Origin of the sequence: Streptomyces sp. GMY02, assembly GCF_019056675.1 — a bacterium.
In the GTDB taxonomy this organism is placed as follows: domain Bacteria; phylum Actinomycetota; class Actinomycetes; order Streptomycetales; family Streptomycetaceae; genus Streptomyces; species Streptomyces odonnellii.
Map to the genome: position 1 here is coordinate 4605001 of NZ_CP077658.1, position 227119 is coordinate 4832119.

The following is a 227119-nucleotide window of genomic DNA, read 5'->3' on the forward strand; positions in this document are numbered from 1 at the left end:
GGTGCGGCTGGATCACCTCCTTTCTAAGGAGCATCTAGACCCCCAACGGGGTCCAGAGCCACTACGTCGGCAAGTGTCCGGCGGTGGTCAGCTCATGGGTGGAACGTTGACTATTCGGCACGATCGGGATTGTGGGTTCACTAGTACTGCTTCGGCGTGGAACGTGGGTCTGTGGTGCTGGTCGGGTCGGGCGCGCTGTTGGGTGTCTGAGGGTACGGGCCGTTGGTCTGTTTCTTCAGTGCCGGTCCCAGTGAACTCACTGTTCAGCAGTGGGGTGGTGGGTGGCTGGTCGTTGTTTGAGAACTGCACAGTGGACGCGAGCATCTGTGGCCAAGTTTTTAAGGGCGCACGGTGGATGCCTTGGTACCAGGAACCGATGAAGGACGTGGGAGGCCGCGATAGGCCCCGGGGAGCTGTCAACCGAGCTGTGATCCGGGGGTGTCCGAATGGGGAAACCCGGCAGTCGTCATGGGCTGTCACCCGCTGCTGAACACATAGGCAGTGTGGAGGGAACGAGGGGAAGTGAAACATCTCAGTACCCTCAGGAAGAGAAAACAACAGTGATTCCGGGAGTAGTGGCGAGCGAAACCGGATGAGGCCAAACCGTATGTGTGTGATACCCGGCAGGGGTTGCGCATGCGGGGTTGTGGGATCGCACTTCAATAGTCTGCCGGCTGTTGGGCGAGTGAGAAACCGTATGGGTAGGCGAAGGGCATGCGAAAGGCCCGGCGTAGAGGGTAAGACCCCCGTAGCTGAAATCTGTACGGCTCGCTTGTGTGATTCCCAAGTAGCACGGGGCCCGAGAAATCTCGTGTGAATCTGGCGGGACCACCCGCTAAGCCTAAATATTCCCTGGTGACCGATAGCGGATAGTACCGTGAGGGAATGGTGAAAAGTACCGCGGGAGCGGAGTGAAATAGTACCTGAAACCGTGTGCCTACAAGCCGTGGGAGCGTCGCACAGGACTTGTTCTTGTGTCGTGACTGCGTGCCTTTTGAAGAATGAGCCTGCGAGTTTGCGGTGTGTTGCGAGGTTAACCCGTGTGGGGGAGCCGTAGCGAAAGCGAGTCCGAATAGGGCGTTTTAGTAGCGCGCTCAAGACCCGAAGCGGAGTGATCTAGCCATGGGCAGGTTGAAGCGGCTGTAAGAGGTCGTGGAGGACCGAACCCACCAGGGTTGAAAACCTGGGGGATGACCTGTGGTTAGGGGTGAAAGGCCAATCAAACTCCGTGATAGCTGGTTCTCCCCGAAATGCATTTAGGTGCAGCGTCGTGTGTTTCTTGCCGGAGGTAGAGCACTGGATAGGCGATGGGCCCTACCGGGTTACTGACCTTAGCCAAACTCCGAATGCCGGTAAGTGAGAGCGCGGCAGTGAGACTGTGGGGGATAAGCTCCATGGTCGAGAGGGAAACAGCCCAGAGCATCGACTAAGGCCCCTAAGCGTATGCTAAGTGGGAAAGGATGTGGAGTCGCAGAGACAACCAGGAGGTTGGCTTAGAAGCAGCCATCCTTGAAAGAGTGCGTAATAGCTCACTGGTCAAGTGATTCCGCGCCGACAATGTAGCGGGGCTCAAGCATACCGCCGAAGTCGTGTCATTGCAGCATGAGGGCCAACGCCCGCTGTGATGGGTAGGGGAGCGTCGTGTGCCGGGTGAAGCCGCGCCGGAAGGCAGTGGTGGATGGTTCACGAGTGAGAATGCAGGCATGAGTAGCGATTCACACGTGGGAAACGTGTGCGCCGATTGACTAAGGGTTCCTGGGTCAAGCTGATCTGCCCAGGGTAAGTCGGGACCTAAGGCGAGGCCGACAGGCGTAGTCGATGGACAACCGGTTGATATTCCGGTACCCGCTTTGAAACGCCCAGTATCGAATCAGACGATGCTTAGACCGTGAAGCCGCCCTGATCTCTTCGGAGTTGAGGGGAGTGGTGGAGCCGTCGGACCAGATCTGTAGTAGGTAAGTGATGGGGTGACGCAGGAAGGTAGTCCAGCCCGGGCGGTGGTTGTCCCGGGGTAAGGGTGTAGGGCGTTGTGCAGGTAAATCCGTGCAACATAAGTCTGAGACCTGATGCCGAGCCGATTGTGGTGAAGTGGATGATCCTATGCTGTCGAGAAAAGCCTCTAGCGAGTTTCATGGCGGCCCGTACCCTAAACCGACTCAGGTGGTCTGGTAGAGAATACCGAGGCGTTCGGGTGAACTATGGTTAAGGAACTCGGCAAAATGCCCCCGTAACTTCGGGAGAAGGGGGGCCACACCAGGTGATGGCACTTGCTGCCGGTAGCTTGGGGTGGCCGCAGAGACCAGCGAGAAGCGACTGTTTACTAAAAACACAGGTCCGTGCGAAGCCGTAAGGCGATGTATACGGACTGACGCCTGCCCGGTGCTGGAACGTTAAGGGGACCGGTTAGCTCCATTTCGGTGGGGCGAGGCTGAGAACTTAAGCGCCAGTAAACGGCGGTGGTAACTATAACCATCCTAAGGTAGCGAAATTCCTTGTCGGGTAAGTTCCGACCTGCACGAATGGCGTAACGACTTCTCGACTGTCTCAACCATAGGCCCGGTGAAATTGCATTACGAGTAAAGATGCTCGTTTCGCGCAGCAGGACGGAAAGACCCCGGGACCTTTACTATAGTTTGATATTGGTGTTCGGTTCGGCTTGTGTAGGATAGGTGGGAGACTGTGAAGCGGCCACGCCAGTGGTTGTGGAGTCGTTGTTGAAATACCACTCTGGTCGTGCTGGATGTCTAACCTGGGTCCGTGATCCGGATCAGGGACAGTGTCTGATGGGTAGTTTAACTGGGGCGGTTGCCTCCTAAAGGGTAACGGAGGCGCCCAAAGGTTCCCTCAGCCTGGTTGGTAATCAGGTGTTGAGTGTAAGTGCACAAGGGAGCTTGACTGTGAGACCGACGGGTCGAGCAGGGACGAAAGTCGGGACTAGTGATCCGGCGGTGGCTTGTGGAAGCGCCGTCGCTCAACGGATAAAAGGTACCCCGGGGATAACAGGCTGATCTTCCCCAAGAGTCCATATCGACGGGATGGTTTGGCACCTCGATGTCGGCTCGTCGCATCCTGGGGCTGGAGTCGGTCCCAAGGGTTGGGCTGTTCGCCCATTAAAGCGGTACGCGAGCTGGGTTTAGAACGTCGTGAGACAGTTCGGTCCCTATCCGCTGTGCGCGTAGGAGTCTTGAGAAGGGCTGTCCCTAGTACGAGAGGACCGGGACGGACGAACCTCTGGTGTGCCAGTTGTTCTGCCAAGGGCATGGCTGGTTGGCTACGTTCGGGAGGGATAACCGCTGAAAGCATCTAAGCGGGAAGCCTGCTTCGAGATGAGGACTCCCACCCCCTGGAGGGGGTAAGGCTCCCAGTAGACGACTGGGTTGATAGGCCGGATATGGAAGCCAGGTGACTGGTGGAGTTGACCGGTACTAATAGGCCGAGGGCTTGTCCTCAGTTGCTCGCGTCCACTGTGTTAGTTCTGAGACCACGAACAGCCGTGACTTCTTCCGGCGGGTTGGTTTCGTAGTGTTTCGGTGGTTATAGCGTAAGGGAAACGCCCGGTTACATTCCGAACCCGGAAGCTAAGCCTTACAGCGCCGATGGTACTGCAGGGGGGACCCTGTGGGAGAGTAGGACGCCGCCGAACAAACTTTATGAGAAATGCCCTGTACCAGAGGTTTTGGTACAGGGCATTTCTGCGTTCAAAATCGCCTTGCGAGCGGAGACGCCTGCGCGGAGTATCGGTGCATGAAGCATGTGATACGCGCCGTACGGCCCGACGAGTGGGCCAAGGTCAAGGAGCTCCGGCTGCTCGCCCTCCAGGACTCGGCCGCACCGGTCGCGTTTCTGGAGACGTACGAGCAGGGCCTCGCACACCCCGACTCGTACTGGCAGGAGCGAGCCGCGGGCTCGGCGCCCCGGTACGGGAGCAGATCGGGCCAGTTCATCGCCGAGGCCCCGGACGGCAGTTGGTCCGGCTCGGTGGCCATGCTGGTCGAGGAGGCCGGCAGCATCGACTTCTTCGGGGCCACCATCGCCCAGGCCCAGGGGCATCTTGTCGGCGTCTATGTACGCCCCGAGCAGCGCGGCAGTGGGCTGATCGGGGCCCTGGTCGGGGAGGCGCTCGACTGGGCCTGGGCGCAGGAGAAGCCGCGGCTGGCCCGCGTACGGCTCTATGTCCACGAAGAGAATCCCCGGGCGCGGGCCGCGTACCTCAAGCTCGGCTTCGTACCCACCGGGACGGTCGTACCGTTCGAGCAGGATCCGCTTGCCAAGGAACTGGAGCTGGCGATCGAGCGCCCCTGACGGGCATGCGGATCACGTTCCGTCCGACAGGGCCTGGAGATCGGCGTGAGGCCAGCGGTCCTTGCCCTGCTGGCGTGAGCGGAGCAGGACCAGGGCGGGCAGTCCCTGGTCCTGGCCGGCGGCCAGCAGCTCCGGGAGCTGGGGGAGCGGGGCCACGGCGGCGACATCGTCGAGGACGAGTGTCATTGGTGGGTCGAGCCGACCGTCAGATGACCGTGCGGCCATGCGGCGGCCGTGCTCGACCACGCTTGAGGTGAGTGCGGTGAGCAGCGGCATCGCACCCGGGCGGGAGCGCGGATCTTCGATCGGCTCACCCACCACATAGAGAGTGCCCCCCTCGTTCACAAAAGAATCCAGGGCGAGCGCATCGGTTCTGTTGGGTGTGCAGGCGTCGCGGATATGGACCGAGGAGAGGGCCGCGAGCGTACGGGCCGTCAACTGCTGGGCCACTTCCCGGCGTTCGGGATGGGCGGTGAGTGCGGACTCCAGCAGGCCCGCGAGGCCCGAGGCGGCCTTGGGGTGCGTGCGGAGTATCCGTACGGCTTCGTGGGCGCTGCCGCCCTGGGCCCAGCGGTGCACCTGTTTGAACGGCCGTCCGTCCACGGCCGCGGCGTGCAGCCAGCATCGGAGGAGTGTTTCGGCCGTGTCGGCCATGGCGGCGTCGAGCAGGGCGTGCGGGCGTACGGGGGTGAGCAGCGCGGCCGCGCGGGCCGCGGCGGTGGCGGGGTCCTCGCAGCCGGCGGTGGGCGACCAGTGCATACGGGCCGGGGTGTCGCAGAGGTGGCCGGGGTCGTACAGCAGCACCGGGCCGAGCTTGGCGCGCGCGTCCTTGGTCTCGGCCCAGACGGTCGGGTCGGAGGTGACGACCAGCGCCGGGCCCTCGGCGTCGAGGATGGCCTGGACTGCGGTGGGGCGGCGGGTGAGGGGATCGCCGTACCGTACGGACGGTTCGGTACGGGGAGCGGGGACAGCGGCGAAGGCGACGGCCGGCGGGGGCGTGGGCGCGGTGGCGACGGGTGGTACGGAGACGGGCTCGGGCGGTGCCGGTGCAGTTGCCTGAGCCGCTGCCGTCGTGACGGACGGCTGCAAGCCGGGGGTCGGGCCTGCCATGGCCGCGACGCCCGGTCCGGTGTCCTCGCCCCCGCTCTCCCTCTCCCCGCTCCTGGCGGCCTCGTTCATGGGCCCCTTGCTGAGCATGTCGCGGGTTCCGGCCGCCCGTTCACGGTGCGCGTGGTGCAGTTCGCGGCGGCGTGCTCGTACCACTCGGTAGCGCGCCGCCACCCCCAGGACGAACACGGCGAGGACGGTCAGCACCATGAGCTGGCTTATCAGCAGGCCCCAGAACAGTCCGTACCCGGAGAGCTGGTCCGGCGGGGTGTCGGGCCAGGCGCCCGCCACATCGTGCGGCGCGGCCAGAAGCTGACGCATCGCCAAGGGCGTACGGGCGTACGTGACCGCCTCCGGCCAGGCGCCGTGCGTGAACAGGCCGGCCAGGCCTGTGGCCGTCCAGACCAGCAGGGACAGGCCCAGGACAAAGCCGAGCAGGCCCACCAGCAGCCCGTCGGGGACGCCGCCGCGGGTCTGGCCGCGGTCGCCCCCGTCGTACACCGGACCCCGGCCCTGGCCGTCGTGGTGGTGCGGCATGTCATGCCACCGTCGACTCGGAGGACTCGTTGAACTGCCGTTGCCGCTCAAGGAGGATCGCGCGCTGCTCCGCTTCCCACTCCGCGGCCTGCATGTCCGCGGGCAGTCCGGCGGCCAGCGCCTCGGCGGTGTCGGCGGCGTCCGATGCCGCGGAGTTCTCGGTCATGGCGCGGTCGGTGAAGACCAGCGGCCGTTCGGCCTCGGTGACCAGGTGTTTGACCACCTGGACATTGCCGTTGACGTCCCAGACCGCGATACCGGGGGTGAGGGTCGGGATGATCTCCACGGCCCAGCGGGGCAGTCCGAGGACCCGGCCGGTCGCGCGTGCCTCGTCGGCCTTCTGGGCGTAGATCGTGCGGGTCGAGGCCATCTTGAGGATGGCCGCGGCCTCGCGGGCCGCCGCGCCGTCCACGACGTCCGAGAGGTGGTGGACCACCGCCACGAAGGACAGGCCGAGCCGGCGGCCGAACTTGAGGAGGCGCTGGAAGAGCTGGGCGACGAAGGGCGAGTTGATGATGTGCCAGGCCTCCTCGACCAGGAAGATGCGCTTCCTGCGGTCGGGGCGGATCCAGGTGTGCTCCAGCCAGACGCCGACGATCGCCATCAGGATCGGCATCGCGATCGAGTTGCGGTCGATGTGCGAGAGGTCGAAGACGATCAGGGGGCGTCGAGGTCGATCCCGACGGTGGTCGGGCCGTCGAACATGCCCCGGAGGTCACCGTCGACGAGCCGGTCCAGGACCAGCGCCACGTCCAGGCCCCAGGCCCGTACGTCGTCCAGGTCGACATTCATGGCCTCGGCCGACTCGGGCTCGGGGTGGCGCAGTTGCTCGACGATGTCCATCAGGACGGGCTGGCGCTGCACGATGGTCTCGTTGACATAGGCGTGGGCGACCTTCAGCGCGAAGCCGGAGCGCTCGTCGAGGCCGTGTCCCATGGCGACTTCGATGATCGTACGCAGCAGGGCGAGCTGGCCGGTCGTGGTGATCGACGGATCGAGGGGGTTGAGCCTGATGCCGCCGTCGAGCGCGGCCATCGGGTCCAGCCGGATGGGAGTTATCCCCAGCTCCTGGGCGATCAGGTTCCACTCGCCGACGCCGTCCTCGCCCTGGGCGTCCAGGACGACCACCTGGCGGTCGCGGAAGCGCAGTTGGCGCAGGACGTAGGTCTTCTCCAGCGCCGACTTGCCGTTGCCGGACTCGCCGAGGACCAGCCAGTGGGGGGCGGGGAGCTGCTGGCCGTAGAGCTGGAAGGGGTCGTAGATATAGCCCTTGCCGCTGTAGACCTCACGGCCGATGATCACGCCCGAGTCGCCGAGGCCGGGGGCCGCGGTGGGCAGATAGACGGCCTGGGCCTGGCCCGTCGACGTACGGACGGGCAGCCTGGTCGTCTCCACCTTCCCGAAGAGGAAGCTGGTGAAGGCATCCGTGAGGACGGAGAGCGGATCTCGCACCACAGGCCCCTTTCTCGGCGCGGTGGCTGGCTGGGCTGGCGGGTGGTGCTAGCGGCGGATGCCCGTCGCGAACGGCAGGGTGTTCACAAACGCGCGGTGATGCTCGCGGTCGCACCACTCCAGCTTCAGATACGACTTGCCCGCCGAGGCTCTGATCGTCCGCTTGTCCCTGGCCAGTGCCTCGGGCGTCCTGGACGACACTGTGATGTACCCGACGAGATTGACTCCCGCTGCCCCGCTGGCGAGATCTTCACCCCGCTGGTCGAGCCGTCCGTGCGCGGCGATGTCGCGCGGGTCGACGGTCCTGTTCATCTTGGCGGCGCGGCTGGCCTCCGCCTCGTCGTTGGTCTTCTCGGTCAGCATCCGCTCGATCGCGATCTCGGTCGGTTCGAGGTCCATGGTGACGGAGACCGTACGGATCACATCGGGGGTGTGGACGAGCAGCGGCGCCAGGAAGTTCACCCCGACCGGGGTCATGGGCCATTCCTTGACCCAGGCGGTGGAGTGGCACCAGGGCGCGCGGGTCGACGACTCACGGGTCTTGGCCTGCAGATACGTCGGTTCCATCGCGTCCAGCTCGGCCGGCCAGGCGTTTCGTTTCGTCATGGCCTGGATGTGGTCGATGGGGTGGTCGGGGTCGTACATGGAGTGGACGAGGGAGGCGAGCCGGCTCTGGCCGAGGGGCTGCCGTACCCGGATGTCCGCCTCGGCGAGCCGGGCGCAGATGTCGGTCAGCTCACGGGCCATGACGACGGCGAGGCCCGCGTCCCGGTCGAGCCGCCTGGCGCCGGAGGCCTGGCGGGCGGCACGGGCCATGGCCTGGCCCTCCGCGGCCAGTTCACGGGTGTAGTGCATGCAGGCGACGAGATAGGCGCGGTGCTGCTCGCTGGAGGTGGAGACCATCGACTGGAGCTGGTCGTACGACTCCTGGAGCCATTCGGGGGCGGAGACGTCACCGCGCTGGGCGACGTCCTTGGCGTGCGCGTCGGGGTCGGCGGGCAGCGTACGGGCGAGCATCTGGAGCCGGGTGACAAAGCCGTCCCCGTTGGCGACATGCTTCAGGAGCGTGCCGAAGCGGTCGACGAGGGCCTCCTGGTCCTCGCTGTCGCGCAGGCCGACGCCGGGGCCCTCGATCTCGATGGCGGCGGTGACGGTGCGGCGGTCGGCGTGCAGGAGTACGGCGATCTCGTCGGGGCCGAAGGGCGCGGCCAGCCAGTTGATCCGGCCGATGCCGGGGGGCGGGCCGATCTCGACCTCGCGGCCGTCGATGCTGGTGCCGGCCTCCATGGCGCCCGAGCGGTAGACCGTACCGGCGCGGAGGGTGCGCTTGAAGCTGCGGTTGATCTCGTACCACTTGTAGAACGTGCGGTGTTTGTACGGTACGTAGACGGCGGTCAGCGCGAGGAGCGGGAAGCCGGCGAGGGTCACGATGCGCACCGGCAGGACGGGCACGAGGAGCCCGCACATCATGCCGACGAACGCGCCGGCGACGATCAGGGCGATCTCGCCGGTCTCGCGGTTCTTGCCGACGATCGCGTTCGGCCGGGCGCGGCCGATGAGATACGTACGGCGGGGCGCGATCGCGTGGGACTGGGTCGTCAACGCCCTCCACCTCCAGTGCTGTTGTTACCGGTTCCGGTTCCTCCGAGGCCTGTGCCGCGTGAGCTGTGGGGGCCGCTGGTGGGGCCGCCGCTGCGGGGCGGGGGCGCGGCGGGGATTCCGCCGCCGGCTCCGCCGCCCGTACCTCCGCCTGTGCCGCTTATGCCGCCGCCCGAGGGGCGGGCGCTGTGTGCGGCGACGCCTCCGGAGACGGGGTTGGCGGGCCGGCCGCCCGAGCCGCCGCTGTTGCCCTGCTGCTGGTGGTTGCGGCTGCTGTGGGTCTTGATGCCCTGGGAGACGAGCGCGGCGGGCGAGCTGATGAGGGCGGCGGCCTGCGAACCGTCCGTGGCCTGCTTCCTGTTGGTGCGGGACGAGGCGATCTCGTCGCCGAAGCCGGGCACGAAGCGGTAGATCATCGCGGAGGCGAAGATCGCGAGCAGGATGATGGCGAGGCCGGAGACGACGGCGGAGAAGGCGTCGGGGCCGTCGTCGGCGGAGAGCGCGCCCGCGAGGCCGAGGACGATCACGATCACGGGTTTGACCAGGATGACGGCGATCATGATGCCGGCCCAGCGGCGGACATGGCCCCACATGTTCTTGTCGACGAGCCCGGCGTACACGACGGTGCCGAGCAGGGCGCCCACGTACAGCAGCGCGGCTCTGATGACCAGTTCCAGCCAGAGGATGCCGGCGGCGAGGATCGACACGAGGGCGACGACGATCAGCATGATCGGGCCGCCGCCGATGTCGTCGCCCTTCTTGAGGGCCTCGGCGAAGCCGCCGAAGAAGACATCGGTCTGGCCGCCGGTGGAGGTGGAGATGACCTCGGTGACGCCGTCGGTCGCGGAGACGACCGTATAGAGGATGAGCGGGGTGAAGGCGGAGGCGAGGACGGTCAGCCAGAGGAAGCCGATGGCCTCGGAGAGTGCGGTGGTGAGGGGGACGCCGCGGATGGCGCGCTTGGCGACGGCGAGGAGCCAGATGACGAGGGTGAGGACGGTGGAGGCGGCGAAGATGACGGCGTACTGACGGAGGAAGGCGGCGTTGGTGAAGTCGACATTGGCGGTCGCCTTGACGGCGTCACTGAGCTTCCCGACGATCCACGCGGCGGCGTCGGCGCAGCCACGGGCGAGGGAGGAGAGGGGGTCGAGGGCGCTGGCGGGGTCGGAGACACCGCCGGAACGCGGGGCGCCCGCGGCCTTCTCACCGTCCTCGCAGTACTCCTTGGCCCGGCCAACGATCAGATCACAGACGTTGTCGCTCGCGGCGGGCGAGGGGCTGGCACCGGGTGAGGCGCCGTCGGTGGGCGTAGGCGTCGGAGTGGGCGCGGCGGAGGCGCGCGCGGCCAGGGCGAGGACCAGCGCCGAGGCGCCCGCCAGGGTCGCGGCGAGCGAGGACGCGCTGGGACGGCGGCTACCGGGCATAGGTGAAGCCTCCATATTCCTCAACGGCCTTGGCGATGTCGTCGGCGGTGGAGGCCCGGTTGTCGCCGGTGACCGGCGTGGGGCCGTCCGACTGGCTGGAAGAGGTGATCTTCCAGTCGCCGCCGGTCCATTTGAGCTGTGCGGTGATGGTGAACCAGGTTTCGGTCACCGGCTTGGTGGAGCCTTCGCCGGCCAGCCCCAGGAGGCCGGTCGACCAGACTTCGACGGTCGCCGTGTTCTCACCGGAACCGGTGACCTTGGTGCCGACGGGCACGGTTCTGGACACGAAGGTGAGGCCGGCGGGTGCGGAGCCGTCCGCGTTGAGACCGACGTTCTGGTAGAAGGCCGGTGAGTACGCCGTGTCGATGTCGGCCAGAAGGTCTTCGACGGTGGCGGGATCGTGCGTGGCGCGGATGATGTCCCGTCGGGAGGTCGCGTTGAACATCTCGGCGGAGCCCAGGGCCACCGCGTAGTTGGCCGCCGCGCTCGCCGCGCCCTGTTCGGTGTGGGGGAAGCCGGCCGGGATCGTGCCGTTCTTGCCCGTCACCGGCTTGACGCCCGATGCCGCCGTCGGCTCCGCGCCCGCGCCGCCGCCCGTGCTCCCGGCGCCTTCGGCGCCGCCCTTGTCCCCGCCGCGGTTCGCGAACGCGATGGCCGCGATGAGGAGGACGACGACGCCCACCACGGTGATGAGGGAGCGCGAGCTGCGGGCCGGGCGGCGGGGGCCGCCGCCGTACAGATCGCCGCTTCTGCCGTCGGGCAGGCGCGTACGCGTCTGGCCCGTACCGCCGAAGCCGTCGTCCGTACGGCCCGGGCCGTCGCCGTAGCCGTGCTCGTCGCCGTAGCTCATGCCGTGTACGCCCCCTCAGCCGTGTTCGGGTCCTTGTGGTCCGTGCGGTCCGCGCAGTCCGTGTCTGCGTAGTACGTGCAGTCCGTGCAGTACGACGGTAGCCGTGCTGGTTGCCGCGCGGGCGCGGTGTGGTGACTCGACATCAGGGAGACGCAACCTCAGCCGGTGGGTGCGACGGACGGGTGGTGTTGAGGGTGGTCCGGGCACGCCCGGTACGGACTGACGACAACGGTGAGGATGGCGGGGCGACAGGGGCCGGGGCCCGGGCCGGGGACGTGGGGATGGTCGCCGCTAGACGGCCATTCCGTAGACGATGGTGAAAAGCGTGCCCAGCGAGCCGATGATGAAGACTCCGGTCAGTCCGGCGACGATCAGGCCCTTGCCCTGCTCCGCGCTGAACGTGTCCCTGAGCGCCGTCGCTCCGATCCGCTGTTTGGCCGCGCCCCAGATCGCGATGCCGAGGCAGAGAAGGATGGCTACGGCCATCACGACCTCGATCATGACGCGGGCCTCGTTCCCCAGTGTCCCGAAAGGCCCCCAGTTCGGCGCGATGCCACCGATGATGGTGGTGATGTCGCCCTTCTCGGCCGCCAGGTACATGTAACTCACCGCCCCTGTTGGGTTGTTACGCCCACGCCCCCATGGCATGGGTCACGCTCTATCTTCGCTGATGGAACCGCTCTCGTATGCCGCTTGGCGGCTCTCTTTACCCGATCCCCGCACATATGACCGATCACACCCCGCTGAGCTGGCGTGGATCTGCCATGTGTGTCCGCGCATGGTTACTCTGTGTATCACGGAGCGTGACTCCGGGCAATGACTGTCGTTGTTACACCTTTACGGTCAGGGCCCCGGCGCGAGCGCCGCGGAGAGCCGGTACGGGCGCGGGGGCCGCCGTACCGGCGTGACCGGTGGGACCCATGGCGCGGGCGGGGCACCGTACGGGTGAACTTGGCGGTGCCGCACGGCTGTCGGGCCGGGCGGCCGATGGCCTCGGAATGCCTGGACCGCGGGTGGTTTCCCCGTACGTACGCGCTCCCGCGGCCTGTTGATGAGCGCGGCCGGCCCCTGCCCGGCTTTGGGACAGTGCCGTCCACATCGCGGTGAGGAACGCGGAAGAGGAAGAAGAGGAACAGGGGCGAGCGGCATGGCGGGGCACGCAGGGGACGCGGGGCATGCGGGGCACGCGGGGCACGCGGCGTATTCGGACGACTGGCGGCGCCTGATCGGGACGGCCGGCGGTGTACCGGCTCCGCGGGCCGGCGGGCTGCGGCACAGCGGTGGTCCCTGGACGGGGGCGGCGGGGACGGTGGAGTCGTTGCGTACGCACATGAGCCTGGTCCGGGGCGAGTTCGCCGCCGCGCACGAGGGGGCGGCGGCCGGTACGGAGGGCCTGGGCGCGGTGGCGGTGCTGGGGACGGTACGGACGTCGTGGGAGCGGCGGATCGAGTCGGTGATGGGGGAGTGCGCGGGGCTGGCGGTCAAGCTACGGGCGGTCGCGCGCGACCAGGGCGAGACGGAGACGGAGATCCGGTCGGCGCTGGTCTCGTTCGCCGCCGCGGGGGCCGTCGGCGGGGCGGGTGGCGGTGCGCGGTGAACGGGTTCGGCGGTGGCGCGCTGTGAATGGGTTCGGCGGCGGGGCCGCCGGGGGTTCCGGGGCGGGCGGGCCGGGCGGGGCTGGCGGGGTGCTGACCTGGGCGCGGCTGCGTGACCTGAAGTGCTCCGAGCTGGAGGCGGCGGCGGACGGCTGGGGCCGGGCCAGCAACCGTGCGGACGCCGCACGCGACCGTATCGACAAGCAGATCCTCGCGGGCCTTGAGACGACACAGGAGGGCGAGGCGGCGGACGCGGCGGTCGCGCGGCTGGGGGAGCTGAGCCGTAACTTCCAGTACGCGTACACGGAGTGCGGTCTGGTCCGTACGACGCTGAACAGCCTGGCCCAGGAGCTGAGGGTGCCTCAGCGGCGGCTGCGGGCGGCGCTGGACGACGCGGCGGGGCTGAAGTTCACGGTCCACGCGGACGGTTCGGTGGGCTATCCGCCGGCTGGCGAGGACCTGATCTCCCGGGAGAAGCTCCCGGGCGGCACGGCGGAGGGCACCACGCTGCCGCCCCTCCTGTCCCCGCGACCGCCGCTGGCACCGCCGAATCCGCTGGCGGAGAAGGCGCAGGAGATCGCGGACACGATCGCGCACGCGGTCGCCGAGGCACGCGCCGTCGACGCGCGCTACACCGCGACGCTGGTGAAGCTGACGGCGGAGGACGGGCTGCGGGTCACCGACGCGATGTGGTCGGACGCGAACGGGGACGCGCGGGTGGTGCGGGGGCTCGCGGACGAGTACTTACGGGACGCCATCCCCAGGGACAAGTCCCCGGCGGAGCGCAAGTCCTGGTGGGACGGCCTGACCCAGGAGCAGCGGGAGGAGTACCTGGCGGTCTACCCGGACGAGATCGGCAACCTGGACGGCATCCCGTCGGCGATCCGCGACGCGGCGAACCGGGACAACCTGTCGCTGCTGATCGGCGAACTGGAGGGGCGGGGGGAGGAGGGGCCGGGGACCAGGCTGGCGGGTTTGCGGGCGATCGACGAGCAGTTGCGGGCCGCCAGGGATCCGAATGTGCCGCCCATGTACCTGCTGGGTATCGGGAACCAGGGAAACGGCCGGGCCATCATCTCGTTCGGTGACCCGGACACGTCACGGAATGTATCAGCGTATGTGCCGGGTCTGGGGACCGCGTTGGACGAGGATTTCGCCAGAAATGACGTGCAGCGAGCGCGTGATACGGCGATCGGGGCACAGCGATATGACCCTTCATCCGCTTCGATTGTTTGGCTGGGATACGACGCCCCGCAGTTTTCTCTGACAGACATCTCGGGCGCTACGGATGTGATGTCGGCTGATCAGGCGAGGGCTGGGGCAACTTCGTACAACGAATTCATGTCGGGTATCTCGGCAACGAATCAGAACGCAGATCCGCATGTGACAGCCATTGGGCACTCATATGGGTCGCTCACCGTTGGCCAGGCCGCGCAGCGGGAGGGTGGTGTTCCGGGTGTCGATGAAATCGTTCTGCTTGGTAGCCCCGGAACCGGCGCGAAGTCCGCTGACGACTTGGGGGTGGGCAGGAGTCACGTGTTTGTCGGCGCTGCGGACAATGATCCGGTGACCGCGATGCCCGCCAAGATCGAGGCGCGTGGCATGGCTGCAGGCGCTGCCAGCGGAGCCGTGGTTGGAGGCGCGATGGCAGGCCCAGTCGGGGCTGCGGTCGGGGGGCTTGGAGGCGGCGCGGTTGCGTACCTTGCGCAAGACGCACAGGCGGACGATCGCGAGATCTGGTACGGGACGGATCCGGCGCACGAGGCTTTCGGTGCTCGGCGATTCCGCGTGGAGGACGGACCACGTCCGATCGGAGACGCCGGAGGCTTTGCCGCGCACTCCAGCTACTTCAACCCGAGAGTGGACGAGGAATCGGCCAGGAACATCGCGAAGATCGTCGCTGGGAGAGGCGACAGGATCAACACCCAGGAGCCCCGATGAGTTGGTCCCGGTGGATGACGGCACTATTCGCGGCGACCTGCTTAACAGCTTGTGGTGCTTCGGAGATGCAAGGAAAGGGTGGCGGTATGAGTCCTGCGATGAATATGCAGGGAGGCGCTGAGAAGGCGGACTTCATCATTCTCGACACCCTCTCGGCAGTACAGCCACCAGTGGAATGGGTTCATGACGCTGCGACGGAGATTTCTTGCAACGACTTCAAGAACGATGCCACGGGCACCGGGTCCGCCACTCGGCGTGCGGCAGTTACGACCAAAGTTTCGGCTGTTCGGCGAGGCAGCCTGCTCGGGTTGGTCGAGCGGCACTGGAAGAAACGCGGCTACGAGATCACCAGCGTGGACGCCGACGAGGAGCTTCCTGTTATTTACGCGGCAACTCCGGACGATTTCCGGATGAGCCTGGCGGTGGGACACAAGGGACAGTTCTTCCTGAGCGTGACCACACCTTGTCTCGGCGAGTCTGCGGTTCTGCCTCCAGCGACCAAGCCCAACGGCCCCGACTACAGCGGCGGCCCCATCCCGCGGCCCGACGTGCACGACAGCTTCTGGTCATCCCCCGGGGGACTTTCCGCGGGGGTTGGTGGTACTGCCTGAAAGCGGGGTGGCGCGCCTAGACTGGGGGGACTGGCGGCCCTGACGCGGAGGGTGTTTGACGGTGCGTAAGGCGTGGCTCGGCGTGGTCGCTGTCGGTGGTGTCGGGGTCGCATTCGTCGCGTTGCTCGTGGTGGGGACCTATTCCGCCGCCGCCGGGCTCGTCGGGGGCGGGCGTGCCGTCGGGCTTGCCAAGGGCGCCGTGCCCGCCGCGTATCAGCCGCTCGTGCAGAAGTGGGGCACGTACTGTCCCGCCATCAACCCCGCCCTGCTCGCCGCGCAGTTGTACCAGGAGAGCGGCTGGAACCCCAGCGCCCAGAGCCCCGCCGACGCCCGGGGTATCGGGCAGTTCATCCCCGGGACCTGGCAGTCGCACGGGATAGACGGGGACGGCGACGGGGACCGGGACATTTGGGATCCCGCGGACGCGATTCCCTCCGCCGCCTCGTACGACTGTGAATTGGCCGGATACGTCAAGGACGTGCCCGGGGATCCGACCGACAACATGCTCGCGGCGTACAACGCCGGGGCGTACGCGGTGATCAAGTACGGGGGTGTGCCGCCGTACCGGGAGACACAGAACTACGTCAAGATCATCCGGACGCTGGAGAAGAGCTTCGCCCGGCCGGTCGGGCGGGTCGCGCCGTCGCAGCAGGCCGCCGCGGCGATCCACTTCGCGCAGGGGAGGCTCGGTACGGAGTACCTCTGGGGCGGGAACGGTACGCCGGAGCAGGGCGGGCGGTTCGACTGTTCCGGGCTGACGCAGGCGGCGTACCGGACCGTGGGGATCGAGCTGCCGCGCGTCGCCAACGACCAGTACAACGCGGGTCAGCATCCCTCACGGGACGAGCTGCTCCCCGGCGATCTCGTCTTCTTCTCGGACGATCTGACGAACTCGCGCGCGATCCGGCACGTGGGGCTCTATGTGGGCGGCGGGTACATGATCAACGCGCCGTACACCGGGGCCGTGATCCGGTTCGACAAGATCGACACCCCGGACTACTTTGGTGCCACCCGGGTCACCGAGGACGGTGCGAAGTCTCTGCCGACCGATCTCCCGGCGAGCCGCCCCAACGCCTGAGGGGCGGGTCCCGGAGCTGAGGGGCGGGCCCCGGGGGCGGGTTCCGGGTTCGGGGCGCTGGGTCCCCGGTGGGCCTCCTGCCCTCGTTCATGGCCGGAACTCTCCCTCGTACCAGCCGGTAGCAGCCGTCTGAACTGGGACGACGTGTCACTCTTCGATAACGTCATGGTGATCGTTCGGTGGAGAGCGGAACGCTGACGGTGAGCAGGCCGTTCCCTGGACGGAGTCGCGGTATTGATCACGCGGCATGTTCCGTACCGACCACGGGGGTTGGTAGAGGCAGCGCGCACCGAGATGCGGCTTGCCGGGTGACAAGGCAAGGGGCCGCTCAGATGGCTGGACTCGTACTGGATGGGTCGAACCCCGATGTCAGCCTGCTCTATGACATCAACGGACTCGCCAAGGACGCTCCCTCGTGGTTCGACCGCGTCATGGAGTTCGTCGGCGAGTACGGGATCATGGTCGCGCTGGTGCTCATCCTGGCCGGCTGCTGGTGGAGCGTACGGGGGCGCGGGTCCGCTGAGGACTCCGTCACCGCCGTCGTCGGGCTGCTCTGGGCGCCGCTGGCCGCCGCGATCGCGCTGCTGGTCAATATCCCCATCCGGGGTTTCGTGGAGCGGCCGAGACCGTTCGTGGATCACAAGGGACTGGATGTCCTGGTGGCGGGGAAGACGGACTACTCGTTCGTCAGCGACCACGCGACCATGGCCATGGCGCTCGGCGCCGGGATCTTCATCGCGCACCGCAGGTTCGGGCTGGCCGCGATAGCGCTGGCGCTGCTGGAAGGCTTCTGCCGGGTCTATATGGGGGTCCATTACCCGACCGATGTGATCGGCGGGTTCGCGCTCGGTACGGCGGTCGCCCTGCTGCTCACCCCGCTCGCGCTGGCGCTGCTCACGCCGCTGGTGTCCGCGGTGTCCCGTTCGCAGCGGATGGCCTGGGCCGTACGGTCACGGGCCGCGCGTGAGGCGGACCGCCTGGCGGATTACGGGGCGGTGGGCGGGACACGGCCGCTCGGGCTGCCGGAGCCGCGCCCCGACGACAACAATCTGGCGGCGTGACGCGGTTGATCTCTGCCGGGTCCCGCCCCAGTGGGCGGTTCGTCCTCCACCGTCGGACGGGCTTGGACGGGGTGATCTGCCCCGCCGGCCTGGCTGAAAATCGCCGTCAGCGCGAGGCCACCGCGCTCACCACCACGTTCGAATCCCAGTGGCCCTGGGCGTTGATGACCCCGCCGCAGGTGATCAGGCGTAGTTGCGAGTTCGGTACGGGTCCGTAGACCAGCTTCGTCGGGAAGCTCTTCGTCGGGTACGTGCTGACGGAGGTCACACGGAAGGGCAGCCGCCGCCCGTCCCCCTGCTCCGTCTCGACCAGATCGCCGGGCCGCAGCCGGCCGAGCTTGGCGAAGGCGGCGTTCTTGATGGTGTCGCGGCCGTTGCGCGCCGCGACGCTGCCGGGGTTGGCCGGGGCGTCCCGGTGCCCGACCAGGACGGCCGGGCCGATGTCGCCGGGGCGCGGCCCCAGCGCGTACCAGCCCACCTTCATCGCGTCCCGGAAACCCGGCGGGTTCAGCGAGCCCTTGTCGTCCACGCCGAGCGGCAGGACGTCCACGGCCAGCCCGAGGACGGGTATGCGCAGGCGTACGGGGGCGGTGGGCGGGTCGGTGACCTTGATCAGGCGGGGTTCGGCGGCGTCCACCGGCGGCGCGGCCCGCTGCGGGAACAGATGCAGCAGTACGGCGGCCACGGCGCACAGGACCGAGGCGGCGAACAGGACCTTGACCGTTCCGTTCGCCGCGCTCGTACGCGTACCACGCGCTCGGCGTGCCCGGAGCGACGCGCGTGCCTCACGCGCCCGCTCCGGTATGCGTGTCATGCGTGTCCTGTGCGCCGTACGGTCCTGGCCGGCCGGCCCCGCCGGTCCGGTCAGTGGTGGTCACCCGTGGCACGCCACCGGCGGCGGCGCACCACGAGGATCGTGCCGGCGGCGGCCGCGGCGGTCGCGCCGATGGCGAGGGTGAGTTCGGCCGTACCGGTACGGCGCGGTTCGTACGCGGAGGGCAGGTGGCGCGCGCCTCCCCTGGCCGCTCCGGACGGGGTGACCTGGAGGGCGCCCACGGACGGCCCGGGGATGTTGGAGGTGCCAGTGCCAGTGCCAGTGCCCGTACCTGTCCCGGTGCCTGTACCCGTGCCTGTGCCCGTGGTCGCGTTGCCGCTCGTCGGCTGCGCGGGTGCCACCGGCTTCGGCACGGGCGCCTGCGGCGCCTTCGGTGTCGGGGTCCACGGGCTCGTCCTGCCAGGAGGCCGCGGCAGGGGCACCCGTCCGCGTGACGTTCCGCTGGCGGTCGGCGCCGGGGTCTTGGGCGCCGTCGTCTTCGACTTCGTGGCGGACGGCTTCGGCGCGGCCTTCGACGCCGCCGGGTTCGGCAGCGGCGCGGTGGCCGACGACCTGCTCCGGTCCGCCATGGCCTCGCCGTCCGCGGAGACCAGGCTGAAGCCGTCGACGTTCTGGCCCTTCGGGTCGTTGGGCCGGTCGCTCTTGTAGTAGTAGAGCGGGTGGGTGTTGTAGATGACGTGCGGCTCGGTGCTGTTCACCGCGTTGAGCGGGGTCTGGGCCGTCTCGCCGATCACACCCGCCGCCTTGGTCGGGAAGCCGATAGCGGCGGGCCACTTCGCGGCGCACGCGCCGGAGCACGAGGGCCTGTCCGGTTTGTCGGCGAGCCGCATATAGAGCGGGTTGCCGTTCTCGTCGGCCAGCACTTGACCCAGGCCGGTGTTGATGAGCGTCAGTTCGCTCGGCTCCTTCGGGCGGTCGACCGCCGTGGCGGCGCCACCGAGTGCGACAAGGAGCATGGTGGCCGTGGTGAGCGTGGCTATCCGGGGTCCGTATCGGTCCATGGGTACGCCCCTGTGAGTCGGTCTGCCGGGTGTGCCCCCTCTGATTGCTACATACAGAGCATCCTCAAGCGGCCGGTACGGCCACCTCGGTGGGCCGTCCGGGCGACTACCCGCATGCCGCGCGCGAGACTCAGAGCGCCTGCGGGAAATCGAACAGCCGCTCAGGGTCGTACCGCTCCTTCAGCCGTGCCAGCCGGTCCGCGGCCGGGCCGTAGTAGGCCGTGCGCCAGTCCGTCAGGGCCGGGTCGGTGTAGTTCTGGTACGCCCCGCCCGACGCGTACCGGCGCAGCGACCCATGGGTGGTTTTCAGCCATGCGCGCTCCGCCGTTCCGGGGGTGCCGGGCTCCCAGGCGGCGATGTACTGGGCCAGGATCCGTGAACGCCGGTGGACGAAGGCGGTCGCGAGCGGGTCCACCCGGTTGACCGCGCCGCCGAGCGCGGTGAGGGCGATGGAGCCGCCCCCGCCGCCGGACCCCTTCCCGCCGCCCGCGTCGCCGGGCAGCCGGGTGAACGCCTCGGCGGCCGAGACCAGGGCGCGGACCCCGGCCGGCGAGAGCGACCGGTCGAAGAAGTCCGAGGCCGCGGCGTAGGTCTCGCGCTGAAGCGCGCCGTCCGGGCTGCGGCCGGGGGTCGTACCCGGCAGATGGCACTGCTCCTGGCTGAGCCCGGAGCAGCCCGCGTACACCTGCATCGCCTCCTCGTACCCGCGCTGCCGCAGTGATATGGAGCCGGCCGGGCCGGGACCGCCCGGTCCGTCGGCGAGCCGGTCGAGCGCGTTCTTGAGTCCGGTCTCGTCGCCGAGGGAGAAGGCGGAGAGGGAGACGGTGGGGGCGGAGCCGCCGGGGCCCGCGGAGAGATGGAGCGAGGACCAGATCTCGTCCGGCTGGTCCGGGCCCCACTCCTGCCAGGCCGCGAGCAGGGTCTGCGCCTTGGACCAGGGCCAGCTCAGAAAGGCGGAGACGGTCGTCGGCGCGGGGTGGGTACGGAAACGCAGCTCGGTGACGACGCCGAAGTTGCCGTTGCCCGCGCCGCGCAGCGCCCAGAAGAGGTCCTCGTTCTGCCCGGCCTCGGCGGTGAGCCGCTTGCCGTCGGCGGTGACGATGGTGGCGGAGAGCAGGCTGTCGCAGGTCAGACCGTACGCGCGGGCGGCGACACCATGGCCGCCGCCGAGGGTGAGCCCGGACACCCCGACGGTCGGGCAGGAGCCCGCGGGGATCGTACGGCCGTGCTCGGCGAGGGCGCGGTAGACATCGGCGAGCCTGGCGCCCGCGCCGACGACCCCGTCCGAGCCCGCCGACTCCAGCGAGCCGAGCCGCGATATGTCGATCACGAGACGGCCGTCACCGCTGGACCAGCCCGCGTACGAGTGACCGCCGCTGCGGATGGAGACGGGGGTGCCATGGGTCCTGGCGAAGGCGAGGCACTCCCTGATGTCGTCCTCGCCGGCGACATAGGCGATGGCCGCGGGCTTCAGGGAGTCGAAGCGGGTGTTGTAGAGCTGCCGGGCTGTTCGGTACGCGGTGTCCTCGGGGCGTACGAGATCGCCGTCGAGCCCCTTGGCCAGCGCGCCCCAGCTCGGGGCACCGCCCGTGGGTCTTGCCGTGCCGGCCGGCGGGCTGTCGGGCGGTCCGCCCTTGTCGCCCGCGCCGCTCGTACCGCCCGAGCTGCCCGTACCGCCGGAACAGGCCGTCGCGGTCGCCGCGGTGAGGGCGGCGGCCGCGACGGCGGTGAGCAGGGTGCGCCGTTCCATGGGTCGCATAGGAGGGCCTCCTGAGGAGGGAAGGGTGCCTCAGGGGTGCAACGGTTCCGGGTCGGGAAGTTCCGCTTCAGCTCTGTGGCGCGTGGGACGCCGCGTCCGTACGGGCGCGGTCGCGGGATCTGCGGGCGGGGCCCGACCAGCCGCAGCTACAGCGGGCCAGACAGAACGAACCGCGTTCCAGGATCGAGGTGATGTGGGGTGATATGGGGTGAAGTAAAGGGGTGAAGGGCGGGGTGCCTATGGGGGGTTCCGATGTGTTGTGCTCGCACACGGACTCCACCGTACCGAGGTGTTCGCACCCCATGACAGGGCCCGGTGTGACGCCTGGCGTGACGCCCGGCACGATGCGCGGCGTGACGGGGGACGCGGGGCGTCGTTATCCGGAGCGGGTGAGCTTCGGACAAACGACGGCCAGGCGTTGGGGGTTGGCAGGCGATGGTGGTGCAGCAGCACAGAAGCAGGGGTGTGGCGTTCGCCGCCATGGCTGTGGCCGGAGCCGTCGCCGCGGCCTCCGGCTGCTCGGGAAGCGGCGGCGCCATGGCCGACGACCGGCCGGGCCGGGATCCGGGAGCGGTGCTGAGAGCGGCCGATGTGCTGCTGGCGTCGGGGAGTTCGAAGGCCCGTACGTCCATGGAGATGGCGGCCGGCGGGACGCGGGTGACCATCCGGGGCGAGGGCGGGTACGACTTCGTGCGGCGGATGGGGCGGCTCAGGGTCGTGCTGCCGAAGGATCCCGCGGGTACGAGCGGGCACCGGCCGATCACCGAACTGCTGTCGCCCGCCGCGCTGTATATGAAGAACCGCGGGGCCGGGGTGCCCATCGACAAGTGGGTCAGGGTGGATTCGACCACGCTGGACGACGGAAACCTGGTCACCGGCGGGGCGACCGATCCGCTGACCGCGGCCGAACTCCTGCGCGCTGCCCGGAATGTGGCTTTTATCGGGGAACTGGATCTGGCGGGCATCCGGGTCCGGCACTACCGGGGTGTGACGCACATCGGCCGCGCCGCGGTGTCTGCCGCTCCGTACGCGCGCGAGGCACTGGCCGCCGCGGCCAAGGGATTCGGGGAGAACGCGGTGCCGTTCGACGCGTATCTGGACGAGGCGGGGCGGCTGCGCAAGGTCAGGCATCAGTTCAGCTATGTCAATCAAGGTCAATTGGTCGATGTCGCGTCGACCACATTGCTGTACGCGTTCGGGGTCGCGGTTTCCGTCACGCTGCCGCCGTCCGACGACATCTTCGCCGGTGAGATCAAGGCATAACGCCGGGACTTGGGCGAATGCGCCCGGTCCGCAAGATCGGATCCAGCCGTAACCATGGAGGACCAAGCCGGAAATGGTCCGGACGTGCCATGCGCGGTGTGTATCACGCTCCCTACGCTAGGAAGCCGATACCGGCAGCGATACCGGCAGGAAGAGGTGATTGCACGTGGCACTGTTGCGTACGCCGGCCGTCCAGGACCACGTGGCCCTCGCCGAAATCGAGTTGTGCGGCGAGTTGATGATCGCGGCGTCGGCCGCGGACGGGGAACGGCTCAGCCCGGACCGTATCGACGAGGTGCTGAACGTGACGGCGGAGCGGGCGCCCCGGCCTGCCGCGCTCCTGCCGTCGTGCCAGGTGTGATGTGCGCCCGGACGTGATGTCCGTACGCGGGTCCGTATGTGATGTCCGTTACGAATCGGGCGTATCGGGGGCGTGTCAGGTACGGAGCAGCCGGGCGATCGCCTTGGTCGCTTCCTCCACTTTCGCATCGATTTCGTCCCCGCCCTTGACCGCGGCGTCGGCCACGCAGTGGCGCAGGTGCTCTTCCAGGAGCTGGAGCGCGAAGGACTGCAGGGCCTTGGTCGAGGCGGAGACCTGGGTCAGTATGTCGATGCAGTACACGTCCTCGTCGACCAGCCGCTGAAGGCCCCGGATCTGGCCCTCGATCCGGCGCAGCCGCTTGAGGTGTTCGTCCTTCTGCTTGTGGTAGCCGTGCACGCCGCGGTCATGGTCGGTGAGGGCGGAGGGTGCGTCGCTCGTCGCCGCGCCGGCCGCCTCGGTGGTCGTCATCGCGTCCTCCTGCTGGGATGTCCGGGCCGCTGGGTGCCCGAACTGCTGGATGTCCGAAAAGAGTCATATACCCCTTGTGGGTATATGGTACCCGTCTGTGGTCCTTGGGGCAGGGCCCTGTGCATATCACCTTGTCTGATGGGCGACACTTGGAACTTGCCGGTTAGCAGTGGCCGGATGATGCGCCTAGCATCACCCTGACCGAATTCCATGTAACCCGAGGACCCCAGGTGCGATTTCGTCTGACCCCCAGGGAGACGAGCTTCTATGACATGTTTGCCGCGTCCGCGGACAACATCGTCACGGGCTCGAAACTCCTGATGGAACTCCTCGGGGCGGATTCCTCCGCCAGGGCCGAGATCGCGGAACGGATGCGGGCGGCGGAGCACGCGGGCGACGATGCCACCCACGCGATCTTCCATCAGCTCAACTCCTCCTTCATCACGCCCTTCGACCGCGAGGACATCTACAAACTCGCGTCCTCCCTCGACGACATCATGGACTTCATGGAGGAGGCCGTCGACCTCGTCGTCCTCTACAACATCGAAGAGCTGCCCAAGGGAGTGGAGCAGCAGATCGAGGTCCTCGCGAGGGCTGCCGAGCTGACCGCCGAGGCCATGCCGCACCTGCGCACCATGAACAACCTCACCGAGTACTGGATCGAGGTCAACCGGCTGGAGAACCAGGCCGACCAGATCCACCGCAAGCTGCTGGCCCATCTCTTCAACGGCAAGTACGACGCGATGGAGGTGCTCAAACTCAAGCAGGTCGTCGATGTGCTGGAAGAGGCCGCCGACGCGTTCGAGCACGTCGCGAATACGGTGGAGACCATCGCGGTCAAGGAGTCCTGAACCACGTGGACACCTTCGCACTGATCGTGACCATTGGTGTCGCGCTCGGCTTCACCTACACCAACGGTTTCCACGACTCCGCGAACGCCATCGCGACCTCGGTGTCCACCCGGGCGCTGACTCCGCGCGCCGCGCTGGTGATGGCCGCGGTGATGAATCTCGCGGGCGCGTTCCTGGGGCAGGGGGTCGCCAAGACCGTCAGTGAGGGTCTGATCGAGACGCCCCATGGTTCGCGGGGGATGGGTATCCTCTTCGCCGCGCTGGTCGGTGCGATCGTCTGGAATCTGCTCACCTGGTACTACGGACTCCCGTCCTCGTCGTCCCACGCGCTGTTCGGCGGCCTGGTGGGCGCGGCCCTGGCCGGCGGTACGGATGTGATCTGGTCCGGCGTGCTGGAGAAGGTCGTCGTCCCGATGTTCGTGTCCCCGCTGGTCGGCCTCGGCGTCGGCTATCTGGTGATGCTCGCGATCATGTGGATATTCCGCAGGTCCAGCCCGCACAAGGCCAAGCGTGGCTTCCGGATAGCCCAGACCGTGTCCGCGGCGGGGATGGCGCTCGGGCACGGCTTGCAGGACGCGCAGAAGACGATGGGGATTGTGGTGATGGCGCTGGTCATCGCCGATGTGGAGGACTCGGGCGACACGATCCCGGTGTGGGTGAAGGTCGTCTGTGCGGTGATGCTGTCGCTCGGTACGTACGCGGGCGGGTGGCGCATTATGCGGACGCTCGGCCGGAAAATCATCGAGCTGGACCCGCCGCAGGGATTCGCGGCCGAGACGACGGGGGCGTCGATCATGTTCGGCTCGGCGTTCCTGTTCCACGCGCCGATCTCGACGACGCATGTGATCACGTCGGCGATCATGGGGGCCGGGGCGACGAAGCGGGTGAACGCGGTGCGCTGGGGCGTCGCGAAGAACATCGTTCTCGGCTGGTTCATCACGATGCCGGCGGCGGCACTGGTCGCGGGGCTGAGCTTCTGGATTGTGGACTTGGCGTTCGGCTGACCGGCCGGGGGTCCGGGGGTTGTCCCCCGGGTGGGCACAGTTGGATCGTGGACCTGGCCTTCGGCTGAGCCGGGCCGTACGCGTACCGCTTCTAAAGCCGTGCGCCTGTCGCCGTAAACGTGAATGGGCCCGCCCCCTGGGAGAGGGGGCGGGCCCGTCGTCATGCGGTGGCACCGCCATGCAGCACCGCAGGACGGCTCTGTCGACCTATCCGAAGCGCCCGGAGATGTAGTCCTCGGTCGCCTGCACGGACGGGTTGGCGAAGATGCGCTCGGTGTCGTCGATCTCGATCAGCTTGCCGGGCTGGCCGACCGCCGCGAGGTTGAAGAACGCCGTACGGTCCGAGACCCGCGCCGCCTGCTGCATGTTGTGCGTCACTATCACGATCGTGAAGCGTTCCTTCAGCTCGCCGATCAGGTCCTCGATCGCGAGGGTCGATATCGGGTCGAGCGCGGAGCACGGCTCGTCCATCAGCAGGACCTCCGGCTCGACCGCGATCGCGCGGGCGATGCACAGACGCTGCTGCTGGCCGCCGGAGAGTCCGGAGCCGGGCTTGTTCAGGCGGTCCTTGACCTCGTTCCAGAGGTTCGCGCCCTTGAGGGACTTCTCCACGGTGTCCGCCAGCTCGCTCTTGCGGGCCTGGCCGTTCAGCCGCAGTCCGGCCGCGACATTGTCGAAGATCGACATCGTGGGGAACGGGTTCGGGCGCTGGAAGACCATGCCGACCGTACGGCGCACCGCGACCGGGTCGACATTCGGACCGTACAGGTTCTCGTCGTCCAGGAGCACCTTGCCCTCGACCCTGCCGCCCGGCGTGACCTCGTGCATCCGGTTCAGGGTGCGCAGGAAGGTGGACTTGCCGCAGCCGGACGGGCCGATGAAGGCCGTCACGGAGCGGGGCTCGACGGTCATCGAGATGTCGTCGATCGCCCGGTGGGATCCGTAGTAGGCGGAGAGTCCGCTGACATCGATTCGCTTGGCCATGTCAATCACTGCTTCTTTCGTGGCCCCGCGCGGCGGAGCCGGATATCGGGCCTCAGCGGCCGGTCTTCGGGGCCTTCCAGCGGGCGATGCCGCGCGCCACCAGGTTGAGGATCATCACAAAGGCGATCAGGACCAGGGCCGCGGCCCACGCACGGTCGATCGAGGCGACCTCGCCCGCCTTGTACTCCTGGTAGATGTAGAAGGGGAGCGACGACTGAGCGCCCTCGAAGGGGTTCGAGTTGATCAGGTTGCTGCCGAAGACCAGCAGGATGATCGGCGCGGTCTCACCGGCGATACGCGCGATGGCGAGCATCACACCGGTGGTGATACCGCCGATCGCGGTCGGCAGGACGACCTTCAGGATCGTGCGCCACTTCGGCACGCCCAGGGCCAGCGAGGCCTCGCGCAGCTCGTTCGGTACGAGCTTGAGCATCTCCTCGGTGGAGCGGACCACGACCGGGATCATCAGGATGGTGAGGGCGAACGAGCCCAGCAGGCCCGACGGCTCGGTGCCGGTCATCAGCACGAGCGACAGGATGAACAGACCCGCGACGATGGACGGGATACCCGTCATGACGTCCACGAAGAAGGTCACGGCCCTGGCCAGCGCGCCCTTGCCGTACTCCACCAGATAGACGGCGGTCAGCAGACCGATCGGCGTGGCGATCACGGTGGCGATGCCGACCTGCTCCAGCGTGCCGATCAGCGCGTGGTAGACACCGCCGCCCGGCTGGGAGCTGGGGACACCGGCCATGGAGTGGCTGAGGAAGTACCCGTCGAGGACCTTCACCCCGCGGCTGATGGTCGTCCACAGCAGCGAGAAGAGCGGGATGACGGCGAGGACGAAGCAGACCCAGACGACGCTGGTGGCCAGGCGGTCCTTGGCCTGGCGCTGGTTCTCGACCACCGTGGTGGTGACGTACGAGACGACGAGAAAGGCGACGACGGCGATCAGGCCCCACTGGACCTTGCTGTCGAGACCGGCGGCGGCTCCGATGCCCGCGCCGATCAGGATGCCGGCGACGGCGAATCCGGCCGGTGCCCAGCGGGGCAGACCGCGGCGGCTCAGGCTCTTCCCGTTGTCCGAGGGCGGCAGCGGCGTCGGTGCGTGCTGTACGGCTGCGTGGCTCATGCGTTGGCCCCCGAGTACTCCTTGCGGCGCGCGATGATCAGGCGGGCCGCGCCGTTCACCAGCAGGGTGAGGACGAAGAGGACCAGGCCGGAGGCGATCAGGGCGTCACGCCCGGTTTCGTTGGCCTCGTCGAACTTCGCGGCGATGTTCTGGGCGAAGGTGCCGCCGACCGGGTCGGTGAGATGGAACGAGAGCACGAAGCTCGGGGACAGCACCGTGGCGACGGCCATCGTCTCGCCGAGCGCGCGGCCGAGGCCCAGCATCGAGGCGGAGATGACACCGGAGCGTCCGAACGGCAGGACCGAGAGGCGTATGACCTCCCAGCGGGTGGCGCCCAGTGCGAGGGCCGCCTCCTCGTTCATCCGCGGGACCTGGAGGAAGACCTCCCGGCTGACGCTGGTCACGATCGGCAGGATCATGATGGCCAGCAGGATGCCGACGGTCAGCATGTTGCGGGCGACGCCGGGCTGGGTCTGGTCGAAGATGTACGTCCAGGCGAAGTACTGGTCGAGCCAGAGGTTCAGTCCTTCGAGATACGGCACGAGGACGAGCGCGCCCCAGAGGCCGTAGATGATGCTCGGCACGGCGGCGAGCAGGTCGATGACGTACGCGAGGGGCGCGGCCAGCCGGCGCGGCGCGTAGTGCGAGATGAACAGCGCGATACCGACGGCGATCGGGACGGCGATGACCATCGCGACGATCGAGCTCATGATCGTACCGACGAGCAGGACCGGGATACCGAAGGAGGGCGGGGTGCTGGACGCGTCCCACTCGAAGGTGGTGAGGAAGTTGCCCTCGTTCTCGGAGAGGGCGAGCGCGGCGCGGTAGGTGAGGAACACCGCGATCGACGCCATGATGACGAGCAGCAGAATGCCGGAGCCCCTGGAGAGGCCCGCGAAGATGTTGTCACCCGCGCGGCCGGTGGAGGTACCCGGCTTGGAACTCAGTGGGGGGGCTGGTGGTGTGTCCATGGGTGTGGTGGAAGCCATGATCTTTCCGGTCTGTGTGGGGGAGGACGGCTCCCCTGGCGGCGGTGCACCGGAGGCAGGACGGCCGTCGGCCCGGAGCGATACGCCGGGCCGACTTCCGTCACCTGCTGTTGTGTATTACGAGAGGGAGGCGACCGTCTCGCGGACCTTGGCGTTGATCTCGGCGGGGATCGGGGCGTAACCGGCCTCGGAGAGCAGCTTCTGGCCCTCGTCGCTGGCGGTGTAGGTCAGGAAGGACTTGACCGCGGGGAGCGTCTCGGCCTTGTTGCCCTTGTCGCAGGCGATCTCGTACGTCACCAGGACGATCGGGTAGGCACCGTCGGCCTTGGTCGCGTAGTCCAGCTCAAGGGCCAGGTCCTTGCCGGTGCCCTTGATCTTGGCGGCGGCGATGGCCTTGGAGGCGTTCTCGGACGACGCCTCCACCGGGGCGGTGGCGCCGGTGTCGATCTGGACGGTGGAGATCTGCTGCGAGGTGGCGTACGAGAGCTCGAAGTAACCGATCGAGCCGTCGACCTGCTTCACCTGCGTGGCGACACCGGAGGAGCCGGACGCGGCCTGGCCACCGGGGGCCGGCCACTTCTTCTCGGCCTCGTACTTCCAGTCCGCCGAAGCGGTGGCGCCCAGGTACTTGCCGAGGTTCTGCGTGGTGCCGGAGTCCTCGGAGCGGTGGAAGGCCTGGATGGGCTTCTTCGGGAGCTTGGCGCCCGGGTTCAGCTTGGCGATCGCGGCGTCGTCCCAGCTCTTGATCTTGCTGTCGAAGATCTTGGCGAGGGTGGGGGCGTCGAGGACGAGGCTGTCCACGCCCTCCAGGTGGTAGCCGATCGCGATGGGTCCGCCGACCATCGGCAGGTTGATACCCTGGCCGCCCTGGCAGATCTTCTTCGAGTCGGCGACCTCTTCGGGCTTGAGCGCCGAGTCGGAGCCGGCGAAGCCGACGGTGCCCTGGTTGAAGGCGATGATGCCCTCACCGGAGGAGGAGGACTTGTAGTTGACCTCGACCTCGGGGCAAGCGGCCATGTAGCCCTTGACCCAGAGGTCCATGGCGTTCTTCTGCGCGCTGGAACCGGACGCGAGAAGCTGGCCCTTGGCGTCCTGGCACACGGCGTTCGACGCGGCGGTGGGCTTCGTCGACGCGTCGTCGGAGCCGGTGTTGTCGTCCGATCCACACGCCGTGAGAACCAGGGCGCCGGAGAGGGCGAGGGCGCCGAGCGCGGTGGCACGCAGCCCGTTCTTGCGCTGAAGCTTCACTTCGGGTGTTCCTTCCAAGAGCCGCCGGTCCTTGCGTATTCACGGCGGCGTGTGTCGGGGTGGGTGGTGGGGCACTGCGACCGTCACCTTGTAAGCCCGAAATTAGGCAGATGAGGTGAAGCCGCCAACGGGGAAGAATGAACGGGAAGTGAACCGTGGCAGGCGGCACGGTGCCGGTCTCATTTTGGACTCGGTTCGATTCCGACGTTGCGAGACCGGTGTGCGTGCCGAAGTGACAGGGAATCAGGTGACATTCGGTCAGATGGCGTGCAGTGCGGTCAGCAGCGCGTCGACCAGGAAGCGGTCGCGGGGCTGGGTCAGACGGTCCCTGGCGGCTTCGGGAGTGAGCCAGGCTATGCGGTCCACCTCGTCATTCGGGGTGAAGACGCCGTCCGTGGCCTCGGCCGCCCAGTAACTGACCTGCTTGGGGCGGCCCTGGGCGAGATAGCTGACCGTACCGAGCGGGGCTCCGGGGGCGCAGCGGTGGCCGGTTTCCTCGAACACTTCACGCACCGCTGCGGCCAGAGTGCCTTCCGCGCGCTTGAGTTTGCCCTTGGGGTGCGACCAGTCGTCGTATTTCGGCCGGTGTACGAGACAGATTTCCGGGGTACTGTCGCCGCCCCGGGGGTGGCGCCAGAGGACACAGCCGGCCGCGAGCACCAGGCCCTGCCGGTCCGGCTTGTCCTGGTCGCGCCGGTTGTTCCGGCTGTTCTGACTGTCCTGGTTCTTCTGCTTGTCCTGGCCGGTCCGTGTCATGGCTTCGCCCCCGTTGCCGTCACCGCTGCCGTTGCCGTCGTCGCTCCCGTACCCGTACGAAGGCACCTGTTTGCGTACGGGCCCGTCCTGCGGCCCGTACCCGGTCATGGCGCGCCGGTCATGGCGCGGTCGCCGCCGCCCGCTGCCACACCTGCTGGAAGGCGAAGCGTGCCGCCTCGACCTCCAGACGCTGGTCCGCGTGCAGCACCCCCAGGGCGTACGCCGTCGCGGGCGCGATCCGCGGGGTGCGGGCCGCGTTCGCCGCGGCTGCCGCCGCCTCGGCCGCGTCCCGGTGCCGGTCCAGGGCCTGGCCCGCGCCCAGCAGCGTCGGATCGGGGGCGCCGCCGGCGCTCCAGACCTCCTGCGCGTACCGGTGCAGCCGCAGCAACTGCCGTACGTGGTGCCAGGGCGCGTCCTGCGCCTCGCCCTCCGAGGCCGTGGCCAGCCCGTGCACCAGGGCCTCCGCGTTGTACGGATGCGCCGCGCGGGCCAGCGGCAGCGCGGCCACCGCGTCCAGCAACTGCCGTTCCGTGCTCTCGCTCGGCCCGGCCAGCACCTCCACGGCCGGGGCCCCGGCCAGTGGCGCCAGCGGCACCTCCGAAGCCAGCACCGCCACGGCGTCCGCCACCGCGTGGAAGCGCGACGAACCGAGCGCCTGGAGCGCCGCCGAGTGCGCCCGCGTCCGCGCGAGCGTGAGCTGACGTTCCAGCAGCGCGCCGGCGCGCGACGCCCCGACGGTGAGCGTGCCGGGCGGCGGCCCCTCCGGCTGGCCGTCCGTACGCGGAGCGACCGGGCCCGCCGAGGCCGAGGCCACGGAGGCCACGGCCGGAGTCACCGTCGCGCCCGAGAGCCGCGCCAGCGCCCCGAGCAGCCGGTGCAGCCGCCCCGTACAGGCGTGCTCCTGCGCCAAAGTGCCCGACAGCCAGCCCAGTTCCGTACGGAGCTGATCCGCCCAGGCCGGATCGAGCAGCGGCCGGAACGTATGCAGCCCGCCGCCGATCCGGCGCGCCGCACCGCGCAGCGTCCGGGCCGCCGCCTCGGCCGCCGCCGTGTCCGAGCCGCTCTCGCCGTACATCCGCAGCGCGCGCAGGAAGTCCCCGGCGCGCGCGTGCAGATAGCCGGCCAGGACCTCGCCCGCCGTCAGGCGGTCGGTGTCGCCCGCGGTAAAGGAGTCGATGTCCACTTCATGGTGCTGCACGCCGGCGCCTCCGGGCGTCTATGAGCATTTCCTGTACGTGCCGCAGCGGCCGGCCGTCCTGGTCCGTGGCATGCCGGGTCCAGTTGCCGTCCGCGCCGAGGTGCCAGGAGGACGTGTTGTCGGACATTCCGGTCTCCAGCAGCCGGATGAGTGCCGCGCGGTGGGCCGTGTCGGTGACCCGGACCAGTGCTTCGATACGCCGGTCGAGATTGCGGTGCATCATGTCGGCGCTGCCGAGCCAGACCTCCGGGTCACCACCGTTGCCGAACGCGAAGACCCGGGAGTGCTCCAGGAAGCGCCCCAGGACCGACCGCACCCGGATGTTCTCCGAGAGCCCGGCGACCTCCGGCCGCAGCGCGCATATCCCGCGGACCCAGACATCGACCGGCACCCCCGCCATCGAGGCCCGGTAACAGGCGTCGATGACCGCTTCGTCGACCATCGAGTTGACCTTGAACCGGACATAGGCGGGCCGCCCTGCCCGGTGGTGCGCCACTTCCTTGTTGATACGGGCGATCAGCCCGTCCCGCAGGGACTTCGGCGCGACCAGCAGCCGGCGGTAGGTCTCCCGGCGCGAGTAGCCGGACAGCCGGTTGAACAGGTCGGACAGGTCGGCGCCGACCTGTGGGTCCGCGGTCAGCAGCCCCAGGTCCTCGTACAGCCGCGCCGTCTTCGGGTGGTAGTTGCCCGTGCCGACATGGCTGTACCGGCGCAGGGTGTCGCCCTCCTGCCGTACCACCAGCGACAGCTTGCAGTGCGTCTTCAGCCCGACCAGGCCGTACACCACATGGCAGCCGGACTCCTCCAGCTTCCGTGCCCACTTGATGTTGGCCTGCTCGTCGAAGCGCGCCTTGATCTCGACCAGCACCAGGACCTGCTTGCCCGACTCGGCCGCGTCTATCAGCGCGTCCACGATCGGCGAGTCGCCCGAGGTCCGGTACAGCGTCTGCTTGATCGCCAGGACGTCCGGGTCGGCCGCGGCCTGCTCCAGGAACGCCTGGACGGAGGTCGAGAACGAGTCGTACGGATGGTGCAGCAGCACATCGCGCTCGCGCAGGGCGGCGAAGATGTCCGGCGCGGACGCCGACTCCACCTCGGCGAGGTCACGGTGCGTGCCCGCTATGAACTTGGGGTACTTCAGCTCGGGCCGGTCGAGCCGCGAGATCCCGAACAGCGCCGTCAGATCCAGCGGCCCGGGCAGCGGATAGACCTCGGCATCGGACACCTTCAGCTCGCGGACCAGCAGATCGAGGATGTACGGGTCGATGGACTCCTCGACCTCCAGCCGGACCGGCGGGCCGAAGCGCCGCCGCATCAGTTCCTTCTCCAGCGCCTTCAGGAGGTTCTCGGCGTCGTCCTCCTCCACCTCCAGGTCCTCGTTGCGAGTCACCCGGAACATGTGGTGCGCCAACACCTCCATCCCCGGGAACAGCTCCTCCAGGTGTGCCGCGATCACATCCTCCAGCGGTACGTACCGCTGCGGCGAGGCCTCCAGGAAGCGGGACAGCAGCGGCGGCACCTTGACCCGCGCGAAGTGGCGGTGGCCGCTGACCGGGTTCCGTACCACCACGGCCAGATTCAGCGAGAGACCCGAGATATAAGGGAAGGGGTGCGCGGGGTCCACGGCCAGCGGTGTGAGGACCGGGAAGATCTGCTGCCGGAAGAGTGTGAAGAGCCGCGCCTGCTCCTTGTCGGTCAGCTCCGGCCAGCGGATGATGTGGATGCCCTCGTCGGCGAGGGCCGGCGCGACATCCTGCTGATAGCAGGCGGCGTGCCGTGCCATGAGCTCCCGCGAGCGGGTCCAGATCAGATCGAGGACCTCGCGGGGCTGGAGTCCGGAGGCGGAGCGGGTGGCCACGCCGGTCGCGATACGGCGCTTGAGTCCGGCCACCCTGACCATGAAGAACTCGTCGAGGTTGGACGCGAAGATGGCGAGGAAGTTCGTCCGTTCGAGCAGCGGGGTCGCGGGGTCCTCGGCGAGCTCCAGGACGCGCTCGTTGAACGCGAGCCAGCTTCGCTCGCGGTCGAGGAACCGCCCCTGGGGCAGCTCGGAGCCCTCCCGCTCTCCTTCGCCCTCCTCCTCGTACGCGTCGAGGTCGGAGTCGAGATCGGGTTCGAGGTCGGACCCGCCCGTGGCGACCGCGTGGGGCCGGTGCGAGGCGATGAAACCGACGGACGGCTGGGGGTGCTGTACCGGTACCTCGGCGGGCTGCTGGCTCATGTCCCCATTGTTCCGCGCAGAGGGGACGACCGGCGCGTCGGAGAGGGCAGGTGCGAGGCGGATCCTGCCGTTCGGCGTGGGGGGCAGAGCGGGCTGCATTGAGAGAGAGTCGCAAGACCGTCTGAATGGCCGGTAACGGTGACATGACGTGAAGGAAAGCGGGACCGGGCTCCCCGGGGTGCCCCGAAGCGCCTGCTCACGGGCCGCGCGCGGACGCGCGCCGGTGGGTACGCAGGTGGGGGTACGGGGGCGAGCGCGGGGGGTACGGGAGGCGGCCCGGCGGGGTGCGGGATGCGCGCGGGGTCACGCCACCGGAGCGGAGGGTTACGGTCCGGACGGGGCTGCCCCCGGTGGCGGGGCGGTCGGGAGCCTGCGGGGCCGCGGCTCGGACCGGCTTGCCCGGGGTGCCGGGCCGGGCGGCCGGCGCGGATGGGCTTGGCCTGGGTCCGGCGGTCGGCGGGGGACAGGGCTCCGGGCCGGGGCGCTCCGGTCCCCGCGCGGGTCCGGTGCCAGGCGGCGTTCGCGTCCCGGCGGGGCGGACCGTCGGCCGTGCCCCGCGCGGATGCCGCGTCAGGACTCGGTGCGGTACATCAGGTCCACCTCGTGCGTGGCGAAGCCCAGCCGCTCGTACACCGTCACCGCCGCCGCGTTGTCCGCGTCCACGTACAGCATCGCCGTCGGCAGCCCCTCCGCCGCGAGATGCCGCAGCCCGATCGCGGTCAGCGCCTTCCCGAGCCCGCCGCCCTGCGCGTCCGGCCGGATGCCGACGACGTACACCTCACCGATCCGCTCCTCGGCGTGCACCTTGGTCCAGTGGAAACCGACCAGCTCCCCGCCGCGCTCCGCGAGGAAGAAGCCCTTCGGGTCGAACCACGGCTGCGCCATCCGGTCGTCCAGGTCCCGCTGGGTCAGCGCGCCCTGTTCGGGATGGTGCGCGAACGCCGCCGCGTTCAGCGCGAGCCAGGCCGCGTCGTCCTGCCCCGGTACGAACGTACGGATCGTGATCCCCGCGGGCAGCACCGCCTCGGGGATCGCCGACGGGTCCAACGGGCGGCGCAACTGCCGCAGTTCACGGAAGAGCGTCAGCCCCAGCACCTGCGCGAGATGCCGCGCCGCCGACTTGCCGCCGTGTGCCCAGACCCGCAGCCGCTTCCCCGACGCCCCCAGCAACGCGGCGCCCAGCGCCCGGCCATGGCCCTGCCCGCGGTATCCGGGCCGTACGACCAGCTCGGCGGCCGGCGCCTCGACCGGGTCGGTGTCCTCAAGCTGCCCGTATCCGACGAGCACCCCGTCCACGCTCAGCAGGAAGTGCCGTACGCCCTCGCGGTGTCCGCCGCGCAACTGGAGCCGGCCCTGCTCGGAGATGGCCTGCACCCCGTCCGAGGCACCGGCCTCGGCGAGCAGCGCGAGCACCTCCTCGGCCTGCTCCGGGGTGAGCGCGTCAAGAGTCAGAATCTGCCGGCCGGACTCGCGGGCTGCTGCGTCAGTCATAACCCGAGGGTACGGCGCTCCCAGCCCCTGTCCGGCGGATCTTCGCGGGCCCGGAACGCCTGGCACGGCACCTCGCTGCGTTGTCGGACCGTCCAAGTACATCCAGTACGAGGACGATCCTCCGCCTTGCGATCCACCGCACCAGCCGCCCCGGGCTGATCCACGAAGATCCGCCGGACAGGACCTAGCCCCCGGATCCGCCCACGCCCCGACAGCCCCCGCACCCCCAACGGCAACCAGGTCGTAACCCGGCAACCCCTGTCGCGCTACGCGCGTTGACCTTAGGCTGCGGGGCGCAGTATTCAACTCCGGACTTTTCACGATTCTCAATACCCTCAAAGCACTTCACGCATACGTTCGATACGCATTCGATCCACAAGGGGACCGATGTCAGCGACACCGCAGAAGAAGCGCGCGGCGCGGCGGGTGCTTGCCGCCGCAGCAGGGCTGGCGACCGTGGGCGCGCTGGTCGCCGCGATGCCTGCCGCCGCGAGCCAGGACAAGAACAAGGGCCACCACAAGGACGACCTGGTGGAGGTTCAGCTCCTTTCCTTCAACGACTTCCACGGAAACCTGGAGCCGCCCGCCGGCTCGTCCGGGAACGTCAACGAGAAGCAGGCCGACGGCACGACCAAGGCGATCCCCGCCGGCGGTGCCGAATACCTGGCGACCTCGCTGCGCAAGGCCCGTGAGGGCCACAAGTTCTCCGTCACCGCGGCCGGCGGTGACATGGTGGGCGCCAGCCCGCTGCTGTCCGGCCTCTTCCACGACGAGCCGACCATCGAAGCGCTCAACAAGATGGAGCTCGATGTGACGGCCGTGGGCAACCACGAGTTCGACGAGGGCGCGGAGGAGCTGGGCCGTCTCCAGAAGGGCGGCTGCCACCCGACCGACGGCTGCTACGAGAAGGGGAAGAAGTTCAAGGGCGCCGACTTCCCGTACCTCGCCGCCAATGTGACGTCGGAGAAGACCGGCAAGCCGGTCCTCAAGCCGTACACCGTCTGGAAGACGCACGGCATCAAGATCGGCTTCATCGGGGTGACCCTGGAGGGCACGCCGAACATCGTGACCGCCGAGGGCGTCAAGGGCCTGAAGTTCCACGACGAGGTCGAGACGATCAACAAGTACGCCAAGGAGCTGGAGAGCCAGGGCGTCAACTCGATCGTCGCGCTGATCCACGAGGGCGGCCTGCCGGCCTCGTCCGCGTACAACTACGACTGTGACAGCCCCGCCCCCGGCGGCGGCGTCTCCGGTCCGATCGTCGACATCGCCAAGGGCATCTCCCCGCAGGTCGACGCGCTGGTGACGGGTCACACCCACAACGCGTACGCCTGCACCATCCCGGACCCGGCGGGCAACCCGCGTCTGGTCACCTCGGCGGCGTCGTTCGGCAGGCTCTACACGGACACCACGCTCACCTACGACCGCCGTACGAATGACATCGTGCGGACGAGCGTCGAGTCGGCGAACCACGTCGTCAGCCGTGACCAGCCCAAGGCGCAGGACATGACGGACCTGATCGCGCGCTGGAACAAGCTGGCCGCGCCGATCTCCAACACCCCGCAGGGCTACATCTCCGCGGACATCAACGGCCGTGGCGCGACGAGCCCTGAGTCCCCGCTCGGCGATGTGATCGCGGACGCGCAGCTCGCGGGCACGGCCCCGGCGGACAAGGGCGGCGCGCAGCTCGCCTTCATGAACCCGGGCGGTATCAGGTCCGACCTGGTCTACGCGGCGTCGGGCGCCGAGGGCGACGGTGTGGTGACGTACGGCGAGGCGTTCACCGTCCAGCCGTTCACCAACATGATGAACGTCTTCGACCTGACGGGTGCTCAGATCATCACCGCGCTCCAGCAGCAGGTGAGCGGTTCGAACGCGGCCTCCCCGAAGATCCTCCAGGTCTCGAACGGCTTCACGTACACGCTGGACATGACGAAGACCGGCGCGGACCGCGTCCTCACGGACACGGTGAAGCTGAACGGCGCGCCGATCGACCCGGCGAAGACCTACCGCGTCGCGATGAACGAGTTCCTGGGCGGCGGCGGTGACGGCTTCGCCGCGCTGGGCCAGGGCAAGAACAAGCTGGTCGGTCCCTCGGACCTGGACCTGCTGAACGCGTACCTCGCGGCCAACTCGTCGGCCCAGTCGCCGCTGGCGCCGCCGGCCGCCAACCGGATCACGATCATCCGCTGATTCCGGTGCGCGTGTAGGTCCGCCGCACGTGCGGGTCTGGTGCACATGTAGGTAGGGAGTGTCCGCGAAGTATCGCCGTCTGCCTCGGGGCAGGGCGGGACTTCGCGGACACGCCCTTTTCTGATGCGCTTCTCGGCCGCGCGCCTTCATGGCATCCGTGCGCCTTCTCGGCATCCGTGAGCTTGCGCGGGGCGTTTGTGCGGCGCGTTTGTGCGGCGCGGTGCAGTACGGAGCCGTGCCGCCGGTTGTCACTCGTACGTGGGGCCGGGGCGCCGTTCCAGCCGGCCGCCCGTCCCCGGCGCTGGAAAATCCGCCCATGGGAACTGGGCGGCGGACGCGCCGAGTTGGTGTGCTCTATCTCGTGCTGGCCGTCGGCGGGATGGCCGGGGCCGTGGGTGTCGCCCTTCGGTTCGAGCTGCCGGTGGCCGAGACCGTGGCGGCTCTGCTTCCGTCCGTGGGCGGGCTGTATCTGTCCTGGGCTGCCTTCCGGGCCGATCGGCGGGACGTGGCCGACGGTTACGACATGGCCCGGATCGCCGACCGGCTGGCGCTGGCCGTGCGGGGGCAGTGGGAGTCCGAGGCGCGGGTGCGGCGGCTGAACGATCCGTACCCGCTCCCGGTCTCCTGGCGGGCGGCCGACCCGGGATTCGGCGAGTCGTGGCCGCTCCTGCGGGAGATGGCCGGGGAGCGGCCGTCCGGCCGGCCGGCTCCGCCCTCCGGCTGGGCCACCGGGCCCGCCGGACTGGCCGGGACGGGCGGGGAGATCACCGAGGTGTTCCTCGAACGGGTGCCGACTCGCCGCCTTGTGGTCCTCGGCGGACCGGGAAGCGGCAAGACGATGCTGCTGGTCCGTCTGTTGCTGGCGCTGGTCGCCGAGCGCGCGGAGGGCGGCCCCGTTCCCGTACTGTTCCCGCTGGCCTCGTGGAATCCGGCGGAACAGACGCTGGAGTCGTGGATGGCGGAACGGCTCGCGCGTGACTACAGCGGTCTGGGCTCCCCGGAGGCGGGGTACGCGGATCACCCGGATCGCGCCGGGCATGCGGCCCGCGCGGGACAGGGGCAGAGGCCGGGGCAGAGCCAGGGGCAGGAGCAGGAGCAGGTCAGCCTCGCCCGGGCCCTGCTCGAACACCGGCTGATCCTGCCGGTCCTGGACGGGTTCGACGAGATCCCCACGCCGTTCCGCGCCATGGCGCTGGACGCGATCAACGCGGCCCTGCCGCTCGGCCGCCCGCTGGTGCTGTCCAGCCGCGTGACGGAGTACGGTGACACACTGGCCCCGGCCCGCGGCGTACCGGTCAGGCTCAGCGGTGCCGCCGCCGTGGAGCTGCGCCCCTTGGACGCGCCGGACATCGCCGGCTATCTGAAACGGGACTCCGGCGGCCAGGAGACGGCGGCGGCCGCCCGCTGGGATCCGGTGATCAGGCTGCTCGGCGGCGATGCCCCCGTGGCACGCGCGCTGACCACACCGCTGATGCTGTTCCTGGCCAGGACGGTGTACAACCCCCGGCCGGGAGAACAGGCCGCTGTCCTCCCCACGCCCGCGGACCTGTGCGATCCGGTCCGCTTCCCCGGCGCCGCGGCCGTCCGGGCCCATCTCTTCGACGCGTTCGTGCCCGCCGCCTACCGGCCCCATCCGCGGTATCCGTGCCGCTGGTCCCCGCAGCAGGCCGAGCACGCGCTGCGGTATCTGGCACGCCATCTGCAGCACACCCTGGGCGGTACCACCGACCTGGCCTGGTGGCAGGTGCGCCGTGCGCTGCCCTCCCGTATCGCCCAGGTGGTGACGGGAGTTGTCCTCGGTGTCGTGGCCTGGACCGCCGCCACCGTGGTGGGCCGGCTCACGGCGCTGCTCGCCGGCCTCGACTCCGGGTGGCAGACGGGCCCGCCCGCGGCCATGGTCGCGGGACTGGCCGGAGGGATCGCGGGCGGCATCGGCTGCGGCCTGGTCGCGGGGGTGACCGGGGGCGTCGCCGAGGGAGCGACCCATGTACTCACCACCGGGCAGCCGGGCTGGCTGGCGACCACGCTTGCCTACGGACTCGCCTACGGCTTCGCCGGCGGCATCGTCGGCGCGCTGTCCAGCAGACTCGCGGCCCGGCGTCCGGGGGCGCCACCGGGCGGGCCGGGGATCCGGCGGCGGCGCTGGTGGGCTTCGGGGAACCGGCGGCCGGGGGCGGCTGCGGGGACCCGGCGACCGGGAGCGGCTGCGGGGAGACGGCGTGGGACGACCGGACTCGCGCTCCGGTGGGCCAGGGGGCTTCGGGGCGGCGGTCCGGGGCGGCACCTTCCGGGGCCCGGCGGCCTGAGGAGGCGCCCGGGATCCGGCCGCCCGGCGCGGCACCCGGGTCCCGGCGGTCCGGCGCGGTGCCCGGGACTCGGCGGCTCGGGGCGCTGCTCGGGGCCTGGCGGCTCGGTGGGGTGCCCGAGATCCGGCAGCCTGGGGCGGCACCCGGGTCCCGGCAGCCTGGGGCGGCGCCTGGGTCCCGGCGGTCCGGCGCGGTGCCCGGGTCCCGGCAGTCCGGGGCGGCGGTGCGCGGGACTCGGCGGCCCCGCGTGGTGCCCGGGGCCCCGGGCCGCAGGGCCTGGGACTGGCGGATGTGTGCCCTCGGGTTCATCGCCGGGGCCGTCCTCTGGTTCTCCTTCCGGCTGAACTACGGCCCCGCCGCCGCGGCCGTCGGCGCCCTCGCCAACGGGACGGTCTACGCGCTGGCCGGCGGAGCCGTCGGCGCTCGCGCGAGCAGCCTGTCCGCACGCCGCCCGGACGCCATCCCGACCGTCCGCACGCGCTGGGCCTGGGACTGGCGCGGCTTTTCCGTGGGCCTCGCGAGCGGCTCCACCATCGGCCTCACCCACTGGGCCGTCCTCAGGATCCAGTCGCTCCTCACCGGCACTCCCTCCTACACCTTCACGACGATGCTGTCGTTCTCCTGCGCGTTCGGGCTCGCCGTCGGAATCGCCCACGGCCTCGCCGGCAAACCGGCCGACCTCGCCACCTCGGTCGGACCGGCCGCCCTCCTGGAGCAGGACCGGAAAATCTTCCGCAGGCTGTGGACCGTCGTCGGCCTCGCGGTCTGCGCCGCGTTCCTCCTCTGTTACGGCGTCGAGTACGTCGTACAGGGCGGCCTTCACTACGGTCTGGGCCGCGGAACCACGGGCGGCAAGGCGATCTCGATGAGCCCGCCCCACATCCTCGACCGAGGCCTCGCCTACGGACTCACCGTCGGCCTCGCGGCGGCGCTCGGCCACAACGCCTGGTGGCAGTACACCCTCACGCGCCACCACCTGGCGGCGCGCCGGCACCTCCCCCGGGATCTGACCGCCTTCCTCACCGACGCCCATGAACGACGCGGCGTACTGCGCCAGGTGGGAACGGTTTACCAGTTCCGTCACATCGACCTACAGCACCACCTCGCCGCCCAGGGACGCCGGGATCCGGTCCGCCGGGCCCCGGGGCGCCGCCCGCCGTGCGGCTCTCCGCGCTGCGCTCCGTTCATTCCGCGGCCGTTCATCCGGCCCTGTTCCACGTGTGACGTGTACCGGACATAATCCGAGGGCTGATCCCCCACACAGCAGACGGAGGCACCTTCGTATGAGCCGCGTGAGCACACACACAGGTACGCGCCGGGGCTTTCTGGCCGGCGCGCTCGCCGTTTCCGCCACCGCCCTCATCGGCGCCGCGCCCGCCATCGCCGCCTCGCGCCGGGCGTTCGCCCCGCAGGACTGGATGAGCGGCTTCGGCGACGGTACGCCCGTACAGCGGCTGACGATTCCCGGTACGCACAACTCCGGCGCCCAGGTCGGCGGGCTCTGGGTGGCCTGCCAGAACACCGGCATCGCCGACCAGTTGAACAGCGGCATCCGCTTCCTGGACGTACGCTGCCGGGCGTTCGACAACGCCTTCAGCATCCACCACGCCGCCTTCTACCAGAACCTGAACTTCGACGATGTCCTCGGCGCCTGCCGGGACTTCCTCCGCGCGCACCCCTCCGAGACCGTGCTGATGCGGCTCAAGCAGGAGTACTCGACGGAGAGCGACGCCGAGTTCCGGCGGATCTTCGACACGTACCTCGACGGCAAGGGCTGGCGCTCGCTCTTCCGGCTGGACGGCAATCTGCCCACGCTCGGCGAGGCGCGCGGCCGGGTCGTGCTGCTCGCGGACAGCGGCGGGCTGCCGGGGGTGCGGTACGGGGACGGCGCGCTGTTCGACATCCAGGACGACTACCAGGCCGAGCCGTTCGCCAAGTACCCCAAGATCGAGGCGCACTTCCGCAAGGCCGTGCAGCAGCCGGGCAAGCTGTTCATCAACTACGTCAGCACGGCGGCCCTGTTGCCGCCCCGCTGGAACTCCGACCGGCTCAACCCCCAGGTGCACACCTTCCTGGACGGCGCGGAGGCGAGCGGCTGGCGCGGGCTCGGGATCGTACCGCTGGACTTCCCGGCGACGCGGGCCGGTCTGGTGGAGTCGCTGATACGGCACAACGGGTAACCGGGCGAAACGGCTGAAACGGCACAAGAGGGACGTATTCCTGGTCTGAGGCGGGCGGGACGGGCCGCCCGGCTCAGACAGGGGCGCCCGGCTCAGGCAGGGGATTCCCTCAACCTGTTTGTGGTACGTGAGAGTTGGGTATCCGGGTTGCCCACCGCGGCTCAAGTACGACGGTCTATCGTGGCCCCATGTCCGTCCCTGAGCTGATCCGTATCGTCTCCCGCGACTCGCCCATGGCCCTCGCCCAGGTGGAGCGCGTGCGCGCCGAGCTGGCCGCGCTCCACCCCGGCACCGCCACCGAGGTCGTCCCGGTCAAGACCACCGGCGACAAGTGGATGGGCGACCTGAGCCAGGTCGAGGGCAAGGGCGCCTTCACCAAGGAGGTCGACGCCGCGCTGCTCGCGGGCGAGGCTGACCTCGCGGTGCACTGTGTCAAGGACATCCCGGCGGACCGCCCGCTGCCCGCCGGGACGACCTTCGCCGCGTTCCTCAAGCGCGACGACATCCGCGACGCCCTGGTTCACCCGGGCGGTCTCACCCTCGACGAACTCCCGGCCGGCACCCGGATCGGCACCTCTTCGGTCCGCCGTATCGCCCAGCTCGCCGCCTCGCACCCGCACCTGGAGTGCGTACCGTTCCGCGGCAACGCCAACCGCCGCCTGGAGAAGCTCGCCGCGGGCGAGGCCGACGCCCTGCTCCTGGCCGTTTCCGGCCTCGAACGCATCGGCCGTACGGATGTGATCTCCGAGGCCCTGTCGCCCGAGACGATGTGCCCGCCGATCGGCGCGGGCGTCCTCGCGCTCCAGTGCCGCGAGGACGACACCGTCCTGATAGACGCGATCAGCGGGCTCGGGGATCCCGACACGTACCGTGAGACGACGGCGGAGCGCATGTTCCTGCATGTCCTCCAGGGCCACTGCAACTCGCCCATCGCCGGTTACGCCAAGGCGCACCGCAACGGCGACCTCTCGCTGCGGGCCTGTGTCTTCACCCCGGACGGCAAGACCGTACTGAACGCACACGAGTGGGCGGGCCCGCTGGACCCGGCGACGCTGGGCACCTCGGTGGCGGTCGCGCTGCTCCGCCAGGGAGCCCGCGAACTGATCGACGGCATCGCGCACTAGTACGGCGACCGCTGGTGCCGCGACTACTGGTGCGACCGGGCAAGCCTTGCCGGGAGGGGCACTAGGTCCTGCTGTCCGGCGGGCTCACGCAGATCCGCCGGACAGCCTTCGGAACGGTTGTCAGCCGCGGTGCTGACGTGCGCGGGCCCGGAAATTCTCCGGGACCCACTCGTGCCGGCAGAAGCAGTCGCCGTCGCCGCGGTCGCCGACCTGGTTGTTCTTCGACAGCAGGGACTCGACATGCCCCCGGCCGCTGAAGCACTGGCGGTAACCGTTCTCGCCGTCGCGGGTATCCCGGCCCAAAGCCTCAGCCAGGTAGCCGACGTTGTACAACGCGTCAGACGGTATGCGTGAGTTGAACCCCCGGCAGTACGCCCGGAACATGATCTCTTTGTAAGCGGGCTGCAAACCGTGGACGAGTCCGAACTCCACGAGACAGAGCGCGTCCTGCCGCATGTGCTGATACATGACCGCGTCTCGCTTGGAGCGCTCCTCCGGGGAGTTTTCGTTGAGCCATTCCTCCACGGAGTTGCCAAGATGCTTGGCGAGGTGCGCCAGCGAATGAGTCACTAAATGAGTAAGCGGATCCATGCGAGGATTGAAGACTTTCCGGACATGGACCGTCAACGGGAACGCCTTGTACCCCTTAATGGTGCAGACGCGGTCATCGGCAGTGGTCACATGCCCTGGGCAGCGGTGCCATGCCTCACGGGGGAGACCAGATCGGTACGGTGATTACGGTCGCCCGTAGCCGTCGTACGCCGGATTGGTGCCGGCGCCCATCACAAACGTTCTAGGGGGTGTCTTGTCGATCAGGTGTCGAGCCAGATGAGGGTGCTGGCGAGGGTGATGGCTGCGAGGTAGCGGTCGGGGTGTTTGTCGTAGCGGGTGGCGATGCCGCGCCATTGTTTGAGGCGGTGGAAGCAGCGTTCGACCACGTTGCGGCGCCTGTAGGCGGTCTTGTCGAATCCGCAGGGCCGCTCCCGACGACGTCTGCGGCCGGCGAGTTGGTCGGTGCGTTCGGGGATCGTGGCTCTGATCCCGCGCCGGCGGAGGTAGGCGCGGAAGGAACGGGCGGAGTAGCCCTTGTCCGCGACGACATGCCCGGGCCGTGTCCTGGGTCTTCCTGGTCCCGGTCGGGGGACGCGGATGCGGCCGATGACGGCTTCGGCCCGGGTGCAGTCGTTGCGGTTGCCGCCGGTGACCAGGAAGGCCAGGGGACGGCCGCGTCCGTCGCAGGCGAGGTGGACCTTGCTGGTCAGCCCGCCGCGGGAGCGCCCGAGCCCGCGGTCTTCGAGCCCTCTTTGGCGGCGGCGTGCTGGTGGGCGCGGACGATCGTGGAGTCGATCGCGACCAGCCAGTCGACCTCGGCCCGGGTCTGTGCCGCGGCCAGGAGACGGTCGAAGGTGCCGTCGGTGGCCCAGCGGGCGAACCGCCCGTGGACGGTCTGCCACGGGCCGAACCGCTCGGGCAGGTCCCTCCAGGGCAGACCGGTACGGAACTTGAACACGATGCCCTCAAGAACCTGACGCTGATCCCGCCACCGGCCACGAGCCCGGCCCGCAGGCGGCAGCAACGGCACGATCACCGCCCACGCGGCGTCAGAAATCTCCCCATCCCTCACAACCAGACCAACGACCCGATGATCGGAAAGACACCCCCTAGGGCGTGTGTTGTGGATCTTGCTGGGCTTGAGTGCCCCGGCACCGCGCCTCGCCGCGTTGTCGCTCGTGTTCGGCCAAGAACTCGCCGACGTGACCGGCGGCTACTTCCCCGTGCGGAACGGCGACCCCCTGGAGCTCTCGGAACCCGGCCCTGACACGGGTGCCCAGCGCTGGCTGCGGGTGAGCACGGCCGCGCTCCTCGAAGCCCGATGGTGCTTCTCGTCGCTGCGACGGTGATGCCGTCGGTCGCGGAAGGCCGTATCGCCCCGGATAATCCCGCAATCCGCCCTGGCCGACGTGACGCAAAAAAAGGTATAGACAACCTGATTTGGCATGCATATGCTCGCCAGGTCAATACGTTCTGCGGTTGCAGCGTCACACGTTGTCCCTGTAGTGGGATGCACTGCGAGCCGCTGGCCGACCTCGAACTTGAGAGAGAGATTGTTCGCATTGAAAATACTGGGAAGCTTAACCGGAGCTGCCGTAATCGCAGTTCTGCTCACCGGCTGTGGAAGCCAACAGGCGGGAGACCCGCGTCCGACTACGGTCGCAAATGGGCCGGCGGGAACGCCTGAACGGATCGCGCTCAGCGCATTGCCGACGGCGCCCACCGATGGATTGGCGAAGGGGCTGACTCTCCCCCTCGACGCGTACATCACGAGTCCGGTGGACGGTTACGTCTGGCAGGTCGCAGTCCAGGACCAGTGGAAGAAGTGCATGGCCCGCTACGGCTTCCGCGACTTCGGCCCTCCCCCGGTCTCTGAGCAATCCGTGACTGCGCAGACGAATTCAGCCATGGGACGCCGCTACGGCATCTCGGACCCTGCGCTGGCCTTGAAGTACGGATACCACCTTCCTGCCGAAACTGAGGAGCCTCCTCACTGGGAGCCGGCTCAGGGCGCCGAGTCTGCCGTTTTCACCGGCACAGGGGTCGAAGTCGAGAGTGGCGTTTATGAAGGAGAGAGGGTTCCTGAAGGCGGCTGCCGTGGTGAGGCCCGCCGTATGTTCCCCATGCCTCAGACGCCCGAAGCGCAGCAGCTCGGGGCCGTGGTTTTCGAGCAGTCGCGCACTGATTCGGACGTCGTCTCGGCCGTGGCGAAGTGGTCCTCCTGTATGGGGGAGAAGGGTTACGAGCGGAATCACCCGCTCGAAGATTTGCGTGAACTGGGAATCTCACTGTCCTCCCCCGTAACCGAAGGGGAAATCGCTCAGGCAATCGCAGATGTGGCCTGCAAGGAGGAAACCGGACTCGTGAAGATCTGGAACGCGCAGGAGAGCGAGAAGCAGGAAAAGGTGATTGCGGAGAATGCATCCAAGCTCACCGAGGAGAAAAGCGTGAAAGAAGCTTCCGATGCGAAGGTCCGGCAGGCGTACACGGCTGCGAGCAACCGATGAATCTGAGAAGAAAGCTTTTCGCGGCATCCGTCGCTGTCAGCGCCATCATGTCCCTCGTATTTACTGCCGCCCCTGCAACGGCGGAGTCCACGACATACGAGTCGGACGCCTGCGACTCGGCGGGGAACTGGTACTGCTTTGCTCTGCACTACAACAGCCGAGGGCCGCAGACCTGGTATTCGGATAGTCCGTGCTTCGTGGCGGACAAGGACATTCCTGATTACTACGGGTACTCCCCGAACGGGGCGGTTCTCGTGCGTTACGTGTTCAGGACAAAACAAGTTTCGGGAAGTCCTGCGGTCTGTGTCCTGACCAATGAGGGCGATGGTCAGGCTGTCAAGAACAATGCGGCATCCGGATCCAACGGTGAATGCTCGGCCACCTACCGTGTCTATTTTTATTCCGGATACAGCGGCCCGAGCCAGGCATTCCTGCCCACCTGCGGTGATTACTGGCCTGCGGACAATCTCGTCTCCACCCTGAAAAACGAGAATGCCTCACATGATCGCTATTGAACAAGAGCATCGAATGCGCGGCGCATTCTTGTTCGGTATGAATTCAATGGGAAAGACAGGAAATTGAGAAACAGCTTATTGAGACTTGTGCGTGTTCCGATTGCCGCAGCCGTTGCGATGGCGGTGGCCTGTGGGATCGGTACGACGCAGGCGTACGCGGACGCTGTCCCGCCGGGAGCGGCCAACGGATGGTCCTCGGACTCGACGGTGAAATCCGCCACCCCGGGCAACGGGCACCCGGTCGGCGGCAACCCCAGCGCCGTTCCCGCGAAGGAGCGCGCCACACTGCTCGGCGAGAGCTACAAGTCGTCCTCAGACCGGGCCTTCACGGCCTCCGGCGACGGCACGGGCTTCCACGTGATGGTGGCCGACGAGAAGAACGGCTACGCGTGGAAGACCGCCGCCTCGCTCTCCGAGCCGGGGTTCGAGACGGACACCTGGATCGGCAACGCCTGTGTGACCACGTCCGGCACCTACGCCGCCGTGGCGTACGCGCCGCGTACCTTCACCAACAAGCCCGAACTGCTGAGCCGCGGTGCGTTCGCCGCGATCGTGAACCTGGACAGCGGTGCCGTGCGCAAACTGCCGTTCACGGCGACGCTCGGCTACTTCTCGCCAGGCTGTGGCACCGGCGAGGACGTGGTGTTCTCGCGGTTCACGGATGAGATCACGTCGAGGAAGAACGAGACCCAGCTTGTCACCGCCGATGCCCGCACCGGCCAGACCGCCGAGTCGGTGGTGGCCGGCCAGGTCACCTCCGCCGTTCCGGTGGACGACCACATCGTGGCGGCCCGCGGCCACGCGATCGTGCGGATCGACGGGGCGAGGGTGAAGGCCGTCGCCCCCACGCACGCCGTGCCGTTCGAGCTCAAGCCGGACGCCGAGGGCGGTGTCACCTTCATCGACCGGCTGCCGGTTGACCATGCCGCACGCAAGGCCGGGGGCAAAAACTCCGCACCCTCCGACCAGGCCGCCGTCTCGCGCGTCTCCGCCCAGGCGATACGGAGGGCCGACGGCACGGCCCGGGCCGCACAGCTCGCTCAGGGCGCGCTCACTCGCTTCGACCTCGACCGGACGCCGTCCGGGTCGGTGTACGTCACGGGCGAGGCGCAGAACAAGGGGGCGCTGCCGGCCACCGTCCGCAACCCGGGCGGCATCGCCAAGGACGCCCGGGTCTCCAGCCACGGCGCCGCCGCCGTGACCACGGCATGGGCCGACGGCAAGGACTCCAGGATCACGCAGAAGGACTCGTTCTCGGCGCGTGCCGCAAGGATCACCCTGAAGGCCCTGGACACTGGCAGGACGACCGTCCTGGACGCCGCGCCGGGCGACCGGATCGGAAGCGATGCGGCGCAACGCGCCGCGACCGCGATGAGTCCCGCGCTCGCAGCGCCCATGCAGTCCGGGAAGGTCACGCCGATGGCAAACCCGGTCGACACCGACCGTACGTGCTCGGTCCCGCGAAACGACCCGAAGAAGCAGGCGTTCCAGCCGACTCCGCGGCAGATCGAGTGGGCCGTGGACCAGGCGATCGTGGGCACGCTCAACAAGGGCGCGACCCGACCGGCGGACTGGAAGAACACGGGGATGTCCGCGTACGCGCCGCAGACCCTGTTCCCGCTCAGGTCACTGAGCGGCGGCAGCGGCGCCGACTGGCACATCCCGGCCCAGGTGATGCTCGGCATCACCGCGCAGGAGTCGAACATGTGGCAGGCGACCCGCTTCGCCGTTCCGGGCGTCACGGCGAACCCGCTGATCGGCAACTTCTATGGCGTCACGTACGCCCCCGACGGCACCCAGAGCGACCCCTGGGCCATCGACTGGACCGAGTCCGACTGCGGCTACGGTGTCACTCAGGTCACGGACGGTATGCGGCTGCCGGGCAAGGGCCAGCCGACGATGACAACGCAGCAGCAGGAGGCTGTTGCGCTCGACTACGCGGCGAACATCGCGTCCGGCGTGAACATCCTGATCGAGAAGTGGAACCAGACCCGCGCCGACGGAATCATCATCAACGACGGCAACCCGAAGTACATCGAGAACTGGTTCGCGGCCCTGTGGTCGTACAACTCGGGATACCACCCGAAGGCGGACGCGGGCAGCAACTCCGGTAAGTGGGGCCTGGGCTGGACCAATAACCCGGCGAACCCGCTGTGGAAGGAAAACCGTACACCGTTCCTGGAGAACGCGTCCGGTGCCGACGACTACAGCCACGCCGCGAATCCGCAATACTGGCCGTACCAGGAGAAGGTCATCGGCTGGGCCGCTCGCCCGATCTCGGCGATGTTCAAGCCGGGCGACTTCCAGGCCGGTTACCGCGCCGCGTGGTGGAACACCAACGCCTACCGTACGACGGCCAAGCCTCCGATCGCCGCGTTCTGCGACACCAGCAACGACTGCGACGCGTCAAAGATCAGCGGCGACGCCACGAACAACACCGGTGGCGGTCCCTGCCTACTGCCCGGTGACCCGAGCGAGTCCGATCCGCTGTATCTGAAGTGCTGGTTCACCAAGCCCGTGACCTGGAAGAACTGCACGGTCAGCGCCCAATGCGGCAACCCGATCCACCGGTTCGACGACACCTATCCCGAACAGCCGGACGCCAACTCGTACCCACCGCAGTGCTCGGCCAACCTGCCCTCCGGGACGTACATCGTCGACGACGTCGCCGACGGCGTCATCCCGGCCAATTCCACCGCCCGAGGGTGCGGGACGGCGTCGTCCGCGGGTTCGTTCAGCCTGGACTTTGAGACCGCCTCGGGCCGGATCGACCTGCACCAGATCGGTGCCGCGTACGGCAATCACTTCTGGTTCTCGCACACCAACAAGAGTGGTACCGCTGACGCAAGCCGGCTGCGGACCACCGGCACATGGACGCTGAACAAACCGGACCGCGGGTGGATGCGGGTCTGGGTGCATCTGCCCGACCACGGCGCGCACACCCGCCAGGCCATGTATAAGGTGGGCGGCACCAACTCCACCAGCCCCAACCGCGCGCTGCCGCAGCGGGTGATGGAGAACAAGTGGGTGCCGATCGGTGTCTTCAACTTCACCGGCACTCCCACGGTGTCCCTGTCGAACGTGACCGAGGACGGCAAGGGCACCGAGGACGTGGCCTGGGACTCCGTCGGTTTCCAGCCGCTGAGCGGCAAGCCCACCCACCAGATCGTGGGCATGGGCGACTCCTACTCCTCGGGCGAGGGCGCCTCGACGAACGGCGGCGACGACTACTACCCCGAGTCCGACTACTACGACGAGTTGCAGCCGGACACCGAGAACAAGTGCCACCGCTCGAAGTACGCCTGGTCGCGCCAGGCCGTGCTGCCGGGGCAGTCGAAGTCGATCGGCGCGATGGCGGACGACCGGGACTCGAACATGGACTACCAGTTCATCGCGTGCTCCGGCGCCCGTCACTACAACATCCTGCGCGAAGGCCAGTACGGCGAACTGGGGCAGTTCGACAAGGGCTACCTCGACCAGAACACCTCGATGGTCATGCTGTCGATCGGCGGCAACGACGCCCGATTCACTGACATTTTCGTCCACTGCATCGAGGCCATCACCGTGTGCAACGACGACTCCATCGAAAACAAGGACCCCGATACCGGGCAGGTGACAGACGGGGAGACCGGGCCGATGGACCAGTGGGCACCGAAGTGGCTCCATGACCAGGTCCGGCCGCGCCTCGTCACCACACTCAATGAGATCCACAAGCGGGCGCCGAACGCGAAGATCGTCCTTATGGGCTATCCGGTGCTCCTGGAGGGCAACGGCCAGTGCATTATCGGGGTCGGCACCGAGGAGGCGCCCTGGCTGAACGAGATGGCGGACACCATGGCCACCGAGATGCAGGGCGCCGTCAACGACGCCAACAGCCGTTACAACGCGAACGCCGTCTTCTCCGACCCGCGTGACGAGTTCGCCGGGAAGGCGATCTGCGGTGCCCCCGAGACGATCCACGGAATCGTCCTGTCCGGTCACTCGAAGGCAGACAACCGCGACTGGGCGTGGCTGCCGGGCAACCTGGCTCCGTCCATGAAGTCCTTCCACCCGAAGGTCGCGGGCGCCGGGGTGTACGCCGACGCCCTGGAGCACACGCTCGCCGACAACTGAACCCCAACCAGCAATGACGGAACGGGGTCTGAGCACTCGTGCTCGGGCCCCGTTGCCCGCCTTCGTGACACGGTGAGGACATGACGAAGACCATGACCGCCCGCTGGGTGAAGGGCGTTCTCGTATCGGCGGCGGCAGCCGCGGTCTGCTACTGGATTTGGACTTCGGCACGGGAGTGGGCGCAGGACGCTCGGGCCGCTCCGGACTCGAACTTCGGCACCGGCTTCCTGGAAGGGCTGCTGGCGCAGATCGCCGGCGTGGCATCGATGCCGGTGCTGCTGTGGGCAGCGATGCGCGCGGTGCGCGAGCGGGGCAACCACTTACTTGTACTGGGAGGCGCGGTGGCGTGGTTGTTCATCGGCGGCCACATCATTGAGGACGCCGGTGTCGGCAGCACCGAAACCATTCTGTACCTCACCTTGTTCGCGGCCGTCGGGGGAGTGCTGGCCGGGGTCCAGCCGAGGAGCGAGTAAGCCGGCACGCTGGGCGGGTCACCGGTTCCCGCGTGGCTCCGACCACTGTTCCGCGATCGCTCTTGCCTCGTCCGCGCTCACCGTCACCGCGAGGTCGGTGTCGCCCCCGTCGCCCCCCTCGCGGTCGGCGCGCAGCGAGCCGATCACTAGGTCCAGGTAGCGGCGGTAGGCCTCGGGCTTGACCGTCGCGCTGCGCTGCGCGAACTCGGTGAGCATGAGCATCAGCATGATGAGATCGGTGACGGTGATGTCCGGGCGCGCGCTGGCGTCCTGCTGCGCGCGCCGCAGGAGTTGGCCCATCCCGGGCACGATGCCGTCACGCATCGCGTCCACCTGCCGCCGGCCACCCCCCGAGCTGAAGGCGACATCGCGCAGGCCGCGGTCGGCGACGTTCATCTCCACGGCCCGCCGTACGACGTGGGTGAATCCCTCCCAGGGATCGGCCGCGGCGAGTCCTTCGTCGATGAGCGCCACCAGACTCGCCAGATGCTCCTGGAGCGCGACCTCGACCAGAACCTCCTTGTCGGGGAAGCGGCGGTAGACCGTACCGACGCCCACGCCGGCGTGGTGGGCGATGTCGTTCAGGCCCGCGCTCACCCCCTGGGCGGCGAACACCTCGCGGGCGGCGTCGATGATCCGCTGCCGGTTGCGCTCCGCGTCACGCCGCAACGGCCGCTCGTCACCGGGCTGCGGGGTCGCGTTCATCCCGTCAGCATAGCCAGCCCCGCCAGAAGTGGATAAAGGCTATCCGCTCGTGCTAGCTTCCCGGGCGAGAACTGGATAGTGGTTATCCACTATGAATCCGCTATGACCTGGATGAGGCCATGCTCACCGAAAATCGCGAGATCCTCGGCTTCCGCACGCTCGCGGTCCTGCCCATCGTCCTGTTCGTTCCGACGCTCGCCCTCGGGCTCGCCACCAAGGGCTCACCGGTCGGTGAGAGCGTCGGTGTGCTGTTCCATCTGTCGATCCTGTTCGTGGTCAGCCGGATGAACGGGCCGATGTGGGCCAAGGCCGCCGGCTTCTGCTGGCTCGCACTCGACATCACAACCGGCGCGATGCTGATCAACAACGTGCCTTACGACATCGCCTGGCCGGTGCGGCTTGGCGGACATGTGCTCGCCGGGGTGTGGACCGTCACGGTGTCGCTGCTGTGCCGCTCCACCGCGATACGTGTCGTCGGCGTGGTCAGCGGACTGTGGCTCGCGCTCTACACGTTCTTCGGCGCCGTGCTGTCCAACCTCTGGCTGTCGCCGCAGGCGTTCCTGACCCTCGTCTGGTTCGGCCTGCTCGCGTGGAAGTACGACCCCGCGGTGGACGGCCTGGACGCCACCCAGACCGACAACGGAGCGGTGACGGCCAGGTCCGCCGACGGTGCCACCGCGTAGCGGCCTCCGCCCGAGCCCCCACCCCCGCTTCCGCCGGCTTGAACCACGTTGCCCTCAAAAGCATGCTGAGCGCGCGTCAAGACGCCTTCCAACAGCCGCATTTCACTTCTACCAGCGGCTACGCGCGATACCGCAACCGCGGCACCTCACCTCAAGTATTGGACGCCTTATCGCAAATATATAGACAGGTTGGACCCTCGCTCAGACACCAGACACACTGAGGTCTGACAAGAGGAGAGGCCGATGCCATCGAGGAAGGCGCCCACGGCGCGGCAGCGCCGGCTGGGTACCGAACTGCGCAAGATCCGAGAGCACACCGGGCTCTCGCTCACCGATGCGGCGGCCATGCTCGGTACGGACCGCACCACCATCAGCAACATCGAATCGGGCCGGTTCGGTGTGAGCCCCGAGCGGGTGCGGACGTGGGCGGCTCATTACGAGTGTCCGGACGAGGCATACATCGAAGCCCTCGCCACCATGGCCGCGGAGCGTATAAGCGGCTGGTGGGAGGACTACCGTGGTGACTTTTCCAGCGGCGCGCTCGATCTGGCCGAGTTGGAGCACCACGCCATAGGCATCCGGTCGGTGCAGATCATGTATATGCCCGGCCTGCTCCAGAACGAGGAGTACGCGCGTGCCGTCTACGCGGAAGTCGTGCCGCCGCTGAGTGCGGCGCGCCAGCGGCGGCAACTCTCGCACCGGCTCAAGCGCCGCGATGTGCTCGACCGGGAAACCCCGCCGACCTGCACGTTCCTGATCCATGAGGCCGCACTGCGGATGGTGTACGGCGGCCCCAAGGTCGCCCGCGGCCAACTCCACCATCTGCTCAAGGAGTCGGACCGCGACAATGTCACTGTCCGTGCGATCCCGTTCGCGGCGGGCGGTTTCCCGGAGACCGGCAGTTCGACACAATACGTCTACGGCTCCGTCCCGCAGCTCGACACCGTACAGACGGACACCGCGACCGGACCTGCATTTCTGGATGCCGAAACGCGCCTCGTGAACTATCGAGCCGTGCTGGACAGGGTCGAGGAGCGATCGCTCGATCCTGAGAGATCACGGGACTTCATTCGCGATATTGCACAAGAGGTGTGAAGGCGTGGCAATAATGGATATTCATTGGAGAAAGTCCTCAAAATCGTCAGGTGCGGAGGGCAACAACTGCCTCGAACTCGCGGAGCACAACGGCGAGATCCTCCTGCGCGAGAGCGACCACCCCGACGTCATCATCCGCACCACCCGCACCAAGCTCCGCGCGTTCCTCGGCGGCGCCAAGGAAGGCGAGTTCGACGACCTGACCTGAGCGGCCGCGTCACTCCCCGCCTCGGGCCGTCCCCGTCGACACGAACGGGGACCGCCCGTTCCGTATGTTCCGTATCCGAGGTACGAACCGTTCGGGGCGGTGGCGGTTCGTTAAGGGTGCTGGTTCGTCAGGAGCTGAAGGGGACCGCGTCCGCCGCCGAGGTGTGCCAGTTGGTGACGATGGGGTCTTCGACGGTGATCGTGTCGACCGGCAGGGAGACCGGGTTCGGGTCGGTGTTGCCGACGGCGACGACGATGCTGTCCAGTTCCTTGCCGCCGTTGTCCTTGGTGGTCTTCGGGTTCACCCCGGCATACGCGGTGGTGCTGCCGCTCAGCGTGATTGCCTCGCCGACGGCCTGTTCCGCCGGGCCCGCCTCGGTGCCGTCGGATCCGAAGGCGACCGTGGGGAGCGCGGCGGGCAGGACGCAGGTGATTCCCGGGTTGGCCTTCGCGATGATCAGGATGTAGCCGCCGGCCTGGGTCTCGGACCGGGTGCTCCAGGAGATGTCATTGGCGCCGCAGACCTGCCCGTAACCGCTCTTGTCGCCGGAGCCCTCGGCAGCGCTGCCCGAGGCGTTGCCGCTGGCCGCGGCCTCGGAGGTGTCGGTGGCTTCGGACGTGTCCGAGCCCTTGGCGGCACCCGAGTCCTTGGAGGTCCCCGAGCCCTCGGACGCGTCCGACCCGGCGTTGTCGGCAGGCACCTCCGAAGAGACGTTCTCCTTGGCGCCCGTCTCCGCGTCCGTGTCCTGGCAGGCGGTCAGTGACAGGGCGGCGGCGAGGACGGTGGCGGCCAGGGCTGTGGTGCGGATGCGGTGCTTGCGCATGGTTCTTCTTCCCGTGTCGGTTGGCTTGCGGAGACGGAAGCGCGACGACGGCGAGGAAGGCGGTCGCTGAGCGACGGGTGCCTCCCGGCCGGTGCTGCTGTCTGCCCACAGCCTTCGGCCAGCCCGCCCCGCCCCGCAACCATCCACGGGAAGAACGGGACGCTGGAACGATTGAGTGCCGTCTGACCTGCGGAAACGACCCACCCCTGGAACGGCTTTCCGGGACGGCTCCCGCCGTACCCACGGGGCTTCCGGAAGATCTACGGGGTTTCCGGGGGCGGGGTCGGGGCTCCCGGGATCCGGATCGACGCCACCGTGCCGCCCTCCGGAGCGGGGTGCAGGGTGATCTGACCGCCCGTCTGCTGGATCGTGCGGGCCACGATCGACAGGCCCAGACCGGAGCCGGGGAGGGCGCGGGCGGAGGGAGAGCGCCAGAAGCGTTCGAAGACGTACGGGAGTTCGTCGGCCGGGATGCCGGGGCCGTGGTCGCGTACGGTCAGCTCGCCGCGTTCGGCGAGGGCGACCTCCACCGACCCGCCCGGGGGGCTGAACTTCACCGCGTTGTCGAGGACGTTGACCAGGGCGCGTTCGAGCGCGGCGGGTTCGGCCCGTACGTACCAGGGGCTCAGATCCGCGGTGACGGTCAGGTCCGGGCCGCGGAGGCGGGCGCGTTCCAGGGCGCTCTCCACGATGTCGTGCAGCGCGACGACCTGGAGCGGGCCGGGGTCGGCCGCGTCCGGGCGGGACAGTTCCTGGAGGTCGCCGATGAGGGCGGCCAGTTCGGTCATCTGCGCCTTGACGGACGCCATCAGCGCCTTGCGGTCGTCGGGCGGGATCGCGCGGCCCGTCTCCTCGCTGCGCGCGAGCAGTTCGACGTTCGTACGGAGAGAGGTCAGCGGCGTCCGCAGTTCGTGCCCGGCGTCGGCGATGAGCTGCGACTGCCGGTCGCGGGAGGAGGCGAGCGCGGCGGTCATGGAGTTGAAGGAACGGGACAGCCGGGCGATCTCGTCCTCGCCCGCGACCGGGATACGGACGGTGAGGTCTTCCGTACGGGCGACATGTTCGACCGCGCGGGTCAGACCGTCGACCGGGCGCAGCCCGGCCCTCGCGACCCAGAGGCCGGCCGCGCCCGCGCCGATGACGCCGATGCCGGCGACGGCGGTGAGGAGCAGGGCGAGCTGGTTGAGGGACGAGTTGATCTCGGTGAGGGGGCGCGCCACGGAGACCGCGAGCTCGTCGGCGCGGAGTGCGTTGGGGCGGACGAACGACTGGCGCTGGGTGAAGACACGGACCGGGGTGCCGCTCTCGGTCGTGCTGTCGTGCAGGGACTGGTGCTCGGTGCCGTTGGCGACCGCGAGATCCTCCTGCTGGACGGTCACGGGCTCGGAGTCGGAGGCCACACAGCGGGTGCCGTCGGGCAGGACCACCTGGATATAGGCGAAGCCGGATCCGCTCGGGGCGCTGGTATTCGTGCCGTTGACGCAGTTGTTGATGGCGTCCTGGACGGTGGCGCCGGGAGCCGAGGTGTTCTGGAGCGAGGTGTCCAGTTCGCTCGGGAGCTGGGTACGGGTGAGCAGCCAGCAGGTGACGGCGACGGCGGCGACGGCCACGGCCACGGCCGTGGTCACCAGGAGCGCGAGCCGGGAGCGCAGGGGGAGCGACTGGAACCGGCGGATCGGACCGGTCACTCGGCGCCCCCGCCGCTTCCGGTACGGGTGCCGCGGCCGGGTGCGGCACCGCTGCCGCTGCCCGTACCGGCCGTACCGCTCGTACCGCCCCCTGTACCGCCACCCGTGCCGCTGCTCGTACCGCCGCCTGTACTGCTGTCCGCTCGCAGTGCGTAGCCGACTCCGCGCACCGTGTGTACCAGGCGCGGTTCGCCGCCGCTCTCTGTCTTGCGGCGCAGATACATCACATACACGTCCAGCGAGTTGGAACTCGGCTCGAAGTCGAAGCCCCAGACCGCCTTGAGGATCTGCTCCCGGGTGAGCACCTGCCGGGGGTGCGCGAGGAACATTTCCATCAGGGTGAATTCGGTACGGGTCAGCTCCACCCGGCGGCTGCCGCGGGTGACCTCGCGTGTGGTGAGGTCCATGCGCAGATCGGCGAAGGCGAGGACATCGTGCTCGGGCCGGCCGTCGCTCACGGTGGCCGCGGTGTACGAGCTGCGGCGCAGCAGCGCGCGGATACGGGCGAACAGCTCGTCCAGCTCGAAGGGCTTGACCAGGTAGTCGTCGGCGCCCGCGTCCAGGCCCGTGACCCGGTCGCCGACCGTGTCGCGGGCCGTCAGCATCAGGATCGGGACCTTCGAACCGGCGGCGCGGAGGCGGCGGGCCGCGGTCAGGCCGTCCATGCGGGGCATCTGGATGTCGAGAACGATCAGGTCCGGCGTGTACGCGGCGGCCTTGGCGAGGGCGTCGACGCCGTCGACGGCGACCTCGGTCCCGTACCCGTCGAACGCGAGGCTCCGCTGGAGGGCCTCGCGTACGGCGGGTTCGTCGTCGACGATCAGGATTCTCTGCGGATCGCCTTCGGCGGGACTCATATCTCGTCTACCTCGTGGGTGTCTCGGGTGTCTCGGGGTGTCTCGTGTGTTCTTGTTCGGGCCGGTCGCCGGTCGCCGGTCGTACCGGGCTCGTCGGCTCGTACCGGTGCTATCAGCGTCGCACGGCCGGGGGCGTTGCCGTGAGGGGTGCCCCGGTGGAGCGGATGCCGGCGGACCGGATCAGTTCGTACCCCCGTCGCGCAGCGCGGCCAGGTCCGCCTTGACGGTGTTGATCGGGATCGCGAAGCCCAGGCCGACACTGCCGGCGCTGGAGCCCACGTCGGCCGAGGCCGAACTCGGCGCGTACATCGCGGAGTTGATGCCGATGATCTGCCCGTTCATATCGATCAGCGCGCCACCGGAGTTGCCCGGGTTGAGCGAGGCGTCGGTCTGGATCGCCTTGTACGTGGTCTTCGAGGAGCCGGTGTCGCCGTTGAACTGCTGCCCGCCGAATTCGAACGGCCAGTTTCCGCCGCCCCCCTGCTGCCATGGGTTCGCGCTCTGGCCGTCGCCCTGGCCCTGGTCCTGCTCCTTGGCGACGGTGACATCGCGGTCGAGCGCGGAGACGATACCGCTGGTGACCGTGCCGGTCAGGCCCTCGGGGGAGCCGATCGCCACGACCCCCTCGCCCACCTTGAGCCCGCCGGAGTCGCCGAGCGTGGCTGCCTTGAGGCCGCTCGCGCCGTCGAGTTTGATCAGCGCGAGGTCCTTGTCGGCGTCGGTGCCCACGACCGTGGCGTTGTATGTCCTGCCCGTGCTGAGCTGCACTTTCACCGAGGACGCGCCGCTGATGACATGGTTGTTGGTGACGATCTCGCCGTCGGAGGTGATGATCACGCCGGAACCGGTGGACTCGCCGCCGGTCGAGCTGGCGTTGATCTCGACGATGCTGGGGGACACGGCCTCGGCGACCCCGGCGACGGTGCCCTTGCTGCTCTGCGAGACGGGGGTGCCGCTGACGATGCTGGTGGCGGTGGTGCCCGTACTGTCGTCGGAGTACTGCCCGACCAGGGCGGCCGTGCCGCCGCCGACGACCGCGGCGGCGAGCGCCACCGCCGCGAGGAGCGTGCCCGGGGTACGGGCGCGGCCCCGGCCGCGGTGGGTCGGCGGGGCGGGAGGACCGTACGCGGGCGGCGGCGGGTAGGCCGCGGGCCCCGGGAACCCTCCGGTGGGCTGCTGCTGCGTGCTGTCTGCGTCGCCGCTGCTGCGGTAGTAGTCGGTCATGGAATCGACTGTCGGCGCGCGACATGAGAACGGGCTGAGGACGTCCTGAGAAGCCCAACAAAACGGTGTATGCCCCATGTAAGGGCCGCGGGCCCCGGCCGCCCGGACCCGAAGCGAACCGCCGATCCGAGGCGACCCCGACCCGGGCCGACCCCCAACCCGAACCCGAACCGGACCGACCCCCGACCCGAACCGATCCCTCAGCCGCCGCACCCGCACGAGCGGCGCACGATCAGCGCCGACGGGAACTGCTTCACCCGTTCCCGGCGCGAGCCCGCCAGCCGCAGGCCGTCGTCCAGCACCAGGTCCACCGCCGCCCGTGCCATCGCCGGGCGGTCCGAGGAGACCGTCGTCAGCGGGGGATCGGTGAGGCCGGCTTCCTTGACGTCGTCGAAGCCCGCCACCGCCAGTTCGCCCGGGACGTCGAGCCGTAGTTCGCGGGCCGCCCGCAGCACGCCGATCGCCTGGTCGTCCGTCGCGCAGAACAGCGCCGGCGGCCGGTCGGGGCCCGAGAGCAGGTCCAGCGCGACCCGGTACGCGTCGTACCGGTTGTACGGGGCCTTGAACAGGCGGCCCTCCACCGACCGGCCCGACTCCAGCATCGCCCGCCGCCAGCCCTCGACATGGTCGGTCACCGGGTCGCCGACGACCGGGGTGGACTCGACGCCGCCCAGACATGCGACGTACTCGTAACCGTGCTCCAGCAGATGACGGGTGGCGAGCTGCGCGCCGCCGATGTCGTCCGTGACGACCGCGACGTCGTCGATGCCCTCGGGCCGCTCGTGCAGCAGCACCACCCGTGCGTCCCAGGCCTCGATCTCGGCGGCGGCCCGCTCACTCGGACCCTGGCTGACCAGGATCAGCCCGGAGACCCGCATCCCGAGGAACGCGCGCAGATAGTGGACCTCGCGCTCGTCGCGGTAGTCGGAATTGCCGACGAGCACCATTTTCCCGCGCTCGGCCGCGGCCTGTTCCACCGCGTGCGCCATCTCCGCGAAGAAGGGCTGCCGGGCGTCGGGGACGACCATCCCTATCAGGTCGGTCCGCCGCGAGGCCATCGCCTGGGCGACCCGGTCCGGGCGGTAGCCCAGCTCTTTGATCGCGGCGACCACCCGCTCGCGCGTGGCCGGGGCGACCGGCCGGGGTCCGTTGTTGATGACGTAGCTGACGACAGCGGTCGACGTACCCGCCAGTCGTGCCACATCGTCCCGCGTCACCTTGGCCACGCGCGGCAGTCTACGCGTGGTGACCTACCGCTTGGCAGGCTGTCCGGCAGGTTCCTGTACAGCGTCCAGTTCGGTGGCCGAAACCGTACGCCCGTGCTCGCCCGGCTGACCGTGCCGCGGCTCGGCGCGGGAGCCCTCGGCGGCGGATCCTTTCGCCTTGCCCGCCTCCTCGGCACCGGCACCGGTATCGGCGCCGGCACCGGCTCCCGTACCCGCGCTCCGCTCGGCCTTCTCCGCACCGCGCTCGGGCTTCTCCGGGGTGACGAAGCGGTAGCCGACGTTCCGAACGGTCCCGATCAGCGACTCGTGCTCGGGGCCGAGCTTGGCGCGCAGACGCCGTACGTGCACATCGACCGTGCGCGTACCGCCGAAGTAGTCGTACCCCCAGACCTCCTGGAGGAGCTGGGCCCGGGTGAAGACCCGGCCGGGGTGCTGTGCGAGGTACTTGAGCAGCTCGAACTCCTTGAAGGTCAGGTCCAGGACCCGCCCCTTGAGCTTCGCGCTGTAGGTGGCCTCGTCGACCGACAGATCACCGTTGCGGATCTCCATCGGGGAGTCGTCCGTCGAGATCTGCTGGCGGCCCATCGCGAGCCGCAGCCGGGCCTCGACCTCGGCCGGACCCGCCGTGTCCAGCAGGACGTCGTCGATGCCCCAGTCCGCGGTGACCGCGGCCAGTCCGCCCTCCGTGACCACCAGGATCAGCGGGCAGCCGGGTCCGGTGGACCGCAGGAGCTGGCAGAGCGACCGCACCTGCGGAAGGTCGCGCCGGCCGTCGATCAGGATCACATCGGCACCGGGGGTGTCGACGAGCGCGGGCCCTTCCGCGGGGGCCACCCGCACATTGTGGAGCAGGAGCCCGAGCGCCGGCAGCACCTCCGTCGAGGGCTGGAGCGCGTTGGTGAGGAGCAGCAGAGAACTCATCGCCGCTCACCCACCCTGGCCGGAACGCGGTCGACTGCGCCCGGACTGCGGTCATTCGGGTCGTACGCGTGGTGCGCGGTTCGCTTGCCCATTACGTCGTTTCCTCCTCGGTCCCTGCGAGGACGTATGCGGCACTGCTCGGTAGTGCCGTAGCGCGGTCCTGGGACCGCACTCCTCAGTACTACCGCTTGGTACTGCCCGGTACCGCTGTGTCATCTGTCTGTAACAACGAACCGGAAACACAAAAGGACCCGGGGGCTGCGTTGCCCGGATCCTCTTCGAAGCAGAATAACCCACATGCGTACCGCGTCATCTGGTCAATCCCGCAGATCATCTGATTACTCTGCCGGGTCGGGTGCCCGGCGCACCATGCTCAGGACCGCGGACGGGGTCCCCATCGAGTCGGTGTACGAGCCGTGTACGGCGGGTATCGCCGCGGATTCCGGCGGTCGGCAGGGGGCCGGTGGAGGGACCGCGATCGTGGTCGCGCACGGCTTCACGGGTTCGGTCGAGCGGCCCGCGGTACGGCGCGTCGCGCGGGTATTCGCCCAGCGTGCGGCGGTGGTGACCTTCTCGTTCCGGGGTCATGGAGGCTCTGGCGGACGCTCCACGGTGGGCGACCGGGAGGTGCTGGATCTCGCGGCGGCGGTGGAGTGGGCGCGCTCGCTCGGGCACCGGCGGGTGGTGACGGTGGGGTTCTCGATGGGCGGCTCGGTGGCGCTTCGGCACGCCGCGTTGCACAGGGGGCGCACGGATGCGCGGACCGACGCGGTGGTCTCCGTGAGCGCTCCCGCGCGCTGGTACTACCGGGGGACGGCGCCGATGCGGCGGCTGCACTGGGTGGTCACCCGGCCCGCCGGACGGCTCATCGGACGCTACGGATTGCATACGCGTATCCACCACCGGGAGTGGGATCCGGTGCCGCTGTCGCCGGTCCAGGCGGTCCCGCTGATCGCGCCGACCCCGCTGCTGGTCGTCCACGGCGACCGTGACCCGTACTTCCCGCTGGACCACCCGCGGATGCTGGCGGCCGCTGCGGGCGCGGAGCCGGGACGAGGGGCGGGACCTGCGGAACTTTGGCTGGAACCCGGCATGGGGCACGCGGAGAACGCGGCGGACGAGGCGCTGCTGCGACGGATCGCGGAGTGGCTGACGGAGCGGGGACGGGGGCCGGCGGGGACGGCACCGGAGAGGCCCGGAGGGACAGAGGGGGAGGCACGGGCGTCGGCCTAGGGCTTGGTGCGGTTGAGCGGGGAGCGGGCGGCGCAGCAAACGCGGTGAACAGGTGAGCAAATCCGGCGGTGGTACGGGGGGTGGTACGGGCGGATCGCGGGGGCGGAGGGCGCGTACGGGCATCCGCGCCTGCCGGGTCGCGGGACGCGGGCTCCGCAGGGGTACCGGCTCGGGTCTCGCCCGGTGGGCCGGCCGTTGTGCCGTATTCGTTGTGATCCGTTGTGATCCGGGTGATCCGTTGTGCCGGATACGGGGCCCGGTGCGGGGCCCGTAGGCAGAGGGCCGGAACCGGGCGGGCCCTTGGCGTCGGCCATCATGGAGGCCGACGAAAGGAGTGCCGCTATGGCAGCGGGCACCATCCGCTACTGGGCAGCGGCCAAGGCCGCCGCGGGTACCGCCGAGGAGTTGTATACGGCCGAGACCCTGGCCGAGGCACTCGCCGCGGTGCGGTCGCGGCACCCGGGCGAGCTGACGCGCGTACTCCAGAGGTGTTCGTTCCTTGTCGACGGTGACCCCGTCGGGACCCGTGACCATGAGACCGTACGGCTGGCCGAGGGCGGCACGGTCGAGGTGCTCCCGCCGTTCGCAGGAGGGTGAACCGCACAGCATGAGCAACGATCAGCAGCATCCGTACGGGCAGTACGGCAACGGGCAGACCGGCCAGTACGGCCAGGGGCAGCCGCAGGTCCAGGGGCAGGACGGACAGGTCCCGTACGGGCAGTACGACCAGTACGGCAACCCGCAGCAGCCCCAGCACCTCCAGCCCCAGCACCTCCAGCCCCAGCACCCGCAGCAGTCCCAGCACCCCCACCAGCAGCCCCCGCAGCCCTCGTACCAGGACCCGGCCGCGGGCGGCGCCTCCCAGGGCTGGGCCGACCCCCAGGGGCAGCCACACCCCCAGCAGGATCCGGGCGCCGCGCAGACCTGGGAGGGGCAGACCTGGGACACCCAGTACCAGCCGCGCCTCCAGTGGCAGCAGGCCCAACAGGGGCAGCACGGCCAGCAGTTGCCGTATCAGGGGCAGCCGCAGGCGCAGCACCAGCAGCCACAACAGCACGCTGCCGCCGCCGAGACCGCGTATCTGCCGGTGCAGAACTCCTATCCGCTGCCGCCCGAGACGCCGACCCCCGCGCCGGCCCCGTACGACCCCCGCCCCCAGGCCCCCGTACCGCCCGCCGCCGCAGCACCCGCGCCCGGCGCCGACGGCTACAACGCCCCCACCACCATGGGCAACGCCCGTATCACCGACGCCCAGCGCGCCCGCGCCGAGGGCCGGTCGCCGATCATCCCGCCAGGTATGCAGCCGGCCGGGCTGACCGCCGTACTGGGTCTGCTGCTGGCTGGGGGCGCGGCGGTCGGACCGTACGCGCTGCTCGTCCCGCTGGTGCTGCTCCAGGCGGTCACCGCGGCGGGCTGGTTCCGGCTGAACGGCATGTGGCCGGCCCGGCAGGGCATCGCGCTCGCCTTCCTCGGCGGGCTGACCGCCGATGTCGCGCTGCTGGCGGTCGACGACAAGTACGCCGTGGCCGCGATCGTCGGCACGCTCGGGGTGTGGGTCCTGCTGACGGTCGTCCTCCAGCTCCGCAGCCGCGCGGGCGCCGACGAGCGGATGGAGGGCCTGATGGCCACCGTCGCCTCGGCCGCCCTCACCATCATCGCCACCGGCCATCTCGCGGCCCTGCCGGACGCGGTGGTCGTGGGCGGGGTGGCGGTCGCCGCGACCACCGTGGTCCGGGCCCTGCCGCTGCCGGGGATCGCCTCGGCCGTGGTGGCGCTGCTCGCCGGTCTCGGTGCCGGAGTGGTGGTCGGCTCGATGACGGATCTGGGCGGCGGCGCCGGTGCGTTGCTGGGGCTGGGGGCCGGGATCTGCGCGCTGACCGGACTGCGGGCGGCGAGCTACGACTACCCGTCCCGCTTCGTCCACATGACCGCCGGAGTGGCCCTGCCCCTTACCGCCGCGGCCCCGGCCGTCTACCTGCTGGGCCGGGTGCTGGGCTGACCGGTTAGTCTCAATCGGTCGCCGACGGGGCAAGACCGATCGAAATCGGTTTGAAATCGGTCAGCGGCGATCAGTGAGGGGCGGCGACCCAGAGCCGCCCTCGAACGACCAGGCACCGACACGGGAACACCGGCACCGGAACGGCGACACCGGAACACCGACACCGGATCTACGGCACCGACAGGGTGGGGGACACCGAGCAATGCGCGCACTGCGAATACTCCTGATTCTTGTGGTGATCTTCGGCGGGCTGTTCGTCGCCGCCGACCGGGCCGCGGTGTACTTCGCCGAGGGCCAGGTCGCCGACCGGATCAGGTCGAGCCAGGGGCTCGATTCCCAGCCCCAGGTCTCCATCAAGGGCTTCCCCTTCCTCACCCAGGTCCTGGGTTCGTCGCTGGACGAGGTCGACATCAGCCTCGACGGTGTCAGCGCCACCGCGGACGGCCACCAGGTCCAGGTGACCGAGGTCAGCGCCGAGCTGAGGAACGTCGAGATCGACAGCAGCTTCTCGTCGGCCACCGCCGGCCAGGCCACCGGCTCGGCGCACATCTCGTACGCCGATCTCGCCAAGTCCGCGCCGAAGGGCGCCACCGTCGGGTACGCGGGTCCCGACCGCGCCGCCAAGGGGCAGGTCAAGGTCTCGGGGCCGCTGGCCGAGGTGCTGGAGGGCGCGGGCATCGACATGCCGTCCTCGGTGCGGGCGCTGCTGGAGGGCCGCGAGGTCACGGCGTACAGCACGGTCTCGCTGGCGGGTGGCGACACGGTACGGCTGCGGGCCGAGGCGCTGCCCGAGCTGCCGGTGCCGGGCCTGAACGACCAGGTCAGGGACGTCGTCAACTACGACCTCAAGATCGACGGACTGCCGTCGACCATCAAGCTCGACAAGGTCACCGCCTCGGAGACCGGCCTCCAGTTCTCCGGTACGGGTACGAACGTCTCGCTCGCGGGCTGAGCAAGGGAGAGGCGGCGGCCGGAAGCGGGCTGAGCGCGCCGGCCGGGGGACCGCCGGCCGGGTGATCGGATGGTGAGACGCCGACGTCCGCTCCGTAGAAGCCCCGCGGGCGGAACCGGCCGCTCCCGCCCGCCCCGCAGCGCCTTCCCCGCGGCGGCCCCTTGCCGTCTCGTTCCGTGGATGATCGTGTCTCGCCATACGACACACCGGTGACATGTCCGCCGGAACGTCCCTACGATCGGACGTATGAGGCAGCAGGCGGACTTCACGAAGCGGCGGGCAGTCGACCTGTGCCGCGTCGCCGCCATGCTCTGTCGCGCTGTCTGAACGGGATTTCCGCGTCCCGTTTTTCCCGCGGCCCTTCGAGTGTCTCAGGGCCAGCACCGCGCCGTATGCCGGCTTCCGTCCCTCGCGTGCCATGCGCGGAAGCCACGCCGCACCCGTACGCACACGCACCACCCGGCACCAGCACCATCCCGCCGCACACTGCCCCGGAGGAGAACAGCATGAGCCGCAGCGACGTCCTGGTAGACGCCGACTGGGTCGAGGCCCACATCGACGACCCGAAGGTGGTCATCGTCGAGGTCGACGAGGACACCTCGGCGTACGACAAGAACCACATCAAGAACGCCGTCAGGATCGACTGGAAGAAGGACCTCCAGGACCCGGTCCGCCGTGACTTCGTCGACCAGGAGGGCTTCGAGAAGCTCCTGTCGGCCAAGGGCATCGCCAACGACGACACGGTCGTCCTCTACGGCGGAAACAACAACTGGTTCGCGTCCTACGCGTACTGGTACTTCAAGCTGTACGGCCACGACTCCGTCAAGCTCCTCGACGGCGGCCGCAAGAAGTGGGAGCTGGACTCCCGTGACCTGGTCGAGGCCGTCCCCGAGCGCGCGGCGACCACGTACCAGGCGCAGCCCCAGAACACCGCGATCCGCGCCTTCCGTGACGACGCCGTCGCCGCGATCGGCACGCAGAACCTGGTCGACGTACGGTCGCCCGACGAGTTCAGCGGCAAGCTGCTCGCGCCGGCGCACCTCCCGCAGGAGCAGTCGCAGCGCCCGGGTCACATCCCGTCCGCCCGCAACATCCCGTGGTCCAAGAACGCCAACGACGACGGCACCTTCAAGTCGGACGACGAGCTGAAGGAGCTGTACGCCGAGGAGCAGGTGGACCTCAGCAAGGACACCATCGCGTACTGCCGTATCGGTGAGCGTTCCGCGCTCACCTGGTTCGTGCTGCACGAGCTGCTCGGTGTCGAGAACGTCAAGAACTACGACGGCTCGTGGACCGAGTACGGCTCGCTCGTCGGTGTGCCGATCGAGCTCGGCGCCAACAAGTAATCACGCCCTGACCCGGAGGACTGAACAGTATGTGTGGAGCACAGGCCGGCGGCCCCGACGCTTCGACGATCAAGCCCGGCGAGACGACCATCCAGGGTTCCGTGACGCGTGACGGCGAGCCCGTCACCGGTTACGTACGCCTGCTGGACTCGACCGGTGAGTTCACCGCGGAGGTCCCGACCTCGGCGACCGGGCAGTTCCGCTTCTACGCGGCCGAGGGGACGTGGACGGTACGGGCGCTCGTACCGGGTGCCACGGCGGACCGTACGGTCGTCGCGCAGACCGGGGGCCTCGCGGAGGTCGCGATCGCGGTCTGAGTTCAGTCCGCATGCGCAGGGCTTAGGGCGCAGGACGCAGGGCATGGAGGGCCGCACCCGTGACGGGTGCGGCCCTCTTTCCATGCGGTCTGCGCTCCTGTACGGGCCATGCGGTCTGCACTGCTGTACGGGGTCTCCGCGCGGGTCCCGGCGGCGGTTTCGGTCGTACGCTGGAGACATGTACACGCGACGCCGTCGTCGGTACTTCCTGTTGATGGGCGGATGCCTGATCCTCTTCGTCTCCGCCTGGGGATTCGTACGATTCTGGTCGGTCCCGGCCGCCGTCGCCCTGTGCATCGTCGCCATGGTGATTCCACCGATCGCGGCCATGGTGGGGAACGCGCGGGGCAAGGACGACCGCTGGTGGGACGACCCGACCGGGGACCCTCAGTCCGATGAGTGGTGGGACGAGCTGGACGGCAAGACGCGCCCGAAGTCCCAGAAGAGAGACAGCAGGAAGTAGCCGGGCAGAGCAGTGAGCGGGCGGGAAGCCGCGAGAAGCACGCGGTGCCCGTCCAAGGCGGGGGCTATCTGCGTGCTTGCGGCCTGCGGGCGGTTACGCGGGCCTCAGTAGACCAGGGCCTGGACGTCGTCCGCCATGATCTCGCTGACGAAGACCTGCGCGCCGGCGATCCGTACCCCCTCGATCACATCCTTCTCCGAGATGTCACGCCGGGCCGCGCACTGCGTGCAGAGGGTGATCCGGCCCCCGGCCTGGATGGACTCGATGAGGTCGGGCAGCGGGGCGGAGTGCGGCAGTTCGAACTCGGCCGCCCGGCCCGGCAGCGAGAACCACGCGGACTCGCCCGTCAGCCACAGCGAGACCTCGATCCCGCTGGCCACGGCCACGGCCGCGACGGTGAAGGCCTGGGAGCAGCGCTCGGGGGGCATCGGCCCCGGCGGTCACTTTGATCACGAGCTTCTTCGCGGAAGGCATATGCCGAACTGTAATCCTGTCCGGTACAACCACTCCCTCCGCCCGGAGGTCAGGTCTGTGCGCGGATGATCGTATCCGCGCTTGGGATCTCATCTCGTACGCCTGCTTACGTCTGCGTACGTCTTCGTATGTGTCACGTATGTGTCATGGGGGGACTCTTTTTGCAATCTCAGCCAATTCAGGCGGCTCCGCGTCGGCGCGGGCGTACGGCCCTGCTGATCGCAGCGGCCGCCGTGCTGGGCGTGGTCGCCGGTACGGCCACCGGGTACGCCGTCCAGGCCGAGCGCCCGCCGACCCCGCTGCCGATGCTCGCGCAGCCCGGCCTCGCGTATCCCGCGAAGCCGCTTGCTCCGGGGAAGGAGCCCGAGCCGCTGTCCGCGAAGGAGGACAGCCGGGTCAAGACGGACGGTGACCTGCGCAAGCTGCTGCTCTCGCGGCCCGCGGGCGCCAGGGAGAACCTCGCGCCCTGGGCCGACAACGGGTGGCTCTCGGTCGACGAGTACGCCCGTGAGTTCGAGTTTCCCGACTCGATGTTCGAGGACCTGGTGAGCGGGGATTTCCGCCGGGCGGCGGCCGTTTCGTGGATGGAGGGCGAGTACCGCGAGACGGACATCGCCCTTGTGCAGTTCCGGGCGGGTCCTGAGCTGGGCGCGGTCGAGCATGGGGACGGTCAGCTCTCGTACATGTCCGGCGACGAGATCGGCGCGGGCAATGACGGCGATGCCATCAAGGGCAGCACCAACGGCCGTTACTACCTCTACAAGGTCGATCGGAAGGCGGGGTATCTGCCGCAGTACCGCGCCCGCGCGATCGCCTATCGCGGCGATGTGGTGCTCGACATCAACATTTTCGACACCGAGCCGATCAGCAAGAAGACGATCCGGACGCTGGCCGAGCGGCAGTTGGAGCGCCTGTGAACGCGCCTGAGAGTGACCTCACGAAGGACCCCGTGAATGACGCGGTGAACGGCTCCGTAAACGTGAACGACTCCGTGAATGACGCTGTGAACGACGACGACCAGGCGCCTGAGGCCGACCGGACTCCTGAGGCTCCTGAGGCCGACCAGTCTCCGGAAGCCGACCGGACTCCTGAGGCTCCTGACGCTGACCAGGCTCCTGACGCTGACCAGTCCCCGGAAGCCGATCGGGCCCCTGAGGCTGCGGGCACGCCCTCGGCTCCGGACGCCGTTCCGCCCGTACGTCCCGGCCCCAGCCGGCTCCGCCGGGTCCTCGGCACCGTACTGCCCGCCGTATTCGTCCTCGGCGCGACCGCCGGCGGGCTCGCGTTCGTCAAGACCACCGTCGACAGTGCCGACACCACCGCGCCCACCGCGGTCTGGCGGGACCCGGCCACCGAGCCGCGTCCGAACCCGGACCCGGCCGAGCGCGCCGACGAGGGCCGTACGGACTCCGACCTCAGCAGGAAGCTGCTGCCGGTCCCCGCCGACTACCGGCTCGGCCCTGATGTGGACGAGTACGGCAACGACGCCTTCCTGACCTCGAAGGAGGCGACGGTGCTGTTCAAGTCGTTCGGCGAGCGGCTGCCCGGCAAGCTGCGCAGGGAGCTGGACAAGGAGATCGACAAACTGGGTATCCAGGGCACCGCGGCGCGGTCGTACGAGCGGAACACGGACTTCCTGGTCGTCGAGGTGTATCTGTTCCGGATGACGGACCGCGCGGCCGTCCGCCGTTCGTACGGGCGTCAAGTGGACCGGCCAGGCGCCCGGAAGGGCCCGGCTGTCGAGGGCCACAAGAACAACGCCAGGTGCTTCCTGGGCCCGAAGGAGAAGAAGACCGGCCTCGCGGCGATGGAGTGCGTGGGCTACGACGGCGAACTGGCCGTCGATGTCATCGCCCATGGCACGGCCCCGATCGACTCGTCCGCCGTCGCCGAGCTGATGGCGGATCAGCTCGACCACATCGCATCCCCGGGGAAGTACGTATGACCGACCAAGTGATCGCGCCGCCTGCCGCCGCCGAGGCGAAGCCGGCTCCTGCGCCCGAGGCCGCCCCCGTGCCCGAGGCCGCCGCCGTGTCCGAGGCCGCCGCCGTACCCGCTCCCGTACCGCAGGTGCCCGAAGTCCCGCAGACGCCTGAAGCGGTGCCGCCCGCGCCGCAGTCGCTCCAGGCGCTCCAGGCGCCCCGGCCTCCCCGGCGGGTGCTCCGTGCCGTTGCCCGCTGGGCCGCCGCCGTGGTCGTGTTCGCGGGGCTCGGGAGCGGGGTGGCTTTCGGGATCAGCGGGATGGAGCGCGGCGATGTGCCCGGTCTCGCCACCCAGGACGACGGGCGCTGGACGTATCCACGGCTTTCGCTGCCCGCCCTGCCCGCCGGTTCGCCACGGCCCTTCACCGACGCCAACGAGGCCGAGATCCACCACGCCGATCTGCGCGCGCTGCTGCTGCCCGCGCCCGCCGGGGCCACCGTGGACAAGAAGCTCCCCGGCGGATGGACCGGCGTCGACCGGTATCTCGCCGAGTACGCCCCGGTGGAGCGGGCCGCGCTGAAGGCGGCCCTGCGCGACTACGTCGTACGGCATGTCGCGGCCCGCGGCTGGACCATGCCCGACGGCACGAGCACACGCGTCTACCTGCTCCAGTTCCAGTCCACCGCGTACGCGGTGGAGTTCCAGTACAGCGACATCGGCAACGTCCTGACGGCAGGTACGCCGCTGGCCGCTGCCCCGACGACCGAACTGGACGAGGGGTGGGCCGAGGAGGACCTCGTACAGGACACGACGGCGAGGGCGTACGTGGAGCCCAAGCCGTACGGGGACAGCCAGGTCCGGCAGGCGTATGTGCTGGCGGGGGACACCGTCGCGCTGATTGTGCAGGAGAAGAAGGGCGGCGCCGCGGCCGTGCCGTTCCACCAGACCCTGATACTCCAGAGCCAGCTCCTGGGCTGAGGGGCTTCGCGGCCTGCCGTGCCGCCTCCGCGCCTCCGCGGCCTCCGCGGAAGCACCTCATCGTGAGGGCCGGGCCATCACCCATTAGGCTGGGGCCCGGCCCACCGGCCCCAGCTCTGCCCTTACCGCGTACCCGAGGAGCACCCCGTGCTTGAGGCTTTCTTCACTTCCCTGCTGATCCTCGTCTGCCTCGGCACGCTCGCGTTCGCCGGACTGGCCGTGAAGAAGCTGTACCAGGGCCAGCGCTAGGCCCGGAGGGGCTCAGGTCCCGGCCGCGTCGCCGCCATCGCCGTCACACCCCGCGCCTCGCGCCTCTACAGAACACCCCCCGCCTCTACAGATCGACTGAGCCGCTCATGATCGAGATCCCGTCCGACCTGCACCCCGACCTCGTTCCCCTCGTCTTCCTCCTCGGGAACTGGGAGGGCGTCGGCGTCTTCGACTTCCCCGGCGACGAGAAGGCCAACTTCGGCCAGGAAGTCACCTTCAGCCATGACGGCCGGGACTTCATCGAGTACGTCTCGCACACCTGGGCGCTCGACGCCGAGGGCAAGAAGCTCCGGCCGATCGAGTCCGAGTCCGGCTTCTGGCGGATCGACAAGGACCGCAAGGTCGAGGTCGTGATGGTCAGGGACCAGGGCGTGGTGGAGGTCTGGTACGGCGAGCTGGCCGACCAGAAGCCGCAGATCGACCTGGTCACGGACGCGGTGGCGCGTACCGCGGCCTCCGGCCCGTACAGCGGGGGCAAGCGGCTGTACGGCTATGTCAAGGGCGATCTGATGTGGGTCGGCGAGAAGTCGACACCGGAGATCGCGCTGCGCCCGTACATGTCGGCGCATCTGAAGAAGGTCGTGACGCCGGACCAGGTCGAGGCATGGGCCAAGGACCTCGGCGATCTCCCGGACGACGGCATCGCGTTCTTCAAGTAGGCCCGGTCGACCGGCCGGGCGGCCGGGTCGGTTCCTGAGGGCGGACCGGCTTCGTCAGGGCCGCTTCGCCAGGACCGGCCCCCGCCAGGGCGGACCGGTGTCGTCAAGCCAACCAGAGCGCCTTCTTCGGGCAGTCCGTCACGATCCGCCCGCACCGCCCCCGCCGCTGCATACACTGGGGAGCGTGGTGAGCACCGACTGGAAGAGCGATCTCCGGCAACGCGGCTACCGGCTGACGCCGCAGCGTCAGCTTGTGCTCGAAGCTGTCGACTCCCTCGAACACGCGACGCCCGACGACATCCTCTGCGAAGTGCGCAAGACCGCCTCCGGGGTGAACATCTCCACCGTGTACCGGACCCTGGAGCTGCTGGAGGAACTGGGGCTGGTCTCGCACACCCATCTCGGGCACGGCTCCCCGACGTACCATCTGGCCGACCGCCATCACCACATCCACATGGTCTGCCGGGACTGTACGGAAGTGATCGAGGCGGATATCGAGATCGCGGCGGAGTTCACCGCCAAGCTGAGCGAGACGTACGACTTCACGACGGACATGAAGCACTTCGCGATCTTCGGCCGCTGCCGGGCCTGCTCGCTGCGCGCGGCGGGCACGGGTTCGTAGGCGGGCAAGGGCTCGTAAAAGGGCTGATTCGCGGGAAAAGGCTGATTCCCGGGCACCCCCAGGGCCCTGCCGCCGCCAAGTCGTAGGCTGATAAGCATGAAGAGCCCTCTGCTGTCCCTGCCCGGAGCCGTTCCCGCCGAAGGCCAGGACGAAGGCGTCGCCGCGCATTACGGTGATCTGTTCCGTGAGCAGCGCTCTCTCGCCGATGGCACCGGTCTGGTCGACCTCTCGCACCGCGGGGTTGTGACCGTGACCGGGGACGACCGGCTGAGCTGGCTGCATCTGCTGCTCACCCAGCATGTGAGCGAGCTGCCGGCGGGGCAGGCCACGGAAGCGCTGATTCTCTCCGCGCACGGCCATATCGAACACGCGCTGTATCTCGTGGACGACGGCGAGACGCTCTGGGCGCATGTCGAACCCGGTACGCAGGGCGCGCTGATCGCCTACCTGGAGTCGATGAAGTTCTTCTACCGGGTCGAGGTCGCCGACCGTACGGACGACATCGCGATCGTCCATCTCCCCGCCGGCTCCATCACGGAGGCGCCCGAGGGCGTGGTCGTACGGGAGACCCCGTACGGCCGTGATCTCTTCCTGCCCCGCGCGGACCTGGAGGCGTACGCGGCGGCGAACGGGCCGCTGGCCGGGATCCTCGCGTACGAGGCCCTGCGGATCGAGGGCCACCGGCCGCGCCTCGGCTTCGAGACCGACCACCGGACCATCCCGCACGAGCTGGGCTGGATCGGCAGCGCGGTCCATCTGCACAAGGGGTGCTACCGCGGCCAGGAGACCGTGGCGCGCGTCCAGAACCTGGGGAAGCCGCCGCGCAGGCTGGTCTTCCTGCATCTGGACGGCAGCGAGGTGCGTCTGCCGGGGCACGGTACGCCCGTACGTCTCGCCGCGGACGGCGCGGAGGGGCGCCAGCTCGGCTTCATCACCACGTCGGGGCGCCACCACGAACTGGGGCCGATCGCGCTGGCCCTGGTCAAGCGGAATGTGCCGCTGGACGCGGAACTGATGGCGGGGGACACGGCGGCGGCGCAGGAAGCGGTGGTCGAGGCATGAGGCGTCGGGCGTAAGCGGGCTTCGGGCGGGGGCGCGAGGCCAGGGTTGGGCCGGTGGCCGGGGCCGGGCGCACCAGCGGCACGGGGCGGCCGGGGCGTGTCGGCTGTCCGTGGCGGCCCGTGTCGGCTGTTCGCGGCGGGCCTACATGTCCAGCAGCACCGTGAACGGGCCGTGGTTCGTCAGGGACACCCGCATGTCCGCCCCGAAGCGGCCCGTCTCCACCCGCGCGCCCAGTGCCCGCAGACCCGCCACCACCGCGTCGACCAGCGGTTCGGCCACCGGGCCCGGCGCCGCGGCGTTCCACGTGGGGCGGCGGCCCTTCCGGGCGTCCCCATAGAGGGTGAACTGCGAGATCACCAGCAGTGGGGCATTCACTTCCGAGCAGGATTTCTCGTCTTCAAGCATCCGTATCGACCAGAGCTTCCTGGCAAGCCGTTCTGCCTGCTCTTTTGTGTCCTCATGGGTCACTCCCACCAGCACACACAAGCCCTCGCCCGTGAACCCGCCGACCGTCTCGGTCCCCGACTCCGTCACCACGTCGACACTCGCGCCGTCGACTCTCTGCACCACCGCTCGCATGCGGACCAACCTATCGGGGGCCGAACGGGTGCAGAGTGCCCGCATGCTCCTGGGCAGGAGTGGCACCATGCACAAAGGCGGCGCGCCGGTGAGCGCGCCGGTCGAGGGATGGGGGGATCCAAGCGGAGCGAGGGCGGGTCTCCCCAGCGGAGTGAGGGGAAGTACGTGTGATGAGCGCATCCGGCGGTGGGCAGCCGCCCGGTTCGGTACCGACAGCCTGTACGACGTGCACGACGAGCGGGACCGGCTCTTCCGGTGCGGAGCTGGGGCTCACGGACCTGGGGAGTACGGATCTCGGGAGTACGGATCCGGGGCCCGGGGTCGGCACCGGCCCGGGTTCCGCGATCGGTCCCATGGGTCCCTTGAGCACTGGTCCGAGTGCCGGGAGCGGCAAGGCGGGCGGGACGGGCAAGACCAAGGGGACCGGCAAGGCGAAGGGGAGCGGTGCGGGTTCCGGGGGGCTGCGGCCGCCCGTACAGCGGACCGGTGCCGAGGGCTCGCTGCCCGCGGCCCGGCCGTACGACTTCCGGGTGCTGCGGCTGCCCGAACTGCGCGCGCTGCGCCGGGACTCGCAGCGCGACGAGGCCGATCTCAGCTATCTGCGCAGGCTCCTCCAGGGCCGTATCGACATCCTGCGGGCCGAGCTGGCCCGCCGTACCGCGCCCGAGACACCGGTGGTCGACCGGCTCTCCGAGATCCTCACCGACGCCCCTTCGCGGCATCGCACCTCCGCCCGGCATGTCACGCTTTCCGTGCCGCGCAGCGCGGAGTACCGCGCACTGGCGGCGGAGACGCTCGCGGAGGTGGAACTGTCGGACCTGGAGGCCCGTACGGACGAGGAGCTGCACTCCGCGATGGGCAGGCTGATCCGGAACGAACAACAGCTCTCGCGCCGGCGTCACCAGCTCCAACGGACGGCCAACGACTGCAGTGCCGAAATCGCGCGCAGGTACCGTGAAGGCGAAGCACAGGTGGATGACCTGCTCACGTAGTCGATTCCCCTGCTCGATGACCCGCTTGACCTGCTGATTCGCTTGACCTGCTGACCCGCTCACCGAGACCGCCGGCGGCGCCCTTGTGGCCGCCGGCTTTTCCGAGCGGGTCACCGTGTGGGTAGGCGAGCGGGCCACCGCTTCGTAGCCGTACCCGCACCTGCACACGCACCTGTTCCGGAAGGCCGACGATGACATCCAGCACCCCCGCCATACCGCCGGCCGTGCCCACGCCCGTACCCGCCGCCGTACTCACCCCCACGTCCGTGTCCGCCGTGCCCATGCCCGTACCCGCGGCCGTACCGTCGCCGGCGGCGGCGCCCGTAGCGCCTGCCGCTGTTCCGTCGGCGGATGCCGCGCCGCCCGTGCTGGCGGAGGTCGTACGGTCCGGCTTCACCGAGGGGCGGCACCGCGGCACGCTGGTGCTGCTCGGGGCGGACGGACGGGTGGAACTGGCGATCGGCGACCCGGACGTCCCGGTCTTCCCGCGTTCCAGCAACAAGCCGATGCAGGCCGCCGCCGTCCTGCGGGCCGGCCTCGACCTGTCGGGCGAACGGCTGGCGCTGGCCGCGGCCAGCCACTCCGGCGAGGCCTTCCATCTCGACCTCGTCCGCACGATGCTTGCCGAGCACGGGCTGACGGCGGACGATCTGCAAACCCCGCCGGACCTGCCGGTGGACCGGGTGGAGGCTGAGGCGTTTCTGGCGGCAGGCGGGGTGCGGGACCGGGTCGTCATGAACTGTTCCGGCAAGCACACCGCCATGCTGGCGGCCAGCGCCCTGAACGGCTGGCCCAAGGACAGCTATCTGGACCCGGAGCATCCGCTCCAGCGGCTGGTCCGCACGGTGGTCGAGGAGACGGCGGAGGAGACGGTGGACGCGGTCGGTACGGACGGCTGCGGCGCCCCGCTGATGGCGATCAGCCTCACCGGGCTGGCCAGGGCCTTCCGGCACTTCGTACTCGCCGGGCCGGGGACGGCCGAGCGGCGGGTGGCGGACGCGATGCGGGCCCACCCCGAGTATGTGGCGGGCACGCGCCGCTCGGACACGTGGCTGATGCGCGAGGTGCCGGGGACGCTGTCGAAGATGGGCGCGGAGGCGGTGCAGGCGGTGGCCCTGTCGGACGGGCGTGCGCTGGCCTTCAAGATCGACGACGGCTCGATGCGGGCCCTGGGCCCGGTCCTGGCGCGCGCGCTCGAACTGCTGGGCGTGGAGTCGGAGGTGGTGGGCCGCATCGGCCGGGCGCCACTGCTCGGCGGCGGTGCCGAGGTGGGTGCGGTGCGGGCGGCGTTCTGAGGCGGAGCCGACCGGGCTTGAGGCGGAGCCGACCGGGCTTGAGGCGGAGTCGGCCCGGGGTGCCGAGGGTCCGGCCGTCCGTGGGGCGGAAAATCCGGATGCGGACGACCCGCACCAGCGCCTACCGTGTGGATCATGAGCCTTGAGGTCCGTACTGTCACCGCGTCCGAGTACCCCGACTGGCATCGCGCCCTGAACACCGGGTTCCTCCGGCCGCCGGTCGGCCAGGACGATGTGATCGCGGCCCGGCTCGCGCACGGCGATCTTGAGCGTACGCGCGGTGCCTTCGACAACGGCCGCTGTGTCGCGACCTTCCGGTCCTTCGCGCAGGAGCTGACCGTGGTCGGCGGCGCCACCCTGCCCGCCGACGCCGTCACCAATGTGACCGTCTCGCCCACCCACCGCAGGCGCGGGCTGCTCGGCCGGATGATGGCCGCCGACCTCACGGCCGCGAAGGAACGCGGGGACGCCGTCGCCACGCTGATCTCCGCGGAGTACCCGATCTACGGGCGGTACGGTTTCGGCCCCGCCGCCTCCACCGCCGAGTGGGAGATCGACGTGGCGCGTACCGGCCTCGACCCCCGCTGGTCGGGCCCGGTCGACGGCGGCAGGATCGATCTGGCCGACACCGGTGACGTACGGAAACTCGGCCCCGAACTGTACGAACGCTTCCGGTCGCGGCAGCCCGGCGCCGTCGACCGCGACGAGCACTGGTGGCAGGTCAACACCGGCGAGGTGCCAAACGGCCAGCCGTGGACCGAGCCGTTCTACGCCGTCTACCGCTCGGCGGCCGGCGAGGTCGAGGGCTTCGCCGAGTACACCGCCGACGACATGTGGGGCGACTCCAAGCAGCCGAAGAACACCGCGTCCGTGCGGAAGCTGATCGCGGTGTCGCCGCGCGCGGAACGGGCCCTGTGGCAGTTCCTCTGCTCGGTCGACTGGATCACCAAGGTCAGGACGGGGCTGCGCGCCCCGGACGATCTGCTGCCCCTGTTCCTGCCCGACCCGCGCGCGGCGCGGATCGTGACGCAGGCGGACTTCCTGTGGGTGCGGATCCTCGACGCGGTACGGGCGCTGGAAGCGCGTACGTACGGCGTTCCCGGCACGGTCGTCCTGGACATCCACGACAGGGCGGAGCTGGCGGCCGGCCGGTTCCGGCTGGATGCCTCGCCGGACGGCGCGACCTGCGTCCCGACCACCGAATCGCCCGATCTCGTGCTGGACGTACGGGAGTTGGGCGCGCTGTATCTGGGCGACGAATCGGTGCTGCGGCTGGTGGCGCTGGGCTCGGTGAGCGAGGAACGCCCGGGCGCGGCGACGGTGGCGGAGCGACTGTTCCGCACCCCCAGGCGCCCCTGGTGCCCGGACGTCTTCTGAGTCCCCACGCACGCTTTGAGTCCACGTCGCGCGGTCGGCCGACCAGTCTGCCGGAACCGACACCGCCTCGCCCGGGCAGGTGACGGAACGCCACGGGTCAGCGTGCCTGTTGAAGCCGGCCGTCCTTTCCGGCTCAGGCTTGGCCGTCGGCCAGTGACTCGCAGTGACCCGGAAGGACGCACACACATGGTTTTCGTTCGCGTGCACGCGATGAAGGGCTATCTGAGTGCCGCGCAGAAGGAGGAGCTCGGCGCGAAACTCATTCAGGCCGTGGCCGACGTCGAGGACCTGGTCAACAACCAGACCCACCAGGAGACCTCTTGGGTGCAGTTCTACGAGTTCGAGCCCGAGAACTGGTACGCACCGGCCAATGTCGCCGGTGCCGATCCCAACTCGCGGGTTCAACTCGACGTGATCGCGCCCCAGAAACTTCTTCCCACGCCTGAAGACTCCCGTGCCATGTTGATCAAGTCCGCCGAAGCAGTGCGATCGGTGTTCGGTTCTGGTCCGCTGCCGGCGCACGGGCCATGGGTGCACGTCTACACCATCCCGAACGATCAGTGGGGACACGACGGCCGCGTTCCCGACTGGGAGGGCTTCCGGGCTCTCCTGCGTACCGGCAGCCCGGAAAAAGCCGACGAGGCACTGGCCCGGATTTACGGGCCCGGGCGTCATACGGCGCCGACGTGGCGCGCCTCGTAGCTTGCGCGCCTCGTAGTTTGATGGGGTCGGCCGGGCCGCGGGCGACCGCGTGCCGCGGCCCAGGGCCGCGTTCGGCGCCCTCGCCGACTGTTACCGGGAGCACTGAGGCGGGCTCGGGGGCTCGGGCGAGTGCCCCCGCGACCCGGGCGGAGGCTCAGACCGTGAGTACGACCTTGCCCACCAGGCCGCGGCCCTCGATCGCGCGGTGCGCGTCCGCCGCCTGTTCCAGTGGGAACGTGCCGCCGATCATCGGGCGCAGGCGGCCCGCCGCCGCTTCCCGCAGGGCCCGCGCGCACAGCCGTACCCGGTGCTCCTCGGTGAGCTGGACGTCCATGATGCCCAGCAGAGTGACCTCCCGGTCCGCCGCGTCCCGGGCGTCCACCGATGTGAAGGCGCCGGTCGGGGCGCCATGGGCCGAGAAGCGGCCGCCCTTCGCGGTCAACCGGTAGGCGGCCAGGCCCGGTTCGCCGCCCACACCGTCCAGGACGACATCGGCGCCAGCCGGGCCGAGCGCCTCGCGGGCCCGGTCCTGCCACCCGTCGAGTCCGCCGTCCACGACCGCGTCCGCGCCCAACTCCCGTACCAGCGCGGTCTTCCGCTCACCGCGCGCGACTCCGACGACGAACGCGCCACGGGCCTTGGCGAGTTGTACGAGCAGGGTGCCCATACCGCCCGAGGCGCCGGTGATCAGGACCCGTTCGCCCGCGGCCACGCCGGTGTTTCCCCCGCTGCCGGTGTTCTCCGTGAGTCCGGTGCTCTCCATCAGCGCGAGCGCGGTGACACCGTCGTGGATCAGCGCGGCTGCGGTGGTGAGCGGGACTCCGTCCGGTACGGCGACGAGCGCGCCCACCGCCGCCACCGCCAGCTCCGCCGCGCCCCCGCTCTCGCCCAGCGCGGCCACGACCCGGCGGCCGAGCCAGGCGGGATCGACGCCGTCGCCGGCGGCGCGTACCGTACCGGCGACTCCGCCGCCGAGGACGTACGGAGGCCGTACGGAGAAGAACTCCCGGCCCCAGCCCATCCGGATCTGGGTCTCCACGAAGAGCGTGTCCACCGCGGAGACCGCGATCAGCACTTCGCCGGGGCCCGCCACCGGGTCGGCTGCCTCGTCCGTCACCAGCACCTCGGGACCGCCGAACGCGGTCACCCTCGCCACGCGCATACCGATCACGCCTTCCGCTTGTGGTCGCGTCTCGTGGTCGCGTCCCTGTGGTCGTGCTGGAGAGTCTTGAACGTCAAGTCCGGTTGAGGTCAACCGCTGCGTACGCTCGTGGCCATGAACGACGCCGATCCGGGCCGCGGCCCCGGCCCCGATCCGACCACCGCCCCCGGTCTGCGGGAGCGCAAGAAGCAGCAGCGCTACCAGGCCATTTCCGACGCCGCGATCTCCCTCTTCCTCGCGAAGGGCTTCGACAGCGTCTCCGTCGCGGAGGTCGCCGCCGCGGCCGAGATCTCCAAGCCGACGCTCTTCCGGTACTTCCCGACCAAGGAGGACCTGGCGCTGTACCGTTTCGCCGACCACGAGGACGAGGCGGCACGGGTGGTACTGGCCGGCCGGTCCGACGGCGTACGGCCGCTCGACGCCCTCCGGCGCCACTTCCTGGCGGGGCTCGCCGGGCGCGACCCGGTGACCGGCCTCAACGACCACGCCGCGGTGCTCGCGTACCACCGGCTGCTGTACGGCACGCCGAGTCTGGTGGCCAGGATGTACGGGTATCAGCGCCGCTCCGAAGAGGCGCTGGCCGCGGCCCTGGGCGGCGGTATCGAGGGCGCGCTCGGCGCCGGCCAGATCATCGCCGTACAGCGGATCCTCGCGCTGGAGAACTGGCGGCGGATCGCGGAGGGCGAGCGCGTGGAGGCGGTGTACCCGGACGCGGTGGCGGCGGCGGAGCTGGCGTTCGAGCGGCTGCGTGCCGGACTCAGGGAGTGGTGACAGGTCCCGATTGCCGAGGAGGTGGTGATACTCGGTAATGTTTTTAACCGGGTTGCGTTATTCTCGCCCGCATGACGGCACTCCCTTCTCCGCCCGGCCCTCGTCGGACCAGCGTCGATCCCATTGATCCCGTCGATCCTGCTGACTCCGTCGATCTCGTTGATCCCGTCGATCCCGTCGGTCTTGTTGGTGAACTCGAACGGGAACGCGCCTACCACGAGACCTGCCGCGCCGCGCTGATCGGCATGGTGGACGACGCCCGGGAGCAGGTCGTCATCGGTGAGAACGCCTTCGCCTCAGGCGCGGACGCCGAGGTCCTCGGCCGCCATCTGCGCAGCTACGCGAAGGAGCTGGGGCAGGAGCCGGACGGCCCGTTGTTCTTCGGCCGCCTCGACTTCGCGGGCCGGAGCGCCGATCCCGAGTCGCCCGGCGAGCAGGACGCGGGCCAGGGCGGCGATCACAGCGGCCAGAGCTACCACATCGGGCGCCGCCGGATCACCGAGCACCCCGCTGCCCCGCCGCTGGTGGTCGACTGGCGCGCGCCCGTCTCGCGCGCCTTCTACCGGGCGAGCGCGCGTGATCCGCAGGGCGTGGCGGTACGCCGCCGCTTCGGCTGGGCGCCCCGGAGCACCGGCAAACAGGACGAGCTGACCAGCCTGGAGGACGAGCACCTGGCCTCGGGCAGCGGTGAGGAGGGGGTTGGTGCTGGTGCTGGGGCCGGCACTGGCGTTGGCGGCGGCAGCGCGATCCTCACCCGTGAGATCGAGCGCCCCCGCGTCGGCCCGATGCGCGACATCGCGGCCACCATCCAGCCCGAGCAGGACGATCTCGTACGGTCAGGACTCGGCCTGTCCCTCTGTGTCCAGGGCGCCCCCGGCACCGGCAAGACGGCGGTCGGGCTGCACCGCGCGGCGTACCTCCTCTACACCTACCCGCAGCGGATCCAGCGCGCCGGTCTGCTGATCCTCGGCCCCAACCGCACCTTCCTCTCGTACATCTCCGAGGTGCTGCCCGCCCTCGGCGAGACAGGGGTGCGCCAGTCGACGGTCGCGGACGAGATCGCGCTCCACCCGGTGCGTACGGAGGACCCGGAGGCCGCAGCGGTCGTCAAGCACGATGCCCGGATGGCGGAGGTGCTGCGCCGGGCGCTGTACGGGCGGGTCGCGGCGCCCGTCGGGCCGCTGACCGTGCCGGACGCGGACGGTTCGTACAGTTGGCGGCTCGGGCTCGACAAGCTGGTGCGGATCGTCGACGAGGTACGGGCCGAGGCGCCCCCGTACGCCATCGGCCGGGAGCGGGTGCGCAGCCGCACCGTACGGGAACTACAGCTCCAGGCGGAACGGCGGGCCGGGCCGAAGCCCGCGAACTGGGTGCGGCGGGTCGGCGGTTCGCAGGCGGTGCGGGAGTATCTGGACGCGGTCTGGCCGAGGACCCGTCCGGAAGAGGTGCTGGCGGAACTGCTGGCCGATCCGGCGGAGGCGTGCGAGGGCATCCTCACGGCGGACGAGCAGCACGCGATCCACCGGCCGGCGCGCGGGCGCGGGCGTGGGCCCGGGAGTGGGCTCAGGAGTGGGCCGATGTCTGCTCGGGTGGCACGCTCCCTGCCATGGTCGGCGGCGGATCTGGTACTGCTGGACGAACTGGCCGGGCTGATCGAACACCCCGAGGGGTACGGACATGTCGTCGTCGACGAGGCCCAGGACCTCTCGCCGATGGAGTGCCGCGCGATCGCCCGGCGCGCGGTGTTCGGTTCGCTGACGGTGCTGGGCGATCTCGCACAGGGCACCACCCCCTGGGCCGCCCGCTCCTGGCCCGCACTCCTCGCCCATCTGGGCCGTCCTGAGGCGCCCGTGATCCCGCTGACCACCGGCTTCCGGGTGCCGGGGGCCGTGGTGGCGCTCGCCAACCGGCTGCTGACGGCGCTGGATGTCGACGTACCGCCCGCGCGTTCCCTGTGCAGGGACGGCGAGTTGACGATCCGTCAGGTCTCCGTCCCCGGACCGGATGCGCGGGAGGGGCTCGCCGGGCTGGCCGGGGGAGTGGTCGAGGCGGTACGGGCAGCCCTCACCCGCGAGGGATCGGTCGGCGTGATCGCGGCCGACACGGATACGGACGTCCTTCGTACGGCTCTCCGGGCGGCCGGTATCGCCACGGCGACGGCCGACGAGATCGCCGTGGCGGCGGGCGGGGTGACGGGCGGGACGGTGACGGTCCTGGCGGCGACGGAGGCCAAGGGCCTGGAGTACGACCATGTCGTCCTGGCCGAGCCCGCCGCGATCGTGGAGGCGGAGGCCAAGGGTGCGCACCGGCTGTATGTGGCGCTGACCCGAGCGGTGTCGCGCCTGGACATCGTCCACAGCCGACCACTGCCGGGAGCGCTGCGGGAGGCGGCACCGTAGGAGCGGCTGGTTTCCCGCGACCAGTCGCTACTGCTGCCTGTTGGGCTGGTTGAAACGCAGCAGATTGCCGGACGGATCGCGGAAGGCGCAGTCCCGTACGCCGTACGGCTGATCGATCGGCTCCTGGATCACTTCGGCTCCGGACGCCCGGATGTGCTCGAACGTCGCGTCGCAGTTGTCGGTCATGAACACGGCCCTGCTCAGCAGCCCCTTGGCCATCAGATCCGTGAGCGCCCGCCGGTCGTCCTTCGAGACGTTCGGGCTCGCGCCCGGCGGTTCGAGCACGATCTCGATGTCCGGCTGTGACGGCGGGGTGACCGTGACCCAGCGCATGCCCTCGAACGAGACGTCGTTCCGTACGGTCAGGCCGAGGACGTCACGGTAGAAAGCGAGCGCCTGCTCATGGTCGTGCACCGTCAGAAAGCAGTGGGAGAGCTTGATGTCCATGTCCGTCACGCTACGAGCCGAGGACCGGTTCCGCTTCCCCATTCGTGATCGGCGCCCCATTTCTTACCGGCCGGGTGAGGATCTTCGCGAAGCACGCCGGTATGCCGGCGCCCTGCTCATGGCTCCGCGCCCGGTAGACACTCGGACTCTCCCCGACCAGCTCCGTGAAGCGAGAGCTGAACGATCCCAGGGATGAACACCCGACCGCGAAGCAGACCTCCGTCACCGTGAGATCGCCCCGGCGCAGCAGTGCCTTGGCCCGTTCTATTCGGCGCGTCATGAGATAGCTGTACGGCGTCTCCCCGAAGGCGGCGCGGAAGCTCCGGGAGAAGTGGCCGGGCGACATCAAGGCAGCCCGGGCGAGCGCGGGGACATCGAGGGGGCGCGCGTACTCGCGGTCCATGGTGTCCCGCGCCCGGCGCAGTCTGATGAGGTCTTCTGGAGTCACCTGCTCAGCATCGCATCCCCATTCGGATCCGTGAGCGCCCTGTGGACAAGGCGGAGACGCCCACGAAATGCCCTGTGGATAACTCAGGGTCGCCCGCACTGATCGGCCAGACTGGAGGGGCCCGGTACGGCTGGGCCCCGCCTGGAGGGGGCCAGTACGGCTGAGGGCCCTGCCTGGAGGGTGTCCGGCCCGCCTCCGGACAGGGCCCGCAGTCCTCACATACCGTCGCGGACCTCACATACCGTCGCGCCACTCGCTCACCGGATAGTCGACATAGCCGCCCGCCCCTCCGGTGTAGTACGTGGCCGGGTCACCCGTCGCCAGTTCGCGGCCCAGGGCGAACCGGGTGACCAGGTCCGGGTTGGCGATGAAGTGTGTCGCGAACGAGACCGCGTCGGCGGTGCCCGCCTCGACCACGGCGTTCCCCGACGCCCGGTCGAAGCCGAGGTTCGCGATCAGGGGGCCGTCGAATATCCGTCGGTAGCGCAGGAACGCCCCGGGGTCGGGGGTGCCGCCCGGCGCTGCGAGATCGGGTCCGCGCAGATGGAGGTAGGTGACAGGGTGGTTGTTGAGGCAGGCGACAAGTTCGTCGTACTCGGCGAGCGTCGGTTCGTCGGCGGTGAACCATTGCCCGGCGTTCCAGTACGGCGACAGGCGGACGCCCACGCACCGCCCGTCCCAGGGCCCGGCGACGGCGTCGACGATGTCGAGCAGGAGCCGCCGTCTGCGGGCGCGGTCACCGCCGTACGCGTCGGAGCGCCGGTTCAGGCGCGGGTTGAGGAACTGCGGGATCAGAGACGGGCCGAGGGCATGGATCTCGACCCCGTCGAACCCGGCCCGCCGGGCGTTCTCGGCCGCCGTGCGGTGGTCCTCGACCGTGCTCTCGATCTCCGCGACGGACATGGCGCGGGGGGTGACGGTGTCCTTGAACCCGCTCGGTGTGAAGGACCTCTCGTACGGATTGACCGCCGAGGGCCCGCCGGGCAGCAGGCCGCCGAGATGATCGGGGTGCGAGGTGGCGCCGGCGTGCCAGAGCTGGAGCACGATACGGCCGCCGAGGGCATGGACGACCTCGGTGACCCGGCGCCATGCGCTGACCTGCGGCTCGCTGTAGATGCCGGGGACGTTGGCGAAGCCGATCGCCCGCTCACCGACCCAGGTCCCCTCGGTGATGATCAGGCCCGCGCCGGCCCGCTGGGCGTAGTAGGCGGCGTGCAGCTCGGTGGGCACGAGGCCGGGGGCGGCGGCGCGTGCACGGGTGGTCGGGGCCATGATCACGCGGTTGGGCAGCCGGAGGTCGCCGAGGGCGGCGGGACGGAGGAGGGGCTGGGCCGCAGGCCGGGGTATCGGGGGCGTTTGAGGCGTCTGGGGTGTCTGGGCCGGTTGGGGCGCCGGGGGCGCCTGAGTCGCTCGGGCCGTGCTCATCGCGTACAACTCCTTGAGGCTGCTTCGGTCACTTCGGGGCGCTCGCGTGCGTCATGGAAGTGACGTGACGCGCTGGGGAAAGGTGACCGATGGACGAGCAGGACGGGACGGACCAGCAGGGTCGGTTCGACCGACCGGACCCGCCGGACCCGCCGGATCGGCTGGATCGGCCGGACCGGGCGGATGCGCAGGACCGGCTCGCGGAACGCTTCGAGGCGCAGCGAGGCCGGCTCCGCGCGGTCGCTCAACGGATGCTCGGCTCGGTCGGCGAGGCGGACGACGCGGTCCAGGAGACCTGGCTGCGGCTCAGCCGTACCGATGTCCGGGACGTCGAGAACCTGCCCGGCTGGCTGACCACGGTCGTCTCCCGGCTCTGCCTCGACATGCTGCGGGCGCGGGCGGCGCGGCGCGAGGAGTTCGTGGGGGTGACCGAACGTATCGGCGAAGGCCGAGGGGAGGGCGGCGGCGCGGACCCCGAGCGGGAAGCGCTGCTGGTCGAGGAGGTCGGCCGGGCGCTGCTCGTGGTGCTGGACACGCTGGGGCCGGCCGAGCGGATCGCGTTCGTACTGCACGACATGTTCGCCGTGCCGTTCGACCGGATCGCCCCGGTCGTCGAGCGCTCCCCGGTCACCACGAAGAAGCTCGCCAGCCGCGCCCGCCGCAAGGTCCGCGGCACCCCCGAGGCCCCCGCCGCCGAACTCGCCCGGCACCGCCGGACCGTCGACGCCTTCCTCGCGGCCTCGCGCAGCGGCGACCTGGCCGCGATCCTGGCGGTGCTGGCCCCGGACGCCGTACGCCGAGCCGACCCCGCCGCCCTGCCCCCGGGCGCCCCGACACAGGCCCGCGGCGCCCGCGCGGTGGCCCAGGGAGTCTTCGCCTTCGGCCACCGGGCCCGCTCCGCGGAACCGGCGCTGGTGAACGGCCATGTGGGAGCGATCGTGGCCCCGTCCGGCCGCCTCGTACTGGCCCTCACGTTCACGTTCGCACCTACGGACGAGGGCGAGGCGGAGGGCGAGAAGATCGCGGGCTACGAGGTGATCGCGACTCCGTCGAGACTGAGGGGGCTGGACTTGGCGGTGCTTGACGTACGTGGGTGACGGGGCGGTAGGCATGGCCAGTTGGAGCTATCGTGCGGTGGTGACCGGTTCGGCTTCCGCTGCTGCGCAGCGCCCGCTCCTCTTCCTTGATGTCGACGGACCGCTCATCCCGTTCGGGGCGACACCGAGGGAACGACCGGACGGGTATCCGACGTACAGGACGAGCCGCGAGGTCGCGGCGGCGGACGCGAATCCGCTGCTGGCGAGGATCAATCCCGAGTACGGGCCCCGGCTGATGGCACTGCGGTGTGATCTGGTCTGGGCCACCACATGGATGACCGACGCGAACGACGTCGTCGCGCCGTGGCTCGGCCTGCCCGAACTGCCCGTGGTGACCTGGCCGGACCCCTCCGACGAGGACGAGCGAGCCGGCCTCCACTGGAAGACCCGGCCGCTCCTCGACTGGGCGGACGGGCGCCCCTTCGTATGGGTGGACGACGAGATCACCGACACGGACCGCGCCTGGGTGACCGCATATCACCAGGGGCACGCGCTTCTGCATCGCGTGGACCCCCGGCAGGGCCTCACCGACCCGGACTTCGCCGCACTCGCGAAGTGGCTGCGCGTCGGCTAGTCGCACCGACAGCACCGACAGCACCGACAGCACCGGCCAACCTGCCGTGTCCCTCCGCCGGGGCGGACGGATCCGTACGGTCGGCCGCTGAACGGCGCGGTCGGCCGCTGAACTGCGCAAGGGCCAGCGGCTCGAAAAGCAGTGGTCGGTGGGGGCGGGTGCGCATAAGTTCTGCGTTCGTGGATGGTGATCCTGGCGCTGGCGTCGCGCGTTCCGTCGACGACCGGCCGTGGTGGGTGGTCGGCGTTGGCTGACCGTACGGAGCGTACGACCGCGGTACGGGACGAGGCCGGCGTCGGCGACGAGGGCCTGTTCTCACGTACGTACGCCGGTGCCACCGCCGGCTTCGCGGCGGTCATGTTCCTGACCGGGTTCGCCGCGCTCGCCGTCATACCCACTCTGCCGGCGGCCGCGCGGGATTTGGACGGGGTGGCCCTGTACCCGCTGGTGGCTGGCGCGTTCGTAGCCGCGAGTCTGCTCGGCGGGGTGCTGGGCGGCGGCTGGGCGGACCGGGCCGGGGCGCGCCGTCCGCTGGCCGCGGGCGTGGCGCTGGCGGTGGCCACCCTTCTGATCTCCGCCACCAGCACGTCCATCTGGCAACTGGCCGCCGGGCGTTTCCTCGACGGGATCGCGGCCGGCATGATCGCCGTGGCCATCAACACCGCCATCGGCCAGGCCTACCCCGACCATCTGCGGCCGCGGGCCCTGGCGTTGATGAGCGCCTGCTGGATCGTTCCGTCACTGGCCGGCCCTCCACTGGCGGGGCTGGTGGCCGAATGGTGGTCCTGGCGGACGGTGTTCTTCGGCCTGGCCGTGCTGAGCCTGCCTCCGTCGCTGGCGGTGGTGGCGCTGCTGCGGGAGCGGGGTACGGGGCGGGCGATACCCGTCGTACGGTCGGAAGCCGTGACCGTAATCGTACGGTCGGAAGGGGCACTCGGATCGCCGGAGGCCGGGCCCGCCCGGTCGGAAGACGCGACCGACGCGACCGGATCGCCAGAAGACGCACCCGTATCACCCGGAGCCGCTGCCCCCGCCCCCGCGCCCCTGCCGTCGGAAGACCCGCCGCCGCGTCCCGCTCTGCTGGTCGCGGCGGCGGTGAGTCTCGGCGCTGCGCTCGGGCAGTACGCGGCCTCCGGCTGGGACCTGCGCCATCTGTTGTGCGGGGCGGCCGGACTCGCGCTGCTGGCGGTGTTCGTACCACGGCTCCTGCCGCCCGGCACCTGGCGCGCGGCACGCGGCCTGCCCGCGACGGTGCTGTTGCGCGGCCTGGCGTCAGGCGCGTACTTCACGCTGGAGGCGTTCGTACCACTGCTTCTGGACAGCTCCCGACGCGTACCCGCCGTACTGACCGGCCTGGCCTTCACCGGCGCCGCCGTGGCCTGGGCCGCGGCCTCCTGGGCACAGGGCAATCCGCTGGCGCGCCGCCCCCGGCACCACTTGGTCGCGGCCGGCGCGCTGGTACTGGCGGCGGCGGTCGGGCTCGCGGCCGCGGGCACGCTTCCCGGGATGCCCGCGCTGACCGCCGGGTCGGCCATGATCGTCGCGGCCGTCGGGATGGGCCTGCTCGCCCCGTCCCTCACCCTGCTCTCACTCGCGCACAGCCCGCCCGACCGGCAGGGCTATGCCAGCAGCGCGATGCAGACGGCCCAGAACCTGGGCCAGGTGGCGGTCATGGCCCTCGTCTCCGCCGCCTTCAACGCGACTCAGAACGCGGGCTCTCCGGCACTGGCCGCCTACGCCACCGCCTTCACACTTCTGCTCGTACCGAGCACCCTGGCCGCCGCCCTGGCATCCCGTACCCGCATGGCATGACGCCCTCCGTACCCGAATGGCATGACGCCTCCACCCGACTACGTGCCCGTGTAGAACCCGATCGTCGCCGCCGTCGTCGCTGCCACGGCCTCCGTGTCCGCGCCCGAGGCCGCGTACGCGGTGCCCCACGCCTCGCCCCAGCGCGTGATGAACTCCTTGCCCTCGGGCGTCGTGTGCCAGGTCGCGGCCTCCTCCTTGGTGATCTCGCCACCCGCGAGGTGCTTCCTGAGGCCGAAGAACATCATGTCCCAGCCGACGCCGACCGCTCCCGGTCCGAACTGCCCCCAGAACTCGTCCGGCACCACGGCCACATGTTCTAGCTCGAACACCGTGCGCCCGTCGCCCTCCGGCGCGAGCCGTACCTCGACCTCGCTGAAGCCCGGATCCGCGCCCATCAGCCAGCTCACGCGCAGGCGCGTCGGTTCCACGCACTCCAGGATCTCGCCGCCGGCGTTGCCCTCCAACTGGTACCGCCCGCCGAGCTTGAGCTCACCGCTGACCGGCATGAACCAGCGCCCGAGCCGCTCGGGCGAGGTCACCGCGTCCCATACGTCGGCGATTTCGGCGTCGTAGGTACGTCGCATCAGCACCGTACGGGCCTCGCCCGCGTCCGCCTGTCGTGCGCCGACCTCGCGGTGCAGACGGTTGATCTCGTCGACGATCTCACTCATTGCCGCTCTCTTCCTCCCTCAGCCTGCGCTCGCGCTTTCCCCGTGCGAGCTCCGTTCCCAGTGCGTCGAGCCGCTGCTCCCAGAACCCCCGGAACCTCTCCAGCCACGCGTCCACCTCGCGCAGCGGCGCGGCCTCGACGGCGTACAACCGCCGGGTCCCCTCCGCTCGTACGGACGCGAAGCCGCCCTCCCGCAAGACGCGAAGGTGCTGCGACACAGCGGGCTGAGAGATCCCGAACTCGTTCCGGATCACGGCACTGATCTCGCCCGACGCCTGCTCGCCCGACGCGAGCAACTCCAATATCCGGCGTCTGACCGGATCTCCCAGAACGTCGAAGGCGTGCACGCACCGACTATGCCATCACTCGCTTATATAAGGGAAGGCTTAAGTTCTGCTGTCCAGGTCCGAGAGGAGGGTCGGCCGTGGTCGGGTACCCGTCGTACCCGTCAGGTGCGCGTCGTACCGGTCAACTGCCCGTCGTGCCGACGTACGCCGCGAGGTGTTCGCCCGTGAGCGTGGAGCGTGCGGCGACCAGGTCGGCCGGGGTGCCCTCGAAGACGATCCGGCCGCCGTCGTGGCCGGCGCCCGGGCCGAGGTCGATGATCCAGTCGGCGTGCGCCATGACCGCCTGGTGGTGCTCGACGACGATGACCGACTTGCCGGAGTCGACGAGCCGGTCGAGCAGGCCGAGCAACTGCTCGACGTCGGCGAGGTGCAGGCCGGTGGTCGGCTCGTCGAGTACGTAGACGCCGCCCTTCTCGGCCATGTGCGTGGCCAGCTTGAGCCGCTGCCGCTCGCCGCCGGACAGCGTGGTGAGCGGCTGGCCGAGGCTGAGGTAGCCGAGCCCGACATCGGCGAGCCGGCCGAGGATGCGGTGCGCGGCCGGCGTACTCGCCTCGCCCGCGCCGAAGAACTCCTTGGCCTCGGTCACCGACATCGCGAGCACCTCGCTGATGTCGCGGCCGCCGAGATGGTGGTCGAGCACCGACGCCTCGAACCGCTTCCCCTCGCACTCCTCGCACGTGGTGGCGACACCGGCCATCATCGCCAGGTCGGTGTAGACGACGCCGGCGCCGTTGCAGTTGGGGCAGGCGCCCTCGGAGTTGGCGCTGAACAGCGCCGGCTTCACGCCGTTGGCCTTCGCGAACGCCTTGCGGATCGGTTCGAGCAGTCCGGTGTACGTCGCGGGGTTGCTCCGCCGCGAGCCGCGGATCGCGCTCTGGTCGACCGACACCACGCCCTTCCCGGCCGCCCCCGGCTGCTGGGGCAGTGACCCGTGCACGAGCGAGCTCTTGCCGGAGCCCGCGACGCCGGTGACCACGCACAGCACCCCGAGCGGGATGTCGACGTCGACGTTGCGCAGGTTGTGCGCCGTCGCACCGCGTATCTCCAGTGCGCCGGTGGGCGTCCGTACCGTCTCCTTCAGGGCCGCCCGGTCGTCGAAATGGCGGCCGGTGATGGTGCCGGCGGCCCGCAGCCCCTCGACGGTCCCCTCGAAGCAGACGGTGCCTCCGCCCGTACCGGCGCCGGGACCGAGGTCGACGACATGGTCGGCGATCACGATCGTCTCCGGCTTGTGCTCCACGACGAGCACCGTGTTGCCCTTGTCGCGCAGCCGCAGCAGCAGGCTGTTCATCCGCTGGATGTCATGGGGGTGCAGACCCACCGTGGGCTCGTCGAAGACGTACGTCGTGTCGGTGAGCGAGGAGCCGAGATGGCGGATCATCTTGACGCGCTGCGCCTCGCCGCCCGACAGCGTGCCCGACGGCCGGTCGAGCGAGAGATAGCCCAGCCCGATCTCGACGAACGAGTCGAGTGTGTGCCCCAGCGCCGCCAGCAGCGGCGCGACGGATGGTTCGTCCAGGCCTCGCACCCACGCGGCCAGGTCGCTGATCTGCATCGCGCACGCGTCAGCGATGCTGATGCCGCCGATCCGCGACGACCGGGCCGCCGCACTGAGCCGGGTGCCGCCGCACTCGGGGCAGGCCGTGAACGTTACCGCCCGGTCCACGAACGCCCGGATGTGCGGCTGCATCGCCTCCCGGTCCTTGGCGAGCATCGCCTTCTGGATCCGCGGGACCAGCCCCTCGTACGTCATGTTGATGCCCGCGATCTTCATCCTGGTCGGCTCGCGGTGCAGGAAGTCGTGCAGCTCCTGCTCGGTGTACGTACGGATCGGCTTGTCCGGGTCGAAGAAGCCCGACTCGCTGTAGAGCCGGTAGTTCCAGCCGCCCGCCTTGTACCCGGGGATTGTGAGCGCGTCCTCGTTGAGCGACTTGCTGTCGTCGAAGAGCTGGGACAGATCGATGTCGGTGACCGAGCCCCGGCCCTCACAGCGCGGACACATGCCACCGGTGATGCTGAAGCTGCGCCGCTCCTTCGTGGTCTGTCCGCCGCGCTCCACGGTGACCGCGCCCGATCCGCTGATCGAGGCGACGTTGAACGAGAACGCCTTGGGCGAGCCGATGTGCGGCTGCCCGAGCCGGCTGAAGAGGATGCGCAGCATCGCGTTGGCGTCGGTGGCGGTGCCGACCGTGGAACGCGGGTCGGCACCCATCCGCTGCTGGTCGACGATGATCGCGGTCGTCAGCCCTTCGAGTACGTCGACCTCGGGCCGCGCCAGCGTCGGCATGAAGCCCTGTACGAAGGCGCTGTACGTTTCGTTGATCAGCCGTTGCGACTCCGCGGCGATCGTGCCGAACACCAGCGAGCTCTTGCCCGAGCCGGAGACGCCGGTGAACACCGTCAGCCGGCGCTTCGGGATCTCGATGCTGACGTCCTTGAGGTTGTTCTCGCGCGCGCCCTGCACGCGGATCAGATCGTGGCTGTCGGCAACGTGCAGCTCAGGCGACTGCGTGTCCGTCCGCGCGGCGGTGCTCATCGTGTCTCCATCTGTCTGTCTGTCCATAAGGGCCTGTGAGCGCACAGGGGCCTGTGAGGGCGTGGCCCGCCCTTGTCGGGCGGGCCTGCCTTCGCGGTTTCCGTCGGCGTCGCCCGGCTGGATCCGACCGGCTTCGAGCGTACGGGCGCTCCGCTGAGCGCGGGAGTGGGGGGAGGAAATCGAGCGGCGCTGGCAGTCGCGCAGGGTCGGCGATCAGGCAGGGCCGGCGATCAAGCAGGGCCCGGCAATCAAGCGGGCCCGACGATCAATCAGCGCCGGCAGCCAAGCGGGGCCCGGCGATCAAGTGGGAGCCGACAGCCAAGCGAGGGCCCGCGCTCAAGCGCGAGCCGGGGGTCACCGGTCCTGAAGCAGCCCGAGGACATTGCCGTCGGGGTCGGTGAAGGTGGCCACCAGCCGACCGCCGCCGACGTCGTGCGCCGGCTCCTTCACGGTGGCACCCGCCGCGGTCACCTCGGCCAGCTTCGCCTCGATGTCCGGTACGTGCCAGTAGGCCACCGGCGAGGTCATGCCCTGCTGCCCGCCGCCCGGCACCAGCCCGATGTGCTGGCCCGCGGCCTCGAAGCCGACGTAGTAGGACTCGTCGGCCTGCGGCGCCACGCCGAGCAGCGCGGTGTACACCGCCTTGGCCGCCGCCAGGTCGGAGACGGGATGCAGCACGGTCTTGATTCCCTGGGTGGAAGAGTCGGTCATGGTTGCTCCTTACGTCGTGGGTCCGCCGGCCGGGATGTGTCTGTGGCGGACGTGGCGGACCGTCCATGGCGGTCACGCTAGGCGCGGCTCCAGGCCGGCGCTTCTCGATTCCTGACCGGTTCGGCCATGTGTCGCGTGACGCAGGACACGCGAGGGTCAAGGCAGGATCTCGACGTACCCGTCGGTGCCGTGCACACGGATCCGCTGCCCGTCCCGGATCAGCCGGGTGGCCCGCTCCACGCCCACGACGGCAGGCAGACCGTACTCCCGGGCGATCACCGCGCCATGGGTCATCAGGCCGCCGACCTCCGTCACCAGGCCCGCGATTCCGACGAACAGCGGCGACCAACTGGGGTCCGTGAAGGCCGTGACCAGGATGTCGCCCGCTTCGAGATCGGCCTCCGCCATGTCGAGGACGACGCGGGCCCGTCCCTCGACGGTCCCGGCGGAAACCGGCAGTCCGGTCAGGGCGCCGGCCGGCACGTCGTCGCGCCGGTACGCCCCCGTGACGGCCTCACCGTCCGATGTGAGGACCCGGGGCGGTGTGAGCGAGTGGTACGACCGGAACGCGTCCTTGCGCTGCCGGATGAGCCGGTCGTCCACCTGGTTCGAGCGCACGACGTCGTGGAGTTCCTGGAACGTGAGGTAGAAGATGTCATCCTTCTCAGGGAGCACGTCTGCCTGAACGAGGCGCTCGGCCTCCGCCAACAGGGCCTGTTTGTAGACGAAGTAGCGGCTGACGATGCCGTACTTCGGGTACTCCCGGTACCCGATGAAGGTCCGTACCCGGTCGATCATCCGCTTGGTCTCGTCGGCCTTCCGGTCCCCGTCCGGCAGGGCCCGCAAGCGTGACAGCACGTCCTGTTCCTTCTCCCGCGCCTTCCGCAGGCCTTCCTCGAAGCGCCGCCCGGCGGCGCCCGGCTCGAAGTTCCTGACGTTGTCGAGGATCACGGGCACGAGCGTGGCGGGGCGCTCGCGCCACCGCGGCCTCGTGATGTCGATCTCGCCGACGCAGCGCATGCCGTACCGGTCGAGGTAGGCCTTGATGGCGTCGCGCGCTTCGGTCCCGCCCGCGAGCTTCGCCAGCTCGTCGAGGAAGCCCTCGTCCTCGACGTCCCGCAGGAACGCCACCACCTCCGGATACGGGCGGATCACGTCCGCGACGTCGAGCAGCGCCAGTCCCATCTCCGACGTGACGTTGCCGGGGGCGGACAGCGTGAGCGTGTCAGCCGCGTTCTTCTCGCCAAGCCACTCCTGGAGCTTGTCGTTGAGCCACCACGTGGCCTCCATCCCGGCCATGATCGCCTGATGGTTCAGCGGATCGCCGAGGACCCGCTTGTGCTCCTCGAAGGCCGCCGTCAGGAAGTCGAACAGCGCCGGTCCGGTCTTCGTCCGGATGTCGCGCTCCAGGGCGGCGATGGACGCGCGGCTGCGTTCGATCAGCTCGCTGACGATGGCCGGATCGGTCGCGATCGGGGCGGTCGGGATCGGATCGGTCGCGATCGGGGCGGACGCGCCGCGGGCCGGCGGCCTGCCGGGACCCGCGTCCGGGACTGATGGCACGAAATCGCCGCGGTCGAGTACGGTCTCCAGCGCGTCCCTGATCAGCGGATCGCCTTTCCCCATGACGTCCAGGAGGCCGGCGCGGCTCGCGGGCGAGGCCAGGCGCCGGGTGACGTCGACGAACAGCCTCCCGCCGGCCTCGTGCATCGGCACCATGGCCGTGAGCCGCCACATGGAGAGACCCAGGGGCTTCATGGGGTCGGTCATCATCTGCCCGTGGCCGACGGAGACGTAGACGTGATTCTCCTGGTCGCCGGTCTCGGGGACGGGGAACAGCGTTGTGATGGGCCGACTCTGAACGATCTGGAAGTCATCGTCGACCAGGCACCATTCGATGTCCTGCGGGCGGCCGAAGTGCGCCTCGATCCGCCGCCCGAGCCGTACGAGCCGCACAACCTGGGCGTCCGTCAGAGCCGGCTCCTCCTGCCGCTGCGAGTCGATCGCCACCTCGTGCGTTCCGCCGGCCGGCAGGGCGTGAACGGCACGCTGTTTGGCGGCGATCGTCCTGGCGACGACTTCGCCGTGCCGCACCGTGAAGACGTCCGGGTTCACCAGCCCGGAGACCAGGGCCTCGCCGAGGCCGAAGCCGGCGTCCACGGTGGCGACCTTCCGGTTGCCCGTGACGGGGTCGGCCGTGAACAGCACGCCGGCCGCCTGCGGGAAGGCCATCTGCTGTACGACCACGGCCATGTGGACCGTACGGTGGTCGATGCCGTTCCGCCTGCGGTACGTCACGGCCCGCTCGGTGAACAGCGAGGCCCAGCACCGGCTGATGTGCCGGAGGACCGCCGCCGTCCCCACGACGTTCAGGTACGTGTCCTGCTGGCCGGCGAAGGAGGCCGTCGGCAGGTCCTCCGCCGTCGCACTGGACCGCACGGCGCAGGCGGCCCGCTCGCCGAGCCGGGCGAGCGCGCGGGTGATCGCCGCCGTGAGATCGCCCGGGACGGGAATCCCCTCGATGGTCCGGCGGATCCGCGCGCTGAGCGTGCGGATCGCCTCCCGGTCGTCCGGGTCCAGGCGTGAGAGCTCATCGAGCTGATCGTCGATCGACGGCGCTTCCGCCATGATCCGCCGGAAGGCGTCCGTCGTCACACAGAAGCCGTCCGGCACCCGGACGCCTTCGATCCGCGCCAGCCCGCCCAGATGCGCGCCCTTGCCGCCGACGACGCCGACCTGCGTCTCGTCAACCTCTCGAAGATCCAACACGTACTGCTCAGTCATCGCGACACCTCCGGGGCAGCCGCGCTCCGTCGACAACACACACGCACGTCGTGCCCCCGTCATTTCCGCAGGTTGTGGCCTCGGCCGAGGATTCTGCGCCACCCCCGGGGCCTTGCCACAAGCCCCCCGGCGGGCTATACGTTGAGAGTGGCAGGGAGAGTCCTCTCCTTGCCTTTCGCTTTGTGCGGCCTGCCGAGACGGCAGTTCCCTCCGCCGTCGCGCTCGGTGCGCTGTGTCGTCCGGATGGGGGACACTATTGCAAGCGGGCGCTTGCAATAGTTAGCGGGGTGGGGGCAGTATGGAGGCATGGCATCACTCAATGTCGGCAATCTCGGTGGGTATCTGCGCGAGCAGCGGCGTAACGCGCAGTTGTCGTTGCGGCAGCTCGCCGATGCCGCCGGGGTGTCGAATCCGTATCTGAGCCAGATCGAGCGCGGGCTGCGGAAGCCGAGTGCGGACATTCTTCAGCAGCTCGCCAAGGCGCTGCGCATCTCCGCGGAGACGCTGTATGTGCAGGCCGGGATGCTGGACGAGCGGGGGCGGGACGAGCTGGAGACGCGGGCCGTCATCCTGGCCGACCCCTCGATAAACGAGCGGCAGAAGCAGGTGCTGCTCCAGATCTACGAGTCGTTCCGCAAGGAGAACGCGCTCGACACGGAGAGTCCCGACACGGAGAGTTCCGGCGCCGTCAACGCGGGCGGCGCGGTCAGCACCGACAGCGTGGAGAACGCCGCGACGGTGCGGAGTTCTGTACGCACGGTGAACGCGGACGGTACGGACGCCCTCGGCGGCGTCAAGGCCGCCGAAGTCGCCGATGTCCCCGGGCGTTCGGCCGGTGCCGAGGTCGGCGGGGCCGGGGGTTTCGAGGGGCTCTTCGACGACGGTTCCGGCGCTACCGGCGGCAGTGCCGCCGCCACACCACCCTCACACTGAACTGATCCGGGAGGACACCAGTCATGGCCATCGTGGATGACCTGCGCAAGACCCTCACCGACCCGACCCCCCTCTACTTCGCGGCCGGCACCGCCGACATCGCCGTCGAGAAGGCCAGGAAGGTGCCCGGCCTGATCGAGCAGTTGCGGGCCGAGGCCCCGGAGCGGCTGGAGGCCGTACGCAACTCGGACCCCAAGGCCGTCCAGGAGAAGGTCACCATCCAGGCCAAGGAGGCCCAGGCGACCGTTCAGGCCAAGGTCAGCGAGGTGATCGGGTCGCTGGACACCGATCTGAAGAAGCTGGGCGAGAGCGCGCAGGACCTGGCGATGCGGAGTCTCGGCCGGGCCGCGGAGTACGCGGTCAGGGCGCGGGAGACGTACGAGAAGGTCGCCGAGCGCGGTGAGCAGACCGTACGGACCTGGCGCGGCGAGAGCGCGGAGCAGATCAACGAGATCGCCGTCGCCGTCGAGCCCGAGCCCGCGACGCGCAAGAGCGAGCCGAAGGGCGAGTCCAGGACGCAGCCGAAGACGCAGCCCAAGTCCACGGCGACCGCCGCCAAGCCGGCAGCCGCGAAGCCCGCCACCGCCGCCAAGCCCGCAGCCGCTGCCAAGCCCGCTCCCAAGAGCGAGCCGAAGCCCACGGCCAAGCCCGCGGCCGCCACGGCGAAGAAGACCACCACCGTCCCGCGCAAGACGACGGCGAAGAAGACGCCCCCGCCCTCCGCCAAGTAGCCGGGCCGAGCCACTGGGCCGAGCCGTGCAACCGGGCCGGGCACCGGCGGGCGCCGGGCGCCGGTGCCCAGCGTCGGTTGCCGGATCCCGCGCGCCGAGCCGTACGGCGCATCCCGTACGCCGAGTCCGAGTCGGCCGTCGCCCGCCCGCGGCCCCCGAAAGTCCCGAAAGTAACGGCCCGGGCACCTCCCCGGTGCTTCGGCCGTTATCCGGGTACCTTGGCGTACGGGCCGACCGACCGGCGTTTCCTTCCCTCTTCAGGGTCACCCACTCACCAGGCAGGTGGTGTCAGCATGTTGCTTTCGGGATTCGGCACATTCCTCTGGCTGCTCAATCTGGCCATGCTCCTTCTCGCCGTCGTCGCGCTGTTCCTCTCCGCGACGGCCCGTGAGGACGCCTATCGCGCCGCCGACAAGCAGACCAAGAAGTTCTGGCTGATCATTCTCGGGATCACGGTCGCCGTGAACCTGTTTGTGCCGATGCTGTTCCTGCAGATCGCCGGGCTCGTCGCCACGATCGTCTTCATGGTCGACGTGCGGCCCGCCATCCACCAGATCTCCGGTGGCGGCGGTCGTCGCGGCGGTTCAAGCAGCGACGGCCCCTACGGTCCGTACAACGGCGGACGCTGAAGCCACAGGCCGATAAGGGCCCGCCAAAGGCCCCGAAAGCCCCATAGGCCGCAAGGGGCAAACGCCGCAGAAGCCACAGACCTACGCGCCAGAAGCCACAGCCCTACGCGTCGCCGCCCCGGCCCAGCAGCAGCACCGCCACATCGTCCGTCAGCTCCCCGCCGTTCAGCTCCCTCACCTGTGTCACCGCGGCCTCCAGCAGGTCGTCGCCCCTCAGGCCCAGGGCGAGCTGGCTGTTGATCATCTCGACCATGCCCTCCTGGCCGAGCCGCTGCGTGACGCCGGGACCCACCCGGCCCTCGATCAGGCCGTCCGTGTACATCATCAGATTCCACGCCGGGCCCAGCTCCACCTGTCTGCGCGGCCAGCGGGCGCGCGGGAGGAGGCCCAGGGCCGGGCCGCCCTCCTCGTACGGCAGGAGCTGCGCGGCCCGTCCGTGCCGGGCGACCAGTGGCGAGGGGTGACCGGCCAGGCACAGTCCGGCCTGGTGTCCGTCCGGGGTGATGTCGACCGTGCAGAGCGTCGCGAAGATCTCCTCGCTCTCCCGCTCGTGCTCCAGCACCTGCTGGAGCGTGGAGAGCAGCCGGTCCCCGCTGAGCCCCGCCAGCGTCAGCGCGCGCCAGGCGATCCGCAGCTCCACACCGAGCGCGGCTTCGTCCGGGCCGTGCCCGCAGACGTCGCCGATCATCGCGTGGACCGTGCCGTCCGGCGTACGGACCGTGTCGTAGAAGTCCCCGCCCAGCAGCGCGCGCGACCGGCCCGGCCGGTAGTGGGCGGCGAAGCTCAGGTCGGAGTCCTGGAGCAGGGGAGTGGGCAGCAGACCGCGCTCCAGCCGGGCGTTCTCCTCCGCGCGCAGCCGGGACTCGGTGAGCTGCCGCTGTGCGATGTCCGCGCGCTTGCGCTCGACCGCGTACCGGATGGCCCGGCTCAGCAGCCGTCCGTCCAGCTCGTGCCGGAAGAGATAGTCCTGCGCCCCGACCCGTACCGCCGCTGCGGCCCGCTCGACATCGCCCTCCGCCGCCAGCGCGAGCACGGCATGCCGGGGCGCCAGCCGCAGTACGCGCTTGAGCGGGGCCAGATCGTCGCCGTCGCTCTGCCCGGGCAGCGCGAGGTCCACGAGGATGCAGTGGATGTCGTCCGTGAGCAGCCGCTCCGCCTCGGTGAGATTGCGGGCCGTACGGATACGGACACGGGTGCCGGCCCCTTCCGGCAGCTCCGGTGCGGTGAAGGAGCCCGCCGGATCGTCGTCGATCACCAGCAGCATGAGATCGCCGCCCTTGGCGGTCTGCGCCGCGGACCGGTCCTCGGTGCGGATCCCGGACCGGTCCTCGGCGCGGATCCCGGACCGGTCCTCGAACCGGTCCTCGGCGCGGTGGTTCTCGGCGGTGGCGGTCTGGTCCTCCATGGTCGCGGCCTGGCTCTCCACGGGCGCCGGCCGGTTCCCCACGGTCTCCTCGGTCGGACCGGTCGAACCTGTGCGCTGCCTCGGTACGGGTACGGGTACAGATGCCGGCATCGGTATGGGTTTCCTTCCCTCCCCCCGAGGGCGCGGTGGAACGACGATCGACGATCCACCAGACGGGGACCATAGCGGTAGCGCCCGCCCCAGCGGAATGGCCTTTTGGCGAAGAGCCGCCGTCATATGCCGCTGGCCATATCGCATCCCGCGCGATTCGGGCATCGGTGGCCATGACATACATCACGTACGGGTACGGGCATGTCTTTTACGGACTTTGGACATGGGCAACATCACACGTGGAGTATGCGGGGCCAGTCCGTGAACTGGCCCCGCATCACATGTGAGTCTGCTGTGGAGCGCTGTGCGGGTGCTGTGCGCATCACATGCCGGACCGGGTGCGCGTACGGTATGGCCCGTTCTGGACCGTATCGCTTCGCTTGCCCAACGGTGCTCGCTGCTGGGCCATTTGCCGGGCCGCCTGCCGGCTGCTCGTTCCGGCCGGCGACACGGCCGGCTACACGCCTGGCCACACGGCCGGCTCCATGTCCGGCTACACGCCCTGCTCCATGGCCGACTAGATGTCCGGGCGTACGACCCCGAGGATCGGCATCGAACCCGCGCCCGCCAGCGTCACATTCCGCCCCGGCCTCGGCGCGTGCACGATCGCGCCGTCGCCGATGTACATCCCCACATGGCTGGCGTCCTGGAAGTAGATGACCAGATCGCCCGGACGCATGTCCTCGACCGCGACCTTCGGCAGCAGCCGCCACTGCTCCTGCGAGGTGCGCGGGATGAGCCGGCCCGCCGCCGCCCACGCCTGGGAGGTCAGCCCCGAGCAGTCGTACGAGGACGGCCCCTCGGCGCCCCAGACATACGGCTTGCCTATCTGGGCCGTCGCGAACGTGATCGCCTTCCTGCCCGGAGCGCTCGACGCGCGGTTGATGTCCGTGAGCGCGCCCGAGCCGAGCCACGCCGACTGCGCCCGGAACGCCGCGTCGGCCTCCAGCCGCGCCAGCCGCGCCCGCTCCTCCTTCGCCAGGCTCGATTCGAGCTTCTTGGCGGCGGCGATCTGCCGGGTGATCTCCTTCTTCGCCCGCTCCTTCTTGGCGCGGCTGGCCTCCAGCGCCTGCCACTGGGTGCTGGCGTCCGCCGTATAGGTCTTCAAGTCCTCCTGCGCCGCGGTCAGTTCGGCGATGAGGTCCTTGGTTGCCTTCTGGCCCTGCTGTATTCGCCCGACGCCGTCCAGGAAGAGCTGCGGATCGTCGGTGAGGATGAGCTGCGCCTCGGGCGGCAGCCCGCCGCCGCGGTACTGCGCGCGGGCCGCCGCGCCCGCCTGGTCCTTGAGCGCGTCGATCCGCAACTGGCCCTGTACGAGGTCCTCCGCCAGCCCGACGACCTCGGCCGACTGCTTCTTGGCCTGCTCGTCGGCGAGGTTGTACGCGTCGGTGGCGGACGCGGCCTTCTGGTAAAGGAGGTCTATCTCCTTGCGTATGTCGTCCAGGGACTTGCCGTCCTTGGTCACCGGGCCGGCTCCCGGCGGGAGTTCGACCGGGGGCGGGGGGACGGCCGGCGGGGACGGCGCGGCCGGTGCGCCGAGCACCGCGGGCGCGGCCAGCGGAACCACCGGCGCCGGGGGCGGCATCGGCGCCGCGTACGCGCGGTTGAGCAGATCCGGCGACGCCAGGACGGCCAGGGCACACACCACGGTGATCGCGGCAGCGGCACTGCGACGTCGGTTCACAAGCTCCCCCTCCGAGTCGGCCGAGCCCACCCGCTGGGCTCAAACCGATCTGAAACGCGCCTTCATCACCTGACTGACATACCGCCAGCAACTGCTGTCGTCGTCGCGATCGTGTCATGGCCTCCAGCAAAGGGACAGAGGGGCCCTGCACCTCACAGGACTCATTCACCACACTGTGGACGAACGGGCACCCGTTGGTGTTCCCGTGGTCACATACCGTTGCCCTCACGGCCGTGCGGACCGCCCGGCGCCAGTGCTCCCCACTCCACCGTCACCTCGCCCTGCCGCCATCTGCGCGCGTCGTCCGTCAGCGGCCAGTCGCCCGCCAGGTCCCGTACCGCCCTGACCCACCGCTGCCGCGCGCCCAGCGATCCGTACGGGGCCGCCGCCGCCCACGCCCGGTCGAAGTCCCGCAGGAACGCGTGGACGGGCTCGCCCGGCACATTCCGGTGGATCAGCGCCTTGGGCAGCCGTTCCGCCAGATCCGAGGGCCGCCCCAGCGAACCGAGCCGCGCCGCGAACGTCACCGTCCGCGGACCCTCGGGCCCGAGCGCCACCCACACATGCCGCCGCCCGATCTCGTCGCACGTCCCCTCCACCAGCAGCCCGCCCGGCGCCAGCCGCGCGCACAGCCGCGCCCAGACCGCGGCGACCTCGCGCTCCTCGTACTGCCGCAGCACATTGGCCGCCCGTACCAGCACCGGCCGTACGCCCCCGTCCAGCGGGATCTCGAAGCCGCCGTGCCGGAAGCGCAGCCCCTCCCGCTCGTACGGGAGGGCGGCGGCGACCCGCGCCGGTTCGATCTCGATCCCGACGACCTCGGTCCGCGGATCGGCCGTACGCAGCCGCAGGAGCAGCTCGACCGCGGTCCAGGGGGCCGCTCCGTACCCCAGGTCCACCACCACGGGCACGCCCGCGGACCGGCGCAGCGCGGCTCCGTGTACGGCGGTGATCCAGCGGTCCATACGGCGCAGCCGGTTCTGGTGCGTGGTGCCACGCGTCACGGTGCCCACTGGGCGGGACGAGCGGGGCGGGGACACCGGAGGCACCATGGAACGAGCGTAACGACACGCAGAACGAGCGTAGCGACACGCACCGACAGCGAGACCGGCGAACCCGCGGGGGCACGAAGGCGTGAACCCGCGAAGGCGCGAAGCCGCTAGGGCGCGAACCCGCAGAGGCACCGGTTCGCGTCACCCTGCGAAGGCGCCGGTTCGCGTCAACCCGCGAAGGTTGAGCCACCCGTAGTAATGAATTGGCAAAGTGGCGGCGAAAGCGGAATTGAAGGACCCCGCACCGCTGTTGACGGCCCTTGGAGGGCCGAGCAGACCCTTTCTTTGCCGTGTCCCGAGGCCGCGCGCCGAGCGGCTCCCCGAGCGAGAGGCCGTAGACGTGAGCCAGTACGTGTCCCGTATCGCCGGCACGTTCGCAGGACCGGGCCGGCCGGCACCGGCCCGGCCAGGACCGGCTCGATCGCCCCGGCTCCGGCTCCCCGGCCAGCACCGCCGGCCCCGGCGCATCGCCATGCTCAGCGTCCACACCTCGCCCCTGCACCAGCCGGGCACCGGCGACGCGGGCGGCATGAACGTCTATATCGTCGAGCTGGCCAAGCGCCTCGCCGCCATCGACATCGAGGTGGAGATCTTCACCCGCGCCACCACCGGCGGCCTCGACCCCGCCGTGGAGCTGGCCCCCGGAGTGCTCGTACGGCATGTCGACGCCGGCCCGTACGAAGGCCTGGCCAAGGAGGACCTGCCCGCGCAGCTCTGCGCCTTCACCCATGGCGTGATGCAGGCCTGGGCCGGCCACCGCCCCGACCACTACGACCTCGTCCACTCCCACTACTGGCTGTCCGGCCATGTCGGCTGGCTCGCCTCCGAGCGCTGGGGCGTCCCCCTCGTCCACGCCATGCACACCATGGCCAAGGTCAAGAACGCCGCGCTCGCCGAGGGCGACAGGCCCGAGCCCGCGGCCCGTGTCATCGGCGAGACCCAGGTCGTACGGGCCGCCGACCGGCTGATCGCCAACACGGCGGAGGAAGCCGGCGAACTCGTCCGCTTCTACGACGCCGAGCCCGACAAGGCCGCCGTCGTCCACCCCGGGGTGAACCTGGACCGTTTCTGTCCCGGCGACGGCCGCGCCGCCGCCCGCGCCCGGCTGGGGCTGCCCCCGGACGCTTTCATTCCGCTCTTCGCGGGCCGTATCCAGCCGCTGAAGGCGCCCGATGTGCTGCTGCGCGCGGTGGCCGTGCTGCTCGACCAGGAACCCGCGCTGCGCAGGAGGCTGGTCGTACCGGTGGTGGGAGGCCCGAGCGGTACGGGGCTGGCAAAGCCCGAGGGGCTCCAGAAGCTCGCCGCGCGGCTGGGGATAGCGGATGTGGTGCGGTTCCGGCCGCCGGTCGGGCAGGACCGGCTCGCGGACTGGTTCCGGGCGGCGTCCGTGCTGGTCATGCCCTCGTACAGCGAGTCCTTCGGCCTCGTCGCGATAGAGGCCCAGGCGGCGGGCACCCCGGTGGTGGCCGCGGCGGTGGGCGGTCTTCCGGTGGCGGTACGGGACGGGGAGACGGGCTTTCTGGTCGCCGGGCACGATCCGGAGGCGTACGCGCGGGTGCTGCGCGAGTTCGTCGACCACCCGGAACTGGTCGCGCGGATGGGCGAGGCGGCCTCCCGCCACGCCAAGTCCTTCGGCTGGGACACGGCGGCGTCGGCGACGGCGGAGGTGTACATGGCGGCCATGCACGATCACCGCCGTCACGTACGCTCGCACCATGGCTGACGTACAGCGGGCCGGTCGGGGAACGGGACCGCGGACGGAACAGGGGACGAGGCACCGGACGGAACCGGGCACGAGACGGCGTACGGAAAGCGCGCGGACGCGGCAGGCGCCCGCCGCCGAGCGCGCCGCGCAGGTCGCGCTGGTCGTCGAACAGGCCCTGGACTCGGCCGAGCTGGCGTGGGAGAGCCCGCGCCCCGGCTCGTACGTCGTCACCCTCCCCGGCACCCGCAAGCTCTCCACCACCTGCTCCCTGCTGGTCGGCCGGCACGCGCTCTCCCTCAACGCCTTTGTGGTCCGCCGCCCCGACGAGAACGCCGAGGCCGTCCACCGCTGGCTCCTGGAGCGCAACCTCAAGCTGTACGGGGTGAGTTACGCGGTCGACCGCCTCGGCGACATCTACCTCACCGGCAAACTCCCGCTGGCCGCCGTCACCGAGGACGAGATCGACCGGCTGCTGGGGTCGGTGCTGGAGGCGGCGGACGGTTCGTTCAACACCCTGCTGGAGCTGGGGTTCGCGAGCGCGATCCGCAAGGAGTACGCGTGGCGGGTGTCGCGGGGCGAGTCGACCCGGAATCTGGACGCGTTCGAGCATCTGACCCGGGGGCCGTCGACCTGACGCCAGTGGGGGCCGCCTGAGTCGTCGCACGGCTCTTCCCTGTACCCGATCGGGCATGTCATGCTCACCCTCAAACGCACACCTGAACGTCGTTCATATACGTGGAGGCGGGGTATGGGGTACGGACAGGAGCACGGGCAGGCGCACGCGGACCGGCACGGGCAGGCCTACGGGGACGGGCAGGGGCAGAGGTACGAAGGTCGGCACACGGTCGGCAGGCGGACCCTGCTGGGCAGTGCCGTCGCCGTGGCCGCCGCCGGGGTGATGGCCACCGGAGCACCGGCGACAGCCGCAACACGCGCCGTCGGCGGTGCCGCCGGCCCTGACCGGCCAACCCGTACCTCGACCCTCTGGCGAGAATTCGCCGCCTCCCCGTACACCCACCCCCAGATCCCGTACGTCGGCCGGGCCGGCCAGCGCGCCGGCGCCGCCCGCCTCCCGCGCCACCGTGTCGTGGCCGATGTCCGCGCGTACGGCGCCAAGGGCGACGGCTCCACGGACGACGCCCCCGCCATCAACCGTGCCCTCGCCGCCGCCGGAGAGCGCGGCGGGGGCACGGTCACCATCCCGCCCGGCACCTACCGCGTCGACGGCGTCATCCGGATCGCCCACAGCGGTGTCACCCTGCGGGGCGCGGGAAGCGATCGTACGAAGCTCTACGCGACGAAGAACCTCACCGAGCTGATCGGCCCCTACGGCAGCCGCTACGGCGGCGACAAGTCGAGCTGGTCCTGGGCCGGCGGCCTTATCTGGATCTGCCCGCAAGGGCGTTGGGACTCGCTCACCGCCGCCATCGAGGAGCGCGCCTGGCCGTTCGAGGGCTGGACCGGCAACAAGCGGGACGAGTGGAGCACCCTCACCGGCGTCGGCCGCGCCCGGCGTGGCGACCGGACCGTGACCGTACAGGACACCTCGAAGCTCCGGCCCGGACAGCTCGTCCTCCTCCGTCTCGCCGACGACCCGGACCACACCCTGCTGGAGCACATGGCGGGCGATGGCCCTGGCACGCAGTCGTACGACTGGGCCGCCATGACCAAGCTGACGTCCTACGTTCCGTACGAATGGCCGGTGCGCGTCACGGCCGTACGCGGCAGGAAGGTGACCCTGGAACGGCCGCTTCCGCTGGACGTACGACCGGAGTGGGACCCGCGCCTGACCACCCTCGTCACCCCGCTGACCGGCTCGGGGGTCGAAGGGCTGACGCTGGAGGCGGTCGAGACACCGCAGTCCCCGCACCTGCTGGACAAGGGGTACAACGGGGTCGCGTTCCAGTGCGCGTACGACTGCTGGGCCGACGATGTGGTCGTACGCCATGTCGACAACGGCTTCGGCCTGATCGCCGCGTCCGCGTGCACCCTGCGCCGTACCCGCGTCGCGGGCCGCGGCGCGCACCATCCGTACTACTGCCGCGAGGGTTCGCACGACAATCTGATCGAGGACTTCGTCATCGAACGGCGTACGCTCCCGGCGCCGCCCGCGGGCACCCAGCTCCACGGCATCAATGTGGAGGGCCTCTCCAGCTACAACGTCTGGTCGCGCGGACTGATGGAGATGGGCACCTTCGACACGCATCGCGGGATGCCCTTCGCCAATGTACGCACGGAGATCACCGTCACCAACGACGGCCGGCACGGCGGCGACGCGATCGCGGGCCCGCTGTACGGGGCGCGGTTCACCCACTGGAACGTCACGGTCACCAATGGGCGCGCGGGCCTGATCAAGATCGACGAGATCGCTCCGTACAGCGCGACGGCGGGGATCAGCGAGGTCCGCGAGTTCGACCAGATCGACGTACCGGACTTCATGGGCGAGCTGCACACGAGGCTGGAGGCGTACGGCAGCCCGGAGACGATCAGGCCGCGGAATGTGTACGAGGCGCAGCGGGCGCTGCGCGTCAGCCGGGGGGCCGGCGACTGAGGATTCAGGAGTGAGGCTGGATGGACCCGTCCCCCTGCACCCCTTCCCAGGCCGCGGGCCCGAAGACAGCCTCGGTGACGGTCGCCTCCTCATGACGCGTACGCCGTACCACCAGCGCCCCGCTGTCGTGCAGCAGATACCGGAAGCGGATGTCGTCCTGGTCCTCGTAGGAGATGACGCGGTTGGACGGTTCAATACCCGGCGGGAGCGCGGCCGGGAGCAAGGTGACATGAACGGTCATGAATCGACTGTACGTCCGGTGCCTGTTCGGGGAGCGTATGCGGGCATATGGCCGCTGGGACGCGGGGTGCCGGGCGGGGGTGGTTCGGCGGACCGGCCGGGCCGACGTGTCGGCGGGCTGGTGTGACGGCGGGCCGACGTGCCCGTACCCGCTCTACGGCTACGCGGCTATTGCGGCTGGACGGCGCCGTGGGCCAGCAGGCTGCGGGCGCAGTCGACAACGGTCTCGCGGGCCGGGCGCGGCTGCCATCCCAGGACGCGGTGTGCCTTTGCCGTGCTGTGGCGGTTGCGGCGTCCCAGCGACGGGGTGATGTCACGCAGTGACGGGTCGCGGAAGCGGGCCGCGAAGCGGACGGCAAGGTCGGGGAGCAGGCGGGTGGAGACCCGTCGGCCGTCCTCGCCCAGCTCCTCCCGGAGGGCACGGGCCATGTCCAGCATCCAGGTGAACTCGCCGGTGGCGAGGAAGCGTTCACCCGCGGCCTCGGGCGAGGTCATGGCGCGCAGATGGATGTCGGCGAGGTCGCGGACATCCACGATCTCCAGACCGATGCGCGGCACGCCGCTCATGCCTCCGGAGAGCATCCGCTGGACGATGCCGACCGAGCCGATGGTGCCCGTGGCCAGGATCGGCCCGAAGACGGCGCCGGGCAGGACCGTGGTGAGTTCGGTGGGGCCGTCGTAGCCGGCCATGTAGTCCCAGGCGGCGCGCTCGGCGAGGGTCTTGGAGCGGCGGTAGGGGATCAGTGTCGGGTCGTCGGGGTCGGTCCACAGGGTCTCGTCGGTGACGCCCTCATCGGTGTAGGAGGAGGGACTCGCGGTGTTCGCCGCGGACGTCATCACCACGCGCCGTACTCCGGCCGCGGTGGCGGCGCGCAGCACGCGCAGGGCCCCGTCGCGTGCGGGGGCGATCATGGCCTCGGAGTTGTCGGCGACGGCGCCGCCCAGGGGCGAGGCGACGTGCAGGATGTAGTCCACATCCTTGACGGCCACCTCCCAGCCCTCGTCCGCGGTGAGGTCGGCGACGGCGAACTCCAGCCGGCCGTCCGCGTCCACCTGGGTGGCGACGGCGTCGCTCACCGCCTGCTCCTTGGCGCGGCTTCGCACGGTGGTGCGGACGCGGTAGCCGCGTCGCAGCAGCTCGACGACGCACCAGCCGGCGACGTAGCCGCTACCTCCGGTGACCAGAACCGTTTCTGGCATGGCTGTCCTCCATGGGGTGTGACAGGATTAAGCGGAAGCCCTTCCGCTACTTCCCCGAACGTAACGGAAGCCCTTCCGCTTTGCAACCGGACCGATCGGACCAGCCATGACCCCGCCTTCTCGCCGCGCGACCCATGCCACCCATGCCACCCGCGCCACCCGCACCGACGCGCTGACCAACCGGGCCCGCATCCTCGCCGTCGCGGGCGAAGCCTTCGCCGCGTCCTCGGGAGTCTCTGATGCATCAGGTGCCTCCATGACGGCGATCGCCAAACAGGCGGGGGTGGGCGTGGGGACGCTGTACCGGCACTTCCCCACCCGCGAGGCACTGATCGTGGAGCTCTACCACCAGGAGATCCAGAAGGTCATCGACCTCGCGCACACCCTCGCGGCCGACCTGCCCCCGCTCGACGCGCTGCGCCGATGGTTCGAGGAGGTCGCCCGCTACGGGAAGCTCAAATACGGCGTGTCCGAAGTCATCCACGCGGCGACCAACGGCGGGCTCGACGACAAGAACTACGAACCCTTCCTGCGGGCCATCGCCGTTCTCCTCGACGCCGGTACCGCCTCGGGAGACCTGAAGCCGGGTATCGAGCCGGAGGACGTACTCCTCCAGCTCAGCGTCCTGTGGCGCATCCCCCCGAGCGACGACGCAACAGCCCGCGCCGCCCGAGTCCTGACACTCATCCTCGACGGCCTACGCACCCGACCCGCCGGGCCCTGACCCGGGGGCGCTTCGGGGCTACTGGGCCGGGGTCGGTGTCGTGGCCGGGGTTTCCGGTTGGCGGAGTTGGGTTGCGTGGCGGCCTGGGGGTGCGCCGAACATGCGGCGGTATTCGCGGCTGAACTGCGAGGGGCTCTCGTAACCCACGGCGTGGCCGGCGTCGGCGACGTCGCGGGGGTGGGCGAGCAGCCGGGCGCGTGCCTCGTGCAGGCGCAGGTGTTTCTGGTACTGGAGCGGTGTCATCTGCGTGAGCGCCCGGAAGTGCCGGTGGAACGAGGTGACGCTCATCGACGACCGCGCGGCCAGCTCCTCCACACGAAGCGGCTGGTCGTAGTGCGTCCGGATCCAGCCAATCGCGTGGCCGAGCTGGGATACGTCGCTGTCCGGAAGGCCGATCTGGCGTACCGTCGCGCCCTGGTCGCTGCTGATGAGCCGCCAGAGGATCTCGCGTTCGTACAGCGGTGCCAGCGCCGCGGCGTCCTCCGGGCGGTCGAGCAGGCGCGCCATGCGTCCGACGACATCGAGCAGGTCCGGGTCGGCGGTGCCGGTGGCGATGCTGGGGACATGGGTGCGCTCGGTCACGGTACGGGGCGCGGGCGCGGCGAGCAGGAGATCCGAGATGACCGAGGGCTCAAGGCGCATCTCGAAGGCGAGGTACGGCTGCCGCGAGGTGGCCTGGATCGCGCATGTCACGGGGAGGTCGACCGAGGCGACGACGAACTGCCCCGCCCCGTAGTGGAGGGTCCGCTTGCACAGGACGGTACGTACGTCCCCTTGCAGGATCAGGGCCACACTCGGGCTCACCGTCTCACCGGTCGGCGGGGTGGCCGTACTGAAGCGCGACAACTCGACCCGCGGCAACGCTGTCGCCGCCCGTCCTTCGCCGGCGTGACGAGCGACCACATCGCGAATTTGTCGCAGTGTGTCCACCTGCCCAGTCAAACACCGCCTTCGCGCGATCGCCAAGCCTGGCAGGATCGTGCAACGGCCCAGCACCAATGATCTAGGCGCCACGGACCGGCCGTGATGACGCGATGATGGCCGCGCTCCCCACCCTCAGCCCCGACGGCTGCCCGTCTCGCTCTCGCGTCTCTACGACATAAGAGACGGCGGGACCGCCGCTCACCCCAGAGCCCCAGCCACCCGCCAACCCCCTGACCAGGCACAATCGACAGGCCCGAGGCTAGAGGTGCCACCCGTCCAATGAGCCCCAGACACCTGCTTGCACCCCAGCCGCGCACAAACGGTTGGTCGCTGAGCCGGTGTCGTCACCGCCCCATTCCACTGCCGCGCACACCCCCCACCGGTCAGGCACCCGGCAGAGAAACCGGCCCCACAACAAGCCTGCTCCGGGGACCCCTCCCCCGGCCGCCCCTCCCGCTCACTCGCACGTGCGGGGACGGGACGGGTGTCAGGGGTGGAGCGCAGCGCAATCGGCGGAGCCGACGCGACGCAGGAGCGCCCTTGACACCCGGCACGGCCCCGCGACCCTCAACCCAGAGGGGCGGCCCCCACCCGCATCCCACACCCCCGGCCCACCCCGACTACCCCACAGCCTGAACCCGCATTCGGCCCCCACCAGTCGCCCCCACCCCTCCGCCGACTCAAGATCGTTCGGTGAGCGATGGCACACAGCACCCGGGCGGACACGCCCTACCCCGTCGGCACTTCCTGACAGGCGCCGCCGGCGGGGCCGCCGCCGCTGCCGTTGGCATCACCGCCGTCGGCATCACCACCGCGACCCTCACCGCTTGCGACACCCCCCGAGGCCACAAACCCGACACCACCGCCACTCCCACCCCTACCCCCACCGCCGCCATCGACCGCGAACGCCGCCGTCCCGGCACCTCCGACTGGCGCATCCGTGCCACCGGCCCGCCCGACGCCGTCCAAGGCTTCGCCGACAAGGTCAGCGTCCTGCCCGGTGAAGAGTTCGGACTGTACGTCTCGACCACCGCGCCCGCCTTCCGGGTCTCGGCGTACCGCATCGGCTGGTACGGCGGCGCGCAGGCCCGGCGGGTGTGGCGTTCGGACCGGGTGGCGGGCCGCGTTCAGCGCGGCCCGCGCCTGATCGCCGCGACCCGTACGGTACGGGCCGACTGGGACCGTACCCTCACCGTCCGCACCGACGGCTGGCCGGAGGGCGCGTACCTGCTCAGGCTCGACGCGGAACACGGCCACCAGCGCTATGTCCCGCTGATCGTCCGCTCGGCGAGCACGCGCGGCAGAACCGTACTGATGCATGCCCCCGCCACCTGGCAGGCGTACAACCTGTGGGGTGGCCTCAGCCTCTACCAGGGCGAGGGCGGCGCGTACAGCACCCGTTCCCTCGCGGTCAGTTTCGACCGGCCGTACGACAAGAACGGTGCGGAGAAGTTCATGGTGTACGAGCGGGCGGTGGTGGTCCTGGCGGAACGGCTCGGTCTCCCGCTGGCGTACACCACCGGTATCGACGTCCACGCCGATCCCACGGCGCTGAACGGCGTCACGGCCGTCGTCGCGCTCGGCCATGACGAGTACTGGACGCCGGAGCAGCGGCGGCACGTGACCCGGGCGCGCGATGCTGGGACGAATGTGGCCTTTCTGGGCGCGAACACGTGCTTCCGCAGGATCAGGCTGGAGCGTACGGCTCGTACCGCCGCGCAAACCAGCACGAACCCAGGCCCCACCACCAGCACCACCGGAACGAGCGCCCCCAGCGCCCCCAGCGCCACCCTCCGCACCGTCGTCTGCTACAAGACCGACTTCAGGGCGGACCCGTACCTGGCCACCCACCCCACCATGGCGACCACCGACTTCCGACAACCCCCGGGCGCCGACCCCGAATCCTCCCTGACCGGCGTCCTGTACGAGGGCTTTCCCACCGATGCCCCCTATGTCGTGTACGGCGCGGATCACTGGGTCTTCGCCGGTACGGGAGTGAGGCGCGGCGACTCCTTCGCCCATCTCGTCGGAGTGGAGTACGACCGCGTCACCCCGGGCGCGCCGACGCCGACCCCCGGGCCCGCGCCGATCGAGATCGTCGCCCACTCGCCGCTCGTCTGCAACGGCCGGAAGAGCCACTCCGACTCCGCGTACTACACCGTGCCCAGCGGCGCGGGCGTCTTCGCCACCGGGACGATGCGGTGGGTGGAGGGGCTGATGGCGGGGACGCGGGAGAACGGGCGCAACCACGGTATGGACGCGCGGACCGGCGCGTTCGTCACCCGTACCACCGAGAACGTGCTCCGCGCCTTCGCCGAGGGCCCGGCGGCACGGACGAAGCCCCGGCCGAGGGACAACGTACGAACGGTGTACGCGGTAAGCACTCCGTGAGCACCCGGACAGCACCCGGACAGCACCCGGACAGCACCCGGACAGCACCCGGACAGCACCCGGACAGCACCGGGCAACACCCGGACAAGTGGCCGTGCGGCCAACGGAAATTTACATACAGGCACCCGCCGGACACCGGTCAATCAACAGCCGAAGCAACCCGCCGCCGACCAGCCTCCGGTCCGCCGCCAATCCGTTCCCAATCCGGACAGGGCCTCCAGCCGCCCCAGGCTCGTCCATTAGGCTCGGCCCCATGGCCGACGCACCGTACAAGCTGATCCTCCTCCGCCACGGCGAGAGCGAATGGAACGCGAAGAACCTGTTCACCGGCTGGGTGGACGTCAATCTCACCGACAAGGGCGAGAAGGAGGCAGTCCGCGGCGGTGAGCTGCTCAAGGACGCCGGCCTGCTGCCCGACGTACTGCACACCTCCCTCCAGCGGCGCGCCATCCGCACCGCGCAGCTCGCGCTGGAGGCCGCGGACCGTCACTGGATCCCGGTCCACCGCTCCTGGCGGCTGAACGAGCGCCACTACGGCGCGCTCCAGGGCAAGGACAAGGCGCAGACGCTCGCCGAGTTCGGCGAGGAGCAGTTCATGCTGTGGCGCCGCTCGTACGACACGCCGCCGCCCGCGCTTGAGGACGGTACGGAGTTCTCGCAGAGCGACGACCCCCGCTACGCCTCGATCCCGAGCGAGCTGCGTCCGCGCACCGAGTGCCTCAAGGACGTCGTCGAACGGATGCTGCCGTACTGGTACGACGCGATCGTCCCGGACCTGCTGACCGGCCGTACGGTCCTGATCGCCGCCCACGGCAACAGTCTGCGCGCCCTGGTCAAGCACCTCGACGGCATCTCCGACGCCGACATCGCGTCCCTGAACATCCCCACCGGCATCCCCCTCGTCTACGACCTCGACTCCGACTTCCACCCCCTGACCCCCGGCGGCACCTACCTCGACCCGGACGCGGCGGCAGCGGCCATCGAGGCCGTAAAGAACCAGGGCAAGAAGAAGTAACGTCCACGGCGCTTCAGCGCTTCCGGCCGGGCCCCATGTGCGTTTGGGGCCCGGCGTTGTGTTACTCCGTACCGCGGCCGATCACGAGAACTTGTACCCCGCGAATTCGGTGACCGGTACGTATCCGAGGCGCTGGTAAAGGGCGTTGCTGGTGGGGTTGGCCGGGTCCGCGAACAGTACGACGTCCGTCGCGCCCGAGGTCAGCGCGGCCCTGCTCACCTCGGCCGTCACGGCGCCCGCGTAGCCGCGGCCCCGGAGGTGGGACGGGGTGTAGACGGGGTCCACCCGGACCATGCCGCCGACCATCGAGGTCGTGGCCGCCATGGAGACGGGAGTGCCGTCCGGTGTCTCCCAGAACGTGAAGTGTCTGTCGCCGAAACGCGAGTCGGCCCAGGAACCGGCGTCGATCAAGTCGAGGGAAGGCTGTTCCCCGACGTCGACGCAGAACTCACGGCACCAGCGCACGACTTGCTCATGGTCCGGCTCGTCGGCGACGCGCCCCCGGCCCTCGGCGAGCGGCTCCGGTGGGGTGAGCGTGCCAAGACGGTAGAGACGGGCCCGCCAGTTGGGTTCCGACACCGCGCCGGTGTGCCGCTGCCATGCCTCGGCGAAAGCGGTGGCGGTGTCGTGGTCCGAGAGGACGCCGGGGAGGGGGTGGCCGAGGCCGGCCAGGTGAGCGGCGAGGGCATCGGCCTGCTCGGGGGAGAGGGTGGTGAGGGTCAGGCGGCGGGACGGAAGCCGGTAAAAGATGGCGTGGACCTCGCCCCCTGACTCCAGCCGTCCGAAGAGGGTCGCTTCGGGGCCGTACGTGTCCGCCCCGTCGATTCGCAGTTTCTCGATCACCGTCAGCGGTGTGTTGTGCAGGGCGGGCCGTGAGCGCAGGAAGTCTCCGGCTCGGGCGAGAAAGTCGTCGATGTCTTCGGTGAGGTGCCAGCCATCCGGTCGCATGCCCCATGGTTTCCCATGCAGTAGGCCTGTGACCAGCGGTTTTCGCTGAGGCGAGGCGGCAGGTCCGCCCGCGCCGACGCCCATGCCCACACGCGCGCACAGGTCCCCGCACCCGCACACGGGTTACCCGTACCCGAACGCGTACGGGCACGCGAAAGGGCCCCGCCCGCATTACGCGGACAGGGCCCCTCGTCCTACCCATCTCTTTGCGCTCTTCCGTGCGCTCTTCTGTGCGTGCCGTACGCGGCTAGCCGCAGCCGCCGCCGCACTGGCACGAGCCGCCCGACTGGCAGCCGCAGCCGCAGCCCGAGCCGCAGCCGCATGCGCCGAGCATGGGCAGGTGGATGGCTCCGGCCGGGGCTTCCGGCCGGGGGTCGGTCGTAGGGGAATCGGCCATGGGATCCTCCTCAAAGGCGTGCGCGGATGACGCCTCTGCCCATTGCAAGCCCTCCCCGGCGGGCGTATCAACGGCGCATCTCCGGCGCATGCGCGCAAACACCGCCGTGCGCCCCTCCGCAACCTCCGCACGGACGACCGCTTCCGGACGGACGGGATGACCGTTTCTGCACGAGCGGACCGCTTCCGGACGCACGACCGCCTCCGAAAGCACGACCGCTTCCGGACGGACGACCGCCTCCGCAAGGAGGATGATCGTTTCCGCAAGGCCGGCCACTTCCGCAAGCCCGACCCCGCACGCCCCGCCCGACCCGCACGCCCTGCCCGCCCCCCACGCCCCGCCCGTAACGCCCGTAACCCCCAGCCCTCCCCCTACGCCCCCTCCACCGGCGTCTCCGCCGGCTGGATCTCGTCCGCGTGCTCGCCCGTCACGAGATAGACCACCCGGTTCGCGACCGCCACCGCGTGGTCCGCGAAGCGCTCGTAGTAGCGGCCGAGCAGCGTCACATCGACCGCCGTCTCGATGCCGTGCTTCCACCGGTCGTCCATCAGGTGCTGGAACAGCGTCCGGTGCAGCAGGTCCATCTCGTCGTCGTCCTGTTCGAGCTGGAGCGCCAGATCGACATCCTTGGTGATGATGACCTCGGCCGTCTTCGCCATCAGACGCTGCGCGAGCTGTCCCATCTCCAGCAGCGTCGCGTGCAGGTCGTGCGGCACGGGCGAGGCGGGGAAGCGGAGGCGGGCCAGCTTGGCGACATGCTGCGCCAGGTCGCCCGAGCGCTCCAGGTCGGCGCTCATCCGCAGCGAGGTGACCACGATCCGCAGATCGGTCGCGACCGGCTGCTGCCGCGCCAGCAGCGCGATGGCCCTGGCCTCCAGGTCGTGCTGGAGGTCGTCGACCCGCTGGTCGGCGGCGATCACGCTCTCGGCGAGCTTGAGATCGGCGTCGAGCATGGCCGTGGTGGCACGGCCGATGGCGGAACCGACCAGCCGGGCCATCTCGACCAGGTCCTCGCCGATCGAATCCAGTTCCTCGTGGTACGCGTCCCGCATGGGGTTGTCCCTCTCTCGGTGGTTTTTCCCGGCTTCGCTTTGACCGGCTTCGCCTTGACCAGCTTTGCTTTGACCGGCTTCGCCTCGACGTTCCTCGGCTACCCTTCCCCGCCTCGGTGTGCCTCGGCGTTTCGTGGCGTCCGGACGCCCCCGCCCGTATGCCCCCGGCCATGGCCAGGGGCCGCCGAGCCGGGACTGTGACCGGAAGCCGCGGCCCCCACGGTCCCACGCTCCGGCCGGAACGCGTCGGGCGCCTCCCCCGCAAATGAACCGGCACTATCCCCTCCATGAACTCTGGGCGACGAGTGTCGGAGGAGACACCCGGACGGCTGGGAGAGTGTCCTGGGGCCCGCATACGCTGGTCGCATGGACGTGAACGCGGCGGTCGCCGCATTGGCAGCGATCGCCGGTGTCTGCACCGGCGTGATCGCCATGCTGGCGTTTCGCTGGAGCGAACGCGACCAGACACGGCCCACCCGTACGTCCCTGCACACCGACGCCGTGCTGCCTCCCGGCGTGGACACCGTGCTCTCCGTACTGCGCTCCTCCGCGGTCGTCCTCGACGAGAGCGACTCCGTGGTCAAGGCCAGCTCCGCGGCGTATGCGCTGGGCCTGGTCAGGGGCGGCAAGCTCGCCGTCGAGCCGATGCTGCACATGGCGCGCGACACCCGGCGGGACGGCGAGATAAGGCAAGTGGAGCTGGACCTTCCGAGGCGCGGTACGGGCCGGGGCGAGGCGCTCGCGGTCTCCGCCCGGGTGGCCCCGCTCGGCTCCCGGCTGGTGCTGCTTCTGGTCGAGGACCTCACCGAGGCCCGTCGTATCGAAGCCGTACGACGGGATTTCGTGGCGAATGTCAGCCACGAGCTGAAGACCCCCACCGGGGCGTTGTCGCTGCTCTCCGAGGCTGTCATGGACGCCTCCGACGACCCCGAGGCGGTCACCCGCTTCGCCGGGCGGATGCAGATCGAGGCGACCCGGCTCACCAATCTCGTACAGGAGCTGATCGACCTCTCCCGGGTGCAGAACGACGACCCGCTGGAGGACGCCGAGCCCGTACGTGTGGACGAACTCGTCGCCGAGGCCATCGACCGGTCCCGGCACGCGGCCTCCACCAAACAGATCACCATGGCGGCGGGCGGCACCGTCCACCTCCATGTGTGGGGCAATCGCGGCCAGCTCGCCGCGGCCCTCGGCAATCTCGTCGAGAACGCCGTCAACTACTCTCCGGCCCGCACGCGCGTCGGTATCGCCGCGCACCGCGTCTCCGCCACCGGCGGGGACCTGATCGAGATAGCCGTGACCGATCAGGGCATAGGCATCTCGGAGAAGGACCGGGAGCGGATCTTCGAACGGTTCTACCGTGTCGACCCGGCCCGCTCCCGGGCAACCGGTGGTACGGGGCTCGGCCTCGCCATCGTCAAACATGTGGCCGCCTCGCACGGCGGGGAGGTCACCGTATGGAGCTCGGAGGGCCAGGGCTCCACCTTCACCCTGCGGCTGCCCGAGGCGGGAGCCGTACGGGACCGGAGGCGGTCCACCGGCCCGGACGAAGACGACCGGTCTCCGGAAGACGACCTGTCTCCGTACGACAGAGACAGCGACCGAGACAAAGACACCGATACCGACAGCGACCCCAGCCTTGAGCTGGCTGATCCCCCGACCGTGATTCCTGCCCCGGAGGTCCTTCCGTGACCCGAGTGCTCGTCGTCGAGGATGAGGAATCCTTCAGCGACGCCCTTTCCTACATGCTCCGCAAGGAAGGCTTCGAGGTCGCGATCGCGACCACCGGGCCCGCGGGGCTCGACGAGTTCGAACGCAACGGCGCCGACCTCGTCCTGCTCGACCTGATGCTGCCCGGCCTGCCGGGCACCGAGGTCTGCCGCCAGCTCCGCGGCAGATCCAATGTCCCGGTGATCATGGTCACCGCCAAGGACAGCGAGATCGACAAGGTCGTCGGCCTGGAAATAGGGGCCGACGATTACGTGACCAAGCCCTTCTCCTCGCGGGAACTGGTCGCCCGTATCCGCGCGGTGCTGCGCCGCAGGGGCGAGCCGGAGGAGGTCACGCCGGCCGCGCTGGAGGCGGGCCCGGTCCGGATGGATGTGGACCGGCATGTGGTGACGGTCTCCGGCGGCAAGGTCGATCTGCCGCTCAAGGAGTTCGACCTGCTGGAGATGCTGCTGCGCAACGCGGGCCGTGTGCTGACCCGGATGCAGCTCATCGACCGGGTCTGGGGCGCGGACTATGTCGGCGACACCAAGACCCTCGATGTCCACGTCAAGCGGCTGCGCGCGAAGATCGAGCCGGATCCGGGCGCGCCGCGGTATCTGGTGACGGTGCGGGGCCTGGGCTACAAGTTCGAGCCGTAGACCGGCCCGGGCCGCGGCCCCGACCGGAGCGCGCCGTCGCGTACGGCGCGCGCCATCCCGTACGGCGCGTCGCCCGGACACGGCGACGCGCGTACCCGAGCGACGCGCGTATACGGCGTCGCCCGGAGCGCTCGGAAATCGGAGCGTTCGAAAAGCCGCAGCGCTGTGGCGCCCTGCCCGACTTCTTCCCGGGCGGGGCGCCACAGCGCTGTTGTACGTGGCGGTGTGTACGTGGTGTACGTGGCGGTGCTGTACGCGGTTGTTACGTGCGGCGTGCCTGGCGGGCGCTGTCCGGCGCTGCTCAGTGCCCGGTGGAGCCCGATCCGGACTCCACCGCGGACCCCGCCGGCGTTCCCGTCTCGCCGGCCTCGCCGGACTGGCTCCCCGACGGCGTGTCGGAGGGCGACCCGGAAGGCGAACCGGCCGGGGTGCCCGAAGGACCGCCGGACGGCGAGACCGAGGGCGACGGCGACGCGCTCGGGCCGACGTCCTTGTAATAGGTGTCGGACGGGAAGACGAACGCGCGCAGACCGATGTCGCCGGTCTCGCTGAAGCTGAAGACGACCCGCTGGGCGTCGCCGTTCTTCGCGGCCTCGCGCCCGTTCTCGATCACGGCGGAGGCATTGCCCTTGCCGCCGAGCTGTACGGAGCCGCCGGCCGGTACGGTCACCGGTCCCGACCCCTCGGCGGGCGAGAGCGTCACACTGGCGCTGGTGCCGGGCAGCTTGATCGCGTCGAGGGTCTGCGCGCTCCTGCCGTTGTTGAAGACCGTGCCGGTGACGACCGCGGGACCCTCCGCGTCGGCCGCCGGCTGGGTGATCACCGTGGCGTTCTGGATGGAGATGTCACCGACGGAGGTGGCGGCATTGTCCGGCTTGACGCCAAGCGTCTGCGCGTTGTTGCCGGCACCGCACGCGGTGAGCGGGGCAAGCGAGAACACGAGGGCGGAGGCGGCGAGGACGCCGCGTCGAAGGCTGCGGCTCACGGCGGCGGCAACTCCTAGGACGTACGGACGGAATGGGCAGGCAGGCGTTCAGCGGCCCTAGGCTACCGAGCCGTCACGGAGGCCCCGCACCCGACCCGCCTCCAGCCGCCCCGCCCGGCACGCAGCCCGTCACACAGCCCGGCACGGCACCGCTTCCGACCGGCTGCCGGCGGGCTCCCAGCGGGCTCACCGCGGCTTCCCCGCGGCCTCCCGGCGGCCTCCTGGCAACCGTCCAGAGGCCCGGATTCCGTATCCGATATCCCTCCCGATCCCGCCGTTTAGCGTGCCGTTCACATAATGCCGGTGATCAATTCCTCCGGGCGCCGTACATTCCCCCCGAATACCGTGCCGCGGGCCCGGCGTGATCAAATTCAGAATCTCTCGCACTTCGATCCGCCTTCGATCCGCACGAGTGATCGACATCCGAACGGACTACGGGAAGTTCGAGGCCTTAAATCCGGCAAATCGGGACGTTCATCCTCGTCCAGGGGTGTTGTGCGGGGTGTAACCGGCGCGTTTCCGTGCGCCCGCGCAGCCGCTCCGACCTGCGAATACCCTCTTCCGGAAGCCGTCCGCAGCACGTTCCCGGTGCCCTTGTCAAGCCCCGAGAACCGTCCTGACCTGCGAAAACGCCATTCAGAAGATGCCATTCTCGTGTTACCCTGGATAGCCACGGAAGGGGTACCTGTCACATGACGTTCAAGGTTGGCGACACCGTGGTCTATCCCCATCACGGGGCCGCGCTGATCGAGGCCATCGAAACTCGCCAGATCAAAGGCGTGGACAAGACCTACTTGGTGCTCAAGGTCGCCCAGGGCGACTTGACAGTGCGTGTACCGGCGGACAATGCGGAGTTCGTCGGCGTGCGCGATGTGGTCGGTCAGGACGGGCTGGACCGGGTCTTCGAGGTGCTCCGCGCACCGTACGCCGAAGAGCCGACGAACTGGTCCCGTCGTTACAAGGCAAATCTCGAGAAGCTCGCCTCCGGCGATGTCATCAAGGTCGCTGAAGTGGTGCGCGACCTCTGGCGCCGCGAGCGTGAGCGTGGACTCTCCGCAGGTGAGAAGCGCATGCTCGCCAAGGCGCGACAGATTCTTGTCAGCGAGCTGGCTCTCGCGGAGAACACGAACGAAGACAAGGCCGAGGCTCTGCTCGACGAGGTCCTCGCGTCCTGAACCCAGGATGTGACGCTGCTGTGCCCGCAGCGCCGCTCGCATGCCGTACGCGCATGCCGTCCCACGCAGTCGCAGTGAATGCCGTGGTGCCCGCTGACCAGCCTTGAGGGAAATGCTGTGTCGCCGGGCGCTGCGGCATGTCCGTACACCCGCAGTTCCCTTAAACCCGCAATGTCCGTACACCCGCACCTCGTACGACATCAGGTCCACGCACACCCTGTCCCACGCACACGCACACCTGCGGGGGCTTTACGCGCCGCACCGGGGACTTCACCGGGCCGCCGCCCGGGGAACGCGCCATGCCCGGGCGGACCCGCGGAGGCCGGGCCCGGGGCAGCCGGCGCGATCCGTCTCGACCGTGTGTCACGGAAGGGTCCGGTCAAGGCGTCGCGCCCGGCACGCTGTGGCCATACCCATGTCGGCCGAGGAAACAAACCTGCCGGAGTGCAACCGATGTCAGACGAAGCCCGCCCGCACCGCACCGCCGCCGTCATCCCCGCGGCAGGCCGGGGCGTACGGCTCGGCCCCGGAGCCCCCAAGGCGCTCCGCGCGCTGGGCGGCACACCGATGCTCATCCACGCCGTCCGCGCGATGGCCGCCTCGCGCGCCGTTTCGCTCGTCGTGGTGGTGGCCCCGCCCGACGGCGCCGCCGAGGTGAAGCACCTCCTCGACGAGCACGCCCTGCCCCAGCGCACCGACTATCTCGTCGTGCCCGGCGGCGAGACCCGCCAGGAATCCGTACGGCTCGGGATCGAGGCCCTGCCCGACTCGATCACCGCCGTACTCGTCCATGACGCGGCGCGCCCGCTCGTACCCGTCGACACCGTGGACGCCGTCGTCGAGGCGGTACGGGACGGAGCGCCGGCCGTGGTGCCCGCGCTGCCGCTCTCGGACACCGTCAAACAGGTCGAACCGCGCGAGAAGGGCGAGCCGGAACCGGTCGTCGCGACACCCGAGCGGGCGCTGCTGCGTGCCGTACAGACCCCGCAGGGCTTCGACCGAGCCACGCTCCAACGTGCGCACGAGACGGTGGCGGCGGTCGGCGAGGGCGCGACGGACTGCGCCGGTATGGTCGAGCGGCTCGGCGCGCCGGTGGTGGTCGTGCCAGGACACGAGGAGGCGTTCAAGGTGACCCGGCCGCTGGATCTGGTGCTGGCAGAGGCGGTTCTCGCGCGGAGGAGGGCGAACGATGGCTTCTGAGCAGACTTCGCAGACTTCGGGGGAGCAGGGCTCCATGGCCGAGCAGGTTTCCGAGGCCGAGCGGGCTTCCGTACCCGCCGCGCCTGTGCCCGTACCCGCCGCTCCCGTGCCCGCGACCGCGCCTGCGCCCGTGCCCGCCGTGCCCGTGCACCTGCCGCTCGTGGGCATCGGGACCGACATCCACGCCTTCGCGGAGGGCCGCCCGCTCTGGTGCGCCGGGCTGCTCTGGGAGGGCGAGGGCCCCGGTCTGGCCGGCCACTCCGACGCGGATGTCGTCGCCCACGCCGCCTGCAACGCGCTGTTCTCGGCCGCCGGTCTCGGCGACCTCGGCGCGCACTTCGGCACCGGCCGTCCGGAGTGGTCCGGCGCCTCCGGACTCACCCTACTTACGGAGGCGGCCAGAATCGTGCGCGGGGCGGGCTTCACGATCGGCAATGTCGCCGTGCAGGTCGTCGGTCTGAGGCCGAAGATCGGGAAGCGGAGGGACGAGGCGCAGAAGGTGCTCACCGAGGCCGTCGGCGCCCCGGTCGCGGTCTCCGCCGCCACCTCCGACGGGCTCGGCTTCACCGGCCGGGGGGAGGGGCTGGCCGCGATCGCGACGGCGCTGGTGGTTCGTACCGGCTGATCGAAATACCGGGCGTGGGACACGGGTTGAGAGAGCGTCAGCGGGATTCGTACAGCCGTAGTCTCAGCAGTTCCCGGATCCCTGTCCCGGCCCCTGTCCGGGCATCGGCAACACCGCCAGCACCGGCAACAGCGTCAGTACCGGCAGCACCGTAAGCATCGGCAACAGCGTCAGCATCAGGAACCTCAGGAAGCAGGAAGGCAGTCATGGCAGCCGCACTCTCCGAGAAGCTCAAGGAACTCCTCGACGGACCCGTCTTCGTCGACATCGCGACCGTCCAGCCCGACGGAAGCCCCCAGGTCTCGCCGGTCTGGGTGAAGCGCGACGGGGACGATCTGCTCGTCTCGACCACCGTCGGCCGCCGCAAGGAGCAGAACCTGCGCCGCGACCCCCGGGTGTCGGTCGTCGCACGGCCCGAGGACGCGCCGTACCTCTACGCGGAGATCCGCGGCTCCGCGACCCTGACCACCGAGGGCGGCCAGGAGCTGATCAACGAGCTGTCGCTCAAGTACACCGGCAAGCCGTACGCGGAGTTCAACCCGGCGTCCAAGGACGACGCCGAGCGGGTGGTCGTCCGTATCACCCCGCGCAAGATCGTCGGGCGTATCTGAACCGTCGGGCGTATACCGGAGCAGCCGTCGGGCGTATCCGAAGCGGTCGTCGGGCGTATCCGAGGCGGTCGGAGACCGGCCACCCGACCCGATCGGATCAAACGTCCCAAACGCCGCGAAATTCCACCGGAGACTTTGCCGGGCGGGTATGAACGTCACGCTTCTGTGTCCCCGTGGCCCAAAGGGTCGCGGGGCACTACCCCTGGCGCACTACCCTTGTCGCGTGACTATTCGGCTGTACGACACCGGCGCCCGGCAGATCCGTGATTTCATCCCGCTCACGCCGGGCTGTGTCTCGATCTACCTGTGTGGCGCCACCGTGCAGGCCGCCCCGCACATCGGGCACATCAGGTCGGGACTCAACTTCGATATCATGCGCCGCTGGTTCGACTACCGCGGCTACGACGTGACGTTCGTACGGAACGTCACGGACATCGACGACAAGATCATCACCAAGTCCGCCGCGCAGGGGCGCCCCTGGTGGTCCATCGGGTACGAGAACGAGCGCGCCTTCAACGCGGGCTACGACGTCCTCGGCTGCCTGCCGCCCAGCTACGAGCCCCGCGCCACCGGCCACATCACCGAGATGGTCGAGATGATGCGCGGCCTGATCGAGCGCGGCCACGCCTATGTGTCGGACGGCAACGTCTACTTCGACGTCCGGTCCTTCCCGCAGTACCTGGAACTGTCCAACCAGGACCTGGACGATCTGCGCCAGCCCTCCGGCGAGGGCGAGACCGGCAAGCGCGACCAGCGCGACTTCGCGATGTGGAAGGCCGCCAAGCCCGGCGAGCCGAGCTGGGAGACCCCCTGGGGACGCGGCCGGCCCGGCTGGCACCTGGAGTGCTCGGCGATGGCCCACAAGTACCTCGGCAGCGTCTTCGACATCCACGGCGGCGGGATCGACCTGATCTTCCCGCACCACGAGAACGAGATCGCGCAGGCCAAGGGGTACGGGGACGAGTTCGCGCGGTACTGGGTGCACAACGCCTGGGTCACCATGAGCGGCGAGAAGATGTCCAAGTCGCTCGGCAACTCCGTGCTCGTCTCCGAGATGGTCAAGCACTGGCGCCCCATCGTGCTGCGCTACTACCTCGGCACCCCGCACTACCGCTCGATGATCGAGTACAGCGAGGAGGCGCTGCGCGAGGCCGAGTCGGCGTTCGCACGGATCGAGGGATTCGTACAGCGCGTCGTGGAGAAGGCCGGAGGGGTCGTCGACCCCGCCGGTGAGGTGCCGCCCGCCTTCGCCGAGGCCATGGACGACGATCTCGGCGTACCGCAGGCGCTCGCGGTCGTCCACACCACTGTCCGGCAGGGCAACTCCGCGCTCGCCGCCGACGACAAGGAAGCGGCCGTCGCCCGGCTCGCCGAGGTACGGGCCATGCTCGGCGTCCTCGGCCTGGACCCGCTCGACCCGCACTGGGCCGGCGAGACCGACCGCGGCGAGGACCTGCACGGCGTCGTCGACACCCTCGTACGGCTCGTCCTGGAGCAGCGCGAGGCCGCGCGGACGCGCAAGGACTGGGGTACGGCGGACGCCATCCGGGACCAGCTCCAGCAGACCGGACTGGTCATCGAGGACAGTCCCACGGGCCCGCGCTGGACGCTGGGACCGCGCTGACCTGCACCGATGTGCCGCGCGGACGCTTGCAGGGCGTCCGGGCGGTACACGTGCGTACCGGCTGCGCGGCGGCGTACGTACACTCCGAAGCACGCTCCGAAGGGTTGCTCGGTTACCCGGAAGCGTCCCGAAGCACTTTCTGAAGCACCACTGAGGCAACGAAACAGGTAGGTCATGGCCGGGAACAGCCAGCGCAGGAACCGCCGCACGTCCAACAAGAAGGGCGCGCAGGTCGGCAGCGGTGGCAAGCGACGCCGCGGGCTCGAGGGCAAGGGCCCCACCCCGCCCGCGTCCGCCCGCAAGGGCCACGCCCAGAACCGCGCCGCCAACGCCAAGGCCCGGCAGACCGCACGGCGCCAGGTCGCCCGGCGCGGCGGCAAGGGCACCAGCGAGATGGTCGTCGGCCGCAACCCGGTCTTCGAGGCGCTGCGGGACGGCGTACCGGCGACCACGCTGTACGTCCAGCAGTTCATCGACAACGACGAGCGGGTCCGTGAGGCGCTCCAGCTCGCCGCCGACCGCGGCGGCATCAACCTCATGGAGGCGCCCAAGCCCGAGCTGGACCGGATGACGAACGGGCTGAACCACCAGGGCCTCGTCCTCCAGGTCCCGCCGTACGAATACGCCCACCCCGAGGACCTGGCGACGGCGGCGCTGGACGACGGCGAGGACCCGCTGATCGTCGCGCTCGACGGGGTCACCGACCCGCGCAACCTGGGTGCCGTCGTCCGCTCGGTCTCCGCCTTCGGCGGGCACGGCGTCGTCGTACCGGAGCGGCGCGCCGCCGGGATGTCCGCGGGCGCGTGGAAGTCCTCGGCCGGCACGGCGGCCCGTACGCCCGTCGCCCGCGCCACCAACCTCACCCGCGCCCTGGAGTCGTACCGCAAGGCCGGACTGGTGGTCGTCGGGCTGGCGGCGGACGGCGAGGCGGAGGTCGGCGATCTGGAGGCGCTCGGCGGTCCTGTGGTGATCGTGGTCGGCAGCGAGGGCCGGGGACTGTCGCGGCTGGTCGGGGAGACGTGCGACTTCCTGGTACGGATCCCGATGCCGGGCGGCGCCGAGTCGCTGAACGCGGGCGTCGCGGCGGGAGTGGTGCTGTACGAGGCGGCGCGCCGGCGGGCGTGAGGTGGAAGCGTCGGGTGCGGCCGGCCGGAGACGGGTTCCGGCAGGCCCGGGGCGGGGTCCGGCGGGCTCGGACGCGGCCGGGCCCGGGCTCGCGCCGACGGGGTAGATGATCTTGACGGGTCTCGGACATTTCCCGCGCGTCAAGGCAGTGTCCTAAACACAAGTCACTCGGTTAGATGAGTGTGGACACCAGAACGCCCAGGCCCGGGTTCGACGATCAGCCCCCGCTGAGCATGCTCAAGGTGGATTGCGATCCCGCGCAGGTCATCGTGAACCACGCCAGCTTCCGGGTGAAGCTCGCATCTTCCCAGCGCCCAAGCCCCGCACGCGCCCTGGCGGACACCGGGCGCTTCCCCGGCACGCCCCCGGGCACCGCCGGAGGAGGCACGGCGGGCAGAGGCGGTGGCGGCCGGGGCACCGGAGCGGGCGGCGGGGCCGGTGGCGGCGGTACCGGCGGCGCGGGCCGGCGCAGGGCGCCCGTCGTGTGGAGCGGCAAGTCGGCGCCGGGCGATCCGGGCGCCACCGGGCTCCTCCAGGCCGTACGGAACTCCGCCACGCCACCCGCGGGCTACCGCGACACGCACGAGGCACGGACCGTCCCGGGCGGCCGGCCCGGCGCACCCGGGCGGCCGGGTCCGGCAGGCGTCCCGGGCGTGTCGGGCGCGGGGATGTCCGGGGGTCCGGGCGTGTCGGGGGCGCCGGGACGGGCGTACGACTACGACGCGGGCGCCACGCAGGTCATCCCGCGGCTCGACCTCGACGGCGACGCCACGGTGGCGACCCCGGTGGTCGGCAGCCAGGGCCATGGGCGCGGCCGTGGCCCCGGTGCGGGTCCCGCCGCCCGTACGGGTGTGGGGCCGCTGCTGCCGCCCATGCGGCAGGCGGTCGGCGCGTACGACACGCCCGGCCCGGAGGCGGAGCCGGAATCGTATCCGGAGCCGTACCGCGAGCCGTATGCCGAAACCGGCACCGATGCCGACACCGGCGGGTACGAACTCGACGACCTGTACGACGAGAGGCACGACCACCGCTCGCGCGCCGGGCGGTACGGCGCCACCGGCACCCGGGCCGGTGACGGGGCAGGCGTCCGGCACGCCTACTACCCGGGCCGCCGCATGAACCTCGGCGTGGTGCTGCTCCCGCTCCGCGTCTTCCTCGGCTTCATCTCCATCTACGCCGGTATGGGCAAGCTCTGCGACCCCGTCTACTTCGACGGCGGCGAGCGCGGCTCCATGGTCACCTGGCTCTCCTCGCTGCACCCTTGGGCCCTCGCGGAACCCCTGCGGGACTTCGCGCTCTCGCACCCGGTCGGCGCGGGCCTCAGCGTCGCCTTCCTCCAGATCGTGGCCGGCGTACTGACCGTCCTCGGCCTCTGGCAGCGGGTCGCCGCCTGCTTCGGCGCGCTGCTGTCGGCGGCGCTGCTGCTGACCGTGAGCTGGCGGACCGTTCCGGCGTACGACGCGCCCGACATCATCTATCTGGCCGCCTGGTCCCCGCTGATCATCGCGGGGGCGCCGGTCTACTCCGTGGACGGGCGGCTCGCCGGTGAGGCCTGGCGTACGCTCGGGCCGCGCTCCGAGATCTGGGACCTGCGGCGCCGGGTCCTCCGCCGCGGCGGGCTCGTCGCGACCGTCGTCATCGGGCTGACGCTGCTGGTCGGTTCGGTGCTGGGCGGCGCCGTACGGTCCTCGGACATGGTGACCGTACCCGGCCCGAACGCCGACCCCGTCAATCAGCTTCCGGGCGAACCGCTGCCCCAGAAACCGGGCGAGGGCGGTCGCAGCGCCTCCGGCACGCCCAGCAGCGGCGGTACGACCGAAGGCCGGCCGTCCGAACCGTCCGCGACCCGGTCGGGCACCCCCGAGGCCCAGCGACCGGCGCAGGGCGGCGGCGGCTCCGTACCGGAGACGGGCGGTGCGACCAGCACCGGCCAGAGCCAGCAGCAACAGCCCAGCCAGACCCAGGGCACCGGCCGCCAGGCCCCGCAGACGGCCGAGCAGGCTCCGCCGCCGTCCAGCAGCCAGGGCGGCGGCCCGTCCACCACGGGCGGCGGCGCTGGCGACGGCAGTACGGGAGCGAGCAGCGGCGACGGCGGAGGATCGAGCACGGGCGGCTCGACGTCGGGCGGCGGCAACCACAACCCGATCGGGGGGCTGCTGGGCTGAGGTTGGGGCGGGGGTACGGGCGCTGGGGTACGGGGCGGGGCCGGAGCGGTCCCCGTCCCCCGCCCGTAACTGCGCTTCGTACCGTACGAGTGGCCCGGGCCGGGTCCGGACAGTGTGTTCCGGGCCCGGCCCGGCTCGGTCTCAGTGCTTGCCCGAGGCCAGTTCCTTGGCCGCTTCCGTCAGGTCCTTCGCCGTGTCGATGGCGCGCCAGTACGCCCCCTGCGGCAGCGGAAAGCCCGCCAGGCTGCGCTCGCGCGCCAGCCGTGGGAACGTCGTCCGCTCGTGGTCACCGCGCTCGGGCAGCAGCTCCGCGAAGCGTGAAGAGAACACATACACACCGGCGTTGATCAGATAAGGCGACGGTGGCGCCTCGATGAAGTCCAGGACATGGCCGAACTCGTCTGTCTCGACGGCGCCCCATGGAATCCGGGGACGGGCGAGGGCGAGTGTCGCCGTCGCGTCGCGCTCCGCGTGGAACGCGGCCATTTCGCGCAGCGAAAAACGTGTCCAGATGTCGCCATTTGTGGCGTACCACGGCTGCTGCGGGGCAGGAAGCCTGGCAGCGGCGTACTTGAGCCCCCCGCCGCGCCCCAGGGGCTCGGGCTCCACCACGGTCGTGACGTGCAGCGGCAGATCCGCCGACTCCAGCCAGTCCTGGAGGACTTCGGCGAGATGGCCGCACGAGACGACGGCATCGGTCACGCCCTCGGCGGCGAGCCAGGCAAGCTGATGGCCGATGATCGGGGTCCCCGTGCCGGGGATCTCGACCATCGGCTTGGGACGGTCGTCGGTGTACGGGCGCAGCCGCGACCCCTGGCCGCCCGCGAGGACCACGGCCTGCGTCGGAAACGTATGCATGCCGTGAACGATAGGCGGGCCGGCATGGCGGGCGAGCCCCCGGTCGGTTTCCCGCAGGCCGGTCAGCTTCCCGCGGCCTGCTGCGAGACGCCGTACGCGAAGGAGGTGTCGCACACGGGACGCGAGAACGACTGCGCGCGGGTGGGTCCGTACACCGCCACGGCCGCACGGCCCAGGGCCCGCGCGATCGACATGCAGTGCCTGGCGAGGGACGGACGCTCCTCGACCTGCCGCTGAAGGTGCGTCAGGGCGATGCCCGGATCCTTCTCCTGAAGTTCCACAAGGAGCTGTTCGCGCAGAATATCCTGGGGCGTACGGGACTTGGCCCGTACCGAAGCGGTGTCCGAGGACGCGGTCAGGACCTGCGACTCGGCTGTGCCGGCCGCCCACGGGACGCGGGCGACCGCGAGAGTCCCGGAGAGCACCAGGACGACGGGCAGTACGAGAGCGAGAGTTCGGCCGATACGGCGGGCTGAGTGGGTCACGCAGGCGAGCGTAGCGGCCAGTGATGATTTGGCGACATTTAGTCACTCTCCCGAGGGATGGTTCGAGCGTTCTTTTCGAATCGCGGGTTGACGGCGCTGTCCGAAAAGGCCAGTGTGCCGGGGTATTTGTCGACACACGTAAACGGCCCCGCACCGAAGTGCGGGGCCGTACAAACGAATTCGGACGAGACCTCGGAGTGGCGTCCCCCGGAGACGGTCCGCCGGGAGGCGAGGTCCTCCGGGGAGGCCCGGCCGGCGAGCCGGTCCTGGCGGCGGCCGACTCAGTCGGTACGGTGGCCGACTCAGTCGGTCAGACGCTCACCCGTCGAGGTCGAGAAGACGTGCGTCTCGCCCGCGCGCGGTACGACATGCAGCTTGGCGCCCTTCTCCGGCACCGCACGCCCGTTGACGCGGACCACGATGTCCTTCCGCTCGCTGCCGAGGTCGGCGGTGCCGTACACGTAACCGTCGGCGCCCAGCTCCTCGACGACATTGACGGTCACGGCCAGACCGGCCGGCGCGTCCTTGGAGAGCGCGCCCGCGGCGCCGCTCGCCTCCGCGAGATCGAAGTGCTCGGGGCGGACACCGACCGTCACGGTCTTGTCGCCCTTGGCCGAGGCGGCGGCGAGGGCCTCGCGCGACACCGGCACCACGCTGTTGCCGAACTTCACACCGCCGTCGGTGATCGGCACCTCGACCAGGTTCATGGCCGGGGAGCCGATGAAGCCGGCGACGAAGAGGTTGCTCGGCCGGTCGTACATGTTGCGCGGCGAGTCCACCTGCTGGAGGAGCCCGTCCTTGAGGACCGCCACCCGGTCACCCATGGTCATGGCCTCGACCTGGTCGTGGGTCACGTACACCGTGGTGATGCCGAGGCGGCGCTGGAGCGACGCGATCTGCGTACGGGTCGAGACGCGGAGCTTGGCGTCGAGGTTCGACAGCGGCTCGTCCATGAGGAACACCTGCGGCTCACGCACGATGGCGCGCCCCATCGCGACACGCTGCCGCTGACCACCGGAGAGCGCCTTCGGCTTGCGGTCCAGGTACTCCGTGAGGTCGAGGATCTTCGCGGCCTCCTCGACCTTCTTCCGGATCTCCGCCTTGTTCACGCCGGCGATCTTGAGCGCGAAGCCCATGTTGTCGGCGACGGACATGTGCGGGTAGAGCGCGTAGTTCTGGAACACCATGGCGATGTCCCGGTCCTTCGGCGGCAGGTGCGTGACATCGCGGTCACCGATACGGATGGCCCCGGCGTTGACGTCCTCAAGACCCGCGAGCATCCGCAGGGAGGTCGACTTGCCGCAGCCGGAAGGACCGACGAGTACGAGGAACTCGCCGTCCGCGATCTCGATCTCAAGCTGATCGACGGCGGGCTTGGTGGAACCCGGGTAGACGCGGGTTGCCTTGTCGAACGAGACAGTTGCCATGACGCTGTGTCCCTCCACCGGCAGGAACGTGCCGGACGATCCGAGTAAAGGAATGGTTCTCCCGCCGCGAGGCGGAAGATGGGTCTAGTCCACCTGGGTGAACTGCGGGTGACGCTACCTGGCGTTTCCCGTTCTGTCAGCACTCCGGCGACAGGTAAATTCCTGGCCGACCGCGGATCGGGGGCCGCTACACTGCTGGCACACGCCTCCTTAGCTCAGTTGGCCAGAGCAACGCACTTGTAATGCGTAGGTCGTCGGTTCGAATCCGACAGGGGGCTCAGCCGGAGGCCAGGTCAGGGGAGGTTTCCTCCTCGGCCTGGCTCTCCTCCTCCGGCTCCTGCGTGAGCGATGCGTGAGCGGAGGTGCTGGGAGCCGCCTTCCGGGCACGGGGGACGGCCGCCGCCGCGCGCTCGGTCAGCTCCTCCTCGTACTCCTCGAACAGCTCCATGTACGTGTCGCTGGTCAGCGCGATGGTGGAGTGCCGGAGCTTCGCCTTCGCGTCATGAATGTCCCCGCCGCCGGCCTTCACGAGCGCTGCCGCCCCGTGCCGGAGGTCCCGGAGGTTGATCGGCGGAAGGTCCGCTGTCGCGACAATCTCGCGGAAGGCGTCACTGACCATCTCCGGGTGCAGCCAGGTCCCATCTTCCTGGGTGAAGATCTTCCCCGTATCGGACCACGGCAGGCGCTTCTCCTTCAGCGCGGCCCGCTCGGCGGCCTGGCGCTCGCGGTGCGCCTTCAGCACCTCCATCGTGCCCCGGTCCAGCTTCACGGCTGCCGCCGAGCCGTCCGTCTTCGGCTCGGTCTCGATCGGCGTCCACCCGTCCGTCACGATCTCCTTCGCCACCGCGATGGTCCGCGCCTCCCAGTTGACGTTCGCCCAGTCCTGCCCCACACCCTCACCACGGCGGAGTCCGTGGTGGGCGACGAGATGGAAGAAGGCATACAGCCTGTGCTCCTCGGCTGCGTCCAGGAACGCGCCGAGCTGCGCTGGCGTCCACACCATGACCGGCCCCGGCCGTTCCCCCGTCTCACGCCAGCGCGCCACCCGCTCGGCTGTCCAGAGCTGTCCCTTTGGCCGCTTGGCCGAGCCGAGTTCGACGTGGGCGGCGGGGTTGAAGGTGATGTACTGGCGGCTGATCGCGAAGTTCAAGGCTGTCCGCAGGGCTCGCCGGATGTCGTGCTTCGTCGCCGGGCCGGTGATCCGCCGGTAGGGCGGCATCTCCGCCAGCGCCGCCCGCTCGGCGGCCAGGCGCTCGCGCTCAGCCTTCGGCGGCCGGGACCGCTTCCCCCAGGTTGCCCGTGCCTGCTGCTCGCGGCGGGCCTCGTTCTCCGCGCGGATCACATCGTTACGGTCGTCGATCCCGTCGAAGAAAGCCTGGGCATGTCCGACGTTGAAGCGGTCGAGCCGGTGGTGGCCGACGCCTTCGCGCAGGTGGTAGTTCACGCGGGATCGGTACCCGTTGACGGTTGTCGCCCGCCGCGACTTCTTCTTGGCCTCCAGCCACTCGTCTAGGAGGTCGGCCACCGTCATCGTGGACGTCAACTTCTGCCCGGCTTGGAAGCGGCGCCGTGTCTCCTCAAGGTCAGGTATCGGCGCCTTCTTGTCGTTCGACACCACCTCCAGAAGGTCGCCGATGCGGACTTGGCCCTCAACGTCGTCCTTGTCGGGCAGTGCGAGAAGGGCGCGGACCTTGTCGAGGTCTTCTTGCGCGTCCTTCGCGGTGGCGTAGCCCGCCCGGGAAAAGCTGCGTCGCCCGCCACCCTCGCGTGGCGGCAGTTCCTGACGTAGCGCCCACGTGCCATGCCGCTTGCTCGACAACTGCGGGCATGCCTTGCCCAGTGGGTTGCCGTCGTCGCCGCGGCAATAGCAGCGGCGGTATGTCGAACCCTTCATGCGCTCTCCCAACATGGCGGTCGCCCGGGTGAGGACCTGACCCGCGGGCGACCGCCGTACACGGGCCGGGTCAGTGGGTGTCGGGCCGATCGGACCAGCGCTGCACCCACAGCCCATCGCCTGTGATTCTGGCGAGGTACTCGTTCATCTCCGTGATGAGCTGGGGGGTGGCGAAGCCCATGCGGATCATCCACACGAACCGGCCCTGCTCCTCCAGCGGCAGGCAGGTGGCCGCGGCGGGGAGCTTCGACGCAGGAACGATCCTCCACTGCACATCGGCCATGCCGAGCCCCTTGGGTGCCGAGTCGACCCGGCCGGGATCGCTCGGGTCCCACGCCTGCGCCCAGCGGTTCTCTACCCCGAGGATCTGCCGGTGGAAATCGTTGAGGTCTCGGCACAGCCCGGGATGGGCGTGCCCGTACCGGATGCGTACCGTGATGGCGGCATCCTGCTCGGTGAGGCGGCAGGCTCGGCCAGCGGAGATGTTCGCCCCAGGGCCTAGCGAGAAGGTGACGGAGGTCACCTCATTGAGCTTTTCGTTCATGGTCTTTCCCCCACCACGCCTACCGGTCCGCACACCTGTTCGATAGCGGCGCCGGAGTCATCTGTTCCGCCCCCCGGCGGGGGAACCATCATGCCCAAGAGGTAGTAAAAGCGCCAGGAGTTACAGGAAAGTAACTGTGTGTTAATCCGTGGCCTTGGGGTGGTTGCTCCACGCCCTCATCAGGTCGCGGACCCGCTCGCGGTCTGCCGGGCTCATCGCCTGGTAGTCGTGCACCATCGCGCGCGTCTCGTGATCATCGGCCCACACTGTGTCGAGCCCCAAGAACTGTGCGCCGGCGGCCTCCTTGATCAGGGTGGGCGGGAGCTTTAGGCCGGCCGCCAGAGCGCGCAGCTCGGGGGTCTGCGGAACGAGGATGGGGAGCCCCTTCTCAAGCCGGTCGACGACGCCGAACTTCCACAGAGGTCCGCTGGCCGGATTTTCGGGGTCGATGCAGCGCTCTGCCAACTTCCGCAGGCTCAGCCCCAGTTCCGCGCGACGGTTGCGCACGATATCGGACAAGTCAGTCCGGGACTGAGAGTCGGTCATAAGGCCCATCCTGTCACTCTTCTGCCATTGGGTGTCTGTCTCCCCCATAGTGCGCATGGCGTCACCGCCCAGGTCAGGGGCGGCCTCCTGTTTGACTCCATCGACAGATTGTCTATGCCGTCAGACGTAGCACGCTACCGGGTCGCACCCGGATGGCCGGAGGCCGCCATGCGTGGCTGAATACCTCCCCATGTTCTACGAGATAGACAATGCGTCTATCTCGTGAGACGGTTGTTCAACGAGACCGACAACTCGTCTTACGAGGTGAACATTGCGCAAGCCCATGTACCGGCTGGTAGACCCGGACCTTCTGCGTGTGCTCATGAGACGCACGGGGGATGGCCGCTCCGTCAGCATCCGAGATCTGGCCGACGCCGCCGACGTGCACCACAGCACCATCGGACTCCTCCTCACCGGAGTCCAGGAGTCCGTCCCTGGCGAGGTGGCGCAAGCGGTCGCCGACCGCATCGGCGTGGACCTGCCCGTCCTCTGGGAGTGCATCGGCCGGACCACGCGGAGCCGACGCCGTCAGGCGGTGTCGGCATGACGACCCCGCCGCTGCCGCTTTCCATCGCCGAGATCCTCGACCAGCCCGCGATGGTCCCGCTCTGGCCGACCGTCGGTCGGGCCCTCGGCATCTCCGCGTCGACCACGTACCAGCTCGCGGCCGAAGACCGGATGCCTTTCGAGGTCGTACGCCTGGGGCGCCGCCTTTCCGTGCGGCACGTCGACCTTCTGGCCTATCTGCACCTTCGCGAAAACAGCGAAGCCGACGCGGCGGCAACCGCGACGGCTTCGGACGAGCACAGCAACGAATCCACTGCGAAGAAGACTGGTGAGCACTCGTGACGACAACGGTACCGCCCGCCGCCGACAGCCGACAGCCGGTCCCCGGCCAGTCCCTGAGTCTCGTGCTCGACGCCGAGATCACGACCGACAGCGACACCGGGCTGCCCATGCTCGTCGCTTCCACCAGCCACAACCAGCACGACATCCGAGAGATCACCCCCGCCCAGCTCCGCGCCAAGACCGCCGAGCTGCGCGCCCAGCTCGACGCGTTCGACGCGCTCGCGGACCGGTACGAGTTCGCTGCGCTCGTCGCCGAGCACGGCTTCACCGTTCAGGAGCTGGACACCTCACTCCTCGGCGAGGACCTGCGGCGCAAGTTCCTCGCCAACCTGTACGACTTCGCCGACGGCCGCACCATCCTCGCCGTACCCGCCGGGCAGGACACGGCCGAGCGACTGCGAGTCACCCGCATGCTCGTCGCTCACCTGGAGCGTGGGGAGCAGAGCGCATGACCCACACCACCGCCCCCAACCCGGCCGCCCTCGGCGCGGAGATCGCCAGCCACATCCTTGCCTCGGTGCCTGGCCTGGCCGGGCGGATCGACCAGGCGGAGTTCGCCGGGCTGACCGCTGACCTGCTGGTGAAGCACGGCCTCGTCCCGCCGCCGGCCATGGAGCAGCCCGTCCCGGACGCCGCGTGCACCGCGTACGACTGGTGCACGAAGACCGGCGCCCATGACCTGTGCTGGTCCAAGCTCACCGCACTGCCCAGCGTCGACGGCTACGGGGAACACACCCTCCCGGTCGGCCTTCACGCAGTGCCGGGCGAGGCCCCGCAGGTCGGGTTCCTCGACCTGGACCTCACCGCCGCCCAGGCCCGGCAGCGCGCCCGCGAGATCACCCGCCACATGGGTGAGGTGCTGCTCCTCGCCGATGTAGCGGAGGGTGTGGGCCCGCTGGAGCCCGACGCCGAGTGCTACAGCGTCCAGGCCGGAAACGCCGGGGGCAAGATCCTCAACGCGGAGCTGTACACCACTGACGAGGAGAACCCGGCGGACCGGGTGACCCGGATCGCTGTGTGGTCCTACCAGGGTGACGACGACCTGACGCCGGAACAGGCCGGTGAACTCGTCGAGAGCCTGGAGGACTTCCTCCCCGGGCTCCGGGCGCTCCGTGATCGTGCCGCCGAACTCAACGCCGCGCGAGGCCGCGCGTGAGCGAGACGACTACCACCGCGACGGCCGGGGTCCCCACCCCCGGCCGTCCGGCCGGGGGTGGCCGCATAGAAGGCGCCCTGTTCGTCGACCTTGATGGTCAGCGCGCCCGATACGAGTGCCTGCGTCCCGGCTGCCCGCACCGCCGCGAAGGCCCCGTCTTCTCCACTGACCTGGACGAGGACGGCGAGCCGATCGGCGTTGGCGGCGTCAAGGCCTTCATCGACGGCATCAAGACCCAGCACCTGACCCAGCACCACCACGGGGAGAACCGTTGACCGACGCGCAGCCCACACCAGACCTCCGGGCTTCCGCTCGCGAGCTGCACGACGCTGGCCTGTGCGTCCTGCCCATCAAGGCTGATGGCACCAAGAAGCCGGCCGTCAGCTGGCTTCAGTACAAGGTCGAGCGCAGCACGCCGGCCGAACATGACGCATGGTTCTCCGGCGACAAGGCCCGTGGCCTGGCCGTTGTCTACGGCGAGGTCAGCGGCGGCGTCGAGTTGCTGGAGTTCGAGGGCCTCGCCATCCGTGAGGGCCTGCTGGACGACGTCACGGAGATCATGGAGGCGTCGGGCCTCGGGGAGTCGTGGGCCGCCGTCCTGAACGGCTGGGTGACCGAGTCGCCCAGCGGCGGCCGTCACTACCGCGTCCGCCTTGATGGCGCTCCCGTCCCTCCGAACCGCAAGCTGGCCTCCAGGCTGGCGCGCGAGGACGAGTACACCCCCGAGGAACGGCAGCGGCTGGCCGAGAGGCCCAACAGCAAGATCGTCCGCGTCCTCATCGAGACGCGCGGCGAGGGCGGGTACGGGCTCGTCGAGCCGAGCAGCGGCACCGTGCACGCCACCGGGCGCCCGTACGTCCGTATCGCCGGATCACCAGCCACTGTCCCTGTCCTCGACCCGGACGTGATGGACGCGATCCGTGCCGTCTGCCGGATGCTCGATGACCTGCCCAAGGCGGAGACCCCGAAGACGGCGCCGACTCGTGACCTGCCGCCGCTGCCCGACGGCGGCCTACGCCCGGGCGAGGAGTACGAGGCCCGCGCGGACTGGGCGGACATCCTGCGTGGCACCTTCCGGCCGATCATCACCCGGGGGAACACGACGTACTGGGGATGGGCCGACGGTGTCGGCGGCGTGAAGGCGACGACCGGGCGCGACCCCGAGCGGGACCGGCTGTACGTCTTCGCCACCGGCTCCGAGTTCCAGGCAGAGGTGCCGTACACCAAGTTCGGTGCCTACGCGCTCTTGCAGCACGGCAGCAACCACAAGGCCGCCGCCTCCGCCCTGCGCGCCCAGGGGTACGGCACGCCGCCGCCGCGCCGCCGCCTCTCCTCGGTCCCTGCCCAGCCGCAGCACTTCAGCGACGGCTCGACCGCGCTCGACGCTGAGCAGGCGCCCGAGCAGCATGACGGGTTCGAGGGCGGCCCCCAGCTGCGCGCCGTCTCGGCCCGCCCTGAGCTGGACATCACCAACGAGGCCGACGCCATCGACGGCGTCCTCGCGCTCATGGGCAACGGCAGCCTGCCTGATCTTTACAAGCGGTCCGGTGGCCCCTGCTGGGTGTACCGCGACGACAACGACGACCCCGTGGTCCAGCAGCTCGGCTCTGACAACCTCCGGGCCTACCTCGCCGACCACGTCAGCAGCTTCGTCGTGAAGCGCAACCCCGTCACCGAGGAGCTGGAAGAACATCGCGAACTCCTCATGCCCAAGAGCTGCGCCACGGTCCTCGGCCGGAAGGACTGGCCGCTGCCCCTCCTTCGCGGGGTCGTCACATCACCCGTGATCCGGCCCGACGGCAGCCTGCTGGAGTCCCCAGGGTACGACCGGACAACCGGCCTCTACCTGGAACCTCGGGTGCCACTGCGCCGACTCCAGCCGCAGGTCACCAAGGAGAGCCTGGACCGGGCAAAGGACATCGTGCTCGGCCAGGTCTTGGCCGACTTCCCGTGGGTGGAACACAGCGACCGCGCCAACTTCCTGGGCGCGCTGCTCACCCCGATCGTGCGCGCGTACTTCCACGGGCCGACGCAGATGGTAGCCATCACAGCAACAGCGGCCGGCAGCGGCAAGACGCTGCTGAAGGACATCTTCAAACACTGCTACGGCACGGCAGATACGGCCTGGCCCGAGAACGACACCGAGCTGCGCAAGAGCATCACGACGCAGCTGTACGGCACCGGATCCCCCGTCGTCGTCTTCGACAATCTGCCGAACGGATTCGTCCTGAAGACGCCGATCCTGTCCGCCCTACTCACCGGCGAGCACTGGGGCGACCGCATCCTCGGGGCCACCGGCAAGGTGACCATGCGGAACGACCGGTTGTGGATCGCCACTGGGAACGCGCTCCGCACCGGAGGCGACAACCGCCGCCGAGTCCTGTGGGTCAGGCTCGACCCGGACTGCCCTGATCCTGACCAGCGGGACGGATTCCGCATCGGGGACCTTCGGCCGTGGCTCCGCGCCAACGCCTCCACTCTGGTCGCCGCGCTCGTCACCCTCGTACGGGCCTGGCTGGCTGCTGGGGCGCCCACCATCCGCGTCCGCAAAGGCGACTACAGCGAATGGGCCTCCATGATGGCCGGCCTGCTCCACTACCTCGGTGTCGATGGCTGGATGGCCAACGGCGCCGACGCCGGCAACCAGGACGACGAGCAGCAGGAGTGGGCGCTCTTCCTGGAGATGTGGCGTGAGACCTATGGCGCCGAGCCTCTGGCCACGGGGGCCGTCATCAAGGGACTGCCCAACCACGTCCCGCGTAAGGGCGACGAGCCGCCGAGTGCGAACCAGCTGGGCATCTGGTTGAAGGCCCGCCAGGGCCGCTACTTCGGCACTCACAAGGTCGTGATGGTCGTGGACAGCCACCGGAAGCAGAACCTGTGGCGCGTCGATGTCCATGCCGACCGAGGCACCGGACGGCACGAGTCATGACCGGCCGGGGCGCGGGGAGTGCGGGGGAGTCTGCGGGGACCTGCGCGGGGACTTCAGCAAGCCCCCGCAACCGGCCCGACCAGCACGAATGCGGGGACGCGGGGACTCGCGGGGGGCCCGGCGTATGCCCCGTATGGCGCGTGCGTCCCGCATGCATCGCGCATCACATGTGCCGCACGTCGTCTCACGCCAGTTCCGAAGCCCTCCGGCATCAAGGGATTTCCAGAGTCCCCGCAAGTCCCCGCATCCCCGCAAAACCCCTGACCAAAGCCCATGTGGAACCGCCCCGGAGTCCCCGCAGGACTCCCGCGAGGTCCCCGCACTCCCCGCAACAGCCCAGCAACCGATTCGAGGTGACCCATGTCCTTCACACCCCGCCCTTACCAGGTCGACGCCATCGAGGCGTTGCGCCAGGGCTGGACCACAGGGAAGAACCGGCTGGCAGTCGTGCTGCCGACTGGCGCCGGTAAGACCGTGGTTTTCTCCCACCTGGCACACCAGATGCTCGACTCCCTCAACGGCCGCCGCGTCCTCGTGATCGCCCACCGGGAGGAACTGATCTCGCAGGCCGCCGCGAAACTCCTGGCTGTCGACCCGCTGCTGAAGGTCGGCATCGTCAAAGCCCAGCACGATGACCACCACGATGCCGACGTGATCGTGGCAAGCATCCAGACCCTGGCCGTGGCCCGGCGGCGGGAGGCCATCCAGGACATCGGCCTGATCATCGTGGACGAGTGCCACCACGCAGCTGCCCGCACCTACATGGAAGTGCTCCAGCACTTCGGAGCCTGGGACGGCGTGCCGGTGGCCGGGTTCACCGCCACGATGACCCGGGTTGACGGTGGCCTCGCCGAGGTCTGGCAGGACGTCGTTTTCCGCCTCGACATCCTCGACATGATCAGCGACGGCTACCTGTGCGACGTTCGCGGCAAGGCCATCACCGTCGACACCCTCGACCTGAACAAGGTGAAGACCCGCGGCGGCGACCTGGTCGACGGGCAGCTCGGGAAGGCGCTGGAGGACTCCGGGGCACTGGACGCGATCGCCAAGGCGTACGTCGACCACGCCGCGGACCGGCCCGGTGTCGTCTTCACGCCGACCGTGGCGACCGCGCAGGCCGCCGCCGCCTCGCTGCGGGCGGTCGGCATCAAGGCGGCCCCGGTATGGGGCGACATGGGCCGGGAGGAGCGCCGGTCGACGCTCGCTCAGTACGAGGCGGGTGAGGTGCAGGTGCTCACCAACTGCATGGTGTTGACCGAGGGCTTCGACGCCCCGCACACGTCCTGCATCGTGGTCGCCCGACCTACCAAGTCCCCCGGCTTGTACGTGCAGATGGTCGGCCGCGGCCTGCGCCCGGCACCCGGGAAGCGTGACGCCCTGCTGCTCGACGTAATGGGCGCCGCGTCCCGCCACAAGTTGGCCTCCATGGTCGACCTCACCGAGCGGGAGATCGGCCAGGCCGAGGAGGGCAAGAGCCTACGGCAGGTCGCTGAGGAGCACGTGGCCAACGAGAAACGCCGCGCGCTCGCAGCCCGCATCGAGGCCGAGGAGATCAACCTGTTCGGGTCCTCGGCGATCCGCTGGCTCCGGACCGAGGACGGCACCTGGTTCATCCGGCTGACCGGCGCCATGTTCCTGTTCCTCGTCCGTGACCCCGGGACGCGGATGTACCGGATGCGCCGCTGGACGCAGGCGCACGGTGTGCACCCGCCGACGGACGACGTGGCCCGGCCGCTGCCAGAGGCCCTGGCGTGGCTGGAGCAGCAGGCCAAGGTGCTCGCCCCCGGGGCTTTCGTCGCGCGCGAGGCCCGGTGGCGGCGAAGCCAGCCCACCACGAAGCAGCTCGGTCTCTGCCGGCGGCTCGGCGTCACGGTGCCGCGCGCGAGCACTGCCGGGGACGTCGCCGATCTCATCGACCAGGACCGCGTTGGCCGCGTCCTCGGCCAGCTCATTCTTCCCGCCGCGTAAACGTCCGGGCCTGTCGCTACCAGGCCCGGACCTCCACCCATCACATCACGGAGGAACCTATGGACACCCAGCCCAACCCCACCCCGGCGCAGGAGCTCGGGCACGCCAGTGTCGCCGACACCACCGCGGCGTACGGCTCGCCGCTGACCCCCGAGATCGTCTCCACGATCCTGCGGGACCCGGACAACCCGCTCTACCCGTCCCGCATCTGCGTCTACTGCGACGACTGCGGCACCCAGTTCACCGGCGAGTACATGGTCTCGGAGGAGCAGACCAGCACCGAACGGCTGGAAGTCGCCCGCTCCCACATGCGCACCCAGGGCTGGCAGTGCAATGAGTTCGGCGACTACTGCCCCGAGCACAAGAGGACCGAGCCGACGGCGTGCGCGAAGTGCCGGACCGCCTTCGACCCCGCCGACGGCCGGTTCGACGGCCGTGCCCGGTACGCCGGGACGCCGTACTGCCGGCACTGCGTCGACCGGTGCTACGAGTCCACCGACGCCTTCCACGTGTGCGTCATCTGCCGCTGAAGCCGCACGGCCGCCCCGCAACTCGGCTGCGGGGCGGCCCACCATCCGTCACACCACTGCACCCGGGAGGATCAGCATGAAGCGCCACAACGCGGACAGCATCACCGACGACGCCCTGGACCAGTTGTACGAGAACGCCAACCGAGGCTGGCGACGAGGGGACAGGTGGAAGGCGAAGGCCGAGCAGCTCACCGCCGAGCGGGATCAAGCTGTGGCCGCCGCCCGGACCGCTGCTCTGGCTGATGCCGAGCGGCAGTTCCTGTCCTTGGCTTTGGACCTGGCCGCCGACACGATGGCCTCACGCGGCGACGAGTTCACCGCCGACGACGAGGCCGCGTTGGAGAAGCTGCGCCGATTGGCCGACGAGGCACAGCAGCCCGCGACCGGCAAGTGCACCACGTGCGGGCATCTGTCCTGCGGTGAGCGCACCCCGTGCAACGCGATCACTGGTGTCAGCGTGCTCACTGAGCACCGCTGCCCCTGCACCGGACATGATGCCGTCGGAGGGCATCCCGACACCCGGCCCGAGCAGCCCAGCACGGAGCAGCAGTGTGAGTGCGGGTGCGGACGCCCGGCTGTGCTTGTGTATGGCCGCTTCCTCGCACTGCCCGTGCCCGACGACGCCCGGCGCGAGCGGTACGCGGCGGCGATCACCGCGACCAGCGGGTGGGTCCTGGACGACGGACAGCACATGGCCGACGCGGTCATGGCCGTGGCGGACGCGGAGCTTGCCGACGTGACCGCCGAACGGGACGCTCTCCTCGCGGAACTCGACGGCCGTCACGACGAGGCTCGCGAGCGATGGATCCAGAAGCAACTCGACGAGACCGGCATCCGGTCCATGGACTTCCGCAACGGCGCCGAGATGGAACTCGAACCGGCCCGTGAACTCCTCGCGCACTGGGTCGCTGCCGCCCGCACGATGCTCGGCGACGCACCCAACTACACCGAGACCGTGGCCATGGACGTCAAGGTCGCCGAGTCCCCCGAGACATACACGCTGGTGGTGCAGCGGCACGCGCCTGGCGCGCTCACTCCACACGAGGCTCGGGCCAAGGCCGAAGCCGAGCTGGAGCGCGCCGAGGCCGCCATCGACCGTGCGCGGAAGCTCGCCACCCAATGGGCCGTGCTGCGCACCCTCGGTGGCGCCGCCACCGAGCTACGCGCCGCCCTCGACGCCTCGGCCGCCGACACCACCACGGAGCGCTGACCATGGCCCTGCCGTCCGGACGCGGCCCCCTCATCGCGTACCGCTCTACCGCCGGCACGTACACCGCCGTTGACACCGAGGCAGTCACGGACGACCGCGAACGCGCTGTCTGCCGGGCGCTCCTCACCCACGCGCTGAAGCTCCTCGATGAGCAGGAGAGCAAGGCGCCCAAGAAGACCCCCATCGGATTCGCCTGAACCACCACCAGCACCAGTACCGCCCCTGTTCAGCCCCAAGGAGTCCGATGAACACCTGCTTGATGTGCGAGCGGGACACCGTGGCCGGCTACCTGTGCGGCGGGTGCCGCCGGGCGACGGCCGCGCGTCTCGACCGGATGCCGAAGCTGTGGTCCGCGCTCGCCGCGTTCCTCCCGCCCGGCGGCCGGGCCACCACCCAGTACGGCCGCGCCCGCGCGGCCGAGGCGCCGCTGCCGGTCGCTGAGGAGCCGCTGAGCCTGCGCGGGCCCGGCGGCATGGTCGGGACCTTGGAGAGCTGGCGTGCGGCCCTGCACGCCGACCGGGGATGGGACGAGCCGGTGGTGTGCGTCGGGATCGGCGAACGCGTCACGGCCGCCGCCAGCGCCCTGTTGATGAGCATGGAGTGGGTCGCCACCGAGTGGCCGGCGGCCGGTGACATGGCGCGGGCCGTCAAGGAGCTGGAGCGGGCTGCCATGTCGGTGGTGGACGCTCCGGATCCGGCGAAGCGTCCGGTCCGGCTCGGGCCGTGCCCGGCCCTGGTGGAGGGCGGGCAGCCGTGCGGTGCGGTGCTGCGGTACTTCCCGGGTGATGCGGATGTGCGGTGCCGGTGGTGCCGGTCGTCGTGGCCGGTCACCTTGGAGGCGTTGGCCCGGGTGAAGGGGTGGATGGACGAGGACGCGAAGGAAGCTACTGAGGAGTCTTCGGAAGACGCTGCTTCGGCCGCGCCGGAAGCTCATCCGTCTCATGCGTGAGCCAGAGCAGGAACGCGTTGATGTGGGTGTTCATGTCGGAGCCCACCTCGGCGACGGCAGCCTTCGCTCGCTCGTACACCTCGGGCTCGGGGCGGTACGTGCGCGCCCTCTTCTTGTGGACTCCTGCTGGCATGCGGGAATCGTCCCACAGTGGATTGCCACGGTCCAGGGAAGACGCTACGTTAGTGGAGTGCCACTCGGGAGTTGCTCCACCAACTCCCTTGACGCAGAACGGCCGTGGCGCGGGGCTCCACCCCCACACCACGGCCTGACCTAAGCCCGGCAAGCCGGGCGTACACCTTGATCTCACCAAGGAGTCGGCTGACATGGATCTTTCCATGCCCGCGCGCACCGCCGCGCCCCCGCCCGACCGGCGTCTGATCGCCGTCGGCAGCATCACCCGCCGCAGCGGCCGTACCACGACCGTTCGCGCCACCGAGGCCGGCGTCACCGGCACGATCCGCCCGGCCGGCGGTGCCCGGTGAACGACACCCCCACCCCGGCTCCCACCACGCCCGGCGGCGAGGCCCGCGAGATCCTCCTCGACATCGCCGCCCGCCTCGCGAGCATCCGCCCGACCCATGCGTTCACTGACGGCCGCCGCATGGCGATGATCCTCACCGCGGTCACCAACCGGCGCGGCTACATGACCGACGCCGCCGACGAGTTGGAAGCCGAGGTCCTCCAGTACGCCCCGCCCGTCGACCGCGCCATCACCCGCGGGGAGTACGCGTTGATCCTCCGCCGCTCGGCCGGGGGTGACGACGAGTGAGCGACGGTACCGAGACCGGTCTGTCGCCGGTCCACGACCTGCTCGCCGCGATCGTGGACATGATCGACGTCCCCCGGCCCGAGGAGTACAGCGAGCAGCCCACCTACTACCGGCTCCTGGAGGCCCGCGCCTCCATGCTGCGCGGCTACCTCAACGCCATGGTTGAGAGGCGGCGCGAGCCGGCGCCGTACCACGCCGTAGGCATCCGCGAGATGACCGCCGACCTCCCCGTCACCTACCGCCCGTACACGCGCCCCGAGGACGGGGAGGGGACGTGCTGACGCTGTCCGTCACCCCCTCCCGGGTCGCCGCCGTCCTTCACCAGGCCGCGATCACGCTCGCTGCCGACGGCTGGGACCCGTACCTCCGGCCGATGATCGCCGCCGTGGACCGAGCGGCCGGCTTCACCAAGCCCGGCATCGACCCGGCCGCCGAGGAGACCACCCTCCAGGCGTGGGACACCCTCGGCGCTCACCTCGGAGAGCAGGCGGTCGAGGGGTGGGAGCGTGCGCCCGGACGCACCACGGCCGAGGTATGCACCGCGCTGCACGCCGCTGCCGGAGGTGGTACCCCGTGAGCACTCCTCCGCTGCCCGGGAAGGGCCTGTCCGTGAAGGTCGACGCCGAGCTGTATGACGACCTGGCCGTGATCATGAGCGCGGGTATGACCGGCGACCACGGAGGTATGACCGCCTCCGCCGCCGTGAAGCACGCGGTCTCACTCATCGCCGGTACGTACCGCAACGCCTGGGAGGCCGAGGTCTACCCGCCCGGTGTCGAGCCGCAGATCATCGCCTGCCAGGTCGCCCCGTACGACCCCGCTGTTCACGGTCATACCGGCCCTGACCAGCCCGGTCACACCGCCCCGGTCCCGGCCGCCGAGCCCGGCACCTGACCCGTCATACCGCCCGCGCACGCACGTCAGACCGCGAGGCGCGGGCGGTATGACCCGCACACCCCACGGAGAACCACCGTGCTCGCCTACGCCCTCGGCTGGGCCGTGACCGCCTACGTGGTCATACGCGCCCTCGCGCTCCTCACCCCGCCGGTCATACGCGCCCGGCTCGCCACCTGGGCGATCTACGCCGCGTCCCTCACGACCATCGCCAAGCTCCTCGGCTTCTGAAAGGCCCACCGTGTCCAACAGCCTGACCGCCGCCATCGACACCGCCGCCCGGCACACCATGGCCGCCCAGCCCCAGATCGCGCCTGCCCTCGACGTCAACGGCGGCGCCATGGGCGCGCTCATCGTCGGGATCATCATGTGCACGATCATCGTCGTGAAGTGGAAGAACAACGTCTACAAGGACGCTGAGAAGAAGGTCGTCATCACGACCGCCATCGCCGTCGCGCTGCTCGCCGGATCCGCGGGCGGGATCGTCGCGGACATCTTCGGCACCGTCCAGCAGGTAGGCGGCACTGTCGGCACCACCATCACCCAGACCGGCGTCGGCCGGTGAACCTCCGTCCCCTGGCGGAGCCCCTCCACGACGGCTCGTTGATCCTCGCGCTCAGGCTTACCGCCTGGGTCACCGAGCCGAAGTACCGGGACCTCCCCGACGACGCCCCGAAGAACGCCAAGCCCGAGCTGGACAAGCGGGCCCCGCTCAAACGGCTCGCCCTCCTCGGCGCCGGCGGCTACCTGATCCTCGCCTCCGACTACACCACCTACGCAGTCGCCGCCGGAACGGTCGCCTGGGTCACCGGGGCCTGGGCCATCGGCTACCGCGAACTCCTCGACGACCAGGACGAGGAGGGGCACGTCGACACCGTGACCCCCGAGCCCGAGAAGGGTTTCGCCGACACCGAGACCCCCGAGCCGGTGTCCACCGTGGTGGACACCCCTCCGCCGGACCCCCGCGCGGTCTTCGCCCGCTGGCTCATCCAGACCATCGGCCCACGCACCGGAATCCACCTCTACGAGCTGTACCCCGCCATGCGCCAACTCCCCGGCCACAAGGGGCACGACGACGCCCGGCTCCGGGCCGCCCTCACCACCCTCCGCATCACCATCACCCGCAGCCTCCGCGTCGGCGACGTAGAAGGCCGCTCCGGGGTCCGCCTCGCCGACCTCGCCCCCCTCCTCCCCCGCGACGGAGAGGAGCCCCTCTCCACGGATGGAGACGCAGGTCAGACCGCTGATTCTCCGGACGGAGAGCAGCCGGAGAGCCGTGGAGAGCACGCCGGAGAGCGGGTGGAGAGCGCATGATCCGCCGCCTCGTCACCCTCGCCGCCGAGCTGGCGTACTGCGCGCGCTGCGGCTGGTGGTACCCGCCCCACACCCACTGAACAGCGGCTGACGGCTGCCCGATCCGCCCGACACTACGGGCGGTGAGGGGAGCCGGGACAGCCCCGGACAGAGAGGACCAGATGACCGCCACCCGAAGCCACTGGACCTGGCACCTGAAATTTCCCCACCCCACCACCGGGGAGCCCTTCTCCGCCGGAGGCGAGACATACGCCGACGCCGACGCGACCGCAGCGTCGATCCTGCCGGGCATCGTCGCCGACACCGAGCAGCGGCTCGGCGTCAGCGGGATCGCCAACAGCGCCCTGAACTACAGCGCGCAGCGGACCCACTGACCCCGCACCAAGCCGACCGGTTCGCCTGCGCGGACCACACCTCAGAGAGGACGATAAGGACATGACGAACTGGACGATGGAAGCCCGGGTACGGATCGTGGCTGACTTGGAGGCGGCCAACCCCTACGGCCCGCCCCGCAAGTACCGAGCGGGGGAAGAGGTGGACATGCTCCTGGTCGGCCAGGAGGGTAAGCCGATGTCCGCCGCCATGTGGTGGTCCTCGATGGACATCGACAACGCGTACATCCTCCCCGGCGACAGCGCGGTCGTACTGGAGATGAAGGGCCCCGTCTGGATCAAGTGCGGCTCCTGCGGCAAGGGCGGCCGGATCGAGCGCGGCAGCGACCAGGTCGCCCGCGTTGACGTCGGAGGGCGCATCGCGAAGCGACGGGCGGAAGAGCGACGGGAGGCCGCCCGGCAGCTCGATCCCGACACGCTGCCGTCGGCTCCCGGCTGCGAGCACTGGCGCCGCGAGCACCGCGCGGATTTGTGTCCCCACCCCACCTGCGACCGCTGCCGGCATCTCGCCAAGCTGTAGCAACCCGGCCCCGCCGCCCTGCGCGGGAGTGCCAGAACGTTGACAACTTCGGCATTCCACCATCATTGCCCCGCACCCGACGAAACGATGGAGACATGACGACCAGGCTCTTCCCACTCGCCGATGTGCTCTCCGTCACCACGCGATGGACGCTCACCACGAACCCGTCGATAGCGATGGAGGCCGTGTGCGCCGTACTCGGGCACATGACGGGCCAGAGTGTCTACCTCCATCAGGCCCCGGACATCGCAGACGCATGCGTGCCCGAACTCATCGAACAGCATCCGTTCCTGGCCGACTTGGTCCTGCCGGATGACCGGTCCGATGCCGTGGTCATGGCGTGGCTGGCCAAGGCCGAGCGGGTGCATGGCACCGAGATCGAGGTGACCCCGATCAACGACTGGCGTTACCGCGACCCCATCGAGGACGCCGCCGACATGGCTGGCGTCGAACGGGTGTGGGTCGTACGACCCGACGAGCGGTAAGCCCTGCGTCGTACGCTGTTCTCATCCCATCCGCGCTGCTGGCTGCTGCGCTACTCGGGCCCGAGGCCCCGCCGACCGATCGCGGCGGGGCTTCGCGCATGACGGACACTGGCCGCGAAGGGCGGGGCGTAGCTCAGCAGCAGAGCGCCCGACTCATGACCGGTACAGACCCGGGTGCAATACCCGGCGCCCCGCCCCGGCCGTAGGCGACCATGGAGTCATGTACGTACCGCCCGGCCACCTCACCGCCCGCCAGACCGCCAACGCCCTCGGCATCACCCTCGGCGGCGTCCGCCAGCTCGTCCACCGAGGCCGACTCAAGCGCGCCGGCGGAACCGAACGGCACCCCCACTACGCCAGCAGCGACGTCACCGCCCTCATCGCCGCCCGGCACCCGATCCAACGCCCCTTGACGCGCAGGTCAGAGCCGTGTAACGATCTCCGTGCAGAGCTGTGCCCACAACCAGCCTGAACCGCAGACACCACGAAGGCCCCGAACCGGCAACGGACGGGGCCTTCGTTGTATCGTCACCGGGCCTCACACGGTGGCCTGACACGTCACGATCGTGTACCCCCCGCTGCTCGTGTTCTCCGCCACGACCATGTCATCAACCAGGATCTGACAGGTCAGATCGCCCGTGCTCCCGGTGTTCTGGGCCGACAGGTACAAGGACGTCCCCCGGACCGCAGTGAAGTCGAGCGGGGCGCCGTCCGTCGACACGAGCGGCACCGCCTTCCCCGCCGCCTGCGCCATCTGCCCCCGGCCATCCGTGAACGTCAGATCCGCGCCGTCCGCAGACCCCGTCAGCCGGTACTCCACCCGGCTCGACGCCGACACCTCCGTCAGCACTGCCGTCTCCTCGCTGCCGGCCGTGTCGCTTCCGTCGTTGCCCGCTACCCACACCCACACTGCGACCAGCACGGCGACCAGCCCCACCACCGCTACGCCCCGGCCTAACGTCCAACGCGGCCCTGCCTGTTGCTCCATCTCCAGTCCCCCCTCATTGAGTGGCCACAGCGTACGGACGGGAGGCTCACCATGCCCAGGCGCCGAGCCCGTACCGTCTGTTCCCGCCCCGGCTGCCCCCGGCTCACCGACCGCGGCCGCTGTGCCGACTGTCGACGCGAGGCAGAGCAGCGGCGGGGCAGCGCGAGGGACCGCGGCTACGGCGGCGAGCACGAGACCCGCTTCCGTCCCGGAGTCCTTGCCCGGGATCCCGTGTGCGTCCTGTGCGGTCAAGCGCCCAGCGTCCACGCCGACCACCACCCGCGCGACCGCCGCGCCCTGGCCGACGCCGGCCTCAACCCCAACGACCCTCAGTACGGGCGCGGGCTGTGCGGCTCGTGCCACAGCACGCATACAGCAGCCGAGCAGCCCGGAGGATGGAACACATGACCGGATGGGATGACAACGCGGGCTCCGAGACGCGGCCCATCGGTGACGTGCTCGACGGGCTCGGCATCCGGGCCACCGTCAACGAGGGCGAGCTGGTCGCCGGCGCTCTGGTCCTGCTCAAGGTGATCGACGAGGACGGGGACACTCGCCTCAGCCTGGCCCACTCCGATGGCCTGGGCTGGATCGAACGAGCCGGCATGCTGCGGGTCGCCGAGACCCTGGAGACCACCTCAACCCTGGGCCTGGCCGGCGACTGAGCGGCCCCAATGTCACCCAGGGTGACGCCCCCTGGGGGGTGACCCCTTCCCGGTGATCTTGGCCGGACCGCCGGGGAGGGCGCCGGCTGAATGTACGGGTCTGGGAGGCCCGCAGACCGGGCTCAGGCACCACGCACCGTAACCGCGCTCGGCTGCAACGGCCGGGCATCCGACGTGCCGCAACGGCACTGTGGGGGTGATCGGCATGGCCGGAATGGGCCCTGCCCCGAAGCCCAACGCTCGGAGGCGCAACGCCACCGTTGCGATGGTCGAACTGCCTGTTGCTGGGCGCGGCGGCGAGCCGCCGGCGTGGCCGCTGCTTGCCGACATCGCGTTGTCGACACAGCGCGACTCCGCGCAGCGCCTGGCCGACGATCTCGAACTGGCTCTCCAGGAACCGAACCTCAAGGGGCGTGCACGTACGACTGCGCAGCGGAAGGCGGATGCCGCCCGGCAGGAAGCCGCCATCCTTACTGCTCGGCTTGCGGCGCAGGAGCGTGTCGAGGGCGAGCTGTGGATTCAACTGTGGGCGCTGCCGCAGGCCGTTGAGTGGGAACGAGCCGGTTGGACCCGCGAAGTGGCCCAGTACGTGCGATGGAAGGCCAGGGCAGAGCAAGGCGACCTGGACGCGTCCAAGGAGGCCAGACAGCTCGCCGACCGGCTGGGGCTGTCGCCGCTGGCCATGCTGCGGCTGCGCTGGAGGGTAGCGGCGGACGAGGACGAAAGCTCCGCGCGCCCTCGGCGGCGGCCGGCGGCCAGTGGGCGGCGGCCGGACGATCCGCGGGCCGCCCTGCACGTGGTGGAGTGAGCCTGTGGGCGTCTTGATGGTCCCGGCGCCGGATGCCGAGCCGTGGCCGACGCTGGGGCCGCAGGTCTGTGACCTGATCGAGGAGCGGGCCGTGCACGGGCCGGGCGCGCTGCGCGGCCGGCCCTACGTCCTCGATCCGGAGAAGCGGGCGCTGATCTACCGGTGGTACGAGGTGTACCCGCAGGGGCACCCGCGGGCCGGGAAGCGACGCTTCAAGCGCGTTGGGCTCAGCGTACGAAAAGGCACGGCCAAAACAGAGTTGGCCGCGGCGGTGGCGTTCGCCGAGCTGCACCCGGACGGACCGGTGCGGTGCGATGGCTTCGACGCGGACGGCGAGCCGGTCGGCGTACCGGTGTCGGACCCGTACATCCCGATGGTGGCGTACACCGAGGAGCAGACCGAAGAACTGGCGTACGGCGCGCTGTATGTGATGGTGACCGAGGGCCCGGACACCGACCTGTTCGACCCCGGCCTGGACCGCATCATGCGGTGGGACGGCAGGGGTCGGGCTGTCGCGCTGGCGTCCTCACCCGACAGCCGCGACGGCGCGAGGACGACGTTCCAGCACTTCGACGAGACCCACCGGTTCACCCTGCCCCGGCACCGGGATGCTCACGGCACGATGCTGGCGAACATCCCGAAGATCATGCTGTTCGACCCGTGGAGCCTGGAGACCACGACCACGTACACGCCCGGCGAGGACAGCGTCGCGCAGGGAACGCACGAGTTCGCCGAGCTGGTCGCGGCGGGCAAGTCGAAGGACCGGACCCTGTTCTTCTTCCACCGCGAGGCCACCCCGCGGCCGGACGAGGACCTGGACGACGAGGCGACGATCCGGGCCGCGGTCCGGGAGGCGTCGGGGCCGTCCATCGCGGCCTGGCCGGACTTCGAAGGCCAGACCGACGCGATCGTCTCCCTGTACAACGCGCCGGACACGGACCGGTCGTACTGGGAGCGCGTGTGGCTCAACCGCCGTGTACAGGCGGGCCGTCAGGCGTTCTCGGTCGAGCGGTGGGCGGAGCTGGCCCGGCCTGATCAGCCTCTGTCGGCCAAGGGCGAGAAGATCACGGTCGGTTTCGACGGGGCCCAGTTCCGGGACGCCACTGCGCTCGTCGCGACGGACCTGGCGACCGGCTTCCAGTGGCCGTTGGGCATCTGGGAGTGCCCGCCGGGGGCCAACGATCCGGGCGGGCCGGGCTGGAAGTGCCCCGAGGACGAGGTCGACGCCGTCCTCAGGGAGGCGTTCCGCACGTGGGACGTGGTCCGCCTGTACGCCGATCCGCCGTACTGGGAGGGAATGATCAGCCTGTGGAAGGGCCGGTGGGGCGACAAGCGCGTCATTGAGTGGTGGACGAACCGGCTCAAGGCGATGGCGTACTCGCTGAAGGCTTACCAGGGCGCCATGCAGTCCGGTGCCCTCTCCCACTCCGGTGACCGCGCCCTGGCCCGGCACGTGGGAAACGCCCGCAAGAAGGTCCTGAAGATGCTCGATGAGCAGGGCCAGCCCCTGTGGGTCATCGAGAAGGAACGGCACCAGTCGCCGCTGTCGATGGACGGCGCGATGGCCGGATGCCTCTCCTGGGAGGCATACCGGGACGCGATCGCCGCAGGCCTGAACAAGCCGAAGAAGAAGGCCGCGATGGTCGTGATGTAGGGAGGGGGACGGCCAGTGAACATGGAGGACCTGACCGAGGAGGACTGGGCAACGTACCTTTCCCGTACTCACGACCGTGAGCTGGGGGAACTCCAGAAGCTGAACGATCATTTCGAGGGTGAGCAGGAACTCTCGTACATGCACCCGGAGCTGCTGAAGGAGATCGGCGACCAGATCCGGCAGGTGGTCATCAACTGGCCCGAGCTGGTGGTCGAGGCGATCGAGGAGCGCCTCGATGTCGAGGGTTTCCGCTACGCCGACACGGACTCGGCTGATGACACGCTGTGGCGGATCTGGCAGGCGAACGGCATGGACGAGAAGTCGCAGCAGGCCCACACCGACGCCCTGGTGATGAAGCGCAGCTTTCTCGTTGTCGGGACCAACGCGAAGGCTGCTGATACGCCGCTGGTGACGGCGGAGTCGCCGCTCCAGATGTACGCCGATTTCGATCCGGCGACGCGGGAGATCCGGGCGGCGCTGAAGCGGTACAACGAGATCGATCCGCTGACCTCGGCGACCCGGGACCGGTACGCCACCCTGTACCGGCCCAACGCGACCGTGCACTTCAAGTCCGCCGGCCCGGGCACGTGGACGGTCATCGACCGGGATGACCACGGCTTGGGTGAGCCGCTGGTGGCGGTGCTGCCGAACCGGGGCCGTCTGCTGATCCCGGGCGGCAAGTCGGAGCTGAAGTCCGTGCTCCCGGTCTCGGACGCGGCGTGCAAGATCGCCACGGACATGATGGTCGGCGCCGAGTTCCACGCCCTGCCGCGCCGGGCCGCGTTCGGCTTCGACGAGGAAGACTTCGTTGACGTCAACGGCAAACAGCTCTCCGTGTGGTCCCGCCTGACCGGGCGGATCTGGTCGACGTCGAAGACCCGTAAGGAGGACGGCGCGGACGTCCTCCAGTTCCCTGCCGCGGACCTGAAGAACTTCCACGAGACGATCGAACTCCTCGCGCGCATCACGTCCTCGCTGGCCGCGCTCCCGCCGAACTACATGGGCCTGGTGGCCGATGACGCGGCGTCGGCGGATGCGATCCGCTCCCGAGAGACCCGTCTGATCAAGCGGTGCGAGCGCCGGCAGAAGCCGTTCGGCGGCGGGTACGAGCGGATGAACCGTCTGATCATGCGTCTGCTCGAAGGGGACTGGGATCCGCGGCTCCTGCGTCTGGAGACGATGTGGCGGGACCCGGCGACGCCGACGTTCGCGCAGAAGGCGGACGCCACGGTGAAGCTGGTGACTGCGGAGATCATCCCGCGCGAGCAGGCCCGTGAGGATCTCGGCTACACGGCCGGGCAGCGGGCCCGGATGCGGGAGATGGACCAGCGCGCCCTGGACCGGGCCATGGCCGGGGATCTCGCTGCCGACTACGGCCCGAAGCCCGAGCCGCCGGCCCCCGATCCGGCCCCTGTGCCCGCTGCGGCCTGAGTATGGAGGCCACCGAAGTGGCTCTGCGGCACTACCGGAGCCAGCAGCGGATCGTGCGGCGTGCCGCGGACCGCGTCCAGAGCTTGTGGCGCCAGCTCGACCCGCGCGACCTGGACGCGTCCTGGGCGGCCATCGCGCCTCTCCTCACGTCTGCTGTGGCCGACGGGCAGCGGGACGCGGCCGGCCAGGCCGACGGGTACGTGGCGGCTGTCCTCGCCGCAGACGGCGCCGACTCGGAGCCCGAGGGCACGGTCAGCCCTGCGGCTTTCGCCGGGACCGCAGCCGACGGGCGTCCCCTGCGGTCCCTGTTCTACGAGCCGCTCATCGATGTGAAGTGGAACCGGGCGCAAGGCGTGGCCGCCCGGGAGTCGCTGCTGTCGGGGCTGAACGCCCTGCTGAGAGCGGCAGCCACCGAGGCGGCCGACGCGGGCCGTACCGCTGCGGGGGCGTCGATCGCCGGGAACCGGACGATCCAGGGCTACATCCGGGTGGTGAACCCGCCCGCGTGTGCGCGGTGCATCATCCTCGCCGGGGTCGAGTACGGCTGGAACGCCGGTTTCCAGCGCCATCCGCGCTGTGACTGCGTCCACATGCCCGCCACCCTCATCGCCCGCGGGCGCCACCACCGCGGGGCGTTCAGTCCCAAGGCGTACTTCGACTCACTATCGGAGCGGGAACAGGCCCGGATCTTCACCCGGGATGGCGCCCAGGCCGTGCGGGACGGGGCGAGCCTCGCCAGCGTGGTCAACGCCCGGCGCGGCATGTACACGGCCGACGCCTACGGGCAGCGGGTGCGCGCCACCCGCGACAGCACGACCCGCCGCGGCGCCTTCTACCGGCAGGAACGCCAGCGCGCGATCCAGCGGGGCCTCATCCCGCGCTCCGGGCGCGGCTTCCGCCTCATGACCCCCCGGCTGCTGCCGGAGGAGATCTACCGACTCGCCGGCAGTCGCGCCGAGGCCATCGCCATGCTGCGGCGCTTCGGCTATCTGACCTGACCCCGGCGCAACGCCGACGGTCCCCACCTCCTGCAACGGGAGCACCAGTGAGCACACCACCCGACCCGACGAACCCGCCGGCCCCGGCTGCGGGCAACCCGCAGCCGCCGGCCGACCCGCCCACCCCGCCTACTCCTCCGGCGCCCCCGGCTTCACCGCCCGCCCCGGGCACCGACCCGGCAGGGCCCCCGGAGGGTGACCCGGCGCTCGGCCCGGCCGGGGAGAAGGCTCTGGCCGAATGGAAGAAGCGGGCCAAGGACGCCGAGCAGCAGAACAAGGACCAGGCGGCCCGGCTCAAGCAGTTCGAGGACCGCGACAAGACCGACGCGGAGCGCCAGGCGGACGCCCTCAAGGACGCACAGGCCCGGGCGGAGAGCGCGACCCGGCTGGCCGTGTCGGCGAAGGTCGAAGCGCTCGCCGCCGGCCGGTTCCAGGACCCCCTGGACGCGGTTGAGGCACTCAAGGACGGCTCGTACCTCACCGAGGCCGGGACGGTCGATCAGACCGCTATCCAGGCGGCCATCGACGACCTGCTGACCCGCAAGCCGCACTGGGCGGCGGCCGAGCCCGGCCCGCGGGTTCCGCGGCCGGACCCCTCGCAGGGGCCTCGCCCGGGCGGCACGCCCGGAGGCATCGACGAGCAGATCGCCGCAGCCAAGCAGAAGGGCGACTGGCGCACGGTCCTGTCCCTGGAAAACACCAAGCTCGGCACCGTCAAGAACTGATCACCTGGGCAGGCGCACGCCGTGCCCCGCACCCTAAGGAGCCCCCATGGCCGGGAGCATCACCGCCCTGGGCACGACGTACAACCTGCCCAACTACACCGGAGTTCTGCACCAACTCACCCCGGACGACACCCCGTTTTTCTCCGCGGTCGGCGGCCTGACCGGCGGCGGCCAGACCACCGCGAAGGAGTTCGAATGGCAGACCTTCGACCTTCGCTCCGCCGGTCAGAACACCGCCCTTGAGGGCCAGGACGCGCCCACCGACCAGGAGCGGGTCCGCGGGTCCGTCGACAACATCACGCAGATCCACCACGAGACCGTCGGCGTCTCGTACACCAAGCTGGCCGCGGTCGGTGCCCACTCCGGGCTGAACATCGAGGCGACCAACCCGGTCCGCAACGAACTGGACTGGCAGGTCGAGCAGATGCTCAAGCAGATGGTCCGGGACGTGGAGTGGTCCTTCATCAACGGCATCTACCAGAAGCCCTCTGACAACACCACGCCCCGCAAGACCCGTGGCATGGTCTCGGCCATCACCACCAACACAGCGAGCGCCGGAACCGCGCTCGGCTCCGCGGCGGGCGCCATCAGCACGGACGCGTTCACCCTGAACGCCCACGGCCTCGTCGCGAACGACCAGGTCACCCTGGACACCATCGCCAACCTGACCGGCATCAGCGCGGACACCCCGTACTTCGTGGTCGGCCCGACCACGAACACCTTCAAGCTGTCGCTGACCAAGGGCGGTACGGCCATCGACCTGGCCGGGGCCGACGGCACCGCGAACGTCACCAAGCTGGCCGCGGTCTCCAAGGCGGCCATCGACAGCCTGCTCCAGACCGTCTTCGACAACGGCGGAATCATGGAGTCCGAGACCGCCACCCTGGTTGTCGGTTCGACGTCCAAGCGGGGCGTCACCGACGCCTACGCCAACGCCTACGGCAAGTACACGGAGACCTCCCGCACCGTCGGCGGCGTCAACCTCCAGACGATCCAGACCGACTTCGGCGTCCTGAACATCATGCTCGACCGGCACATGCCGAGGCACAAGATCATGGTGGCCTCGCTGGAGGAGTGCACGCCGGTCTACCTGGAGACCCCGGGCAAGGGCCACTTCTTCGCCGAGCCGCTCGCCAAGACCGGCGCCAAGGAGCGCACCCAGCTCTACGGCGAGGTCGGCCTGAAGTACGGCAACGAGCGCAAGCACGGTCTGCTGACCGGCCTCGTCGCCAGCCTGTAAGGAAAGGGGGGCGTGGTGGCCCTGGCAACCCTGGACGACCTGGCCGACCGGCTCGGCCGCGACCTGACCGACGAGGAGCAGCGCCGCGCCACCGCCTGGCTCGACGACGCAACCGCCCTCATCCTCAAGCGGTTCCCCCAGTACGCGACCACACCGACGGCCATCTCCACGAAGGTCTGCTGCGCGATGGTGCTCCGGGTCCTGGGCAACCCGGAGGGCAAGCGGCAGGAGTCGATCGACGACTACTCGTACACCATCGACTCGTCCCGCTCACGGGGCGAGGTGTATCTGTCCGACGACGAGGTCGAGGAACTACGGCCGCCGAAGAAGACCGCGTTCAGCATCGTCCCCAGCGCCCCGTGCACTCCGGCGGCGACGTGATGGACGAGACCGTACTGACCCTGGGCCGGGCGGCAGCCGAGCGGCGGATGCACGACCAGGTCACCATCGCCTGGCCGGGCGAGGACGGATTCGACTGGGAGACCGGTACGGACACACGTGCCCCCGGCACCGTCCTCTACGAGGGCCGGGCCCGGATCAAGTCCGTGGCCCGGACCGGGGAAGAGGTCGAGGCGGGCGAGCAGAACGTGACGCTGCGGGAGTTCGTGGTGTCCGTGCCCTGGGCGACACCCCCGCCCACCCAGCGGATCGCCCCCGGCGCGGTCGTCACCGTGACCGTCTCACGGGACGCACGCTTCGTGGGCCTGACCCTCTGGGTCACCGGGGTCGAGTACGGGGACGCAGCCACGGCATGGCGGATCAGTGCGGAGGACCGGTCATGAGCGCAGACACCCGCGAACTCCACCAGCTCGCCAACGCCATGGCCTGGAACACGGGCGAGGCCGAGCGGCAGATGACGGGCATCGTCATGCGGGGCGCGCTGAACGTGAAGAACCAGTGGCGCGCCAACGCGCAGGCCAGCGCGGGCCGTCACGCCCGGCTCTACCCGTACAGCGTCTCCTACGACCCCCTGCCGATGCCCGGCGGTGCGTCGGCCGAGATCGGCCCCGACAAGGACAAGCCTCAGGGCGCGCTCGGCAACATCCTGGAATACGGGACCAGCCGCCAGGGCGGGCACAACGACGGCGGCCGGGCGCTGATCGCCGAACTGCCCCGCTTCGAGGCGCAGGTGGTGGCGCTGACCGTACGCCTGGGGCGGCTGTGACCACACCCCCGGACATCGGCCCCCACATCACCGCGGTGACCGAGGCCCTGACCGGTCAGGGCCTGGCGGTGGGCGAGGGCGGGGCGCCCGCCCCCGTGCCCGCCACCGGGATGTACGCCGCGGTGTACTTCGACCCGGGGCAGGTCACGGCGGAGTCGCTGGCCGACCGGCGCACGATGCTCGCCCTGGGCTTCCAGGTGACGTGCGTTGGCCCTACGCAGACGAAATGCCTGTGGGTGGCGCAGCGCGTTCGTGTCGCGCTCTTCGGGCGGCTCACCGTGGCGGGCCGGGCGACGTGGCGGCCCGAGGAGCTGGGCGGTCCGCCGGTCCAGCGCGACGATGAGGTCTCGCCGCCCCTCTTCTACCTGCCGGTGCAGTACCGGCTCCAGTCCACATCCTGACCGGGAGGTCCTCTCATGGCTGTCCTGACCCCGCAGGCCGTATCCCTGGCCGGCATCAATCCCACCTACGCCTCGGCGGCCGGTGGCGGCGACAAGGTCGCCCCCGGCGAGCGCACCTTCCTGCACGTCAAGAACGGCGCGGCCAGCCCGATCACGGTGACGCTGACCGCGACCGCGACGGTGCGCGGGCAGTCCGTCGCCAACCTGACCGTGTCCGTACCCGCTTCGGGTGAGCGGATGATCGGCCCGCTGCCGGGGGATCTCCTGGCGTCCCCGTCCGACGGCCTGGTGGCCATCGGCTACAGCTCCGCCACCACGGTCACGGTCGCCGCCCTGCGCATCTGACCGACCCCGCTCCACTCTCCGCCCGCCCCGTCAGGGGCTTTTTTCATGCCCCGAGGAGGGCTCTCATGGACCTCATCAGTGATGGCAAGACCCGGGTGGCCTGGGCCACCAGTCTCGCCAATCTCGCCGCTCCGGCCGTTGCCGAGTGCACCGCGGCGCAGGAGCTGACCGACCGGATCACCCCGGACGGTCTGCAAGTCGACCCCACGACCGCCGACGTCGACACCGGATCCCTCAAGTCGAAGTTCGACACCAAGGAAGTCGGCCGGGTCAGCTTCGAGACCCAGATCACATTCAAGCGGGGCGACACCCTGCAAGAGGACTGGCCCTACCAGAACCTCACCTACGGGGTGCACGGCGTCCTCATCGTCCGCCGCGGCATCGACGCCGAGACCGCGTGGGCGGCCGGGCAGCAGGTCGAGTGTTACCCGATGGTGTGCGGCGAGCGCGCGAACGTGAGCCCCGCCGCGAACGAGGTCATGAAGTTCATCAGCCCGGTGAAGGTCTACTCCCCGCCGGCGACGAACGCGGTGGTGGCTGCCTGATGCCGGACATCTCCGAGATCCTCAAGCGCGCCAAGCCGCGCGAGAAGAGTGTCTTCATGTGCCTGGCCGGTGATGTGATCGCTGAGATCGACCGGCTGGAGCGGGAGCTGGCCGGGCTGTCCGACACCTGGACGCCCGACTCCCTCGCCTCCTCAAACCCCGGCGAGAAGATCACCACGAAGATCAAGGCGCTCCGCGAGCAGATGAAGGCAGCCGAGACCGAGTTCCGGTTCCGTGCCATCGGCGCGCGAGCCTGGTCCGATCTCGTCGCCGCGCACCCGTCGAAGAACCCGAACGAGGGCTGGGACCCGGAAACGTTCCCGCGCGCGCTCGTATCCGTCTGCTGCGTCGACCCGGTGATGACACCGGAGCAGGTGGACGCCCTGTTCGAGGTCCTCAACGAAGGCCAGCGCTCCGATCTGATGCAGGCCGCCTACGACGTGAACGCCGAGGCCACCAGCATCCCTTTCTCTGTGAGCGCCTCCGCGATCTTCAGCTCCCTCACCGACGGGAAGTAGAGACCGCCCGCGCCTGGGGCGTCCCACGGTCCATCTTCCTGGGGCGCCCCATGCCGGGGCCGGGTGAGCCGCTCTGGCTCGACGAGGACCGGGCCTGGGCCCTCGCCCTCACCGAGGTCGAGGGCGACGTGTGCCCGGACTGCGGCCAGCCCTGGTCCGAGGCGTCAAAGATCGACAACGAGTACGCGTACACCGCCGAGGTGGTGCGCTGCCACGCGTGCCTTGCCGGGGCCCAAGCGGCGCACGCCCATCAGAAGCGAGGCGGTGACGCCCGCGGCATCCACGTCGCCATCAGCAAGAGGAGGTAGCCGTGGCTGTCCGTACTGTCCGCGTCGTCCTGACCGGCACCGTCACGCCGTACACCAACGCGATGCGCACCGCGGCCCGCACCACGACCGCGACCGCTCGGACAATCACGGCGACGATGCGTCAGACCTCGGTGCGGGTCCAGGCGTCGATGACCGCGATGGCCCGGGGCGCCCAGGCCCAGGCGGCGCGTGCCGGGATGGCGCTCCGGACGATGGCGGCGCGGGCAGGCGCGGACATGACCCGCCTGGCCGCACGCACCGCAGCGGCCACCCGGGCAGCCCTCGCCCCGGTCCCTGCTCTGGCGGCGCGGGCGGGCGCCGCGTTCACCCGGCTCGGCCAGCGGGGAACGGCAGCGATGACAGCGGTACGGGCGGCCTCGGCGCGGGCGGCGGCCGTCATCGGCACGGCCATGCCCGCAGCGGCGGTCCGGGCGGGCAACGCGGTCGTACGGGCTGGTGTCCGCGCGGGCGCCGCAGCCGGCACGGTGGCCTCGCGCTGGTCGACGGCCGCCGCCGCCCTGTCGGCCCGGTGGTCGGCTACGTGGGCATCGGTGTCGGCCGGCGGCGCGGCCGTGCGCGCCGGAGCGGGGGCGGCGGCCGGATGGGTGGCCGCCCGCTGGTCGGCGGCTGCTGGCGCCGTATCCGCCCGGTGGTCCGCCGCCAGTGCCGCGGTGACAGGTGCGATGACCGGAGCCCGGACTGCGGCTGGCGCCGCGGCTGGCGCGGTCGCGGCCCGCTGGACGGCCGCTGCCACAGCGGTTGGGCGCGCGTTCAGCGCGATGAGGCTGGCCGCGTTCGCCGCAGGGGCGGGCATGCTGGCCGCGGCAACGGGCGGCCGGAAGGCGCTGGAGGCCGCCCGCACGGCGTCACTGGGCCTGGTGGCCGCGTTCGGCTTGGCCGCGTTCGCTGCCGCCCGGTTTGAGAAGGGCATGTCCGAGGTCCGGGCGGTCACCGGCGGCTCGGCGGCCGACATGAAAGCTCTCTCCAACGCCGCGCTGGAGGCCGGGCAGGCCACCATCTACTCGGCGACGCAGGCCGCGAACGCGGAGGCGGAGCTGGCCCGTGCGGGCATCAGTACGGCGGACATCGTGGGCGGCGCTCTCAAGGGGTCCTTGGACCTGGCCGCGTCCGGGCAGCTCGAACTCGGCGAGTCCGCGATCATCAGCGCTCAGGCGATGAACGCCTTCAAGTTGGCGGGCGGCGACGTCGGGCACATCGCGGACGTCATCAGCGCGGGCGCGGGCAAGTCCGCGACGAACGTGCACGACATGGGCCAGGCGTTCCGGCAGGCCGCGCTCCTGTCGAGCCAGACGGGCCTGTCGCTGGAGCAGACCGTAGGCACCTTGGCCATGTTCGCGCAGAACGCGCTCACGGGGAGCGACGCGGGTACGTCGCTGAAGGTCATGCTTCAGCGCCTGGTGCCACAGTCCAAAGAGGCAGCGGCCATGATGGACAAGATCGGGTTCAGCGCCTACGACGCGCAGGGCAACTTCATCGGGCTGTCGGCGCTCGCGGCGAACATGAAGAGCAGCTTCGCAGGGCTCACCCCCGAGGCCCGCAATGCCGCGATGGCCACGATCTTCGGGTCGGACGCGGTGCGCGCCGCGACGATCCTGTACGAGGCCGGCGCCAGTGGCGTCGACTCCTGGGTGAAGGCCGTGGACGACTCCGGTTACGCCACCCGCGTCGCCGCGACGATGACCGACAACCTCGCGGGCGATGTGGAGCGGCTGGCGGGCGCGCTGGAGACGGCGCTCATCACCTCCGGTACATCCGCGAACTCCATGTTGCGGGACATGGCCCGGTGGCTGACCAACGTCGTCAACTGGTACTCCCAGCTCCCGCCCGGAGTGCAGTCCTCGGTCACCGCGATGACCGGGCTGATCGGTGTCGGGGGTCTCCTCGGCACGGCGATGCTGCTCCTGCTGCCCCGGATCATGACCGTCCGCCGGGAACTGGTCGCGCTCGGCGTCACCAGCGCCCGCACCCGAGCCGCGATGGGCGGGCTGGCACGGATCGGGGGTGTGGTCGCGGTCCTCGCGGCTGTCACCTACGGGGTGTCCGAGCTGAAGAAGGCGATGCGCGACGCCCCGCCCAGCACGGACAAGCTCGCCAACTCCCTGCTGGACTTCGGGAAGAAGGGCAAGGCGTCCGGCGAGATCGCGAAGGCGTTCGGAAAGGATCTCGGGCAGTTCGGCGAGGCCGTGAAGCAGATCGCGCACCCGGGTTTGCAGGACCGGCTCAACCACATCACCGAGTCGGTCAAGCTCCTTGATGACGCGGACCTCGGGTTCGGCGAGAAGACGATGGAGCTGGCCGAGGCGCGCGACCTGATCGGGAGCCTGGACCAAGCCCTCGCGCAACTGGTGCAGTCTGGTGCGCAGGACCAGGCCGCCGCCGCGTTCGACCGGTTCGCGGTCGAGGCGGAGAAGGGCGGCACGTCCGCCGAGAAGCTCCTGACCCTGCTGCCCGGCTACACCGATGCCCTGGCCGCCACGGACACCCAAGGCAAGCTGGCCGCGGGTTCCCAGGGCGAGTTGGGCAACGAGTTGGCGATGACCGCCGAGGAGATGGCCGACCAGAAGACGGCTGCCGAGGAACTCGCGGATTCCCTGAAGATCTTGAACGGCACGTCGATCGGTGCGGCGGAGGGCGAGATCTCCTTTCGTAGCAGCCTCGCGGACCTCACCGGAGCGGTGAAGGACAACGGGCGCAGCCTTGATGTCACCACGGAGAAGGGCCGCGCGGTCAAGGGCGCGTTCCTCGATGCGGCCAAGGCTGCGATGGCCCACGCCGAGGCTGTGTCTGAGCAGTCGGGCACGGTAGAGGCTGGCCAGGCCGTCCTGGAACAGGACATCGCCATCCTGAAGCGGACGATGGATCAGGCCGGGTTCACCGACAAGCAGATCCGGGAACTCACCGACGCCTACGCGCAGCTTCCCGGCACCGCCGAGACCGCGGTGACCTCACCGGGCGCGCGGAAGGCCGCGGCTGATCTCGCAGAGCTGCGCGAGCGGGTGATGGCGGTTCCTCCGGGGAAGACCATCACGGTCAAGGCTCCGACGGGCGCGGTAGTCAAGGCTCTGGAGGATGCCGGGTACAGCGTCAAGAAGATCCCGGGCACGAAGAACATCAGGATCACCGCGCCGACGGGTACGGCCATCGCCAACGCCCAGGCGCTGGCTCGTGCGTTGAATGGCCTCCGGGACAAGAACGTCACGATCACCTCCCACTACGTGAACCTGACCGAGAACCGTGTCATCAACACGGGCCAAGGCGGGCGCGGCCCCAATGCGCGAGCGAACGGCGGGATCATCCGCCGCTACGCTGCCGGCGGCGACGTGGTGCAGAGCTGGCCTGTTGGTGGCCCGATCTACGGGCCCGGCACGGGCACGTCGGACAGCATCCCCGCGCTGGTGTCCAACGGCGAGTACGTGGTGAAGGCCGCAGCGGTGCGGAAGTACGGCGTGGCCATGTTCGACCGGCTCAACGCCATGCGGTACGCCTCCGGCGGCGGGGTCGGCTTCACGTATACCCCGACCGGTCAGCCGGTCCTGGGCGGGCCGGGGGACGCGAAAGCCCGGTACGACAAGGAGGTCCAGGACCTCAAGGACGCCTGGGCGGAGCTGACCAAGGCCCTCGCAGACCAGAAGAAGAAGGCAGACGCGCTGCGCAAGGCCGAAGCCGATCTGGCCAAGGTCCGCAAGTCCAAGCCGACCGCCAAGCAGTTGGACGCGGCAAAGGACAAGGTCACCAACGCGCGCACCGCGAAGAGGACCGCGGACGCGACCGTGAACCGGGAGCGCTCCGACGTCTTCGCGGCCGACGCGGCACTGGGCGTGGCCAGGGGAGCGAAGGCGCCTACAGGCTTCAACCTGGCGGCGTACCAGAAGCAGCTCGGTGCCTCGGTGGCGGCGACGGAGAAGTGGCGCGCGAGCCTGGCGAAGATCGGCCGCAGAGGAGGGGCGGAGGTCCAGGCGCTGCTGGAAGCCATGGGCGAGGAGGGGTACGCCCTCGTCAACGCCCTCGCGGGTGCGAGCGACAAGCAGTTCAAGGACATCACCTCCAAGCTCCTGAAGACGGGCGAGGTCGCCAAGGCGTCTCTGGCCGACTTCACGAAGCAGCTCGGTGCGGCCACCCAGAGCAGCGGGCAGTTCGCCTCAGACCTTCAGGCGCTCGCCGCCCGCGGGTTCGGCGACCTAGCCCAAGCGCTCGCCGCCCAGGGCGACCAGGCCGCGATGGACCTGGCTCGGCAGGCCGTGACCGGCGGCGCGGCCGGCGCGGCGCAGGCCAACGCCGCGGTGAAGAACAGCGCCAAGACGCTCACGGGCGAGGACCTCGCGAACTCCCTCGTGCTGCTCACCACCCTGCGGTCCAAGCCGGGTGCGGGCTATGCCGAGCTGCTCGCGGCCGGCCTCGACACGGGGGTCATCCGGGCGCTGGTGCCGCGCATGATGGCGCAGATCAACGCCCTCCCGAGCGCCAACAAGAGCAAGTTCCTGTCCCAGTACGCCGGCCAGGGCGGCGCCACGGCAATGGCCCGGGGCGGGATCCTCACCCGGCCCACCACCGTGCTTGCCGCAGAGGCCGGGGACACCGAGGCGTGGATCCCGATCAACTCCTCGGGGCGGTCGCGGGCGCTGCTGGCCCGTACCGCGTCGGCGATGGGCTACCGGCTCACCCCGGCATCCCGGTACGGGGCGGCCCCGGCCGGCGGCCGGCAGGTGGTCCGCGAGGGGGACCGGATCAGCACCGTGAACCTGTACGGCGCGAAGCAGAGCAGCGCTGAGCAGGCGATGGATGTGGCCCGGCACATGCAGCTCATCGGCTGAGACAGGGGGACGGGATGTATGTGCCGGGTACGGACCTGGACGGCCTGCGGGCGGACCTCGGCAGTGTGCCGCTGGGCGGGGTGGACGAGGCCGGGGTTGCCTGGATCCTCCAGAGCATGGAGGGCTGGGACTCCTCGGACAGCCGGTCCGAGGTCCAGCAGCGCGAGGCCGACCACGGGGCCTGGTTCACCCCGGTCTACCTGTCCGAGCGGCCCGTCACCCTGGGGGGGCTGATCCTCGCCCCGGATCCCGCGGCGCTGGAGGCCGCGATGGAACGGGCCCGGGCCGCCGCGGCGCTCACGGACACCCTGCTGGTGGTCCACGAGTCCGTACCGAAGCAGTCTGTCGTACGGCGCTCGGGCCGGCCGGTGCTCCAGTACGTGACGGACACCACGGCCAGCTACAGCCTGATGGTGACCGCGGCCGACCCGCGCCGGTACAGCGTCACGGAGCAGGCGGGGAGCACGGGCCTGCCGATGACGAGTGGGGGCCTGGCCCCGCCCATCACCCCGCCCGTCACCGTCGCGGCCACCACGGTGGCCGGGCAGGTGGTCGCCGCCAACCAGGGCACAGTCGGGACCCGGCCGGTGCTGCGGATCGACGGGCCGGTCACCGATCCCACGGTGTTCGCGCAGTACCCGGACGGCACGGTGAAGCGGCTGGCGTACTCCGAGTCCATCGCGGACGGCGAGTACCTCACCATCGACGTCGATGCCAAGTCGGTGATCCTCAACGGCACGGCCAGCAGACGCCGCTACCTGTCCGCGCAGTGGCCCGAGATCCCTGCCGACGCCACGGTGACGTTCCTGTTCGCGGCCACCGGCTACAACTCCACCGCTCTGCTGACCGTCACCTGGCGCTCAGCCTGGCTCTGACCTGGAAGGAGACGTTCTGATGGCTGCTGTCGAACCTCTATGGATCAACGGGGTTGCGGTCGACGGCCTGCGGCTGCGGCGGTTCAACACTCTGATGAGCATGACCAACGGATCCCCGCTCGGCGCCCGGGCCGGAGTCCGTCCCGGCACCACCGGGTTCGGGGTCACGGTCGACGGGTCCACCATCAGCATCGGCGGCGGGTCCGCCTGGGTCTACGAGGCAGGACAGGGCCTGTACGGGGTGACCATGTCGGTCTCGACACGCACCCTGGACGCACCGCACGCCACCCTGCCCCGGATCGACCTGGTCTATCTCCGCGTGTGGGACAACTCCGTTGACGCGGGCGGTCTGAACGAGGGCGACTTTGTCTACCTGCCCGGGACTCCGTCGGTCACCCCCGTGGCGCCCACGCCGGCGGGGACGCAGATCTACATCCGGATCGCCACCATCACCGTGCCCGCCTCCGGTGGCGGCGCCCCCTCCGTGTCGCAGTCCGTCTTGCCGGTCACCGTCGCACCCGGCGGCATCCTGCCCGACCCCGCTGCCACCGGCTACTACGTCGGCCAGTACCGCGACAACGGCACAGGACTTCAGCGGTGGAACGGCTCCGCCTGGCGCACGGTCAGCCCGTCCAGCCCGGTCGTCAGCAACCAGGTGTCCATGCCCGGATCGTTCTCCACCGGGTCCTTCGTCGACTTCACCGCCTTGCAGTGGCCGCCGATCACCACCACGGTGCCTCCGAGCGGAATCGTCGCCATCAGCATCGGCGCGGCCGTCGCCAACACCGCCTCCGGCGCCGCTTCGGCGTGGGCCGCCTGGCGTGCCACCGGAGCCCTGACGCAGAGCGCGTCGGAGGCGAACGCCGTCTCCGCGGTGGGCTCGCGCACCTACGCCACCCGGCGTGTCATCGTCTCCGGCCTCACCCCCGGGGCCAGCCTGACGGTCACTCCGCAGTACCAGGTCAACTCATCCGGCACGGTCGGCGCGGTCACCCGCGTGTCCGATGGGCAGCTCAGTGTCGAACCGCTGGGTGCCGCATGACGGCGCCAGTTCCGCCGACCCTTCTCGCCGCGGGCCCGGGCGTCGCGGCGGAGCCCGTGGTCCTGGCCTGGTACGGGTGTGATCTGCGCACCGGGCAGATCATCGAGGACCTGCCCTCGCTCAAGCCCACCGGCCCCCTGTCCCGGCGGCTCGGCACCAGCACCAGCACCAGCTTTGAGCTGGCGCTCGGCGGGGCACCAGCAGGCTGGGAAGCGGCCACCGACCAGGGGCGCACACTCCTGGTGGCCGTCGATACGGTCACCGACCGGCCGGTGTGGTCCGGGATCGTCCTCACGCGCGAGGGCGGAACCGCGCAGACCGTCACCTTGGGAGCGGCCACGCCGGAGGCGTACCTGGACCGCCGCTACACCGGGGACCAGGTCCTGATCCAGCAGGACCAAGCCGCGGTCCTCGCCAGCCTCATGGGCGCGGCCCTCACCCAAGGGCCGCCGCTGGTCATGGACGCGCCCGCCACCGGCACCCTCATGGACTTCACGGTTCTGGACGGCGACGACCGGACGACCCTGTCCGCAGCGCAGGAGGTCATGGGCCTGGAAGGCGGCCCCGAGTGGACGATCGACACCGAATGGGAGGACGCCTCTCACACCGGCTTCGTGCTGCCGGTCCGCGTCCGTCCGAAGATCGGCGCCCAGAGCCCGGCCCCGGAGGCGACCTTCGACGCTCCCGGCTGCGTCACCTCGTACACGCTCGCCGAGTCGTACGAGTCAGGCAAAGGCGCCACCGTCGTGCTGGCGAGAGGCGAAGGCGAGGGCGAGTCCCGGCTGAGCAGCGCGCCGCGCATCGCCACCGATCTGGAAGCCACGGGCTGGCCCCGCTACGTGCACCGGTTCACTCCGGCCACAGGTATCACTGACCCCGACCAGCTCACCGCCCACGCCGCCCAGGCCCTCGCCCTCATGGCCACTGGAGCCAGGGTCTGGACCGTCGAGGCGGTGGCGTCGCGTGCGCCGCGCCTGGGCCGGGACTGGGGGCTGGGTGACACGGTCCGTATCGCGGTGGAGCACTCGCCCCGCCACCCCGAAGGCGCCGAGGCGGTCGCGCGCGCCTGGTCGTGGGAGCTGGACCCGGGCGCCGACCGTGTACGGCCGATCCTCATCGAGGAGGACTGACCCATGCCCACAGCGGCAGACCACCTGCCCGCAGGTCCCACCAGCCTGTCCCGCCGCCTGACCGCACTGGAGCGCGAGGTACGCGAACTGCGGGCGGCCCGCCGTGCCGCGCACACAGCCGTCGCGACCGGGGGGATCCGCCTGGTCGACGCCGCAGGGGACATCCTCGCCGAGCTGGTCGCCGACCGTAACGGATCCGCCGCGTTCGTCACCTACGACACCCGCTCGGGAGTCGAGTACTACGCCGCACTCGCCGCCGGCGACATCTCCTTCGGGATCAGCGGAGCGACGCGCACGGAGGACGAGGGCCGTCTCAGCTTCGCCGACGTCGGCGACGGCCGCTACGAGACCCTCCTGTCCTCCGGCGGCGCCGCCGGAGCCACCAAGAGCTTGCTCACCGCGTACTCCGCAACCGCCCCGGGCGCCGCGGACAGCCGCATCGACGTCACCACCGACCGGGTCGCTGTCAGCGGCCTGCTCACCGCGGCCAACATCGTCACGGGCTCGGCCGTCATCACCCCGAGCGCAGCCAACGTCCCGACCAGCGTGGCCGTCGGCGGCCTCAGCCTCCCCGGGACTGTCTTCATCGCCCTCGCCACAGCGGCCACGGCCGCACCCGGCAGCAACGTCACGGGTGTTGGTGTCACCGCCGCCACGGCGAGCGGATTCACCTTGTGGCTGACGCGCACCAACACGACCGCAACCACTGTGAACTGGATGGTGATCAGCAAATGAGCACACCCCCTGACCAGCCGGAACCGACCGACCCGCAGCCGGAACCGGACCCGCCCGTCTTCGAGCCAGCCCTCTACTACCGGGTCACCGCCCGCGACGTCACGCCGGCCTGCGTGAACTTCGAGAAGGTCTTCGTGATCGACCCCTGCTACTCCAACGGCGGGCATCCTCGCGTCGGCTGCGGCATGTGCGGCAAGGACATGGTGCTGCTCAGCGGCCAACTGCTCGACCCGCAGCCCGAAGTCTCCTGACCCACCCCAACCCCGAGCCCCGAGCCACCCGGCCGGGGCTCTCGTCATTTCTGGAGGACCGCATGGCGTATGACCTCAACATCGAGGCACGCTTCACCTACCATCCCCCGCAGCCCGGCCAGGTCGAGACGTACGAGCGGATCCGGGCCGGCGGCCGGGCCTTCGCCGAGCTGCTCGCCGAGCTGTGCCCCGCGAGCCCCGAGCTGACCCGCGCGGTCAACGCGGTCGACGACGCCGTGTTGCTCGCCAACGCGGCCGTCGCGCGCCACGACGACGGGCAGGAGGCGCCCGATGGCGACGCCACTCACCGCTGACCGGCTGCTCACCGCGCTTCGGGCCGAAGGCCTGAAGGTCGTCGAGGTCGACGGCTGGCGCACCCGGAACCGCAACCACAAGGGACCGTGGGGACCGGTCCACGGCGTGATGATCCACCACACCGTCACGAAGGGCACCGAGTCCAGCGTCCGCCTGTGCAAGGACGGGCACTCCGCCCTGCCCGGCCCGCTGTGCCACGGCGTCATCGACAAGGACGGCACGGTCTACCTCGTCGGCTACGGCCGCACCAACCACGCCGGGGCGGGGGACGACGACGTCCTGAACGCCGTCATCGCGGAATCCGCATTGCCCGCGGACAACGAGGCGAACACCGACGGGAATCGCCACTTCTACGGTTTCGAGTGCATCAACATGGGCGATGGGAAGGACCCGTGGCCCGAAGCCCAACTGGAGGCGATCGAGAAGGCCTCGGCCGCGATCTGCCGGGCGCACGGCTGGGACGCGGCTTCCGTGATCGGGCATCTGGAATGGCAGCCGGGGAAAGTCGACCCGCGTGGGTTCTCCATGGCGTCCATGCGGAACCGGATCGACGGCCGCCTTGACGCCCCGGTCCCGGGGAAGCCGAAGCCGCCGGCCAAGCCGAAGCCGCCGGCGAAGCCCGCCCCGCCGCCGGCGAAGCCCGCCCCCGGCCGGCGTTCCCGGGCCGCGGCTACTTCGGGCCGGGCCAGAACAACAGCTACGTCACCAAGCTCGGCGAGCAGCTCGTGAAGAAGGGGTTCGGCCGCTTCTACAAGGTCGGACCCGGGCCTCGCTGGGGCGACGCGGACCGCCAGGCGACCGCCGCGTTCCAGCGCTCCCACGCCCAGCTCACGGGCGACGCGGACGGGCTGCCCGGCCCGCTGACCTGGCACCTCCTCTTCGCCTGACCATGACGTGCGTAACGCACGCCCTGCCCTCCTGACCTGCACGAATGAAAGGCTCCATCATGTCCGACTTCCCTCTGCCCGACGTCGACACCGTCATCAAGTCCGCCCGGACCTACGCGCGTGACTTGACCGAGCGCGTCGCGACCAGCTTCCTCGGCGGTGTCATGAGCGGCATCGTCGTCACCCAGCCCCTCGACGCCAGCATGTGGTACGCCGCCCTGTCCGGCGGCGTCGCGGCCGTCGTCTCCCTTGCCAAGGGCCTCGCAGCCCGGCTGAAGGACGTCCGCAACTCGGCGTCCCTCGCGAGAGGAGTCTGAGTGGGCAAGACGGGTATCGCGGCCGTCGACGCCGCCGTGGTCTGGTCCGTCGCGGTCGTGGCCATCGCCGGGCTCGTCGGCCTGGTTGGGCGGGGGATTCTCCGGGCGGTGCGCGGAGTGGCCCGGGCAGCAACCCGGGTGGACCAGATCGCGGACGACTGGGCTGGCACTCCCGCGCGCCCCGGCGTCCCGGAGCGGCCGGGGGTGATGGAACGACTTGGCGGCATCGAGGACCGGACCACCTCCATCGACGACCGAATCACCTCTATCGATGCCAGGCTCACGTCGGTGGAGCACGAGCTGCACCCCAACTCCGGGACGTCCCTGCGCGATGCGGTCGATCGCGTGGACGTCGCCCTGAACGGATCCCCGCCACCACCGCCCTGATACACAGGCGCCCCGTCTCCTTCGGGAGGCGGGGCGCTTTCTGCTGTCTCCCCATCGATCACGGGGCGGTCGTACTCTGGCCGTACGCGAAGACAGACGAAGGGGCACCAGTGGATATCCCCGGAGACCTCAGCATCCCCGAAGACCTGAGCATCGGCGAACGAATCAAGGTCCTGCGCGAATCGCGGGGCATGTCGCGTACCGTGCTGGCGGGTCTGTGTGGTCGCGGATCGGACTGGCTCAAGAAGATCGAGTCCGGACAGCGGGACCTCGACTCGCACACTCTGCTCATGCGCCTCGCCGCCGCGCTTCAGCTTCCCGACTTGTCTTTGATCACGGGCGGGACACCCGAGATCGCGCAGCCCGTACCGCTCGGCCGCCTCACGCATCCCGGAATGCCGGCCATCTGGTCTGCCGTAATGAATCGCGTGATCGCCCTCCCGCAGCAGCAGTCCGTGTCTGTCGCCGCCCTTCAGGCACGCATCGATCAGGCGTGGCAGCTATGGCACACCTCCGGCCACCAACGCACGGAGGTCAGCGCACTTCTCCCCTCGCTCATCCGGGAAGCCGAGGGCGCTGCCCGCGCTCTTGAAGGCGACGACCGGCGGGCCGCGCATGTTGCCCTCTCTGACGTCTACCGGCTCACCGGCCAGGCGACCGCGTACGTAGCCCCCGCCGAACTGGCGTGGGTGGTGGCAGACCGGTCGCTGTCCGCGGCGCAGATGGCTGATCATCCAGCGGCCATAGCTGCGGCAGCGTGGAACATGGGCAACATCCTGCGGGAGACCGCGTATCCGGATGAGGCTCTTCGCGTAGTCACGGAGGCCGCCGACCTGATCCGCCCCCATCTCAGCACCGCGCCGGACGACTGGCGCGGGATTTATGGGGCACTTCAGCTCCACGCAGCGGTGACGAGCGCGAGGGACGGGCGGGACGGGGACGCGTGGCGATACTGGGACGCGGGCGACCAGGTGGCGAAGTCTCTCCCGATCTCGTACGTCCATCCGTCTACCGTCTTCGGGAGGGCGAATGTCGACTTCCACCAGGTCAGCGTGGAAGTAGACCTGAGGCATTCACGGCAGGCCCTCAATGTGGCTGACGACCTCGACCCTGACGTCATGCCGTCGTTGGAGCGGCGTGCCCGGCTGTGGGTGGAAGTCGCGCGCGGGCACATGCAGCGGGGGGACCGGACGGCAGCTCTGCACGTGATGCAGAAGGCGAGCAAGATCAGTATCGAGACCCTCGCGTACACCCCATCCGCGCGCACCGTCGCCTCGGACCTGTGGAGGCAGGCGCCCCGTTCCATGCGTGCGGAGACAGCACAACTGGCCGAGGCAGTCGGCGTCTCTACCGCCGGGTAAGAGGGGCGGAGTGGGGTGGGGGGACAATCTGTCCCCCTTCTGATCAGCCATGCCTCCTACGGTGACGGTCCGTTTGGACCTGACCCGTAGGGGGCTTTCATGTCTGCCGCGATCTCGCACGCGTCGCCGGAGCGCGCCTTACCGACAACCGACCTGACGACCGGTGAGGTACGCGTCCCGCTGCGCCTCCTCAGCATTGACCGTCTTCTGGCGGTCGCGCCCCTCGTGCTGTCGCGGCGCGAAGCCGAGCTGCTTCGCGACCGCCTGGCCGAGCTGCTCCTCCCCGCGCCTCGCTCGGTAAGGACACAGCCGTGAGCGAGAGCGGGACCGATACTGCCGAAGACATCCGGGCCATGACGACCCTCCAAACAGCCAGACCAGCAGCTCCCGACACCGATTCCCTGCCGCTCGACTTCGCCACCATGCGCGCCACAGCACAGCACACCGTGGACTTCGGCATTCGGCTGCTGCCCGAGGATCTGGACACGGCGATCCTCCGGCTGCGCGCGCATCTGGCGCTCCTGATCCCGGAGGCGGAGCAGCGGCTCGGACGCTTCTCCCCGGCCGGCATCGAGGAGGCTCGTCGGCGCGTGGCTGCTGACCCGGGGTTGCTCGGACCCGTCTGGTACGCGCACTCTCTGGCCCGTTCGGTTCTTACCCTGTGCGCGCACCTGGGCCACGGCGAGGAGCCCAGCGATGGATGAACCCGCTGAGGCGTGGCAGCCGCCTCTCACGGCTGTGGAGCTGGTCGGCGCTGGCCGGTACTGGGATGCCGTACGCGTACGGTCCGCGATCGGTATGCGGATCATCCAGCGTCTGGGCGACGGCTGCGGCGCGGTGATTGAGGACTGGCACGGGCGGGTCCTCTACTGGCTCGTGCCCTGCGGGACGGCCGATGAGTGGGATCTCCCAGCATCGCAGGTGCAGCCGCTGGGAATCGCCACATTCGTGGCCGTACCACCGGCTCAGTTCACGGACACCTCCCGCCGCCTGCGCTGGATCCGCCCCCTGACCGATACGCGCTACCTCACCGATGCCGAGCTGCTGCACGACGCACTCGCGGCGGAGATCGCGGTATCCGCATGACAGCGCCCCCGACTGTCTGGCAGCCCCAAGTCACCACCAGCGGGCGCGGATACTTCCAGCTCGTGCAGGTGGCCGAGGTCATCCGCTTCCAGGCGGAGTACACGGAGTGGCTGAAGCACGCTCAGGAGTGCTCCGTCTGCGCCGACCTTGACCGGTGCGACACGGGTGCCGGGCTGTGGGACATCTACATGGCTGCCCGGACGGACTCGTGACCCCCGCCCGCTGCTGACATCTCGCAGCGGGCGGGCCCTGCCCCGGCCGGTTTCCGTCTCCCGTCGGCGCCGACCGGGTTGCCCCGCCTACGGACGGCCGTAGAGCGTCCCTGATCCACTCTGGTCGCATCCTGTCCCCCCGGCGGGCGGCCGGAGTGCAAGGAGCCCCAGTCACCTGTGTGACTGGGGCTCCGGTGCGTCTCGGATGCTTGTTGTCGCGCTCACCTGGGTGCGAGACAATGTGGTAACCGCTGGTCAGACCGCCTTTGGAGCAGGGGCGGTGCGTGAGCGGTGCGTGAGCGGAGATCCCGGAGTGGACCGGAGTAGCCGGAGTGATCCGGGGTGCGAACCGGGCAAACTACCCGGCATTCCGGAGTAGCCGGAGTGCCCCAGAGTAGCCGGAGTAATACCTATCGACTTGTAATGCGTAGGTCGTCGGTTCGAATCCGACAGGGGGCTCCGGGGAGGTTCAGGGAGGTCCAGGTCAGACGCCGTCTGGCTTGGACCTTTCGCGCACCGTCCTGAGCCGTGACCGGCGGGGCAGGTGCGCGCGGCTCGTGTGGCGGCGGGACCTCGGCGGTCGCACGATGGGAATGACAGTTCGATGCGCTGGACGAACGCCGACCGGCCGTCTGGTCCTCGCTGCGGCGGCGTCCGGCCCGATCACGGCCCACTCCCGATGCCAGGACCGCACGGGGCGACGCGCCGCCGGAAAAGGCACGGCCCCGGCCCATACCGCCCGGGACACTGCGGCCGGGCGAGGAGTCACTCATGGCCGGCTACGAGATCCTGGCCTACGACTATCCCGTGCTCGGGGCCTTCCTGACCGCGCTGTGGGTCTTTCTGTGGGTCCTGTGGATCTTCCTGCTCTTCCGCGTGGTCGTCGACATCTTCCGGGACGACGGACTCAGCGGCTGGGCCAAAGCGGCCTGGCTGGTCTTCGTGGTTGTCCTGCCGTTCCTCGGCGTCTTCGTCTACGTCGTCGCCCGGGGCCGGGGCATGGGAAGCCGCGAGGCGCACCATGTCGAAGCCCAGCGCGAGGAGGTGGACCGCTACATCAGAAAGACCGCCGGCACGGACGGCAGCCGCCAGGTCGACGACCTCGCGCGCCTCTCCGAGATCCGCGCCCGGGGTGACATCTCAGACGAGGAGTTCCGGCGGGCCAAGGAGAAGATCCTGCATTGACCGGCGTCGGGGCGGGCGGTCATGTCATGTCATGTCACGGCAGGTTGCCGTCGAGGAGCCGGGCGCTCCGGCCCGGCTGGGCGTAGGGGTACGGAGCGGTCGCGCCGGGGGCGAGCCGTAGCGCTGGGCGCCTTTGTGCGGTGGTTGACGCGGGAAACCGTAGGCGTGCTGCACGTGGGCCCCGGGTGCGGGTGCCGGGGAGTGTCAGCGCAGGGCTGCCGCGGCGACACGCAGGTCCGACACGAAGCCCCTGTACACGGCCTCGCGGTCTTCCGACCGTAGAACCGCCGAAGGATGGATCGTCGCCAGGGCGCGCGCCCGGCTCCCGTCGCCGTCGCCCGCGCCCTCGCCCGTGGGAAACAGGGCGCCCCGCTCCTTGGTCACCCTGAAGGACGGCCCGAACAGCGACTTGGCCGCGGTCGCACCCAGCGCCACGATCACCTCCGGATCGACCAGGCGGAGTTCGGCCGTCAGCCAGGGACGGCAGGCGGTCATCTCCCGGAGACTGGGCGGCTTGTGGATACGCCGTTTGCCCGGCCCCGCGGACGTGAACTTGAAGTGCTTGACCGCGTTGGTGAGATACGCGTCCGCGAGGTCGAGTCCGGCCTCTTCCAGCGCCCTCCGCAACACGCCGCCCGCGGGGCCGACGAAGGGCTGTCCCTGCCGGTCTTCCTGGTCGCCCGGCTGCTCGCCGGCGAGTACGAGGCGCGCGGACGCTTCGCCGGAACCGAAGACGGTCCGCGTCGCGTGCTCGTGGAGCGGGCAGCCCTCGCAGGCCGCCGCTGCCTCCCGGTAAGCAGGGAGCCCGCCACGGTCGGGCAGGTAGGGGGTGGCGTCGTACCGTTGCTCGCCTGCCCGGTCACGACGCTCTGCCATGGCGTTCACCTCCCTCCCGGCGGTCGGGCATCCGGTTTGCGGCGCTCATCTCCCGTGCGGCGGAAGCCGGTTCGGTCGGAGGCACCGTGTACGTGGTGAAGCGCCGGCGAGGCGTCAGGCGCCGGCGTACGGTCCCTACCGCCCCGGGCGCAGCCGAAGCGTTGCCGACGGGGTGATGGCCCCGCCCTTTCCCTCGCCCTGGGTGAGGCCATCGTCGTACGCACAGGTCACGCGGAGAGGCGTGACAGATCGCGCGGGATCTCCTCCCGCAGGATCTCTGCCTCCTTCTCCGTCTGCTCGTACTGCGACAGAGCCAGACCCATGCAGAAGAACGTGGGCGCCCACTCGCCGACGAAGATGCCCCACCGGTCGGCGCGCTCTATCCCGCCGATCGGTTCGAACTTGAGCGAACTCACCCACGAGGCGACGGCGAGCCCTATCGACACGACGCCGGCCGTGTACATGTGCTCGCTCCGCAGGCCCTTCTCGTGCAGCATCTTGATCATGACGGCTCCCGGTGTTGTGGCTGATCCCCCTCATCCCACCGTCACCCCACCCAGGACCACCCGCATCCCAGCGCGAGTGCTGGAGGGCGGTACAGGGCTGCCCGCGCGCGTGACGGCAGGCCGGCAGCCCCAGGCTGGCCATTTCCGCCCGGGCTTTCGTGTGTGCGGTGTGCGGTGGGTGGTGTTCCGTGGGTGGTGGGTGGTGTTCGGGGTTGGCCGGGGTGGTCAGCGGCCCGAGATGCGGTTGGCCGTGCGGGCTATCGGGTGGGTGGTGGGGGCGTTCGAGGTGGATTCCTTGGTGTCCGCCGTGCGGTAGGCCGCGTACAAGGCGTGGACGCCCAGCCAGCGGAAGGGTTCCGGTTCCCAGTTGCGGACCTTGTGGTGGACCCAGGGGAGGGTGGTCAGGTCCGTGGGGCCCGCCTGGCCCGAGTCGTGCTGGATCAGGTCGCGGAGGGTGCGGGCGGCGAGGTTGGTGGTGGCCACGCCGGAGCCCACGTAACCGCCCGCCCAGCCCAGACCGGTGGTGCGGTCCAGGGTGACGGTGGCGCACCAGTCGCGGGGGACGCCGAGGACGCCGGACCAGGCATGTTCGATACGGGCGTCGGCGGTGGCGGGGAAGAAGCGGACGAGGATCTCGCGGAGCGCCTCCACGGTGGCGGGCGGGGTGGGGGCGGTGTCGGCGAGTCGGGCGGCTCGGGAGCCGTAGCGGTACGGGTAGCCGCGGCCGCCGAGGGCTATGCGGTTGTCGGCGGTGCGCTGCGCGTACATGTAGGCGTGGGCCATGTCGCCGAGGGTTTCGCGGCCGTCCCAGCCGATGGTGTCCCAGATTTCGGCGGGGAGCGGTTCGGTGGCGATCATCGAGGAGTTCATCGGGAGCCACGCGCGGCGGGCGCCCTTGATGCTCGCGGTGAACCCTTCGGTGCAGCGGAGGATGTAGGGCGCGCGGACGGTGCCGTGCGGGGTGAGGGCGTGTTTGGGCCTGATCTCGGTGACGGGCGTCGATTCGTGGATGGTGACGCCGAGCGCTTCGACTGCGGCGGCCAGGCCTTTGACCAGTTTGACGGGGTGGAGCCGGGCGCCGTGCGGGGTCCAGGCGGAGCCGAGGGCTCCGGCGACGCGGATGCGGCCGGCGGTCTCGGCGGCGTCGTGGAGGGTGCGGTCGGTTTCGCCGAAGCCGGTTTCGGCGGTGTGGAACGCTTTGAGGCGGGTGAGCTGGGCCGGGGTGCGGGCGATTTCGAGGACGCCGCCGTGGTGGATGTCGGCGTCGATGTTCTCTTCGGCGGTGACGCGGATGACTTCGGCGACGGTGTCGTTCATGGCGTGCTGGAGGCGTACGGCGGCGTCGTGGCCGTGGAGTGCGGCGTAACGGTCGCGGCCGGCGATGCCGTTGTAGAGCCAGCCGCCGTTGCGGCCGGAGGCGCCGAAGCCGCAGAACTTGCCTTCCAGGATGGTGATGTTGAGGTACGGGGCGGCTTTTTTGAGGTAGTAGGCGGTCCAGAGTCCGGTGTAGCCGCCGCCGACGATGCAGACGTCGGCGGTGGTGTCGCCGGGGAGGGGCGGGCGCGGGGCGGGGAGGCCGTCCTGGGCGTACCAGAAGGAGATGGCGGCGGGGGCGGTGTTCGTACGGGGTGTGTTTTCCGGGTGGGCGGTGTTTTCGGCGCGGTCGCTCGTACCGTCGTTTGGTCCGTTGCCTGGGGGCGTCCCCGTGCCCGTACCCCTGCTCGTACCGTTGCCGCTGTTCGGTCCGTCGCCGGCGTCGTCCGGTCTGTCCGGCTCGTCGTTGTTCGCGCTGGTCATGTGGGTGTTCGTACACCGCTGCTCGTACGTCTGTCCAGGTATCGGCGGGGTCCCTGGGCGCGCGTCAGCGGGTAGCAGGCCAGGCCGATGAGGACCGCGGTGACGTGGCCGAGGTCGGTGAAGTTGGGGGCGACGATCAGCGGGAGTCCGTAGTAGACGAGGACGACGGCGAGATACGGCAGGTGCCAGGGCAGCGGTACTCGGTAGGTCAGGACGCCGGCGATCCCGGCGAGCGCGTAACTGACGCCGATGTCGAGGGTGTGGGCGGCGGACTGCGGTGCGTGCCCGTGCAGGATCGCCCAGCCGAGGACGCCTTCGCTGATGAGGGTGGCGCCGATGTGCGCGAACGCGGCGACGGCGAGCCAGCGCGTGGTGCCGAGCCAGTGTTCGGCGGGGGCGTGGAAGAGCGTGTAGAGGACGGCGTACGGGAGCCAGGTGCCGCCGTCGGTCCAGAAGGCGCTGGAGATCAGGACGCGGAGGGGGTCGGTGGACAGTTCGTGGATGTTGGTGGAGCGCTGGAGCAGGAATTCCTCTTCGAACTCGGGTGACATGCGGTGGAGAGCGATGGTGGTGACGAAGAGGGCGGCCAGCCAGAGATGGGTGCCGGGGGCGCTCGTGATCCAGGTGCGGACTGTGCCGGCCCATGGGCGGACCGCGTCGGTCCGTGGGCGGATCACGTGAGGAATGCGGCGCATGGGGCGATTCACGCACGGTCGTAGGATCGTGGGCGTGATCGACATTCCGGTGGAGCTGGCGGAATCACAGTCGAGGTTTTCGGGGGAGGCGGGCCGGGCGTTCATCGCGGCGCTGCCGGGGCGGGCGGCGGATTTTCTGGAGCGGTGGGAGCTGCGCCGTACGGGTTCCGCGATGTACGGCAAGTGCGCACTGGTGCTGCCGGTGGAGTGCGCGGACGGTACGGCGGCGGTGCTGAAGCTCCAGCAGCCCGACGACGAGTCGGTGGGGGAGCCGGTGGCGCTGCGGGCGTGGGGCGGAGACGGCGCGGTGCGGCTGCTGCGGTACGACGAGGAGACGGGGACGCTGCTGCTGGAACGGCTGGTTGCGCGTGGGCTGGGCGGGCGCTCTGGGGCGGGTGGGCCTGGTGGTCCGGGTGCTTCGGGTGGTCCGGGTGCGCGCGGTTCGGGCGCTCCGGGCGATTCGGTTGCACGCGGTTCGGGCGGTCCCGGCGGTCCCGGCGGTCCGGGTGCGGGCGGTCCGGTTTCGGGCGACCCGGTTCCGCGTCATCTGCCCCCGCGCGATCTGAGTGGGGTGCCGGTACGGGAGGCGGTCCGGATCCTGGCCGAGTTGCTGGCGCGGCTGACGTCGGTGCAGGCTCCGGCGGGTCTGCGCACGCTGGGGGATGCCGTCGCGCGGATGCTCGACGAGGCGCCGGTGCTGGCGGGGGCGCTGGTGGACGAGGGTGAGCGGCGGCTCGTACGGGACTGTGCGGCGGCGGTGCGCGAGGTGGCGGACGAGCCGGGGGACCGGCTGCTGCACTGGGATCTGCATTACGAGAACGTGCTGGCCGCGGAGCGTGAACCGTGGCTGGCGATCGATCCGAAGCCGCTGGCGGGCGATCCCGGGTTCGAGTTGCTACCGGCGCTGACGAACCGCTTCGGCGCTTTCGACGGCACGGGCACCGGCACCGGCAGGCGCAAGGGCACCGGCACCGGCACGAACACCGGCACCGGCACGGGATCGCCCGGCGCGCAGACCCTGTGGCGCTTCGACCTGATGACGGAGGTGCTGGCCCTGGACCGGTCCCGGGCGCGTGCCTGGACCCTGGGCCGGGTGCTGCAGAACTGCCTGTGGCGGCTGAGGGATGGCGACCGGGAGCTGGACCCGGTCCAGGTGTCCATCGCTCGGTCACTGCTGGCACGGTGAGCGGGGGAGAGGGCAGGCTGCGGTCATGATTCGTACTGCCACTGCCGCCGACGTTCCGGTGATCCACGCGATGATCCGTGAGCTGGCGGAATACGAGAAGTGCCTGGACGAGGCCCGGGCGACCGAGGCGCAGCTCCACGAGGCGCTGTTCGGGGAGCACCCGGCGGCCTTCGCGCACATCGCGGAGTCGGACGAGAACGGCGAGCCGGTCGGCTTCGCGCTCTGGTTCCTGAACTTCTCGACCTGGCGCGGCGTGCACGGCATCTATCTGGAGGACCTGTACGTACGGCCCGCCAGCCGCGGCGGCGGCCACGGCAAGGCGCTCCTCACGGAGCTGGCCCGGATCTGCGTGGAGCGCGGCTACGAACGGCTGGAGTGGTCGGTCCTGGACTGGAACGAACCGTCGATCGGCTTCTACCGCTCACTCGGAGCGGTGGCGCAGGACGAGTGGACGGTATTCCGCCTGACGGACGAGGCCCTGCACACACTGGGAGGAGGGACGGCGGCGTAGGCCCTGCCCGGGCTCATGAAGACCCGCCGAACAGGACCTGGCGGTGCATGCGGCGGGGACATCGACGGGGGCGTGGCCCGGTTCGTCAGGGCCTCTACCCGCCCCGCCCCGGCCCTCAGGCCGAGGAACAGCCCTGCCCGGCACCACAGGTGGGTACCACGGGTGGGTACCACGGGTGAACCGCCGGGCGGGCGACAGACGGGCTTCAGGGACGGCTACCCGACGGCCGGGACCGGATGCTCCGGGGAGTCCAGCCACGCCGTGTGGGCACCGCCAGGGGTGACGGTCAGACCGAAGCGCTCGAACCCCGGACGGCCCTGGCCGTCCCACCAGGCGTAGGCGGCGGTGAGCTCACCCCACAGCTCGCGAGGACCGCACTGGTAGACCTCGAACTCGTCCGCGCCGGGCACGAAGTCGGCTGATGCCCAGGAGGTCACGTCGGTGTCGCGGAGCCAGAGCGTGTACGACCCGTCGGGGTAGCGCTCCGCATGCGGGAACATACCGACGGTCCGGAGCCCGATGGCGAACATGGGGAGCCAGTCCGCCACGCTCTCAGGGGACAGCGCCGTAACCGTCCGGCGGCCGTCCGCGGGCCAGGGCCTGCCGCCCAGGTAGTCCCTCACATGGCGCCGGTGAGTGCGCTGCTGCCGCAGCCGCATGAAGGCGGACGGACCGACGAACGGGCCGGACGCGCTCCCGTCCTCCTGAACAGTGAGGCGGACGACCCCTTCGCCGCCGTACCCCGTGGCGTACGGGGAGACGATGATTCCCCCGGGTCCGGTCTGACGGACAATCCCGGCCGGGATCTCCGCGAGTGAGGCCGTGATCAGCACTTGGTCGTACGGCGCGCCCGGCTTCCAGCCCAGGGAGCCGTCTCCGACGACGGTGACGGGGGCGTACCCGGCGGCTCTGATCCGGGCGTGGGCGGAAGCGGCGTTCTCCGGGGCGAACTCGATGGTCACCACGCCGGGCGAGCCGGCCCGTTCGCACAGAAGCGCCGCGTTCCAGCCCGTACCGGTCCCCACTTCCAGGACGGCCGCTCCTGGCCGGACGTCCAGGGCGGCCAGCATGGAGAACACCATGGAGGGCTGGGAGTTGCTGCAGGTCGGGTTCCTGCCCCGGCCGTTCCCGGTGTGCGCCCCGTCGTCCCATTGAGTGGTGAGGGACACGTCCGAATAGACCGCCTCCAGCCACGCCTCCGGGTCGGTCCGGCGGTCGACGGCTTCCACCGCTCCGGTGCTCCGGGTTACGCCGGGCCAGATCACATCCGGTACGAAGGCATCCCTGGGCACCGCTTGGAAGGCGGGGAGCCAGTCGGGGGTCAGGGCCCCGGCGTCGATGAGACGGGAGGCCAGTGCCTGGGACAGCCGGGAGGCCGGCTCCTGGGGTGCGGCCTCCGTCGTGGCGTGCCCCGTCACTTGGTGCCGCTGCCGTTGGTGTCGCTGTGACCGGAGTCCTGGCCCTCCGAACCGCCGCCGCCGTGCCCGGCACCGGAGTTGCTGTCGTCCTGCTGCCCGCCGCCCTGCCCGTCGCCGGTTCCGCCGCCGTGCTTGCCGTCGCTCATGAGGGTGTGCTCCTTCGCGTGTTGATGCCGCTGATCGCCGCAGCCGGCTCGTACCGGCGGGCTCTCGCTGAGAAGGACGCTAGACGCCAACGGCCTTTCGGGCGGGCGCTGATGCTCCGCGATTCTCGCGCCGAGCGGCGCCGCTCGGGAGGATTCTTGGGAGCGCTCTCAGACGGTGCGGAGGGCGTGCCTGGCGCGGGCGATGACGCGGTGGGCCTCGGCGCCGTGGACAGCGGACTCCGAAAGGGCCCGCCAGACTTTCTGGTAGACGCCCACGCTGTCCGCGTTGTCCAGCCAGAGTTCCGCGTGCCAGTCCTCCGCGATCACGAGGCGGTCGTCATAGATCCAGAAGCCATTCGCGGGCGGGAGCTTGAGCGAGGCGCCGAACGGCACGATGCCCAGTGAGACGGTGTCCAGGCCGAGCACGCCCGTCAGGCGGTCGAGCTGTGCGGCCATGACCTGAGGCGGGCAGACCAACGCCCGCAGCGCGGCTTCCCACATCACGATGTGGAACGTCCTGCCCGGCTCGTAGAGCAGCTCCTGGCGCCTCACACGGGCCCGTACGGCTTCCTCCGTGTCGCGTACGGACTGGTGGAGGTCGGCGTACCCCGTGAAGATGTGGCGGGCGTACTCGGCGGTCTGGAGAATCCCGGCGACCATGGAACTCTCCCAGCCGCGGATGTTCCTGGATTGCTCGTACTCCACAGTGAGCGTGTCCTGGACGGGCTTGTGGCCGGCGGCAAGTTGTCGGCGCCATGCCCGGGACCGGGATTCCAGGCTCCGGAGCCGGGCGACCAGTTCCTCCGCTGCCCCGGGGTGGTTCGTGCCGTCCGTCCATGCCAGCAGGTCGTTCACCGTGGCGGTCTGACGGCCGGTCTCCAACTTGCTGACCTTCGACTGCGTCCAGCCGAGCCGGGCCGCCAACTCGCGGCCCGTTAGACACCGATCGGTGCGCAGCTCACGCAGCCGCGCACCGAGGGAAACTCTCGCCTGCTGGAAGTCGGTTGTCACGCGCTGGAAGGCACCTGTTCCGTGAACCGCTCGTACGGGACGGCGTGGTGCCACGCGGCGTCCCGCACCTGGCTGGCGCGCGAGACCTCGACGGGGTCGGTGATCAGCTCGACTCCGGTGAGCTGGTCGTCGTCATCGAAGTGGAGCCGGGCGATGACCCGGGAGTCGAACAGCCAGAAGTCGTCGTCCGGCAGTCGCAGGCGCTCCGCGTCGGCGCGCCACAGGTTGCGGATGTCCTCGCCCACCGCGCTGTTCCGGCGCGCGTTGTCCAGGAGGTAGCGCTGTCCGACGGTCGGAGGGCTGTCCACGACGCGCACGCGCTCGAACCGCTTGCCCAGGGCCGACTGCTCGCGCCGGGTGACGCACCAGGGGTCGTCCAGGTCCCAGCGGGGATCCTCCCCGCGTGCGAAACGGTGGTACGTCTCGGTCTCCTCGTCGGAGGCGTACCGGCGCCGGGACTCCAGCCGCCAGGCGGTGTGCTCACAGGTTTTGAACATGGCCTCGAACTCGTCGAAGCTGATCATCTCGGAAACCCTTTCCGCTTCCTTGGGGGCGAAGTCTGCCAGTAACACACGCGGTACGACCACGAACCCCTCCCCGTCCTTGACGTTCCGGAGCTGTGCCACGTCGTCGGGGTCGGTCACCGCGTCGCCCTGGACCAGGACCTCCCCGCTGTCCAGGTCCTCGTGCAGCGTGGGGCATCCGCTGTTGCCGGAGTTCGTGCCGATGAATTGGAGCCTTCGCGCCATCGCTGTTCCCCTCTCAGCGCCTTGCAGGTCGTTCTCAGCATGGCGTCCGTGGGGATCTTCTGTCCGGCGTGATTCTCGGTTATGCGTCGGCGGGGGTGTAGCCGTGCTGGTGGCTGGGGCGCAGTGCCGCGGCCCGTCAGGGGCCCGTGTCGGTTGTTGATTCGCGGGTGCGGGGGGACGCGCCCGTGATGACGAGTACGGCTACGACCGCCGCGGCGATCAGGATGGCGGACGCCCAGGCCAGGGCCACCGTGAAGCCGTGGACCGTTGCCGTGTTCACCAGGGCCGTTCGCTCGGGCGGGGTGAGGCCGGTCGTCTTGGCTGCCGCCAGATACGTACTCGTCGTGGTGATCGCGATCGTGTTGAGCAGGGCCGTACCGATGGAGCCGCCGACCTGTTGTGCGGTGTTGACGGTTGCCGAGGTGACGCCGGAGTCCCTGGCGGCCACGCCCGAGGTGCCGGTGGCGATGGCGGGCATGAAGGTGAGGCCGAGTCCGAGGCCGAGCAGTACGGTGCCGGGCAGGATGTGCGTCGGGTAGCTGGAGTGGGTGTCGATGAAGGTCAGCGAGTACAGCCCGGCCGCGCCGAGCAGCAGCCCGGGGCCGATGAGGTAACGCGGCGGTACGTGCGGCAGCAGCCGGGCGGAGATCTGCGTGGATCCGATGACGATCGAGGCGGTCAGCGGCAGGAAGGCCAGCCCGGTTCTGAGGGGCGAGTAGCCGAGGACGGTCTGCAGGAAGTACGTCATGAAGAGGAACGCCCCGAACAGCCCGATGGTCGTCAGACACATGATGAGCATCGAGCCGCCGCGGTTGCGGTCGCGCACGATGTGCGGGGGCAGCAGCGGCCCCGGCGTACGGGTCTGCCACCACGCGAATCCGCTCAGCAGCGCGGCGCCGCCGGTGAGCAGGCCCAGGACTAGCGGGGCGCTCCAGCCGTGGATCTCGGCCTCGCTCAGCCCGTACACCAGGGCGACGAGCCCGCCGCAGCCGAGGATCACCCCGGGCATGTCGAGGTGCGCGCCGTGGGTGCCTCGGGTGCCGGCCCGGTCGCTGAGCAGGGTGTACGCGCCGATGACGGCGATGGCGGCGATCGGGACGTTGACGTAGAGGCACCACCGCCAGCTCAGGAACTCGGTGAGGACGCCGCCGACGAGCAGCCCGATCGCTGATCCCGCGCCGGCGAGCGCGCTGAACACGCCGAAGGCCTTGGCGCGTTCGTCGCCCCTGGTGAACGTGGTGGTGAGCAGCGAGAGCGCGGACGGGGCGAGGAGGGCGGCGAAGGCGCCCTGGAGCGCGCGTGCGAGGAACAGCATCTCGGGGCCGGTGGACGCGCCGCCGATCGCGGAGGCCGCGGCGAAGCCGATGAGGCCGATGACGAAGGTGCGTTTACGGCCGACGAGGTCGGCGATCCGGCCGCCGAGGAGCAGCAGACCGCCGAAGGCCAGGGTGTAGGCGGTGATGACCCACTGGCGGTTGCCGTTGGTGAGGCCGAGTTCGCGCTGGGCGGACGGCAGGGCGATGTTCACGATGGTGGCGTCGAGGACGACCATGAGCTGGGCGGTCGCGATGACGGCGAGCGCCCACCAGCGGTGCGTGTCGGTCTCGGTGCCGGGCTCGGGGCGGGGGTGCCGGTTGGGGTACGGACCGCCTGGATGGCCCGGGCGGTCCGGGTACGGTCCGGGCCGGCCGCCCGAGTTCGCCGGGTCGCTCATCCGGGGTCTTCCCTCGTGTGGGTGTGGGCCGGTAGGGGGGTGTGGGCCGGTGGTGTGGTGTGGGCCGGTGGTGTGGTGTACGGAAGAAACACCTGGATAGAAGACCACGAATCGGGTGCTTTCGCTTCTTGCGGGGTGCCAGCCCCCCACCGTCAGTCCCCTTGGGCGGGCCCCCTCCGCCGACACCCCTCCGTCAGCCCCGTTGGACGGGCCCCTTCCGCCGACACCCCTCCGGCCTCTACGGCTCCAGGACCACCTTCCCCACCGTTCCGCGTGTCTCCAGTGCCCGGTGGGCGCGAGCCGCCTCCGCCAGGGGGAAGCGCTGGACGGCCGGGCGCAGGCGGCCCGAGGCGGCTTCGGCGAGGGAGCGCTCCTCCAGTACGCGCATGTCGCCGCCCGCCTTCTGGAGCATCACCGGCCCGAGAACGCTCTCAGAGGTGATTCCGCGCTCCGCCAGTTCCTCGTCCGTGAAGGTCAGCGGCGCGCCGTCGTGCAGGCCGCTGCCCGACCAGCCGAAGACGAGGTGCTTGCCGCCCTTGGCGAGCAGGTCCACGGCCGCGCGGCCCGCCTCTCCGCCGACGGAGTCGAAGACGATGGTCGCGCCGCGGCCGCCGTGGTGGTCGCGGAGGTGGTCGCGTACCTGTACGGGCCAGTCGGGGAGGGTGTAGTCGACGGCCAGGTCGGCGCCGTTCTCGGCGACCCGCGTGGTCTTGGCGGGGCCGCCCGCGAGGCCGATGACGACAGCGCCCGCGTTCTTCGCGTACTGCACGAGCAGCGTGCCGATCCCGCCCGCGGCGGCCGGCACGAGGACGATGTCGGCCGGGCCGAGGCCGTCGGTGAACTGCAGGATGCCCATGGTCGTACGGCCCGTCCCGATCATGGCGACCGCCTCGGCCTCGTCGAGCCCGGCCGGGATCTCGTGCAGGCGGGCGGTGTCGGTGACGGCGAGTTCCGCGTACCCGCCCGGCGCCATGCCCAGATGTGCGACGACACGCTTGCCGAGCCAGCCGGGATCCGCGCCCGCTCCGAGCGACTCGACCGTACCGGCGACTTCGCGGCCCGGGACCGTGGGCAGTTCGATCACGGCGGGGTACGGGCCGCGCATGCCGCCGCGCAGCGCGGTGTCGAGGAGATGGACCCCGGCGGCGGCGACGGCGATCCGGACCTGGCCGGGGCCGGGGAGGGGGTCTTCGATCTGCTCGTACGTGAGGTTCTCGGCGGGGCCGAAGGCGTGGAGGCGGATGGCGTGCATGGCGGGCTCCCTGGGTCTGTACGGCGTGTCGCGTTCGGAACGGCCCGTACGGTGAATCCGGTGAATACGGCGTGTCCGGGTGTATCCGGGCACGGGTTCCGCGCGACTGGTCGTGGCGTGACTGGCCGTGGGCGGTTGCCGGTGGGCTCTGGGAGCAAGCCTCCGACCTCAAGCATGCTTGAGGTCAACCCCCGCCGGGCCAACGCCTTTCCGCTGCCCCGGACCTCGCTGTCCTGGACCTCGCTGTTCCGGTCCTGGCTGCTCCGGCTTCTGCTGTTCCGGCCGCCGCTCTTCCGGCCACTGCCGCTCCCGCCCCCGCTGTTCCGGTTTCTGCTGCTCCCGTCCCCGCCGATCCGGCGCCCGCTGTTCCAACTGCTTGAGCGCCAGTGATGCCGCCGCGATCCCGCTGTTGAACGACACCTCCGACAGCACGCCGGGCGCGGCGACCTCGTCCCCCGCGAGATACACCCCGTCGCCCCGGTCGATCCGAGGCCGGTCCCGCCAGGTGGTGCCCGGCAGGTCGACGGCGCCGGTACGGCCGGTCGCGAGGGCCTCGCGCCGCCACACCGTACGCCCGCGCCAGCCGGGAAAGCCCAGGTCGAGCAGGCGCTCGGCGCGGGCGATACCAGCGGCGGCCGACTCTCCCGGACCGACCGGGAACTGGCCCTGGAGCAGCTCGTGGCCGGCCGGGGCGAGGGACGGATCCTGCGCGGTGAACCGTTCCAGCCAGCCCGGGGCGTCGAGGTCCGAGACGATGAACGGGTCGCCGCCGCGTGCCCGTACCGCCAGATCGAGCAGCGCCGTACGGCCGCCGGTCCAGCGCAGACCGTCGTCCCTGAGGAGCCGGCGGGCCGCGCTCAGGGAGGTCGCAACGATCACGGGACCGCGCTCGGGCAAGGCGTCGAGCGAGTCGATCCGTACCGCCGTTTCGATTCGTACGCCCAGATTCCAGGCGTGCCCGGCCATACGGTCGGTGAGCTGGCCCCAGCCGCCGACCGGGTAGCGGGCCTCCGGGGGCAGCGCGGCGGCGCGCCGGAGCCGTTCCTGGACGAAGGCGGCGGAGAGCGAACCGGGGTCGTCGTGGAAGAGGGCGACGGCGGCGAAGTGCGCGGCGGCACGGGCGGTGTCCGGCCCGGCGAGCGCGGTGGCCCAGGTCATGAAGTCGGTGTCCACCGGCGCCTGTTGGGCCGGGCGGCGGGCGAGCCGGAACACGCCGAAGGGCGGGGTCCTGCGCAGCGCGCCGCCGCGGTGGAAGCGGAAACGGGCGGCCTCGCGCGCGGGCGGGCTCGCCATGGGGCCGAGCAGTCCGCGGCGGCGCAGCCAGGCCCAGTGGGGGCCGCGGCTGTAGAGGGCGTGCGGTCCTTCGTTGGTGAGGTACGGGCCTTCGGCGGTACGGGCGCGGCCGCCGAGGGTGTGATGGGCCTCGTAGAGGGTGACGGCGGTGCCCGACTCGGCGGCGGTGATGGCGGCGGTGAGTCCGGCGAGGCCGCCGCCGATGACGGTGATACGGGTCGCGCGGTCGCGGCGGTTACTGCGGTCGGTGCGGCTGCCGCGGTCGGTGAGGTCGGTGCGATTGACGCGGTTGCCGCGATGACTGCGGTCATCGTGGTCATTGCGGTGACTGTCATTGCTGTCATTGCTCTCATCGCTGCGGTTGCTGCGCTTGCTGCGGTCCATGGTGTGCGTCTCTCCCCTGCCGTGTCGGTATCGGTGTCGGCTGTCGCTCATGCGCCGGCCTTCGGTCGTGGTCACTCCCCGTGCGTGGCATCTGGAGGTGTGACGGATACCGGACAGCTCGATGTGACATCGGCGCGTTGTCAGTGGTGTACGTCACCATGGGGACATGGCGAGGAAGACGACGAAGAGCGGTGCGGACGGGGGCGCGGCGAGGCGGGTGGAGGCGCGTCGGGCGGAGGTGCGGCTGCCGCCGCTGAGCCCTTACGGCGGCGGGCTGGAGCCGGACGGGGATTATGACGGACTGGAGTTCAAGGACCTCGATCTGACCGGGCAGGAGGGGGCCGGCGCGCGGTTCATCGACTGCGCGCTGCGGGAGTGCGCTCTCGATGAAACGGCGCTGGGGCGGGCGCGGTTCATCGATTCCGTGCTGAGCGGTGTCCGGGGCGTGGGCACGGACCTGGCGGGCGCGTCGATGCGGGATGTCGAGCTGGTGGACGCGCGCCTGGGCGGGGTGCAGTTCCATGGCGCGGTGCTGGAGCGGGTGCTGATCCGGGGCGGGAAGATCGACTATCTGAATATGCGGAAGGCCCGGCTGAAGGATGTGGTGTTCGAGAGCTGTGTGCTCTCGGAGCCGGACTTCGGGGACGCGGAGCTGGAGCGGGTGGAGTTCCGTGACTGTGTGCTCAGGCGGGCCGATCTGACGGGGGTCCGGATGAAGGACGTCGACCTGCGGACGGTCGCCGAGCTGGATATCGCCCGCGGCCTGGACCGGCTGTCGGGCGCGGTGATCAGCTCGGCCCAACTCCTGCACCTGGCACCGGCGTTCGCGGCACAGATCGGGGTGCGGGTGGAGGACTGAACCAGAGGACTGAACCAAGGGGGTACGGAGATGAGGCCGGGCGGAGGCCGTGCCTTCAGGCACGCCGGGTCCGGGCGGGTCCGGCCGGCTTGGCGCCCTTCGGGCGTGCCGGGTCCGGGGCGGTGGCGGACCGAAGGCCCCGGCCTGGGGGGATGGACCGGGGCCTTCGTGGTGCTCCGGGGGCGCGCCTGGTGTGGGGGGAGGAGCGACTGCCCGCTCCCGACGCTGCCCCGGCACTTCTCGTCTGCCCGGAGGCCGGGGATGTACGCCTGACGATCAGGAAAACGATGCAAGGGGTGTGTGGCCGTCGGGTGCCCGCGGTGGAGGGCCTGTAGGGGGTGGGTGACGGGCCGCGCGCCGCCCTCGTACAGGCCTGTTGGCAAGCCCGTACCCGCGCAGGTCAGAAGACAGGTCAGCAGGCGAACGGGACACGGGGCGGGAGACGGGCGGGAGGCGGGTCACACGCGGGGGAAGCGGGCTTGGAGGTCCCACACGATCGGGTTGTCGGCCAGGCCTTCGTGCATGTCGGCCAGGTCCGCGATCAGATCGTGCAGGAAGTCGCGCGCCTCGCGGCGGAGCAGCCGGTGGCTGAAGGTGAGCGGGGGCTCGTCGCCCGGCATCCAGTCGGCCTCCACATCGACCCAGCCGAACCGCCGCTCGAAGAGCATCCGGTCGGACGACTCGGTGAAGTCCAGCTCGGCGTACTGCGGCGTCGCCGCGCGGCTGCCCCGCGGGTCGAGATCGAGCTGTTCGACGATGTCGCACAGCGCCCACGCGAAGTCGAGCACCGGCACCCATCCCCAGGCGGTGGACACCTCACGGTCCGCCTTGGTGTCCGCGAGATAGACGTCCCCGCAGAACAGGTCGTGCCGCAGTGCCTGAACATCCGCGAGCCGGTAGTCGGTCTGGGGCGGATCGGGAAAGCGCCGGGAGAGGGAATACCCAATGTCAAGCACCCCCCAATGCTCCCACGCCCACCCCGCACCACCCCGACCACCCCGCGCACCCCACCGGTCACCTCCGTGCGCCCGCCCACTGCCCCCGGCCGCGCGGTGCGGATCGGCTCGCAAGCCCCTGGCCTGCAGAAACGTCACCGTTCGCACGTTCGAGTGAAGGATTGCGGTTTCCTTTCCTGCTGTGCGGCCTAGGCTGGCAGTGTCGCTTGCACGAAGGAGGTCCGCCGTGGCACTGCCTGTTTCCGAATACGAGCCTTATGAGTCGTACGAGCCCGATGAGCCGTACGAAACCGAGGGCGGCGAAGTCGATTACATGCGGATGCTGCGACAGATGAAGGGAAAGATCCCGGCGATGTCAGTAGAAGCGGCCTTCGACGTGTTCAGTGCGGCTGCCCCGGTGGGGTGGCGCGTGGAATTGGTCGAAGGGGAGATCCACGTGGCGCCTCCCGCCAACGGCGAACACGAAGAAATCGTCGCTGAGATGACGGTTCAGGTGACAGTACGCCGTAAGAATCCGCAGATGCGGAGCTATTGCGGAATCGGGCTGTATGTCCCGGGTGCATCGGTTACCGGAAAGGTGGTGCCCGACCTGGTGATTGCGCCGAAGGGAAGCTTCGCAAGCGCGTCGGAGTACCACGATCCCGCGCCCGTGCTTCTGATCGCCGAGGTGACTTCGCGCTCGACCGGTGACAACGACCGGGTCAAGAAGATCCGCGGGTACGCCCGCGCAGGTATTCCCGTCTACCTCCTGATCGACAGGGAAGCCGATCAGGCCGTGCTGTGCACAATGCCATTCGGCGAGGATTACAAGCGCAAGGTTCCGTACAAGCTGTCCGAGCCGGTTCCGCTTCCCGAGCCGCTCGGGTTCGAACTGGACACCGGCGAGTTCTGAGCCGGGCGGCCGGGACCGGGGGCGCCTAGGATCGGGGGGTGGACAAGTGGCTCGGTGTGCCCCTGGCTTTTCTTCTTCCTCTCATCCTTGTTGTTCTCAGTGGCTGTGCCGGTGAGGGTGAGGTGCGGGGGCGTCCGGGGAGTGCTGGGGTGCGGGATCCTTATTTTCCTCGGCTGGGCAATGGCGGTTATGACGTGCAGCACTACGGGCTGACCCTCGACTACGTGCCCTCCACCGGCCGGCTCAAAGGCATCGCCGAGATCACCGCCCGGGCCACCCAGGATCTGAGCGCCTTCAATCTCGACTTCGCGGGGATGCGGGTCGATTCCGTGACCGTCGACGGCGACAGCGCCGCGCTCCACCGTGCCGGTTCGGAACTCACCCTGCGGCCCCGCGACGATGTGGCGCGCGGCGACACCTTTCGTACGGTCGTCCGCTACTCCGGCGTACCGCGGCGGATCGTCGATCCCGACAAGTCGCATGAAGGCTGGCTGGTGTCGGGGCAGCGGGCGGTCGGGCTGGGAGAGCCGACCGGCTCGATGGCCTGGTTCCCGGGCAATCACCACCCCAGCGACAAGGCGTCGTACGACATCCGGATCACCGTGCCGGAGGGGCAGAAAGCCGTCTCCAACGGTGAGTTGAGGAGCGAGGACACAAAGGACGGCCGCACCTCCTTCGTGTGGCACTCCGCGCAGCCGATGGCCAGTTATCTGGCGACCGTCGCGATCGGCCCGTACAAGACCGAGGCCTCCGTACGGACCGAGAAGGCCGAGAAGGCCGAGAAGGCTGGGAAAGCGCAGAAGGTCGGGGAGACAGCCGAGAGAAAAGCCGGGGAGACCGGCAAGGCGGCCAGGACCGCGGACCAGGGTTCAACACCGCTGCCCATCTACAACGCCGTCGATCCCTCCGTCGCCGCCGACAGCGCGCGGCTCCTCGCCGAGCTTCCCGCCATCGTCACCTGGCAGGAGAAGACCTTCGGGCCGTATCCCTTCTCCTCCACCGGCGTGATCATCGGGCGCAAGGGCGATTCCCAATACGCCCTGGAGACCCAGAACCGGCCCTTCCTGCCCGGTCCCACCAGCGTCGCGACGCTGGTGCATGAGATGGCCCACCAGTGGTTCGGGAATTCGGTGACCCCGAAGTCCTGGCGCGACATGTGGCTCAATGAGGGGTTCGCGGAGTACACGGAATGGCTCTGGGCCGAGCACACCGAGAAGATTCCGGTGCGGCAGAGTTTCGAAGAGGCCTACGAGGACGACGAGAACTGGGCGTTTCCGCCTGCGGAACCGCCCTCCGCCGCGCATATCTCCAACGCTCCGGTGTACGGGCGTGGCGCGATGGTCGTCCACCGGGTACGGGAGGCCGTGGGCGACGCGGCCTTCTTCCGTATCGTGCGCGGCTGGCTGGAGACTTACCGCTACCGCAATGCCGACACCAACGACTTCACGGCGTACGTGGAGCGGGAGTCGGGCCGCGATCTCGGCGCGATCTGGGACGCGTGGCTGTACGGCGACGACAGGCCCCCGCTCGACTGACCGGCGAGATCGGCCAGCCAGCCAGACGGACCGACCAGACGGACCTGCGAGACGGACCGGCCGGACTGATCAGCCAGATTGACCACTCCGCTGACCCGCTCCGCTGACCGCCCGGTCGGCCGGCCCCGGGGGAGGCCCGGGGCCAGCCGACCGAGTCGCGCTCAGAGCTTGGTCACGACGTCAGAAGCAGCCGTCACAAGCCGCTGTCAGAAGCTTCGTCAGAGGTTGACGCCGAAGTCCGTGGCGATGCCCACCAGGCCTGAGGCATAGCCCTGGCCGACGGCGCGGAACTTCCACTCCGCACCGTTGCGGTACAGCTCGCCGAAGACCATCGCGGTCTCGGTCGCGGCGTCCTCGCTCAGGTCGTAACGGGCGATCTCGCTGCCGCCGGCCTGGTTCACGATGCGGATGTACGCGTTCCGCACCTGGCCGAAGTTCTGGCTGCGGGTCTCGGCGTCGTAGATGGAGACCGGGAAGACGATCTTGTCGACATCGGCCGGCAGACCCGCCAGATTGACGTTGATCGCCTCGTCGTCGCCCTCGCCCGCGCCCGTGCGGTTGTCACCGGTGTGGACGATGGTCTGGTCGGGCGTCGACTTGTTGTTGAAGAAGACGAAGTGGCTGTCGGAGACGACCTTCCCGCCTCCGTTCACCGCGATGGCCGAGGCGTCGAGGTCGAAGTCGGTGCCGGTGGTCGTACGGACGTCCCAGCCGAGGCCGACCGTGACGGCGGTCAGGCCCGGTGCCTCCTTGGTGAGGGAGACGTTGCCGCCCTTGGACAGGCTTACAGCCATGGGGATGTCCCTTTCGTTGTCGTGTGCGGGCTTCGGGTCGTCCCGAAGTTACCGTCACCCGACATAACGCGGGCAGAGGACCGAGAGGTTCCGCGCCTCTTTACTTTCTTTACCCGGAGGGAGGACAGCGCGCGGGTACGGACCGACGGGCGCGGCGAAAAGGGGGTGACGCGAATGGCGCGGGCACGCGACCATGGGGGCATGTCCGGGCCTCCGTATGTCATCCGCGGTTCGGTCTCCCTGCCGGAGGCCGAGCTGATGTGGCGTTTCTCGCGCTCGTCGGGGCCGGGCGGACAGCATGTCAACACCAGCGACTCGCAGGTCGAGTTGCGCTTCGACCTCGCGAAGACGGAGGCGCTGCCGCAGGTCTGGAAGGACCGTGCGCTGGAGCGGCTCGCGAACCGGCTGGTGGGCGGTGTGATCGCCGTACGCGCTTCGGAGCACCGCTCACAGTGGCGCAACCGCGAGATGGCGGCGGTACGGCTGGCGTCCCTGCTGGCCGAGGCGACGGCCCCGCCGCCGCGGGCCCGCCGGAAGACGAAGATCCCACGCGGCATCAATGAGCGCCGGCTGCGCGAGAAGAAGCAGCGGGCGGAGACGAAGCGCGGCCGCACGGGCCGCGACTGGTCGTAACGGCGCGAGGGCCGCAACCCCGGCGCCGGCGCCGGTTCGGCGCGCAACCCCGCCGCCTGCTGCGCCCGTACGGGGTGACCTGCCTGGCGCTCAGCCCGTCCGCCATGCCCGTACGGTCTGACCCGCCCGGCGCTCAGCCCGTCCGCCGTGCCCCTACCGCTTGACCCGCCCGGCGCTCAGCCCGCGTACCAGCCCGTGCCGCACCCTGCCGCGTTCGTGCGGTCTGATCTGCCCGGTGTTCAGCCCCCGCACCTGCCCGTGCGCACACCGCCGTACAGGGCCTACCCCTGCCCCAGTTGCCGGTAGCGGCCCTTGAAGTACATCAGCGGGCCGCCCTCCGCGCTCGGGAGTTCCGCCGTCAGGACGCGGCCGATGACCAGGGTGTGGTCGCCCGCCTCCACCCGTTGTTCCGTACGGCACTCCAGGGTCGCCAGCGCGCCGCCGATCAGCGGGGCGCCGCTCGCCTCGCCGCGCCGGTACGGGATGTCCTCGAACAGCAGGCGGTCGCTGATCCGCCCCTTCATCGCGAACCGCCCCGCGATGTGCCGCTGGCTCTCCGTCAGGAGGAGGCGGCCCACAGGGGCTGTTCGGCGAGCAGGTCGTCCATGCGGGAGCCGTTCCGTACGCTCACCAGCACCAGCGGCGGGTCCAGGGAGACGGACATGAAGGCGGTCGCCGTCATCCCGGCGTTCTCGCCGCGCGGTCCTTCCGGGCTCAAGGGCGGTTCGTACGCCGTCACCAGCACCACGCCGGCGGCGAGCCGGGACAGGGCGGCGCGGAACTCGTCGTTGCTCACCCCCTCAGCATGGGGGAAGGCCTCGGCGTGGGGAGCGGGGGCCTCGGTACGGGAAGCGGGGGTCGCCTGGGACTGGGACACGGCCGAACGCTAACCTTGTCCGCCGCCGCCCCGCATCGGGCCACCGGACCAGGACCGGTCCTAGGACCAGCGGGACAGGCCCGGGTCCAGCGGGACCGGCCCCGGGTCCCCGGCGCGCACCGGTAACGGCGCCCACCGGCACCGGCACCGGCACACTCATCGGCAGTGGCGATGGCTACGGCAACGGCGCCGAGCCAGGGCCCGACACGGACCGCCCCCTCGGGGCGCATGTGCGACACGCCCACGGAATTTGCTTTCCGAAAACCTGGGGAGCGCTCTCAACAGGCACTCTTCCCGGTCATCTGATCATGTGACTTGAGTCACAGTGTGGGGTATTTGTTGACCCTGTGTACCGGGCGCACAGCTCGCTGTGATTCAGTGGCGATGAGAATGCAACACGAGAGCCGATGAGAATCCTGGAGTTGCTGTCGAGGTCTCGGGGAGAGCGAACAATGGAGACCGAGTCGGAGCCGTACGTCCGTCTTGCGACCCTGCGGCAGTTGCACCAGGCCGTCGCCGAACTGAACGTCGCCCGCAGCCTGGCGGACACTCTCCAGGCCGTCGCCGACGGAGTCGTCGGCGGTCTCGGCTACGAACTGGCCTGCGTCAATGTCGTACAGGCCGACGGTGACCTGGTCGTCGCCGCCTTCTCCGGCAGTGCCGCCGCCGAGGCGCTGATCACCGGCCGGGTCGGCTCGCGAGGCTCCTGGGACCGCCGTCTCTCCATGGGCGAGTGCTGGGGCGAGCTGCGCTTCATACCCCACACCGAGGGCTGGGTGCTGCTGGAGGACGACGTCCCGCAGTGGTACACCGAGGGCCCCGATCCCCGCTTCGAGGACGAGTGGCACCCGCAGGACCGTCTCTACGCCCCGATGTACGCGCGGGCGGCGGCCTCGGACGGCGTCAAGGAACTGCTGGGGGTCATCTCCGTCGACCGGCCGCGCGGTGGCCGCCGCCCCGGACCCTGGGGACAGGAAGCCCTCCAGATGTACGCGTCCCAGGCGGCGATTGCGATCAGTAACGCCCGCCTCCGAGCAAATATGCAACGCGCTCTCGTACGGCTCGAACGCGAACAGCAGGCGCTGCGGGCCAGTGAGGAATCCTTCCGTCAGGCGTTCGAGTACGCGCCGAGCGGGATGGCCGTCGCCGAGATGGGCGGGGACCAGCACGGGCGGCTGCTGCGGACCAATGACGCGCTGTGCCGGCTGCTGGGCCGCCCGGCCTCCGCGATGCGCCGCTACTCGTTCTCCGACCTGGTCCACCCCGAGGACATCGGCACCCTGCTGCGTACGTCCGCCGAGGGCGGCCGGGCCGAGCTGCGCCTCGCCCGCCGTGACGGCACGTACATCTGGGTCTCGCTCCGTAACTCCGTGGTCGCCGACACCACCGACGGCCCGCGCTTCCTGCTCACCCATGTCGAGGACATCGAGGAGCGCAAGAGCCGCGAGCTCCAGCTCGCCCACCGCGCCTCCCACGACTCCCTCACCGGCCTGCCGAACAGCGCGGAGCTGCGCTCCCGCCTCAGCTCCCGGCTCTGTTCACGCCCCCACGCCCTGCGCGAGACCGCGGTCGAGGCCCTGGACGCGGCGTACGGCGGGTACGACGGCACGGTCCTGTACGAGCCGGGGTACGACGCGTACGAGGGCTATGAGGGATACGACGGGTACGAGGAGCAGGCCGGTCTGCGCGGCGGGGTCCGCGGCGCCCTCGGGCCGGGCTCCGGCGGCGCGGCCGGCGGCGGAGGCTTCGACCACCATGTGCACATGGTCGCGCCCACCGGCGACGGCGAGACCGACGACGGTACGAAGGGCCTCGCGGTCCTCTTCTGCGACCTCGACGGTTTCAAGTCCATCAACGACCGGTTCGGCCACAACACCGGCGACGCGGTCCTGATCGAGGTCGCGCGCAGGCTGACCACCGGGGTGCGGGACGGTGACACGGTGGCCCGGCTCGGCGGTGACGAATTCGTCGTCCTCGCGGACGGCCTGGGTGCGGCGGACGCGGCGGATCTCGCCGTACGGCTGCGGAACGCGATCATCCCGCCGATCAGGGTCGACGGGCGCGCGGTCCGGGTCGGCGCGAGCTTCGGCATCAGTTGGGCGGCGTGCGGGATGTCCGTGGAGGAAGTCCTGCAATCGGCCGACCAGCGGATGTACGTGGAGAAGCGGTCGCGCAAGACGGTCCACCGGAGGGCCGGATAGTTCCGTGCGGGGCAGGAAGCGCAGGGTGGGAAGCCGAGCCGAGGTCTGGGCTGGGACGCGGGCTGGGGCCTGGGCTGGGACGCGGGCTGGGGCCTGGGCTGGGACGCGGGCCGAGACACGGGCCGGGACACTGGCTTGGGGCACGGGCCGGGGTACGGCATTTCCGGGTGCCCGAAGGCCGTCCGGCATGTATCCGGGACAGGGCTGCGACATGCCCGCGACGCGTTGTTCACCCAGGGGCGGCACAGTGGCTGCTCTCAGTCAACGCCCGTCCATGGGCTTACTCATTCGGGGTAGGCTCGGCCGGTCGGCGACGCTGGCGAGATGGTAAGGAGTGACCCAGGGATGACGGCCGGGAACAACGGCGCGAGCACGCCCGAGGACGAAGACCCGTTCGGCTATCTGTACGAGGACGGTCAGGCGCAGGGCGGCAGTCAGCGGCGCCAGGGCGGCTATGGCTACCCCGGGCCGACCGCGCAGCCCGGCGTGCCCAGGACGTCGTACAACCAGGTCAGGACGGTCGGCGAGCGCCAGTACGGACAGCAGCAGGTCCCGCCGCAGCAGGCGCAGTACGGCCAGCAGCCGCAGTACGGGCAGCCGACGGCTCCGTACGGGCAGCAGGCACCGTACGGCCAGGGCCAGGCGCCCTACGGTCAGCAGTCGAACGCGCACTACGCGGCCCCCGAGACCCACCCCGGCGGTGCCACCACCCGCCAGGTGCCGGCCTCGCGCGGCGGTGGCCGTGGCGGTCCCAACACCAAGGGCCTGCTGATCGGCGCGATCGCGGTCGTCGTGGTGGTCGTGATCGGTATCACGGCCGCGGTGCTCTCCAGCGGCGGTGACAAGGAGAACAACGACGCGGCCCCGACCGACGGCGCCTCGGCTCCCGTGTCCCAGCCGGCCGACGGCAACGACAACAAGCCGAGCGACGCCGCGTCCGACCAGTCCGACAAGGGCATCCAGCTTCCCAAGCAGGACGCGGCGACCCTCAAGCTGGGACCGCCGGCCGCCCTCGCTACGGACATCAAGGGCGCCGAGGGCACGAACGGTTCGTATGTGACGGGCTTCAACGCCGTCGGCGCGTCGGTGACGTGGACCGCGGACATCGAGAAGGCCGGTTCGTACGCCCTGTCGGTGCGCTACGCCATCCCGGCCAAAGACGCGAACGCGACGCTGACCGTCAACGGCGAGGCCAATTCCAACCCCATCGGGCTGAAGAACTTCATCCATTCGAATGACCCGAACTGGGAGAAGAACTGGCAGACCACCTGGGCGCCGGTCGACCTCAAGGCGGGCGAGAACACCATCAAGATCTCCTGCGAGCAGGGCAACCAGTGCGACGCCATTCTCGACTGGCTGGAAGTCACGCCTCCGAAGGGCTGACGGCCTGATCGGCGGTCACTTGATCGACGGCCATCTGATCGACGGTCGACCGAGGGACCGCTGTTCGAGGGGCCTCTGTCTGAGGACCGACCACCCGTAGAAAACCCGCCACCGTCCCGGCCATCGCCTCGCGAGCCGGGACGAGGTATTTCCGGGGGTCGACCACCGAGGGACGGGCCGCGAGGTACTCCCGTACGGCACCGGTGAAGGCCGCGTTCAGGGCCGTACCGACGTTGATCTTGACCATGCCGGCCGCGATCGCCCGGCGGATCTCCTCGTCGGGGACGCCGGAGGAGCCGTGCAGGACGAGCGGTACGGGGACGGCCGCGCGCAGAGCGGCGATCAGGGCGTGGTCCAGGGCGGCGGTACGACGGGTCATCGCGTGGGAGGAGCCCACCGCGACCGCCAGCGCGTCCACTCCGGTCGCGGCGGTGTAGGCGGCGGCCTCTGCCGGATCCGTACGGACACCGGGGGCGTGAGCGTCGAGGGCGGGTGCGGTCAGCGGCGACTCACCGGGGGACCTTTCGCCCGGGGACCTTTCGCCAGGGGAGGGTGCGCTCGGGGACGGTACGCCCGGCTGCGATTTGTCGGCGGACGGTTCGCCCGGGAAGGGTTCCCCCGGCGGCGGTTCGCTCGGGGACGGGTCGCCGTCCTTGCCGCCGACCGCGCCCAGCTCGGCCTCGACCCAGATGCCCTGCTCATGGCCCCAGCGCACGGCGTCGGCGGTGGCCCTGAGGTTCTCCGCGTACGGCAGTTTCGACGCGTCGAACATCACCGAGCTGAAGCCCGCACCGGGCGCGGCCCGCAGCAGGTCAGCCGACTCGACATGGTCCAGGTGGAGGGCGAGGGGTACGGAGGAGGCGTGGGCGATTGCCACCGCGGCGGCGGCGATGGCGCGCGGCTCGCCGCCGTGGAACCTCACCGCGTTCTCCGATATCTGGAGGATCGCGGGGGCGCCGGCCCGCTCGGCGCCCGTCGCGATCGCTTCGGCGTGCTCCAGGGTGATGACGTTGAAGGCGGCGATGCCGTGGCCGGCGGCAGCGGCGGCCGTGACGAGTTCTCCGGTGCTGGCGAGTGGCATGGGCCCTCAGTTCCGTTGTGCTTGTGTGCTTGTGTGCTGTTGTGCCGATATGCCGGTGTGCCGCTGTGGAGCCCTGCTGGGGAAGCCGGGTTCACGCCGGGGGGTGTTCGGTGACGGTGACGCGCGGGAGGAGTTCCTCGTACGCCTCGGGGTCGAACTCGCCCGCGACCGGGGCCAGGACCGTTGCCGTGGCGAGGGCGACGGCGCGGCTGAGCCTGGCAGGCCAGGGGAGTTGTTCGACCAGGCCCGAGAGCAGTCCGGCCACGGCCGAGTCGCCCGCGCCCGTCGGGTTGCCCTTCGCCGGGGCGGGCGGAACCGCCTGCCAGACGCCGTCCGGGGTGGCCGCGAGTATGCCGTCCGGGCCGAGGGAGGCGATGACCGCGTGGGCGCCGCGGCGGCGGGCGTCCCTGGCGGCGCGCAGGGGTTCGCGGGAACCGGTGAGCCCGGCGAGTTCGTCGGCGTTCGGCTTGACCAGATCGGGGCGGGCGGCGACACCGCGGCGCAGGGGCTCGCCGCTGGTGTCGAGCAGTACGGGCACGCCCGCGCCCCGGGCCCGGCGGATCAGCTCGGCGTACGCGCCGACATGGATGCCGGGCGGCAGGCTGCCGCAGAGGGCGACGGCTTCGGCGCCGGCGAGCAGCCGTTCGTAACCGCTGAGGAAGGCGTTCCACTCGGCGGCGGAGACGGTCGGCCCGGGCTCGTTGAGCTGGGTGGTGTCGCCGCTGGTCTCGTCGACGACGGCGATGGTGCGGCGGGTGGATCCGGCGATGGGTACGAGGGCGTCCACGGGGCGTGTGGTGACGTGGGCGGGCGCGATGCCGGGGCGGCGGGGACGGCCGGTGCCGGTGCCGGGCGTGCGGCCGGGGGTGCGGCCCGGGGTGCCAGGGGCGCGGCCGGGGGCGCCGGGCTCCGCGGTCGGGTTCTGGGCGGGCTGCGGCGGGGCGGAGCCCTCCGGACCGGTGCTTGGACCGGTGCCCGGGCCGGAGGCGGGCGGGCTCGGGCTCTCCGTACCCGTACCGGTGTGGTCGGGGTCGGTGCTCCGGCCATGCCGGCCGTCGGCGCCCGTACCGACGCCTTGACCGATGCCCGGGCCGGCGAACGGTCCCGCGCCGGGGCCGCGCCGGGCTCTGGGGCCCGTACCGTGCCGGGAGCCGGTGCCTGTTCCAGGGGCGTGCCTCGCGTCGGCGCGCCGGGGGCCGTAGCCCGCGCCGCCGCGCCGTCCGTCCACGCCCGGGCCGTGGGCCCATCCGTATCCGGAGCCGTACGCCGGTCCGTGGCCCGTGCTGTATCCGGAGCCCGCGCCATGGTGCGCGCCCGCGAGCAGTTCCCGCAGGACATCGCCCGTACGGCCGCCCGCGAACCCGGTCACCACCGTCTCGTGGCCCAGCGCCGCCAGCACCCGCGCGACGTTCAAGCCTTTGCCGCCGGGGCGCTCGATGACCTCGCTGACGCGGTGGGTGGTGTGCGGGACGAGTGCGGAGGTGCGGTACGTGATGTCCAGCGCGGTGTTGAGCGTCACCGTCAGGATCACCGTCACACCCCCGGGGAATGCGCTTGCTCGGCCTGCTGCCGATTGCCTGTTGCCGATTACCCGTTACCGGAGTTACCGGAGCGATCATGTCAAAAAGAAAGCGGTTGGCCCAGACCTCGCGCAGCCGTCGTCCGCGATGTCCCGGGCGGCCCCGCCGTCCCCTGCACCCTGGGCAGCCGCCGTCCCCGACCGGAAGTCGGTCCGGGGACGGCGGTCGGCGGTCGGCGGGAAAGCCCGGCCCGGATGAGTCGGGCCCGGAATCCACCCGGCCTCAGCCCGGCTCGGGGATCAGCCCGGCTCGGATCAGCCGGGCCCGGCCCGGATCAGCCCAGCCGGGGTTCGACGATCCAATCGCCCTTGTACAGCACGCCCTTGACCGAGAAGTCCGCGTCCAGCACCACCAGATCCGCGTCCTTGCCCGGCTCCAGCGAGCCGACCCGGTCGTCCACGCCCAGCAGCTTCGCCGGATTGGCGGAGATCGCCTGGACGATGTCCTCGACCGGCAGCCGGTCGACCGTCGCGGCCCGCTTGAACGCCGTGTCCAGCGTCAGCGTGGAGCCCGCGATCGAACCGCCCTCCACCAGCCGCGCCACACCGTCCTTGACCTCCACGGCCAGCGGGCCGAGCTGGTAGAGCCCGTCGCCGAAGCCGGCCGCGTCCATCGCGTCCGTGATGAAGGCGACCCGGCTCCCGCCCGCGCGGTGGAACGCCAGTTCCAGGGCCGCGGGGTGCAGATGCGTACCGTCGTTGATCAGCTCGACGGTGACCCGCTCGTCCTCCAGCAGCGCGGCGATCGGCCCGGGCGCGCGGTGCCCGAGCGGCGGCATGGCGTTGAAGAGGTGCGTCGCGACGGTCGCCCCGGCCTCGATGGCCTCGACGGTCTGCTCGTACGTCGCGTCCGTGTGCCCGATCGCGGCGATCACGCCGTGTTCGGCCAGCAGGCGTACGGAGTCGATACCGCCGGGGAGTTCGGTGGCGAGGGTCACCATCCGGGCCGTACCGCGTGCCGCGTCGAGCAGTTTGCGCACCTCGGCCGGGTCGGGGTCGCGCAGCAGCGCCTCGCTGTGGGCACCCTTGCGGCAGGGGGAGATGAAGGGGCCCTCGAAGTGGATGCCCGCGAGATCGCCCTGCTCGACCAGCTCGGAGAGGATGCCCGCGCGCTGGGCGAGGAAGTCGGCCTCGCCGGTGACGGTGGAGGCGACGAGCGTGGTGGTGCCGTGCTCGCGGTGCGTACGGATGCCGGTGAGGACGTCGTCCACGGAGCCGGAGGTGAACGAGGCACCGCCGCCGCCATGGTTGTGCATGTCCACGAAACCGGGGACCAGCCAGTGGCCCGACAGATCCAGCGTGGCGGCGCCGTCCGGCGCGGCGCCCGCGATCCGGCGCCCGTCGACGATCACCCGCCCGCCCTCCACGATCCCGGTGGGCAGCACCACGCGGGCGCCGGCGAGAACGGTGCATTCGGCACGAGCGGCCATCAGGCGCTCACCTCCGGGACGAGTGGGTCGGTGGGGGGATGGGGGATGGGTACGCCGGCGACGGACGGTCCGCCACCGCCGCGGAGCGGCCCGGCGGTGGGCCGACGATCAGCCGGAGCGGCGTCGGCCGCGGTCGGGTTGTCGCCTGCGGACTGGCTGTCCGCTGCGGGCCCGGCCTCGGCCGTGGACGGGCTGTTCGCCGTAGGCCTGGTCTCGGCCGCAGACCGGCTGTCCGGCCCAGGCCCGGCCGTGGTCCGACTGTCCGCCGCGGTCGGGCTGTGGCCTGCGGACTGGCTGTCTGCCGCAGGCCTGACCCCGGCCGTGGACCGGCTGTTTGCCACGGTCCGGCTGCCCGCGGCGGACTGGCTGTCCGCCACAGTCTCGGCCCCCGCCGTGGACTGGCTGTTCGCCGCGGTCGGGCTGTGGCCCGCGGACTGGTTGTCCGCTGGAGTCCCGGCCTCGGTCGTAGACCGGCCGTCCGCTGCGGGCGCGACCCCGCCTGCGGACTGGCTGTCCGCCGCAGGCCTGGCCCCGGCCGTAGACCGGCCGTCCGCCGCAGGCCCGGCCCCGGACGCGGACGACCCGCCCGCGCGGACCCCGTCCGCCCGGGCCTCGGCCTCGGCCGTTGGGACCTGATCCGTCGGGGACCGGTCCTCCCGGACCTGAGCCTCCGGGGCCCGGTCCTCCCGGGGCCGGTCCTTCGAGGCCTGGTCGTCCCGCTTCAGCAGGTCCCAGGCCAGCAGGCCCGCGCCCAGGCAGCCCGCCGTGTCGCCCAGGGCCGCGGGGACGATTTCGGGCAGTTTCTGGAACGTCACCCGCTCCTCGACCGCCGCCCGCAGCGGTGTGAACAATGTTTCTCCTGCCTCGGCCAGACCGCCACCGATGATCAGGGTGCGCGGGTCGAGCAGGGTGAGCGCGGTGACCAGTCCCGCCGCCAGCGCGTCGACCGCGTCGCGCCAGACCCGTACCGCCTCGGGGTCGCCCGACTCCACCGCCTTCGCGCAGTCGGCCGCGTCCGCCGCCGGGTCGCCGCTCGCCGCCGCCCAGGCGCGGCTCACCGCCGCCGCCGAGGCGAGCGTCTCCAGACAGCCCCGCTGCCCGCAGCCGCACTCAGGTCCGTCCGGGCGCACCACGACATGCCCGATCTCGCCCGCGTACCCGTGCGCCCCGGCCTCTATCGCGCCGCCGATGCCGATGGCCCCGGCGATCCCGGTGCCCAGCGGTACGAATACGAACCGGTCGGCGCCGCGGCCCGCGCCGAGCCGCCCCTCCGCGAGACCCCCGGTCCGTACGTCGTGCCCGAGCGCGACCGGTACGCCCCCGAGCCGGGCCGCGAGCAGATCGCGCATCGGTACGTCGCGCCAGCCGAGGTTCGCCGCGTACACCGCGACACCGCGCTCCGCGTCCACGATCCCGGGGACCGCGACGCCCGCCGCGAGAGCGCTCTCGCCGAAGTGCTCGGCGCCGTACGCGCGCAGCTCGGCCGCGAAAGCGAGGATGGTCTCGACGACGGCGTCGGGGCCGCGCTCCCTGCCGGTCGCGCGCCGCACCTCGTACAGCAGCGCGCCGTCCGCCCCGACCAGGGCGGCTTTCATTCCGGTGCCGCCCACATCCAGGGCGATGACGTGTCTCACGCGGACAGTCTCGCGTGTGGACCCATGAAAGGTCTAGTCCACTGTCCTGGATTGTTGCCCGCCCATACAAACGCCGGTGCAAATGCCGATGCCCTTCGTGGGCCGGTCCGCTCTTGGCCCGGACGTGCGTCCGCTCTTGGCGCAGACGTTGCCGAAGCGAAACCGGCACTGCGTGGACCGTAAACCTCCGGATAGGGGAAAATCACTGATCCGTAGCAGGACCTCATGAGGGATCACCGAAGAACAGAGGCGGAACAGAGCTGTGCAGCAGCGCTTTCGGGGAGCGACGGCGGCCATGGCCGCACTTGGCATGACAATGGCGCTGGCAGGCTGTGGCAGCACGGGAGGCTCGGGGGACGTCACCCTGAAGCTCGTGGCCGCCGACTACGGCAACGGTTCGTCGGACCGGTCCGACAAATACTGGGCGACCCTGGCCAGGGAATTCGAGTCCAAGCATCCGGGTATCAAGATCGATGTCGATGTCCGTTCGTGGAAGACCGTCGACCGCGATGTCGCCGAGATGGTGAAGAAGGGCCGCGCTCCCGACATCGCGCAGATCGGCTCGTACGCCGACTACGCCAAGGACGACCTGCTCTACACCGCCGACGAGGTGCTGTCCGTACCCACGCAGGCGAACTTCCTGGCCCAGCTCTCGGATGCCGGAAAGGTCAACCGCATCCAGTACGGGCTGCCCTTCATAGCCTCCGCCCGGCTGCTTTTCTACAACAAGAAGCTGTTCAAGTCGGCCGGTGTGAGCGCTCCCAAGAACTGGGACGACATCAAGACCGACGCCGAGGCGCTCAAGGCGAACGGTGTGACGACCCCCATCGCGCTTCCCCTCGGCTCGGAGGAGGCGCAGGGCGAGACGATGATCTGGCTGCTGAGCGGTGGGGGCGGCTATACGAACAATGCCGACGACTCGTACGACATCGACTCCGACCAGAACGTCAAGACCTTCGAGTGGCTCAAGAAGAACCTCGTCGAGGAGAAGCTGACCGGCCCGGTCGCCCCGTCGAAACTCGACAGGACCACTGCCTTCAAGGCGTTCACGAGCGGCCAGGTCGGAATGCTGAACGGGCATCCGACGCTGCTTCTCGATGCGGAGCGGGAGGGCATCGACGTCGGGATCCTGCCGCTGCCGGGTATTGACGGCAAGCCCAAGCCGGCGATGGGTGTGGCCGACTGGATGATGGCGTTCAAGCAGAACAAGCACGGCAAGGAGATCGGTACGTTCCTGGACTTCGTGTTCGAGGACAAGAACGTTCTCGACTTCGTCGGGCAGTACGACCTGCTGCCGGTCACGTACAGCGCGAACGAGGCGATGGCGGCGGACACGGCGTACAAGGACCTGGCCACGTTCCAGACGGTGCTGCCGACCTCGGAGCTGTATCCGTCCGGCAAGAGGTCCTGGGGCGGTGTCAGCCAGGACATCAAGGACAACATCGGCAAGGCGGTCGAGCCGGGCGGTAATCCGGCGGCGGTCCTGGGGCGGATAGCGCGGGACGCGACGGCGGCGGAGACGTCGGAGTGACGGCCGGGGTAGCGTGTCGGGGATATGACCGCGACGCCTGATCCCGCGCCTGATCCCGTCCCTGAGCGCGCCGGGCTGTCCGAGCGGGACCGCGCCGTTCTCGCGGTGGAACGGCGCGGCTGGCCGGGCCCGGGCGCCAAGGAACGCGCGATCAGGGAGGACCTCGGCATCTCCCCGACCCGCTACTACCAGCTCCTCGGAGCGCTGCTGGACGACCCGAGGGCGGCGGAACACGACCCGGTGACGGTGAATCGGCTGCGCAGAATCAGAGCAGAAAAACGAGAAAGCCGAGAGGGCTGACACGGGCCTGTGCGCCCGTGGCGGGGCGCGGCTCGGTCCCGCCGGCGGCCGGAGCGCCTGGCCCGGCGTCGTGTGGCACGTATCTCTGCCTGTCCGGTCGGCACCGGGCTTCCGGCCCGAGCCCGGCCACGGCCCGCCCGGCTGGCCGGGGCACCTGGCCTGGCCAGGGCCCGCCCGGTGGCCGAGGCGCTTGGCCGGCCAGATCCCGCCCGGCACCCGAATCGCTTGACCCCGCCAGGATCCAGCCCCGCAGTCGAAGTTGCCGCCCGGCCGAATCCAGCCCGTCCGGCGATTGAGGACAAGGCCCCGGGGCAGCCCGGGCTCACCGTTTCGTACCGGCCGTGGCGTCCCCGCCGATACGCTCAGGAGCATGGGCAACCCGTACCCCCTCCCCCTGCCGGAACCCACCACACCCGCCGGTGCCGACGGCCTCGCCGCGCTTCTCGCCCGGCCCGGCGAAGCGGTCGTCGCCCTCGACTTCGACGGCACCCTCGCCGACATCGTCCCCGACCCCGAACAGGCCCGCGCCCACCCGCGCGCCGTCCCCGCGCTGGCCGCCCTCGCCCCGCATGTCGCGTCCGTCGCGGTGATCACCGGCCGTCCGGCCGGGGTCGCGGTGCGGTACGGCGGCTTCGCCGGAGTGCCGGGCCTGGAACACCTCGTGGTCCTCGGCCACTACGGCGCCGAACGCTGGGACGCCGTCAGCGGCACCGTCCGTACCCCCGCCCCGCACGAGGGCGTCGCGGCCGTCCGTGCCGAACTCCCCGGATTCCTGGAGCGGTTCGGCGCCTGGCACGGGACCTGGATAGAGGAGAAGGGCCAGGCGGTCGCGGTCCACACCCGCCGCGCCACCGACCCCCAGGCCGCCTTCGACGCCCTGCGCGACCCGTTGGCCGAACTGGCGGCCCGCCACGGCCTGATCGTCGAACCGGGCCGCATGGTCCTCGAACTGCGCCCGCCCGGCATGGACAAGGGCGTGGCGCTGCTGGAGTACGTCCGTGAGACGGGCGCCGGAACCGTCCTCTACGCGGGCGACGACCTGGGCGATCTCCCCGCCTACGCGGCCGTCGAGAAACTCCGCTCCGACGGCCACCCCGGCCTGCTGATCTGCAGCGGCTCGGAGGTCCCCGAACTGTCCGCGCGGGCCGACCTCCGCCTCCCCGGCCCCGCCTCCCTGGCCGACTACCTCGCCTCCCTCGCCCGGGCCATGGACTGACCCGGCCTCGCCCGGCCCCCCTCAGGGGGTCAGGCGCGGAGGGCCGTGAGCTGGTCCAGGAACCATTGCTGCGGGGGGAGGGCCGTGGCCGCCGCGGAGAGGCGTTTGGCGCGTTCCGCGCGGTCTTCGGGGGAGAGCGTCAGGGCCTGGTGGAGCGCTTTCGCCGTGGCGGAGATGTCGTACGGGTTCACCGTCAGCGCGTCCTCGCCCATCTCCTCGTACGCCCCCGCCTCCCGCGACAGCACCAGCGCGCAGCCGCGCTCCGAGACGACGGGGATCTCCTTCGCGACCAGGTTCATGCCGTCCCGGATCGGGTTGACCAGGGCCACGTCCGCGAGCCGGTAGGCGGCCAGGGAGCGGGCGAAGTCGTCGCGGACGTGGAGGACGACCGGGGACCAGCCGGCCGTGCCGAACTCGTCGTTGATCGCCTCGGCCACCCGCTGGACCTCGGCGGTGTAGTCGCGGTAGACCGCCAGATCCTGCCGGGAGGGGTAGGCGAAGGCGACATGGACGACGCGTTCGCGCCATTCGGGGTGGTCGACGAGGAGCTGCCGGTAGGCGAGCAGACCGCGGACGATGTTCTTGGACAGTTCCGTACGGTCCACCCGGACGATCGTCCTCCGCGGTTCGCCGGAGTCCGGGCCCGGGCCTCCCGTACGGCCGATCTGCTCGCGCAGGGTCGCGATCCGCTCCTCCACGTCCGGGCGGTGCGCGCGCTCGCGCAGGAAGTCGCCGTCCGCGCCCAGGCCGTGCACACCGGTCCTGGTGTTGCCCGTCCCGCCCAGCAGTTCCGTACAGCACGCACGGAAGGCGTCCGCCCACCGGTGCGTCAGGAACGCCGCGCGGTCCGCCCCGAGGATGCCGCGCAGCAACTGGCGGGCGATGTCGTCGGGCAGCAGCCGGAAGTAGTCGACCGGCGCCCACGGGGTGTGCGAGAAGTGCCCGATGCGCAGGTCGGGGCGGAGCGCGCGCAGCATCCCGGGCACCAGCGCCAGGTGGTAGTCCTGCACCAGGACCGCCGCGCCCTCCGCCGCCTCGTCCGCCAGCGCCTCCGCGAAGGCGCGGTTGTACGTCTCGTACGACGCCCACTGCGCGCGGAACTCGGGGCCGAAGGACGGCTCCAGCGGTGTCTGGTAGAGCAGATGGTGCAGGAACCAGAGCGTGGAGTTCGCGACGCCGTTGTACGCGTCGGCGTACACCTCGGGCGCGATCCCCAGCATCCGGACCCGCTGGCCGCCGGTGTCGGCCGGGTCGAGCCGTCCGTCCGTACGCCGCACCGCCTCGCGGTCGCCGTCGCCGAGCGCCGCGCACACCCACACCGCGCCGTCGTCGGACCCGATGGCCGAGAGGCCGGACACCAGACCGCCGCCGCCGCGCTTCGGCGCCAGCGAGCCGTCGTCGCGCAGGGTGTACGAGACGGGGCCGCGGTTGGACGCGACAAGGATCTGGGCCGGCTGGACCTTGGGCCGGGAGGACGGCTCGGTAACCATGTGCCGAACCTAGCCCGTCCCGTAAACGCTCAAACGTACGGACGGTGTGGTGTGCGCCCCGTCGGAGCTCAGCGGCGGCCACGGGTCGCCGCCAGCGCCACCACGCCCGCGCCCGTCAGCGCCAGTGCCACCCCGCCCAGCAGCCACAACCGCTCCGCCACGCCTCCGGTGTCCGCGAGATGGCCCTCCAGCGGCTCGTGCACCGCGCCTTCCACGGCCTCCCGCACCGGGCCGTAGACCCGTGCGCCGTCCGCCGGCGGCTGGTCCGCGGCCAGCGCCTGCCCGGGTGCCAGCGCCACCAGCGTTCCGGCCAGCACCCCGATTGCCCGCCTGATAATCACATCTTTTGCCCTCATAAGGGTGCAATGTAAGCAACGGATGTGATGATGCGTGGTTACGCCGCGCGTCCGGCCGTGTACTCCGCGATCTCCCGCATCGGCGGCCGCTCCTCCGTGTCGACGGAGTAGGTGCGCGGTACGAACCCGTTCTCGCCCCGGTCGAACTGCGTCAGCTCCGGACGGACCAAATGCGCGCGGGACAGGCGCAGTTGGGCCGTACGGTAGATCGCCGCGGCCATTCGCCCCAGCGCCCGGTCGTCCTGGTGCCGGTGCAGCCGCACCCCCACGTCGACCTGGCCGAGCGCGTCCAGGCCCACCGTGTGCAGGGCGTCGACCAGCAGCCCCAGCTCCACGCCGTACCCGACCGGGAACGGCAGCCGCTCCAGCAGCGAGCGCCGCGCCGCGTACTCCCCGCCCAGCGGCTGGACGAACCCCGCCAGGCGCGGCCAGTGCAGATTGAGCAACGGGCGCGCCACCAGCTCGGTCACCCGCCCGCCCTGCCCGGCCGCCGCCCCGCCGCGGCGGTCCGGGTCGCCCCGGCCGCTCGTGTCGCCCTGGCCGCCGGTGAGAGCGCTCTCGGTCAGGAGAGCGCTCTCAGTCAGCGGACGGTCGTACATCGCCTTCACGAACTGCACATCCGCGTCCGTCAGCAGCGGTCCCACCGTCCCGGACACGAACTCGGCCGAGAACCGCCGCAGATCCGCGTCCACGAAGCACACCACATCGCCGCTCGTCACCAGGAGCGACCGCCACAGCACCTCGCCCTTGCCGGGCAGTGCGGGCAGCCGCGGCAGGATCGAGTCCCGGTGCACCACCCGCGCCCCGGCCGCCGCCGCGGTCTCGGCCGTACGGTCCGTGGAACCGGAGTCGATCACCACCAGCTCGTCGACCAGCGGCGCACGCTCCATCAGCTCACGCCGTATCACCGACACGATCCCGCCGACCGTCGCCTCTTCGTCGAGCGCCGGCAGCACCACGCTCACCGTGGTCCCGCGCGCGGCCTTCGCCAGCAGGAGCCGGTCGAGCGTACGGTCGGCCGCCGACCAGGAGCGCCTGGTCAGCCAGCGTTCCACCTCTTCCAGCACGGTCGGTACTCTCCCTGACGTGTCGTGCGTGTCGTGCGATGCTCGCCCATGCGTCTCACGCGTGCCCGTTCACGCGTGCCTGTCCATGCCACGCGTGGTGACGTGATCCATCTCGCGGTGCGGACCACTATCTCAACCGTCCGCTCCTTCGGTTACAGTCTTGAACAACACGAGTGGCCACCGCATGCCGGGGTCGTTTCGTGAAAAAACGCGCCGGACCAGGGGTCCGCGCCATAGCGCTCATCCAGAGGGACTGAGGGAACGGCCCGTTGAAGTCCCGGCAACCCTCCCGCCGACCGCGAGGTCACGGTGGGGAAGGTGCCAATTCCGTCTTGCGGCGAAACGCGTCGTAAGGAAGATGAGGAGAAAGGGCCTCGCCATCATGGCTGTGCAGACCGTCCGCCACGCCGACGCCTCCGTTGATCTCGGACCCGCCGCCGCGCTCTCGTGCCGCGAGTGCGGAGAGCGCTTCCAGCTCGGACCCATCTTCGCCTGTGCGAGCTGTTTCGGGCCGCTCGAAGTCGCGTACGACCTGCCGAGCGGCACCCCCGAAGAGCTCAAGAAGCGCATCGCCGAAGGCCCCGACAACATCTGGCGGTACGCGCCGCTGCTGCCCGTCCCCGCCGATGTGGCGACCAAGCCGAACATCAACCCCGGCTTCACCAAGCTGGTCAAGGCCGACAATCTCGCCCGCGAACTCGGCGTTACCGGCGGCCTGTACGTCAAGGACGACTCCGGCAATCCGACACACTCCTTCAAGGACCGCGTCGTCGCCATCGCCGTCGAGGCCGCCCGCGCCTTCGGCTTCACCACGCTCTCCTGCTCGTCCACCGGCAATCTGGCCGGCGCGGTCGGCGCCGCCGCGGCCCGCGCCGGCTTCCGCTCCTGCGTGTTCATCCCGCACGACCTGGAGCAGGGCAAGGTCGTCATGGCGGCGGTGTACGGCGGTGAACTCGTCGGTATCGAGGGCACGTACGACGATGTGAACCGGTTCTGCTCGGAGCTGATCGGCGACCCGCTGGGCGAGGGCTGGGGCTTCGTCAACGTCAACCTCCGCCCGTACTACGGCGAGGGCTCCAAGACCCTCGCGTACGAGATCTGCGAGCAGCTCGGCTGGCGGATCCCCGACCAGATCGTCGTCCCGGTCGCCTCGGGCTCGCAGCTCACGAAGATCGACAAGGGTCTCCAGGAGCTGATCAAGCTGGGGCTGGTGGAGGACAGGCCGTACAAGATCTTCGGCGCCCAGGCCGAGGGCTGCTCGCCGGTGTCCACCGCGTTCAAGGCCGGGCACGATGTCGTACGGCCGCAGAAGCCGGACACGATCGCCAAGTCGCTGGCGATCGGCAACCCGGCGGACGGACCGTACGTCCTGGACATCGCCCGGCGTACGGGCGGGGCGGTCGAGGACGTCGACGACGAGCTGATCGTCGAGGCGATCAAGCTGCTGGCCCGCACCGAGGGAATCTTCGCGGAGACCGCCGGTGGGGTGACGGTCGGTGTGACGAAGAAGCTGATCGACTCCGGTCTGCTCGACCCGGCGCTGACGACCGTCGTCCTCAACACGGGTGACGGACTGAAGACCCTGGACGCCGTGGCGGCGACGACGGGGCCGACCGCGACGATCCGCCCGAGCCTGGACGCGTTCCGCGAAGCCGGCCTGGCCCGCTGAAACCCGACGACGTTACCGGCGTTACGGAAAGCCGGAAGACGGAAGGCAGAACACCACTATGAGCGTCAATGTCCGCATCCCGACCATTCTCCGTACGTACACCGGCGGCCAGGCCGAGGTCCCGGCCGAGGGGGCGACCCTCTCCGAGGTCATCCAGTCCCTGGAGGCCAACCACCCCGGCATCGCCGCGCGTGTCCTGGACGACCAGGGCAAGCTGCGCCGCTTTGTGAACGTGTACGTGAACGACGACGATGTCCGTTTCGAGCAGGGCCTGGAGACCGTCACCCCGGCGGGCGCGGGCGTCTCGATCATCCCGGCGGTCGCCGGGGGCTGAGCTCCGCCGCCCGGCCGGCGCGGCACGTTCCGACTCGTTCCGACGACTCTCCGACGGCTCTCTGGCGGCTCCCCGAAAGCTCCACCGATGGCTCCCTCCGCGAAGCAAGCGGAGGGAGCCATTCTCTATGGTTGAACGCGATAGAGTATGGGAACGCCCCTCCGCCGGCCCTGCCGCGCGTGTATCAGAACGCGACAACATGGGGGCAAAGTCCTGGTGTTGTTTGCGCTATAGGTGCGCTTTGCCCGGCCCGACTTGCCCGGGAACGCAGCGAATTCGTCGCTATGCGTGTTCAGCCATGCCCAGAATTCTCGTCCGATTGACCTGTTGCAGAGGGCAGTTGGGCAGATACATTCAGCCGCGGTCGACGCGTTCCGGCGCGAAGTGTGGCCCCCTGGAAGGGCCAGTAATAGGGGAGTTAGGCATGGCTCAGGGCACCGTCAAGTGGTTCAACGCGGAGAAGGGGTACGGCTTCATCGCGGTCGACGGTGGTGCGGATGTTTTCGTCCACTACAGCGCGATCCAGATGGACGGTTACCGCACCCTTGAAGAAGGTCAGCGAGTGGAGTTCGAGATCTCGCAGGGCCAGAAGGGTCCGCAGGCGGACATGGTCAAGCTCGCCGTCTGATCCCGGCGCGATCGGCCACCGACGCACTCAGCTCACGCGCGAGGGGCCCGTATCCCAGAGATGGGGATACGGGCCCCTCGTGCGTGTGCGCCCCCGTGCGTGTGCGCCCACCCGGTAAGAACCGGGGGCTCCGGCCTTCCGGCGGGGCCGCTCCGGCGCGGGTGCCTCGAAGGGGTCGTGGGAGCCGGGGGAGCTTGCACTCTCGGGGGTCGAGTGCTAATCATTGGCGTTAGCACTCTGCAAGTGAGAGTGACAACTTGAGGACCGGGTCTGTGAGGCCCGAAGAGCCGGTGGGGCAATGAACCGCACGGCTCTCAGGCCGTCCGTCGCGGGCGCCGGCGCGGTCCGCTCCACCCGCCCCCTGGGCCCTGCGGCCCGGGGAGACCCCTGTCCGGGAGGACCACTTCACATGGCCAAGATCATCGCGTTCAACGAGGAGGCACGGCGCGGTCTCGAGCGCGGGATGAACCAGCTCGCCGACGCCGTCAAGGTCACCCTTGGCCCCAAGGGCCGTAACGTCGTCCTCGAGAAGAAGTGGGGCGCCCCCACGATCACCAACGATGGTGTGTCCATCGCCAAGGAGATCGAGCTCGAGGACCCGTACGAGAAGATCGGCGCCGAGCTGGTCAAGGAAGTCGCCAAGAAGACGGACGACGTCGCCGGCGACGGTACGACCACCGCGACCGTGCTCGCCCAGGCGCTCGTCCGCGAGGGCCTGCGCAATGTGGCCGCCGGTGCCAACCCGATGGCCCTCAAGCGTGGCATCGAGAAGGCCGTCGAGGCCGTCTCGGGCGCTCTGCTGGAGCAGGCCAAGGACGTGGAGACCAAGGAGCAGATCGCTTCGACCGCCTCCATCTCCGCCGCCGACACCCAGATCGGCGAGCTGATCGCCGAGGCCATGGACAAGGTCGGCAAGGAAGGCGTCATCACCGTCGAGGAGTCCCAGACCTTCGGTCTGGAGCTTGAGCTGACGGAGGGTATGCGCTTCGACAAGGGCTACATCTCGGCCTACTTCGCCACCGACATGGAGCGTATGGAGGCGTCCCTGGACGACCCGTACCTCCTGATCGTCAACTCCAAGATCGGCAATGTGAAGGACCTCCTTCCGCTGCTGGAGAAGGTCATGCAGTCGGGCAAGCCGCTGCTGATCATCGCGGAGGACGTCGAGGGCGAGGCGCTGTCGACCCTGGTCGTCAACAAGATCCGTGGCACCTTCAAGTCGGTTGCCGTCAAGGCCCCGGGCTTCGGCGACCGCCGCAAGGCCATGCTCAACGACATCGCCATCCTCACCGGCGGCACGGTCATCTCCGAGGAGGTCGGCCTGAAGCTGGAGAACGCCGGCCTGGACCTGCTGGGCCGCGCCCGCAAGGTCGTCATCACCAAGGACGAGACCACCATCGTCGACGGTGCCGGTGACAGCGACCAGGTCGCCGGCCGGGTCAACCAGATCCGCGCCGAGATCGACAACAGCGACTCGGACTACGACCGCGAGAAGCTCCAGGAGCGCCTCGCGAAGCTGGCCGGCGGCGTGGCCGTCATCAAGGCCGGTGCCGCGACCGAGGTCGAGCTGAAGGAGCGCAAGCACCGCATCGAGGACGCGGTGCGCAACGCCAAGGCCGCTGTCGAGGAGGGCATCGTCGCCGGCGGTGGCGTGGCTCTGCTCCAGGCCGCTTCGGTCTTCGAGAAGCTGGAGCTGGAGGGCGACGAGGCGACCGGTGCCAACGCCGTCAAGCTGGCGCTGGAGGCCCCGCTCAAGCAGATCGCCGTCAACGGCGGCCTTGAGGGCGGCGTCGTCGTGGAGAAGGTCCGGAACCTGACGGTCGGCCACGGTCTGAACGCCGCGACCGGCGAGTACGTCGACATGATCGCCGAGGGCATCATCGACCCGGCGAAGGTGACGCGTTCCGCGCTGCAGAACGCGGCGTCCATCGCGGCGCTGTTCCTGACCACCGAGGCCGTCATCGCCGACAAGCCGGAGAAGGCCGCGGCCGCGGCTCCGGGCGGCATGCCGGGCGGTGACATGGACTTCTGAGCCTCCTCGGCTCGGATCCGTCCCGCGTCGGTAGATCCGTACGCTTCTGTACTGAGGGCGGCACCCCTGTGTGGGGGTGCCGCCCTCGGGCGTTTTCGGGGGCTCTCGCCGCGCGGCGAGGGTCACTTTCCGGGGCTGGGGAAGGCCGTTGAGGTGAGGTCCTCGGAGAGGGTCCACAACTGGCGGGCCAGGGACGGGTCCTGGGCGGTGGGGGTGCGGCCGGCCCGGGCGGGGTGGCCGCGGAGTTCGCCCCGGCCGTCGGGGCCTATGTAGGCGGCGCCTTCGAGGTTCTGGGTGGCGGCGAAGAGGGCCGGGAGGGCGCCGGCCGCGGCGTTCTGCATGGCCAGGCGGCCGACGATCGTGGCGACCAGGGTCATGAACGGGCCCAGGTGGCGGTTCAGGCCGGTGGTCGCCGCGCCCGGGTGGGCGGCGACGGCGAGCAGCGGGGAGCCGGCCTTCGTCAGTCGGCGCTGTAGTTCGAGGGTGAAGAGCAGATTGGCGAGCTTCGACTGTCCGTAGGCGGCGGAGGCGCGGTAGGGGCGGCGCCGCCAGTTCGGGTCGTCCAGGTCGAGCGTGGCGTTCTTGTGGGCGTTCGACGCGATGGTGACCACGCGGTCGGTGATCCGGGGGAGCAGCAGGTTGGTCAGTGCGAAGTGGCCGAGGTGGTTGGTGCCGAAGTGGGTCTCGAAGCCGTCGGCGGTACGGCCGGGCGGGACGTTGGCCACGCCCGCGTTGTTGATCAGGACGTCGACCGGGCGGTCCCAGGAGGCGGCGAAGCCGCGGACGGAGGCGAGGTCGGCGAGGTCCAGGGCGCGGATTTCGACGGTGCCGGCCGTGCGGCCGTGCCGCGGGGCGGCGCTGGTGGCGGAGCCGGTGGTCGCGCCGATGGCCGTGTCGGTGGCCGGGCCGGTGGTGGTCATGCTCGCGGCTGCCTCGCGGGTGCGCTCGGCATTCCGTACGGCCATGACGACATGGGCCCCCGCGGACACGAGTGCCCGGGCCGTCTCCAGGCCGATACCGCTGCCCGCGCCGGTGATGATCACGGTACGGCCGGTCTGGGGCGGCAGGTCGGCGAGGGTCCAGGGGGCGGCGGGCCGGAGGGTGGGGTGTGAGCTGGTCATGGCTGCAAAGTAGTCACTGGATACATTGTAGTCAATGGGAACATCTGGATAGGGTGGCCGAGTGACCGCACCCCGGCCCTACCACCACGGCGACCTCCGCACCGCGCTGCTGCGGCAGGCGGAACGTACCCTCGCCGAACACGGCGCCGACGGCCTCTCCCTGCGGGAACTCGCCCGCGAGGTCGGCGTCAGCCATGCCGCGCCGCGCCGGCACTTCCCCGACAAGCGGGCATTGCTCGACGCCCTCGCAGAGGTGGGGTACGAGCGCCTCGGCCGCAGGCTCGACACGGCGCTGAACGACGCCGAGGGCGCTTTCGCCGAGCGGTTGGTGCTCTTCGCGCGGGTGTATGTGGAGTTCGCGGTCGAGCATCGGGAACTGCTCCTGCTGATGCACGGCTCGAAGGAGGGTTCGCGCGGCGACCGGTTGCGGGAGGCCAACGACAGGGCGTTCGCCGCGCCCGTACGGCTGCTCGCGGAGGCGCGGGCGCGGGGGGACATCGACCCCGACACGTCGGGGCGGGCCGATATGACGGTGCTGGCGCTGTTGCAGGGGCTCGCGGTGCTCGCGGCCACCGGAATGGCCGCCGGGGCGAACGGTACGAAGCCCCTCGGGGAGCTGGTGTCCGGTGCGGTCGAGACGTTGTTGGCGGGCTTGCGGCCGCGGTGATGCGCGGTGACGGCTGACTGGGCGCGAGCGCTGGGCTTGGGCCTGGGCCCGGCCTCGGGCACGGTTGGGACGGGGGCCTGGGGCGGAGCCGGGGTGGGGACAGGGGCCCGGGGCAGGGGTGGGCTCAGGCGTGGGCGCGGCGGTGGGCGGCCACGCGTTCACGGGTCGCGCAGCGGCGGGAGCAGTAGCGGCGGGGGAGGCCGCTGCCCTGGGTGACATATACGTTCCGGCAACTGGCCGACGCGCAGATCCCGCCGGGCGGGCGCTGCCGGTCCCAGACGAGAACGGTCAGCGCGAGGCACGACGACGCGAGCAGCCACTCGGCCCACGGCGCGTCGTCCGTGCTGTCCAGATGCGGGTGCCAGGTGGTCAGTCCGTCGTGCGAGGTGAGGCGGAGGGGGCCGGGGCTCAGGCGCAGCAGGCGGTTGAGCGAGGCGGCGGCGGAGTCGACGTCCTCGGCGGCGAAGACCTCGCGGAGCTTCAACGCGACGGCGCGCATGTCGGCGATGTCCTGGACGGAGAGTTCGATGGGCTCGGCCTCGCCGTGTTCGCGCAGGACTTCGGTGACCGCGCCGATCGCGTCGGCTGCATAGTCTGCATCGGCCGCGTCGGCTGTTGGGTCGTGGCTGGTGAGGGCGTTGACGAGGGCGGCGGTTCGCTGGGCGGTGGTCGAGGGCTTCGGGTGCGGGGCCTTCGGGGCCGGGTTCGGAGGCGGGGGCAGCGGCGGGGGAGGAGGCGGCATGGGGCGAATGTAACGCATCTGGTCAAGGTTTGAGTTACATACGTAACGTGCCGGGCATGGACGAGCGTTACGTACTCCGGTCGTACGTCGTAGGAGCCGCCGCGGCCCGTACAGGGGACGAGATGTCGGGCCCAGCACTGCTTCTGGCCGGGCTGGCGATCACCGGATCGGCTTCCACGGCGACCTTGCTGCTCGGCGCTGTCACGGTCTCGGCGGCGGTCGGCGGCCCGGTCTTCGGCGTACTGCTCGACAGATCGCCCCGTCCTGGCCGGCTGCTGGCCGTGGCGCTGGGGGCTTACGCGTCGGCCCTCGTCCTGATTCTGCTGAGCATCGGGCGCGTACCGGTGGTGGCCACGCTCCTGATCGCGGTGTGTGCGGGACTGCTGGGGCCGGCTCTGTCAGGTGGCTGGACCGCCCAACTCCCGTACACCGTAAGGGAGAAGGACCTCCCCCGCGCCACCGCCCTCGACGCGATGACCTTCAACGCGGCCGGTCTGGCGGGCCCGGCGGCTGCGGGCGCGGTCGCGGGCACGGTGGGGGCGCCGATGAGCGTGATCGTATCCGCGACGCTGTTAGGCGCGGCGGTTCCGGCGGCGTGGAGGCTGCCCGTACCGTCACCCTCTTCATCTCCCTCTCCCGTGCTCGCGCTGCCGCTTCGGCCCCCGGCGCGTACACCTCTCTCCGCCGATATCCGCGCCGGATTCCGGGCCATCGTCCGTACCCCGCCCCTCGCCCGGGCCACCGCCGTGTCCGTCATCTCCTGTGTGGGGCAAGGCATGTTCGTCGCGTGCACTCCATTGCTCGGGGAGCGGGTGTTCGGGGCGGCCGGGCACGGGGTCCTGCTGCTCTCCGGCGTCGCCGCCTCCGCGCTGCTGGCCAATGCGGTGCTCGCCCAGTGTCCTCGGCTGATGCGGCGGCCCGACAGCGTTCTCCGGTGCGGCACGCTCGTACTGGCGGTCGCCTTTCTCCTTGCCGCGACCGGCCGGCCGGTTCCGCTGACCTTCGCCGCGTTGATCGCCGGCCTGGGCGAGGGGCCGCAGCTCGCGGCGCTGTTCGCGATACGGCACCGGGAGGCGCCCGGGCGTCTGCGCGCCCAGATCTTCACCACCGGCGCCAGCCTCAAGATCACCGCCTTCGCCCTGGGCGCCGCCCTCACCGCCCCCCTCGCGACCCGCTCCCTCCCCGTCACACTCCTCAGCGCGGCCGTCATCCAGGCTTTCGCCGCGCTGAGTTACGGGTCCCGCGTCCGACGGAAATCACCTGGACAGTGCCGGGCGTGACGAATCAGAGTGACGCGCATGACTTCGCTCGTACGACACATCACATTCGACTGCGCCGACGCGTACGCGCTCGCCGGATTCTGGGCCCAGGTGCTCGGGGGGTCGCTGGCTGAGGACGATCATCCCGGGGACCCGGAGGCGCTGGTCACGGCGGAGGGCGTGGCGCTGCTGTTCATCACGGTGCCCGAGGCCAAGTCCGCCAAGAACCGGGTGCACTTGGATCTCCAGCCCCAGGACCGTACGCGCGACGAGGAGGTCGACCGCCTCCTCGCCCTGGGCGCCACCCTTCTCGCCGACCACCGCCGCCCGGACGGCACGGGCTGGGCAACGCTCGGGGACCCCGAGGGCAACGAGCTGTGCGTGGAACGCAGCGCGCGGGAACGAGCGGCAACGTCCTGACCACCCCGCCCACTCGGTCCCTGTGGCCGGTCCCCACGGCCGCCTGGTCGGCACCGGAATGCGGGGGTTCCGGCGCGCGCCTACGCTGGAGGGTTCAGGGGACCGGACCTCGGGGGTGAGGCAGGCGATTCTCGTGATGGGGCAGGCGGGACACGGGCACGAGACGGAGTATGAATACGTCGTCGCCGGCGGCGGAACAGCCGGGTGTGTGCTGGCGGCGCGCCTTTCCGAGAATCCCGGGGCGCGCGTCCTGCTGGTGGAGGCGGGTTCCGGAGGGCCGCCTGAAGGGGCGCGTACCCCGCAGGTGTGGCCGACTCTGCTCGGGGGCTCCGGCGACTGGGGTGACTCCGTAATCGACGAGACCACAAAACGGTCCATTGTCTTTCCGCGGGGAAAAGGGCTGGGCGGCTCGACCGATATCAATGTCATGGTGTTCATCCGGGGGCATCGCAGCGGCTATGACGCCTGGGCCGACGCCGGTGCCGAGGGCTGGGGATTCGACGACCTCCTTCCCTTTTTCAAACGGTCCGAGACCGCGCCCGACCGGGATTCCGCGGTACGGGGAACCGCCGGGCCCGTCACCGTACGGACCATCGCCTCGCCCAATCCCGTCACGGCCGCGCTGCTCGACGCGACCCGGGAAGTGGGCCTGCCCCAGGCCGCCGACCCTAGCAGCGGCTTGGAGGAGGGTTTCGGCTGGCACGACGTGACCATCAGGGACGGCAGGCGGGTCACCGCCGCCGACGCCTATCTGACCCCCGCCGTCCGGGCGCGGCGGAACCTGACGGTCGTCACGGACGCGTTGGTCGGCCGGGTCCTGGTCGAGGACGGCCGATGCACCGGCATCGAGTACGGAGCCGGGGGCCGCGGCAACACCGCGCGCTGCACGAGGGAAACCGTCCTCACCGCGGGCACCATCGGCAGCGCCCAGCTCCTGCTGCTCTCCGGGATCGGCCCGGAATCCCATCTGCGGTCCGTCGGTGTCCGCCCGGTCCTCGACCTTCCGGGCGTCGGTGGGAATCTGTGTGACCACACCCTTTCCGGTGTCGCCTATGAAGCGGCGCAACCGGTCCCGGCCGGGGTGAGTAATCATGCGGAAATGGGCGGTGTCATCACCGCTCCCATTCCTGGACACGCGGAACAGGAACGCCCGAACATCCAATTCATGATAGCCAGTCATGGCCGCTGCATTCCGCCGGTGGCCGGCCCCCAGAACGGCTATACGATCGGCTTCGCGCTGATGACACCCAAAAGCCGGGGAACTGTCAGGCTGGCTGATCCGGAGCCGGATTCCCCGCCCGTGATCGAACCGGGCTATTTCAGCGATCCTTATGACCTCGACGGTATGCTTGTCGCCCTGCGGATCGCGCAGAGAATCGGTGCGGCACGGGCAATGGATCCATGGCGGCTACGAGAGGCCGACCCCGGCCCGGAATTGACCACGGACAGCGAACTGCGTTCCTACATCATCGACGATTACGCCTCCTATTGGCACTATGCCGGTACGGCACGCATCGGTACGGACGCCATGTCCGTCGTCGATCCGCGACTCCGCGTCCATGGAATCACCGGCCTCCGGGTCGCGGACGCGTCCGTCATGCCGTCCGTACCCGCGGCCAACACCATGCCGGCGGTCTACGCCATCGCGGAACGGGCGGCTTCCCTGATCACTGCCCCGGAAGCCTGATCACTGCCTCTGCCCAGGACCCCGGCATCACTGCCCCTGCCCGTGATCCCGGGATCACTGCCCTTGCCCCGGGGCCCCGGGACCCCGGGACCCCGGGATCAATGTCCTTGCCCGGGAAGGGTGTTGAGCCAGGCGGTGATGGTGGAGGCGGCGGGGAGACCCGGGGTTTCGAGCATCATGTCGTGGCCGGTGTTGGGGACGAGGACCGGGGTCGCGCCGAGGAGTTTGGCGATGGTACGGATGTCGTGGACCGGCGCGCGGTCGTTCTCCGGGCCCACCGCCAGGACCGGGCAGCGGATGGTGCTGGGGTCGATGGTGACGGTGCCGTTCCTGAGGCGGTTCACGACGCCGGGGGACTCGGGGGTCAGCAGCTCCATCAGATGTTCGAGGTCCTCCTCGGAGATATGGCGGAACCACATCTCCTGGATCTCCTCCCGCCCGTATGCCACCGGGCGGTCCGCCGGAAGCTCCCCCGCCCGCGTCGCGCCGAGCTGCCCCGGCCCCACGGTCGAGACCAGGACGAGGGCATACGGTACGTACGCCTCGGCCACCAGTTGCGTCACCAGGCCGCCCATGCTGTGGCCCAGCAGAACGGGCGGCCTCAGGTCCGGGGCGAGGTCGGGGAAGAGGGTAAGCAGGACCGTACGTACCTCGGCTGCGTAGTCACCGGGCGTGTACGCCAGGAACTCCGCGTCCGGCAGGGACCGGGAGCCCGTGTGGTTGGACAGCGACATCGCCAGCGGCGTCCAGCCGGCCTCGGCGAACACCGGCATCCACCGCTCGTACGCCCACCAGCCGTGCATGGCGCCGGGCACCATCAGTACCCGGCCGCGCTCGGTCACCGCGGGGTCACGGGCCTCGCGGACCAGGAGCCCGTCCACATCATGGTCGGTCCACTCCAACACGCTTCCCACGATAGGCGAGGACACCGGAGGCGGCGGCTCAGCCGTCTCCGGCGATGGCGGCGCGGGTGCGGGCGCGGGTCTGGTTGCGGGGGCGATCAGGGTACGGGCGGGGTTGCGGGCCGCGGTTGCGGGCGCCGGGACCTACGCGGCTTGTCCGGCCTTGACCCGGCCGATGAAGACGGCCCAGGTGTCTGCCGGGAAGGTGAGAACGGGCCCGGCGGGGATCTTGGAGTCCCGGACGGGAACGATGCCGGTGAGGCCGTGGGCGACCTCCAGGCAGTTGCCGCCGCTGGCGTCGCTGTGGGTGGACTTGCGCCAGGACGCGCCGCTCAGGTCGTACTCATGCCTGCTGCTCTTCATGCGCGTAATCCTCCGCCGCTGATTCGATCAGGGCCAAGGAAGCTTCCGGTGACAGCGCACTGGCCCCGATCAGATCGTAGGTCAGCCTGAAACACCGCACAGTAGCCGGATCGTCGTGCAGTTGGCCCGATGCCAACCCGTCGACGTAGGCCAGCGGAGGTGCGTCGTCGAACTCCATCAGCTTGAGAGCGCCGCCCATTGCCGCGTGGGCGCCGGACGTGAACGGCAGTACTTGCACGATGACGCGGTGGCGGCGCATGAGCGCGGCGATATGGCGTAGCGCATCGGCCATCGTCGCGGGGCCGCCGACTGCCCGGCGCAGCGCGGCTTCGTCCAGCACCGCCCAGACCGTGGGCAGCGTAGGGTCGTTGAGCAGCTTGGCCCGTTCCACACGTGGGACCAGCAACTCGTTGATGACGTCTTCCGTCGCCGTGGGCAACCCGGCACGGAAGACCGCCCTCGCGTACGCCTCCGTCTGCAACAACCCCGGAATCAGCAGCGGCGCGTACTCCCTGATCATCACCGCGGTCGCCTCGGCCTCCGCCGCCTCCGCGAAGTGGTCCGGGTACTTCGACTTCTTCAGCACCTCGCAGTGGCGGAAGAAGTACTCTCCGGTCTCGAAGATCTCGTCGAACTTGACGGCGAACTCCGGCTGCATCCTCCGGACGCCCACCTCCAGCATCCCGATGAACGCACCGCTCACGAACAGCGGTTTGCCCAGTTCGTTCTGGGACATGCCCTTTTTCTCGCGGTGATGCCTGAGTTCGGCGCCGAGCATGGCGCGCGGGGACGACGACGGGTCGAGCGGCTTGAGATTCTGAGACACGGGGGCTCCTCCGGAACACACAGCGGCGTTCGTCTGCTGTGTCCGGCCAGACTAGCCACCCGTGACCACGCTGTGTGGTGAAAAGATATACATAGCGTAGAGGGGGTGGCTCCTGAAGGGATCAGCGGGATCAGCGCGCGCCGGCAGTCCCCTGTGTGCCGGCCTCCCGAGCCGCCGCCTTCAGTGCCGCGCGCAAGTGCCCTTGGGAGTCGGCCAGCAGTGCGGCCGCGGTGGGGCCGTCGACGGAGCCCAGGATGGTGAGGATGGCGTTCTTCACCTCGCCGTCGGTGGTCCTGAGAGCGCTCTCGATGCGGTCGTCCGGGGCGCCGGTGGCGAGCGAGACGATACGGCGGGAGCGCGCCCGCAGCTTGTCGTTGGAGGCGCGGACGTCGACCATCAGGTTTCCGTACGTCTTGCCGAGTCGGATCATGGTGATCGTCGAGATCATGTTGAGGACGAGCTTCTGTGCCGTACCGGCCTTGAGACGGGTGGAACCGGTGAGCAGTTCGGGGCCGACGACGACCTCGATACCGTGCTCGGCCGCCGCGGCGAGTGCGCTGCCCTCGTTGCAGGAGAGGCCGATGGTGAGCGCTCCCAGGGCGCGGGCGTGCTCGACCGCGCCGACCGCGTACGGGGTGCGGCCCGAGGCGGAGATCCCGACCACCGTGTCGGCCGCGGTGAGCTTCAGCGCGGTCAGATCGGCGGCGGCCAGCTCCTTGGAGTCCTCGGCTCCCTCGACGGAGGTGACCATGGCGCCCGGGCCGCCCGCGATCAGCCCGACCACATCCTCCGGGTCGGTGTTGAAGGTGGGCGGGCACTCGCTGGCGTCGAGGACGCCGAGGCGTCCCGCCGTACCCGCTCCCGCGTAGATCAGCCGGCCGCCGCGGGCCGCGCGCTCGGCGGTGGCGTCGATGGCGGCGGCGATACGGGGGAGCTGGGCGGCGACGGCGGTGGGCACGGTGCTGTCCTCGCCGTTCATGATGCGGGCGATGTCGAGGGTCGGGAGCTGGTCGATCTCCGCCAGTTCGGGGCGGAAGGCCTCGGTGGTGAGGGTGTCGAGCTGGGCGCGGAGTTCCTCGTACCCCTCGCGTCCGTCGCCGTGCTGCCCGTGGCCGTGCTGCCCGTCGCCGCGCAGATTGTCGCTGTGCTGATTTTCGCTGCGCTGCGCGCCGTTGTGCTGTGCGCCGTTGTGCTCGCCGTGCTGGGAGGTCATGGAGAAGCGGCTCTTTCTGCTGGGTGTTACCGGTGCGGGTGCGGGTGCCCGAGGCCGGCCGGGGCGGATCAGCGAGTGGCGCCGCGCGGGCTGTGCCGGTGCGCGAGTGCCTCGTACGACGCGGCGAGCGCGGGCGCGGCCGTCTCGTACGTACGCTGCGCGACCCCTATGAACAGGCAGTCGACAACGAGGAGTTGGCTCGTACGGCTCGACATCGCGGCCGGGCGCAGCTCGCTCTCGCGGGCGGTGGAGGTCGTCAGCACATGGTCGGCGTACTGCGAGACCGGGCCGTCCGGGCGGCCGGTGATCGCGACCGTCGTCGCGCCCCGGTCGAAGGCGACCCTGAGCGGCTCGATGACATCGCCGGTGGAGCCGGAGTGGGTGATGGCGATCGCCACATCGCCGGCCCGGAGCTGGACGGCGTTGGTGACGGCGAGGTGCGGGTCGGAGTGGGCGTGTGCGATCAGGCCGATACGGAGCAGCTTCTGCGCCAGGTCCATACCGACGAGGGCCGAGGCGCCGACGCCGTAGATGTCGATCCGGCGGGCGGCGGCGGCAGCCGCGACGACCGCGCCGAGCTGGACGGTGTCGAGGGCGGCGGCCGTGTCGGCGAGGGTCTGCTGCTCGTCGTAGGCGAGCTTGGCGACCACATCGGCGATCGGGTCGTCCACGGCTATGTCGGCGGTGACGGCGGGCGCGCGCCCCGACTCCTGCTGCGCGGCGAGACCGGCGAGGGCGAGGCGCAGATCGCGGTAGCCGGGGTAGCCGAGGAGGCGGGCCGTGCGGACGACGGTGGCCTCGCTCGTACCGGTCAGCTCGGCGAGCCCGGTGACCGTGAGCGCGGCGCAGCCGGCCGGGTCTCCGGCGACGGCCTCGGCGACGAGCTGCATGGAGCGGGTCATGGTGGGCGCGAGGGTGCGTACCTTGGCGGCGAGGGCCGCGGGGGCGGGCGGCGGATCGCCGCTGAAAATTTCCTTCACATCTTGGGTCACCTTTGAAAGATATTTTCGGCCCTCGCCGGTCGTCAACCCCCGGTCATCCCCGACAATGGCGGAATGAGCGACCGTATCGACGATCCCGGCCCGGACCCGGACCCCGGCCCCGGCCCCGGCCTTGAAATGGATCCGCTGGAGCGCACGCTGCATTCGGCGAGGGCGCTGGTCCTGGCCGACCTGGCCGCGGGCGGGGTGGCGCGCGCCGACGTCGTGTCGCTGGTGGAGGAGTCGGTCTCGCACCGGCGCTGGTGGGTGGTGCAGTGGCCCGAGGGCGCGGCGTTCGTGGCGGGGCTGGTCGCCCAGGATGTGCAGGACGCGCTGCTGGAACGGTACGGGCGGTGGCCCCTCTGCCCGGTCTGTACGGAGACCGGGGGCGTGGCGACGGAACCGCACGCGCTCGATGTCGAGCCCGAACTGGGGCCCGATCCGCACTGGGTCTGCTCGGAGGCGGGCGTGGTGGTCGCGGCGGTGGGCGCGCTGGGGGCGGGGACGGGGGCGGGCGGCTCGTGACGGTCTATATCGATCCGCCGACCTGGCCGGGACACGGGCGGCTGTGGTCGCACCTGGTCAGCGATGTCTCGTTCGACGAACTGCACGCCTTCGCGGCGGCGGCCGGCTGCCCGCGCCGGGCCTTCGAGCGCGACCACTACGACGTGCCGGGGGAGCGGTACGGGGATCTGGTGCGGGCGGGTGCGGTGGAGGTCGGCTCGAAGGAACTGGTACGGAGGCTCACGGAGGCGGGCCTGAGAAGGCCGAAGGGACGGCCGGCCCCGGCTTCCAAGGGCCGCGGGGCTCCCGGCCCGGCATCGGCGGCTTACTGATCGTTCCGGCCGACGGACCGGCCCACCTGCGGAATTGTCATGGACGGGACTCTCATGTCCGGCGTATCGTGACTCGGCCGCGCGTTCCATCGCAGGCCGTTCCGTTTCTCGCCCGTGGGGGGCTCTCCTCGTCATGTCCGAATCCACTGATCCGCGTCCGCGTCCGCCGCTGCCCGGAGTACCGACCGTGGCGTCGTACGGACTTCTGGCCGTGGCCGTCGCGGCGCTCGCTGTCGCGGCCTTCACCGATCTGTTCAGCCTGTTCGCCGAAGTCAGGCTCCGGTCGCTGATCGACGGAGACGGCGGCTTCGCCACGGCTCCGCAGCAGGAACTGGATGCCGCCACCTCGCTGTACGACACGGCCGCGTGGTACCAGACCATCGTGTACCTGCCCTGCGCGATCGCCTTCATCGCCTGGTTCTTCCAGATGCGCCGCAAAACCGGGCCGCTGGCGCCGGACGGGTTCCACAGGGGACCGGGGTGGGCCATCGGAGTCTGGCTGATCCCGCTGGCGAATTTCTGGATGCCGTACCGCGTCGCCTTCGACATGTGGGGCGCCGCCACCTCGCTGCCGGCCGACGGTTCGCCGGCCGACGGCGAGCGGTACCGGGCGCGGGTCTGGCCGGTGAACCTGTGGTGGGGGCTGTTCGTCTTCAGCATGCTGCTCAACTGGTACGCCGGGAGGAATTACGGCGCCGCCAGGACGCTGACCGAGATCAAGGAGGGGGTGGTGCTGTACATGGCCGCCGACGTGCTGCACATCCTCGCCGCCGCTGCCGCCGTGTACTTCGCCGTCCAACTGACCGCCATGCAGCGGCTCAAGGCGGTCGAGGGACCGTTCCGCACGGCGGCCGTGAAAAACGAGTTGGTTTAAGAACACGGTCGCTGGGCACGCAGAGTCGTTTCGGCGATGAAAAGGCTGGGCCGTACGGGTGAGTTCGTGGCCGGTGGGCTGTTCGGGGCACACGCGGGCTGCCTACAACCGGGTTGTGATCAAAAACCTCGTGCGGCGCGGCCTTCCCGCGCTCGCCCTCGCAGCCCTGCCCGTTCTGGCCGCCGTTCCCGCCGCTGACGCGGTGGAGAGCGGCCGTGCGGTCCGTACCGTCGAGAGCACGCAGCTCCAGGAGACGCTGCGGAGCGACTCGAAGTTCTACGCGCCCGCCACCCTCGGCAAGAACCAGGCGTGGACCTCCGGCAACGGACGCGCGATCCTGCGTGTCCAGAGCGACGGCAATGTCGTCCTCTACAAGAACAACCGCGCTGTCTGGCAGGCCCCGAACGTCTACCCCAACGCCGACCGTCTCGTGATGCAGAGCGACGGCAACCTCGTTGTGTACAACAAGGCGGGCAAGGCCCTCTGGGCCGCCGGTACCTGGCAGAAGGGCCGGTACCTGGCGGTCCAGGACGACGGCAACGTCGTCGTCTACGACAACGCCAACAGGCCTGTCTGGGCCACCAACACCGGCGACTGACCGGCACTCCGGTACTGGCACTCCCGTATGGGCAGGGGCCCGGTCCGGCTGCTGGGGCTTCGCCCCGGTACGGCCGGCCGGGCCGCCTGCTGTCTGCCGTCTGCTGTCCAAGCGGTGGCGCGTGGCGCTCAGTCCTCGGGCTGAGCGCCATCCGCTTCGGCGCCGGGAGTCTCGGCGCTGGCTGCCTCGGTCCCGGCCGCTTCAGCCTCGGCCGCTTCGACGCCATCCGCCTCGGTCCCGGCAGCTACGACGCCGGGAGCCTCGGCCTCGGCCGTTTTCTCCTCCGGCTCGTCCGCCACGAACCACTCCTCCGCCTCGTGCCGCAGCCCCAGTTCTGTGGCCTTGAGGGCGACCGTACGGAACGGCAGCCGCTGGTGCATGGCGACCGAGGCCAGGGTGGGGAGGGAGACCTTGGTGCCTGCCATCTCGGAATGTTCGGACAGCCGGGTTTCCCGTGCGCCCGCCAGCACGGCCCCCAACAGGTCCTGGGCATTCCAGTCCCGCCGCACGGCCTCCGACTCGGGCTCGACCTCGTATCCGAAAGGGGTGAGCCATTCCGCCACTTCCGCCGGGCCCAGTCCGACATGGTCTGCCACCGCGTACAACTGCACCGCCGTGACCTTCCCCGGCCGGTCCCACCGCAGGACTTCCGTGTCCTGCTCCTGGAAGCTGTCCAGCAAAGACGCTTCCTGCGGGCAGTCGTAGCCCAACGCGCGCAGCCGCGCCGCCGCCTCCGTCATCGACAGATTCGAGTGGTGGGCCCGCTCGGCGATGTCCTGGAGCGACAGCGGCTTCTCCTCGTCGGGCCACGCGTCGTTCGACGTGATCACATACCGCTCGTGAAGGAAGTTGAGGTCCTGCTTGTTCGGCAGCGGCCGGTCGAGGGGCAGTTCGGGGACTTCGAGGCCAAGGGCGCGCAACTGTTCCGCGACGGCCCGGAGTGTCCGGCCGGTGCGGTAGGTGACCCCGGCCAAGTGCGGCACCGGCACCTTGCGGTCCACAGCGAGTTCGATGTCGTTGTAGCTGAGTACGTCCCACTCGTCCTCCTGGGACGCCCGGAACGGGGCGCCCCGGCGCGACTCGCACTCCTCGGACAGGACGAAGCCCATCCGCGTCAGCAGCCCCATCACGGTGTCGGTGGTGGCACCGCAGCTCCGCGCCACACTGATGAGCTGGGGGTAGCTGACCACCCGGTGCTGCTCCGGCGACAGACGTTCGGCGTGGAAGTTCCACAGCGAGACGAGGATGTCACGCTCTTCCGGCGTCCAGGCGTTGATGTCCTCGTACGCGGAGAACTCCGCAGGCACGGTGAAGCCCAGCTCCTTCAGCCGGTCGGCCGCCTTGCGCGAGGCGCAGTCGGCGAGTGCCGCGCTGTAGAAGACCTGGGCCACCGACAGTTCACCGCCGGGCTCGATCCATCCCGGCTGCCCGAGCGTACTGAGGAGGGGCAGATCGTCCGGCTGGATCCGCTCACTGTGCTCCGGCAGCGGGGCCACGGAGTAGCCCAGCGCCGTCAGACGTTCCGCGACCGCCCCGACACCGAGCCTTGTCACCCGGACCAGCGGCAGGATCTCGTCGAAGGCGACCGGCTCCCCGGGATCGCGCCACTCGTGCAGGGCGTTGAGGCTGAGGATGCCGGAGTTCAGTACGAACTCGGAGGGGCGTTTGCCGTATTTCATCAGCCCGTTCACCCCCTCCAGCCAGGACTTGTACTCGCTTGCCCAGTTGCTCGACGAGCCTCGCTCGATGAGCAGGAGGATGTCCGAGGGCCGGGCGCAGGGCAGCTCGGGAGCGCTCTCAGCAGCGGGGGTCAGCGGATCGCCGAGGCCCGCCCGGTAGAGCGTGAGGAGCCGCCAGCGCAGTACGGGCGCCGGGATCGTGCTCACATACGAGGCCGCGTGGGCTTCGCGTGCTGCCGGATAGCGGCCGGTGACCAGCGGCAGCAGCGCCGTGTCCGGGCGGAAGAACCCCAGCTCGGCGAACGGCCGCAGGTCGTCCCCCATCGGCCAGGGCACC

The 227119-nt window shown here is 70.2% G+C and carries 216 protein-coding genes, 2 tRNA genes, 3 rRNA genes, 9 pseudogenes and 1 riboswitch (2 of these 231 running past the window's edge); of the genes and pseudogenes, 145 read left to right on the plus strand and 85 right to left on the minus strand.

What is annotated here, in order from left to right; translation table 11 throughout:
- The 4 genes from KQY30_RS19355 to KQY30_RS19370 form a co-directional block, all read left to right on the plus strand.
- Nucleotides 1-23: ribosomal RNA gene (locus tag KQY30_RS19355) — 16S ribosomal RNA — on the plus strand (it extends 1503 nt beyond the left edge of the window).
- A 305-nt stretch (nt 24-328) separates the two neighbouring features.
- A 23S ribosomal RNA gene (locus tag KQY30_RS19360) occupies nt 329-3449 on the plus strand.
- Between the two features lie 77 nt (nt 3450-3526).
- Nucleotides 3527-3643 (plus strand): 5S ribosomal RNA (gene rrf / locus KQY30_RS19365).
- The 16S, 23S and 5S rRNA genes sit together here, the layout of an rRNA operon.
- 101 nt (nt 3644-3744) lie before the next feature.
- A complete protein-coding gene (locus tag KQY30_RS19370; protein WP_217307908.1) occupies nt 3745-4302 on the plus strand; it encodes a GNAT family N-acetyltransferase in 558 nt (185 codons plus the stop codon).
- Nucleotides 4303-4314: 12 nt separating this feature from the next.
- Here the strand turns inward: KQY30_RS19370 and KQY30_RS19375 are convergent, their stop codons facing one another.
- The 6 genes and pseudogenes from KQY30_RS19375 to KQY30_RS19400 form a co-directional block, all read right to left on the minus strand.
- The gene (locus KQY30_RS19375; RefSeq protein ID WP_217307909.1) at nt 4315-5946 is read right to left on the minus strand and encodes a type IV secretory system conjugative DNA transfer family protein; all 1632 of its coding nucleotides are present in this window, start codon (nt 5944-5946) and stop codon (nt 4315-4317) included.
- A gap of 1 nt (nt 5947) precedes the next feature.
- Nucleotides 5948-7398, minus strand: a pseudogene (locus tag KQY30_RS19380) (ATP-binding protein).
- Nucleotides 7399-7446: 48 nt separating this feature from the next.
- Nucleotides 7447-9000: an SCO6880 family protein gene (locus tag KQY30_RS19385; protein WP_217307910.1), complete on the minus strand. Its 1554-nt coding sequence runs from the start codon at nt 8998-9000 to the stop codon at nt 7447-7449.
- Nucleotides 8997-10421, minus strand: a complete 1425-nt coding sequence (locus tag KQY30_RS19390) for a hypothetical protein (protein ID WP_217307911.1) — start codon at nt 10419-10421, stop codon at nt 8997-8999. Before KQY30_RS19390 ends, KQY30_RS19385 begins: the two co-directional genes overlap by 4 nt.
- A complete protein-coding gene (locus KQY30_RS19395) occupies nt 10411-11271 on the minus strand; it encodes a hypothetical protein (protein WP_217307912.1) in 861 nt (286 codons plus the stop codon). Before KQY30_RS19395 ends, KQY30_RS19390 begins: the two co-directional genes overlap by 11 nt.
- Before the next feature lie 291 nt (nt 11272-11562).
- The gene (locus KQY30_RS19400; protein ID WP_003985768.1) at nt 11563-11871 is read right to left on the minus strand and encodes a hypothetical protein; all 309 of its coding nucleotides are present in this window, start codon (nt 11869-11871) and stop codon (nt 11563-11565) included.
- 547 nt (nt 11872-12418) lie between these two features.
- Between KQY30_RS19400 and KQY30_RS19405 the strand changes: the two genes are divergently transcribed.
- The 5 genes from KQY30_RS19405 (at nt 12419) to KQY30_RS19425 (ending at nt 17557) form a co-directional block, all read left to right on the plus strand.
- Nucleotides 12419-12868, plus strand: a complete 450-nt coding sequence (locus tag KQY30_RS19405; RefSeq protein ID WP_254407219.1) for a hypothetical protein — start codon at nt 12419-12421, stop codon at nt 12866-12868.
- 88 nt (nt 12869-12956) lie between these two features.
- Nucleotides 12957-14807 (plus strand): alpha/beta hydrolase, encoded by a 1851-nt coding sequence (locus KQY30_RS19410; RefSeq protein WP_254407220.1) that lies wholly within the window; start codon nt 12957-12959, stop codon nt 14805-14807.
- A gap of 86 nt (nt 14808-14893) precedes the next feature.
- Nucleotides 14894-15418 (plus strand): hypothetical protein, encoded by a 525-nt coding sequence (locus KQY30_RS19415; protein ID WP_254407221.1) that lies wholly within the window; start codon nt 14894-14896, stop codon nt 15416-15418.
- Nucleotides 15419-15479: 61 nt separating this feature from the next.
- On the plus strand, nt 15480-16496 hold the full coding sequence (locus KQY30_RS19420; protein ID WP_217311169.1) for a bifunctional lytic transglycosylase/C40 family peptidase: 1017 nt from the start codon (nt 15480-15482) through the stop codon (nt 16494-16496).
- Nucleotides 16497-16828: 332 nt separating this feature from the next.
- The gene (locus KQY30_RS19425) at nt 16829-17557 is read left to right on the plus strand and encodes a phosphatase PAP2 family protein (protein ID WP_217307914.1); all 729 of its coding nucleotides are present in this window, start codon (nt 16829-16831) and stop codon (nt 17555-17557) included.
- 106 nt (nt 17558-17663) lie between these two features.
- Here KQY30_RS19425 and KQY30_RS19430 read toward each other — a convergent pair whose 3' ends face one another.
- The 3 genes from KQY30_RS19430 to KQY30_RS19440 all read right to left on the minus strand — a co-directional run bounded on the left by KQY30_RS19430 (nt 17664) and on the right by KQY30_RS19440 (nt 21143).
- A complete protein-coding gene (locus tag KQY30_RS19430) occupies nt 17664-18371 on the minus strand; it encodes a sortase (protein ID WP_217307915.1) in 708 nt (235 codons plus the stop codon).
- A gap of 50 nt (nt 18372-18421) precedes the next feature.
- The gene (locus KQY30_RS19435; protein ID WP_217307916.1) at nt 18422-19393 is read right to left on the minus strand and encodes a hypothetical protein; all 972 of its coding nucleotides are present in this window, start codon (nt 19391-19393) and stop codon (nt 18422-18424) included.
- A 130-nt stretch (nt 19394-19523) separates the two neighbouring features.
- Nucleotides 19524-21143: an FAD-binding oxidoreductase gene (locus KQY30_RS19440; protein WP_217311170.1), complete on the minus strand. Its 1620-nt coding sequence runs from the start codon at nt 21141-21143 to the stop codon at nt 19524-19526.
- A gap of 444 nt (nt 21144-21587) precedes the next feature.
- On the opposite strand from KQY30_RS19440, the gene KQY30_RS19445 reads away from it, so the two are divergent.
- Both KQY30_RS19445 and KQY30_RS19450 read left to right on the plus strand, forming a co-directional pair.
- On the plus strand, nt 21588-22415 hold the full coding sequence (locus KQY30_RS19445; RefSeq protein WP_217307917.1) for a hypothetical protein: 828 nt from the start codon (nt 21588-21590) through the stop codon (nt 22413-22415).
- 160 nt (nt 22416-22575) lie between these two features.
- On the plus strand, nt 22576-22776 hold the full coding sequence (locus KQY30_RS19450) for a hypothetical protein (RefSeq protein ID WP_217307918.1): 201 nt from the start codon (nt 22576-22578) through the stop codon (nt 22774-22776).
- A 75-nt stretch (nt 22777-22851) separates the two neighbouring features.
- On the opposite strand, the gene KQY30_RS19455 is transcribed toward KQY30_RS19450, so the two are convergent.
- Entirely contained in the window at nt 22852-23205 is a 354-nt protein-coding gene (locus KQY30_RS19455) for a metal-sensitive transcriptional regulator (RefSeq protein ID WP_254407223.1), read from the minus strand.
- 230 nt (nt 23206-23435) lie between these two features.
- Between KQY30_RS19455 and KQY30_RS19460 the strand changes: the two genes are divergently transcribed.
- Together KQY30_RS19460 and KQY30_RS19465 are read left to right on the plus strand one after the other, a co-directional pair.
- Nucleotides 23436-24056 carry a DUF47 domain-containing protein gene (locus tag KQY30_RS19460; RefSeq protein WP_046496218.1) on the plus strand — a complete coding sequence of 207 codons (621 nt, stop codon included), beginning with the start codon at nt 23436-23438 and terminating at the stop codon, nt 24054-24056.
- Between the two features lie 5 nt (nt 24057-24061).
- Nucleotides 24062-25060, plus strand: coding sequence for an inorganic phosphate transporter (locus tag KQY30_RS19465; protein ID WP_217307919.1), 999 nt, complete (start codon nt 24062-24064; stop codon nt 25058-25060).
- A 207-nt stretch (nt 25061-25267) separates the two neighbouring features.
- Here KQY30_RS19465 and pstB read toward each other — a convergent pair whose 3' ends face one another.
- From pstB to mshD, 8 genes are all read right to left on the minus strand, one after another.
- Nucleotides 25268-26044 (minus strand): phosphate ABC transporter ATP-binding protein PstB, encoded by a 777-nt coding sequence (gene pstB, locus KQY30_RS19470; protein ID WP_217307920.1) that lies wholly within the window; start codon nt 26042-26044, stop codon nt 25268-25270.
- A gap of 52 nt (nt 26045-26096) precedes the next feature.
- Nucleotides 26097-27176, minus strand: a complete 1080-nt coding sequence (pstA, locus tag KQY30_RS19475; protein WP_217307921.1) for a phosphate ABC transporter permease PstA — start codon at nt 27174-27176, stop codon at nt 26097-26099.
- Nucleotides 27173-28165: a phosphate ABC transporter permease subunit PstC gene (gene pstC / locus KQY30_RS19480; protein ID WP_217307922.1), complete on the minus strand. Its 993-nt coding sequence runs from the start codon at nt 28163-28165 to the stop codon at nt 27173-27175. Before pstC ends, pstA begins: the two co-directional genes overlap by 4 nt.
- Nucleotides 28166-28282: 117 nt before the next feature.
- Nucleotides 28283-29413: a phosphate ABC transporter substrate-binding protein PstS gene (gene pstS, locus KQY30_RS19485; RefSeq protein ID WP_217307923.1), complete on the minus strand. Its 1131-nt coding sequence runs from the start codon at nt 29411-29413 to the stop codon at nt 28283-28285.
- Between the two features lie 258 nt (nt 29414-29671).
- Nucleotides 29672-30076, minus strand: coding sequence for an NUDIX hydrolase (locus KQY30_RS19490; protein WP_254407629.1), 405 nt, complete (start codon nt 30074-30076; stop codon nt 29672-29674).
- Nucleotides 30077-30287: 211 nt separating this feature from the next.
- Nucleotides 30288-31346 (minus strand): CHAD domain-containing protein, encoded by a 1059-nt coding sequence (locus tag KQY30_RS19495; protein WP_254407630.1) that lies wholly within the window; start codon nt 31344-31346, stop codon nt 30288-30290.
- Nucleotides 31347-31353: 7 nt separating this feature from the next.
- Entirely contained in the window at nt 31354-33588 is a 2235-nt protein-coding gene (locus KQY30_RS19500) for an RNA degradosome polyphosphate kinase (protein WP_217307924.1), read from the minus strand.
- Between the two features lie 570 nt (nt 33589-34158).
- The gene (mshD, locus tag KQY30_RS19505) at nt 34159-35079 is read right to left on the minus strand and encodes a mycothiol synthase (RefSeq protein WP_217307925.1); all 921 of its coding nucleotides are present in this window, start codon (nt 35077-35079) and stop codon (nt 34159-34161) included.
- Between the two features lie 387 nt (nt 35080-35466).
- On the opposite strand from mshD, the gene KQY30_RS19510 reads away from it, so the two are divergent.
- The 5 genes from KQY30_RS19510 to hemC all read left to right on the plus strand — a co-directional run bounded on the left by KQY30_RS19510 (nt 35467) and on the right by hemC (nt 42882).
- Nucleotides 35467-37272, plus strand: a complete 1806-nt coding sequence (locus KQY30_RS19510; protein WP_217307926.1) for a bifunctional UDP-sugar hydrolase/5'-nucleotidase — start codon at nt 35467-35469, stop codon at nt 37270-37272.
- Nucleotides 37273-37588: 316 nt separating this feature from the next.
- Nucleotides 37589-39922, plus strand: a complete 2334-nt coding sequence (locus KQY30_RS37140) for an NACHT domain-containing protein (RefSeq protein WP_217307927.1) — start codon at nt 37589-37591, stop codon at nt 39920-39922.
- On the plus strand, nt 39868-40818 hold the full coding sequence (locus KQY30_RS19520) for a hypothetical protein (protein ID WP_217307928.1): 951 nt from the start codon (nt 39868-39870) through the stop codon (nt 40816-40818). The genes KQY30_RS37140 and KQY30_RS19520 overlap by 55 nt, the downstream gene beginning before the upstream one ends.
- 43 nt (nt 40819-40861) lie before the next feature.
- Nucleotides 40862-41758 (plus strand): phosphatidylinositol-specific phospholipase C, encoded by an 897-nt coding sequence (locus KQY30_RS19525; RefSeq protein ID WP_217307929.1) that lies wholly within the window; start codon nt 40862-40864, stop codon nt 41756-41758.
- 188 nt (nt 41759-41946) lie between these two features.
- A complete protein-coding gene (hemC, locus tag KQY30_RS19530) occupies nt 41947-42882 on the plus strand; it encodes a hydroxymethylbilane synthase (protein ID WP_217307930.1) in 936 nt (311 codons plus the stop codon).
- Nucleotides 42883-43002: 120 nt separating this feature from the next.
- Here the strand turns inward: hemC and KQY30_RS19535 are convergent, their stop codons facing one another.
- Both KQY30_RS19535 and KQY30_RS19540 read right to left on the minus strand, forming a co-directional pair.
- On the minus strand, nt 43003-43563 hold the full coding sequence (locus tag KQY30_RS19535) for a hypothetical protein (RefSeq protein ID WP_217307931.1): 561 nt from the start codon (nt 43561-43563) through the stop codon (nt 43003-43005).
- Between the two features lie 131 nt (nt 43564-43694).
- Nucleotides 43695-44506 (minus strand): annotated as a pseudogene (locus KQY30_RS19540) (IS5 family transposase).
- A gap of 67 nt (nt 44507-44573) precedes the next feature.
- Here KQY30_RS19540 and KQY30_RS19545 point away from each other — a divergent pair.
- From KQY30_RS19545 to KQY30_RS19565, 5 genes are all read left to right on the plus strand, one after another.
- On the plus strand, nt 44574-44783 hold the full coding sequence (locus KQY30_RS19545; protein WP_217307932.1) for a hypothetical protein: 210 nt from the start codon (nt 44574-44576) through the stop codon (nt 44781-44783).
- 429 nt (nt 44784-45212) lie between these two features.
- Entirely contained in the window at nt 45213-45941 is a 729-nt protein-coding gene (locus KQY30_RS19550; RefSeq protein ID WP_217307933.1) for a hypothetical protein, read from the plus strand.
- Between the two features lie 197 nt (nt 45942-46138).
- A complete protein-coding gene (locus KQY30_RS19555; protein ID WP_217307934.1) occupies nt 46139-46456 on the plus strand; it encodes a hypothetical protein in 318 nt (105 codons plus the stop codon).
- A gap of 87 nt (nt 46457-46543) precedes the next feature.
- Nucleotides 46544-50569, plus strand: a complete 4026-nt coding sequence (locus tag KQY30_RS19560; protein WP_254407224.1) for a NocE — start codon at nt 46544-46546, stop codon at nt 50567-50569.
- An 80-nt stretch (nt 50570-50649) separates the two neighbouring features.
- Nucleotides 50650-51042, plus strand: coding sequence for a hypothetical protein (locus KQY30_RS19565; protein WP_217307936.1), 393 nt, complete (start codon nt 50650-50652; stop codon nt 51040-51042).
- An 18-nt stretch (nt 51043-51060) separates the two neighbouring features.
- Here KQY30_RS19565 and KQY30_RS37145 read toward each other — a convergent pair whose 3' ends face one another.
- Nucleotides 51061-51747, minus strand: a complete 687-nt coding sequence (locus KQY30_RS37145) for a TetR/AcrR family transcriptional regulator (RefSeq protein ID WP_217307937.1) — start codon at nt 51745-51747, stop codon at nt 51061-51063.
- Nucleotides 51748-51866: 119 nt separating this feature from the next.
- On the opposite strand from KQY30_RS37145, the gene KQY30_RS19575 reads away from it, so the two are divergent.
- From KQY30_RS19575 to KQY30_RS19585, 3 genes are all read left to right on the plus strand, one after another.
- Nucleotides 51867-52430, plus strand: a complete 564-nt coding sequence (locus KQY30_RS19575) for a hypothetical protein (protein ID WP_217307938.1) — start codon at nt 51867-51869, stop codon at nt 52428-52430.
- A gap of 243 nt (nt 52431-52673) precedes the next feature.
- Nucleotides 52674-53525, plus strand: coding sequence for a helix-turn-helix transcriptional regulator (locus tag KQY30_RS19580; protein WP_217307939.1), 852 nt, complete (start codon nt 52674-52676; stop codon nt 53523-53525).
- 13 nt (nt 53526-53538) lie between these two features.
- Nucleotides 53539-53733, plus strand: coding sequence for a DUF397 domain-containing protein (locus KQY30_RS19585; RefSeq protein WP_046508489.1), 195 nt, complete (start codon nt 53539-53541; stop codon nt 53731-53733).
- 127 nt (nt 53734-53860) lie between these two features.
- Here the strand turns inward: KQY30_RS19585 and KQY30_RS19590 are convergent, their stop codons facing one another.
- From KQY30_RS19590 to KQY30_RS19615, 6 genes and pseudogenes are all read right to left on the minus strand, one after another.
- Entirely contained in the window at nt 53861-54556 is a 696-nt protein-coding gene (locus KQY30_RS19590) for a DUF4232 domain-containing protein (RefSeq protein WP_217307940.1), read from the minus strand.
- Between the two features lie 260 nt (nt 54557-54816).
- Nucleotides 54817-56244, minus strand: a complete 1428-nt coding sequence (locus KQY30_RS19595) for a cell wall metabolism sensor histidine kinase WalK (RefSeq protein ID WP_217307941.1) — start codon at nt 56242-56244, stop codon at nt 54817-54819.
- A 140-nt stretch (nt 56245-56384) separates the two neighbouring features.
- Nucleotides 56385-57101, minus strand: a pseudogene (locus KQY30_RS19600) (response regulator transcription factor); the annotation flags it as partial.
- 180 nt (nt 57102-57281) lie between these two features.
- On the minus strand, nt 57282-58325 hold the full coding sequence (locus KQY30_RS19605) for a S1C family serine protease (RefSeq protein ID WP_217307943.1): 1044 nt from the start codon (nt 58323-58325) through the stop codon (nt 57282-57284).
- A gap of 200 nt (nt 58326-58525) precedes the next feature.
- Complete coding sequence (locus KQY30_RS19610) at nt 58526-59551, minus strand: LacI family DNA-binding transcriptional regulator (RefSeq protein ID WP_046508983.1); 1026 nt, start codon at nt 59549-59551, stop codon at nt 58526-58528.
- Nucleotides 59552-59575: 24 nt separating this feature from the next.
- Nucleotides 59576-60472 (minus strand): response regulator transcription factor, encoded by an 897-nt coding sequence (locus tag KQY30_RS19615; protein WP_254407225.1) that lies wholly within the window; start codon nt 60470-60472, stop codon nt 59576-59578.
- 369 nt (nt 60473-60841) lie between these two features.
- On the opposite strand from KQY30_RS19615, the gene KQY30_RS19620 reads away from it, so the two are divergent.
- The 7 genes from KQY30_RS19620 to KQY30_RS19650 all read left to right on the plus strand — a co-directional run bounded on the left by KQY30_RS19620 (nt 60842) and on the right by KQY30_RS19650 (nt 66782).
- On the plus strand, nt 60842-61705 hold the full coding sequence (locus KQY30_RS19620; RefSeq protein ID WP_254407226.1) for a S9 family peptidase: 864 nt from the start codon (nt 60842-60844) through the stop codon (nt 61703-61705).
- Nucleotides 61706-62047: 342 nt separating this feature from the next.
- Entirely contained in the window at nt 62048-62302 is a 255-nt protein-coding gene (locus tag KQY30_RS19625) for a MoaD/ThiS family protein (protein WP_217307945.1), read from the plus strand.
- 10 nt (nt 62303-62312) lie between these two features.
- Nucleotides 62313-63704: a hypothetical protein gene (locus tag KQY30_RS19630; RefSeq protein ID WP_217307946.1), complete on the plus strand. Its 1392-nt coding sequence runs from the start codon at nt 62313-62315 to the stop codon at nt 63702-63704.
- Nucleotides 63705-63906: 202 nt separating this feature from the next.
- Nucleotides 63907-64656, plus strand: a complete 750-nt coding sequence (locus tag KQY30_RS19635) for a DUF2993 domain-containing protein (RefSeq protein WP_217307947.1) — start codon at nt 63907-63909, stop codon at nt 64654-64656.
- A gap of 506 nt (nt 64657-65162) precedes the next feature.
- Complete coding sequence (locus KQY30_RS19640) at nt 65163-66002, plus strand: sulfurtransferase (RefSeq protein WP_217307948.1); 840 nt, start codon at nt 65163-65165, stop codon at nt 66000-66002.
- Between the two features lie 29 nt (nt 66003-66031).
- On the plus strand, nt 66032-66319 hold the full coding sequence (locus tag KQY30_RS19645) for a DUF1416 domain-containing protein (protein WP_046498161.1): 288 nt from the start codon (nt 66032-66034) through the stop codon (nt 66317-66319).
- Nucleotides 66320-66497: 178 nt separating this feature from the next.
- Nucleotides 66498-66782 (plus strand): DUF3099 domain-containing protein, encoded by a 285-nt coding sequence (locus KQY30_RS19650; protein WP_217307949.1) that lies wholly within the window; start codon nt 66498-66500, stop codon nt 66780-66782.
- A 104-nt stretch (nt 66783-66886) separates the two neighbouring features.
- On the opposite strand, the pseudogene KQY30_RS19655 reads toward KQY30_RS19650, so the two are convergent.
- Nucleotides 66887-67256: pseudogene (locus KQY30_RS19655) on the minus strand (DsrE family protein).
- Nucleotides 67257-67402: 146 nt separating this feature from the next.
- Between KQY30_RS19655 and KQY30_RS19660 the strand changes: the two are divergent.
- The 6 genes from KQY30_RS19660 (at nt 67403) to KQY30_RS19685 (ending at nt 72770) form a co-directional block, all read left to right on the plus strand.
- Nucleotides 67403-68173, plus strand: coding sequence for a hypothetical protein (locus KQY30_RS19660; RefSeq protein ID WP_254407227.1), 771 nt, complete (start codon nt 67403-67405; stop codon nt 68171-68173).
- A gap of 74 nt (nt 68174-68247) precedes the next feature.
- Entirely contained in the window at nt 68248-69201 is a 954-nt protein-coding gene (locus KQY30_RS19665; protein ID WP_217307950.1) for a hypothetical protein, read from the plus strand.
- Entirely contained in the window at nt 69198-70157 is a 960-nt protein-coding gene (locus KQY30_RS19670) for a hypothetical protein (protein WP_217307951.1), read from the plus strand. The genes KQY30_RS19665 and KQY30_RS19670 overlap by 4 nt, the downstream gene beginning before the upstream one ends.
- Before the next feature lie 356 nt (nt 70158-70513).
- The gene (locus tag KQY30_RS19675) at nt 70514-71086 is read left to right on the plus strand and encodes an FABP family protein (RefSeq protein ID WP_217307952.1); all 573 of its coding nucleotides are present in this window, start codon (nt 70514-70516) and stop codon (nt 71084-71086) included.
- Between the two features lie 184 nt (nt 71087-71270).
- Complete coding sequence (locus KQY30_RS19680) at nt 71271-71708, plus strand: Fur family transcriptional regulator (RefSeq protein WP_046508778.1); 438 nt, start codon at nt 71271-71273, stop codon at nt 71706-71708.
- Between the two features lie 96 nt (nt 71709-71804).
- Nucleotides 71805-72770 (plus strand): folate-binding protein YgfZ, encoded by a 966-nt coding sequence (locus tag KQY30_RS19685; protein WP_217307953.1) that lies wholly within the window; start codon nt 71805-71807, stop codon nt 72768-72770.
- Nucleotides 72771-72911: 141 nt separating this feature from the next.
- Here the strand turns inward: KQY30_RS19685 and dtd are convergent, their stop codons facing one another.
- Complete coding sequence (gene dtd / locus KQY30_RS19690; protein WP_217307954.1) at nt 72912-73349, minus strand: D-aminoacyl-tRNA deacylase; 438 nt, start codon at nt 73347-73349, stop codon at nt 72912-72914.
- A gap of 353 nt (nt 73350-73702) precedes the next feature.
- Between dtd and KQY30_RS19695 the strand changes: the two genes are divergently transcribed.
- The 4 genes from KQY30_RS19695 to KQY30_RS19710 all read left to right on the plus strand — a co-directional run bounded on the left by KQY30_RS19695 (nt 73703) and on the right by KQY30_RS19710 (nt 77715).
- On the plus strand, nt 73703-74341 hold the full coding sequence (locus KQY30_RS19695; protein ID WP_217307955.1) for an ABC transporter substrate-binding protein: 639 nt from the start codon (nt 73703-73705) through the stop codon (nt 74339-74341).
- Between the two features lie 281 nt (nt 74342-74622).
- Complete coding sequence (locus KQY30_RS19700) at nt 74623-75636, plus strand: asparaginase (RefSeq protein WP_217311175.1); 1014 nt, start codon at nt 74623-74625, stop codon at nt 75634-75636.
- A 135-nt stretch (nt 75637-75771) separates the two neighbouring features.
- Nucleotides 75772-77013: a GNAT family N-acetyltransferase gene (locus KQY30_RS19705; protein WP_217307956.1), complete on the plus strand. Its 1242-nt coding sequence runs from the start codon at nt 75772-75774 to the stop codon at nt 77011-77013.
- 210 nt (nt 77014-77223) lie between these two features.
- A complete protein-coding gene (locus KQY30_RS19710) occupies nt 77224-77715 on the plus strand; it encodes a hypothetical protein (RefSeq protein ID WP_217307957.1) in 492 nt (163 codons plus the stop codon).
- Between the two features lie 154 nt (nt 77716-77869).
- Here the strand turns inward: KQY30_RS19710 and KQY30_RS19715 are convergent, their stop codons facing one another.
- Nucleotides 77870-78877 carry a zinc-binding dehydrogenase gene (locus KQY30_RS19715; RefSeq protein ID WP_217307958.1) on the minus strand — a complete coding sequence of 336 codons (1008 nt, stop codon included), beginning with the start codon at nt 78875-78877 and terminating at the stop codon, nt 77870-77872.
- A 114-nt stretch (nt 78878-78991) separates the two neighbouring features.
- Here KQY30_RS19715 and KQY30_RS19720 point away from each other — a divergent pair, with 114 nt between their 5' ends.
- Together KQY30_RS19720 and KQY30_RS19725 are read left to right on the plus strand one after the other, a co-directional pair.
- The gene (locus KQY30_RS19720; RefSeq protein WP_217307959.1) at nt 78992-79648 is read left to right on the plus strand and encodes a TetR family transcriptional regulator; all 657 of its coding nucleotides are present in this window, start codon (nt 78992-78994) and stop codon (nt 79646-79648) included.
- 71 nt (nt 79649-79719) lie between these two features.
- Nucleotides 79720-82047 carry an ATP-binding domain-containing protein gene (locus tag KQY30_RS19725; protein WP_217307960.1) on the plus strand — a complete coding sequence of 776 codons (2328 nt, stop codon included), beginning with the start codon at nt 79720-79722 and terminating at the stop codon, nt 82045-82047.
- A 27-nt stretch (nt 82048-82074) separates the two neighbouring features.
- On the opposite strand, the gene KQY30_RS19730 is transcribed toward KQY30_RS19725, so the two are convergent.
- The 3 genes from KQY30_RS19730 to KQY30_RS19740 all read right to left on the minus strand — a co-directional run bounded on the left by KQY30_RS19730 (nt 82075) and on the right by KQY30_RS19740 (nt 84289).
- Entirely contained in the window at nt 82075-82494 is a 420-nt protein-coding gene (locus KQY30_RS19730) for a VOC family protein (protein WP_217307961.1), read from the minus strand.
- Between the two features lie 10 nt (nt 82495-82504).
- Nucleotides 82505-82942 carry a helix-turn-helix transcriptional regulator gene (locus tag KQY30_RS19735; protein ID WP_217307962.1) on the minus strand — a complete coding sequence of 146 codons (438 nt, stop codon included), beginning with the start codon at nt 82940-82942 and terminating at the stop codon, nt 82505-82507.
- A 234-nt stretch (nt 82943-83176) separates the two neighbouring features.
- Entirely contained in the window at nt 83177-84289 is a 1113-nt protein-coding gene (locus tag KQY30_RS19740) for an alkene reductase (protein ID WP_254407631.1), read from the minus strand.
- Nucleotides 84290-84456: 167 nt separating this feature from the next.
- On the opposite strand from KQY30_RS19740, the gene KQY30_RS19745 reads away from it, so the two are divergent.
- From KQY30_RS19745 to KQY30_RS19755, 3 genes are all read left to right on the plus strand, one after another.
- On the plus strand, nt 84457-85464 hold the full coding sequence (locus KQY30_RS19745; protein ID WP_217307964.1) for a sigma-70 family RNA polymerase sigma factor: 1008 nt from the start codon (nt 84457-84459) through the stop codon (nt 85462-85464).
- A gap of 13 nt (nt 85465-85477) precedes the next feature.
- A complete protein-coding gene (locus KQY30_RS19750) occupies nt 85478-86038 on the plus strand; it encodes an HAD domain-containing protein (protein ID WP_217307965.1) in 561 nt (186 codons plus the stop codon).
- A 357-nt stretch (nt 86039-86395) separates the two neighbouring features.
- Entirely contained in the window at nt 86396-87850 is a 1455-nt protein-coding gene (locus KQY30_RS19755) for an MFS transporter (RefSeq protein WP_217311176.1), read from the plus strand.
- Between the two features lie 38 nt (nt 87851-87888).
- Here KQY30_RS19755 and KQY30_RS19760 read toward each other — a convergent pair whose 3' ends face one another.
- The 5 genes from KQY30_RS19760 to rph all read right to left on the minus strand — a co-directional run bounded on the left by KQY30_RS19760 (nt 87889) and on the right by rph (nt 94898).
- A complete protein-coding gene (locus tag KQY30_RS19760) occupies nt 87889-88521 on the minus strand; it encodes an SRPBCC family protein (protein WP_217307966.1) in 633 nt (210 codons plus the stop codon).
- Nucleotides 88514-88867, minus strand: a complete 354-nt coding sequence (locus KQY30_RS19765) for a helix-turn-helix transcriptional regulator (RefSeq protein ID WP_217307967.1) — start codon at nt 88865-88867, stop codon at nt 88514-88516. Before KQY30_RS19765 ends, KQY30_RS19760 begins: the two co-directional genes overlap by 8 nt.
- 121 nt (nt 88868-88988) lie before the next feature.
- Nucleotides 88989-91403 carry an excinuclease ABC subunit UvrA gene (locus KQY30_RS19770; RefSeq protein ID WP_217307968.1) on the minus strand — a complete coding sequence of 805 codons (2415 nt, stop codon included), beginning with the start codon at nt 91401-91403 and terminating at the stop codon, nt 88989-88991.
- 354 nt (nt 91404-91757) lie between these two features.
- On the minus strand, nt 91758-92114 hold the full coding sequence (locus tag KQY30_RS19775; RefSeq protein WP_217307969.1) for a VOC family protein: 357 nt from the start codon (nt 92112-92114) through the stop codon (nt 91758-91760).
- A 156-nt stretch (nt 92115-92270) separates the two neighbouring features.
- On the minus strand, nt 92271-94898 hold the full coding sequence (gene rph / locus KQY30_RS19780; RefSeq protein WP_217307970.1) for a rifamycin-inactivating phosphotransferase: 2628 nt from the start codon (nt 94896-94898) through the stop codon (nt 92271-92273).
- Between the two features lie 306 nt (nt 94899-95204).
- On the opposite strand from rph, the gene KQY30_RS19785 reads away from it, so the two are divergent.
- The 3 genes from KQY30_RS19785 (at nt 95205) to KQY30_RS19795 (ending at nt 97191) form a co-directional block, all read left to right on the plus strand.
- The gene (locus KQY30_RS19785) at nt 95205-95831 is read left to right on the plus strand and encodes a helix-turn-helix domain-containing protein (protein ID WP_217307971.1); all 627 of its coding nucleotides are present in this window, start codon (nt 95205-95207) and stop codon (nt 95829-95831) included.
- A 23-nt stretch (nt 95832-95854) separates the two neighbouring features.
- The gene (locus KQY30_RS19790) at nt 95855-96562 is read left to right on the plus strand and encodes a hypothetical protein (protein ID WP_217307972.1); all 708 of its coding nucleotides are present in this window, start codon (nt 95855-95857) and stop codon (nt 96560-96562) included.
- Between the two features lie 293 nt (nt 96563-96855).
- The gene (locus tag KQY30_RS19795) at nt 96856-97191 is read left to right on the plus strand and encodes a DUF2516 family protein (RefSeq protein ID WP_217307973.1); all 336 of its coding nucleotides are present in this window, start codon (nt 96856-96858) and stop codon (nt 97189-97191) included.
- A 103-nt stretch (nt 97192-97294) separates the two neighbouring features.
- On the opposite strand, the gene KQY30_RS19800 is transcribed toward KQY30_RS19795, so the two are convergent.
- The 3 genes from KQY30_RS19800 to KQY30_RS19810 form a co-directional block, all read right to left on the minus strand.
- On the minus strand, nt 97295-98707 hold the full coding sequence (locus KQY30_RS19800) for a PP2C family protein-serine/threonine phosphatase (RefSeq protein WP_254407228.1): 1413 nt from the start codon (nt 98705-98707) through the stop codon (nt 97295-97297).
- Between the two features lie 517 nt (nt 98708-99224).
- Nucleotides 99225-100391, minus strand: coding sequence for a C40 family peptidase (locus KQY30_RS19805; RefSeq protein WP_217307974.1), 1167 nt, complete (start codon nt 100389-100391; stop codon nt 99225-99227).
- A 209-nt stretch (nt 100392-100600) separates the two neighbouring features.
- On the minus strand, nt 100601-101443 hold the full coding sequence (locus KQY30_RS19810; protein WP_217307975.1) for a class I SAM-dependent methyltransferase: 843 nt from the start codon (nt 101441-101443) through the stop codon (nt 100601-100603).
- A 340-nt stretch (nt 101444-101783) separates the two neighbouring features.
- Here KQY30_RS19810 and mshA point away from each other — a divergent pair, with 340 nt between their 5' ends.
- From mshA to KQY30_RS19825, 3 genes are all read left to right on the plus strand, one after another.
- Nucleotides 101784-103166 carry a D-inositol-3-phosphate glycosyltransferase gene (mshA, locus tag KQY30_RS19815; protein WP_217307976.1) on the plus strand — a complete coding sequence of 461 codons (1383 nt, stop codon included), beginning with the start codon at nt 101784-101786 and terminating at the stop codon, nt 103164-103166.
- A gap of 139 nt (nt 103167-103305) precedes the next feature.
- Nucleotides 103306-103782, plus strand: a complete 477-nt coding sequence (locus tag KQY30_RS19820; RefSeq protein ID WP_254407632.1) for a YbjN domain-containing protein — start codon at nt 103306-103308, stop codon at nt 103780-103782.
- A 264-nt stretch (nt 103783-104046) separates the two neighbouring features.
- The gene (locus KQY30_RS19825; RefSeq protein ID WP_217311178.1) at nt 104047-105699 is read left to right on the plus strand and encodes a glycoside hydrolase family 55 protein; all 1653 of its coding nucleotides are present in this window, start codon (nt 104047-104049) and stop codon (nt 105697-105699) included.
- A 4-nt stretch (nt 105700-105703) separates the two neighbouring features.
- Here the strand turns inward: KQY30_RS19825 and KQY30_RS19830 are convergent, their stop codons facing one another.
- Both KQY30_RS19830 and KQY30_RS19835 read right to left on the minus strand, forming a co-directional pair.
- Entirely contained in the window at nt 105704-105940 is a 237-nt protein-coding gene (locus KQY30_RS19830; protein ID WP_046499010.1) for a hypothetical protein, read from the minus strand.
- Between the two features lie 167 nt (nt 105941-106107).
- Nucleotides 106108-107139: an NAD-dependent epimerase/dehydratase family protein gene (locus KQY30_RS19835; protein WP_217307978.1), complete on the minus strand. Its 1032-nt coding sequence runs from the start codon at nt 107137-107139 to the stop codon at nt 106108-106110.
- Nucleotides 107140-107245: 106 nt separating this feature from the next.
- Here KQY30_RS19835 and KQY30_RS19840 point away from each other — a divergent pair, with 106 nt between their 5' ends.
- Nucleotides 107246-107863, plus strand: coding sequence for a TetR/AcrR family transcriptional regulator (locus tag KQY30_RS19840; RefSeq protein WP_217307979.1), 618 nt, complete (start codon nt 107246-107248; stop codon nt 107861-107863).
- Between the two features lie 18 nt (nt 107864-107881).
- Here KQY30_RS19840 and KQY30_RS19845 read toward each other — a convergent pair whose 3' ends face one another.
- Nucleotides 107882-108766: an AraC family transcriptional regulator gene (locus KQY30_RS19845; protein ID WP_254407229.1), complete on the minus strand. Its 885-nt coding sequence runs from the start codon at nt 108764-108766 to the stop codon at nt 107882-107884.
- Between the two features lie 714 nt (nt 108767-109480).
- Between KQY30_RS19845 and KQY30_RS19850 the strand changes: the two genes are divergently transcribed.
- Nucleotides 109481-111178: a N,N-dimethylformamidase beta subunit family domain-containing protein gene (locus tag KQY30_RS19850; RefSeq protein WP_254407230.1), complete on the plus strand. Its 1698-nt coding sequence runs from the start codon at nt 109481-109483 to the stop codon at nt 111176-111178.
- A gap of 253 nt (nt 111179-111431) precedes the next feature.
- Nucleotides 111432-112193, plus strand: coding sequence for a phosphoglyceromutase (locus tag KQY30_RS19855; protein ID WP_046509413.1), 762 nt, complete (start codon nt 111432-111434; stop codon nt 112191-112193).
- A gap of 81 nt (nt 112194-112274) precedes the next feature.
- Here KQY30_RS19855 and KQY30_RS19860 read toward each other — a convergent pair whose 3' ends face one another.
- The 3 genes from KQY30_RS19860 to phoU all read right to left on the minus strand — a co-directional run bounded on the left by KQY30_RS19860 (nt 112275) and on the right by phoU (nt 114590).
- A complete protein-coding gene (locus tag KQY30_RS19860) occupies nt 112275-113141 on the minus strand; it encodes a GNAT family N-acetyltransferase (protein WP_217307981.1) in 867 nt (288 codons plus the stop codon).
- 247 nt (nt 113142-113388) lie between these two features.
- Complete coding sequence (locus tag KQY30_RS19865) at nt 113389-113538, minus strand: hypothetical protein (RefSeq protein ID WP_217307982.1); 150 nt, start codon at nt 113536-113538, stop codon at nt 113389-113391.
- A 371-nt stretch (nt 113539-113909) separates the two neighbouring features.
- A complete protein-coding gene (gene phoU, locus KQY30_RS19870; protein ID WP_217307983.1) occupies nt 113910-114590 on the minus strand; it encodes a phosphate signaling complex protein PhoU in 681 nt (226 codons plus the stop codon).
- Nucleotides 114591-114956: 366 nt separating this feature from the next.
- Here phoU and KQY30_RS19875 point away from each other — a divergent pair, with 366 nt between their 5' ends.
- A complete protein-coding gene (locus tag KQY30_RS19875) occupies nt 114957-116282 on the plus strand; it encodes a cell wall metabolism sensor histidine kinase WalK (protein ID WP_217307984.1) in 1326 nt (441 codons plus the stop codon).
- Entirely contained in the window at nt 116279-116959 is a 681-nt protein-coding gene (locus KQY30_RS19880; protein ID WP_046498012.1) for a response regulator transcription factor, read from the plus strand. Before KQY30_RS19875 ends, KQY30_RS19880 begins: the two co-directional genes overlap by 4 nt.
- A 301-nt stretch (nt 116960-117260) precedes the next feature.
- Here the strand turns inward: KQY30_RS19880 and KQY30_RS19885 are convergent, their stop codons facing one another.
- Nucleotides 117261-117944 carry a DUF461 domain-containing protein gene (locus tag KQY30_RS19885; RefSeq protein WP_217307985.1) on the minus strand — a complete coding sequence of 228 codons (684 nt, stop codon included), beginning with the start codon at nt 117942-117944 and terminating at the stop codon, nt 117261-117263.
- 692 nt (nt 117945-118636) lie between these two features.
- Here KQY30_RS19885 and KQY30_RS19890 point away from each other — a divergent pair.
- The 7 genes from KQY30_RS19890 to KQY30_RS19920 all read left to right on the plus strand — a co-directional run bounded on the left by KQY30_RS19890 (nt 118637) and on the right by KQY30_RS19920 (nt 126469).
- Nucleotides 118637-119119 carry a CarD family transcriptional regulator gene (locus KQY30_RS19890; protein ID WP_003953493.1) on the plus strand — a complete coding sequence of 161 codons (483 nt, stop codon included), beginning with the start codon at nt 118637-118639 and terminating at the stop codon, nt 119117-119119.
- A 453-nt stretch (nt 119120-119572) separates the two neighbouring features.
- Nucleotides 119573-120319 (plus strand): 2-C-methyl-D-erythritol 4-phosphate cytidylyltransferase, encoded by a 747-nt coding sequence (gene ispD / locus KQY30_RS19895; RefSeq protein WP_046498093.1) that lies wholly within the window; start codon nt 119573-119575, stop codon nt 120317-120319.
- Nucleotides 120309-120944 (plus strand): 2-C-methyl-D-erythritol 2,4-cyclodiphosphate synthase, encoded by a 636-nt coding sequence (gene ispF, locus KQY30_RS19900; RefSeq protein WP_254407231.1) that lies wholly within the window; start codon nt 120309-120311, stop codon nt 120942-120944. Before ispD ends, ispF begins: the two co-directional genes overlap by 11 nt.
- Before the next feature lie 206 nt (nt 120945-121150).
- Nucleotides 121151-121555, plus strand: coding sequence for a PPOX class F420-dependent oxidoreductase (locus KQY30_RS19905; RefSeq protein ID WP_217307986.1), 405 nt, complete (start codon nt 121151-121153; stop codon nt 121553-121555).
- Between the two features lie 223 nt (nt 121556-121778).
- On the plus strand, nt 121779-123179 hold the full coding sequence (cysS, locus tag KQY30_RS19910) for a cysteine--tRNA ligase (protein WP_217307987.1): 1401 nt from the start codon (nt 121779-121781) through the stop codon (nt 123177-123179).
- A 174-nt stretch (nt 123180-123353) separates the two neighbouring features.
- Complete coding sequence (gene rlmB / locus KQY30_RS19915) at nt 123354-124304, plus strand: 23S rRNA (guanosine(2251)-2'-O)-methyltransferase RlmB (RefSeq protein WP_217307988.1); 951 nt, start codon at nt 123354-123356, stop codon at nt 124302-124304.
- Nucleotides 124305-124480: 176 nt separating this feature from the next.
- Nucleotides 124481-126469, plus strand: coding sequence for a DoxX family protein (locus KQY30_RS19920; protein ID WP_217307989.1), 1989 nt, complete (start codon nt 124481-124483; stop codon nt 126467-126469).
- A gap of 141 nt (nt 126470-126610) precedes the next feature.
- On the opposite strand, the gene KQY30_RS19925 is transcribed toward KQY30_RS19920, so the two are convergent.
- The 3 genes from KQY30_RS19925 to KQY30_RS19935 all read right to left on the minus strand — a co-directional run bounded on the left by KQY30_RS19925 (nt 126611) and on the right by KQY30_RS19935 (nt 129239).
- On the minus strand, nt 126611-127327 hold the full coding sequence (locus KQY30_RS19925) for a nucleotidyltransferase family protein (protein ID WP_217307990.1): 717 nt from the start codon (nt 127325-127327) through the stop codon (nt 126611-126613).
- 62 nt (nt 127328-127389) lie between these two features.
- Nucleotides 127390-127812: a hypothetical protein gene (locus KQY30_RS19930; protein WP_046507952.1), complete on the minus strand. Its 423-nt coding sequence runs from the start codon at nt 127810-127812 to the stop codon at nt 127390-127392.
- Nucleotides 127813-128114: 302 nt separating this feature from the next.
- On the minus strand, nt 128115-129239 hold the full coding sequence (locus tag KQY30_RS19935) for an ABC transporter ATP-binding protein (RefSeq protein WP_217307991.1): 1125 nt from the start codon (nt 129237-129239) through the stop codon (nt 128115-128117).
- Between the two features lie 204 nt (nt 129240-129443).
- Between KQY30_RS19935 and KQY30_RS19940 the strand changes: the two genes are divergently transcribed.
- Nucleotides 129444-129517, plus strand: a tRNA-Thr gene (locus KQY30_RS19940).
- Here the strand turns inward: KQY30_RS19940 and KQY30_RS19945 are convergent.
- The 3 genes from KQY30_RS19945 to KQY30_RS19955 form a co-directional block, all read right to left on the minus strand.
- The gene (locus KQY30_RS19945; protein ID WP_217307992.1) at nt 129517-131133 is read right to left on the minus strand and encodes a tyrosine recombinase XerC; all 1617 of its coding nucleotides are present in this window, start codon (nt 131131-131133) and stop codon (nt 129517-129519) included. The genes KQY30_RS19940 and KQY30_RS19945 overlap by 1 nt on opposite strands.
- Nucleotides 131134-131203: 70 nt before the next feature.
- On the minus strand, nt 131204-131677 hold the full coding sequence (locus KQY30_RS19950; RefSeq protein WP_217307993.1) for a hypothetical protein: 474 nt from the start codon (nt 131675-131677) through the stop codon (nt 131204-131206).
- Nucleotides 131678-131818: 141 nt separating this feature from the next.
- Entirely contained in the window at nt 131819-132223 is a 405-nt protein-coding gene (locus tag KQY30_RS19955; RefSeq protein WP_217307994.1) for an XRE family transcriptional regulator, read from the minus strand.
- 322 nt (nt 132224-132545) lie between these two features.
- Between KQY30_RS19955 and KQY30_RS19960 the strand changes: the two genes are divergently transcribed.
- From KQY30_RS19960 to KQY30_RS20075, 24 genes are all read left to right on the plus strand, one after another.
- Entirely contained in the window at nt 132546-132770 is a 225-nt protein-coding gene (locus KQY30_RS19960) for a hypothetical protein (protein WP_254407232.1), read from the plus strand.
- Nucleotides 132767-133072 carry a helix-turn-helix domain-containing protein gene (locus KQY30_RS19965; RefSeq protein ID WP_217307995.1) on the plus strand — a complete coding sequence of 102 codons (306 nt, stop codon included), beginning with the start codon at nt 132767-132769 and terminating at the stop codon, nt 133070-133072. The genes KQY30_RS19960 and KQY30_RS19965 overlap by 4 nt, the downstream gene beginning before the upstream one ends.
- Nucleotides 133069-133524 carry a hypothetical protein gene (locus tag KQY30_RS19970; RefSeq protein ID WP_217307996.1) on the plus strand — a complete coding sequence of 152 codons (456 nt, stop codon included), beginning with the start codon at nt 133069-133071 and terminating at the stop codon, nt 133522-133524. Before KQY30_RS19965 ends, KQY30_RS19970 begins: the two co-directional genes overlap by 4 nt.
- On the plus strand, nt 133521-134228 hold the full coding sequence (locus tag KQY30_RS19975; protein ID WP_217307997.1) for a hypothetical protein: 708 nt from the start codon (nt 133521-133523) through the stop codon (nt 134226-134228). The genes KQY30_RS19970 and KQY30_RS19975 overlap by 4 nt, the downstream gene beginning before the upstream one ends.
- Nucleotides 134225-134503, plus strand: a complete 279-nt coding sequence (locus KQY30_RS19980; RefSeq protein ID WP_217307998.1) for a hypothetical protein — start codon at nt 134225-134227, stop codon at nt 134501-134503. Before KQY30_RS19975 ends, KQY30_RS19980 begins: the two co-directional genes overlap by 4 nt.
- Nucleotides 134500-137160: a bifunctional DNA primase/polymerase gene (locus KQY30_RS19985; RefSeq protein ID WP_217307999.1), complete on the plus strand. Its 2661-nt coding sequence runs from the start codon at nt 134500-134502 to the stop codon at nt 137158-137160. Before KQY30_RS19980 ends, KQY30_RS19985 begins: the two co-directional genes overlap by 4 nt.
- Before the next feature lie 360 nt (nt 137161-137520).
- The gene (locus KQY30_RS19990) at nt 137521-139128 is read left to right on the plus strand and encodes a DEAD/DEAH box helicase (protein WP_217308000.1); all 1608 of its coding nucleotides are present in this window, start codon (nt 137521-137523) and stop codon (nt 139126-139128) included.
- A 59-nt stretch (nt 139129-139187) separates the two neighbouring features.
- Nucleotides 139188-139658 (plus strand): hypothetical protein, encoded by a 471-nt coding sequence (locus KQY30_RS19995; protein WP_217308001.1) that lies wholly within the window; start codon nt 139188-139190, stop codon nt 139656-139658.
- Nucleotides 139659-139734: 76 nt separating this feature from the next.
- A complete protein-coding gene (locus KQY30_RS20000) occupies nt 139735-140868 on the plus strand; it encodes a hypothetical protein (RefSeq protein WP_217308002.1) in 1134 nt (377 codons plus the stop codon).
- Between the two features lie 2 nt (nt 140869-140870).
- The gene (locus KQY30_RS20005) at nt 140871-141065 is read left to right on the plus strand and encodes a hypothetical protein (protein ID WP_217308003.1); all 195 of its coding nucleotides are present in this window, start codon (nt 140871-140873) and stop codon (nt 141063-141065) included.
- Between the two features lie 47 nt (nt 141066-141112).
- On the plus strand, nt 141113-141817 hold the full coding sequence (locus KQY30_RS20010) for a hypothetical protein (RefSeq protein WP_217308004.1): 705 nt from the start codon (nt 141113-141115) through the stop codon (nt 141815-141817).
- A gap of 326 nt (nt 141818-142143) precedes the next feature.
- Nucleotides 142144-142302 (plus strand): hypothetical protein, encoded by a 159-nt coding sequence (locus KQY30_RS20015; protein WP_217311541.1) that lies wholly within the window; start codon nt 142144-142146, stop codon nt 142300-142302.
- Nucleotides 142299-142589, plus strand: coding sequence for a hypothetical protein (locus KQY30_RS20020; protein ID WP_217308006.1), 291 nt, complete (start codon nt 142299-142301; stop codon nt 142587-142589). Before KQY30_RS20015 ends, KQY30_RS20020 begins: the two co-directional genes overlap by 4 nt.
- The gene (locus tag KQY30_RS20025; RefSeq protein ID WP_217308007.1) at nt 142586-142870 is read left to right on the plus strand and encodes a hypothetical protein; all 285 of its coding nucleotides are present in this window, start codon (nt 142586-142588) and stop codon (nt 142868-142870) included. Before KQY30_RS20020 ends, KQY30_RS20025 begins: the two co-directional genes overlap by 4 nt.
- Complete coding sequence (locus tag KQY30_RS20030) at nt 142864-143166, plus strand: hypothetical protein (protein ID WP_217308008.1); 303 nt, start codon at nt 142864-142866, stop codon at nt 143164-143166. Before KQY30_RS20025 ends, KQY30_RS20030 begins: the two co-directional genes overlap by 7 nt.
- Complete coding sequence (locus KQY30_RS20035; RefSeq protein WP_217308009.1) at nt 143163-143483, plus strand: hypothetical protein; 321 nt, start codon at nt 143163-143165, stop codon at nt 143481-143483. Before KQY30_RS20030 ends, KQY30_RS20035 begins: the two co-directional genes overlap by 4 nt.
- Nucleotides 143484-143561: 78 nt before the next feature.
- Entirely contained in the window at nt 143562-143714 is a 153-nt protein-coding gene (locus KQY30_RS20040; protein ID WP_217308010.1) for a hypothetical protein, read from the plus strand.
- 10 nt (nt 143715-143724) lie between these two features.
- Nucleotides 143725-144048: a hypothetical protein gene (locus KQY30_RS20045; RefSeq protein ID WP_217308011.1), complete on the plus strand. Its 324-nt coding sequence runs from the start codon at nt 143725-143727 to the stop codon at nt 144046-144048.
- Complete coding sequence (locus tag KQY30_RS20050) at nt 144045-144797, plus strand: hypothetical protein (RefSeq protein ID WP_217308012.1); 753 nt, start codon at nt 144045-144047, stop codon at nt 144795-144797. Before KQY30_RS20045 ends, KQY30_RS20050 begins: the two co-directional genes overlap by 4 nt.
- A gap of 161 nt (nt 144798-144958) precedes the next feature.
- A complete protein-coding gene (locus tag KQY30_RS20055; RefSeq protein ID WP_217308013.1) occupies nt 144959-145171 on the plus strand; it encodes a hypothetical protein in 213 nt (70 codons plus the stop codon).
- Nucleotides 145172-145232: 61 nt separating this feature from the next.
- Complete coding sequence (locus KQY30_RS20060) at nt 145233-145709, plus strand: hypothetical protein (RefSeq protein WP_217308014.1); 477 nt, start codon at nt 145233-145235, stop codon at nt 145707-145709.
- A gap of 95 nt (nt 145710-145804) precedes the next feature.
- On the plus strand, nt 145805-146194 hold the full coding sequence (locus KQY30_RS20065; protein WP_217308015.1) for a hypothetical protein: 390 nt from the start codon (nt 145805-145807) through the stop codon (nt 146192-146194).
- A 122-nt stretch (nt 146195-146316) separates the two neighbouring features.
- A tRNA-Met gene (locus tag KQY30_RS20070) sits at nt 146317-146389 on the plus strand.
- Nucleotides 146390-146414: 25 nt separating this feature from the next.
- Entirely contained in the window at nt 146415-146666 is a 252-nt protein-coding gene (locus KQY30_RS20075; protein ID WP_217308016.1) for a hypothetical protein, read from the plus strand.
- Nucleotides 146667-146732: 66 nt separating this feature from the next.
- Here KQY30_RS20075 and KQY30_RS20080 read toward each other — a convergent pair whose 3' ends face one another.
- A complete protein-coding gene (locus KQY30_RS20080; protein WP_217308017.1) occupies nt 146733-147182 on the minus strand; it encodes a hypothetical protein in 450 nt (149 codons plus the stop codon).
- A gap of 404 nt (nt 147183-147586) precedes the next feature.
- Between KQY30_RS20080 and KQY30_RS20085 the strand changes: the two genes are divergently transcribed.
- The 31 genes and pseudogenes from KQY30_RS20085 to KQY30_RS20235 all read left to right on the plus strand — a co-directional run bounded on the left by KQY30_RS20085 (nt 147587) and on the right by KQY30_RS20235 (nt 172600).
- Nucleotides 147587-147847 carry a hypothetical protein gene (locus tag KQY30_RS20085; RefSeq protein ID WP_217308018.1) on the plus strand — a complete coding sequence of 87 codons (261 nt, stop codon included), beginning with the start codon at nt 147587-147589 and terminating at the stop codon, nt 147845-147847.
- A 196-nt stretch (nt 147848-148043) separates the two neighbouring features.
- Nucleotides 148044-148655, plus strand: coding sequence for a hypothetical protein (locus tag KQY30_RS20090; RefSeq protein ID WP_217308019.1), 612 nt, complete (start codon nt 148044-148046; stop codon nt 148653-148655).
- A gap of 4 nt (nt 148656-148659) precedes the next feature.
- The gene (locus KQY30_RS20095) at nt 148660-150309 is read left to right on the plus strand and encodes a terminase (protein ID WP_217308020.1); all 1650 of its coding nucleotides are present in this window, start codon (nt 148660-148662) and stop codon (nt 150307-150309) included.
- Between the two features lie 21 nt (nt 150310-150330).
- Nucleotides 150331-151740 carry a phage portal protein gene (locus tag KQY30_RS20100; protein ID WP_254407633.1) on the plus strand — a complete coding sequence of 470 codons (1410 nt, stop codon included), beginning with the start codon at nt 150331-150333 and terminating at the stop codon, nt 151738-151740.
- 17 nt (nt 151741-151757) lie between these two features.
- Nucleotides 151758-152738, plus strand: coding sequence for a hypothetical protein (locus KQY30_RS20105; RefSeq protein WP_254407233.1), 981 nt, complete (start codon nt 151758-151760; stop codon nt 152736-152738).
- Nucleotides 152739-152785: 47 nt separating this feature from the next.
- Entirely contained in the window at nt 152786-153463 is a 678-nt protein-coding gene (locus KQY30_RS20110) for a hypothetical protein (RefSeq protein WP_217308023.1), read from the plus strand.
- A 46-nt stretch (nt 153464-153509) separates the two neighbouring features.
- A complete protein-coding gene (locus KQY30_RS20115) occupies nt 153510-154703 on the plus strand; it encodes a DUF5309 family protein (protein WP_217308024.1) in 1194 nt (397 codons plus the stop codon).
- A gap of 12 nt (nt 154704-154715) precedes the next feature.
- Nucleotides 154716-155084, plus strand: a complete 369-nt coding sequence (locus tag KQY30_RS20120) for a Gp19/Gp15/Gp42 family protein (RefSeq protein WP_217308025.1) — start codon at nt 154716-154718, stop codon at nt 155082-155084.
- A complete protein-coding gene (locus KQY30_RS20125; RefSeq protein WP_254407234.1) occupies nt 155063-155485 on the plus strand; it encodes a DUF6093 family protein in 423 nt (140 codons plus the stop codon). Before KQY30_RS20120 ends, KQY30_RS20125 begins: the two co-directional genes overlap by 22 nt.
- Nucleotides 155482-155868 (plus strand): hypothetical protein, encoded by a 387-nt coding sequence (locus tag KQY30_RS20130; protein ID WP_217308026.1) that lies wholly within the window; start codon nt 155482-155484, stop codon nt 155866-155868. The genes KQY30_RS20125 and KQY30_RS20130 overlap by 4 nt, the downstream gene beginning before the upstream one ends.
- Nucleotides 155865-156269 (plus strand): hypothetical protein, encoded by a 405-nt coding sequence (locus tag KQY30_RS20135; RefSeq protein ID WP_217308027.1) that lies wholly within the window; start codon nt 155865-155867, stop codon nt 156267-156269. The genes KQY30_RS20130 and KQY30_RS20135 overlap by 4 nt, the downstream gene beginning before the upstream one ends.
- Before the next feature lie 15 nt (nt 156270-156284).
- A complete protein-coding gene (locus tag KQY30_RS20140; RefSeq protein ID WP_217308028.1) occupies nt 156285-156614 on the plus strand; it encodes a hypothetical protein in 330 nt (109 codons plus the stop codon).
- A 65-nt stretch (nt 156615-156679) separates the two neighbouring features.
- Entirely contained in the window at nt 156680-157159 is a 480-nt protein-coding gene (locus KQY30_RS20145; protein ID WP_217308029.1) for a hypothetical protein, read from the plus strand.
- Nucleotides 157159-157677 carry a hypothetical protein gene (locus KQY30_RS20150; protein ID WP_217308030.1) on the plus strand — a complete coding sequence of 173 codons (519 nt, stop codon included), beginning with the start codon at nt 157159-157161 and terminating at the stop codon, nt 157675-157677. Before KQY30_RS20145 ends, KQY30_RS20150 begins: the two co-directional genes overlap by 1 nt.
- A gap of 50 nt (nt 157678-157727) precedes the next feature.
- Nucleotides 157728-157985 (plus strand): hypothetical protein, encoded by a 258-nt coding sequence (locus KQY30_RS20155; protein WP_217308031.1) that lies wholly within the window; start codon nt 157728-157730, stop codon nt 157983-157985.
- A gap of 2 nt (nt 157986-157987) precedes the next feature.
- On the plus strand, nt 157988-162817 hold the full coding sequence (locus KQY30_RS20160; RefSeq protein ID WP_217308032.1) for a phage tail tape measure protein: 4830 nt from the start codon (nt 157988-157990) through the stop codon (nt 162815-162817).
- A 14-nt stretch (nt 162818-162831) separates the two neighbouring features.
- Entirely contained in the window at nt 162832-163692 is an 861-nt protein-coding gene (locus KQY30_RS20165; RefSeq protein ID WP_217308033.1) for a phage tail family protein, read from the plus strand.
- A 19-nt stretch (nt 163693-163711) separates the two neighbouring features.
- Entirely contained in the window at nt 163712-164734 is a 1023-nt protein-coding gene (locus KQY30_RS20170) for a hypothetical protein (protein WP_217308034.1), read from the plus strand.
- A complete protein-coding gene (locus KQY30_RS20175) occupies nt 164731-165864 on the plus strand; it encodes a siphovirus ReqiPepy6 Gp37-like family protein (RefSeq protein WP_217308035.1) in 1134 nt (377 codons plus the stop codon). The genes KQY30_RS20170 and KQY30_RS20175 overlap by 4 nt, the downstream gene beginning before the upstream one ends.
- Before the next feature lie 3 nt (nt 165865-165867).
- Nucleotides 165868-166599 carry a hypothetical protein gene (locus KQY30_RS20180; protein WP_217308036.1) on the plus strand — a complete coding sequence of 244 codons (732 nt, stop codon included), beginning with the start codon at nt 165868-165870 and terminating at the stop codon, nt 166597-166599.
- Entirely contained in the window at nt 166596-166850 is a 255-nt protein-coding gene (locus KQY30_RS20185; protein WP_217308037.1) for a hypothetical protein, read from the plus strand. The genes KQY30_RS20180 and KQY30_RS20185 overlap by 4 nt, the downstream gene beginning before the upstream one ends.
- A 62-nt stretch (nt 166851-166912) precedes the next feature.
- Nucleotides 166913-167164 (plus strand): hypothetical protein, encoded by a 252-nt coding sequence (locus tag KQY30_RS20190; protein ID WP_217308038.1) that lies wholly within the window; start codon nt 166913-166915, stop codon nt 167162-167164.
- Nucleotides 167142-168052: pseudogene (locus KQY30_RS20195) on the plus strand (peptidoglycan-binding protein). Before KQY30_RS20190 ends, KQY30_RS20195 begins: the two are co-directional and overlap by 23 nt.
- A gap of 59 nt (nt 168053-168111) precedes the next feature.
- Nucleotides 168112-168369 (plus strand): hypothetical protein, encoded by a 258-nt coding sequence (locus tag KQY30_RS20200; RefSeq protein ID WP_217308039.1) that lies wholly within the window; start codon nt 168112-168114, stop codon nt 168367-168369.
- On the plus strand, nt 168370-168756 hold the full coding sequence (locus tag KQY30_RS20205) for a hypothetical protein (RefSeq protein ID WP_217308040.1): 387 nt from the start codon (nt 168370-168372) through the stop codon (nt 168754-168756). It begins immediately after the preceding gene.
- 110 nt (nt 168757-168866) lie between these two features.
- Nucleotides 168867-170117 (plus strand): helix-turn-helix domain-containing protein, encoded by a 1251-nt coding sequence (locus tag KQY30_RS20210; protein ID WP_254407235.1) that lies wholly within the window; start codon nt 168867-168869, stop codon nt 170115-170117.
- Between the two features lie 99 nt (nt 170118-170216).
- Entirely contained in the window at nt 170217-170432 is a 216-nt protein-coding gene (locus KQY30_RS20215) for a hypothetical protein (RefSeq protein ID WP_217308041.1), read from the plus strand.
- Nucleotides 170429-170821, plus strand: a complete 393-nt coding sequence (locus KQY30_RS20220) for a DUF6415 family natural product biosynthesis protein (protein ID WP_217308042.1) — start codon at nt 170429-170431, stop codon at nt 170819-170821. The genes KQY30_RS20215 and KQY30_RS20220 overlap by 4 nt, the downstream gene beginning before the upstream one ends.
- On the plus strand, nt 170814-171203 hold the full coding sequence (locus KQY30_RS20225) for a hypothetical protein (protein ID WP_217308043.1): 390 nt from the start codon (nt 170814-170816) through the stop codon (nt 171201-171203). The genes KQY30_RS20220 and KQY30_RS20225 overlap by 8 nt, the downstream gene beginning before the upstream one ends.
- Nucleotides 171200-171415, plus strand: coding sequence for a hypothetical protein (locus KQY30_RS20230; RefSeq protein ID WP_217308044.1), 216 nt, complete (start codon nt 171200-171202; stop codon nt 171413-171415). The genes KQY30_RS20225 and KQY30_RS20230 overlap by 4 nt, the downstream gene beginning before the upstream one ends.
- 771 nt (nt 171416-172186) lie before the next feature.
- A complete protein-coding gene (locus KQY30_RS20235; protein WP_217308045.1) occupies nt 172187-172600 on the plus strand; it encodes an SHOCT domain-containing protein in 414 nt (137 codons plus the stop codon).
- A 204-nt stretch (nt 172601-172804) separates the two neighbouring features.
- Here the strand turns inward: KQY30_RS20235 and KQY30_RS20240 are convergent, their stop codons facing one another.
- From KQY30_RS20240 to KQY30_RS20255, 4 genes are all read right to left on the minus strand, one after another.
- Nucleotides 172805-173476 carry a UdgX family uracil-DNA binding protein gene (locus KQY30_RS20240; protein ID WP_217308046.1) on the minus strand — a complete coding sequence of 224 codons (672 nt, stop codon included), beginning with the start codon at nt 173474-173476 and terminating at the stop codon, nt 172805-172807.
- A 227-nt stretch (nt 173477-173703) separates the two neighbouring features.
- On the minus strand, nt 173704-173982 hold the full coding sequence (locus tag KQY30_RS20245; RefSeq protein ID WP_217308047.1) for a hypothetical protein: 279 nt from the start codon (nt 173980-173982) through the stop codon (nt 173704-173706).
- Nucleotides 173983-174207: 225 nt separating this feature from the next.
- Nucleotides 174208-175779, minus strand: coding sequence for an FAD-binding oxidoreductase (locus tag KQY30_RS20250; RefSeq protein ID WP_254407236.1), 1572 nt, complete (start codon nt 175777-175779; stop codon nt 174208-174210).
- Nucleotides 175776-176456 carry a rhomboid-like protein gene (locus KQY30_RS20255; protein WP_254407237.1) on the minus strand — a complete coding sequence of 227 codons (681 nt, stop codon included), beginning with the start codon at nt 176454-176456 and terminating at the stop codon, nt 175776-175778. Before KQY30_RS20255 ends, KQY30_RS20250 begins: the two co-directional genes overlap by 4 nt.
- 52 nt (nt 176457-176508) lie before the next feature.
- On the opposite strand from KQY30_RS20255, the gene KQY30_RS20260 reads away from it, so the two are divergent.
- Together KQY30_RS20260 and KQY30_RS20265 are read left to right on the plus strand one after the other, a co-directional pair.
- Nucleotides 176509-177660, plus strand: coding sequence for an aminoglycoside phosphotransferase family protein (locus KQY30_RS20260; RefSeq protein ID WP_254407238.1), 1152 nt, complete (start codon nt 176509-176511; stop codon nt 177658-177660).
- A 25-nt stretch (nt 177661-177685) separates the two neighbouring features.
- Complete coding sequence (locus tag KQY30_RS20265; RefSeq protein WP_217308050.1) at nt 177686-178171, plus strand: GNAT family N-acetyltransferase; 486 nt, start codon at nt 177686-177688, stop codon at nt 178169-178171.
- Between the two features lie 215 nt (nt 178172-178386).
- On the opposite strand, the gene KQY30_RS20270 is transcribed toward KQY30_RS20265, so the two are convergent.
- From KQY30_RS20270 to KQY30_RS20300, 7 genes are all read right to left on the minus strand, one after another.
- Nucleotides 178387-179589 carry a protein-L-isoaspartate(D-aspartate) O-methyltransferase gene (locus tag KQY30_RS20270; RefSeq protein ID WP_254407239.1) on the minus strand — a complete coding sequence of 401 codons (1203 nt, stop codon included), beginning with the start codon at nt 179587-179589 and terminating at the stop codon, nt 178387-178389.
- Complete coding sequence (locus KQY30_RS20275; protein WP_198533874.1) at nt 179586-179735, minus strand: hypothetical protein; 150 nt, start codon at nt 179733-179735, stop codon at nt 179586-179588. The genes KQY30_RS20270 and KQY30_RS20275 overlap by 4 nt, the downstream gene beginning before the upstream one ends.
- Nucleotides 179736-179903: 168 nt before the next feature.
- Nucleotides 179904-180746: a helix-turn-helix transcriptional regulator gene (locus KQY30_RS20280; protein ID WP_217308051.1), complete on the minus strand. Its 843-nt coding sequence runs from the start codon at nt 180744-180746 to the stop codon at nt 179904-179906.
- Entirely contained in the window at nt 180743-181495 is a 753-nt protein-coding gene (locus KQY30_RS20285; protein ID WP_217308052.1) for a DUF6879 family protein, read from the minus strand. The genes KQY30_RS20280 and KQY30_RS20285 overlap by 4 nt, the downstream gene beginning before the upstream one ends.
- A gap of 136 nt (nt 181496-181631) precedes the next feature.
- A complete protein-coding gene (locus KQY30_RS20290) occupies nt 181632-183209 on the minus strand; it encodes an MFS transporter (RefSeq protein WP_217308053.1) in 1578 nt (525 codons plus the stop codon).
- 238 nt (nt 183210-183447) lie between these two features.
- On the minus strand, nt 183448-184461 hold the full coding sequence (locus KQY30_RS20295; RefSeq protein ID WP_217308054.1) for a zinc-binding dehydrogenase: 1014 nt from the start codon (nt 184459-184461) through the stop codon (nt 183448-183450).
- A gap of 168 nt (nt 184462-184629) precedes the next feature.
- Nucleotides 184630-186138, minus strand: coding sequence for an NAD(P)-binding protein (locus tag KQY30_RS20300; RefSeq protein WP_217308055.1), 1509 nt, complete (start codon nt 186136-186138; stop codon nt 184630-184632).
- A gap of 166 nt (nt 186139-186304) precedes the next feature.
- Here KQY30_RS20300 and KQY30_RS20305 point away from each other — a divergent pair, with 166 nt between their 5' ends.
- Nucleotides 186305-186997, plus strand: coding sequence for a pentapeptide repeat-containing protein (locus KQY30_RS20305; RefSeq protein ID WP_217308056.1), 693 nt, complete (start codon nt 186305-186307; stop codon nt 186995-186997).
- Nucleotides 186998-187455: 458 nt separating this feature from the next.
- Here KQY30_RS20305 and KQY30_RS20310 read toward each other — a convergent pair whose 3' ends face one another.
- A complete protein-coding gene (locus KQY30_RS20310) occupies nt 187456-187953 on the minus strand; it encodes a hypothetical protein (protein ID WP_217308057.1) in 498 nt (165 codons plus the stop codon).
- Nucleotides 187954-188179: 226 nt separating this feature from the next.
- Between KQY30_RS20310 and KQY30_RS20315 the strand changes: the two genes are divergently transcribed.
- Together KQY30_RS20315 and KQY30_RS20320 are read left to right on the plus strand one after the other, a co-directional pair.
- On the plus strand, nt 188180-188845 hold the full coding sequence (locus KQY30_RS20315; protein WP_254407240.1) for a Uma2 family endonuclease: 666 nt from the start codon (nt 188180-188182) through the stop codon (nt 188843-188845).
- Nucleotides 188846-188883: 38 nt separating this feature from the next.
- On the plus strand, nt 188884-190380 hold the full coding sequence (locus KQY30_RS20320) for a M1 family metallopeptidase (protein WP_217308058.1): 1497 nt from the start codon (nt 188884-188886) through the stop codon (nt 190378-190380).
- A gap of 218 nt (nt 190381-190598) precedes the next feature.
- On the opposite strand, the gene KQY30_RS20325 is transcribed toward KQY30_RS20320, so the two are convergent.
- Nucleotides 190599-191174 carry a TerD family protein gene (locus KQY30_RS20325; protein ID WP_217308059.1) on the minus strand — a complete coding sequence of 192 codons (576 nt, stop codon included), beginning with the start codon at nt 191172-191174 and terminating at the stop codon, nt 190599-190601.
- Nucleotides 191175-191375: 201 nt separating this feature from the next.
- Here KQY30_RS20325 and arfB point away from each other — a divergent pair, with 201 nt between their 5' ends.
- Nucleotides 191376-191807: an alternative ribosome rescue aminoacyl-tRNA hydrolase ArfB gene (gene arfB / locus KQY30_RS20330; protein ID WP_046506243.1), complete on the plus strand. Its 432-nt coding sequence runs from the start codon at nt 191376-191378 to the stop codon at nt 191805-191807.
- Nucleotides 191808-192088: 281 nt separating this feature from the next.
- Here the strand turns inward: arfB and KQY30_RS20335 are convergent.
- Nucleotides 192089-192603: pseudogene (locus KQY30_RS20335) on the minus strand (flavin reductase family protein).
- Between the two features lie 533 nt (nt 192604-193136).
- On the opposite strand from KQY30_RS20335, the gene cdgB reads away from it, so the two are divergent.
- Entirely contained in the window at nt 193137-194885 is a 1749-nt protein-coding gene (gene cdgB, locus KQY30_RS20340; RefSeq protein ID WP_217308060.1) for a diguanylate cyclase CdgB, read from the plus strand.
- A gap of 345 nt (nt 194886-195230) precedes the next feature.
- Nucleotides 195231-196268, plus strand: coding sequence for a CBM35 domain-containing protein (locus KQY30_RS20345; RefSeq protein WP_217308061.1), 1038 nt, complete (start codon nt 195231-195233; stop codon nt 196266-196268).
- On the opposite strand, the gene KQY30_RS20350 is transcribed toward KQY30_RS20345, so the two are convergent.
- The 5 genes and pseudogenes from KQY30_RS20350 to KQY30_RS20370 all read right to left on the minus strand — a co-directional run.
- Nucleotides 196249-197349 (minus strand): class II fructose-bisphosphate aldolase, encoded by a 1101-nt coding sequence (locus tag KQY30_RS20350; RefSeq protein ID WP_217308062.1) that lies wholly within the window; start codon nt 197347-197349, stop codon nt 196249-196251. The two genes, KQY30_RS20345 and KQY30_RS20350, sit on opposite strands and share 20 nt — an antisense overlap.
- Nucleotides 197350-197440: 91 nt before the next feature.
- Nucleotides 197441-198139 (minus strand): annotated as a pseudogene (locus KQY30_RS20355) (1-phosphofructokinase family hexose kinase); the annotation flags it as partial.
- A gap of 525 nt (nt 198140-198664) precedes the next feature.
- Nucleotides 198665-198880: pseudogene (locus KQY30_RS20360) on the minus strand (PfkB family carbohydrate kinase); the annotation flags it as partial.
- A 323-nt stretch (nt 198881-199203) separates the two neighbouring features.
- Complete coding sequence (gene nagA, locus KQY30_RS20365; RefSeq protein WP_217308063.1) at nt 199204-200358, minus strand: N-acetylglucosamine-6-phosphate deacetylase; 1155 nt, start codon at nt 200356-200358, stop codon at nt 199204-199206.
- Between the two features lie 722 nt (nt 200359-201080).
- A pseudogene (locus KQY30_RS20370) lies at nt 201081-201992 on the minus strand (ROK family protein); the annotation flags it as partial.
- A 295-nt stretch (nt 201993-202287) separates the two neighbouring features.
- Between KQY30_RS20370 and KQY30_RS20375 the strand changes: the two are divergent.
- From KQY30_RS20375 to otsB, 3 genes are all read left to right on the plus strand, one after another.
- Complete coding sequence (locus KQY30_RS20375) at nt 202288-203523, plus strand: ABC transporter substrate-binding protein (RefSeq protein ID WP_217308065.1); 1236 nt, start codon at nt 202288-202290, stop codon at nt 203521-203523.
- 24 nt (nt 203524-203547) lie between these two features.
- On the plus strand, nt 203548-203823 hold the full coding sequence (locus KQY30_RS20380; RefSeq protein ID WP_217308066.1) for a DUF3263 domain-containing protein: 276 nt from the start codon (nt 203548-203550) through the stop codon (nt 203821-203823).
- 370 nt (nt 203824-204193) lie between these two features.
- Complete coding sequence (otsB, locus tag KQY30_RS20385) at nt 204194-205039, plus strand: trehalose-phosphatase (protein ID WP_217308067.1); 846 nt, start codon at nt 204194-204196, stop codon at nt 205037-205039.
- Nucleotides 205040-205068: 29 nt separating this feature from the next.
- Here otsB and KQY30_RS20390 read toward each other — a convergent pair whose 3' ends face one another.
- The 3 genes from KQY30_RS20390 to KQY30_RS20400 form a co-directional block, all read right to left on the minus strand.
- A complete protein-coding gene (locus KQY30_RS20390) occupies nt 205069-206484 on the minus strand; it encodes a trehalose-6-phosphate synthase (RefSeq protein ID WP_217311188.1) in 1416 nt (471 codons plus the stop codon).
- Nucleotides 206485-206597: 113 nt separating this feature from the next.
- Entirely contained in the window at nt 206598-206885 is a 288-nt protein-coding gene (locus tag KQY30_RS20395) for a hypothetical protein (protein WP_217308068.1), read from the minus strand.
- Nucleotides 206886-206923: 38 nt separating this feature from the next.
- Nucleotides 206924-207952 (minus strand): glucosyl-3-phosphoglycerate synthase, encoded by a 1029-nt coding sequence (locus KQY30_RS20400; RefSeq protein WP_217308069.1) that lies wholly within the window; start codon nt 207950-207952, stop codon nt 206924-206926.
- Nucleotides 207953-208189: 237 nt separating this feature from the next.
- Nucleotides 208190-208317, plus strand: a riboswitch (SAM riboswitch).
- 17 nt (nt 208318-208334) lie between these two features.
- Here KQY30_RS20400 and thrC point away from each other — a divergent pair.
- The 4 genes from thrC to groL all read left to right on the plus strand — a co-directional run bounded on the left by thrC (nt 208335) and on the right by groL (nt 212615).
- The gene (thrC, locus tag KQY30_RS20405; protein WP_217308070.1) at nt 208335-209621 is read left to right on the plus strand and encodes a threonine synthase; all 1287 of its coding nucleotides are present in this window, start codon (nt 208335-208337) and stop codon (nt 209619-209621) included.
- A gap of 58 nt (nt 209622-209679) precedes the next feature.
- Complete coding sequence (locus tag KQY30_RS20410) at nt 209680-209955, plus strand: ubiquitin-like small modifier protein 1 (protein WP_046501379.1); 276 nt, start codon at nt 209680-209682, stop codon at nt 209953-209955.
- Nucleotides 209956-210379: 424 nt separating this feature from the next.
- On the plus strand, nt 210380-210583 hold the full coding sequence (locus KQY30_RS20415) for a cold-shock protein (protein WP_005315736.1): 204 nt from the start codon (nt 210380-210382) through the stop codon (nt 210581-210583).
- Between the two features lie 409 nt (nt 210584-210992).
- Entirely contained in the window at nt 210993-212615 is a 1623-nt protein-coding gene (groL, locus tag KQY30_RS20420; protein WP_217308071.1) for a chaperonin GroEL, read from the plus strand.
- A 122-nt stretch (nt 212616-212737) separates the two neighbouring features.
- Here groL and KQY30_RS20425 read toward each other — a convergent pair whose 3' ends face one another.
- Nucleotides 212738-213736 (minus strand): SDR family NAD(P)-dependent oxidoreductase, encoded by a 999-nt coding sequence (locus tag KQY30_RS20425; RefSeq protein ID WP_217308073.1) that lies wholly within the window; start codon nt 213734-213736, stop codon nt 212738-212740.
- A gap of 61 nt (nt 213737-213797) precedes the next feature.
- On the opposite strand from KQY30_RS20425, the gene KQY30_RS20430 reads away from it, so the two are divergent.
- Nucleotides 213798-214403, plus strand: coding sequence for a TetR/AcrR family transcriptional regulator (locus tag KQY30_RS20430; protein ID WP_217308074.1), 606 nt, complete (start codon nt 213798-213800; stop codon nt 214401-214403).
- 124 nt (nt 214404-214527) lie between these two features.
- Here KQY30_RS20430 and KQY30_RS20435 read toward each other — a convergent pair whose 3' ends face one another.
- The gene (locus tag KQY30_RS20435; protein WP_217308075.1) at nt 214528-215145 is read right to left on the minus strand and encodes a CGNR zinc finger domain-containing protein; all 618 of its coding nucleotides are present in this window, start codon (nt 215143-215145) and stop codon (nt 214528-214530) included.
- A 56-nt stretch (nt 215146-215201) separates the two neighbouring features.
- Here KQY30_RS20435 and KQY30_RS20440 point away from each other — a divergent pair, with 56 nt between their 5' ends.
- The 3 genes from KQY30_RS20440 to KQY30_RS20450 all read left to right on the plus strand — a co-directional run bounded on the left by KQY30_RS20440 (nt 215202) and on the right by KQY30_RS20450 (nt 218511).
- Nucleotides 215202-216425, plus strand: coding sequence for an MFS transporter (locus KQY30_RS20440; protein WP_217308076.1), 1224 nt, complete (start codon nt 215202-215204; stop codon nt 216423-216425).
- 18 nt (nt 216426-216443) lie between these two features.
- Nucleotides 216444-216824, plus strand: coding sequence for a VOC family protein (locus KQY30_RS20445; protein WP_217308077.1), 381 nt, complete (start codon nt 216444-216446; stop codon nt 216822-216824).
- Between the two features lie 115 nt (nt 216825-216939).
- Nucleotides 216940-218511, plus strand: coding sequence for a GMC family oxidoreductase (locus tag KQY30_RS20450; protein ID WP_254407241.1), 1572 nt, complete (start codon nt 216940-216942; stop codon nt 218509-218511).
- A gap of 98 nt (nt 218512-218609) precedes the next feature.
- Here KQY30_RS20450 and KQY30_RS20455 read toward each other — a convergent pair whose 3' ends face one another.
- From KQY30_RS20455 to KQY30_RS20475, 5 genes are all read right to left on the minus strand, one after another.
- Entirely contained in the window at nt 218610-219416 is an 807-nt protein-coding gene (locus KQY30_RS20455) for an alpha/beta hydrolase (protein WP_217308078.1), read from the minus strand.
- Nucleotides 219417-219557: 141 nt separating this feature from the next.
- Nucleotides 219558-219776, minus strand: a complete 219-nt coding sequence (locus KQY30_RS20460) for a DUF397 domain-containing protein (RefSeq protein WP_217308079.1) — start codon at nt 219774-219776, stop codon at nt 219558-219560.
- Nucleotides 219757-220554: a helix-turn-helix transcriptional regulator gene (locus tag KQY30_RS20465; protein WP_217311190.1), complete on the minus strand. Its 798-nt coding sequence runs from the start codon at nt 220552-220554 to the stop codon at nt 219757-219759. Before KQY30_RS20465 ends, KQY30_RS20460 begins: the two co-directional genes overlap by 20 nt.
- 178 nt (nt 220555-220732) lie before the next feature.
- Nucleotides 220733-221815, minus strand: coding sequence for an N-acetylmuramic acid 6-phosphate etherase (murQ, locus tag KQY30_RS20470; RefSeq protein WP_217308080.1), 1083 nt, complete (start codon nt 221813-221815; stop codon nt 220733-220735).
- 68 nt (nt 221816-221883) lie between these two features.
- Nucleotides 221884-222807 (minus strand): MurR/RpiR family transcriptional regulator, encoded by a 924-nt coding sequence (locus tag KQY30_RS20475; RefSeq protein ID WP_217308081.1) that lies wholly within the window; start codon nt 222805-222807, stop codon nt 221884-221886.
- A gap of 126 nt (nt 222808-222933) precedes the next feature.
- On the opposite strand from KQY30_RS20475, the gene KQY30_RS20480 reads away from it, so the two are divergent.
- From KQY30_RS20480 to KQY30_RS20495, 4 genes are all read left to right on the plus strand, one after another.
- Nucleotides 222934-223320 (plus strand): hypothetical protein, encoded by a 387-nt coding sequence (locus KQY30_RS20480; protein WP_217311191.1) that lies wholly within the window; start codon nt 222934-222936, stop codon nt 223318-223320.
- The gene (locus KQY30_RS20485) at nt 223317-223631 is read left to right on the plus strand and encodes a DUF4031 domain-containing protein (protein ID WP_217308082.1); all 315 of its coding nucleotides are present in this window, start codon (nt 223317-223319) and stop codon (nt 223629-223631) included. The genes KQY30_RS20480 and KQY30_RS20485 overlap by 4 nt, the downstream gene beginning before the upstream one ends.
- A 133-nt stretch (nt 223632-223764) precedes the next feature.
- Nucleotides 223765-224505, plus strand: a complete 741-nt coding sequence (locus KQY30_RS20490) for a DUF4328 domain-containing protein (RefSeq protein WP_217308083.1) — start codon at nt 223765-223767, stop codon at nt 224503-224505.
- A gap of 115 nt (nt 224506-224620) precedes the next feature.
- Nucleotides 224621-225103 (plus strand): hypothetical protein, encoded by a 483-nt coding sequence (locus KQY30_RS20495; RefSeq protein WP_254407242.1) that lies wholly within the window; start codon nt 224621-224623, stop codon nt 225101-225103.
- Between the two features lie 128 nt (nt 225104-225231).
- Here KQY30_RS20495 and KQY30_RS20500 read toward each other — a convergent pair whose 3' ends face one another.
- A protein-coding gene (locus KQY30_RS20500) for a caspase family protein (protein ID WP_217308084.1) crosses the window boundary here: on the minus strand, nt 225232-227119 show its final stretch. The gene runs 3122 nt beyond the window's last position; 1888 of the gene's 5010 nt are visible here — the last part of the coding sequence; its start codon lies beyond the right edge, outside the window; the stop codon is at nt 225232-225234.

Coding starts and splice junctions, on each gene's coding strand:
- KQY30_RS19525 (WP_217307929.1), top strand. CDS start 40,862: ATGAGCCGCGTGAGCACACACACAGGTACGCGCCGGGGCTTTCTGGCC.
- KQY30_RS19860 (WP_217307981.1), bottom strand. CDS start 113,141: ATGCGACCGGATGGCTGGCACCTCACCGAAGACATCGACGACTTTCTC.
- KQY30_RS20075 (WP_217308016.1), top strand. CDS start 146,415: ATGTACGTACCGCCCGGCCACCTCACCGCCCGCCAGACCGCCAACGCC.
- KQY30_RS20460 (WP_217308079.1), bottom strand. CDS start 219,776: ATGAAGAGCAGCAGGCATGAGTACGACCTGAGCGGCGCGTCCTGGCGC.
- KQY30_RS20000 (WP_217308002.1), top strand. CDS start 139,735: ATGAAGCGCCACAACGCGGACAGCATCACCGACGACGCCCTGGACCAG.
- KQY30_RS20380 (WP_217308066.1), top strand. CDS start 203,548: ATGACCGCGACGCCTGATCCCGCGCCTGATCCCGTCCCTGAGCGCGCC.
- KQY30_RS19720 (WP_217307959.1), top strand. CDS start 78,992: ATGAACGACGCCGATCCGGGCCGCGGCCCCGGCCCCGATCCGACCACC.
- KQY30_RS20015 (WP_217311541.1), top strand. CDS start 142,144: ATGGATCTTTCCATGCCCGCGCGCACCGCCGCGCCCCCGCCCGACCGG.
- KQY30_RS19925 (WP_217307990.1), bottom strand. CDS start 127,327: ATGCATACGTTTCCGACGCAGGCCGTGGTCCTCGCGGGCGGCCAGGGG.
- KQY30_RS19375 (WP_217307909.1), bottom strand. CDS start 5,946: ATGCCGCACCACCACGACGGCCAGGGCCGGGGTCCGGTGTACGACGGG.
- KQY30_RS19785 (WP_217307971.1), top strand. CDS start 95,205: ATGGCATCACTCAATGTCGGCAATCTCGGTGGGTATCTGCGCGAGCAG.
- KQY30_RS19445 (WP_217307917.1), top strand. CDS start 21,588: ATGGTGGTGCAGCAGCACAGAAGCAGGGGTGTGGCGTTCGCCGCCATG.
- KQY30_RS19605 (WP_217307943.1), bottom strand. CDS start 58,325: ATGACCGACTACTACCGCAGCAGCGGCGACGCAGACAGCACGCAGCAG.
- KQY30_RS20290 (WP_217308053.1), bottom strand. CDS start 183,209: ATGAGCGACCCGGCGAACTCGGGCGGCCGGCCCGGACCGTACCCGGAC.
- KQY30_RS19670 (WP_217307951.1), top strand. CDS start 69,198: ATGACCGACCAAGTGATCGCGCCGCCTGCCGCCGCCGAGGCGAAGCCG.
- KQY30_RS19635 (WP_217307947.1), top strand. CDS start 63,907: ATGCGCGCACTGCGAATACTCCTGATTCTTGTGGTGATCTTCGGCGGG.
- ispF (WP_254407231.1), top strand. CDS start 120,309: ATGGCTTCTGAGCAGACTTCGCAGACTTCGGGGGAGCAGGGCTCCATG.
- KQY30_RS20165 (WP_217308033.1), top strand. CDS start 162,832: ATGTATGTGCCGGGTACGGACCTGGACGGCCTGCGGGCGGACCTCGGC.
- KQY30_RS19585 (WP_046508489.1), top strand. CDS start 53,539: ATGGATATTCATTGGAGAAAGTCCTCAAAATCGTCAGGTGCGGAGGGC.
- KQY30_RS19790 (WP_217307972.1), top strand. CDS start 95,855: ATGGCCATCGTGGATGACCTGCGCAAGACCCTCACCGACCCGACCCCC.
- KQY30_RS19955 (WP_217307994.1), bottom strand. CDS start 132,223: ATGACCGACTCTCAGTCCCGGACTGACTTGTCCGATATCGTGCGCAAC.
- KQY30_RS19620 (WP_254407226.1), top strand. CDS start 60,842: ATGCTCAGGACCGCGGACGGGGTCCCCATCGAGTCGGTGTACGAGCCG.
- KQY30_RS20235 (WP_217308045.1), top strand. CDS start 172,187: ATGGCCGGCTACGAGATCCTGGCCTACGACTATCCCGTGCTCGGGGCC.
- KQY30_RS19405 (WP_254407219.1), top strand. CDS start 12,419: ATGGCGGGGCACGCAGGGGACGCGGGGCATGCGGGGCACGCGGGGCAC.
- KQY30_RS19950 (WP_217307993.1), bottom strand. CDS start 131,677: ATGAACGAAAAGCTCAATGAGGTGACCTCCGTCACCTTCTCGCTAGGC.
- KQY30_RS19795 (WP_217307973.1), top strand. CDS start 96,856: ATGTTGCTTTCGGGATTCGGCACATTCCTCTGGCTGCTCAATCTGGCC.
- rlmB (WP_217307988.1), top strand. CDS start 123,354: ATGGCCGGGAACAGCCAGCGCAGGAACCGCCGCACGTCCAACAAGAAG.
- KQY30_RS19440 (WP_217311170.1), bottom strand. CDS start 21,143: ATGGAACGGCGCACCCTGCTCACCGCCGTCGCGGCCGCCGCCCTCACC.
- KQY30_RS20395 (WP_217308068.1), bottom strand. CDS start 206,885: ATGAGGGCAAAAGATGTGATTATCAGGCGGGCAATCGGGGTGCTGGCC.
- dtd (WP_217307954.1), bottom strand. CDS start 73,349: ATGCGAGCGGTGGTGCAGAGAGTCGACGGCGCGAGTGTCGACGTGGTG.
- cdgB (WP_217308060.1), top strand. CDS start 193,137: ATGGAGACCGAGTCGGAGCCGTACGTCCGTCTTGCGACCCTGCGGCAG.
- groL (WP_217308071.1), top strand. CDS start 210,993: ATGGCCAAGATCATCGCGTTCAACGAGGAGGCACGGCGCGGTCTCGAG.
- KQY30_RS19810 (WP_217307975.1), bottom strand. CDS start 101,443: ATGGTGCCTCCGGTGTCCCCGCCCCGCTCGTCCCGCCCAGTGGGCACC.
- KQY30_RS37140 (WP_217307927.1), top strand. CDS start 37,589: ATGGGAACTGGGCGGCGGACGCGCCGAGTTGGTGTGCTCTATCTCGTG.
- KQY30_RS19645 (WP_046498161.1), top strand. CDS start 66,032: ATGTGTGGAGCACAGGCCGGCGGCCCCGACGCTTCGACGATCAAGCCC.
- KQY30_RS20285 (WP_217308052.1), bottom strand. CDS start 181,495: ATGGCGCGAAGGCTCCAATTCATCGGCACGAACTCCGGCAACAGCGGA.
- KQY30_RS19715 (WP_217307958.1), bottom strand. CDS start 78,877: ATGCGCGTGGCGAGGGTGACCGCGTTCGGCGGTCCCGAGGTGCTGGTG.
- KQY30_RS19430 (WP_217307915.1), bottom strand. CDS start 18,371: ATGACACGCATACCGGAGCGGGCGCGTGAGGCACGCGCGTCGCTCCGG.
- KQY30_RS19825 (WP_217311178.1), top strand. CDS start 104,047: ATGGCCACCGGAGCACCGGCGACAGCCGCAACACGCGCCGTCGGCGGT.
- KQY30_RS37145 (WP_217307937.1), bottom strand. CDS start 51,747: ATGAACGCGACCCCGCAGCCCGGTGACGAGCGGCCGTTGCGGCGTGAC.
- KQY30_RS20085 (WP_217308018.1), top strand. CDS start 147,587: ATGACCGGATGGGATGACAACGCGGGCTCCGAGACGCGGCCCATCGGT.
- KQY30_RS19395 (WP_217307912.1), bottom strand. CDS start 11,271: ATGAGCTACGGCGACGAGCACGGCTACGGCGACGGCCCGGGCCGTACG.
- KQY30_RS20345 (WP_217308061.1), top strand. CDS start 195,231: ATGACGGCCGGGAACAACGGCGCGAGCACGCCCGAGGACGAAGACCCG.
- KQY30_RS20140 (WP_217308028.1), top strand. CDS start 156,285: ATGGCTGTCCTGACCCCGCAGGCCGTATCCCTGGCCGGCATCAATCCC.
- KQY30_RS19630 (WP_217307946.1), top strand. CDS start 62,313: ATGAGCAACGATCAGCAGCATCCGTACGGGCAGTACGGCAACGGGCAG.
- KQY30_RS20465 (WP_217311190.1), bottom strand. CDS start 220,554: ATGCTCGGCGCCGAACTCAGGCATCACCGCGAGAAAAAGGGCATGTCC.
- KQY30_RS20055 (WP_217308013.1), top strand. CDS start 144,959: ATGACCGCCACCCGAAGCCACTGGACCTGGCACCTGAAATTTCCCCAC.
- KQY30_RS19710 (WP_217307957.1), top strand. CDS start 77,224: ATGAAGGGCTATCTGAGTGCCGCGCAGAAGGAGGAGCTCGGCGCGAAA.
- murQ (WP_217308080.1), bottom strand. CDS start 221,815: ATGACCTCCCAGCACGGCGAGCACAACGGCGCACAGCACAACGGCGCG.
- KQY30_RS20415 (WP_005315736.1), top strand. CDS start 210,380: ATGGCTCAGGGCACCGTCAAGTGGTTCAACGCGGAGAAGGGGTACGGC.
- KQY30_RS20250 (WP_254407236.1), bottom strand. CDS start 175,779: ATGACCAGCGCGAACAACGACGAGCCGGACAGACCGGACGACGCCGGC.
- KQY30_RS19875 (WP_217307984.1), top strand. CDS start 114,957: ATGGACGTGAACGCGGCGGTCGCCGCATTGGCAGCGATCGCCGGTGTC.
- KQY30_RS20170 (WP_217308034.1), top strand. CDS start 163,712: ATGGCTGCTGTCGAACCTCTATGGATCAACGGGGTTGCGGTCGACGGC.
- KQY30_RS19415 (WP_254407221.1), top strand. CDS start 14,894: ATGAGTCCTGCGATGAATATGCAGGGAGGCGCTGAGAAGGCGGACTTC.
- KQY30_RS19975 (WP_217307997.1), top strand. CDS start 133,521: ATGACCCACACCACCGCCCCCAACCCGGCCGCCCTCGGCGCGGAGATC.
- KQY30_RS19370 (WP_217307908.1), top strand. CDS start 3,745: ATGAAGCATGTGATACGCGCCGTACGGCCCGACGAGTGGGCCAAGGTC.
- KQY30_RS19425 (WP_217307914.1), top strand. CDS start 16,829: ATGGCTGGACTCGTACTGGATGGGTCGAACCCCGATGTCAGCCTGCTC.
- KQY30_RS19840 (WP_217307979.1), top strand. CDS start 107,246: ATGACCCCGCCTTCTCGCCGCGCGACCCATGCCACCCATGCCACCCGC.
- KQY30_RS20240 (WP_217308046.1), bottom strand. CDS start 173,476: ATGGCAGAGCGTCGTGACCGGGCAGGCGAGCAACGGTACGACGCCACC.
- KQY30_RS19390 (WP_217307911.1), bottom strand. CDS start 10,421: ATGCCCGGTAGCCGCCGTCCCAGCGCGTCCTCGCTCGCCGCGACCCTG.
- KQY30_RS20200 (WP_217308039.1), top strand. CDS start 168,112: ATGTCCGACTTCCCTCTGCCCGACGTCGACACCGTCATCAAGTCCGCC.
- KQY30_RS19830 (WP_046499010.1), bottom strand. CDS start 105,940: ATGACCGTTCATGTCACCTTGCTCCCGGCCGCGCTCCCGCCGGGTATT.
- KQY30_RS20215 (WP_217308041.1), top strand. CDS start 170,217: ATGTCTGCCGCGATCTCGCACGCGTCGCCGGAGCGCGCCTTACCGACA.
- KQY30_RS20440 (WP_217308076.1), top strand. CDS start 215,202: ATGGACGAGCGTTACGTACTCCGGTCGTACGTCGTAGGAGCCGCCGCG.
- KQY30_RS19520 (WP_217307928.1), top strand. CDS start 39,868: ATGTGTGCCCTCGGGTTCATCGCCGGGGCCGTCCTCTGGTTCTCCTTC.
- KQY30_RS19755 (WP_217311176.1), top strand. CDS start 86,396: ATGTTCCTGACCGGGTTCGCCGCGCTCGCCGTCATACCCACTCTGCCG.
- KQY30_RS19775 (WP_217307969.1), bottom strand. CDS start 92,114: ATGACCGACTCTTCCACCCAGGGAATCAAGACCGTGCTGCATCCCGTC.
- KQY30_RS19685 (WP_217307953.1), top strand. CDS start 71,805: ATGAAGAGCCCTCTGCTGTCCCTGCCCGGAGCCGTTCCCGCCGAAGGC.
- KQY30_RS19575 (WP_217307938.1), top strand. CDS start 51,867: ATGCTCACCGAAAATCGCGAGATCCTCGGCTTCCGCACGCTCGCGGTC.
- KQY30_RS20115 (WP_217308024.1), top strand. CDS start 153,510: ATGGCCGGGAGCATCACCGCCCTGGGCACGACGTACAACCTGCCCAAC.
- ispD (WP_046498093.1), top strand. CDS start 119,573: ATGTCAGACGAAGCCCGCCCGCACCGCACCGCCGCCGTCATCCCCGCG.
- KQY30_RS19640 (WP_217307948.1), top strand. CDS start 65,163: ATGAGCCGCAGCGACGTCCTGGTAGACGCCGACTGGGTCGAGGCCCAC.
- KQY30_RS20150 (WP_217308030.1), top strand. CDS start 157,159: ATGCCGGACATCTCCGAGATCCTCAAGCGCGCCAAGCCGCGCGAGAAG.
- KQY30_RS19965 (WP_217307995.1), top strand. CDS start 132,767: ATGACGACCCCGCCGCTGCCGCTTTCCATCGCCGAGATCCTCGACCAG.
- KQY30_RS19770 (WP_217307968.1), bottom strand. CDS start 91,403: ATGAGCACCGCCGCGCGGACGGACACGCAGTCGCCTGAGCTGCACGTT.
- pstC (WP_217307922.1), bottom strand. CDS start 28,165: ATGGCTTCCACCACACCCATGGACACACCACCAGCCCCCCCACTGAGT.
- pstA (WP_217307921.1), bottom strand. CDS start 27,176: ATGAGCCACGCAGCCGTACAGCACGCACCGACGCCGCTGCCGCCCTCG.
- KQY30_RS19615 (WP_254407225.1), bottom strand. CDS start 60,472: ATGAGTTCTCTGCTGCTCCTCACCAACGCGCTCCAGCCCTCGACGGAG.
- KQY30_RS19745 (WP_217307964.1), top strand. CDS start 84,457: ATGGACGAGCAGGACGGGACGGACCAGCAGGGTCGGTTCGACCGACCG.
- KQY30_RS19800 (WP_254407228.1), bottom strand. CDS start 98,707: ATGCCGGCATCTGTACCCGTACCCGTACCGAGGCAGCGCACAGGTTCG.
- KQY30_RS19700 (WP_217311175.1), top strand. CDS start 74,623: ATGCCCGTACCCGCGGCCGTACCGTCGCCGGCGGCGGCGCCCGTAGCG.
- arfB (WP_046506243.1), top strand. CDS start 191,376: ATGTCCGGGCCTCCGTATGTCATCCGCGGTTCGGTCTCCCTGCCGGAG.
- phoU (WP_217307983.1), bottom strand. CDS start 114,590: ATGCGGGACGCGTACCACGAGGAACTGGATTCGATCGGCGAGGACCTG.
- KQY30_RS20185 (WP_217308037.1), top strand. CDS start 166,596: ATGAGCACACCCCCTGACCAGCCGGAACCGACCGACCCGCAGCCGGAA.
- KQY30_RS20175 (WP_217308035.1), top strand. CDS start 164,731: ATGACGGCGCCAGTTCCGCCGACCCTTCTCGCCGCGGGCCCGGGCGTC.
- KQY30_RS20010 (WP_217308004.1), top strand. CDS start 141,113: ATGAACACCTGCTTGATGTGCGAGCGGGACACCGTGGCCGGCTACCTG.
- KQY30_RS20410 (WP_046501379.1), top strand. CDS start 209,680: ATGAGCGTCAATGTCCGCATCCCGACCATTCTCCGTACGTACACCGGC.
- KQY30_RS20295 (WP_217308054.1), bottom strand. CDS start 184,461: ATGCACGCCATCCGCCTCCACGCCTTCGGCCCCGCCGAGAACCTCACG.
- KQY30_RS19945 (WP_217307992.1), bottom strand. CDS start 131,133: ATGAAGGGTTCGACATACCGCCGCTGCTATTGCCGCGGCGACGACGGC.
- KQY30_RS19855 (WP_046509413.1), top strand. CDS start 111,432: ATGGCCGACGCACCGTACAAGCTGATCCTCCTCCGCCACGGCGAGAGC.
- KQY30_RS20245 (WP_217308047.1), bottom strand. CDS start 173,982: ATGATCAAGATGCTGCACGAGAAGGGCCTGCGGAGCGAGCACATGTAC.
- hemC (WP_217307930.1), top strand. CDS start 41,947: ATGTCCGTCCCTGAGCTGATCCGTATCGTCTCCCGCGACTCGCCCATG.
- KQY30_RS20435 (WP_217308075.1), bottom strand. CDS start 215,145: ATGCCGCCTCCTCCCCCGCCGCTGCCCCCGCCTCCGAACCCGGCCCCG.
- KQY30_RS19865 (WP_217307982.1), bottom strand. CDS start 113,538: ATGGCCGATTCCCCTACGACCGACCCCCGGCCGGAAGCCCCGGCCGGA.
- KQY30_RS20225 (WP_217308043.1), top strand. CDS start 170,814: ATGGATGAACCCGCTGAGGCGTGGCAGCCGCCTCTCACGGCTGTGGAG.
- KQY30_RS19730 (WP_217307961.1), bottom strand. CDS start 82,494: ATGGACATCAAGCTCTCCCACTGCTTTCTGACGGTGCACGACCATGAG.
- KQY30_RS20490 (WP_217308083.1), top strand. CDS start 223,765: ATGTCCGAATCCACTGATCCGCGTCCGCGTCCGCCGCTGCCCGGAGTA.
- KQY30_RS19760 (WP_217307966.1), bottom strand. CDS start 88,521: ATGAGTGAGATCGTCGACGAGATCAACCGTCTGCACCGCGAGGTCGGC.
- KQY30_RS20325 (WP_217308059.1), bottom strand. CDS start 191,174: ATGGCTGTAAGCCTGTCCAAGGGCGGCAACGTCTCCCTCACCAAGGAG.
- KQY30_RS19990 (WP_217308000.1), top strand. CDS start 137,521: ATGTCCTTCACACCCCGCCCTTACCAGGTCGACGCCATCGAGGCGTTG.
- KQY30_RS20425 (WP_217308073.1), bottom strand. CDS start 213,736: ATGACCAGCTCACACCCCACCCTCCGGCCCGCCGCCCCCTGGACCCTC.
- KQY30_RS20065 (WP_217308015.1), top strand. CDS start 145,805: ATGACGACCAGGCTCTTCCCACTCGCCGATGTGCTCTCCGTCACCACG.
- mshD (WP_217307925.1), bottom strand. CDS start 35,079: ATGACTGACGCAGCAGCCCGCGAGTCCGGCCGGCAGATTCTGACTCTT.
- KQY30_RS19960 (WP_254407232.1), top strand. CDS start 132,546: ATGAGACGCACGGGGGATGGCCGCTCCGTCAGCATCCGAGATCTGGCC.
- pstB (WP_217307920.1), bottom strand. CDS start 26,044: ATGGCCAAGCGAATCGATGTCAGCGGACTCTCCGCCTACTACGGATCC.
- KQY30_RS19705 (WP_217307956.1), top strand. CDS start 75,772: ATGAGCCTTGAGGTCCGTACTGTCACCGCGTCCGAGTACCCCGACTGG.
- KQY30_RS19510 (WP_217307926.1), top strand. CDS start 35,467: ATGTCAGCGACACCGCAGAAGAAGCGCGCGGCGCGGCGGGTGCTTGCC.
- KQY30_RS19935 (WP_217307991.1), bottom strand. CDS start 129,239: ATGGCAACTGTCTCGTTCGACAAGGCAACCCGCGTCTACCCGGGTTCC.
- KQY30_RS19590 (WP_217307940.1), bottom strand. CDS start 54,556: ATGCGCAAGCACCGCATCCGCACCACAGCCCTGGCCGCCACCGTCCTC.
- KQY30_RS20155 (WP_217308031.1), top strand. CDS start 157,728: ATGCCGGGGCCGGGTGAGCCGCTCTGGCTCGACGAGGACCGGGCCTGG.
- KQY30_RS20350 (WP_217308062.1), bottom strand. CDS start 197,349: ATGCCACTCGCCAGCACCGGAGAACTCGTCACGGCCGCCGCTGCCGCC.
- KQY30_RS19725 (WP_217307960.1), top strand. CDS start 79,720: ATGACGGCACTCCCTTCTCCGCCCGGCCCTCGTCGGACCAGCGTCGAT.
- KQY30_RS19995 (WP_217308001.1), top strand. CDS start 139,188: ATGGACACCCAGCCCAACCCCACCCCGGCGCAGGAGCTCGGGCACGCC.
- KQY30_RS19435 (WP_217307916.1), bottom strand. CDS start 19,393: ATGGACCGATACGGACCCCGGATAGCCACGCTCACCACGGCCACCATG.
- KQY30_RS20265 (WP_217308050.1), top strand. CDS start 177,686: ATGATTCGTACTGCCACTGCCGCCGACGTTCCGGTGATCCACGCGATG.
- thrC (WP_217308070.1), top strand. CDS start 208,335: ATGGCTGTGCAGACCGTCCGCCACGCCGACGCCTCCGTTGATCTCGGA.
- rph (WP_217307970.1), bottom strand. CDS start 94,898: ATGACTGAGCAGTACGTGTTGGATCTTCGAGAGGTTGACGAGACGCAG.
- KQY30_RS20445 (WP_217308077.1), top strand. CDS start 216,444: ATGACTTCGCTCGTACGACACATCACATTCGACTGCGCCGACGCGTAC.
- KQY30_RS19650 (WP_217307949.1), top strand. CDS start 66,498: ATGTACACGCGACGCCGTCGTCGGTACTTCCTGTTGATGGGCGGATGC.
- KQY30_RS19455 (WP_254407223.1), bottom strand. CDS start 23,205: ATGACGACCACCGAGGCGGCCGGCGCGGCGACGAGCGACGCACCCTCC.
- KQY30_RS20080 (WP_217308017.1), bottom strand. CDS start 147,182: ATGGAGCAACAGGCAGGGCCGCGTTGGACGTTAGGCCGGGGCGTAGCG.
- KQY30_RS19400 (WP_003985768.1), bottom strand. CDS start 11,871: ATGTACCTGGCGGCCGAGAAGGGCGACATCACCACCATCATCGGTGGC.
- KQY30_RS19500 (WP_217307924.1), bottom strand. CDS start 33,588: ATGAGCCAGCAGCCCGCCGAGGTACCGGTACAGCACCCCCAGCCGTCC.
- otsB (WP_217308067.1), top strand. CDS start 204,194: ATGGGCAACCCGTACCCCCTCCCCCTGCCGGAACCCACCACACCCGCC.
- KQY30_RS20190 (WP_217308038.1), top strand. CDS start 166,913: ATGGCGTATGACCTCAACATCGAGGCACGCTTCACCTACCATCCCCCG.
- KQY30_RS19920 (WP_217307989.1), top strand. CDS start 124,481: ATGAGTGTGGACACCAGAACGCCCAGGCCCGGGTTCGACGATCAGCCC.
- KQY30_RS20100 (WP_254407633.1), top strand. CDS start 150,331: ATGGAGGACCTGACCGAGGAGGACTGGGCAACGTACCTTTCCCGTACT.
- KQY30_RS20230 (WP_217308044.1), top strand. CDS start 171,200: ATGACAGCGCCCCCGACTGTCTGGCAGCCCCAAGTCACCACCAGCGGG.
- KQY30_RS19695 (WP_217307955.1), top strand. CDS start 73,703: ATGGGTCCCTTGAGCACTGGTCCGAGTGCCGGGAGCGGCAAGGCGGGC.
- KQY30_RS20300 (WP_217308055.1), bottom strand. CDS start 186,138: ATGGACCGCAGCAAGCGCAGCAACCGCAGCGATGAGAGCAATGACAGC.
- KQY30_RS20275 (WP_198533874.1), bottom strand. CDS start 179,735: ATGAGCGACGGCAAGCACGGCGGCGGAACCGGCGACGGGCAGGGCGGC.
- KQY30_RS20305 (WP_217308056.1), top strand. CDS start 186,305: ATGGCGAGGAAGACGACGAAGAGCGGTGCGGACGGGGGCGCGGCGAGG.
- KQY30_RS20375 (WP_217308065.1), top strand. CDS start 202,288: ATGGCCGCACTTGGCATGACAATGGCGCTGGCAGGCTGTGGCAGCACG.
- KQY30_RS19625 (WP_217307945.1), top strand. CDS start 62,048: ATGGCAGCGGGCACCATCCGCTACTGGGCAGCGGCCAAGGCCGCCGCG.
- KQY30_RS19905 (WP_217307986.1), top strand. CDS start 121,151: ATGGCAGCCGCACTCTCCGAGAAGCTCAAGGAACTCCTCGACGGACCC.
- KQY30_RS20130 (WP_217308026.1), top strand. CDS start 155,482: ATGAGCGCAGACACCCGCGAACTCCACCAGCTCGCCAACGCCATGGCC.
- KQY30_RS19835 (WP_217307978.1), bottom strand. CDS start 107,139: ATGCCAGAAACGGTTCTGGTCACCGGAGGTAGCGGCTACGTCGCCGGC.
- KQY30_RS19565 (WP_217307936.1), top strand. CDS start 50,650: ATGACGAAGACCATGACCGCCCGCTGGGTGAAGGGCGTTCTCGTATCG.
- KQY30_RS19580 (WP_217307939.1), top strand. CDS start 52,674: ATGCCATCGAGGAAGGCGCCCACGGCGCGGCAGCGCCGGCTGGGTACC.
- KQY30_RS20060 (WP_217308014.1), top strand. CDS start 145,233: ATGACGAACTGGACGATGGAAGCCCGGGTACGGATCGTGGCTGACTTG.
- KQY30_RS19750 (WP_217307965.1), top strand. CDS start 85,478: ATGGCCAGTTGGAGCTATCGTGCGGTGGTGACCGGTTCGGCTTCCGCT.
- KQY30_RS20180 (WP_217308036.1), top strand. CDS start 165,868: ATGCCCACAGCGGCAGACCACCTGCCCGCAGGTCCCACCAGCCTGTCC.
- KQY30_RS20145 (WP_217308029.1), top strand. CDS start 156,680: ATGGACCTCATCAGTGATGGCAAGACCCGGGTGGCCTGGGCCACCAGT.
- KQY30_RS19675 (WP_217307952.1), top strand. CDS start 70,514: ATGATCGAGATCCCGTCCGACCTGCACCCCGACCTCGTTCCCCTCGTC.
- KQY30_RS20005 (WP_217308003.1), top strand. CDS start 140,871: ATGGCCCTGCCGTCCGGACGCGGCCCCCTCATCGCGTACCGCTCTACC.
- nagA (WP_217308063.1), bottom strand. CDS start 200,358: ATGGCCGCTCGTGCCGAATGCACCGTTCTCGCCGGCGCCCGCGTGGTG.
- KQY30_RS19660 (WP_254407227.1), top strand. CDS start 67,403: ATGGGGGGACTCTTTTTGCAATCTCAGCCAATTCAGGCGGCTCCGCGT.
- KQY30_RS20480 (WP_217311191.1), top strand. CDS start 222,934: ATGGATCCGCTGGAGCGCACGCTGCATTCGGCGAGGGCGCTGGTCCTG.
- KQY30_RS19890 (WP_003953493.1), top strand. CDS start 118,637: ATGACGTTCAAGGTTGGCGACACCGTGGTCTATCCCCATCACGGGGCC.